Source organism: Plantactinospora sp. ZYX-F-223 (assembly GCF_039649625.1).
Classification (GTDB): Bacteria; Actinomycetota; Actinomycetes; order Mycobacteriales; family Micromonosporaceae; genus Plantactinospora.
Genome location: NZ_JBDJAV010000008.1, coordinates 57,672 through 233,094 on the forward strand (window position 1 = coordinate 57,672; position 175,423 = coordinate 233,094).

Sequence of the window (175,423 nt, forward strand, 5' to 3'; positions counted from 1 at the left end):
CCGAGACGAGTACGCCCCGGTCCCGGGCCGCCGCGCCCAGCTCGGGGGCGTCGAACCCGCACTTGGTCAGGTCCAGCGGAACGATGTTGGTGCGTACCGGACCGGCCAGTACCCCGAACGGGGCGAGCGCGTCAGCGAGCCGGGCCGCCCGGACGTGGTCGGCGGCGAGCCGCTCGACGTGGTGCCGCAGCGCGTACCGGCCGGCGGCGGCGAGGATCCCCGCCTGGCGCATCCCGCCACCCATCCGCTTGCGGATCATCCGGGCCCGGGCGATCCGTTCCGCGCTGCCGACCACCAGCGAACCGGCCGGCGCGCCGAGCCCCTTGGAGAGGCAGACCGACAGGGTGTCGAACAGCTCGCCGTAGCCGGCCAGCGGCACCCCGTCGGCGACGTGCGCGTGCCAGATCCGGGCGCCGTCGCAGTGCAGTCCGATCCCGGCGCCGTCGGCGACCCGGCGCAGCTCGCCGAGAGTGGCCAGCGGGATCACTCCGCCACCGCCCCGGTTGTGGGTCTGCTCGACGGCGATCGCCCGGGTCGGCACCGCGTGGTAGCCGCCCGGCCTGATCATCGCCGCGACCACCTCGGGGTCGACGTCGGCGCCGACCGGCGACCAGGTCCGGGTGGAGACGCCACCGATCGCGGCCGCAGCGCCGATCTCGTACGTCACCACGTGCGCGTCGGCGTCGCAGAGCAGTTCCTCACCGGGTGGCACCAGCAGTTGGATGGCGATCTGGTTGGCCATCGAGCCGGTCGGGGCGAAGAGGGCCGCCTCGTGCCCGAAGAGCGCGGCGACCTCGGCTTCGAGGGCGTTGACGGTCGGGTCCTCGCCGTACACGTCGTCGCCGACCTCGGCCGCGGCCATCTCGGCGCGCATTTCCGGGGTGGGTCGGGTGACGGTGTCCGACCGGAGGTCGACCACGGCCGGGGTGGAGGTGGGGTGGTCAGCCACGAAGCATCTCCGCTACCAGGAAGGCGAGTTCCAGCGACTGCTGGGTGTTGAGCCGGGGGTCGCAGGCGGTCTCGTAGCGGTCCGGCAGGTGGATGTCCTCGATCGCCTGCGCGCCGCCGAGGCACTCGGTGACGTCTTCCCCGGTCAACTCGACGTGCAGGCCGCCCGGGTGGGTCTCCAGCGACCGGTGCACCTCGAAGTAGCCGAGCACCTCGTCGACGATCCGGTCGAAGTGCCGGGTCTTGTAGCCGTTGGACGACTCGTGGGTGTTGCCGTGCATCGGGTCGCACTGCCAGACGACCTTGGCACCGGCGGCGGTGACCTTGGCCACGATCGGCGGCAGCACCTCGCGTACCCGGCCGTTGCCCATCCGGCTGATCAGGGTGAGCCGGCCGGGGATGTTCTCCGGGTTCAGCTTCTCGCACAGCTCGATCGCCTGGTCGGGGGTGGTGGTGGGGCCGAGCTTGACGCCGATCGGGTTGGCGATCCGGGAGATGAAGTCCAGGTGCGCCCCGTCGAGCTGCCGGGTGCGCTCGCCGACCCAGAGGAAGTGCCCGGAGAGGCCGTACGCCCGGCCGTCGGAGACCCGGGTCAACGCCCGGTCGTACTCCAGGGCCAGCGCCTCGTGCGAGCAGTAGAGGGTGACCGTGCGCAGCGCCTCGTCCTCGGTCATCCCGCAGGCCCGGATGAAGGCGAGCGCCCGATCGATCTCCCGGGCGATCGCCTCGTAGCGCTCGCCGGCCGGGGAGTTCTTGACGAAGCCCTTGTTCCAGTCGTGCACGGCGTGCAGGTCGGCCAGCCCACCGGCGAGGTACGCCCGGAGCATGTTCATCGCGGCAGCCGAGTTCGCGTACGCCCGGATCATGCGCTGCGGGTCGGCGACCCGCGCCTCCGGCACCGCCTCCAGTGAGTTGATCATGTCGCCCCGGTACGCCGGCAGCCCCAGCGCGTCGGTCGGCAGCGAGCGCGGCTTGGTGTACTGCCCGGCCACCCGGGCCACCTTCACCACCGGCAGCGACGCCCCGTAGGTCAGCACCACCGCCATCTGGAGCAGGGTCCGGGCGTTGGCCAGCAGGTGGCTCTCGGTGTTGTCGGTGAAGGTCTCGGCGCAGTCGCCGCCCTGGAGCATGAACGCCCGGCCCTCGCAGACCAGCGCCAACCGGTGCCGGAGCTGGTCGACCTCGTAGGGCGCGACGATCGAGGGCACGTTCTGGAGGATCTTGCAGACCCCGTCCACCACCGCCTGGTCCGGCCAGGGCGGTGTCTGGGCCCGGGGCAGTTCCCGCCACCGGTCCAGGCCGAGCGCCTCGTCCTCGGCGGAATCCTCGGTCGGCCGACTGGTCTGCAACGCGGTGTTGCCCACGGCGGGGTAGCTCAACTGGTGCCACTCATGGCGCATGTCAAGAAGCGTACGGCGAGACTCGCACACTGCCGGGAGCGAGGTACGTCCGTCCGCTTCGTGGGAGCCCACGAGAGGCGGCCCCCCTGCGACCCGGAGCCGATCAGGTCGGCTCGGTCGGGGAGCCGGACGGGGCCGGGGTGTGGGCGCCGATCGTCTCCTTGGCGATGCACCACTGCCCGTCGGCCCGGGCGACCGTGAAGAGGACCTTGGTTGGGCTGGCCTTGCCGCCGACCTTCACCGTGATCGACGTGCTGACGTCCTGGTCGGCACCGTTGGCCCGGACGTCGGTGATCTTCGTCGCCGAGACCGAGAAGTGCTTGGCGAAGTCGCCGTTCGGACCGGTGGCCGCCTGGTCGAAGGACTCCCGCAGGGGTTCGCAGAGCTGTTCGCGGCCGTCCGCGACGCTCTTCGCCTTCATCGCGTCCAGATATGCCTGCACCCGCTCGCGGGCCCGGGCCGGGCCCTCGTCCGGAGTGGGGGTGGGCTCGGCGCCCTGCCCGACGAGCCCGTCGAACGGGCCGCAGCCGGCCAGGCCGAGCGGCACCATCACCAGCACCGCGACCACGCCGACCACCCGCCGCCGTACGCCGACCATCGCGCTCCTTCCACCGAGGGGGTTCCCACCCTAGTCGAGGCACCGCCGACCGGCCCGCCCCGACGCCCCGCCGGCACGGGCAGGCTCCCGCCGGAACCCGGGTCAGACCGGCGCCGGTTCCGGGGTACGGGTGTCGGCCGGGGCGCGCAGCCCGGGGCGGAGCAGGAGCGTGACCAGGAGGGAGAGCGTCGCCATCACGGTCATGGCGGCACCGGCCGGCAGGTACTGGGCGACGGTACCGGCCAGGGTCGCGGCCACCGCCTGCATGGTCAGCATCCCCGAGGAGTGCAGCCCGAGCGCCTGGCCGCGCATCTGCGCCGGGGTGAGGTCCACGAGGCGCTGCTGGAGCAGCACCCCGGCGCCGAATCCGGCCGAGGCGGCGGCGACGGCGAGCCCGGCGACCGGCAACGGGATCGGCAGGGCGAAGAGCAGGTACGGCACCCCGAGCGACAGTTGCAGCGGCGTGACGAGCCGCTGCCGCCACCGGGCCGGGACGAACCGGCCGACGACGGTGTCTCCGGCGAGCATCCCGAGGGCACCGGCGACGAAGAGTACCGCGGCGGATTCCGGGGCGTACGGGATGAACAGCGCCTCGCAGCCGACGACGAGCCCGTTCGGCAGCCACAGCGCGAGGTAGACGTACCGGCGGGCGGGTGTCGCCCAGAGCTGGGTGTTGACCTGCCAGGTCCGGCGGACGGAGGGTCGGCCGACCGCCCTCGGCGGGCGGCGGGTAAGGCCGAACCGGGCGACGAGCGCGGCACAGAGATGCAGGCCGGCACCGATCAGCAGCACCTGGCGCGGGGTGGCGACGGTGAGCAGGGCGCCGCCGAGCGCGAAGCCGCTGACCTGCATCGCCCCGACCGACATGTTCATCACCGACCGGCCGAGCAGGTAGCCGCCGTCGGGCAGGATCTCGCCGAGCAGACCCCAGCGGATCCCGCCGCCCACCGAGCCGGCCAGCCCCATCAGCCCGAGCACGATGAACATGGCCCAGATCGGCATGCCGGGCAGGGCCATCGCCAGCGTGCTGACGCCGAGGAAGAGCTTGATGCCCACCAGCGCGGCCCGTGGCGGCACCCGGTCGGCCGTCGAGAGCAGCGTGGTGGCGCCGACCACCTGGGCGAAGAAGGGGCCGAAGAGGCTGAGCGCAGCGAGCAGCGGTGACCCGGTGGCGGAGTACACCAGGGTGCCGAGGGCGAGCCCGTTGACGGTGCCCGCCGCCATCTGGGCGGAGATCGCGAAGAAGAGAGGACGGAATTCGGGGACCCGGAACAACTCCCGATAGGTACGCACGGACGGCAGTCTGGGTGGGCCGCCCGGCGGGCAGATACCTTTTCACCTGAAGACGAAACCGGAGGTGGTCGTGGGGCTCTGGCTGCTCGACGCGGACGTGCTGGCCCGCAGCCGATTCGCCCTCTCCCCGCTGGTCGAGACGGTCGCGGTGCTCAAGATGCTGGACGGCCATCCGACGCTGCCCGGTCAGCGGGCCTGGATCGACGCGCACTCGGCCGCGTACCGGGCCCGGTTGGCGGAGGACCCGTTCGCCGTCGCCTTCGTCCGGAGCGCCTTCCCGCCCCGGTGGCTGCCCGACTTCCTCGGCACGCCGACCGACTTCCTCGGCAGCCGCACCGACGCCGCCGGGACCCCGGCCGGTAGCGCCGAGGAAATCTTCGCCGCCGAGCTGCGCCGGATCCGCGCCGTACCGGCCGAGGCGGCCCGCGCCGACCTGGCGACCGGGCTGCGCGGGCCGGTCCCCGCCGAGCTGCGCGGCGCCGACCTGCCGGAACGGGCCGCCGAGCTGCTGGACTGGGTCTGGCGCCGCATCCTGCGCCCGGACTGGCCGCGCCGGCAGCGGCTCTTCGAGGCCGACATCGTGTCCCGGACCCACCTGCTCAGCTCGGGCGGCTGGGCCGCCGCACTGGACGGGATGCGGCCGGGGATGCGCTGGCTGGGGCGGGGGCAGCTCCAGATCAACACGTACGACCTGCCGCCGCAGGATCTCGGCGACGCTGGGCTGCTCTTCGTGCCGAGTACCTCTCCCCGGGGCTGGGTGGGCTCCGAGATCCGGGGTGGCGGCGGTTCCGGCATTCCGCACCGGCACACCGTCGTCTACCCGTGCCAGGGACTCCTGGCCGATCCGGCCCGTGCAGCCCCGCCGGCGGCCCTTCGCCGGCTGCTCGGCCCGGTCCGGGCGGAGATCCTGGCCCGGCTGGACTCGCCGACCAGCACCACCGGGCTGGTCGCCGCGACCGGGCACGGGCTGGGCTCGGTCGGTGGGCACCTGCGGGTACTGCTCGACGCCCAGCTCGTGCGGCGGCGCCGCTCGGGGCGGTACGTGCTCTACTTCCGCACCGCCGACGGTGACCGGCTGGTCCGGATCAGCCGGCGGTCCGACGAGCGGACCGCCGGCTGAGTCACCGGTCGACGGGCCAGCCAGGCGTGCCGGGCGCCGGCCGACGACCGACCCGGCCGGCGCCTGGCGCCGGGCCTCAGTCGAGCAGCGCGGTCACCGTGCCGGCGGCGACCGTCCGGCCGCCCTCCCGGACGGCGAAGCCGAGCCCGACGTCCATCGCGATCGGCTTGCCCAGCTCGACCGTGATCGCCACGGTGTCGCCGGGGGCCACCTGGGGCAGTTCGCCCAGGTCCACCGCGCCGACCACGTCCGTGGTCCGGAAGTAGAACTGCGGCCGGTAGTTGGCGTGGAACGGGGTACGCCGACCGCCCTCGGCGGTGGTCAGCGCGTAGAGCTGGGCGGTGAACCGGCGGTGCGGCGTGACGCTGCCCGGCAGGGCCACCACCTGCCCCCGCTGCACCTGGTCGCGCTTGACCCCGCGCAGCAGTACCGCCGCGTTGTCCCCGGCCTGCGCCGACTCCAGCGAGCGGCCGAAGGTCTCCAGCCCGATCGCCACGGTCGACAGGGTCGGGGCGAGCCCGACCACTTCGACCGGGTCACCGGCGCGCAGCGAGCCCCGCTCGACGGCTCCGGTCACCACGGTCCCCCGGCCGGAGATGGTGAGCACGTTCTCGATCGGCATCAGGAACGGCCGGTCGAGTTCGCGCGGCGGCACCGGGACGTACCGGTCGACCGCGTCGAGCAGGTCCGCGATGGACCTGACCCAGGCCGGGTCGCCCTCCAGGGCCCGCAGCGCGGAGACCCGCACCACCGGCACCTCGTCACCGGGGAAGCCGTACTCGCTGACCAGTTCCCGCACCTCCAGCTCGACCAGGTCGAGCAGTTCGGGGTCGGTCACCGCGTCCGCCTTGTTCAGCGCCACCACCAGGTACGGCACCCCGACCCGCTGGGCGAGCAGTACGTGCTCCCGGGTCTGCGGCATCGCGCCGTCGAGCGCCGAGACGACCAGGATCGCCCCGTCCACCTGCGCCGCCCCCGTGATCATGTTCTTCACGTAGTCGGCGTGGCCCGGCATGTCGACGTGCGCGTAGTGCCGGGTGGCGGTCTCGTACTCGACGTGCGCGATGGTGATGGTGATGCCCCGGGCGACCTCCTCCGGCGCCCGGTCGATGCCGTCGAAGGCGACGAACCGGTTGACCGCCGGGTCCCGGTCGGCGAGCACCTTGGTGATCGCGGCGGTCAGGGTGGTCTTGCCGTGGTCGACGTGCCCCATCGTGCCGATGTTGAGGTGCGGCTTGGTACGAACGAACTGGCTCTTGGCCATGAGACTGTCCTCAATGGAGAGACGGGTTGGCGGGCGACGAGCGCGGGCGGATGCCAGACCGCGAGAGGGGGAACCGCGCCAGAACCGCGCATCCGGTGCGCCAGAAAGGGCGGCACCGGGAATCCGGGCCACCCTCCTCCGTGGGTTCTGCTGGTGCGGGAGGAGGGTCAGCCTCGCGCGCCGCTATCCAGCCGGCCGGGCTGGTGCGACGGGATCGACGCCACGCACACGGCGGCGGGGCCCAGCAGGAGGAACCCTGCGGGCCGCACGAAGCCAGCCGTGCCGAACATGGCGATCACGCTAGACCGGAACGCCACCGACCGCGACCGAATTCCCGGCCACCATCGCGGCGCACTCCGACGTGGGCGCGCAGGTGACAAGCGACACCCTGGCGACCTGCGGTCGGCTTCTCTACGGTCGACTGCGGCGTACTACTGGAAACAATCCTTACCGGAGGACGGGTGCGGGCGCTAGGGGCGTGGCTGCGCGACACGGCCGGCGGGCTACCGGCGGTTTTCTGGTTCCTCTGGTCAGGACTGCTGATCAACCGGGTCGGCGCGTTCGCGATGCTGTTCCTGCCGCTCTACCTCACCGACGCGCGCGGGGCCAGCGACGCGCTCGCCGGACTGGTGGTCGGGGCGTACGGACTCGGCGGGGTGGCCGGAGTGCTGCTCGGCGGGGTACTCGCCGACCGCTGGGGGCGGCGCCGCACCCTGGTCTGGTCGCACCTGGCGGCGTCGGCGCTGATGGCGAGCATGGCGGTGGTGACCAGCCTGCCGGCGATCGCACTGCTCGCCGCCCTGGTCGGGATCGCCCACTCGATGCCGGGCCCGGCCTTCGTCGCCGCGATCGTCGACGTGGTGCCGGCGCCCCGCCGCTCCCGCGCGTTCAACCTCCAGTTCTGGGCGTTCAACCTCGGCATGGCGGGCGCGTCGGCGCTGGCCGGGCTGCTCGCCGAGGCAAGCTATCTGGCACTGTTCCTGGTCGACGCGGCGGCCACCCTCACCACCACGGTCATCATCGCCTGGAAGGTGCCGGAGACCCTGGTCCGGACGGCCCCGGCAGCCTCGGCGGGTGACCCGGAAGCGGCACCGGCCCGCCGCGTCGGGCTGCGTACCCCGCTCACCGACCGGATCTTCCTGGCCTTCGTCGCGCTGACCTTCGCGCACGCCGTGATCACCGCGCAGAACTCCACGGTGATGCCGCTGGCAATGCGCGCCGACGGCCTCAGCTCCTCGGCGTACGGGCTGGTGGTGGCGCTGGGCGGGCTGTTCATCGTGATCGGTCAGCTCTTCGTGCCCCGGCTGATCGACGGTCGTCGCAAGCACCGGGTGCTGGCCACCGCGCTGGGCCTGGCCGCCTTCGGGTACGCCGGCCTGGCCGTCGCCGACGGGCTGCCCGGGTACCTGCTGGCGGCGCTGGTCTGGACCGTCGGCGCGATGCTCGCCGCACCGCCGAACGCGGAGATCAACGCCGAACTCGCCCCGCCCCGGCTGCGTGGCCGTTACCAGGCGGTCTTCTTCCTCACCTTCCCGGCCGCGGCCTTCGTCGCCCCGGCGGTCGGCGGGGCGAGCCTTCAGTACCTCGGCGACGGTCACTGGCTGGCGGTCGCCGCGCTCGGCCTGCTCGCGGTCGCCGGCCATCTCCTCGCCGGCCCGCCCCGGGAACGCCGGGTGGCCCGCGTCGCCACTGCACCCGCGGTCAGCGACCCAGTTCGGCGCTGATCTAGCGCCCCGCTGCTGGCCGAGCGGATGGCCGGGCGGTTTCCCCGGCTCGACGCGCTCGGCGCGGCCGGTGCGTTCGACGTCTCCGATCCGGCGCTCCCCTACACCCTGCAACGGGCGCTGGACCGCTTCACCTTCGGGCTCGACCTGGTCCTCGACGCGATCGGCGCCCGGATCACGGCGGCCGGGCGCTGACCCGCGGAACGGTACGGCCACCGCGACGGCCGTACCGTTCTGCGGGTTCTCAGCGCGCCAGGGCCTTCTCCAACTCGGCCTTGGACATGCTCGACCGGCCCTTGATGTTGCGCTTCTTCGCCTCGTTGTAGAGCTGTTCCCTGGTACGCCCCTGCGCGCCGGTGTGCGACCGCTTGCCGCCCCGGTGCCCGGAGGAGACGTCCTTGACCGAGGAGCGGCTCGCGGTCTTCGACTCGCCGGCCCGGGCGCGTTCCTTGTTGACCGTCCGGGCAGCGATCTCCTCGGCGCGCTCGGTCGACTCACCGCGCTTTCGCGCACTGGCCTTGATGTGCTTGTACTGGCGTTCCCGCTTCGGACTCGACCCTGCGGGCATGACGGGACTCCTTTCGGGGGGAGGATGGTCAGAGGATGGGCTTGCCCCCGGTGACCGGGATGATCGCGCCGGAGATGTAGCTGGCCTCGTCCGAGGCGAGCAGCACGTACGCCGGGGCGACCTCCTTCGGCTGGCCGGGGCGGCCCAGCGGGGTGTTCTTGCCGAACTTCTCGACCTGTTCGGGTGGCATGGTGGACGGGATCAACGGGGTCCAGATCGGGCCGGGCGCGACCCCGTTGACCCGGATCCCCCGCTCCCCGAGCATCTGGGCCAGGCCGGCGGTGAAGTTCGCGATCGCGCCCTTGGTGGTCGCGTACGGCAGCAGTGTCGGGCGCGGCGTGTCGTAGTTGATCGAACTGGTGTTGATGATCGACGCCTTCTCGCCGAGGTGCGGCAGCGCCGCCTGGACCAGCCGGAACATCGCCGTGATGTTGACGTCGAAGGTGTGTTGCCACTCCTCGTCGGTGACCTCTTCGAGGCTCTCGTGCGTCATCTGGTAGGCGGCGTTGTTCACCAGTACGTCGATCCGGCCGAACTCCTCGACCGCCCGGTCCACCACCGCCCGGCACACCGCCGGATCGCCGACGTCCCCGGCGACGAGTACCGCCTGCCGGCCCTCGTCCTCGACCAGCTTCGCGGTCTCCCGGGCGTCCTCGTGCTCGCTCAGGTACGAGATCAGCACGTCGGCGCCCTCCCGGGCGTACGCGAGGGCGACCGCCCGGCCGATGCCGCTGTCCGCGCCGGTGATCACCGTCTTCTTGCCCGCCAGCCGGCCGGCGCCCCGGTAGGAGTCCTCGCCGTGGTCGGGCTTGGCATGCATCTCCTGGAGGGTGCCGGGTGGCTGCTGCTGCGGTTCGGACCGCTGGTCCTCGGGCATCGGGGCGCTCCTCGGGTTCGTCGCTCCTCCGGTTCAGGGACGGCGGGCCGGGAGGGACGGAGCCTTTCCCGGCCGTCGGTGGCAAATGTCCCCATACCCGGCAGGGGGTAAACCCGTGGAGCTGGGCCGAGCGCCGGCCGCAGCGGTCGTCACATGGTGGCGTGCCGCCGCGCGAACGCCTCGATCGCGTCCAGGTCGGCGGGGCGGAGTCCCCGGCCCGGGTCGGGCGCGATCAGCAGGGCGACACCCCGGGCCACCGCCCGGTCCAGCATCCGGTCGCCGGCCGGGATCGCCTCGTCGTCGGTCCAGACGAGGGTACGGCCGGCCGCCAGCACCGCGTGTGCGGCGGCCAGCTTGACCGGCCAGCCCAGCTCACCGGTCGGCACCGGATCGCAGACGAGCGCCCGGTCCAGCACCGGCAGCCGCCACAGCCGCTCCAGCACGTCCGCCTCCGGGCACCAGGTGCTGCACCAGCGCACCTCCACCACCCCGGACTCGTGCAGGGTACGGATCCGGTCGACGAGCGCGCCGGCCCAGCGCAGCGGGTACTCGCACCGGTCGGCCTGGGACCAGACGTCGGCCCGGCGGGCCGCCCGGCCCCACCCCGGCCGGCGGGCGTTGATCACGCCGTCGACGTCCAGCAGCCAGACCGGCGGCAGATCCGGTATGACCGGCAGATCCAGCTCGCTGTCCATGGTGCCTCCGATGATCGGTCCTCATTGTGGAGGCCGCCCGCCAGCCCGGCCCGAGCCCCGCGAAATCGACGACCGACCCTCGAAGGACGGACGCCCCCGCTACGGAGGACCGGCCCTCGAAGGACGACCGGCTCGGTCCGGCAGGGCGGCGGTCGGCAACGGGACAGTCTGGCGGACCGTCGCCGGGTTACCGTCGGAGATTGTGCTGCGGGTGTCGGTGGTCGGAAACTCGGGCTCGGGCAAGAGCACCCTGGCCCGGGCACTGGCCGCCCGGCTCCGGGTGCCGTACGTCGAGCTTGACGCCATCCACCATCAGCCGAACTGGCAACCGCTGCCCGCCACCGAGTTCCGGGCCCGGGTGGACACGGTCACCGCGAACGGCGGCTGGGTGGTGGACGGCAACTACTCGGCGGTCCGGGATCTCGTGTGGCGCCGCGCCGATACCGTCGTCTGGGTCGATCCGGACCGGCACACGGTGATGCGTCAGGTCGTCTGGCGCACCCTGCGCCGGGCGGCGCTCCGGGCCGAGTTGTGGAACGGCAACCGGGAACGCTGGGGCAACTTCTTCGCCACCACCCCGGACGAGTCGGTGATCGTGTGGGCCTGGCAGCGGCATTCGGTCTATCGGGCGCGCTATCTCGCGGCCTCCGCCGACCCGGCCTGGCGCCACCTGACCTTCGTCCGGATCAGATCCCGCACCGCCGCCCGCCGGCTGCTCGCCGAGGCGGCCGTGCGGGCCGGGCCGGAGTCCTGAGACGGCCGGCGGGTTCCAGGATCATCCCGTCCGGAGCCGGTCGGCGATGGCGGCGGCGATCTCCTCGCGCTGGTCGATCGTCAGCCACTCGCTCTCCGGGCGGGTCAGGTAGTGGAAGACCCGTGGCCCGCGATGCTCCGGCGGAAGGTCCAGCATCCGGGGTACGAGGTGGAAGTGCACGTGCCCGAAGCCCTCTGCCTCGGCGAACTGCATCACGTAGGTCTTCTCGCAGCGTACGGCGTCGTGCAGGGCGGTGCTGAGCCGGTGGACCAGCGGGCCCAGCTCGGCGGCCTCGGCAGCGGTCAACTCGGCGATCGAGGTGACGTGCCGCCGTGGCAGCACGATCAGCCAGCCGGGCAGGCTGGAGTTGAACGCGTGCGCCGTACGCCAGTGGTCGGTCAGGTGCAGCCGTTCGGCGAGCGACGCGGTGGCGAGGTTGTTCTCCTCCCGGCAGGAGTAGCAGTCCCCGGTCATCGCTCCATCCTGCACTCCGGTGGTGAGGTCACGGCAGGAACGGAGCGAAGTGCGCGGCCACCAGGTCGGCGACCCCTTCCGCGTCCCGGCTGCCGTCGACCTCGATCACCCGGATGTCGAGCCGGCGGGCGCCCCGTCGTGGCGGGGCATCAGCGGCCGGATCGGCCGGGCACCCAGCCGAGGAAACGCTCACTGAGCACCGTCGCCGCCGGGGCGCCGCCCGGGTTGAGCGCGTGCAGATCCCGGTACGCCTCGGCGAGCGACGAGCCGAGATAGACGCAGAGCGCGACCCGGGTGTCCACGTACTCCCGGACCAGGCTGAGTCGGGCGGCCGCACACGGCCAGGGTTGCCCGTCGGTGCGACACAGCCAGAGTGGCCGCAGCGGCGTGTGGGGGCCGACCGGCGGCTCCGGGGCCGTCATCTCCACGCCCCGGTGCCGACGCGGCCCCGCCGCCGCTCCCCCGCCGTGCCGCGACCGCCGTCGACCAGCGTCGGCAGCGTTCGGCGGGTCGGGTACTCCGCGTTCCAGCGGGGATGCTGGTTGCGCCCGCGCGGCGGCATCGACGGCAGCGGCGGTGGCGGGTCCACTGTCGGCGGGACGAGCGGCACCGCGAGTTGGGGCGGCAGGTCGGGTGTCGGGACCGTCTGCGGCAGCAGGATCGAGAGTCCCCGGTACGGGCAGGACGACCACCGCCGCCCGCACCGGCACCACAGCCACAACCACAACCACAGCCGGCGCCAGTCGGGTCGATGCCGGAAAACGAGTGGGACGGGCCGGGTCCGGCGTACTTTCCGCATCGCGTCTCCTTCCGAGTTGGAAGGGGGCCATCTCATTACGGGGGGAAGTGAGATGGCCCCCGCAGGTTCCGCCCGGTCGGTCACCATGCCATTTGAATTCCGAGCGGTTCCGCTAGTGACACTCTGCTGTGGAGTGCACTACGGTCGATACGTGCTCGCGGCATCCGTGCAGGTCAGAGCGGCGGGCGAGCGATTTTGTGGAACGCGTCTTCGGCAGTGAGCAGAGGTGGGATTATCGATGGGACTCGTCACGGAATACGTCCTTGCCGAGCTTAGGCTGTTTCGTGCTGAGCAGCGACTCAGTCAGGAGGAGTTCGGGCGCAAGATCGGCTATTCCGGATCACATGTCAGCTCGGTGGAAACCGGCCAGCGTCCGCCGACCGACGAATACATGGAAAAGATCGACCAGGCTTTCCAGACTGGCGGCACGTTCAGCCGGATGCTCAAGAAGCTCGCCAAGCTGGACAGCACCCCGGCCTGGCTCCGCGACTGGATCGAGTTCGAGCGCCTCGCCCGCCTGCTCCGCTGGTACGAGCCAGCCTTCGTCCCCGGCCTGCTCCAGACCGAGTCGTACGCCCGAGCGACCATGGCCGGCATGCACCTGATGCCTGAGCAGGTCGAACAGCGGGCTCAGAGTCGGCTGGAACGGCAAGCCGTGCTCACGGCCGAGAAGCCCGCGCAGTTCGTCTTCGTGATTGACGCGATGGTCCTTCGACGGCCTGTGCGCGGGGAGCCAGGCGTGATGGCGCAGCAGCTTCAGCACCTGGCAACCCTGGCGGAGCTGCCGCACGTCCAGATCCTCGTGGTGCCGAAAGAGGTCGGGATCTACCCTGGGCTTCAAGGAGGGTTCATCCTGGCGACGCTGCCGGACCAGTCTGTGGTGGCGCATCTTGACCACCAAGTGCGAGCCCAGATCGTCGATCGGGCCGAGGAACTTGCCACCCTCCAGGGGACCTGGGAGACGATCCGCAGCGAAGCATTCCCAAGGATGCAATCGCTCGAACTGATCAGGGAGGCGACGAAGGAATGGACATGACCGGCGCCAACTGGCGCAAGTCGACCCGCTCCGGCTCGAACGGCGGGTCCTGCGTGGAAGTGGCGGACAACCTGCCCGGCATCGTGCTCGTACGCGACACCAAAGACCGCGACGGCGGCACCCTCGCCTTCGGACCGGCCCACTGGCAGGCGTTCGTACGCCTCGCCAAGCAGCACCAACCGACCGTCTGAGCACGCCCGGACCAGGCCCCGGCGAAGATGCCGGGGCCTGGGGGTGGTTCGGGACCACTGACGCGGTTTCCACAACTCGTCCCGCTCTTGACGTGCCGGAACTCCTGTTGCCGGTGCCGGCGGTGCACCGACCCGATCACTGCCCGCCGCCTAGGATCGGCCCATGATCGCTGACCTGGAGTGCGTGGTGCTCGACTGCTCTCGTCCGGCGAAGCTTGCCGAGTTCTACCGGGCGATCCTCGGCGGCGAGGTCAACCGGCGGGATCGGCGGTGGGCACTCGGCGACGACTGGGCGACGTTGCACACGCCGTCCGGCCTCGTCCTGGCCTTCCAGCGAGTGGCGGATTACCGGCCACCGCGCTGGCCCGATCCGGCGCGTCCCCAGCAGTTCCACCTGGACTTCGGTGTCGCGGACCTGGACCGTGCCCAGGAGCAGGTGCTCGCCCTGGGGGCGACGGTGCTGGACGGCGGCGCGGATGACCGGGGTTGGCGTGTCTATGCCGACCCCGCCGGGCATCCGTTCTGCCTGGTCCGGCGCGTGTAGGACAGGACCTACGACACCACGGGCACTGAGCGTGTCGAGTGGTGCTCGCGTCCGTCGGCCGTGCCACGGTCGGGCCACGGAGTCACCGATCCGTGGTGGATCAGGTGGTCGCCACGGATGCCCGTGTCGGGTCCCGGACGGCAGTCTCGACGTATCGACACCGACACGTCTAGGAGGCTCCGATGAGCACCATGACCAGCAACACCCGTACCCGTACCCGGACCACGCCTCGCCGCCTGCTGTGGATTCCGCAGATCCTGCTCGGACTGGGCATCGCCGGAGGTGGTATCGCCAAGCTCTCCGGCGATCCGTCGATGGTGACCATGTTCGACGACATCGGCGCGGGGCAGTGGTTCCGGTACGTCGTCGGCGCGCTTGAGCTTGCCGGCGGGATCGGCCTGTTCGTTCCCCGGTTCGCCGCTCTGGCAGCGCTGTGCCTGGCGGGCCTGCTCGTCGGCGCCGCCTTCACCAGCGCGGTCGTGCTCGGTGCAAGCCCACTGATGGCGATCGGATATCTGGTGGTGGCCGCGCTCATCGCCTGGTTCCGCCGCCGTGACCTGGCCGTCCTGAAAGCCACGGGTCAAGCCCGCGGTTGAGACGCGGGCCGGTCTGCTCCGGCGGGAACGATCGTCGTCGGCTGCCAGGCGGGGTCCTGTCCGGATTCGGTCGGGATCCCGCCGGACAACCGGTCGGCGCCGGACAGTGGGGCGCAGGCGGACCGCCACCCATGCCGGTGGCGCCGCCGCGTCCCACTCTCGCGTTCCCGGTTGGAGGAAGCATGCTCAGCATTGGATTGCCCTCGTTCGACCCGGACGACGAGCCCGCCAGATCACGCCTCAGCAGGACGGTCAGCCGGCCCGGCAGGCTCGGAGATCTGCTGCACCGGTCGCGACCCGTGGGGCGCGGGGGGCACGGGACGAGCGCCGTCCTGCGGGGCCTCGCCGTCGCGATGGCCCTGGTGGTCGCGTCCATCGTGATGATCGCGCCCGCGCCCGCGTACGCGGACACCAACCGCAGAGAGCTCGTGAGCGGCTACGGCACTCTTCGCGCCGACGTGATGTGGGCCTCCACGGCGACCCATCAGGGGGTTTTCCTCTGGCCGGACAACACCAGCGCCTCGCAGGAGTTCGACCTGCTCGACAGCGGGGGCGGCTTCTTCCGGATCAGGGCTCGGCACTCCGGTCAGTGCCTGATGCTCGACTGGCGTGCCGGGTTCTACGCCAACGGCACGCCGATCATCCAGTACCCGCACTGTTCCGCCGGCTACGCCCCGGGCGAGTGGTTCACCCAGGAGGTTCTCCACAAGCCCTGTACGGGGCAGTGCTTCGGCTCCTGGTTCGTACTCATCAAGAACCGCCGGACCGGCATGTGCCTGGACGCCGCCGCGCCGTCCGGCCAGCCCGCCCAGCAGGCGGTGTTGCAGCAGTGGGACTGCATCTCGGCCACCACCGACTGGAACGCCTTCAACCAGATGTGGAAGATCTACGATCCCACTCCAGTGATCATCGGCTAGGTCGCCTGCCGATCAACCGAGGCCACGTTCACGGTGGGGCAGCCGGAACCCGGCTGCCCCACCCGCCCGGCTCAGTCGACGACCGGTGGCGCGGTCTTCGCCGCCTCCCGCAACGCCGCCGCCGCACTGGCGTACGGGTTGTAGGTGTACGCCCGCGACAGGCTGCCCGGGATCGTGAAGTACTCGGCGACCAGCTTCGCCGAGTCGGTGGCGATCTCGCCCCGGCCCGGCAGGTCGTTGCCGTCGTCCCAGCCCCACGGCGCGTTCGCCGAGTTGGTCGAGCAGGAATAGGTGCCGACGCCGCAGTCGCCGGAATTGTCCCCGGCGAAGGTGCCGAGGTTGGCGAAGAGGTTGGCGTTGGCCCGCTGCGCCCAGAGCCCACCGGAGGCGAAGATGTCCACGAGCTTGTATCGGACGTCCCGGTCGTTGCCGTTGCTCGGCGTCTCGGCCACCGTCGACGGGTAGTAGACGATGCCGTCCCCGTTGATGTTGTACTGCGGGTACGCCTTCAGCCCGTGCCCCTGCGCCTCCTGCGCGGTCACCGGGTGCGGGTACGAGTCGTGCGGCGACGACTGCATCTGCAACGTGCCGTCGACGTTCTCCCGCCCGCCGGTCCAGGTGCTCCCGGCCGGGGTGTAGGAGTAGAAGTCACTGTGCGCCACGCTCACCGCCCCGCGCAGCACGCCGTAGTCCGAGCCGTCCCGCTCGACGGCGACCATGATGCCCTCGCCGTCGTTCTCGTGCTCGGTCTCGAAGAACGGGTGGTCGGTCCAGTCCCGGGGGTGGAAGAACAGGTACGTGATGTACCAGTGCGTGCTGGTCTCCAGCACCGAGTAGTACGCCTGGGCGGCGAACGAGGCGCCGGACTGCCCCGCACTGTCCCAGTTGTTCCGCCCGCTCAGGTCGCCGTCGAAGTCGACCCCGGTGATGTAGTCGGACCGGCCGCCGAGCGCGTGGCTGCCGGTCGCGTCGACGTCCTGGTAGTGGATCGGGGCCCAGCGCAGCGCCAACTCCGCCCGGCTCACCGCCGCGCTGGCCGGTGCCGGCGCCGCCAGCCCCACGGCCACCAACGCCGGCACCAGTACGGCCGCCGCCAGGGATCTCCCGGCGGTCCTGAACCGATCAGGCATGTGTCCTCCCACGGTCGAGATTGGATAGACCGCGGGCAATCTACGCGATCGACGTCGGCCGGCACATGTCCAACTGGGGACGAGCGATTTGAGTGCAGTCGACGGATTGGCTGCACCGCACCGCACCGCCGACCGGTGGCCCAGCCGTCGCCGTGCCACCGGCACATCCGCCCGGCGAAGTGCCTTGCCCGACCGGCGTCACTCGTTGTGCAGCACCTCGGCGATCGGCAGTCGGGCCGCCGAGCGGGCCGGCAGCAGCGCCCCGAGCATCGCGATGGCCGCCCCGGCCAGCGCCAGTACGCCGAGCAGCGGCGCCTCCCAGACGTTGATCAACGAGTCCGGTACCCGGATCTGCGCCGCGCCGGACGCGATCGGCACGACCAGGCGATGCGCGACGATCCCGACCGGGATGCCGAGCAGTCCGCCGAGCGTGCCCAGCACCGCCATCGAGGTCACCATCATCGCCGTCACCTGCCTCGGGGTCATCCCGATCGACTTGAGCATCCCGAGGTCGCGGCGGCGTTCCCGGGTGTTCAGCACCACCGTGTTGAACACGGCGAGCGCCGTGACGGTCCCCAGCATCAGGGTGACCACCACCGCGAGGCTGACCGCCGCCACGGTGAAGCTGTCGGTACCGCCGTTGTCCCAGGCGTCCAGGCCCGGGTCGGCCGCCTGCACCGCCGCGGTGTACGCCCGCACGTCGGTGCCGGGCGCGAGCTGGATCTGATAGAGCAGCTCGTGGTTGCCGAGCTGGTGTGCCGGGGCGAGCCGGGCGACCGCCGACCAGTCGGCGAGCAGCCCGGGCGGCCCGGGTGCGCCGCCCATCGTCTCGCCGACGATGGTGGCCGTGCTCCGCCGGCCGTCGGCCTCCAGCGCGATCCGGTCGCCGACGGCCAGGCCGCGCTCCCCCAACCACTCCGACGGGGCGACCACCTCGTCCGGGCCGGCCAGCCAGCGCCCCTCGACCACCTGTTCCCGATAGCCCTGGGTCTGCACGTCGCCGCGCAGGAAGTTGACCCCGACCGGCTGGGCGGAGCCGACCAGCGAGAAGTCGAGGGTCAGGTTGACGGTCACCCGCTTGGTGCCGGGCAGCGTTCGCAGCAGCGCCTCGATCTGCGGGTCGGTCAGCGACGACGGGGGCCGGAGGTCGCTCCGTTCGGGGTCGGTCGCGCGTACCCCGACGTGGTCGTTTCCGTCGGTGGCGTCGGCGTACCGGGTGACCGTGCTGGTCAGGCCGGTCGCGAAGGTCACCGTGGTCACCCCGAGCAGCACCGCCGAGATGGTCAGCGCGGTCCGGCCCGGCCGGGCGAACGGCAGGCCGAGGCCGAGGCTGACGGCGCGGGGCAACCGGGTACCGCCGAGCCAGCGCTGCACCCGCAGCCCGCGCCCGACCCGGGGCGCGCTGCCGGCGCTGATCGCCTCGACCGCGGAGAGCCGGCGGGCCCGCAACGCCGGGACGAGCGCGGCGAGTACCACCACGACCGGCATCCCGAGCAGCGTCGCCACGCTCACCAGTGGACTGATCCCGACCGGCCCGAAGCCCATGCCCTGGAACGAGATGTCCAGCAGCGGCCGCGCCCCGACGTTGCCGAGCACGGTGCCGAGCGCGCACCCGACCACCGCAGGCACGCTGACCATCACCAGATAGACCGCGAGCACCTGCCCCGGGGTGAAGCCGAGCGCCTTGAGGATCCCGATGTGCCGGAAGCCGGAGACCACCGCCCCACTGACCACGTTCGCGACGATCAGCACCGCCGCCACCAGCCCGAGAATCCCGAAGACCATCAGGAACGGCACGAACACCCCCGGCTCGGCCGCGACCGACTGCTTGACCAGCAGGTACGACTGGGTGGCGAGCAGGGCGTCCGCCGGCAGTCCCTCGGTGACCGCGGCCAGCTCGGCCTCGATCTCGTCGTCTGTGCCGGCCGAGGTGAACCGGTAGAGCATCTGGGTCGAGGACGGCCGGAACGCCTGGACCTGCTCCGGGGTGACCCAGGCGTCGGCGGTCCGGCCCAGGCTGTACGCCATGCCGACGACGGTCAGCGTCGGCCCGCCGGGGACCTTGGCGGTGCTGCCGAGGATCGGCGGCTCCCAGCGTTCCGGCCCGAAGCCCGCCAGGTCCGCCGGCGGCGGCGTGTCGTTCAGCACGATCTCCCCGGGCGCGCTCGGCCAGCGCCCCGCCCAGAGGTCCACCCGGTCCACCGGACCGGCCGGGTCCGCCCGACCCACCACGTTGAGCGGCCCGCCGGACAGTCCGGGAGCCGTCAGCGGCACCTCCAGGACGGCCTGCGCGAAGGGGCCGGCGACCGCCTCCACACCGGGCCGCCGGGCGGCCTGTTCGAGCTGCGCGCCGGTGACCAGCGCGGAGTCGTACGCCGCCACGACGTGCGCGCCGCGCTGCCGGGCGAAGGCGTCGTCGAACGGGGCGCTGGAGGCGACCAGCAGGCCCAGCGCCATCACGGTGGTGGCGGCGGAGAAGAGCAGTACCAGCCCGATCACGACGGTCTGGAGTTTGCGGCGCCGTACGGCGGCCCGGGCGGCCCGCCACACCGCGCCGGTACCGCGCCCCCGGTACGGCTGCCCCGACCCGGTCATGCCGCCCGCTCCAGGCTGCGTTCGCCGGCCACCCGGCCGTCGGCCAGTTCGACCAGCCGGCTGGCGCACCGGGTCGCCAGCCGCTCGTCATGGGTGACCAGCAGCAGCGTCTGGCCGATCTGGTTGAGGTCGAGCAGCAGGTCCACCACCTGCTCGCCGGCCGAGCTGTCCAGTGCGCCGGTCGGCTCGTCGGCGAGCAGCAGGGCGGGCCGGTTCATCAGTGCCCGGGCCACCGCCACCCGCTGCCGCTCCCCGCCGCTGAGCGCGGCCGGATAGACGTTGCGCCGGTCGGCGATGCCGAGTTCGTCGAGGAGTTCCAGCGCCCGCCTGCGCGCCTGCCGGGCCGGTACCCCGATGAGCTGCGCGGCCAGCGCGACGTTGTCCAGCGCCGGCAGGTCGTCGAGCAGGTTGAAGAACTGGAAGATCATGCCGATCCGGCGGCGCCGGAACAGCGCCCGGCCGGTCTCGTCGAGCCGGCCCAGGTCCTCGCCGTGCACGACGACGTCCCCCGAGGTGGGCCGGTCGAGCCCGGCGACCATGTTCAGCATGGTCGACTTGCCGCAGCCGGACGGCCCCATCACGGCGACCGCCTCGCCGGCCCGGATCTGCAGCGACACCCCGGCCAGGGCGGTGGTGTCGCCGTACTCCTTGCGCACGTCGGTCAGTCGCACGACGACGTCCGGTGTGCTGTCTGCGCTGGTCATGGCGACCAACCTAGGCAGGGCGGGCCGGGGTGGGCATCAGCCCGGGGAGGTAACGTCCGGCCGGGTCATCCTGGGGATGTACGCCGTTGCTGCCCGGGGATGACGCGGATCGTGCCGGGTACTGCGAAGGTGGTCGCGTGGGGGAAACCTGGACGGTCTGGCTGCTCGCCGCGCTCGCGGCGGCCGGCGTGACCGTAGGGTGGCTGGCGGTGGCGCTGGTCCGGGCCCGCCGACGGCACCACCGGGCGCTCGGCGAGCGGAGTTGGCTGCTGGAGCGGGAACGGGAGGGTGCCGCCCGGGTCGCGGTCGAGGCGGAGCGGGCCCGGATCGCCCGGGAGCTGCACGACATCGTCAGCCACAACGTGAGCCTGATGGTGGTGCAGGCCGGGGCGGCCCGGGAGGTGCTGGCCAGCATGCCGGACGAGGCCGCCGCGGCGCTGCGCGCGGTCGAGACCGCCGGCCGGGACGCGATGACCGAGCTGCGGCACCTGCTGGGCCTGCTGGCACCGGCCCCGGACGGGGCGGACACCGTCGCCGACCGGTCGGGGCTGGACCCGCAACCCGGACTGGGTCGGCTCGGCCCGCTGGTCGACCGGATCGCCTTCGCCGGGCTGCCCGTCGAGGTACGCATCTCCGGGCAGCCTCGCCCGCTGCCGCCCGGGATCGACCTGACCGCGTACCGGATCGTGCAGGAGGCGCTGACCAACGCGCTGCGGCACGGCGACGGGGAGAAGGCCGAGGTGACCATCAGGTACGCGCACAACTATCTGCGGGTGGAGGTGCTCAACAGCGGCCCGAGCGTGCTCTCCGGCGGGCGGTCCCCGGGTGCCTCCTCCGGCGGGCGGTCCCCGGGTGGGCAGTCCACAGCCGAGCGGACAGGATCCGGCGGCTCCGCACCGGGCGGGGAGTCCGGCGCCGGACGGGGCCTGCTGGGGCTGCGCCAGCGGGTCGCGGTCTACGGCGGCGACCTGGACGCCCGGCGCCGGCTCGGCGGCGGTTACCGGGTCCGCGCCCGCATCCCGCTGGACCGACCGTGACGGCGGCCGGGGAGCCGGCGCCCCGGGTACTGATCGTCGACGACCAGGCGCTGGTCCGGACCGGGTTCCGGATGATCCTGACCGCACGCGGCCTGGACGTGGTGGGCGAGGCCGCCGACGGGGTCGAGGCGGTGGCGGCGGCGCACGAGCTGCGGCCGGACGTCGTACTGCTGGACATCCGGATGCCGAACATGGACGGCCTCCAGGCGGCCCGGCGGATCCTGGCGCGGTCCCCGGGCTGTCGGGTGATCATGCTGACCACCTTCGACCTGGACCGGTACGTCTACGCCGCGCTGGCCGCCGGAGCCAGCGGCTTCCTGCTCAAGGACGTCACCCCGGAACACCTGGCCGCCGCCGTTCGGCTGGTCAACACCGGCGACGCCCTGCTGGCCCCGTCCATCACCCGGCGCCTGGTGGAACGGTTCGCCACCACCGACCCGGCACGCGGCGCCACCAACCCGGCACGCGGCGCCACCGACCCCGGCCGGGGCGCCGGTGATCCCGGCCGGGGCGGGCGGGCGGCCGGGCAGCGGGAACTCGCGGCGCTGACGCCCCGGGAGCGGGAGGTGCTGGCCCTGCTGGGTCGCGGGCTGTCCAACGCCGAGCTGGCGCACCGGCTGACCCTGCGCGAGGCGACGGTGAAGACCCACGTCGCCCGGATCTTCGCCAAGCTCGGCCTCCGGGACCGTGCCCAGGCCGTGGTGCTGGCCTACGAGACCGGGCTCGTCGCGCCCGGCGACCCGACCGGCTGACCGGCGCACTCGTCCGCCGGTCAGGACAGCGGGCGGACGATGTCCCGGGCGTGGTCGACGACCGCCGCGCCGACCACGGTCGCCTCGACCGGCAGCACCTCCAGGCAGCGCCGCACCGCCGCCGCCATCAGGGTGTTCGGCACCCGCATCGAGAGGGTGCAGTGCGGCACCCAGCGGCCGGGGCGGTATAGCTCACTGACCGGCACGTCGGCCCGGGTCAGCCGCTCGTGCACCAGCGCCTGGTGGGCCAGCAGCTCCGGGGTGGGAGTCGGGCCGAGCCAGAGCACCCGGCCGACGAACTGGCCGGCGTACTGGAAGGAGAGCCGCAGCGGCGCGGCCACCACCGTCCCGGCCAGTGCCTCGGCGACCTGTTCCGGATCGAGCTGGGCAGCGACGGCCAGAGAGACGTGTGGGCGGTGCCGCTGACCGAGCAACGAGCGGAGGCTCTGCACACCCTCGGATTCCAGGGCGTCCCAGAGCACTCGGATCCGTCGGGTGGCGTCGGTGTCGAGATACAACTCCAGGGCGGCGACCACCCGACCACCTTAGGGGCCGGGTGTTCGCCCACCCATACCAATTACCGGGGCGACCCCGGGCGAGCGGTGGGAGCGCCGGCGCCCCCCGTCGACGGTCACCCGCGCTGCGGGCTGCCGACCGGAAACCGGACGCTGCACAGCGACATGCTCCGGAGCCGGACGCCTGGGGCGGTCGGCCCGGGGCGAGAAGCGTGGCCGTACCCGTTCGGCGGCGGACCGCTGCGGGGTCGGCCGACGACGCAGCACCAACCAGACCGCCAGGCCGCCGAGTGCGGCGCCCATCAGCACCGCCAGCACGAGGCGTACGGTCCCGGTGAAGACGGCCTGCCCGATCGCGGTGCCCAGCACCCAGCGCGTCACCCATCCGGTGGCCCCCGAATGTCCCCACTCGCCGCTGTTCGGCCCCGTCGGCATCGCCCCTCCGCCCGTCACGCGCGGTGTCGCGCCCCACCACCGTGCCCGGCAGGACATCGGGAAAACCGCCGGCTCGGTCCCCTTGGCACCATGTGAAAAGGATTCGGTCCTGGTGGCACCGCCGTTCCGGTGGCGATCACTCCGCTGTCCGACCGACAGTTCCGGGCGAGCGGGGGCTGACTCCGTGTCCCGCCGGAGTCGGCCCCCGCCACCCGCCCCCGGAAGGTCGTCCGGCGGCGGCTCCGGCTGCCTATCGCAGACCGTTGGCGACCGCCGTGATGAGTTCACCGTTGCTGGTGTCGCCGGAGAGTTCCCAGAAGAACGCGCCGCCCAGCCCCTGGCTCTTGGCGTACGACATCTTGCCGCCGATGGTGGCCGGGGTGTCGTAGCTCCACCAGTTGCTGCCGCACTTCGCGTACGCCGTGCCGGCGATGGTGCCGGTGGCCGGGCAGGTGTTCTTGAGTACCTTGTAGTCCTCGATGCCCGCCTCGTAGGTGCCCGGTGCCGCCCCGGTGGCCGTACCGCCCGGGGTGGCCTGGGTGACCCCGGTCCAGCCCCGGCCGTAGAAGCCGATGCCGAGCAGCAGCTTGCTGGCCGGGATGCCCTTGCTCTTGAGCTTCTGGATCGCCGCGTCGGACCAGAAGCCCTGCTGCGGAATCCCGGCGTACGAGGTCAGCGGCGAGTGCGGGGCCGTGGGGCCCTGCGCGGCGAAGGCGCCGAAGTAGTCGTACGTCATCGGCATCAGCCAGTTGAGGTTGTTGATCGCACCGGCGTAGTCGGCCGCGTCGATCTTGCCGCCGTTGCTGCCGTCCGCGGTGATCGCGGCGGTGACCAGGTTCGACGAGCCGAACCGGCCACGCAGCGCGGAGATCAGGTTCTTGAACGCGTTCGGGCCGCTGGCGTCACAGGTCAGGCCGCAGGCGTTCGGGTACTCCCAGTCGATGTCGATGCCGTCGAAGACATCGGCCCAGCGCGGGTCCTCGACCAGGTTGTAGCAGGACTCGGCGAACGCGGCCGGGTTCTGCGCGGCCTGGGTGAAGCCGCCGGACCAGGTCCAGCCGCCGAACGACCAGATCACCTTCAGGTGCGGGTACATCCGCTTGAGCTTGCGGAGCTGGTTGAAGCTGCCGCGCAGCGCGCCCGCGTCCCAGGTGTCGGCGACCCCGTCCACGCTCTCCGCCGCCGAGTACGCCCGGTCGTAGTCGGCGTAGCTGTCGCCGATGGTGCACCGGCCGCCGGTGGTGTTGCCGAAGGCGTACAGGATGTGGGTCAGCTTGGCGGCCGAGCCGCTGGTGTGGATGTTCTTGACGTGGTACGCCCGCTGGTAGACGCCCCACTGGGCGAAGTAGCCGACCACCTTCTGCGCGCCCGGGTTCGGCGGCGGGGTGGTGGTCGGCGGGGTGGTCGGGGTGGGGGTCGGGCTCACGGTCGGCCGGGGCGTGGTGGGGGTCGGGCTGGGAGTGCCGCCACCGCCGCAGGCGCCGCCGTTGACGGTGCAGTTCGCCGGGGCCCGGTAGCCACCGCTGCCGATGTAACCCCAGGTCGCCGAGGCGCCCGGGGCCAGCGCGCCGGCCCAGCTCTTCTGCACCGCCACGTAGCGGTTGCCGCTGCGGGTGACGTCGGCGTCCCAGGAACTGCTGATGGTGGTACCGGCCGGCAGGTCGAACTCGACCCGCCAGGTGGCGACCGGCGCGTCGGTGCCGTTGGTGACGGTGACCCTGACCTCGTGGCCGGAGCCCCAGTCGGAGGTGGCGGCAAAGCTGGCGGTCAGGCTGCCGGCGCCGAGGGCCGCGGTGATCGGGACCACGGCGACGGCCACCGCGGCCGCGACGCCGGCCCACAGCGCCCGGCGGATGGATCTCCTCATGGTGGCGTCTCCCTTATTGATAGGAAACTTTCCAGATAGTGAGGCGACGCTACTCAGCAGTTCACCGCTTCGTCAAGATGTCCATATTTCGATTCGGTACGCGGGACCCGGGCGCCACCACGGAACGGACGGGCGACCGGCGGCCGAGCGACGGCTGCCGGGGCGGTGGCGGGCAAGTGGGTGGGAAGTGATCCTGCGGACGGCGGCGCCCGGTAGCCTCTGGGCCATGACCGAGCGGAAAGTGAATGCCAGTCGGGAACGGCGAGCGGGACGCGACGACAACCGGCGCGGGGACATCAGGTGAGCGTCTTCGACGTCCAGATCGGAGCGCTCACCGGCGACGGGTTCGTCGGCCTGGAGCAGTTCCGGGGCAACGCCATGCTGGTGGTCAACCTCGCCTCCAAGTGCGGGCTGACCCCGCAGTACGCCGGGCTACAGACCCTGCACCAGAGGTACGCGGACCGCGGGCTGATCGTGCTCGGCGTACCCAGCAACCAGTTCGCCGACCAGGAGCCGGGCACCCCGGCCGAGATCGCCGAGTTCGCCCGCTCCACCTTCGGGGCGACCTTCCCGATGACCGAGAAGATCGACGTGAACGGACCCGGCCGGCACCCGCTCTACGCCGCGCTGGTCGACACGGCGGATCCCGGTGGACACTCCGGCGACATCCGGTGGAACTTCGAGAAGTTCCTGGTCGGCCCGGACGGCATCGCGGTCGCCCGGTTCGCGCCGCAGGTCGAGCCGGAGTCGCCGGAGATCACCGCCGCCATCGAGCGGGTACTGCCGAGGTAGTAGGGGCGTCGGGCGTCAGAGCCAGCCGCGTTCGTGGGCCTGCCAGCCGAGCTGGAGCCGGGAGCGGGAGTTGGTGCGCTCCATCAGCACCTGCACCCGGCGTACGACGGTGCGGCGGCTGATCCCGAGCCGGGCGCCGGCCGCCTCGTCGGTCAGGCCCGCCACCAGCAGCGAGAGCAGGTGCCGGTCCTCGGCGGTGATGCCCACCGCCGTCGACACCCGCTCGGGCCCGGCCGCCGACAGCGGTGTCGCCTGGGTCCACAGCGTCTCGAAGAGCGCCACCAGGGCGTCCAGCAGGCCGCACGGGTGCACCAGCAACGCGGCGTTGTGCGCCGACGCGGTCCAGGCCAACGGCAGCAGCGCCAGGGTGCGGTCCGCGACCGCCAGCTTGGTGGGGAGCGCGACGGCGAGTCGGGCCAGTTCACCCGCGCGGATGTGCGCGGCCACGCTGGCCGCGAACTCGGGGTCGTCCAGCGCGCTGCTGTCGTAGACCGCCCGGTAGGTCACCCCGGCGGCCTCCCGGTCGAGCTGGGTGGTGTTCACCGAGGTCGGGATCGCGTACGGGGGCGCCACCAGCACCCGCATCTCCTGCCGCGCGCTGCGCTGCACCCGCTCGAAGGCCCGGCCGACCGCTGCCCGCCCCGAGACGATCTCGATCAGCTCTTCGGTACGCCGGTTGCTCGCCCGCCCCTGCGCCTCGGCGGCGAGCCGGTGCGCCGCCTCCCGGGTCAGTTCCAGTTCCGCGTACCGGCGCCGGATCAGGTGCTCGACGGCGAGGTCGGGCGGCACGGGTACGACCCGGTCGGCCGGTGGCGGGGTGCGGTGCACGAAGCCCTCGCGTTCGAGTACGCCGACCACCCGGCGTACCCGTGCCTCCGACAGCCCTAGCCGGTCCGCGAGGTCGACCAGCCGGGCGCCGCCCTGCCGGATCAGCGCCAGATACGCCGACTCCTCCACCGCGCTCAGCCCGGCGAACTTCAGCACGACCGAACCTCCTGGCGCATCTAGGTCATGGCGCAGTTGCGCTCACTCCGGATCCTTTACCGGCCTGGTGACGAAGTGTGACGCTGCCCGATGATCTAGCAGCACGTCAAGGGAGCTTTCGTGGTCAAGTCACCACGTACGGTCGTCGCGTTCGCGGTCGCCGTCGCCATCCTGGCCGCCGGGGCCCCACCGGCCGCCGCCGGGCCGTACGGTGGCGCAGTCGCGCCAGCGGTCCGCTCCGGACCGGCGGCGGTGCACACCGTCACCCTGGTCACCGGGGACGTCGTCCGGCTCAGCACCTTTGCGGACGGTCGGCAGGTCGCCGAGGTGGACGACCGGGGCCCCCGGAAGGGGCTCGGCTTCCAACTCTCCGAACGCGACGGTGACCTGCACGTCACGCCGTACGAGGCGCTCCCGCTGGTCACCGCCGGGCGGGTGGACCCGGCCCTGTTCAACGTCACCGACCTGGTGGCCGAGGGCTACTCCGACGCGGCCCGGTCCACCCTGCCGCTGCTGCTCACCGGCGCCCCCGCCGGACCGGGACTGCGGGCCACCGCACCGGCGACCCCGGCCGGCGCCACCCGGCACCGGGAACTGCCCAGCATCGGGGCGATCGCGGTCGGCACGGAGAAGTCCCGGGCCGCCGACTTCTGGTCCGCCGTGACCGGCGGTGCCGGCAACCGGTCGACGGCCGGCCCCGCGGTGGCCGGGGCCGGCACCCTGGCGAGCGGGTTCGGGAGGCTGTGGCTGGACCGGCGGGTCAGCGCCGACCTGGCCGATAGCGTGCCGCAGATCGGCGCCCCGCAGGCGTGGCGGTCCGGGTACGACGGCCGGGGCGTGAAGGTCGCCGTCCTGGACAGCGGCTACGACCCCAGCCACCCCGACCTCGCCGGCCGGGTCAGCGCGGCGGCCAGCTTCACCGGTACGCCCGACACCACCGACCGGGTCGGGCACGGCACCCACGTCGCCGCCACCATCGCGGGCGCCGGCACCACCGGTCGGACCGGCGACCGGCGGGACGCCGGGGGTTCCGGCGGCACCGGGCCGGGCGGCAAGGGCGTCGCGCCCGGTGCCCGGCTGCTGATCGGCAAGGTGCTCGACGACCACGGGTCCGGAGACCTCTCCGGGGTGATCGCCGGCATGGAGTGGGCGGTGCGCCAGGGCGCCCGGGTGGTCAACCTCAGCCTCGGCGGCCCGGCCGCCGAGGGACCGGACCCGGTCACCGAGGCGCTCGACGCACTCTCCGCCAGCTCCGGCGCGCTCTTCGTGGTCAGCGCCGGCAACGCCGGCCCCGGCCGGCGGACAGTCAGCACGCCGGGCACGGCGGACCGGGCGCTGACCGTGGGCGCGGTCGACGGCCGGGACCGGATGGCCGACTTCTCCAGCCGTGGCCCGCGACTCGGCGACGGTGCGGTCAAGCCGGAGATCACCGCCCCCGGGGTCGGCATCGTGGCGGCCCGCGCCGCCGGGACCACCCTCGGCGAGGTGGTCGACGCCGGCCACACCTCGATGTCCGGTACCTCGATGGCCGCTCCGCACGTCGCCGGGGCGGCGGCACTGCTCGCCCAGCGGCACCCGGACTGGCGGGCCGACCAGCTCAAGGCGGCCCTGGTCAGCAGCGCCGTCGAGAACCGGGACACCCCGGTCTGGGCCCAGGGCGCCGGCCGGGTGGACGTCGCCGGGGCCCTGAACCAGCCGGTCACCGTCGACACCGCGACGCTCGCCCTGGGCCGGGTCCCGGCCGGTACGCCGGCCCGGAGCGCCACCGTCGGCTTCACGAACCCCGGTCGCCGGCCGGTCACCCTCACCCTCTCCGCCGAGGTCCGCGACCTCGGCGCCGACCAGCGGCGGGCGGTCGTCGGCGTCTCGCCGGCCCGGCTGACCGTACCGGCCGGCGGGCGGGCCAGCGCGGTCGTCCGGCTCGACCCGACCCGTACCGCCCCGAACCTGTACGCCGGGGTACTGACCGCCCGGGGCGGCGGCGCCGAGCTGCGTACTCCGATCGGGTTCCACGTCGTGCCGCCGACCCGGACGCTGACCATCGAGGCGGTGGACCGCCAGGGTCGGCCGCCGGCCGACTTCTACAGCCGGTCCCAACTGTTCAACCTGGACACCGGAGAGGAGCACTGGGCGCACTTCCTCGGCGGGCAGCCCGCCACCGTCGAGCTGCCGGCCGGCCGCTACGCCCTGGCGACCTGGATGTTCAGCATGTCGGCGTCGGGCTTTCCCGAGGACGCTACACTGCTCGCCGAGCCGGAGCTGACCGTCGAGGCGGACCGGACGGTGCGGCAGGACGCCCGGAGCGGCCGGGAGATCCGGATCGACACCCCGGACCGGACCACGGCCACCCAGGCCGCACTGGTCTGGCAGCGCGGTACGGCGGCGGTGTCGCTGCTCTCCGGCGAGTCGTTCAACCTGGACACCATCCGCCGGGTCTACGCGGCGCCGACCCGACCGGTGTCGACCGGTACCTTCCGGTTCTTCAGCCGGTGGGACCTGACCGCGCCGGTGCTCACCGCCACGGTGACCGGCCCGGACGGCTTCCCGGTACCGGAGCCGCGAAAGGTCGACGGTGCACCGCTGCTGGACGGCCGGAGCAGCGCCCGGCTGGTCGACGGCGGCGACGGTACGCCCGCCGAACTGGCGAAGGCCGGAGCCCGGGACGCGGTGGTGCTGATCCGGCTCGACCAGGGCGGCGCGGAGGATCCCGGCGTCGCGCAGTTGCGGGCGGCGGGTGCGGCCGGAGCGCGGGCGGTCTTCCTGGCCGGGCCGACACCGGGCTTCCACGAGGTCAACGGCTACGGCTCGCCGGTGCCGGCGTACCGGGTGGAGGCGGTCGTCGCACAGCGGCTCCGGGAACGGCTGGCGGTCGGGCCGGCGACGGTCGCACTGGACGCCGTCGCCCGGTCGCCGTACCGCTACGACCTGCTGCTGCCGGAGTCGGGCCGGGTGCCGGAGGACCTGCACTACCGCACCGCCGAACTCGCGCTGGCCACCGTGGAGTCCGAGTTCCACCAGCACGCGCCGGGGATGGTGGCCCGGGAGACCCGGGCCGGCTACCCGGACGGGGTGTCGACCGGGTTCGGCTTCAGCCGGACCATCACCGCCGCGCACCGGCGTACCGACCACGTCAGCACCCGGGGCGTCGCCTGGCGGAGCGCGGGAATCCTGGAGGCGTACCAGGTCGGCAACCCGCAGGGGCAGATGTGGGGGCCACTGCGGGCGTACCGGGCCGGTGAACGGGTTCGGGAGGTGTGGTTCCCGGCCCTGACCCGGCCCGCCGTGCCGGCGACGGTGACTCCGGACCACGCGTACGGGCTGCCGGTGAACCGGGCGCACGACGCGATCCGGGTCGCCGTCCCGCAGTACGCCGACGGCGCCGCCACCGCGTACGGCTGGGTCGACGGCCGCTCCGACCGCAGCGAGCTGACCCTGAGCCGGGACGGCAGGGTACTCGGCCGGAGCAGCGCGTCGGCCACCCAGTTCACCGTGCCGGGCCGCACCGGTCGCTACCAGCTCCGGCTCGACGTCGCCCGGGACTCGTTCGCCGGCCGGCCCTGGTGGACCACCTCCACCGCCACCTCGACGACCTGGACGTTCCGCTCCGGGCGACCGCACGGGGACCGGCCGGTGGTACTGCCGCTGCCCCAGCTCGGCTACGACATCGAGACCGACCTGGCCAACACGGTCCGGGCCGACCGGCCGTACCGGCTGGTACTGCGCCCCGGCTACCAGCCCGGGGCGACCGGACCCGGCCGGTTCACGGTGCGGGTCGCGGTCTCGTACGACGACGGGGCGCACTGGCGGGACGCGACCACCCGGGGCGGCCGGGAGGTGCTGGCGACCCTGCCGGCCGCCCCCGCCGGGGCGCGGTTCGCCACCCTCCGGGTGACCGCGGTCGACCGGGACGGCAACGGTGTCGAACAGACCGTCGTCCGGGCCTGGCGAGTGACCGGCCTGACCTGAGGCGCGGGTCTGCGACGCTGGATGGATGCGAGCGGCGGTCGGCCGGGAGTGCCGGGTTCTGCTGCACAGCCCCGTGCTGTGGTGCGGCCCGGTGCTGCTGGTCGCCGCCGTCGTGCTGCTGATGCCGGTCAACGCGGGCTACCACGACTTCTGGGTCAACTACGACCCGCAGGGCGACGACCAGCTCCTGGCCGGGTACTACACCGGCGGCGTGCAGACCGCCACCTCCGGGTTCCTGGTCGGGCACCTGCTGGCCCTGCTGCTCGGGGCCGCGCTGGTGCTGGCCGACTACGCGCCGGCCCGACTCGCCGGCCCGGATGGGGCGCCCGACCCTCGGCGGGTACTGCCGGGCAAGCTGACCGTGGCCGCCGGTGCGGGTCTGCTGCTGGCCCTGCTCAACGCGGCGGTGAGTATCCCGCTGGCCGCCTCCGACCTCGGCACGCCGCCGAGCCGGGCCCGGGTCGAGGCGGCCGGGCTCTCCTTCGACCCCGACCTGCTGGCCGATCCCGGGGTACGCCTGACCATCGCCGTCGGGCTCGCGATGTTTCCGCTGCTCGCCGCGGTCGGGGTGGGGCTGGGCGCGCTGCTCGGCACCTGGTCGAGGCTCTTCGCCGTACTGGTGCTCTGGGGGCTGGCGTCGATCGTGGTCGGTGGCGCGGTCAGCCTCTCCACCCCGCGACCGCCGGCCCTGGTGTTCGGGCTGTTGCTGGCGGGTTTGCCGATCAGCGGCCACGTCGCCATCGGCTGGGGTGCTCTCGCCGCGTCCCCGGTCGGCAGCGGCGGCGTACCGACCGGGTATCCCGAACTGGCCTCCGTCGCCGCCCTGGCCGGCGGCCTCGGCTATGCCACGTTCGGCTACCGGCTCGGCGCGGCGCTGCTCCGCCGCCGCCTCGCCGAGCGGCAGCTCACCCGTCCGGGGAATTGACCTGGTCCGACCAGGCCAGAGCGGCAGTCCTGGCATTACGTAACGATTAGATCACTTAGCGTGGCGTGATTGCTCCTCCCCCGGGTCTTCGGGACCCTGTCCCCGGCGCACCCGGCCCCGCCGAACATCCATTCGCGACCACCGCCGGCCGGACGGACGGTGGGTGCGATATTCCGGGCCACCGGGCCGATACCCTGCCCGCCACATCCCAGGAGGCGTGATGGAGCACCTCGATCGACCTGTCCAGACCGTGCGGCGGATCGCCGCGGCGGTCGCCGCCCTCGGCCTCGGCCTCGGCCTGTCCACCGCGGTCGCCAGTCCGGCCGGTGCCACGGCCACCGTCGGCTACGTCCGGCTGGCCCACCTGTCGCCGGACACACCCGCCGTCGACGTCTACCTCGGCCCGGCCGGCGGCTCGACCGAACCGCAGGTGTTCAAGGCGGTCGGGTACGGCGTGCTGTCGCCGTACCTGCCGCTGCCGACCGGGCCGTACGCCGTCGCGATGCGCCGGGCCGGCGCGCCGGCCAGCGATCCGCCGGTACTCACCACCAGCGTGTCGGTGAGGTCCGGCGAGGCGTACACGGTCGCCGGGGTCGGCCGGTACGCCGAGCTCGGTCTGAAGGTGCTCGACGACGACCTGAGGGCGCCCGCCGAGGGCCGGGCCAAGGTACGGGTGGTACAGGCGTCGGTACGGGCACCCGTGATCGACGTCGCGGTCGCCGACGGGCCGAGCATCGCCGACGCCGTACCCTTCGCCACCACCACGCCGTACCACCAGGTCGAGCCCGGTCGGTCGACGCTGCGGCTGTCGGCGACCGGAGCGACGGCGACCACGGCCGACGTGTCGCTGCGGGACGGTACCGTCTACTCGCTGCTGGTGCTGGACGCGAAGGCGGGCGGGTTGACCACCGAACTGCGGGTCGACGCGCGCGGCGGAGTGGTGGTGCCGAACGGCGGGGTGGACACCGGGGCCGGTGGCACGGCCGGGCCGGACGATCCGGCGTACCCGCTCGGGCTCGCCGCGGTCGGCGCGCTCGGCGCGGTCGTCGTCGCGGCGGCCGCCAGGTCCGCGCTGCGCCGCCGCCGGCACCCGTGACCGCGGCCCGAGCCGTGCCCGGCGGCGTCAACCTGCTGCTCTGCGCGGTGCTCGGGGCGAGCCTCGGCGTCGCGCTGACCGGCGACGCGGTGCCGGCACCGCTGCCGGTCGCACTGCCGGGACCGGTCGCGCTGCCGGAGCCGGTCGGGGCGCCGGACTGCCCGGACGGCTGCCCCGGCACCCCGGCCGACGCCAGCCGCCGGGCACCCACCGGCGCGCCGACCCGGGTACGCATCCCGCGGATCCGGGTCGACGCCGCCCTGACCCGGCTCCGGCTGGACCGGTCCGGCCGGCTCGGCACCCCCCGCGACTTCGCCGAGGCCGGCTGGTACGCCGCCGGCACCGCACCCGGGGACGTCGGGCCGGCGGTGCTGGCCGGGCACGTCGACTCGACCACCGGACCGGCGGTCTTCGCCCGGCTCTCCGAGCTGCGCCCGGGCGACCGGGTCGAGGTGCGGCGCGGCGACCGGTGGATCCCGTTCCGGGTGACCGGGGCCAGCCGGCACGCCAAGGACGCGTTTCCGACCGACGCCGTCTACGGCCCCACCCCCGGCCCGGAACTGCGGCTGATCACCTGTGGCGGCGCCTTCGACCGGCCCAGCCGGCACTACCGGGACAACCTGGTGGTCTTCGCCGTCGCCGAAGCGCCGGTGGTGATCCCCGAGTCGGCCGCCGGCTGAGGCCCGACCCACCGCCGCCGGCCGAAGCCGGTGGGGTCAGACCGGGCGCCGGCCCGAGAAGCCGCACTCCACCCGGTGGTACCACCGCAGGTCGCTGTCCCCCTCCAGCCAGCACCAGAGCACCTGCCGACCGGCCCGCTCGCCGGGAAAGTCGAGCAGTACCGGGGCGAAGCCCTTGACCTGGATGTCGTGCCCGGTCAGCTCCTCCAGGATGCCGAAGATCCGCGCCTCCAGGCCCTTGACCTCGGCCAGCCCGCCGAGCGGGCTCGTTCCCCGGTCGGTCAGGTCGGCCCGCAGCTCGGCCAGGTCGGCGCGGAGCACGATCAGCTCGTCGATCCGCGGGCGCAGCGTCGCGATCAGGTGACGTGCCTGGGCAAGGGTGAACACGCGCACAGTATGGGGCCCCGAACCCGGATCGGACCGGACGTACGGCTCAGTCGTTCTGCGCCGCGATCTCCCGCGCCCGGTCCCGGGCCGCCTCCAGCGCGGCCAGCAGCGCCGCGCGTACGCCGTGGTTCTCCAGCTCCCGGATCGCCGAGATGGTGGTACCGGCCGGCGAGGTGACCGCCTCGCGCAGCTTCACCGGGTGCTCGCCGGAGTCGCGCAGCATCACCGCCGAGCCGATGGCGGTCTGCACGATCAGCTCGTGCGCCACCTGGCGGGGCAGCCCGAGCAGGATGCCGGCGTCGACCATCGCCTCGACCAGCAGGTAGAAGTAGGCCGGGCCGGAACCGGAGAGCGCGGTCACCGCGTCCTGCTGGGATTCCGGCACCCGGATGGTCGCGCCCAGCGGCCGGAACATCTCCTCGGCGAGTGCCAGGTGCGCGGCGGTGGCGTGCACCCCGGCGGAGATCGCCGTCATCGCCTGGTCGACCAGGGCGGGTGTGTTGGTCATCACCCGGATCACCGGGGTGCCCTCGGGCAGCCGCCGGGCGAAGAAGTTCGTCGGCAGCCCCGCGCAGAGCGACACGACCAGCTTGTCGGCCGGCACCTTAGGGCCGATCTCGTCGAGCAGCGCGCCGGCGTCCTGCGGCTTGACCGACACCGCGAGGACGTCCGCCTCGGCGACCGCCGCCAGGTTGTCCACCACCCGTACGCCGTACCGGGTGGCGATCTCCTCGGCGCGGCTCTGCCGCCGGGTGGTCGCCAGCAGCCGGTCGCCCGGCCAGCCCGCCCGGAGCAGCCCGGAGAGCATCAGTTCACCGATCTTGCCGGTGCCGATCACGGCAACGGTGTGCGCTCCCGGCGCCATCGCTCCTCCTCAGATGGAAGCCGTCAAGCCCTCGCGGGCAGACGGCCGCTCGGGCTGGGGGTGACCGGCCGCGCCCGGCGGAGAGATCGAGCCCGGCCGCTCGGAGCCGGCTGCGGCGGCCACCCCCACCACCACGAGTCGTCAGCTACCGAAGAAGACCTCGGCCTCGGTGTAGCGGTCCAGCGGCACGGTCTTCAGCTCGCGGGTCGCCTCGGCCAGCGGAACCCGAACGATGTCGGTGCCCTGCATGGCGACCATCTTGCCCCAGTCGCCCTCGTTGACGGCGTCGATCGCCTGCAGGCCCAGCCGGGTGGCGAGCACCCGGTCGAACGCGGTCGGGGTGCCGCCGCGCTGGATGTGCCCGAGTACGACCGTCCGGGCCTCCTTGCCGGTCTTCGCCTCCAACTGCCCGGCGAGCCACTGCCCGATGCCACCGAGCCGGACGTGCCCGAAGGCGTCCAGTTCCTGGTTGTGCAGCACCATCTGACCGTCGAGCGGCTGGGCGCCCTCGGCGACCACCACGATCGGGGCGTACTGCTTCTGGAAGCGCTTCTCGACGTAGGTCGCGACCTGGTCGACGTCGAACTGCCGCTCGGGCAGCAGGATCACGTTCGCGCCACCGGCCAGACCGGCGTGCAGGGCGATCCAGCCGGCGTGCCGGCCCATCACCTCGACGACCAGGGTGCGGTGGTGGCTCTCGGCGGTGGTGTGCAGCCGGTCGATCGCCTCCATCGCGATGTTCACCGCGGTGTCGAACCCGAAGGTGTAGTCGGTGGCCCCCAGGTCGTTGTCGATCGTCTTCGGCACACCGACCACCTGGACGCCGAGCTCGTGCAGCTTGGTGGCGACGCCGAGGGTGTCCTCGCCGCCGATCGCCACCAGCGCGTCCACGCCCTGCTGCGCCAGGTTGGTCTTGATCTGCTCGACCCCGCCCTCGATCTTGAAGGGGTTGGTCCGGGAGGAGCCGAGGATGGTGCCACCGCGCGGCAGGATGCCCCGCACCTCCGCGATGCCGAGCGGCTTGGTCAGCCCCTCCAGCGGGCCGCGCCAACCGTCACGGAACCCGACAAATTCGTGGTCGTAGCTGGCGACGCCCTTACGCACCACCGCTCGGATCACCGCGTTCAGACCCGGGCAGTCACCACCACCGGTGAGCACGCCGATACGCATGATCTGCTTCTCCTCCAGGAGCTTCGAGTGAGCCCGTCAAGCCCCAGGGTGTAAGTCAGGTCAGACCGTCGGCGTCGTTGCCGGCCCGGGGCGGGCCGTCATTGCGCACTGTAGTCGCCCGCCCGGGACCGGACCACCGCGCCCCGGGCAGCGTCGGCGTGGCTGAACCGATGATGTCTTCGGGGTGAACGGAGCACTCGCCCGCCCGGCACTCCGCCCCGGAGGAGCGGACGGAGCGATAACCATGATCATCCACCGAGCCGCTCCGGGTCCGGCACGGATGATCACGAGCCTCGTTCAGCCGGTTCGTCGAGGGACGATCACGAGCCGGTTCAGGACTGCGCCGGCCGGGCGTGCATCGCCTGCCAGCGGGCGAGGTTGTGCCGGGCGTCGACCAGCGCGTCGTGCCGGTCGGACGCGGCGTCCGGCAGCGGCGGGCTGCCCCGGTCCTCCCAGCGCTGGCGCAACTCCTTGGTGAACCGGGGGATCTCCCGGGGCAGCGCCGGCATGGCTCCCCAGAGCTGGGCGAGCGCCACGTGGTCGTACGCCGCGTACCAGGCCCAGAGCTCCAGCTTCTCCCCCGGCCGGTCCCGGACCGGCTCGATCAGGAACTCGTAGAGATCGTCCCGGATCCGCTCCCGGGAGCGCCACGCCCCGTCGCCGGGCGAGGGCAGCTTGTCCAGGACGTGCCGGCGTACCCACGGCACCGCCCGGGAGTCGTCGAACTCGGTGGAGACCGCGTAGAACTCGCGACCGTACTCGTCGACGACGCCGATTGACACGAGGTCGACGAGCCGGCCGTCCTCGATGAACTCGCAGTCGTAGAAATAGCGGTAGACCATCGCCGCCATCCTCGCCCATCCGTCCCGCCGTACGGGAATCGGGGGTGGAATTTCCACCATTCGGCGCCGACGCGCCCGGCCGGGCTACCAGACGGGGCGGGTCGGCGTGGTGATCCCTAGGTGTCGGCGGATCACCACGCCCTTCCCTGCCGGCCGGCGCCCCCACGCCGGTCGGCACCCGGGTCCGCCGCGGCCGGCCAGCGGTACTGGCTCGCCCTCCGGCCGGTCGCGGCTCCCCGCGCCCCCACGTATCCGCCACGCCCCCGTACGGTCCCCACCCAGTGGCGGATCTGACGTCAGAATGCCCGCTGGTCAGCGGCAGAACTGTCACAGAAGTGATTTGAGGGGTGTACAGCAAGCGACACGACCGTCATGATCTGATGTGTACCGCTACCGGACCCTACCGGTATCAGTTTCACCTTGCTTCTCCGGTCGGTTGCGGGTCGACCGAGAGCAAAACTGGGATATTTACCGGGGAGGGGTTGAGCCGTGGAGGTTCGCCTGCCTGAGCCGGGCGACGCCCTCACCGGCGTCGACATGTTCGCCGGCCTGGAGCCCGAGGTGCGCCAACGGGTGATCGCCGCGGCGGTGCCCCGCACCTACCGCAAGGGACAACTGCTGTTCGTCGAGAACGATCCCGGCGAGTCCCTGATCGTGCTGCGCCGGGGAGCGGTCGCGGTGTTCCGCACCGCGCCGACCGGCGAGCGCGCGGTGCTCAACGTCATCCGCCCGCCGGACGTGCTCGGCGAGGTGTCCCTGCTGGACGCCTCCACCCGGTCGGCGTCCGCCGAGGCCATCGAGGACTGCACCGCCCTGGCGCTGTCCCGTGGCGCGTTCATGGAGCTGGTGCACTCCAATCCGCGCATCCTCGACGCGGTGATGCGGTCGCTGGGCGGGCTGATCCGCCGGCTGACCGAGCAGAACGCCGACCATGTCTTCCTCGACCTGCCGGGTCGGGTCGCCAAGACGCTGGTCCGGCTGGCCGGCGAGAGCCAGGCGCCCATGATCACTATCGAGCTCAACCAGAGCCAGTTGGCCGAGATGGCCGGCGGCTCGCGGCAGAGCGTCAACCAGGCCATCGGGTCGTTCGCCAGCCGGGGCTGGCTGCGTACCGAGGGGCGGCGGATCGTGGTGACCGACGTCGCGGCACTGCGTCGCCGCGCCGGCATGGCCGAGCGCTGACCCGTCCGCCGGCCGGCGGCACCGGGCAATCCCCGACAGCCACCGGCAGCACCGTCGTCGCGGTACCCGGCCCAGGAACTCCCGTGCACCGAACGCACCCGGCCACGGCGGCACGATCGAGGCCCGCAGCGCGGCGGCACCGTCGACAGTGAACCTTGCCGGCCTCCCCTGGTCGGTTCGGCGTGGCCGCGGGTAGCGGTCGGGGTCGCCGCGCCGCGCTGTCCAGGTTGAAGCGTTCGGTATCCGGTCGACGGGCGCGGCGGGCGTTCCGGGCCGGAGAGCGACGGCGGCGGGCGTTGGGGGCCAGAAGCGACGGCGGGCGTTCCGGAGACCGACAACGGTTTCCGGAACGCCCGGTGAGGTGCGGGGCTCCGAACGATCAGGTCGCCCCGGGCCAGTTGGTCGTGTCCCGGCTGCCACCGCTGGTCGCCCCCGGCCAGTCGGGGTTCTCCCCGCCGACGATGCCGGCGGCCTGGAGCTTCGCCAGGGTAGCGGCGTCCACGTCGATCATGTCCCCGGAGGAGTGGCCGACGCCGTCACCGTCGGTCCATTCCTTTTCCAGTCGGACGTACACCATTGCCCATCTCCCTGATAATCGTCGATCGGTAGGCGCCAATGACTGTATCTTGGATCACTATGGGTGGGACTGTCCGCTAGCTAACAGCCCGGTTCCCGACACCGGGGCCGGACGCTGATACTCGGCGGTGGCGAACTCCCCGCCCGCGCGACCGCCAGCGGCTCGCCGGAGCCTCCGGCCGGTGGCCGCGGCCGGGCGGCACCACCGGAGGTGGCCAGCACGTCCCTTCGACACCGTAGGAGGACGGCATCTCCGCTACCTGCACCAGATGCGGCCGGATCGCCGCCGCTGGCGACCGCTACTGCGGCGGCTGCGGCACCGAGCTGACCCCGACCTGTCCGCAGTGTGACCAGCCACTCGCCGCCGATGCCGCGTTCTGCACGGCCTGTGGCAAGCCCCGGCCCGCCCAGCCCGGCCGGCCGGCCCCGATGTCCCAGGAGGACCGGCGGCGGGTCAGCGTACTCTTCGTCGACCTCATCGACTTCACCCCGTACGTCGAGCGGGCCGACCCGGAACTGGTCCGGGGCATGCAGACCGCCTTCTTCTCGGCGGCCCGCCGGGTCATCGGCCAGTACGGCGGGGTGGTGGAGAAGTACATCGGCGACGCCGTGATGGCACTGTTCGGGGCGCCGGTGGCGACCGAGACCGACCCGCTGCGCTGCGTACGCGCGGGCCTGGAGTTGCAGCGGGTGCTGACCCGGTTCACCCCGACCGGTGCCGACCACCTGCGGTTCCGGGTGGGGGTGGCGACCGGTGAGGCGCTGGTGGACGTGGCCGCCGCCCGGGACGGCGGTCAGGCCATCGTGGCCGGTGACGTGGTGAACACGGCGTCCCGGATGCAGTCGGTGGCGCCGCCGGGCGGGGTACTGGTCTGCGGCACCACCTACGCGCTGACCCGGGACGCGATCCGCTACTCGGAGCAGGCGCCGGTGACGCTGCGGGGGCGCTCCTCGCCGACCGAGGTGTGGTTGGCGCTGGCTCCGGTGGACCGGCAGCCGCCGGACCGGGAGCCGGACACCACTCCGCTGATCGACCGGGAGCACGAGCTGGGGCTGCTGGTCAACGCGCTGCACCGGTCCATCCGGGACCGGCTGCCGCAGATGGTAACGGTGCTCGGGCACGCCGGCATCGGCAAGAGCCGGCTGGTGCGGGAGCTGTTCCGGCACATCGAGCGGCTGACCGACGAGCCGTTGACCTGGCGGGTCGGCCGCTGCCGGCCGTTCGGCGAGAACGTCACGTTCGCCGCACTGGCCGACATCGTCAAGGCCGAGGCGGGGATCCTGGACACCGACCCGGCGCCGGTCGCCACCCGCCGGCTGGAGTCGGCGCTGGTCGAGCTGGTCGGGCCCGGGCCGGCGGACCGGTTGATGGACGCGCTGCGCCCGGTGGTCGGGCTGCCGGGGCCGACGCTGCCGGCGGAGGAGTCCGAGTCGGCCTGGCGGCGGTTCCTGGTCGCGCTCGCCGCCCGCCAGCCGACCGTACTCGTCTTCGAGGACCTGCACTGGGCCGACGAGGCGATGCTGAACTTCGTCGAGTTGCTCGGGGCGTACGCGCAGAACGTGCCGCTGCTGCTGCTCTGCACCGCCCGCCCCGAGCTGGTCAACCGGGAGCCGAGCTGGGCCGGCACCATCACCGGCTCGATGAGCGTGACCCTGCCGCCGTTGCGGGACACCGGCATCGCCTCGCTCTACGGGCACATCTTCGGCCAGGCCGCCTTCTCGACCGACATGCTCAGCCCGCTGGTCGAGGTCGCCGACGGCAACCCGCTCTACGCCCATGAGTATGTCCGGATGCTCATCGAGCAGGGCGCGCTGCGCCAGTCCGGCCGGGGCTGGTCACTGGAGAAGCAGCACGACCTGGCGATGCCGGACTCCGTGCACTCGGTGATCGCCAACCGGGTGGACCTGCTGGACGGTCCCGACCGGATGGTGCTGCTGGCCGCCTCGGTGGTCGGCATGCAGTTCTGGCCGGGCGCGGTCGCGGCGGCGCTCGGCCAGCCGGTCGAGTCGGTGGAGCGGGCGCTGCGCCGGCTGGAGCAGCGGGACTTCGTGCACGAGCAGGCCACCTCGGCGATGGCCGGCCAGCCGGAGTTCCGGTTCCGGCACGTGCTGGTCCGGGACGTCTGCTATCAGCGGCTGCCCCGGACCGAGCGGGTCGCCCGGCACGACCGGACGGCGGACTGGCTGGACGGCATGTCCCGGGGCCGGGACACCGACCTGGCCGAGGTGCTGGCCCACCACCGCTGGGCGGCGCACGAGATCGCGCACACCCTCGGGGTGGACACCGAGCGGTACGCTCCGCCGGCCCGGGAGGCGCTGCACCGGGCGGCCCGGCGGGCGTACGCGCTGCACGCGCTGGACGCGGCGGCCAACCACGCCGGCCGGGCGCTCGGGCTGGCCGACGACAGCGACCCGGTCGGCCGGCTGCACCTGGAGCTGCTACTCACCGAGATCTCCTACTTCCGGGACGGCACCGCCTTCCTGGCCGGCGGTGGCACCGACCAGTTGCACGCGCTCGCCGACCGGCTCTTCGCGTACGACGAGCCCGGCGGCGCGGCCCGGGCCTGGACGCTGCTCGGCAAGGCCGCCTGGCTGCGGGCCGACCGGGCCGAGGCGCTGTCCTGCCTGGACCGTGCCGTCGAGCTGTTCGACGCACTGCCGGACACCGCGCAGAAGGCGGACGCCTACGCCGAGCTGGGCCGGCTGCACATGCTCAACTACGAACGCGACCCGGCGGTGGCCGCGGCGGGCGCGGCGGCCGACATCGCCGAGCGGCTCGGCCTGGTCGAGACCCAGACCGACGCCCGGATCACCGTGGCGACCGCCCGTTACCAGTCCGGCGACCGCGCCGGGCTCGACGAGCTGCACACCATCCTGCGGTTCTGCCAGGACCACCAGCTCGTGGTGCTGCCCCGGGTGGTGCGCAACCTCTCGCACGTGATGCGCGAGGAGGGCGACTGGATCCGCGCCGACGAACTGGTCGCGTCCTGCCCGGCGCTGGCCGAGGCCGAGGCGCTGTCGACCGGCGGCTCGGCGGAGGCGGTGCGCGCGTACTACGAGGGTGACGTCGGGCGGCTGCTGACCGTGGCCGACGGTTTCGTGGACACCCCGGCCGGCCGCTGGGACATGCAGGTCCGCGGGATGCGGGCGTACCTGCGGGTGCTGCGCGACGAGCCGGTGCCCGCCGGCCGCCCCGGAGTGGCCGCCCCGGACGACGTGACGGACGCGCTGGAGACCGCGCGGCGCAGCGGCTTCCACCGGCTGCACTGGAACATGCTGGGCCTGGGCGCGCTGTGCCGGGCCCTACAGGGGCGTACCGGGGAGGCGGCGGAGCTGCTCGACGAGCTGGCCGAGTCGTGGGCGACCGTGCCGGCCCTGGCCAGCGGGGAGTGGATTCCGGCCGCCTCGTACGCCGCCGCGCTCACCGGCCGGGACTCGGCGGTACGCGTCCGGGAGATGCTGGACGCGCTCACCCACTCCACGCTCTGGGTGGAGGCGGCGGTGCGTACCGTGACGGCCGCGTTGGCCAGCGCGGACGGCGACCATGCCCGGGCCGGGCAGCTCTACATCGCGGCGGCGGAGAGCTACGCGCGGATCCCGGACCTCACCGACCGGATGGTCGGACTGGCGCTCGCCGCCGGTGAGCTGGCGAGGGCCGGTGACGACCCCGCCGCCGAGGTGGCGCTGGCCGAGGTACGCGGCTTCGCGCTGCGCAACCGGGTGCCCGGCCTGCTCCGGGTCGGCCACGCTCCACCGGCCCAGAACGCCAGCACCCCGATGCTCGCCTCCTGACCCACCGGCCGCCTCCGCCTCTCCCCCGGATCGGCCTCAGCTCAGGCGGCCAGCGAGTCGGTGGGCGACTCGGCAACCACCGCGCCGGCCGTCGCCTTGAGCTGCTGGTTCTTGATCTTCTGGGCGTAGATGTCGACGTACTCCCGGCCGGAGAGTTCCATCAGCTCGTACATGATCTCGTCGGTGATCGCCCGCTCGACGAACCGGTCGCCGGACATTCCGGCGTAGCGGGAGAAGTCCAGCGGACGGCCGAACCTGATCTTCACCCGCTTGATCTTCGGCAGCAGCTTCCCGGGCGGCTGGATCTCGTCGGCGTTGAGCATCACCACCGGGACGACCGGGGCACCGCTGTCCAGCGCGAGCCGGGCCACCCCGGTCTTGCCGCGATAGAGCCGGCCGTCCGGCGAGCGGGTGCCCTCCGGGTAGATCCCGGCGAGGTTGCCGGCCCGCAGCACCTTGAGCTGGGTGTCCAGCGCGGCCTGCGCGGCCCGCCCGCCGGAGCGGTCCACCGGGATGGTGCCGGTACCCACGAAGAACATCTTCACCAGCCAGCCCTTCAGCCCCTTGCCGGTGAAGTATTCGGCCTTCGCCACGAACGTCACTTTTCGCTTGACCATCAGCGGCATGAAGATCGAATCGGAGAACGACAGGTGGTTGCTGGCGATGATCGCCGGACCGGAGTCGGGTACGTTCTCCCTCCCCTCGACCTGCGGCCGAAAGATCAACTTCAGCCAGGGCCCGAGGATGACGTACTTCATCAGCCCGTACAGCACCAGTGTCCTTCCCGAGAGTCCCGCGCGTCCCCACGTCGGCCGCCGAGGAGGGCAACGATACGGGTACGCGTCGTGCCGGGCGTCGATGGCCGCAGGCGGGAACTGTCGGCAAGAAGCCTACGAAGCGGGTACGCCGCGCCACAACGCACTCCCGCAACCCGTGCCCGCCGTGTCACGATTCATTGCACGGCACATGCGGCGCAGCGACGGTCGGCAACACGGCCGGGCGCGCCACGGGCCGGTAGGGAGGGTGTCGGGGTGTCAGCGGGTGGCGCCCGCCGGGGACGGCGGGACAACGGGCTGGAGGCGACGGAATACGCCGTCGCCGGCGACGTGGACCCGCGGCTGGGCGAGCACCTGCTCGACGTGCTGGCGGCGGGCGGTATCGCCGCCTACCTGCAACCCTCGGCCGACCTCAATCCGGTGACCCGGACCACCACCGTGCCGCCCCGCCCGGTGGACCGGCTGTATGTCGACCGCAGCTTCCTGGCCACCGCCCGGGACTACCTGACCCAGCTCGCCGACGAGGACCCACCGGGCCAGCCCCCGGCACCCCGACCCGACCCCGACCCGGACCCGGACGTGGAGGCGGAGTGGGCCCGGATCGTCGCCGGGTACCACACCGAGGTCGCGGCGGAGGGCCGGTCCTGGCCGGCCGCCGAGGACCTCGCGGTCGGCGAGCCGACCGACCGGGCCGCCGGGACGACGACCACCCGCCCGGGAGCCGACCTGCCGGGGCCGGCCGATCCGGCCGTACGCCGGCTGCCGTCCGCCACCGACATCTCCGGGATCTCGGTCGGCGGCCGGGCCGACGACCCGTCGCTGCTGGACGGGCTGGACACCTTCGGCGCGGACCTGCCGGACGACCCGGAGGAACGCTACGTCCCGCCGCCACCGCCGCCGCTGCCCCGGCTCTCGAAGTACGCCGTGGTCGGGGTGCTGGCCATCGTCGCCGGCTTCGCGCTCTTCCTCTTCCCGCACCTGCTCCCGATCGACCGGGGCCTGGTCACCATGCTCGGCTTCGCCGGCATCCTCACCGGTTTCGTGACGCTGATCTGGCGGCTCCGGCCCGGCAACGAGGAGGACGACGACCCCGACGACGGAGCGGTGGTCTGAGCCCTGCCGTCCAGATCGCGAGATTCATCACCCCGTGGAGGCAAGGCGTAACACTCGCGTAATTTCGCGTCAGTAGGAATACTGCTGTAAGTTACCTTCCCCTCACGACTACCCCGATCGCTCCTATTCGCGGTGGTCGCCTCGCCCGGAACGAGGTGCCCGATTGCGACAGAGTTCCCTCGTGGTGGTGGCCAACCGGCTGCCCGTCGACGACAGCGTGGCGCCGGACGGCGCCTGTGAATGGCGCCGCAGCCCCGGTGGGCTGGTCAGCGCACTGCACCCCCTGCTCCAACACACCCCGGCGACCTGGGTGGGCTGGGCCGGCGGCACCGGTCCCGCCCCCCTGCTCGCCGACATCGACGGCGTACGCATGCACACGGTGCCGCTCGCCGGCGACGACGTACGGGACCACTACGAGGGCTTCGCGAACTCGACGCTCTGGCCGCTCTACCACGACGCGGTGGAGCAGCCCGTCTACCACCGCCGCTGGTGGGAGGCGTACCAGCGGGTCAACCAGCGGTTCGCCGAGGCCGCCGCGGAGGCCGCCGAGCCGGGCGCCGTGGTCTGGGTGCAGGACTACCACCTGCAACTCGTACCCGGCCTGCTCCGGGCCATCCGCCCCGACCTGCGGATCGGCTTCTTCATGCACGTGCCGTTCCCGCCGCCGGAGCTGTTCATGCAGCTCCCCCGCCGGGCCGAACTGCTGCTCGGGATGCTCGGCGCCGACCTGGTCGGCTTCCAGCGCCCGCAGGCGGCGCACAACTTCGCCCAGCTCGCCACGAAGGTGCTCGGGCTGGCCGCCACCGACCGGCGGATCGCCGTGGACGACCGGGTGGTGCGGATCGGCGCGTTCCCGGTCTCCATCGACATGGCCGAGATGGAGGCGCTGGCCGGCCGCCCGGACGTGGTCGCCCGGGCCGCCCGGATCCGGCGGGACCTCGGTGATCCCCAGCAGATGCTGCTCAGCGTCGACCGGATGGACTACACCAAGGGCATCGAGCAGCGGTTGAAGGCCTACAGCGAACTGCTCGCCACCGGGCACGTCAAGGTGCGGGACACGGTGATGGTGCAGGTCGCGGTGCCGAGCCGGGAGCGGGTCGAGCAGTACCAGGTCCTCCGGGACCGGGTCGAGCGCGAGGTTGGCCGGATCAACGGCGAGTTCGGCCGGGTCGGTGAGCCGGCGATCCACTACCTCACCCAGCCGTTCGACCGGGCGGAACTCGCCGCGCTCTACCGGGCCGCCGACATCATGGCGGTGACCCCGCTGCGGGACGGGATGAACCTGGTCGCCAAGGAATATGTCGCGGCCCGGGTCGACAACGGCGGTGCGCTGCTGCTCAGCGAGTTCGCCGGTGCCGCCGCGGAGTTCCCGGAGGCGTTCCTGGTCAACCCGCACGACCTGGAGGGTCTCAAGCTGACCCTGATGCACGCGCTCCAGGCCATCCCGGCGGACCTGACCGCCAGGATGACCGCGATGCGCGGACAGTTGCGGGTCAACGACATCCGGGCCTGGGCCCGGTCCTACCTGACCGCGCTCGACCAGACCGGCCACCTCGTCCAACGGCTCACCCCCACCTGACCGGCGATGATGATCCGGGAGTGTTCGGCCCGCCATGGCGAGCACAACGCTCCCGGATCATGCGTGGGACGTGTCAGCCGGCGGGGTCCTTGTCGAGCCAGTCGAGGATCGCGTCGATCGGCTCCCGCCACCGGGCGTCCAGCATCATGTCGTGCCCCATGCCCGGAAAGAGCAGCGGGGCGACGCCGTACCGGCCGGCCGTCCGGGTCAGCGCCGCCGGCGGCACCACCCGGTCGTCCGGGCTGCCGACCACCAGCATCGGCGGCCTGCCCACCGCCGGCTCGACCGGCCGCTGCCGGAGCAACTGCCACTGCGCCCGGGCCGAGGCCCGGCCGAGTCGCGCGGTGTATTCCCGGGCCGCCGCGTCCGGCAGCTCCCGGCTGAACAACTGCCGGTGGTGCAGCCGCAGCCGGCCACCGAAGACCGCCGGCAGGGTACCGGCGGGGTTGCGGCGCAGCGCGGTGCCCAGCGTGCCCCAGCCGCCGAAGACCGGCGCGACCAGCACGCCGGCCCGGGCCGGATAGCGGGCCAGCGCGTGTGCCACCACGAGCGCGCCGGCACCGTGCCCGACCAGCACCGCCTGCCGGTCCAGGCCGGTGGCCACCTGGACCACGTCGTGCGCGTACGCCCGCAGCGTCGCCTTCGGCGCCGGACCGCTGCCGCCGTGCCCGCGCAGGCTGACCGCGTGCGCCGGGAAGGCCCGCGACGCGGCGTGTTCGAGCCAGTGCTCGGCAAACGCCCACGCCCCGTGCCCGAACCCGGGTACGAACAGCAGGGGTGGCTTGCCCTCCGGCGCCTCCGGCGTGGCGGCGCGTACCTCCCGGAACACCGCCGGCACCGGACGGGTCCAGTCCCGCACCCGTACGACCCGGGTATTCACGCCGCCACCTCCAGCTCGTCCAGGGTGCGCTGCAACACGCGCAGATAGTCGATGTGCCCGATCTCGAACCAGTGCCGGGTGCTCTCCTTCACCTTGGCGGAGTGCCACCGGTTGCCGGCCTCGGCGTCGACCCGGGCGGCGAAGGAACGGGCCCGTTCCGGTGCCGTCTCGCGCAGCCGGAGCCAGCGGGCGATCACCACGGCCTGCCAGTGCACCAGCGGCAGCAGGCCGGAATCCGGCTGGAGCAGGCCGGCCACGGCGAGCGTCGGATGCCGCCGGGGGAAGGCATTGAGATACAGGGAGGGTCGACCCGACGCGTCGGTGCCGAGCAGCTCGGGCGCCAGGAACTCGAAGCGCGGCAGGTAGCCGGTGGCGAAGACCACCAGGTCCGGCTCGATCTCCTGCCCGTCGACCAGGGTCACGCTGTTGCGGCGGAACCGGCCGACGTCCGGCACCGGCGTGATCGAGCCGTGCCCGAGCTGGTAGACGAGGTGGCTGTTGACGATCGGATGGGTCTCGAAGACCCGGTGGTCGGGGCGGGGCAGCCCGAACCGGGTCAGGTCGCCCACGGTCAGCTTCAGCACCCGGTGGAAGAGCCACTGGCGCAGCCGCAACGGCAGCCGGTACGGGGCGAGCGAATCGTTGACCTGGTCGGCCGGGCGGCCGAAGGCGTACTTCGGGGCGTACCAGTAGCCGCGCCGGGTGGAGTGCCAGCACTTGGCCGCCTGCTGGCCGGCCTCGACCGCGATGTCGCAGCCGGTGTTGCCGGCCCCGACCACCAGTACCCGCTTGCCACGTACCTGGGTGGCGTCCTTGTACGCCGACGCGTGGATCACCTTGCCCCGGAACTCGTCCAGCCCTTCGTACGCCGGCATCTTCGGTGCCCAGTTGTGCCCGTTGGCCACCACCACGGCGGCGTACCGGGAGGTGCGCTCGGCGCCGTAGCCGCCGGTACTGCGGGTGGTGACGTCCCACCGGTCCCCGTCGGCCGGCTCGACCCGGACGACCTCGGTGCCGAACCAGATGTGCGGCCGCAGGTCGAAGTGGTCGGCGTAGTGCTCCAGATAGGACAGTAGCTGGCTGTGGTGCGGATAGTCCGGCCAGCTGTCCGGCATCGGGAAGTCGGGATATTCGGTCAGGGGACGGGACGAGATGAGGTGGGTGCTGGCGTAGACCGGGCTGCGGTCGTGCCGCCAGTTCCAGGCCCCGCCGACCCCGGTCTCCCGTTCGTAGCAGTCGACGCCGAAGCCGTACTCCTTCAGGTTTTTTATCGCGGTGAGGCCGCTGGCCCCGGCGCCGATCACGCAGACGGTGCCGTCCCGGTCGTAGACCGGGCGTCCGTCCCGCCAGAGGGTCGCGCCCGGGTCGTTGCTCTCCTGGTCGCTGAAGGTGGACACCGAAGAATCTCCTTTTGTCCGGCACGAGTGCCGACGTGCGGGGGAATCCTCTCGGCTGCCGCCGCCCTTGTCCAGCCCAACGCGCGCCGTTGTGCGCGATCCTCGGCGACGCCGGCATGCTCCGGCAGGAGGAGGTCGAACGCCACCTGGCCGACCGGCTCAAGCGGCAGGAGATCTTGACCCGGGACAACCCCCCGCAGTTGTTCGCCGTGCTGGACGAGGGGGTGCTGCACCGCCCCGTCGGCGGGCCGGCGATGATGCGGGACCAGCTCCAGGCACTGGCCAAGGCGACCGAGGAGCCGAACGTCTGGGTGCACGTCGTCCCGCTGACCGTCGGCGCGTACCCTGGGTTGAACGGGCCGTTCGTGGTGGCCGTCGATGCCGACAACCGGCTCACCGGCTATCTCGACAACCAGTTGCACGGCGACGTGGTCGAGAGCGCCGAAGAGGTGGCCGCGCTCCAGCTCGTCTGGGAAGCCGTCCGGGGTCAGGCACTTCCGCAGCGGCAGTCGACCGACCTGATCGTGAAGGTGGCGGAGACATGGCTCTGACCGGCGCGCAGTGGCGCAAGAGCAGCCGGAGCAGTGGCAACACCGGCGACTGCGTCGAGGTCGCGGACAACCTGCCGGGCATCGTCGGGGTCCGGGACAGCAAGGACCCGACCGGCCCGGCCCTGACCTTCGACCCCGCCGCCTGGCGAGCCTTCGTCACCGAGGTCGCCGCCCGGCGGTGAGCCGGGGTCGCGGGCAGCAGATGGGCTGATCTCCCGCTGTCGCGGGTATCAGTACCGGTGATCGCCGTCGCCCCCTGGCCGGCCCGCAACCAGGTCCGCTACCCAGCGGTGGCCAGTTCGTCGGCTGTGGCAAGACGGAGATGGGCGACCGCGTTTGTCAGGTCCACCTCGGGCACGGAGCGGGCGTCGGCCGAGATCACGATCAGAACCGCGTCCCGGTGGAGAATGTGCTCGACGTTGTCCAGGTCCACCCTGCGCCAGTGGTTGTCGCCGAGGCGCTCGCATGGGGCACCGCCGGAGTCCAGGTCCGAGGTGACCTGCCAGTGGTACGGACCGCAGGCGTCCGGCGGAGCAAAGTCCGGCGGCGCCGGCAGCACTACCGATCTGATCTCCCGTCGATCCCGCAACGGATCCTCATGAGGTGAAAGCCGCGCGGCGAACGCGGTCGAGTCCTGGACAGGATAGGCCGACTGCAGTGGATAGCCCGGAACCTCCGGTATCCACAGCGGCACCTGTACCCTGGCGAGTTCTTTCCGTCGTTGCTCCCGGCCGGCAGCGGCATCCCAACCGGGCAACAGCGGAAGCGGGGCGATCAGCCCGAGCGCCACGACGACGCGTACCGCCCAGTGCGAGCCGACCCCGACCAGCGGCACAGCCAGCGCGAACCCGGCGACTCCGAGCAGTGCTCCGAGCCAGAGCGGCGGCGCGGGAGTACCGGCCACGCGAGCCTCGTAGACCTGCAACAGGAGCAGCGTCAGAACGGCCCCGACCGGGACGACCAGCAGGGCGCGGCGGAGACCGGCAACGCGCAGCGCCAGTGCGGCCAGGCCGAGCAGCACAGGCAGACCCACCAGCAACTGGAACGGCCAAGTGCCCAGACAGGAAAAGATCTGGCCCGGATCCGGTTCACAGGCCCTGGCCAGTGCGCTCTGCCGTCGCCAGAACGCGGTACCCCCGGCCGCCAGGGCCGCTCCAGCCAGCGCGGCCATGATCAATTCAAGTGCCTGCCGGCCTGGGTTCACGTCTGCACCGGCGGGATGGCTCACCTCGGTCTCGCTTACCGACATGGCAACACCGAACCATGCCAGAGCCGCCCGAGCATGGGCTTGGATACTCAGTGCCCAGCCAGCGGCGGACTGGGGCAACCTGGAGCTTGGTTGCGGCGGCCAAGGCCACAGGGTGGTCGAGTCGAGCCATCAGTACCGCATCCGAGCTGCCCGGACATGTCGGCCCGGCCCCGCGACAGTTCCAGGTGACCCTCGGGCATCACGGTGGAAACGATGCCGCCGGATGGTGGACGAGGACGTGCCCTGGGACACTCGGCGCCGTGTTGCCCACCATCACGTTGCGGAACATCGGGACCGCCGCCATCGTGGTCGGACTGCTCGTCGCCCTCCTCACCCTCGGTACCAGCACCGACCGTCCGTTCGTGCTGGCCGTGCTCCTCGTGCTCGTCGGTACCGGCCTACGGCTGGAGGCCGCCATCCGGGCGCGAAACGTACGCCCCCACGACGCCGGCCACTAACGGGGCAGGATTCAGCCGGCGGCCGGCAGCAGCAGGTCGGCGCGGATCGGGAAGTGGTCGCTGGCCCGCCGGGTCTGCTCGGTGTCCACCACGTCGTAGCCGAGCACGCTGATCCGGGGGTCGACGAAGAGCGCGTCGATCCGGTCGCGCGGTTGTCGGCAGGGGTAGGTGAACCGGGACTCGCCGCCGGCCACCACGGCCGCGTCGGTCAGCCCGTCGGCCACGGTACGCCAGGCGCCGCCGCCCGAGTTCTCGTTCAGGTCCGCCCCGACCACCACCGGCAGCCGCGTCGCGGCCAGTTCCTGCTTGAAGAGCATCGCCTGCCCGGGACGCTCGGCCGGGTCGGTGGAGAGGTGCGAGCCGGCCAGGGTGAACCGGGAGGCGCCGATCCCGCACTCGGCGAAGACCCCGCCGCGCATGTGCCGGCCCGGCGTCAGCGGAAACTGCCGGCACCAACTCTGGTAGACCCGGACCCGGAGGCTGGTCAGCAGCAGGTTGCCCAGGGCCGGCAGGCCGCCGCCCGCGACCACCAGACCGAGCCGGTCGGCCAGGGCCGCGCACTTGTGCCGCCAGCGGAACCGGCGTGGCGCCTCCTGCACGATCACCACGTCCGGCTCCATCGCCCGAACCGCCTCGGCCAGCGCGTCGACGTCGTCGCGCTGGCCGTGCACGTTGTAGGAGAGCACCCGAAGGCGCACCGGTGATGCCTCCGCGCCGGAGGACTGCTGCTGACCCACGCCGTACCCCTTGCTCTGCTGTTGCCCGGGCCGCGTGCCGGCCCGGCTAGCGGCGCCGGGCCAGGTCGGCGGCGCCGACCATGCCGGCCGAGTTGCCCAGCTCGGCGGGGCGGATCTCGGCCACCGGAATCTTGGCACGCGCGGCGAGAGCTTCCATGAAGGACCGTCGGGTCGGGCCCATCAGCAGGTCACCGGCCTCCACCACACCGCCCCCGACCACCAGCACCTGAGGATCGAGGATCTGCGCCATGTCGGCCAGCCCGATGCCGAGCCAGTGCCCGATCTGCGCGAAGGCGGTGCCGGAGACCGGGTCGCCGGAGCGGGCGGCGGCGGTCACCATCGGGCCGCTGATCGCGTCGACGTCGCCGCCGGCCAGGTCGAGCAGGATGGTGGCCCGGGCCGGCTCCTGCCGGGCACCGGCCCGGGCGAACCTGACCAGGGCGTTGCCGCTGGCGTACTGCTCGATGCAGCCGAGCCGGCCGCAGCCGCAGACGTGCCCGTCCGGTACCGAGAGCATGTGCCCGAGTTCGGCGGCGATGCCGTGCGCGCCGCGCAGCAGCTCTCCCCCGAGCACGATGCCGCCGCCCACGCCGGTACCGATGGTGAACAGCACCATCGAGTCGTCGGCGTCCCGGGCCGCACCGTACCGGAACTCGGCCCAGGCGGCGACGTTGGCGTCGTTCTCCACGATCACCGGCAGCCCGACGGCGTTGCCGACAAAGTCGCGCAGCGGTTCGTCCCGCCAGGCGATGTTCGGGGCGAACAGCACCGTCGACCGGTCGGCGTCGATCCAGCCGGCGGCGCCGATCCCGACGGCGTCCACCTCGTGCTCGGCCGCCAACTCCTTGACGACCTCGACGATCACGTCGCGGGTCCCGGCCACGTCCTCGGCGGGAGTGTCCCGGCGTATCCGCGCCCGCACCTCACCGTCGACGTCGACGACCCCGGCGGCCACCTTGGTACCCCCGACGTCGACTCCGATGGTCAGCGTCACCGAGCCGCTCCCCTCTGCCACACCGCACCCTCGCGGTCACTGTCCCGCCACTGCCGCCGTACCGTGCCGTTCCCACCCGGCGACCGGCGGACCCGTCCCGGCGGTCAGCCGTCCTCGCCGGGCGCGGCGTGCTCGCCGGAACCGGTGGCGACCGGTCCCTCCGGGGTCCGCGACGCGGGTACCGGTGGTCGTCCGGTGGCCGGTGACGCGGCGGGCCGGGCCTGTTCCGCCCCGGCCGGGGTCGCCCGGTCCGGACCGGTGGTCGTCCCGGTCTCCCGGGTTCCGGCCTCGGCACGGGTGGCGGCCGCCCAGACGTCGTCCTGCTCGCCCGCCGGCCACGAATCATGCCTGGTACTGGTCGCTTCGCGCCACACGGTGTCGCGCCACGGGCCCGGTACGTCGGCCGACCGGGTCCCGCGCGGGTCGGAGGGGCTGGTGGGAGCCGTCCGGGTGGCGGCTGCCCAGTTGTCCCCGGTCACGCCGTCGCCGGTCGCCGGGCCGGCGGTACGGGCCGCACCGGTGCGGCGCCCGGCGGGGTCGGTGACCGAGGAGAGGGCGCGCAGCAGACTGGCCACGCCGGCCGCGAAGTCACCGGCCCCGGTGGCCAGCCGCTCGGCGAGTTCCGGACTCGGATCGCGGAGTGCGGCGACCGACCGGCAGACCGGGCAGACACAGCATTCGGGATCACCAGTGGCGAAACCGGCCCCGAACGACGCTCCGGCCCCGGCTCCGTCCGGCTGCGCCGGCCCCTCGCCGACCGGCGGCCCCGGGTGGTCGGCGGGCGGCGGCCCGTCCTGGGTACGCGGCGCGGTGTCGTCGGTAGGCGGCGTACCCGGGGTGGCCGCTCCCGGCCGGCTCGGTCGGGGCACCACTCCGGTCTGGTCCAGTACCTCGGAGATCACCTGGCCGAGCGGGCCGAAGGCACCCGCCCGGTCCCGGGCCTCCGACGCGGCCGACCGGGCCATCGCGAGCGCGGCGGCGACCAGCCGCTCGGCCTCCTCCCGGGCGGAACCCGGATCGGGCGCTCCTCCGTACGAACCACTGTCTCCCATGATCGGCTCCTCTGCGCCCGCCTCGCTCCGGGTGAGCCCGGCATCCCGCCCGGTGCGGTCACCGCACTCCGGACGGCCGTCCCGCCCGGACCGTCACCGCGTTCCGTCAAGAGTTTCCACCCGCCGCTTGAGCTGCGTCAGCGCGGCGTCCATGATCATCTTCTCGGCCTTGCGCCGGAACATCCCCAGCATGCCGACCGACAGCTCGACCTCCAGGGTGTAGCTCACCGTCGAGGTGCCGTCCCCGTTGTCCTCGATGTCGTACGACCCGTTCTGGACCTTCTGCATCCGCGAGGGCTCCACCAGGTGCCACTCGATCCGCGAGATGTCCTCGGCGTACTCGTACGCCAGGGTGTACTCGTCGGTCATCACCGAGGCGTCCAGCACGAACCGGACCCGGGCCGGGTAGCCGTCCTCGTACTCCTCGACCACCTCGACCCGCTTGACCGCGTCGGCCCACTCCGGATAGCGCGGGAAGTCGCAGATCACCGCTGTCACCTCAGACGGCGGTGCGGCGATGACGATGGACTGGGTGGAGGAATCCGCCATGCCCGGCAGGCTACCTCGCAGCGGGGTGACTCCGGCTGAGCACCTCGACCCATTCATGCCCACTCGACCCACCTGGCCGGGCGGTCCCGTTCGGTCGAAGGTAGGTTGCGGGTAGTCCGACCGGCCGAGCTGGCCGGGTCGATACGAGCACGAGGGAGTGCACGTGCGCGAGTTCTCGGTTCCCCCAGCGGTCACGGTCGGGGACGCGGCCAACCTCACCGACCCGGTCTGGGACAACGCCGAGGAGACCCCCGACAGCGTGCAGTTCGTCCGGCGGGCCGTCGACGCCGCCGGCCGGCAGGACGGCTGGACCGACGTGACCTGCCGACAGTTCCGCGACGAGGTGGTCACGCTGGCCCGGGGACTGATCGCCGCCGGGATCAACCCGGGTGACCGGGTCGGCCTGATGAGCCGCACCCGGTACGAGTGGACCCTGATCGACTACGCGATCTGGGCGGCCGGCGCGGTGACCGTGCCGATCTACGAGACCTCCAGCCCGGAGCAGATCGCCTGGATCCTCTCCGACTCCGGGGCGGTGGCCTGCGTGCTGGAGACCAACGGACACGCGATGGCGCTGGCCGGGGTCCGGGACCGACTGCCGAAGCTGGAGCAGGTCTGGCAGATCGAGGTCGGCGGCATCGACGAACTGGTGGCGCTCGGCGCGCGGATCGACCCGGCCGAGGTGGACGTGCGGCGTCAGGCGGTCAACGCGGCCGACCTCGCCACCATCATCTACACCAGTGGCACCACCGGACGCCCCAAGGGCTGCGTACTGACCCACCGGAATCTGCTCTCCGACATCTGCAACGCCATCCCGGTCCTGCCGAACCTCTTCAACGAGGGCGCCTCGACACTGCTCTTCCTGCCGCTGGCCCACTCGTTCGCCCGGCTGATCCAGATCGGCACGGTCCGGGCCCGGGCGACCGTGGCGCACAGCGCCGACGTGAAGAACCTGGTCGACGAGCTGAAGGAGTTCAAGCCCAGCTTCGTGCTCTCGGTGCCGCGGGTCTTCGAGAAGGTCTACACCGGCGCGGTGCAGAAGGCGACCGACGAGGGCAAGGGCAAGATCTTCGCCAGCGCCGAACAGGTGGCTATCGCGTACAGCCAGGCCCTGGACACCCCGTCCGGACCGGGCCTGGGCCTGCGGCTGCGGCACCGGGTCTTCGACCGGCTGGTCTACCGCAAGCTCCGGGCCGCGCTCGGCGGGCGCTGCCAGAACGCGATCTCCGGCGGCGCCCCGCTCGGCGCCCGGCTCGGGCACTTCTTCCGGGGCGTCGGGGTGCTGGTCTACGAGGGGTACGGCCTGACCGAGACCTCCCCGGCGGTGGCGGTGAACCTGCCCGGCGCCACCCGGATCGGCACCGTCGGCCGTCCGCTGCCCGGGGTGACCATCCGGATCGCCGACGACAACGAGATCCTGATCTCCGGTGACGTGGTCTTCCAGGGCTACTGGAACAACCCCGAGGCAACCGCCGAGGTACTCACCCCGGACGGCTGGTTCCACAGCGGCGACCTGGGCGAACTCGACAACGACGGTTACCTCTGCATCACCGGGCGGAAGAAGGAGATCATCGTCACGGCGAACGGCAAGAACGTCGCCCCGGCCGTGCTGGAGGATCAGATCCGGGCGCACCGGCTGGTCAGCCAGTGCATGGTGGTCGGCGACCGGCGGCCCTTCGTCGCCGCGCTGGTCACCGTCGACGAGGAGGCGCTGCCGGGCTGGCTGCGTGAGCACGGCCGCCCGGACGGCACTGGAGTGGCGCAGCTCCGGGACGACCCGGAACTGCGCGTCGAGATCCAGACCGCCGTGGACGAGGCGAACCGGGCGGTCTCCCGGGCCGAATCGATCCGGGAGTTCCGGATCCTACCCCGGGACTTCACGGAGGCGACCGGCGAGTTGACCCCGTCGATGAAGGTCAAGCGGAGCGTCGTGGAGCAGACATACTCGGCGGAAATCGCCGAGATATACGGCAACTGACTACCATCCGTCAGGTGCCCGCCTCGACCTCCGGTCTTCCCCGTCCGCACCCGCTCGCGGCGGCGGCGCGGGTCGTCATGCTCGCGCTCGTCGCGGTCCTCACGCTGATCGCCACCCGGGAGCCGGGCCAACTCCGCTGGGTCGCCCTGCTCGCCGTCGCCGGCATCCCGGCGGTGGTCGCCCCCCGGCACCGGGTGCTGGCCCCGCTGGGCCGGTTCGCCGAGGTCGTCCTGGTGGGGCTGGCCGCCGGCCAGGTCGCCGCGGCGGCGAACATCGGTACCCCGATGCCCGGGGTCGGCGCGTCGGCGATCCTGCCCTACCTCGCCGTACCACTCACCGTGGCGGCCCTGCAACGGCGGATCCGGGAGGGCATCTGGCTGATCGTGGTCGCCGCGCTGACGCTGGTGGTCAGCGGCGTCTTCACCGCCGGCGACGGCGGGCCGCAGATCAGCCAGGTCGGCTACCTGACCGTGGCGGCCCAGTGGGTGATCCTGGCCGCGCTCGGGCTCTTCGCGGCGGGTTCGCTGCAACGGATCATCCAGGCCCGCGGCGAGCCCCGGCCGCAGCCGTACACCGAGGCGACCCGGCTGCTGACGCAGTTGCGCAGCGTCGCTCGACAGCTACCCGGAGCCACCCTTGATCCGGGCAGCATCTCCGAGCACCTCATCGAGGAGTTGCGCGGGGTCACCCGGGCGGACCGGGCGGCGGTGCTCTCGGCCAGTGGCGGCGGCCGGCTGGTCGTACTCGCCCAGGCCGGGGTGGACCGGGTCGACTGGGAGACGACGCTGGACGCCGACTCGGCGATCGCCGACGCCTGGGCCAGTCAGCAACCCCAGACGGCACACCGGTCACAGGCCCGCTCGCACTCCGGCGGCGAGGTGTCGGCGCTGGTCGTACCGCTGGTCGCCGGGGTACGGACGGTCGGCCTGGTCACCCTGGAGGCCGACGTCGCGGGCGCCTATCCGCCGCCGGTGGTGGCCCAGGTGACCGCGCTGACCCGCCCGGCGGCGCTCCGGCTGGAGGCGGCGCTGCTCTTCGACGAGGTACGGTCGCTGGCCACCAACGAGGAACGGCAGCGACTGGCCCGGGAGATCCACGACGGGGTGGCCCAGGAACTGGTGATGGTCGGCTACGGCATCGACAACGCCCTGGCCAGCCTCCCCGAGGAGGCCAAGGAGACCGGCGAGGAACTGCGTACGCTGCGCGGCGAGGTGACCCGGGTGATCACCGAGTTGCGGCTGAGCCTGTTCGAGCTGCGCAGCGAGGTCGACCGGCACGGCGGGCTCGCCGCCGCCATCGCCGAGTACGCCCGCACCGTCGGCGCCTCCGCCGGTCTGCGGGTGCATTACACGCTCGACGAGTCCACCGCACGGTTGCCGGCGGCCACCGAGGCGGAGTTGCTGCGCATCGCGCAGGAGGCGATCACCAATGCCCGCAAGCACGCCGGAGCGTCGAATCTTTGGGTCACCTGTGCCGTGGACCCCCCATTCGCCCAAATTGAAGTGTCGGATGATGGTCAGGGCATCGCTGACCAGCGGCCCGATGGCAGGTATGGTCTTGCGATCATGGCGGAGAGGGCGGAACGTATCCGGGGCCGGCTAGAGATCAGTCCGCGACACCCCAGCGGCACGACGGTGGCAGTGGTGCTCGGAACCTCGCCCCGGCGCGATAACGTGCGCGATAGCGTCACCGCATCAGAAGGGGAGTAACCCGAGCATGACCACCAGCCCCACGCCGACCACTCGGACCAAGGTCCTGCTCGTCGACGATCATGACCTGATCCGTAAGGGCCTGCGGCACGCGTTCGAGCGGGACCGGCAGTTCGAGGTCGTCGGCGAGGCCGCCACCGCCGCCGAGGGGGTCCGCCAGGCCGGCGCCCTGCAACCCGATGTAGTGATCATGGATCTCCGCCTTCCCGACGGCAGCGGACTGGAGGCGACCCGGGCGCTGCGCAAGTCCAGCGCCACCATGGGGATCGTGGTGCTCACCATGTACGCGGGCGACGACCAGCTCTTCGGCGCCCTCGAAGCCGGCGCGAGCGCCTTCGTACCCAAGACCGCCCCCGCCGACGAGGTCGTCGCCGCCGCCCGGCACGCGGCCTCCTCACCGAGTGCGTTCACCGCCGCCGACCTGGCCGAGGCGATGAAGCGCCGGCTCGCCCCGTCCGGCCCGCAGCTCTCGCCCAGGGAGGGCCAGGTGCTGCGCCTGCTGGCCGACGGGATGAGCGTCGCCGGCATCGCCAAGCAGCTCTTCGTCAGCGAGTCGACGGCCAAGACGCACATCTCCAAGCTCTACGAGAAGCTCGGCGCGGCCAACCGGGCCCAGGCGCTGATGACCGCGCTCCGGCTGGGCCTGCTCGAAGCACCGGACGCCCCGAAGTTCTGACCGTCGGCCGGTGAGTCGCCGGGCCGGATGCCAGCGCCGTGGTCGCCGGTGTCCGGTAGCCGGCGACCCGCCCGCCGCCAGGCGCCCGGCGAATCCGTGCCACAGCAGGCCCATGGCCCGCATCCGCCGCAGAAGGTTCCTGCTGGCATCCCCCGCCACACCGGCCACACCACACCGCACCACGGGCAACGGCGGGATCCCCTGGACCAGGGGTCGGTCAGTTCGACGGGTTGGGTACCCGGGCCGGGATCGCCCGGCCGGTCATCCGGCGGAACGCCAGGTAGGTCTCGCAGCCCAGGCAGAGCCCGAACGCCCCGTTGAGGAAGGCGGCGGCCAGGGCCAGGCACGACACGACCAACCCGAGCCAGGTGGTGCCGGAGAGGTAGCCGGCGGCGGCCACCAGCATGAACCCCAGCCCGAGGAGTTGGGCGAAGCGTACCGGCGCCACGGGTTCCAGCTCGGCGGGGCGGGCCAACCGGGGCGCCACGACGGCCCGGAACAGCAGGCCGTACGGGCTGCGGCGCGGGTCGACGGCGGCGATCGCGAACACCACCGCCTGGGCCAGGGCCAGCCAACCGGAGCCGGTGAGCAGGACGACGACCAGGACGAGCGTGGTGACGACCGCGGCGAAGCGCGGTCCGCGGGGGTCGAGCAACATGTTCACCTCGGTGGGCAGGGACGGCGCCTGGTCGTCGGTCAGGGCGCTCGTCGGACGTGGACGCGGGGTTGCCGCTGGGTCGTGAGGGCTGGTCAGTGCCGAAGGCGCGCGGGCGGACGGCCGGAGCCGAGGGCGCGGCGCCGGTTCGGTGGGGCTGGCCGAACCCTCCCGGCGGCCCGCCGGGTCATGACGGTCCCCGGTCGAGCAGTGGCGCCACCGCCGCGAGGACCTGGGCCCTGGCCGGCACTCCGGCGGCACGCTGGACGATCCGCCCGTCGGCGTCGACCACCAGCACGGTGGGGGTACGCCAGATGCCCAGGGCCCGCACCGCCGGCAACTGGCTCGCCGCGTCGACTTCCACGTGCCGTACCCCGTCGAGGGTGCCGGTGACGTCGGTCAGCACCTGCCGGGTGGCCCGACACGGCGCGCAGAACGCCGACGAGAACTGCAGCAGGGTGGCGGGAGCGCCCGGCCGGACCCCGAGCGCGGCCAGCAGTCCGGGGTCGAGCGGCAGCCCACCGACGAGTCCGGAGCCGTCGCGACCGGCGGGATCCACTGGCGGGTCACCGTCGAGAAGGCCGCCCGACGGGCGCGCGGAGCCGGCCCGATCCGGCCGGGTGGCCGGCGACTGCCGCCGGGGTCGCCCGTCGCAGCGGCGGCGCCACAGGCCGAAGCCGGTGGCCAGCAGCAAGGTGGTCACCACCGCGACGGAACCGCTCAGTGCGGCGTTCTGCACGACTACAGACTGCCACGCCGGGGCGTCGATGACCATCGTTGTGATGTCACCTGTTCCCGGCCGGGTGCACCGCCGACGGTGCCGCCTCCTCGGAGAGGGCCGAGTGTCGGACTGAGCACGGAATCGCCGCTGGTGCGGCAGTGCGCCGCCCGGCTCACTCCGGAGCTGGCTGGCCGGGGCCGGATCCTGGCCGGCCGGTCAGCAGCTCCGTCATCCGCCGCGCCTGCCGCTCCCAGCGCCACTCCCGCTCCACCCAGGCGCGGCCGGCGGCACCCATCCGGCGGGCCAGCTCGGGGTCGGCGAGCAGCGTCGCCACCCGGTCGGCGAGCTGGCCGACGTCCCGGCCATCGACGACGTGGCCGGTCTCGCCCTCCCGGACGGCGTCCGGTGCGCCGCCGGAGTTGCCGGCCACCACCGGCAACCCGGTCGCGGACGCCTCCAGATAGACGATGCCCAGGCCCTCCACGTCCAGCCCGGCGTTGCGGGTCCGGCACGGCATCGCGTAGACGTCTCCGGCCGCGTAGTGGGCCGGCAGTTCGGCGGTCGGCACCGAGCCGGTGAAGACCACGTCGCCGGCGGCTCCGGCCCGGCGGGCGAGCTTCTCCAGCGTCCCCCGGTAGGGCCCACCACCGACCACCAGCAGCGCCGCCCCCGGCACCCGGCGACGGATCTCCGGCAGCGCCCGGATCAGCGCGTCCTGTCCCTTGCGCGGCACCAGCCGGGAGACGCAGACCACCACCGGCCGGCCGGCCAGGCCGTGCCGGGCGCGGACCTCGGACCCGTCCACGTCCGGGTGGTAGACGTCCACATCCACCCCGGGAGCCAGCCGGCGCAGCTCGGTGCGGTCGCGCAGCACCCGGTCCAGCCGGACCCGCGTGTATTCCCCCAGGTAGGTGGTGACGTCGACGCCGTCACCGATCCGGCGCAGCGCCGTACGGGCACCCGGCAGCGCTGCCCAGCCGACCTCGTGACCGTGCGTCTGGGCCACCGCCCGGGCGATCCCGGCCCGGCGGCGCAGCCCGGCGGCGAGCAGCCCCAACGGGGCCGCCGCGCCGAACCAGACGGTGTCGCAGTCGTACGCCCGGGCCAGCTCCGCCGCCCGCCGCGCGACGTGCCGGGTCGGCAGCAGCACCCCGGTCGGTTCGCGGACCACCTCGAACGGCTGGTCGGCGTCGAACTTGTCGGCACCCTGCCAGGTGGAGGCGTAGACCACGACCGATCCGGCCGGTTGCCGGACCGCGAGGCCGTGCACGAAGGACTGGATCCCACCGGGACGCGGCGGAAAGTCGTTGGTCACGAGCAGGGTCCTGGTCAACCGCCGGCTCCTCGGGCGTACGCGCGGGCCGCGGCCATGCGCTCCACGGTGGATGGATGGCTGGCCCGGAAGAGGTATTCCCACCGGGGCGGATCGGGGTCGGCGAGGTTGACGCTGGACAACCGGCGCTGCATCGCCTCGAACGAGGCCGGGTCACCGGTCAGCGCCAGGGCGTGCGCGTCGGCCCGCGCCTCGACCTGCCGGGAGACCCATGCCTGCGCCGGCGCCGCCACCAGACCGGCCACCGTCACCAGGGCGAGCAGCAGTGGAAACGCCCGTGGCTCAGCCACCGAGTCGACCCCGGCGGCCCGCAGCAGCGCACCCGACGTGCCGAGCAGATAGAGCGCGACGACCGCCGCCGCCGCGCCGAGCGCACCGGTGAGGGTACCGGTCAACACGTCCCGGTCCTTGGCGTGGCCCAACTCGTGCGCGACCACGCTGGCCACCTCGGCGGGCGGCGCCTCGCGCAGCAGGGTGTCGTAGACGACGATCCGCCGGGTCGGACCGAACCCGGAGACGTACGCGTTGACCGCCCGGGTCCGCCGCGAGGCGTCCGCGACCAGCACGTCCTTCACCGGTACGCCGTCAGCGTCGGCCAGTGCCATCAACTCGGTGCGCAGCGGTCCCGGCTCCATCGGGGTGAACCGGTTGAAGATCGGCTCCACCAGTACCGGCAGTATGAAGGAGAGGAGCGTGACCAGCACCGCCGCGCCGGCCGCCCCGAACGCCCACCACCAGCTCGGGGCCAGCCGGGTCACCGTGTAGAAGCCGAGCAGCGCCACGGCGCCGATCACGGCGCTGACCGCGTACGACTTGAGCAGGTCGACCGTCCACCCGCCCCAGCCCTGGGTGGAGAGCCCGTAGCGGGCCACCACCGCGTGCCGCCAGGCGGCGAACGGCAGGGTCACCAGGTCGGCCACGAGTACCACGGCCAGGCCGCCGAGCACGGCCTGGGCGATCCAGCTGTCGCCGAAGGGGCGTCCGACCAGTGCGATCAGCTTCGCGCCGAGCGGGGTGAGACCGAGCAGCACGGCGACCACCAGCCCGACGGCCAGCGCGCCGTAGCCACCGGGGCGCAGCGCCGCGGCGAAGGCCCGCCCCCGAGCCACGTCGGCCGGATCCAGCTCGTCCAGCGCGGCGAGCTGGTCGGCGCGGGGCGCGGGCGGGCGGTGCCACGGCACCAGCAGCACGGTGGCGGCGACGAGTAGCACCACGAGGGCGACGAGGGTCAACCCGGCCCAGGCACGCGGCGTCATGCCGTCGCCCGTACCCGCTCGGTCATCCGATCCGCCCTTCGCCAGCCCGATCGCGCGGCCAATCCTATGCCGGGCCGCCCGGCGGATCCTCTGGTGGCCGGAATACCCGACCCGTCGGCGTCGACGCCGGTTCCGGACTACGCGACCGTCGGCCTCGACGTCGGGCTCGGTGCTACCCGACCTGTTGGGTTCGCGGCCGCCGTCGGGTGGGGTCGGTCTAGGCGACTCGTCGGCGCCGGCGCCGGTTGGCGAGCCGCGTCGGTGCCGAGACCGGGGCGTCCAGGATCTCGACGTCGAAGCCGGCCCGGGTGAAGACCTCGATCGCGTGCATCTCGTCGGCGGTCAGCGCGGCCTGCCCCGGTGGCTGGTCCAGCAGGGCACTCACCAGGCACCCGGAACAGGCCGCACCCCGGAGGGTGCAACTGTCGCAGTCGATGAGCATCTGCTCACTCCTCAAAGCAGCGGGAGACGGTGGTTGTCGTGACGTGGCCACCGTCCGTGACATCGACGCTAGAACAGGGGTACGACAAAACCTCCGTTGCCGCCCAACGCCCCCATCCGGATGATCAACGGACAAAGGGGCGCCCGGGCCGTCGCGGCGCTTCCGGCACGCTGTGCCGCAAGCGGCCGGTCAGGAGCGGGCGAGCCGGCGGAGCAGGGAATCCGCGCCGAGCGGATAGGCGCCGTGCCGGCGTACCCCGTCGGCGACCTCGCGGTCGGAGGAGACCACCACGACGGGCCGGCCGGCCGGCTCGGCCCGGACCAGCCGGCGGATCAGGTCGTCGGCGGTCTCGCCCTTCCGGGAGAACAGCACCCGTACGCCGCGCGGCGCGGGCGGCAGCCCGTGCATCCGCTCGGCGCCGTCGAAGACGACCGTCACCTCGTCACCGGTCTGCGCCGCGATGCCGCCCAGTCCGGTGATCAGACGCTTGCGCTGCTGCTCCAGGGACATCTCGCCGAAGCCGCGCTTGGTGACGTTGTAGCCGTCGACCACCAGGTGCGCCCGGGGCAGGGCCAGCAGCTCGTCCAGCCGGGCCGGATCGTCGGCGTCCAGTGCCCGGGCCGAGTTGGCCGCCGCCGGACGCTCGGCGAACGCGTCGGCGACGTAGTCGGCCGGCAACCGGTCGGCAGGATCGAGGGCGAGTTCCCGGCGCAGCCCGACGGCGGCCCGGCCGATCGTCTCCAGCAGCAGCCAGAGCCGGGCGTCGTCGACCGAGCGGGCCTCCTTGGCGGTCTGCCGGACCGCACCCGCGGCCGCCTCGGCCTCGGCCAGCCGGGCCCGTACCCGGCGCAGCTCGGCCTCGTGGTCGGCCGCCGCCCGGCTGGCCCGGCCCTTCTCGGTGGCGAGCAGCTCGGCCGCCCGCCGCTGCCCAGCCTGGGTCTCCCGCAGCGTCCGGCCCAGCACCCGGTTCTCCTCGCGGAGCTGGCCCAACTCCTCCCGGAGCCGGGCCACCTCGTCGCGCAGCTTGTCGGCCTCCACCTTCGCCACCGCACGGTCGTGCTCGGCCCGAGTGGCCCGCTGTTCGGCCTCGCGGACCAGCTCGGCGACGACCGCGCTGTCCGCCTCGGCCCGGACCGCCGCACCGGCGTCCTCGACCAGGTGACGCCAGCCCGGCGGCCGGGTCAGGTAGGCGAGCGCGGCGACCTCCACCGGATCGGCGGCGGCCGGACTTCCCCCGGAGACCACCACGGAGCCGAGTTCGCCGGCCTCGGAGAGCACCCGGCTGGCCACCCGCTGCCGGAACAGCGGATCGGCGGCGAGCTGGGTGGCGATCGGTCCGCCGCCGAGCCGGGCCCGCCGGTTCGGCGCGAACTTGGCGACCCGGCGCAGCGGCGGCGGAAGTTCGTCGCTGGGCAGCGTCGGCAGCGCGGCAGCGGCCAGGCTGACGATCCGGGCCCGGACCGGCTCCGGCAGCGTCGGCTCCGGCTCCCGATCGACCGCCTCCCGATCGACCGCCTCCCGATCGGCTGGTCCTCCGGCACCCGCCGCACCGCCGACCGGCCCACTCGCGATCCGGTCCGGGCCCGCCGCCTCGCGCTCGGCCGAGCCGCCGCCGGCCAGGTCGGTGCCGGTCAGGTCGCCGCCGATCGGGTACGGGCCGGATGGCTCGCCACCGGCCAGCTCGGTCAGCCGGTCGTCGGGCGGTTCGGTCTCGCCGCCGGTGGAGCCGGGCGGGGTGTCGGTGCCCAGCGTGGGCGTAGCCTCCGGCTCGTCGGCACCGGCTAAGGCCGGACGCGGCTCGTCGGTGCCGCCGTCCCGCCCGGGATCGCCAGCACGCTCGGAGCGCGCGGGCTGCGCCGCCTCCTCGCGGAGGCGGTCGTCGGACGGTTCGGCGCGGGGCATGCCGCAAGTCTCCCACCGACACCCTACCGATCGCCCAACACCTCAGATGATCTCGCCCCGTCGGCCCCCCGGTAACGAGTGGTACGGATGATGCGGAAGTGTCGTACGTGCCGCCTACCCTGCCCGCCGTGGTCCCACCTCAATATGTTCAGGGCACGCTGGACGGCCTGCCGGACGGCACTCCCGGCGCGGACGGCTGGCCCGACGAGGCGATGTCGCTGCGCCAGACCACCTTCGTGGTGCTCGACCTGGAGACCACCGGGGGCGCCCCGGACGGCGGCGGGATCACCGAGATCGGCGCGGTCAAGGTGCGCGGCGGCGAGGAGCTGGGCGTGCTGGCCACCCTGGTCAACCCGGGTGAACCGATCCCGCCGTTCATCACCGTGCTGACCGGGATCACCCAGGCGATGCTGCTGCCGGCCCCGCCGGTCGAGGAGGTGCTGCCCAGCCTGCTGGAGTTCCTCCGGGGTGCGGTGCTGGTCGCGCACAACGCCCCGTACGACGTGGGTTTCCTCAAGGCCGCCTGCGCCCGGCACGGCTACACCTGGCCGAACCCCCGGGTGCTGGACACGGCGGCGCTGGCCCGTCGGGTGCTCACCCGGGACGAGGTGCCCAACCGCAAGCTCGGCACCCTGGCGGCCTACTTCCGCACCCCGCACCAGCCGACGCACCGGGCACTGGCCGACGCGCACGCCACCGTGGACGTGCTGCACGGGCTGATCGCCCGGCTCGGCGGGCACCGGGTGGAGACCCTCGGCGAGGCGATCGAGTTCGCCAGGGCGGTCACCCCGACCCAGCGCCGCAAGCGGCACCTGGCCGAGGGGCTGCCCAGGGTGCCCGGGGTCTACATCTTCCGGGCCGCCGACGACCGGCCGCTCTACGTCGGCACCTCCGGCGACATCGCCACCCGGGTGCGCAGCTACTTCACGGCCGCCGAGAAGCGGGCCCGGATCTCGGAGATGCTGGCCGCCGCCGAGCGGGTGGAGGCGGTCGAGTGCGCCCATCCGCTGGAGGCCGAGGTACGCGAGCTGCGGCTGATCGCGGCGCACGCCCCGCCCTACAATCGCCGGTCGAAGTTTCCGGAGCGGGTGGTCTGGCTCAAGTTGACCTCTGAGCCGTACCCGCGGCTGTCCCTGGTCCGGTCGCTGGGGCCGGACGACGCGGCCTATCTCGGCCCGTTCAGCTCCCGCCGCTCGGCCGAGCTCGCCGCGGCCGGGGTGCACGACGCGGTACCGCTGCGCCAGTGCACCCCCCGGCTCTCGGTCCGGACCACCAGCCCGGCCTGCGCCCTGGCCGAGCTGGGTCGCTGCCCGGCACCGTGCGAGCACCGGATCTCGGTCGACGAGTACGCGCACCGCGCGGTCGAGCCGGTCCGTTCCGCCCTGGTGGACGACCCGCAGGTCCTGGTCGACGCGCTGCTGACCCGGATCGGGGTGCTCTCCGACGCCCGGCGCTACGAGGAGGCGGCGGTGGTGCGGAGCCGGCTGGCGGCGGTGCTCCGGGCCACCGTCCGGATGCAACGGCTGGTCGGGCTGACCCGGATCAGCGAGCTGGCCGCCGCCCGGCGGGCCGCCGACGGCGGTTGGGAGATCGCGGTGATCCGGCACGGCCGGCTGGCCGGGGCCGGCACCGCCGCGCCGGGCGTGCCGCCCCGGGGGGTGCTCGACCTGGTCCGGGCCACCGCCGAGACGGTGCTGCCCGGGCACGGTCCGGTCCCGAACGCCTCGGCCGAGGAGTCCGAACGCATCCTGTCCTGGTTGGAGCGACCCGACACGCGGCTGGTCGAGACGTCCACCGGTTGGGCCTCTCCGGCCAGGGGCGCGGGGCGGTTCCGTGACCTACTGGTCCGGGCCGAGGCGGCGGCGTCGAGACAACTCCCGACCGAACGCACATAAGCAAGTGACCGATCGGACGACCTTCACTCCTTTAGGCTGTTAGAGAAGTGCAGTCCTGCCCGATTTCGGGGCTTGCGTTCGCACCGGCATCCCGGCGCGTCCGTCGGCACCGGACGCGGCGGTGAGTGAGGGGGTGGCTCCGCGTGAACCTCGAAGCCGGTCACGGCGCTGCCTTCGGAAGCGCCCGCCCGACGGAGATCACGCTGAGCAGACGGCTGCGCTCGTTGCTGTCCTGGCCGTCCGCTGAGGACGACCCGGTGACCCAACTGGTCCGGGCGCACCGCAGTGTGCACCCCAGCGCCGATGTCGGAGTGGTGCGGCGCAGCTACGCCATTGCCGAGAGCATGCACCGCGGGCAGTTCCGCAAGAGCGGCGAGCCGTACATCACCCATCCGCTGGCGGTGGCGCAGATCTGCGCCGAGTTGGGGATGGACACCGTCACCCTGGTCGCCGCGCTGTTGCACGACACCGTGGAGGACACCCGCTACACCCTCCAGGCGCTCACCGGTGACTTCGGACGCGAGGTGGCACACCTGGTCGACGGGGTGACCAAGTTCGACAAGGCGTTCTACGGCAAGGCGGCCGAGGCCGAGACGATCCGCAAGATGATCATTGCTGCGGGCAAGGACGTCCGGGTGCTGATCATCAAGCTCGCGGACCGGCTGCACAACATGCGTACCCTCGACGCCCGGTCGCTCGCCTCCCGGGCGCGGATCGCCCGGGCCACCCAGGAGGTGCTGGTCCCGCTCTGCGACCGGCTCGGCATCCAGGCGCTCAAGCGTGATCTGGACGACGTGGTGCTGCGTCACCTCGAACCCGAGGCGTACGCCCGGATCGACGAGTACGTCAAGAACCGGCCGGACTGGGCCGGTTATCTCGACGACGTGGTCAGCCAGGCCAAGGTGGTGCTCCGGCGCGACAAGATCGTCTCCACCGTCCGGCGCCGGGACCGGCACTACTACTCGATCTGGAAGGACACCGTCGCCCGGGACCAGACCACCCCGTTCGACCTGCCCCGGATCGCGATCGTGGTGGACGGGCCGAACACCGACTGCTACGCCGCGCTCGGCTCGATCCACGGGCTCTGGCGGCCGGTCGCCGGGCGGTTCAAGGACTACATCGCCGCACCGAAGAACAACCTCTACAAGTCCCTGCACACCACGGTGATCGGGCCGAACGAGCGGACCGTCGAGGTGCTGATCCGGACCAAGACGATGGACCAGTCCGCCGAGTACGGCATCGCGGCCGACTTCCGCTTCCCCAAGCTCGGGGTGGACGCCGCAGGCGGCGCCGAACAGCTCGACTGGTTGCAGCGGGTGCTCAACTGGGAACGGGACACCGCCGACCCGGCGCAGTTCCTCCAGTCGCTGCGCTGCGACCTCGCCGAGACCCAGATCCAGGTCTTCGCCGAGGGCCGGCAGATCGTCCTGCCGGCCGGTTCCACCCCGGTCGACCTGGCGTACGAGCTGGGCCCGCACCGGGGCGACCACTGCCTCGCCGCGAAGATCAACGGCCGGCTCGCCCCACTCTCGTCGGAACTGGACGAGGGCGACGTGGTCGAGATCTTCAGCGAGACCGACGCGCAGGGCGAGTTCGACCTGGCGGTCGCCCCGCCGGGGCCGCGCAAGGAGTGGCTCGGCTTCGTCAAGTCGCCGCAGGCGCAGATGCAGATCAACCGCTGGTTCGCCGAGCACCAGGAGCCGGCGATCTCGATCTCCGACAAGGTCCGGCTCGGCCGGGCCACCATCGGGCTGACGCTGCGCAAGCACGACCGGGGGCTCGCCAACGACCTGCCGCTGCGCCGGCTGGCCGAGGAGCAGGGCTATCCCGACCTGGAGACCCTGCTGGTCGCGGTGGTCGACCGGACGGTCGAGCCGGACGCCGTGGTCGAGCAGCTGATCGCGATGGTGGACCACCAGGAGTGACCGGTGTGCCCCGGGTCACCCGCCGGGCCGGTACGCCATCTAGCCTGGTCCGGTGATCCCCCGCCGCTCGTCGACGCGCGCCGTCGGCTACAAGGTCTTCTACCGTCTGCCCCTCGGGGTGCGCCGCCGGTTGGTCCGACTGGCGGTGCCGAAGTACATCGTCGGCGCGGTCACCCTGGTCTACGACGCCGAGGCGACGGCGCCGGGCCGGATCCTGCTGCTGCGCCAGCCGCCGGGCCGGAAGTGGACCCTGCCGGCCGGGCTGCTCCAGCGCCGCGAGACCCCGCTGGCCGGCGCCGCCCGGGAACTGCACGAGGAGACCGGCATCGCGCTGCCGTTGACGGAGTTCCAGCCGGCCCTGCCGAACGCGGTCGTACACCTCAAAGGCTGGGTCGACATGGTCTTCGAGGCACGCGTCCCGGCCTCGACCACCGAACTGGTGGTCGACGGCGCCGAGGTGTTCGAGGCCGCCTGGCACCCGCTCGACGGGTTGCCCCCGCTCAGCACCGCGACCGCCCGGCTGCTCGCCCACTACGGGATCGGCCCCCTCGCCGAGACCGACCCGGCCGGCGCCCCGCCACCGTCGTGACCACGGCTCCCGGCCCGGCGCCACAGCCCGGTCCGGCGCGGATCGTCGCCAGCGCGCTGCCCGCCGGCGTCGAGATCTGCGCCGTGGTGCTGGCCGCCGGGGAGGGCCGCCGGCTGCGCCCGCTCACCGAACACCTGCCGAAGGCGCTCTGTCCGGTGGGGAACGTGCCGCTGCTGGACCGGGCGCTCGACCGGGTGTCGGCGCTCGGCTTCGACACCCCGGCGACGGTGGCGGTGAACGCCTGCTATCTCGGTGACCAGGTGGTGTGGCACGTGGGCGGCCGGGCCGCGCTCTCGGTCGAGCCCGGTGACCCGCTCGGTACCTCCGGCGGGGTGGCCAACCTGCGCAACTGGATCGACGGCCGGGGCGTACTCGTCGGGAACGCCGACGCCTATCTGGCCGCGCCCGGCACGCCACCCGGGCCGGACATCGCCGCGCTGCTCGCCGGCTGGGACGGTACGACGGTACGGCTGCTCGGCCAGCCGGTCGACGGGCCGTCCCGCCCCGGCGACTTCGGCCGGCACCGGTTCGCCGGCTTCTCACTGCTGCCCTGGGCCCGGGTCCGGGACCTGCCGGTCGAGCCGGCGGAACTGGTGCGCACCGTGTGGCGCCCCGCCGAGGCGGCCGGCGATCTGGAGGTGGTCGAGTTCTCCGGCCGGTACCTGGACACCGGCACGCCGGCCGACTACCTGGCGGCGAACCTGCACGCGGCGGGCGGCGGCAGCCTGGTCGACCCGACCGCCGAGGTGAGCGGCGAACTCCGGGCGGCGGTGGTCGGCGCCGGTGCTGTGGTCCGGGGCACCCTGCACCGCTGCGTGGTCTGGCCCGGCGGCCTGGTCCGGGCCGACGAGCACCTGACCGACGCGGTACGGGTCGGCGACCGCCTGACCGTCCCGGCACCGGCCGTCCCCGCGTCGGGCCGGTAGCCGCCACCCGTCGGGCGAAGCTCTAGCATGGGCGGGCAGCCGCGACACGGCACCCGATCGCCGCCCGGCGCGGGCCGCGCCAGCGAGCACGTCGACGAGAGGAGTCCCCCGGTGATCACCGCGATCGTCCTGATCGACTGCGCCACCGACTCGATCCCCGAGGTGGCCGAGACGCTGGCCGCGGTGCCCGGCGTCAGCGAGGTCTACTCGGTGGCGGGTCACGTCGACCTGATCGCGATCGTCCGGGTACGCGAGTTCGAGCAGATCGCCGAGGTGATCGCCGGACGGATCTCGAAGGTCCCGGGCGTGGTCGGCACCGAGTCGCACATCGCCTTCCGGGCGTACTCCCAGCACGACCTGGAGGAGGCGTTCGCGATCGGCCTCCCCGACCCGGACTGACCCCGAGCCCCGACCCGGTCCGGCGCCCGGTGTGCCACTCGCCCCGCGCGATGCCCTGGACGACGCCCTGGGTGAACGGCGGCTACCTGCCGGTAACGTGAGCCGATACGCTCGCCGGATGACCGCCACGCCGGACCAGGACCCGACTCCCGACCACGAGCAGTCCTTCGTCGACCGCAGCGGCGACCGGATCGCCCTGCGCAGCTATCCGGACCCGGTCGGCGCGCCGGAGGCGCCGGTCGTGCTGGTCTGGCCGGCGATGGGGGTACGGGCCAGCTACTACGCGCCGTTCGCCGCCGCGCTCCGGACCGCCGGCTTCGCCGTGGTCGTGGCCGACCTGCGGGGTACCGGCGCCAGCACCCCGGCACCGAGCCGCGCCTCCAGGTACGGCTACGCGGAGCTGGCCGGTGACGTCGGCGCGGTGCTGGAGAGCCTGAAGCCGCGGCTCGACGGCCGGACCCGGATCCTGCTCGGCCACTCGCTCGGCGGGCAGGCCGCGCTGCTGCACCTGGCGCTCGACCCCGCGACGCAGGTCGACGGGCTGGCCCTGGTCGCGGTCGGGCTGCCGTACTGGCGGGCCTATCCGGGCCGCCGTCGCTTCGCCGTCCTCGCCGGCACCCAGTTCATCCACGGCTGCGCGGTCGCCCTCGGCCGCTGGCCCGGCTGGGGCTTCGGCGGCCGGCAGGCGCGCGGGGTGATCCGGGACTGGGCGTACACCGCCCGGACGGGGCGGTTTCCCCGGCTCGACGGGGTGGACGTCGAGGCCGCCGTGCGGGAGGTGCGTACCCCGGTGCTGGCGGTCAGCGTCGACCACGACCAGTACTCGCCGCACGAGACCCTCGACTACCTCTGCGACAAGCTGGTCGCCGCGCCGATCCGGCGTACCCGGTACACGGTTGCCGAGAGCGGCACCCGACTCGACCACTTCACCTGGGTACGCGCGTCGGCGCCGATCGCCGCCCGGGTGGCGGCGTTCGCCGCGGAGCTGCCGCCCCGGTAGGTCCGACTGCCCCGGGGCCGGAAAGACGCCCGGGTGTGCCGACGGGTCCCCCGGGCGTGAGTGACCGGAGGACCCGTCATGCCGCCGCGTCGCGGAGGCGGACTAGCTGATGGTCGGGCTCGGCGTGACCGTGCCGCCCGGCGTCGGAGCGCCGGAGCTGATTCCCGGACTCGGTGCCACCGTGGTGCCACCCGGGATCGGGATGCCCAGACTCTGGGCCACCGCCACCAGCGCGTTGTGGTGCGCCTGGAGCACCGGTGCCGCCTGCTGCGCCACCTGCTTGGCCGACGGGTCGGAGCCCTGGGTCAACTCGGCCTGTACCAGCTGCATCGCCTGGGTGTGCGCGGTGAGCTGGGCAGTGACCCACTGCGTGTCGAAGTCGGCACCAGTGACGTTTTGCAACTGATTGATCACCGCTTGCTGCTCGCTCGTCACCTTGTTCGGCAGCGTCAGGTGAGCCGCCGAGGCGACGCTCTGCACCTTCTGGTCGAGCTGGGTGTGATCCGTCACGAACCGACCGCCGAGGTCCTTGACCTCCTGGTTCGCCCCCTTCTGCTTGGCCAGGTTGCCGGTCGCGATCTCCGCGAGATTCACCTGGTGGATCGACTGCAGGAACTGCCTGTCCTGCGCCGACAGCGAAGCGGACGGCGTGGCCGACGGCGTCCCCGACGGTGCGGCGGCGGCGCTGTACGCGGCACCCGCCGGTACGAGGCCGAGCACCGCCATCGAGACGAGCACGCCCAAGCGTTTGACGACCAACATGTTTGTTCCCCCCTCCGTCGTTGAACTTCGGGGATACCCGGTTGACCCGAGCACACGCGGACCGATGGCAGCCGGAATCGGCCGGGTCCGGCACGATCCCGCCCGACGGACGCAGCCGCCCGACCTCGACGCGCGTTTGTCCATCGCCCCGCCGGGTACCCCGCACCCGGCGGTATGCGCGACCGCCGGCGAAAATCACGCGACGGTGGCAGCGCCCGACGATCGCGCTACCTCCCCGAAGTAGCGCCCTCGGGCCGAGCTGAAGTGGCCGCCGCAGACGCGCTCGCCAACGTACGCAACATCGGCATCATGGCGCCGGCCACGCCTTTCCAGGAACAGTGCGACCGTGCTCGGGGAATCCCCGCCCGCTAGAGCTCGTCGGCCTTGGCCGCCTTGGCGACCTCGACCCAGGTGTCGAGGGTGCGGGCGGCGGCGCCGGAGTCGATCGACTCGGCCGCCCGGGCCAGCCCGTCCCGCATCGCCGGTAGCAGTCCACCGGCGAACCCGCCGTTGGCCGCCAGGGCGGCAGCGGCGTTGACCAGTACCGCGTCCCGGACCGGGCCACGCTCGCCGGTCAGCAGCCGGCGGGTCACGTCGGCGTTGAAGGCGGCGTCACCACCACGCAGGTCGCCGGGGGCCGAGCGGGGTAGGTCGAGGTCGGCGGCGTCGGCCACGGTCTCGGTGACCCGGCCCTGGTCCGCGATCCACAGCCGGGTCGGCGCGCCGGTGCTGAACTCGTCGAGCCCGTCCTCGCCGCGCATCACCAGCACCGAGTCGCCGCGCCGGGCGAAGACCTCGGCCACCACCGGAGCCATCCGGGGGTCGAAGCACCCCACCGCGCCGGACCGGGGCCGGGCCGGGTTGGTCAGTGGGCCGAGGAAGTTGAAGACCGTCGGGACGCCCATCTCCCGGCGGGGCACCGCGGTGTGCCGCATCCCGGGGTGGAACCGGGCGGCGAAGCAGAACCCGATGCCGACCTCGGTCACGCACCGGGCCACCCCGGCCGGCCCCAGGTCGAGCGGCACACCGAGGAATTCGAGCAGGTCGGCGGCGCCGCACGAGGAGGAGGCGGCCCGGTTGCCGTGCTTGACGACGCGTACCCCGGCGCCGGCCACCACCATCGCGGTCATGGTGGAGATGTTGACGGTGTGTGCGCGGTCTCCGCCGGTGCCGACCACGTCCACGGCGTCGGCCCGGAGCGGCTCGGGCAGCTCCACCAGGGTCGCCCGGCCCAGCATCGCCTCGACCAGGCCGGCCAGTTCGGCCGGGGTCTCCCCCTTGGCCCGCAGCGCCGTGGCGAACCCGGCGATCTGGACCGGTGTCGCCGAACCCGACATGATCTCCCCCATTGCCCACGCGGTGTCGGCGGTGGAGAGTTCCTCGGCGCGCAGCAGCGCGGCGAGCAGGTTGGGCCAGGTCCGTTCCCCCATGCGGGCCTCCCGGGCGGGGCGGGTGGTTGGCGGTGTGTGGTGGTGCGGTTTCCCCGGAGCCCTAGGAGCGCGCGCTCGCCCCGCTGGCGCGGGCGCGGAGCAGGCCGGCCACGGTCTGGCCGGTGGTCACCGGGTCGAGCGGGTGCACCAGGGTGGCGTCGACCTGGGCGTACGCCGCGAGCCAGCGGTCGGCCGCCCGGGCGATCACCACGCAGGTCGGCGGGGCGTCGTCCCGGTCGTCCTTGATCTGCCGGGCGATGCCGAGCCCACCGGACGGGGTCGCCTCGCCGTCGAGCAGCAGCAGGTCGATCTCGTAGTCGTCGACCAGCCGGATGCACTCGTCGTAGCTGGCCGCGTCGACGAACTCGACGGTCAGGTCGGCCGCCGGCCGGGTGCCGACGGCGAGCCGCATCCGGTCCCGGACCTCCGGGTCGTCGCTGTAGAGCAGGACGGTGTACTGACGATCGCTCATCGGTCGCTGGGCTCCCACCTCGTAGCTGCCCGCCGATCGTACCGGTCGGCTCCGGGGCCCGACCGGCCCGCCCGGCTCCCGGGGCCGGCACCGCCCGAATCCCGGGACACCGGGTACGCCGGGCGCCGCATCCGGCCCGCCCCGTTACACCGCGCTGCCGGCAGCCCGTTCCCGGGCCTCCTGGCGGTCCAGTTCCCGGTCCACCCGGCGGGCCTCCCGCTCGGACTGCCGCACCCACTGCACCACCAGCACGGCGAGCATGGTGACGCTGACGAACTCGCCCCCGGCCCAGAGGACCCCGCCGGCGACCTTCTGGTCGTTCCACGGGTCGGACCAGGCCAGCCCGAGCGACGGGTACCAGTCGCCGCCGAAGAGGGTGGTGCTCTGCATCACCGTGAGCCCGAGCACGGTGTGGAACGGCACCGAGAGCACCATCAGCAGCGCCCGGGCCGGGTAGGGCCAGCGGCCCGGCAGCGGGTCGAGCCCGACCAGCGGCCAGAAGAAGAGGCAGCCGGTGAGGATGAAGTGCGCGTGCACCAGCTCGTGGCCGAACGAGTTCTCCAGGGTCCACCGGTAGAGCCCGGAGAAATACAACACGAACGGGTTGACCACGAAGATCGCGTACGCGAAGAGCGGGAAGGAGAGCACCTTCGCCACCCGGCTGTGCAGCACCGCGAGCAGTCGCCGCCGGGGTGCCTTGCCGAGGGTACGCAGCGCCAGCGTCACCGGGGCGCCGAGGGCGAGGAAGATCGGCGCGATCATCGACAGCACCATGTGCTGGACCATGTGCACCGACAGCAGGGTGGTGTCGTACGCGCCCAGCCCGCTGAGCGTGACCGCGGCGATCCCGCCCAGCCCCGGTCCGAGGAAGAGCACGGTACGCAGCACCGGCCAGGTGTGCCCGCGCACCCGCAGCCGGTGTACGCCGTACAGGTAGCAGGCGGCGGCCAGCACCAGGCCGACGGCGAGCCAGTTGTTCAGCGTGGCCTCGGTGAAGACGGCGGAGACGGTGAACGGGGCCGTCTCGGCGCCCCCACCGGCGAGAACGGCCGGTGCCGGGGGCACGGCCGAGGCGGTACCGGGATCGAGGTGCAGCACGTTTTTCAGGCTAGGCCAGACGAACCGGGCGAGGCATGTCACCCCGTCCGACGAGGCAGTTAGGCCACCCCGACGATGGCCGATGCCGATCAGGGGCAATAATGACCGCGTGACTGCGGCCTCAGCCATTGACAAGAGCCGGATCCACTCGCTGACCCGACCCAACATGGTCAGCGTCGGGACGATCGTGTGGCTCTCGAGCGAACTCATGTTCTTCGCGGCGTTGTTCGCGATGTACTTCTCCATCCGGGCGGCGGCGCCCGAGCAGTGGGAGAAGCACACCGAGGTGCTGCAAATCCCGTACGCGACGACGTTCACGGTGATCCTGGTGCTCTCCTCGGTCACCTGCCAGATCGGCGTCTTCGCGGCCGAGCGGGGTGACGTGCACGCACTGCGCCGCTGGTTCACGATCACGTTCGTGATGGGCCTGGTCTTCGTCCTCGGCCAGCTCAACGAGTACCGCAACCTGGTGCACGAGGGCGTGAAGATCAACGGCGACGGGTACGGGTCGGTCTTCTACCTGACCACCGGCTTCCACGCGCTGCACGTGACCGGCGGTCTGGTCGCCTTCGTCATCTTCATGATCCGGACGACCATGGGCCGGTTCACCCCGGCACAGGCGACCTCGGCGATCGTCGTCTCCTACTACTGGCACTTCGTCGACGTGGTCTGGATCGCGCTCTACGGCATGATCTACTGGCTTCAGTGATCTTGGAGCTGTCACGTTCCGCCCCGTTGCCCCGTCCCTGAGACAAGGTCGAGAAAACCGTTAAGGACACAGGCCATGACTTCTGACACCCCCGGCGGCGACCGCTCCCGCGGGCTGCTCTCGCGGCTTCGCCGCGCGCGGTCGAGGCCGCGCGGCAAGGCCCGCCGTCGACTGGGCGCCGCGGTCCGGCTGCTGGCCGCACTCACCCTGGCCGGCGGCGCCTACACCGTCTTCGCCCCGGGCCTTTCGGCGCAGGACACCCCGCAGCTCACCTCGGCGGCGCAGGAGGGCAAGGCGCTCTTCGACACGAGCTGCGTGAGCTGCCACGGCCGCAACGCGCAGGGCGTCGAGGGGCGCGGCCCGAGCCTGATCGGCGTCGGCGCCGCCTCCGTGGAGTTCCAGGTGGGCACCGGACGGATGCCGCTGGCCCGGCAGGAGGCCCAGGCCGAGCAGAAGCCGCCGGTCTTCAACGACGAGCAGACCACCCAGCTCGCGCAGTACGTGCAGGAACTCGGCGGCGGGCCGCAGCTGCCCGAGGGGGACAACCTGCACCGCGACGGGGACGTGGCCGAGGGCGGCCGGCTGTTCCGGATCAACTGTTCCTCCTGCCACACCTTCGGCGGTGGCGGCGGTGCGCTCTCCTCCGGGAAGTTCGCCCCGAACCTCCGGGACGCCAGCGACCGGCAGATCTACGCCGCGATGCTGACCGGGCCGCAGAACATGCCGGTCTTCGGTGACAACCAGCTGCGGCCGGAGCAGAAGGCCGACATCATCGCGTACGTCCAGCAGACGCTGGCCGAGGACCGCGACCCGGGTGGGCTGAACCTGGGCCGGCTCGGCCCGGCCACCGAGGGTGTGGCGATCTTCCTGGTCGGCATGGTCGCGCTGGTCTTCGCCGCGCTGTGGATTGCGGGGAAGTCGTGAGCGAGCGCAAGCGAATCAGCAAGTTCAGTGCGGATGAGCCTCATGGCGAGCCGGAGCGAAGCGGAGGGTCGGCATGAGCGAGCGCAGCGAGCGAATCAGCAAGTTCAGTGCGGATGAGCCTCATGGCGAGCCGGAGCGAAGCGGAGGGTCGGCATGAGCACGCGCACGGACGGACACGCCTCCGGCACCACCGGCAACGCGATCGACGTGAACGACCCGCAGGTCTCCCGCTTTGACATCGTCCGGGAGGGCGCCCGGCGCGACGACATCGAGATCGTCCACTACGAGGCGCAGTTCCCCGTCCCGGGCACCAAGGCCGAGCGCCGGATCACCCGGACGATAGCTGGGATGTTCCTGCTGGTCGGCCTCTTCGCCACGGCGTTCGTGGTGGCGTACATCTGGTGGCCCTGGCAGTACAAGCCCGGTACCGGTGCCGGCAAGCTCTACACCCCGGTCCTCGGCCTGACCCTGGGCCTGGCCCTGCTGCTGGTCGGTTTCGGCATCCTCGCCTGGGGCAAGAAGCTGATGCCGAAGGAGGTGTCGATCCAGGATCGGCACATCGAGCCGGCCAGCGACGAGGAGCGCAAGATCACCGGTAACACGCTGGTCTACATGGCCGACGAGCTGGGCGTACGCCGCCGCCCGCTGCTGGGCATCTCGCTGCTCGCCGGCCTGGCCCCGGTGGGCGCGGTCGCCGCGGCACCGTTGATCGGCGGCCTGATCGAGCAGCCGCACAAGAACAACCAGTACTTCACCACCGGCTGGAAGCCGCACGACGGCAAGCGGGTCCACCTGACCCACCAGGACGGCACGCCGGTACGCCCGGAGGACGTCAGCCCCGGCGGTCAGATCACCGTCTTCCCGGGCATCGAGGGCGGCGCCACCAACAAGCACGCCGACTCCCCGGTCCTGCTGATCCACCTCCGGGAGGGTGACGCGGCCGAGGCGAAGGCGGCGAACGACCGGGACGGCAAGCAGGACTTCATGTGGGGCAACTACATCGCCTACTCGAAGATCTGCACCCACGCCGGCTGCCCGGCCAGCCTCTACGAGCAGCAGACCAACCGGCTGCTCTGCCCCTGCCACCAGTCCCAGTTCCTGATCACCGACAACGCCCGCCCGATCTTCGGACCCGCGAGCCGGCGGCTTCCTCAGCTTCCCCTGGCCGTTGAGGAAGGCTTCTTCGTCGCGCAGTCCGACTTCACCGAGACGGTCGGGCCCGACTTCTGGGAGCGGCCATGAAGCGTCGTAGGTTCGATCTGGCGGCGGTGCCGGGCAAGGCGGCCCGGGAGGTCGACGACCGGCTCCAGGTGAACACCCCGCTGCGGGCCATGCTCAACAAGGTCTTCCCGGACCACTGGTCGTTCCTGCTGGGCGAGATCGCGCTCTTCTCGTTCATCGTGCTGCTGCTCACCGGCGTCTACCTGACGCTGTTCTTCGAGCCGTCGCTGCGCGAGGTGACCTACGACGGCAGCTACCGGCCGTATCAGGGCACCCACATGTCCGCCGCGTACGAGTCGTCGCTGACCATCTCGTTCGACGTACGCGGCGGCCTGATCATGCGGCAGATGCACCACTGGGCCGCGCTGCTGTTCATGGCGTCGATCATCGTGCACATGATGCGGATCTTCTTCACCGGAGCGTTCCGCAAGCCGCGCGAGCTGAACTGGATGATCGGCTACCTGCTCTTCTGGGTCGGCTTCCTGGCCGGCTTCACCGGCTACTCGCTGCCGGACGACGGGCTCTCCGGCACCGGCCTGCGGATCGCCTCCGCCATCATGCTGTCGATCCCGGTGATCGGTAGCTGGGTCACCACGGCGATCTTCGCCGGTGAGTTCCCGGGCGAGATCATCATCAGCCGGTTCTTCATCGCCCATGTGCTGCTGATCCCGGCCCTGCTGGTGGGCCTGATCACCGCGCACCTCGCACTGGTCTTCAAGCAGAAGCACACCCAGTGGCCCGGCCCCGGCCGGACCAACTCGAACGTGGTCGGCGAGCGGTTCTTCCCGCGCTACGCGCTCAAGCAGGGCGGCTTCTTCATGGTCGTCTTCGGGGTGATCGCACTGCTCGGCGGGCTCGTCCAGATCAACCCGATCTGGCTCTTCGGCCCGTACGAGGCCGGCGTGGTCTCCGCGGCCAGCCAGCCCGACTGGTACGTGATGTTCCTGGACGGGTCGACCCGGCTGATGCCGCCATGGGAGATCAACATCCCGATCGGCGACGGGTACGTCATCCCACCACTGTTCTGGCCCACCGTGGTGCTGCCCGGCATCCTGACCGTGGTGCCGCTGCTCTATCCGTTCATCGAGGCACGGCTGAACAAGGACCGGGAGATCCACAACCTGCTCCAGCGCCCGCGTGACGTGCCCGGCCGGACCGCCCTCGGTGCGATGGCGGTGTCGTTCTGGCTGGTGCTGACGCTCTCCGGCGCCAACGACGTGATCGCGGAGAAGTTCTGGATCAGCCTGAACGCGATGACCTGGGCGGGCCGGATCGGGTTGATCGTCGTACCGCCGCTGGCATACTACGTCACCTACCGGATCTGCCTCGGCCTCCAGCAGCACGACCGGGAGGTGCTGGCGCACGGCGTCGAGACCGGCATCATCCGCCGGCTCCCGAACGGGCAGTTCGTGGAGGTGCACCAGCCGCTCGGCCGGACCGACGAGGACGGACACGGCGAGCTGGAGTACGTCGGCTGGGTCGTACCGAAGAAGATGAACCGGCTGGGCGCGCTGGGCCCGGCGATCCGGGGCTTCTTCTACCCGATCGAGAAGCCGGCCGAGGCGCCGGTCTCGCCCGGACACCCGCCGGTCGAGCCGCGCCCCGAGCGCCAGGAGATCGGCAGCGGCAGCGGCGGCAGTAGCAGCCGCTGAGCGAAACGCAGTGGCGCCCGCCGGAGTCCTCCGGCGGGCGCCACTGCGTTTCCGGGATGATCGCCACGCTCGTTGCCCGGACCCGAGGCGTCACGAGGGCCCGGTACGGTCCGGGACCTGCTCGGCGGCTGGCTGGGCCCGCCCATCCCCGCCGACGACGGCCAGCGGGCCGCGGTCACGGTCTTCACCGCCCACCACGGCCCTCGCGTTGACCGACCCGGCACTGGCCGCGCCCTCCACTACCGGCCGGCTAGCGGCCTGAAGCGGGCCGTCGCCCTACGGCCGCACCTCCGGCAGCCTGAGGCAGGCCGTCCCCCTACGGCCGCACCTCCGGCAGCCTGAAGCGGGCCGTCGCCGACCGGCTCGACCGGGCAGGCCCGGCACAGGCCGGGCCCGGCGAGCTGGCGCCGGGCCGGAACCCGGAGGCGCAGGCCGGCAACCTGCCGGAACCCGGAGGCGCACGCCGGCAAACCTGCTCGCCCTCGCCACCGGTCTCGCCGGCAGCGTCATGGCGGGCGTGCGCGGCGCGTCGGCCGCCCGGCCCCCCTCTCGGGTACCGCCTGGACCAGATCTTCGCCACACGGCCCGCTCAGCACGGCTGATGGGCACCAAACGACGGCGACCCGCAGCCCTGGAGGGGCCACGGGTCGCCGGAGAGGCTGACGGCGCCGGTCAGTGCTCCGCGGTGCGCCGGGTGCCGGAGTAGTACTCGAAGAGCAGCCCGCAGGCGCCGAAGATCACCGCGACCATGCCGGTGGCGATCAGCCACCACTGCCAGAACACCAGGCCCAGGCCGGCGATGGTGGCGGCGAGGGCCAGCCCGAACGGCCAGTAGCTGCCCGGGCTGAAGAAGCCGACCTCACCCGCGCCGTCCGAGATCTCGGCGTCCGGCCGGTCCTCGGGGCGCGGGTCGATCCGCCGCGACACGAACCAGAAGAAGCCGCCGCACATCGCGGTGAGCAGGAACGACAGCGCCAGCGCGACCGTGCCGATCCACTCCACCCGCCCGTCGACGCCGGACGTCCACAGCCCGTAGACGACCGCCGCGAGGGCGAGGAAGATCGAGACGATGCTGAACAGCTTCCACTCGGTCTTCATTTGGCGCTCCTCAGCTTCCCGCGCTCGCGTTACCGAAGTTGTTGACGTCCCGCCGGGTCTCGAACGGCCGGGTGGTCTGGGCGAGCGGCGCCTCACCGATGGCGACCAGGGCATCCTGGGTCGACTGGCCGGCCCGCTTCGCCTCGATGAACCGGTCGTACTCGTCCGGCGAGACCACCCGCAGCTCGAAGTTCATCATCGAGTGGTACGTGCCGCACAGCTCGGCGCAGCGGCCGACGTACGCCCCCTCGGTGTCGAGGCTGGTGACCTCGAAGACGTTGCGTACGTTGCCGGGGAAGACGTCCCGCTTGAACAGCAGCTCCGGTACCCAGAACGAGTGGATGACGTCCCGGCTGGTCTCCTCGAACCGGATGCTCCGGCCGGTCGGCAGCACCAGGATCGGGATCACCTCGGTGGTGCCCAGGGTCGAGGCCACCGTGTTGGCGTCCTCGCCCGGCTTGTCCCGGTAGTTGAACTGCCAGTTCCACTTGAACGCGACCACCTCGACGGTGACGTCCGGGTTGCTGGTGACCTTGTTCACTCCGGTCTGCACGATCGCCGTGTAGTAGAAGAGCACGGCGACGACCAGGATCGGCGCGATGGTGTAGAGGAACTCCATCGGCATGTTGAACCGGGTCTGCACCGGCAGCGCCTCGCCCCGCTTGCGGTAGCGGATGACGCACCAGAAGATCAGGCCCCAGACGAAGATGCCGACCGCCAGGGCCGCGATCGTCGAGCCGATCCAGAGGTCGTACATGCGGTGGGACTCGGGGCTGATGCCACCCTGCGGCCAGCCGAACCCGTCGAACGTCCGGCCGACGTCACAACCGGTCAGCAGGGCGAGCAGCGCGGCGCCACCGGCTCCGAGCCCGGCCAGCCGGCCCACCGACGGGCGCGGGCCGCGCCCTCGGGCGTCCCGGGGACTGTTCTGCCGTACGGCCGACGACCGTACCTCCGAACCCCTTGCGACCACCTGGTCCTGCCTCCCTAGCGCGCCGCGGCGTCGGCGTTTGTCGACACCGGCGGCAAAGGCGTCACCGACGGTCGCAGATTACTCGACCTGCGTAGGCTGGACGGCCTTGGGGTCCGCGTCCCCACTCTGCCGGGGGATCTTGCCCGACCCCCCGCCGCGCTACGGTTTCCTGGTGAGCGAGCCCCCGGCGTACTTCGACGCGGCCTCCGCGGCACCGCTACACCCGGTAGCCCGGCAGGCGATGCTCGCCGCGCTGGAGGACGGCTGGGCCGATCCGGCCCGGCTCTACGCGCCGGCCCGCCGGGCCCGCCAACTCCTCGACGCGGCGCGGGCGGCCACCGCCGAGGTGCTCGGGGTACGCCCCGACGAGCTCTCCTTCACCCCCAGCGGTACGGCGGCGGTGCACGCCGCGGTGCTCGGCGGGCTGGCCGGGCGCCGCCGGGCGGGCGGCACGCTGGTGCACTCGGCGATCGAGCACTCCGCGGTACTGCACGCGGCGGAACGGCACGTGGCCGCCGGCGGCACCGCCACCCCGGTACCGGTGGACCGGGCCGGGCGGCTCGATCTCGACGCCTGGTCGTCGGCGGTGGCCGGCCCCGGAGTGGCGCTGGCCACGTTGATCAGCGCCAGCCACGAGGTGGGTACGGTGCAGCCGGTGGCCGAGGCGGCGCGGGCCTGCGCGGCGGCCGGGGTACCGCTGCACGTCGACGCCGCCCAGTCGGTGGGCCGGCTGCCGGTGCCGGAGGGCTGGTCGATGCTCTCGGCCAGCGCGCACAAGTGGGGCGGCCCGCCCGGGGTGGGGCTGCTGGTGGTCCGCAAGGGCACCCGCTGGGAGTCGCCGTATCCGGCGGACGAGCGGGAAGCGGGTCGTACCCCGGGGGTGGGAAACCTGCCGGCGATCGTGGCGGCGGCGGCCGCGCTGCGGGCGGTGGACGCGGAGGCGGCGGCCGAGGCCGCCCGGCTCGGCCCGCTGGTCGACCGGATCCGCGCCACCGTGGCGGCGACGGTGCCCGACGTGGAGGTGGTCGGCGACCCGGTGCGCCGGCTGCCGCACCTGGTCACCTTCTCCTGCCTCTACCTGGACGGCGAGGCGCTGCTGCACGCCCTGGACCGGCGCGGCTTCGCGGTCTCGTCGGGATCGTCCTGCACCTCGTCCACGCTGCGCCCGTCGCACGTGCTGGAGGCGATGGGGGTGCTGTCGCACGGCAACGTGCGGATCTCGCTGCACCGGGAGAGCACCGAGGCGGAGGTCGACCGGTTCCTCGCCGAGCTGCCGGGGATCGTGGCCACCCTGCGCGCCGAGGCCGGCGTGGTCGGACTCTGAGCCCGCTCCGGCGGGCCGGTTGGCCCGGCTCGGCCCGCCGTCGGACAATCGCCGGAACGCCGACGCCGACGGCGGCGGTCGCCGGGCCGTTCGGGCAAGGTCGCCGGGGAGGCCGAGGGGAACGGAAGGGACGTACTCAGGTGCCGGGAGGTCAGCGGTGAACGGGCCGGACGAGGTCGTCGACTGTCTCGGCCAGCGCTGCCCGCTGCCGGTCATCGCGGCGGCCCGGCGGCTGCCCCAGCTGCCGGTCGGCGGCGTGCTCCGGGTACTCGCCGACGACCCGGCCGCGGCGATCGACATTCCGGCCTGGTGCCGGATGCGCGGGCAGGAACTGGTCGACACCCCGACCGTCGACGGCTCCCCCGCCTACGACATCCGCCGCGCCCACTGACCGGAGACCGACGGCGCGGGTGACCGCCCCGCGCCGCCGCCCGGCCGGGGTGACCCGGCGACGTCTCAGCCCAGGTGCTGCCGGACCTCTTCAGCGGCCTGGTCGCCGTACGACTCGGCGAGGCGCTTGACGAAGAGGTCGCCCCGGACCTCGTACTCCTGGGTGCCGACGGTCTCCAGCACCAGCGTGGCGAGGAGCGAGCCGACCTGGGCGGACCGTTCCAGGCTCAGTCCCCAGGAGAGGCCGGCGAAGAATCCGGCCCGGAAGCCGTCGCCCACCCCGGTCGGGTCGGCGGCCTGCAACTCGCGGGCGATCGGCACGTGGATCCGGTCGATTTCCCGGCCGTCGATCTCCACCCCGTCCTTGCCCAGCGTGGTGACCCGGATCTTGACCCGGTCCAGCAACTGGTCGTCGGTCAGCCCGGCCTTGCTCTGTAGCAGCGACTTCTCGTAGTCGTTGGTCAGCAGGTAGTCGGCGCCGTCGATCAGGCCGAGCACGTCGGAGCCGTCCATCCGGGCGAGCTGCTGCGACGGGTCGGCGGCGAAGGCGTACCCCCGCTGGCGGCACTCCTCGGAGTGCCGCAGCATCGCGTCCGGGTCGTTGGCGCTGACCAGCACCAGGTCGAGCCCGCCGACCCGGTCGGCGACCGGGGCCAGCTCGATGTTGCGGGCCTCGCTCATCGCTCCGGCGTAGAAGGACGCGATCTGGCACATCTCGGTGTCGGTGGTGCAGACGAACCGCGCCGTGTGAGCCACCTCGCTGACGTGCACGGAGGAGCAGTCGACGCCGTGCCGCTCCAGCCAGGACCGGTAGTCGTCGAAGTCGGCGCCGACCGCGCCGAGCAACACCGGCCGCAGGCCGAGCTGCGCCATCCCGAAGGCGATGTTGGCGGCGACCCCGCCCCGCCGGAGCACCAGCTCGTCGACGAGGAAGGAGAGCGAGACCTTGTGCAACTGGTCGGCGATGAACTGATCGGCGAACCGGCCCGGGAAGTGCATCAGGTGGTCGGTGGCGATCGAGCCGGTGACGGCGATCTTCATGTCGGCCCTCGGAGTTGAGACGGTAATGCGGCCGGGTCAGCCTACCGGTCTGTCGTCCGCCACGTCCCCGATCGATCGGGTACCAGCAAACTGGGCGTCATCCGCAGCTCGCCGCCCGGCAACCTCGGGACGCCGGGACGCGGGCCGGGCGCGAGGCCGTCTCGGACCTCACCCGCTGCCCCGGGTCCGCCGCCACGCCCGGGACGCCCCGGATGCCCCGGTACGCCGAACGGGCCGCTCCGGCGCGGCGGCATGACGGACTCTCCGGGTAACGTCACGCCGCCCGCGCGGGGCGACCCGCTCAGGCATTCAGTATGTAACGGCAAATCGGGTTGTACCGGCTAAACCGGGACAAAGCACCGATCAGTGGAACGAATCTCCGCAGGCGCACGAGTTCTGCGCGTTCGGGTTGTCGATGGTGAAGCCCTGGGCGTCGATCCGGTCGGCGAAGTCGATGGTGGCGCCGGTGAGGTACGGCGCGCTCATCCGGTCGACGACGACCTCGACCCCGCCGAAGTCGCTGACCACGTCACCGTCGAGCGAGCGCTCGTCGAAGAAGAGCTGATAGCGCAGGCCGGAGCAGCCACCCGGCTGCACCGCGACCCGCAGCCGCAGGTCGTCGCGGCCCTCCTGCTCGATCAGGGCCTTCACCTTCTGCGCCGCGACGTCGGTCAGGACGACGGTGCTCGGAGCGGTTGCCGCGGTCGACTCGGTCTGCGCTGGCGTTGTCACGATGAAAGTCTCCCCTGCGCCGGTGCGATGTTTATCCGTACTGGCCAACGCTAGCCGGCTGGCCGGTGATTCCCAATGCGGGTACAAAATCGATTCTAGGCGGATGCGACGCAGGTCACCCAGGCTCGGGTGGAACCCGGCCCGGTGTGCCGGATCGTCCCGGCCGCCCCGACGAATGTGACGAACACCCCAATGCGGTCCCGCCGGGCCCGGTCTGCATTCACCGACCCGGCCCCGCCGGGGAGGACCAGCGACCGCCGGATCAGCGGCTCCACTGCCCGGCCAGGCGGGCCGCCAGCGCCCGCAGGCCCTCCGCCGGCCGGCTCATCGCCCGCTCGGCGCCACCGTGCGGCTCCCCGCCGAAGTGGTCGACCAGGCTGTGCGTCTCGGTCACCCCGGCCGCCGCCGACTCCCGCCGCCCGGCGCTGACCCGGCCAGCCAGCACCACGCAGGGCACCCCCCGGTCCCGGGCCGCCCCGGCCACCCCGGCGACCACCTTGCCGCCCAGCGACTGGTGGTCGAAGGAACCCTCCCCGGTGATCACCAGGTCGGCCTCGTCGTAGGCGGCGTCCAGCCCGGTCAGCCGGGTGACCAGGTTGATGCCGGACTCGCACCGGCCGCCCAGGGCGAGCAGCGCCGCACCGAGCCCGCCGGCCGCGCCGGCACCGGGCAGCCCGGCCAGCCCGGGTGGGCAGCCGGGCAGGTCACGCTCCAGCACCTCGGCGAACCGCCGCAGCGCGTCGTCGAGCAGGAGTACGTCCTCCCTGGTCGCACCCTTCTGCGGGCCGAAGACGTTCGACGCGCCGGTCAGCCCGGTCAGCGGGTTGTCGACGTCGGTCGCCGCGACCAGTTCCATCCCGCGCGTCTGGGGCCGTCCGGTCAGCCCGGCGACGGCGAGCAGCGCGGCTCCGCCGTACGGGAGGGCCATCCCTGCGGCGTCCACCGGTACGGCGTTCAGCGCGGCCAGCAGCCCCGCGCCCGCGTCGTTCACTGCCGAGCCGCCCAGCCCGACGACGGCGCGCCGGGCCCCGGCCTCGGCGGCGGTGCCGAGCAGCGCGCCGAGGCCGTACGAGGTGGCCCGCCTCGGGTCACGCTCGTCGGGGGCGAGCAGGTGCAGCCCGCACGCCTGGGCGCTCTCCACGTACGCCGTACCGCCGTCGGCGGTGATCAGGATCTCGCCTTCGACCGGCCGGCCCAGCGGGTCGACGGTCGACACCGGCACCCGGCGACCGGGCAGGGCGGCGGCGAGCACCTCGACGAAGCCCGGCCCGCCGTCGGAGAGTGGCCGCAGCACCAGGTCGTCGCCGGGGGCCACTTCCCGCCACCCGTCCCGGACCGCCTCGGCCACCTCGGACGCGGAGAGGGTCCCGGCGAACTTGTCCGGACAGATCAGGATCCGCATGGATCACGAGTGTGGCAGGCCACATCGGTGCGGCTGGAAAGCGGCCCCCGCTGTGAAAACATGGGGTACGTGACTTCGACGTGGGTAGAGCCGTCCAGCACCGCAACCGCCCTGCTGCTGCTCGGCCGGGGCGCCGACCCGGCCAGCGAGCGCGGGGTGGACTGTCCCGGTGAGCTGCCGCCGCCGAGCGACCCGAACCTGGTCGCCCGGGCCAGGGCGGCGAAGGCGGCGCTCGGTGACCGGGTGTTCGTGCTCGGCCACCACTACCAGCGGGACGAGGTCATCCAGTTCGCCGACGTGACCGGCGACTCGTTCAAGCTCGCCCGCGAGGCGGCGGCCCGGCCGGACGCGGAGTACATCGTCTTCTGCGGCGTGCACTTCATGGCCGAGAGCGCGGACATCCTCACCACCGACGCCCAGCGGGTGGTGCTGCCCGACCTGGCCGCCGGCTGCTCGATGGCGGACATGGCGGCGCTGCCGCAGGTCGAGGCCGCCTGGGAGGCGCTGGACGAGCTGGGTGTCGCCGGCTCGACGGTGCCGGTGACCTACATGAACTCGTCCGCCGACATCAAGGGCTTCGTCGGGCGCAACGGCGGAGTGGTCTGCACCTCGTCCAACGCGGAGCGGGCGCTGCGCTGGGCGTTCGAGCGCGGCCAGCGGGTGCTCTTCCTCCCCGACCAGCACCTGGGCCGGAACACGGCGGTGCTGAAGATGGGCCTGGACGCCGACGACTGCGTGCTCTACGACCCGCACAAGCCGGGCGGTGGGCTGACCGCCAAGCAACTCCGGGAAGCCAAGATGATCCTGTGGCGGGGGCACTGCTCGGTGCACGGCCGGTTCACCCGCAGCAGCGTGGACGAGGTCCGGATGCGGGTGCCCGGGGTGAACGTGCTGGTCCACCCCGAGTGCCGGTACGACGTGGTGACCGCGGCCGACTACGTCGGCTCGACGGAGTACATCATCAACACCATCGAGGCGGCGCCGGCCGGTTCGGCCTGGGCGGTCGGCACCGAGCTGAACCTGGTCCGCCGGCTGGCCAACGCCCACCCGGACAAGCAGGTCATGTTCCTGGACCGGACCGTCTGCTACTGCTCCACGATGAACCGGATCGACCTGCCGCACCTGGTCTGGTCGCTGGAGGAGCTGGTCGCCGGCCGGGTGCCGAACCAGATCACCGTGGACCGGGACACGGCACACCACGCCCGGGTGGCGCTGGACCAGATGCTGGCCCTGCCGTAGCGGACGCAGGCGACTACCGAGGGTAATTGTCAGGGTACGGATTCCTGCCGCTGTCCCCGTTTCGTGCCATCCGTCGCGCTGTGACCGCTCCTTTTCCGTAACCGAGCGCTATGCTGCCCGGGGCCGTGACAGAGTCCGGGCCGGAGGGCGTGACCGCGCCGTGCCGGCCGGGCCACGGGGCGACGGCTGTGTGGACCGGATGGTTCACCCTCGCGGACAGCATCGACGTAGAGCAGCATCGACCCGCTGGAGGTTGCGTTGACCGACGACGTCCTGGTCGTACACGGAGGTACGCCCCTTTCCGGGCAGATCCGAGTGCGCGGCGCGAAGAATCTCGTCTCCAAGGCGATGGTCGCCGCCCTGCTCGGCGACGAGCCGAGCCGGCTCTTCGACGTGCCGCGGATCCGCGACGTCGAGGTGGTCCGTGGCCTGCTCGAACTGCACGGCGTGAAGGTCACCGACGGCGTCGACGACGGCGAACTGGTCTTCGACCCGGCCAACGTCGAGAGCGCCAGCACGGACGAAATCAACGTGCACGCCGGGTCGAGCCGGATCCCGATCCTGTTCTGCGGTCCGCTGCTGCACCGGCTCGGCCACGCGTTCATCCCCGACCTGGGCGGCTGCCACATCGGCCCCCGGCCGATCGACTTCCACATCCAGGCGCTGCGGCAGTTCGGCGCGGTGGTGGACAAGACACCCGAGGGCATGCACCTGACCGCCCCGTCCGGCCTGCACGGCACCAAGTTCGAGCTGCCCTACCCGAGCGTGGGCGCCACCGAGCAGGTGCTGCTGACCGCGGTACTCGCCGAGGGCGTCACCGAGCTGCGCAACGCGGCCGTCGAGCCGGAAATCATCGACCTGATCTGCGTACTCCAGAAGATGGGCGCGATCATCAAGGTGCACACCGACCGGGTGATCGAGGTGCAGGGCGTGGCCCGGCTGGGCGGATACACCCACCGGCCGATCCCGGACCGGATCGAGGCGGCGAGTTGGGCCGCCGCCGCGCTGGCCACCGGCGGCCGGGTTGAGGTGCTCGGCGCCGAGCAGGCCGACATGATGACCTTCCTCAACGTGTTCCGCTCGGTCGGCGGGGCGTACGAGGTCACCGACACCCGGCCGCCCCGGGCCGGTCAGCCGGGCCAGGAGGGCGGGATCCGGTTCTGGCACCCCGGCGGCGAGCTGCGGGCGGTGGCGCTGGAGACCGACGTGCACCCGGGGTTCATGACCGACTGGCAGCAGCCGCTGGTGGTGGCACTCACCCAGGCCCGGGGCCTGTCGATCGTGCACGAGACCGTGTACGAGCAGCGGCTCGGCTACACCGAGGCGCTGAACAAGATGGGCGCCACCATCCAGGTCTACCGGGACTGCCTCGGCGGTACGCCCTGCCGGTTCGGCCGCCGCAACTTCAAGCACTCCGCGGTGATCGCCGGGCCGTCGAAGCTGCACGCCGCCGACCTGGTGATCCCCGACCTGCGGGCCGGGTTCAGCCACCTGATCGCCGCGCTGGCGGCCGAGGGCACCTCGCGGGTCTACGGGGTGGATCTGATCAACCGGGGCTACGAGGACTTCGAGGCCAAACTCGCCGACCTCGGCGCGCACGTCGAGCGCCCGTAACCGGCGCACGGGGCCCCGACGCGGGCGCCCGTGGCCAGCGGACCGGATGCCGGGTGAGACGCTGCTCACCCGGCATCCGGTCGGTAGCGGCCGGCGGTAGACGTACCGCGAGGTGCGGGGCGGGTGGCGGGTTGGCTACCCTTGCCCCGTGCCGTCGCTGTTTCGCCGCAAGCCCACCGACCCCGTCGAGGACGCCACCGCTCAGGTGACCCCCGACGAGGAGTCCGCGCCCGCCCGTCCCCGGGGCTACACCCCGAGCAAGAAGGAGTTGGGCAAGGAGACTCCGAAGCGCCCGAGCGCCGGTCGGCGGGTGGCCGGCGACGCGAAGCCGCTCACCAAGCAGGAGGCCCGGGAGCGGCGCCGGCAGTTGCGGGCCGAGTCGGCGGCCGAGTTCCGCCGGGAGGGCGGTCCCCGGGACCGGGCTCCCGAGCGCGGGCTGGCCCGCGACGTGGTGGACTCCCGGCGTACGGTCGGGACCTGGTTCTTCGGCGGCGCCCTGGTGGTGCTGATCGGTTCGGCCAACACCATGCCTCCGGAGGTGCGGTTCGCCTCCAACCTGCTCTGGGGCCTGCTGGCCATCGCCCTGGTGATCGACTCGGTGTTGATCTCACGGAAGATCAAGAAGCTGGTCCGGCAGCGGTTCCCCAAGACCGACCAGCGGATGGGCTCGCTCTACGTTTACGCGATCATGCGCTCCATCACGTTCCGCCGGATGCGTGCCCCGGTCCCCCGGGTCAACCTCGGCGACGCGATCTGAGCCATCGGGTCCGCCCCGCCACGAGACGCCGAGCAGGCAGACTCACGGGACGCCGAGCAGGGCCGACTCACGGGATGCCGAGCAGGCGGAGCAGGGCCGCCGTACCGGCCGCCGCGACCACCACCGCGACGAACGGGGCACGGCGCCAGGCCAGCACGGCGCCGACGAGCACCCCGGCCGGGCGGGCGAAGCCGGCGAACGCGCCGGCCTCGGTCAGCGCCGCCGTCACCGCCAGCGCCGCGAGCAGGGTCGCGGCCGCGACCGGCAGCAGCCGGCTCACCCCGTCGGGCAGGGCCAGCCGGTCCCGCAGCACCACTCCGGAGAGCCGGAAGGCGTACGTGCCGACGGCCAGGGCCAGGATCACCGCGATCAGCATCCGCGCTCCCCGTGTCGACGGTCCGGCGACCCGTGCTCGGCGGGACCGGGCCGACGGTCCGGTGGCGGCGGCCCGTGCTCGGCGGGACCGGGTCGACGGTCCGGTGGCGGCGGCCCGTGCTCGGCGGGACCGGTCAGCACGGCCGCTCGGCGAGGTCGCCGGGGCAGCAGCAGTACGGCCAGGCCGGCCAGGGCCAGCAGCACCGGCAGGCCGGCCGGCAGCACGGGGGTGACCAGCAGCGCGATCGCCGCCCCGGCCAGGGCTACCCGACGGGTCTGCGGGTCGCGCAGCGCGGGCAGCAGCAGGGCGAGCAGCCCGGCCGGAAACGCGGCGTCCAGCCCCAGCCGGAGCGGGTCGCCGACCCGGCTGGCCAGTAGCACCCCGAGCAGGGTGCCGGCGTTCCAGGCCAGGAAGAGCAGGGTCCCGGCCAGCCAGAACGCCCGGCGCCGGCCGGCCCGGTCGGGTTGGGCCAGCGCGAACGCGGTGACCTCGTCGGTCATCAGGTGGCTGCCGACCAGCCGGTGCCGCCAGCGCCGCCCGAGGACGTCCCCGAGGGCCAGCCCGAACGGCAGGTGCCGGGCGTTGAGCAGTAACCCGGCGAAGACGGCCGCGACCGGGCTGCCGGCCGCGATCAGCCCGACCGCGATGAACTGGGCACCGCCGGCGTACAGCAGCGTGGACATCGCGACGATCGCCGGGGCCGGGAGGCCGGCCGCGAGCGCCACGGCGCCGAAGGAGGCGCCGATCGCCACCATCGCGACGGCGATCGCGCCGATGTCGCGGAGCAGGGCACGGGTCGGCACCGGTCCGGGTGTCGACGTTCGGTGTGCCGTACGCATAGTTCAGAATAATGAACACCCCACGACACGTTCGTCAAGCCGAACGGATGGACCGATGGACCGAACGCAACCCCGTCCCGACAGCTCCCCGGTGCCCGCCATCGCCGCCGCGCTACGCCGGGAACGGGAACGCGCCGGCATCTCGCTGGCGGAACTGGCCCGCCGGGCCGGGATCGCCAAGTCGACCCTGTCCCAACTCGAGGCCGGCAACGGAAACCCCAGCGTCGAGACGGTCTGGGCGCTCGGGGTCGCCCTCGGCGTACCGTTCAGCCGGCTCGTCGAGCAGCCCCCGCCAGCGGTACGGGTGATCCGGGCCGGGCACGGCCCCGGGCTGCGCTCGCAGCAGGCCGAGTTCACCGGCACCCTGCTGGCCGCCGGCGCACCGCAGGTACGCCGGGACATCTACCTGATCGAACTCGAACCGGGCCAGGTACGCGACGCCGAGCCGCACATCCCGGGCAGCGTGGAGCATCTGGTGGTGGCCGCCGGCCGGCTGCGTACCGGCCCGGCGGCCGAGCCGGTCGAACTCGGCCCGGGCGACTACGTCACGTTTCCGGGCGACGTCCCGCACCGCTACGAGGCGCTCGCCCCCGGCACCTTCGCCGTGCTCGTGATGGAGCACCCCTGAACCACGTCGGGCCGGTCGGTCAGTGCCCGCCGGAGTCGACCGGGGCGGGCGCCCGGTAGAGCCGGGCGACGACGTCCTCGATGTCCGGCTCCACGATGGCGATGTCCCGCAGCGCGGCGACCCGGGCCAGCCCGGCCACCACGTCGGAGGCGGTGGCCGACTCGCAGGCGAAGACCAGCCGCCGCCCGTCGGCCTCGGTACGCAGCAGCGGCGCACCGGGCAGCACCGGCGGCTCGGCCAGCGGCTCGTCGAGGTCGGCGACCACCTGCCGGCGCGAGCCGTACCGCGAGTGCAGCGCCTCGATCGACCCGTCGTGCACCACCCGGCCATGGTCGATCACCACCAGCCGCCGGCAGAGCCGCTCGATGTCGGCCAGGTCGTGGGTGGTCAGTACCAGGGTGGTGTCGCCGGCCGCGCCGAGTTCGGCCAGGAAGGCCCGGACCGCCTGCCGGCTCACCACGTCGAGCCCGATCGTCGGCTCGTCCAGGAAGAGCACCTCCGGGCCGTGCAGCAGCGCGGCGGTCAACTCGCCCCGCATCCGCTGCCCGAGCGAGAGCTGCCGCACCGGTACGTCCAGGAACCCGTCCAGGTCGAGTTCCGCCCGGCAGCGCCGCAGCCGCGCGGCGTGCGCGGCCGCCGGGACCCGGTAGACGTGCCGGAGCAGGTCGAAGGAGTCCCGCAGCGGCAGGTCCCACCAGAGCTGCGAGCGCTGCCCGAAGACCACCCCGATGCGCAGCGCCAGCCGGGTGCGCTGGGCCACCGGCAGCAGGCCGCAGACGCGTACCTGGCCGGACGAGGGGCTCAGCACCCCGGTCAGCATCTTGAGCGTGGTCGACTTGCCGGCGCCGTTCGGCCCGATGTAGCCGACCATCTCGCCGCGCCGGACCGTGAGGTCGATCCCGTCGACCGCGCCCACCACCCGCTTCGCCCGGCGGAACCGGCCGGCCCGGACCCGTACCACGAACTCCTTGCGCAGTTCGCGGGCCTCGATGACCGGAGCGTCCGGCGGGGTCGCGGTCACGAGCCGGTGCTCCGGTAGTGGCGTACCCCGAGCCGCCAGGCCGCGGCGGCGAGCGCGGCGGCCGGCAGCGCGACACCCGGTGCGGCCCACCCCACCCAGGCCGGCAGGCCGACCGGGTCGGCCCGGCCGAGCAGCGCCAGTGCCGGGTAGTAGGCCACGAAACCGAACCCCATGCCGTACGCGAAGACCGCTCGAAACCAACCACTGTAGACGGTCATCGGGTACGTGGTGAAGTCGCGGCCGCCGTAGGTGAACGCCGAGCCCACCTCGCCGGAGTCGATCCACCAGAACGACAGCGACGCGGTGGCCACGAAGATCGCGCCGAAGAACACCACCCCGGCCAGCGGGGCCAGCACGGCCAGCACCACCCGCCCCGGTGTCCACGCCAGGTCGGCGGCGGCCAGCGCGACCACCAGTACGCCCGCCCCGAAGACGGCCCGGGACGCCTTGCGCAGTGGCAGGTCCATCAGCAGCAGTTGGGGCAGCGCGCCGAGTGGGCGGACCAGCACCGCGTCCAGCAGCCCGGTCCGGACGTACTGGCGCAGCGCCTCCACGTTGCCGACCGCGAGATCGGCGGTGGCGAAGGCGGCCGACGAGAGGCCCACCATCACCATCGCCTCGGTCCGGTCGAAGCCGCCCAGTTGCCGGGTGACCCGGAACAGCACCAGCACGGTGAGCACGTCGAGCGCGGTGGCGCCGACGTTGCTGACCAGGTCGACCACGAACGAGGTGCGGTACGACGCCTGCGACCGGGCCTGCCCGCGCAGCAGCGCCAGATAGGCCGGCGCCCGGCGCAGCCGGTACGTCCACTCAGCCACCCTGCACCACCAGCCGGTGCTCGGCCCGGCGCTGGACCGTACGGCAGATCAGCAGGACCAGAGCGGCCCAGAGCACTTGTACGGCCACCATCCCGGCCTGGATCGCCGCACCGTCCCGCTCGACGAGTACGTCCAGCGGGGTCTGCAACAGGCTCGGGAACGGGGTGGCCAGCCAGAGCGGCACGGCGATCCAGTCCGGCAGGAACCGCAGCGGGAAGTAGAGCCCGGCCAGTACGCCGGAGCCGAGGGTCCAGAGGATCATCGCGCCCCGGGCGTCGTGCAGCCAGTACGCGGTCGCGTTCACCAGGAACCGGCAGCCGAAGCAGATCACCACCGCCAGCCCGACGGAGCACAGGAAGAGCGGCACCGTCTGCCACCGGGTCGGCAATGCCAGGTCGAAGAAGAGCAGCCCGGTGACGACCGGCGGGAGGAAGCGGGTCAGCAGGGCGTACCCGGCCCGGCCGAGGTCGGTGGCGAGGTAGCTGACCACCGGGTGCACCGGGCGGAGCAGGTCGCTGGCGACCTCGCCGGTGCGGATCCGGTCGGCCAGTTCGGTCCATCGCCAGAGCAGCACCACGGCGAGCAGGCCCTGTCCGGCCCAGACGAAGGTGGCCAACTGGGCCTGGCTGTAGCCGCCCGCGACGCCACCGGCGCCGGTGGCGACGGCAAGCAGGACGTAGCAACGCAGGAAGCCGAAGACGGTGTTGGTGAAGGCGCCGGCAAGAGTAGCTTGCCGGTATGTAGAGTACCGACGAAACCCTGATCCGGTTATCGCAGCAAATGTCCGGAACCATGGGATGATGTTTCGGCTGATGGGTGGTGCCACAGTGGCGGTGACCGAGCCCACGCCGTTACCCTCCTTCCGCGACCACGCTGCACCGAGCCGGGTGACTTTACCCGGAACGCCCGGCTGCCCAGCGAGATTTTTCGACGAGGTGACACCCCGTGAGTGAGCGACGCGAGCCGGCTTCCCCGGCCGCGTCGCGCGCGGTTCGGCGTACCGCTCCCGGCATCGGCTCCCGAGGCGGTCGAGACGGCGGCGTACGGCTCGGAGCGCCGCGATGAGCGGTCGATACTCGGGCCGCTGGGGAGAGGCCGCCGAACCGTCCTGGGTGGTCGAACCGACGGCGGAGTGGGAGCCGCAGTTTCCCGGCCAGCGCTATCCCGGAGACATCGGCCACCAGCGGCGACGCCGGCCAGCCGGCCGGGCACCGGTGCCGACCGGCCGGGCCAAGGTACCGCCGCCGGGTAGCCGCCCCGGCGAGCCGGAGCCGTTCGGCCGTCCCGAGCCGGTCTCCAACGGCCGCCCCGACGCGCCGCCGAACGGCCGCCCCGACGCGCCGCCGAACGGCCGCCCAGAGGCGCTGCCGGGCAGCCGTCGCGAGGCGCTGCCGAGCGGGCGTACCGGGCAACCGGCCGGCGCCCATCCGTCGGCCCGGGCGGACGGGCCGCCACGCGAGACGCGTACCGGACGGCTCGACCGCTGGGACAGCCGATCCCCCGGCTGGAACCCGCCGCCCGGCTCCGGGGACGACGGCCCGGATTCCTGGGACCAACCGTCGAACGGACGCGCCCGGCCTCCGGTCGAGCACCGCACCGGCGGTTCGGTGCCGGTCGGCCGGGATGACCGGCGGCCGCCCGGTGCCGGCGAGTCCGGGCCGCGCGGAGGTCGCGGCGAGAGCGGGTTTGCCGGTGGCCGGGCCGCGTCGCAGCACGATCCGCACCGCTCCGGCGACGACCGGCCGGGGCGCTCCGCCGGTGCACCGGAGCGGCGCGGACGGTGGCTCACCGGGCCGGCGTCCGAGGAGACCCAGCCGCTGCCGGACCGGCGCCCGACGCCCTCCGACGGCCGGCCCGGACCTCGGGACGGCCGGGGCCGGGCCGGGCCGGGTGGACGTCCGGCGATGCCGGCGGCGTTCGACGGCTCCCCCGGCCCCGAGCGGGGCGTTCCAGGACAGGATCGAACCGACGGTTGGGCGGCCCGATCCGGCGGCCAGCCGCATCCGGGGAGCCGCGAGGTACCCCCGGGCCGCACCCCGCCCCGGGCCCGGCCCGACCGCCCCGGCTCCGAGCCTCCGGTCCGGCGCCCCGCCGCAGGACCGTCCGGTGCACCCAGTTGGCCAGCCCAGCGCGGCCCGGGCCAGGAGCCGCGCGAGGGGCGACGCTTCCCCGATCTGGGTTCCGGCCGTCCGCCGGTACGCGACCCGCGCGGCACCGATCCGGCCGCCCGGCCGGGCCCCGTGCCCCGGGGCGACCGGGTCGGGCCGACTCCGCCCGGCGTCGACCGGCCCGCCGCCGAGCTGGCACCGGGATACGGGCGACCGGACCGGACGTCGGCCTCGGGTGCCGAGCGGGTCCCACCGCGCACCGGCCGGCCGGACGACGCGCCGGTCCGCCCGGACCGGGTCGCCGAGTACCCCGTCGTCGCCGCCGGACCGGCGAGCCCGACCGACCGGGTCGGCCCGACCGCACCGCCCAGGACCGGAGAGCCGCCCAGGACCGGAGAGCCGCCCAGGACCGGAGAACCGGCCAGGACCGGAGAACCGGCCCGGGCCGCCGAACAGCCTCGTCCGGTCGAGCCCGCCCGGCGGATCGAGCCGGCTCACCCGGTCGAGCCGGTACGCCGGGTCGAGCAGTCCCGGCCGATCGAGCCCCGCCCGGTCGACGCCGGCCGCCCGGTGGAACCACCCCGTCCCGTCGAACCACCGCGCCCCGTCGAGTCGACCCGGCCGGTGGCGCCACCGCGCCCGGTCGAGGCGGCCCGGCACGTCGAGCCACCCCGTCCCGTCGAGGCGTCCCGCCCGGTCGAGCCGCAGCGCCCCGTCGAGCCACCCCGTCCGGTCGAGCCGGCCCGGGCCACCGAGGCACCCCGCCCGGTCGAGCCGCCCCGACCCGTGGAGCCAGCCCGGCCGGCCGAGCCGACCCGGGCCGCCGAGGCGGCCCGTACGGTCGAACCGACTCGGAGCGCCGAACCGACCCGGCAGGTCGAGGCGGGGCCGTGGCTCACGCCGCCTCCGGCCGAGCCGGTCGAGCCGGCGACTCCGGCGGAGCCGCCGCGCGATCGGGCGGCGGGCTGGCTGACTCCGGCCACACCCTCGGATCCGGCTTCCCGGCCGCCCCGGCCGCCGTCCGCCGACGAGACCGGCCAGCGCCCGCCGGTCACGCCACCCCCGGCCACGGGCCTGCGGCTGGAGTTCCTGCCCGCGCCGACGCCCGCCGGCACCCCGTCCCCGACCACGCCCGTCGAGTCGACGCCGCCCGCCAGCCCGCCCCCGGGGCCAGCGGTCGGGACGGACGCCGACGGGCCGGTCGAACCAGCCGCCGCCACCCCGGTGGCGGGTACTGTCATCGAACCCGCCTCGCCCGTCCCCTCGTCCGGTCCTCCGATCGAACCGGCCGACGCCGGGCCCGTGCCGGAGTCCGGACGGGCCACCGATCCGAGTGAGACTTCCGTACCCTCCATGCCAAAAACCGGACCTGTCGCGGACCACACCACAGTCGGACCGCTCACCGATGCCGCCCCGGCGGCCCCCTCCCCCATCGAGCCGGGCACCGACGTGGCCTTGGCCGCCGACGACGGTGCCGGCACAGCGGACCAGCCGCGTGACGGCGACCCGGAGCTGACGGTCGACGCCGGGGCACCGGCGGACGATTCGGCGCCCGACGGCGCACCGGCCCCGGACACCCCGGCGGAGACCGCACCGCCGGTCCCGACGGTCGCCGCCGGCCCGCCGGATCTGGCACCCAGCTCCGGACCGCCGGCTGCGGCACCCACCTCCGGACCCCCACTGGCCACCTCGCCGCCGGGCTCGCCGGTCGTCGAGGCCAGCCCCGACACCGTGCTGCCGACCGGGCCGGCCGCCGGGGCGGCGACCGCCCTGAGCGCGCCCACCATGCTCACCCCGATCATCCGACCGGGCGGAAAACGAGGGCCGGCCGAGCCGGAACCCACCGACGTCACGCCGGAGCCCGCGGCCACCGACCCGGAACAGGTGCTGGCGTCGTACGAGTGGCGGTTCCACCACGAGACCCTGCGGGAGCTGGTCGAGGATCCGGAGTCGCTGCGGGCGATCCGGGACCGGTTGACGGAGAAGCTCGAACCGGCGAAGGACAACGGCACCCGGGCCCGGCTGCTGAGCCTGCGGGCGGTGGTCTCCCGCATCCTCGGCGACCTCGGCAAGGCGCTCTCCGACGGCAAGCTGGCGCTGGCCCACGCCGAGGCAACCGGCCAGTTGCGACGGATCGCTATCGCCCAGGCCCGGCTGGCGCACGTCCTCCAGTGGCGGGGGGACTTCGCCGAGGCGGACCGGCTCTTCGAGGAGGCGAACTCCTCCGAGCTGCCGGACCGGCTGCGGGCCACCATGCACGAGCACGCCGGACGGTCCTGCTACGACCAGGGCCGCTACATGGAAGCCTGCAACCACTTCGAGAAGGCGCTGGAGCTGCGCAAGGTCGAGGACCCGGACCTGATCGCCCGGACCGAACTCGCGCTCGACGCCGTCTTCAACAAGGTCGCGCAGAACGGCTGGGGCCCGTACCCGCGGGACCGGGACGAGATCCTCCAGGTGCACCGGCCACCGGTGCCGAAGTTCAGCGAGAAGGTGCAGCGCTGGGGGTACGCCGACCCCGACGGCCAGCTCGCGATCGCGCCGAGCTACGCCGACGTGCAGCCGTTCCGGGACGGGGTGGCCTGGGTACGCCGGCCCGAGACCCGCACCTGGGAGCTGATCGACGAAACCGGCGAACTGCTGATCGAGGCGTCGACCGGATATCTCGGCGTCGGATCCTTCTCCGACGGGCTGGCCTGGGTGTCCCGGGACGGCACCGGCGGCTGGATCGCGATCGACAAGTCCAACAAGGTGGTCATCCCGGCCGGCTTCGAGGACGTACGCCCGTTCCGGCGCGGTGTCGCCGCCGTCCGGCGGGGCGGCTGGGGCGCGGTCGACCGGAACGGCAAGGTGGTGCTGCCGACCCGCTACACCGGCTTCACCACCGCGCTCACCGACGGCCGGTACGTCGACGGGTTCACCGACGAGGGGCTGGCGATCGTCGACGCGGGCGGGCGCAAGGGTGTGGTGGACCGGTCCGGGCAGGTACTGGTCGCGCCGGCCCACCCGGCGCTGGTGATCCACCCGGTCGCGTTCCTGATCGGCAACGGCACCGGGCAGTGGGGTGCGCTGGACCGCCGGGGCGAGCCGCTGATCGACGCGGTGCACCCCAGCCGGAACGACGTGATGGAGGAGATCGACCGGCTGCTCGCCGACACCAAGCCCGTGCTGTGATCTGTGCACCTCGCCCGGTCGCCCAACCTGATCCACTCCGGGTACGAGGACTAGGGTCAGAGGTATGGAATTCCGACACCTTGGCCGCTCGGGCCTGCTGATCAGCGAGATCTCGTACGGAAACTGGATCACCCACGGCTCCCAGATCGAGGAGGAGGCCGCACTCTCCTGCGTACGCGCGGCTCTGGACGTCGGCATCACCACCTTCGACACCGCTGACGTGTACGCCGGCACCAAGGCGGAGGCGGTGCTGGGCCGGGCCCTGAAGGGCGAGCGCCGGGAGGGTCTGGAGATCCTCACCAAGGTCTACTGGCCGACCGGGCCGGGCCGGAACGACCGGGGCCTGTCCCGCAAGCACATCATGGAGTCGATCAACGGCTCGCTGCGCCGCCTCCAGACCGACTACGTCGACCTCTACCAGGCGCACCGGTACGACTACTCCACGCCGCTGGAGGAGACGATGGAGGCGTTCGCCGACGTCGTGCACTCCGGCAAGGCGCACTACATCGGCGTCTCGGAGTGGAAGGCGTCCGAGATCCGGGCCGCGCACGAGCTGGCCCGGGAGCTGAAGATCCAGCTCGTCTCGAACCAGCCGCAGTACTCGATGCTGTGGCGGGTCATCGAGGGCGAGGTCGTGCCGACCAGCCAGGAACTCGGCGTCAGCCAGATCGTCTTCTCGCCGATCGCCCAGGGTGTGCTGACCGGCAAGTACCTGCCCGGCCAGGAGCCGCCGGCCGGTTCCCGGGCCACCGACACCTCCGGCGGGGCGGGCTTCATCGCCCGGTTCATGTCCGACGAGGTGCTGACCCGGGTGCAGCGGCTCAAGCCGCTCGCCGAGCAGGCCGGCCTCAGCATGGCCCAGCTCGCGGTCGCCTGGGTGCTGCAGAACCCGAACGTCTCCTCGGCGATCATCGGCGCCTCCCGCCCCGAGCAGGTGCAGGACAACGTCAAGGCGGCCGGGGTGAAGCTCGACGCCGAGCTGCTCAAGGCGATCGACGAGATCGTCGAGCCGATCACCGAGCGGGACCCGGCCAAGACGCAGAGCCCGGCCCAGCGGCCGTGACCGTGCGGCGGTCCTGACCTCCGGCAGGTATGGCCAAGGCCCCGCCCGACACGCGCCGACCTGGCGTGCGCCGGGCGGGGCCTTCCGGGTACGGTCCGGTCCGGGTCAGCCCTGCCAGAAGCGGATCAGGCGCAGGCCCTCGGCGTAGAGGTAGTCGGGCAGGCCGATCAGGTCGCCGACCGCGAAGACCCCGCCGAAGAACCAGCCGCCGACCCGCGGGTTCCAGAGCAGGGCGAAGAGCAGGATGAAGCCGTACGGGGCCATCAGGTCGTAGCCGCGCCGCCACTGCGGGTTCAACCACGGCTGGAGGACGTTGCCGCCGTCCAGACCCGGCACCGGCAGCAGGTTGAGGATGCTCGCGGTGAGCTGGAGGAACGCGAGCAGCGCGACCCCGGACCAGAACTCCGGCGCGGCGAAGACGTCCACCCCGATCGCGAACGGTACGACCAGCAGCAGCGCGAACAGCACGTTGGTGGCCGGACCGGCCAGGCTGACCAGCGAGTGCCGGAGCCGGCCGGGGATCTCGTGCCGGTCCACCCAGACCGCCCCGCCCGGCAGGCCGATGCCGCCGAGCAGCACCACCACCACGGGCAGGATGATCGACAGCAGCGGGTGGCTGTATTTCAGCGGGTTCAGGGTCAGGTAGCCGCGGTGCGCCACTCCCCGGTCACCGGCCCGGTACGCCACCACGGCGTGCGCGTACTCGTGCAGGCAGAGCGAGACCAGCCAGCCCGAGACGACGAAGAGGAAGACGTCGAGCCGGACGTTGCCGAACCCGTTCCACGCCATCGCGCCGCTGGTCACGAAGAGCGCGACCAGGGCCAGGAAGATCGGGCTGGGCCGGAACGCCTCCGGGGGCACGCCGAGGACCAGCCGGTCCCGGCCGCGTTGGTCGAAGTTCATCCCGGTCACTCGGCCGCGGGCAGCAGGCTCATCCGGTACTCCACCCGGTCGTCCTCGACCAGCAGCACCGAGGCGACACCTGCGGCGGCGAGCTCACGCCAGGTCTGGCCGATCCAGGACTCGGCGTCGGCCTGGCTGCTGAACGCCTCGGCCGGTCCGTTCACCGGATCGCCGTCCGCGCCCTCGTACCGCCAGCTCCACGGCATGTCGCGTCTCCCCTCGCCGATCTTCCGCGCCGACAAACCCCCGCCAGCCTAGTCGGCCGGCCGGTGTCAGCCAGCCAGAGCGGTCCGGAGCGGTTCCGCACCGGCGTACCTCACCGCGAGCTGTCCAGCCAAGCGCTCTAAGGTACGGGCATGTCCGTAGACGGGTGGAGCAGGCTCCTGGTGCTGGGCGGGATCCGCTCCGGCAAGTCCGAGTTCGCCGAGTCGCTGCTTAGGGACGTACCGGTCGTCCGTTATGTCGCGACCGCCGTGACCGACCCGGACGACCCGGACTGGACGGCCCGGATCGACGCCCACCGGATCCGCCGGCCGGCGGGCTGGACGACGGAGGAGGCCAACGCCGACCCGTCCCGGCTGGCCGCACTGATCGCCGGCGCCGGTCCGAACGACACGCTGCTCGTCGACGACCTCGGCGGCTGGGTGACCGTGCTGCTCGACCCGGCGCACCAGCCCGCCGACGACGTCGCCACCATCGGCGAGCTCGGTGCCGCGATCCGGGACTGCCCGGCCCGGCTGGTGCTGGTCAGCCCCGAGGTGGGGCTGTCGACGGTGCCGGTCACCCCGCTCGGCCGGGCCTTCGCCGACGCGCTCGGCACCACCAACCAGGCGGTCGCGGACGCCTGCGACGCGGTGGTGCTGGTGATCGCCGGACAACCGGCCTGGCTGAAGGCCGGCGCGGACCAGTCGCCGGCGGTCCCGGCCGGCGCCGGCCAGCCTGGCGTACCGGCACAGGTCGACCGGGCCGGCGCCGATCGGGCCGCCCCGGCCACCTCGGCCTGGACCGAGGTGCTGGGCGCGGTGCCGCAGGTACTCCGCCCGACCGTGATCCCGGCACCGGCGGCCGAACCCGCGCCGTCGACGGCGACCGGGACCGGGACGGGCTGGACGGCGCCGACCATGGCACTGCCGATGGTCGCCACCGGTCTGGTCATCCAGCCCGGGATGGACCTGCCGATGCCGGACGAGTACGCCGGGCCAGCCGCCGTCGACCGGCTCGGCACGCTCGACCTCCCCGGCAGCGGCCTCGGCCAGCTGGATCGGGTGGTCTCGTTCGCCGCCGCCACCCAGGGGACGGCGACCCCGGAGCCCTGGCGCTCGGTCCGGGTACTGCTGCTGCACGGCGACCACTCCGGTGGCGCCGCCGCCGGTGCGGTACCCGGCGAGTCCACCCGCCGCGCCGAGCAGGCCCGGCAGGGCACCGGGCCGATCGCCCGGCTTGCCGCCGAGGCCGGCGCCACCCTCCAGGTGGTCGAGGCACCGCTGTCCCGGCCGATCGAGGAGGGCCCGGCGCTGACCGCCGACGAGGTCGAGGCGGCCCTGCGCTACGGCTGGCGGCTCGCCGAGGAGGCGGTGGACGCGGGGGTGGACCTGCTGGTCCTCGCCGCCTGCGGTGCCGGTACCGAGGCCGCCGCGGCAGCCGTACTGGCCGCCACCGCCGGCGCCGAACCCGCGGCGGTACTCGGCCGGGTGGTGACGCTCGGCGGGCGGGTGGACGACGAGGCGTGGATGCAGCGCTGCGCGGCGGTCCGGGACGCGATGCACCGCACCCGGCGCAGCCCCCGGGACGCCAAGGACGTACTCGCCGAACTCGGTGGCGGCGACCTGGCGATCGCCACCGGCGTCCTGCTCGGCGCGACGGCCCGGCGTACCCCGGTGCTGCTGGACGGGCCGGTCGGGGTGGCGGCGGGCCTGGTCAGCCGGGACCTCGCCGGCCAGGCCCGGCACTGGTGCCTGCTGCCGGACCACGGCGACCACCCGGCGGTGAAGCTCGGCGCCGATGTGCTCGACCTGAGCCCGTTGCTGGACCTGCGACTCGGCCTCGGCGAGGGCGGCGCCGCGCTGGCCGCGCTGCCGCTGCTACGCGCCGCGCTGACCCTCGCCGGCGCCCTGCCGGTGCATCCGAGCCTGGCGAGCGGCGAGCCGGCCGATCCGGCCGGCACCGACCGGTCCGATCCGGCGCGCGACGGCTCGCTCCCGCCGGTGCCGGACCCGGCCGAACCCTGGACCCCGGAACCGGCGGCCGACCGCCCCGGACCGGACGACGACTCGCTCCCGCCGACGCCCGACCCGGCCGAACCGTGGGCCCCGGGCCCGCCGGCCGACCGTCCCGGGCGGGCCGACGACAACCCGGACGACGACCAGGAGTTCATCGAGCCGCCGCCGGCCGGCCCCGGTCCGACCGCGGTGCCGGAGGACACCACCGGGCAGCCGGCGACGGACGCGCCACCGCCGGAACAGGAATCGACCGACGCACCGCTGCCGGGGCAGCCGGCCACCGGAACCGGGGCGGCCGACGACCGGGACGGTGGGCGCCGGGACGGCGCCACCGTGCCACCGGGTGTCTGAGGGCCGGTTCGCGGCCGGCGGCCGGCTGGCGCTGACCACCTTCACCGTCGCGCCGCTGCGGGCCGGTCGCGTCGACCGCGCCACCGCCGGTACGGCGATGACCCTGGCCCCGCCGGTCGGCGCGCTGCTCGGGGTACTCCTCGCCGGGGTGCTCGGCGGGCTGGGCGCGCTCGCCCCGCCGCTGGTCGCCGGTGTGGTGACCGTGGCGGTGGCGGCGCTGCTGACCCGAGGGCTGCACCTGGACGGGCTGGCCGACACCGTGGACGCGCTCGGCTCGTACCGCTCCGGGGAAGCCGCCCTGCGGATCATGCGGCAGCCGGACGTCGGCCCGTTCGGGGTGACCGCGCTGCTGCTCGTACTCCTGCTCCAGGCCGCCTCGTTCGCGGCCCTGGCGGCCCGGCCGTGGACCGCGCTGCTCGCGGCGCTGGCCGCCGGTGCCGCGACCGGCCGGCTGGCGGTGAGCTGGGCCTGCCGGCGTGGTGTCCCGGCGGCCCGCCCGGACGGGCTCGGCGCGCTGGTCGCCGGCACCGTCGGCCCGGCCGCGCTGGTCGGGCTCTCGGCCGGGGTGGCGCTGCTCGCCGTGCCGGCGGTGCCGGACCGCCCCTGGCAGGGCCCGCTCGCGGTCGCCGGGGCGCTGGCCGGCACGCTGCTGCTGGTCCGGCACGTGGTACGCCGGCTCGGCGGCATCACCGGCGACGTGCTCGGCGCGGGCGTCGAACTCGGCAGCACGCTGTTCTACCTCGGTGTCGTGCTGACCGGCTGACCGGGCAGGCGTTCGCGGGTAGCGTTCGCGAAAAGGACACCAGCACGAGTACCAGGCCAACAGGCGGTCGAGCGGGGGACGTAATGCTCATCACGGACGATTTCCTGCCCGTGCCGGTCCCGGAGTCGTTGACCGCCACCTACCTGGTGCCCACCACCGGCCAGGTCGACCCGGCCCCGGCCGAGGCGGTGGCGGCGCTCGGCGGCCGGCTCTCCGGGCCGGTGCACGACCTCGCCCGGCAGATGCTGGACAGCCCGCTCATGACGGTCGACACCCGGCCGATCGCCGAGTTCCCGCACCTGCCGCCGGACCTGCTCACCGCGTTCGGGGCCACCGACACCCAGCTCGCCCGGCTGGACGCCGCCACCGACCTGGTGGTGGTGCAGGCCAGCTACCGGCCCGGCTGGCCACCCGCGCACGAGTGGGCCGCCCGTACGGTTGCCTGCGCCATCGCCGACTCCCTCGGCACCGACGTGGTCGACGTCTTCGCGTTGCAGTTCCTCGACCCAGCCACCGCACTGCGCTCGCTGCCGGACGCCGAGGGCCGGGTGCGCCTGATCGACTGGGTCCTGGTGCCGTACTCGTCGGACGACGGCGGGCTCTGGTTCACCACCAAGGGACTGCGCCGGTTCGGCCTGCTGGAGTTGCAGGCGCAGGGGGTGCCGACGCACCTGACCCGGGCCTGGGGGGCGGTGATGACCGGGGTGGCCCGGCGACTGCTCCGGGCCTGGACCGACGGGCTCACCGACAGCGAGGTGCCGGCCTTCGTCCAGTTGCCGGTGGTCACCTCGGTCACCGGGCACGACATCGCGGTGGCGTACGGCAACCCGCAGCAGCACGACACCACCGGCCCGGCGGCGCTGCGGCTGGAACTCGACCCGGCCACCGACCCGGACGCCGACTCGTTCCTGACCCTGCTGCCCCCGTCCGGCCATCCCGGCCCGGCCGGGCGGTACTTCGCGGCGGTCTGCGCCGCCCTGTTCGGTGCCGCCGCCCAGTCCGACGTCCGGTACGCCCGGCCGGACGACGCGATGGCCCGGGCGATCGCCACCGCCCGGGACGGGCTGCCCGGCATCCGGGAGCGGTTCCTCGCCGGCACCCTGCCGGACGGGGTGCAGTTGCTGGTCAAGTACGCCCTGCCGAATGACGAGGGGCCGGAGTTCGTCTGGGCCGGGGTCACCTCGTGGGCGACCCCGGAACGGATCGTCGGGGCCAGCGCCAGCGACGCCACGGCCGATCCGGCGGTCCGGGTCGGCCAGCCCGTCGTGGTGGACGCCGTCGACGTGGTCGACTGGGCCCTGCTGGACGGCAGCGGGGTGATCGAGGGCGGCTGGACCCAGGCCGTGCTGGACGCCGGCGACCGGTCCCAACGCTGACCCCCGGTCACCCGTCCCCCGCCCCTTCTCCGGATCGGGGAGTCTCAGCGGGGTCTGCACCCCGCTGAGACTCCCCGATCGTCGACAGGCCGGGGGGCTACTTCACGGAGGGTTGGACGAAGGGAGGGCGGACGACCCGCATCGCCGCGCGGCGGCCCCGGACGTCGACCTCGACCTCGTCGTCCTGGCCCAGCCCGGCGGCGCTGTCCAGCAGGGCGAGGGCGATGCCCGCCTTCCGGGTCGGCGAGAAGGTGCCGCTGGTGACCGTGCCGACGGCCGTACCTCCGGCGGAGAGCACCGTCATGCCCGGCCGGGGGATACCCCGGTCCAGCGCCAGCAGCCCCCACAGGGTGCGGCGCGGCCCGGCCGCCTTCTCGGCGAGCAGCGCGTCCCGCCCCCAGAACGCCGGCTTGTCCCAGCCGACCGCCCAGCCCGCCCGGGCCTGCACCGGAGTGATCTCCGGGGAGAGGTCCTGGCCGTGCAGCGGGTAGCCCATCTCGGTCCGCAGGGTGTCCCGGGCGCCGAGCCCGCAGGCCCGGATCCCGTACGGCTCGCCGGCCGCCAGCAGTGCGTCCCAGACCGTGGTCGCCGCCCCGGCCGGCACCACCAGCTCGTACCCGTGCTCGCCGGTGTAACCGGTCCGGCAGACCACCAGCGACACCAGGTCGCCGTCCGGGGTGGCCGCCCCGGCGGTGGAGAAGCCGAGTTCGGCGGTGGAGAAGCTCATGTAGCCGTGTCCGGTCGGCAGTCCGAGGGTGCCGAGCAGCTCGGCCGAGCGCGGCCCCTGCACCGCCAGCACGGCGTACGCCTCGTGCTCGTTGGTCACGGTGATCCCGGCCGGGGCGGCGGCGCGGAGCCGGCGTACCACCTCGGCGGTGTTGGCGGCGTTCGGGATCAGGAAGACGTGCTCGGGACCGTGCAGGTAGGCGATGATGTCGTCCACCACGCCGCCGGTCGCCTCGTCGCAGCAGAGCGTGTACTGCGCCCGTCCCGGCCCGATCCGGCCCAGGTCGTTGCTGAGGCAGGCGTTGACGAAGTCGGCCGCCCCCGGGCCGGTGATCCGGGCCTTTCCCAGGTGGGAGACGTCGAACACACCCACCCCGGTACGCACCGCGGTGTGCTCCCGGAGGACTCCGCCGCCGGCGTACTCCAGCGGCATGGACCAGCCGCCGAAGGCGGCGAACTTGGCGCCGAGCGCGGCGTGCCGCTCGTGCAGCGGCGACTGGCGGAGTGCGTCGGCGGGAGGTTCCGGGGTCTCGCCGGTCACCTGCGTCGGGTCGGTCATGGGTCGCAACCTACCTGCGATCCGGCTGATGGTTAGCATCGGCGGGACCCGTCCGGCGGACCGTCGGCGGGACAGCCCATTCATCCGGCGGGTAGGTTGCGCCGGAGACCACAACGCCCGGCCGCAACCAGGCGGCCGGCCACGCCCGTCCGGAGCCGCGCAGTGACATCGCCCAGCACCAGCCTCAGCCTGGTCGACACCGACCCCGCCGAACTCGCCGTCGACGCCATCGTCATCGGGTTGCACAGCCAGACGGTGGACGAACCGGGTCCCGCCGCGGGCTTCGCCGGGACCCTGCTCCTCGCGACCGGAGCGGAGAGCATCGCCGCGGCGTTCGACGGCCGGCTGACGGAGACCCTGGCGCTGCTGGGCGCCACCGGCAGCCCGGGTGAGGTGATCAAGCTGGCCACCCTGGGCACCGTCACGGCGCCGCTGGTCGCCGCCGTCGGGCTGGGCCCCGAGCCGACCGGGGCGGCCCCGGCACCGGAGATCCTGCGCCGGGCGGCCGCTTCGGCGGTCCGGGCGCTGGCCGGCGCCGAGCGGGTCGCGCTGACCTTTCCGGTACCCGACGACGAGGACGGCCCGGCCGCGCTGCGCGCCACCGCCGAGGGTGCGCTGCTCGGCGCGTACCGGTTCGCCGGCTACAAGACCCGGCCGCAGCCGACCCGCCGCCCGCCGGTGGCCGCGATCGCGGTGCACGTGCCGGACGCCGGTGACGACCGGGCCCGGGCGGAGATCACCCGGGCCGGTGTGGTGGCCCGGGCGGTGACCCGGACCCGGGACTGGGTGAACACGGCGCCGAACGAGCTGCGCCCGCCGTCCTTCGCCGACTCGGTGGCCGCAGCCGCCCGGGAGGCGGGGCTCGGCGTGGAGGTCCTCGACGAGCAGGCGCTGGCCGCCGGCGGCTACGGCGGCATCCTGGCCGTCGGGCTGGGCTCGGCGGCGCCGCCCCGGCTGGTGAAGCTCAGCTACGACCCGGCCGGTGGTGCCGGCGGGTCGGCGAAGCGGCTGGCGCTGGTCGGCAAGGGCATCACCTTCGACACCGGCGGCGTCTCGATCAAGCCGGCCCAGGGCATGTGGGAGATGAAGTCCGACATGGCCGGGGCGGCGGCGGTCGCCGCCACCATGCTGGCGATCGCCGAGCTGAAGCCGGCGGTCGCGGTGACCGCCTACCTGCCGATGGCCGAGAACATGCCGTCGGCCACCGCGTACCGGCCGGGCGACGTGGTGACGATGTACAACGGCAAGCGGGTCGAGGTGCTGAACACCGACGCCGAGGGCCGGATGGTGCTCGGCGACGCGATGGCCCGGGCCTGCGAGGACGGCTGCGACTACCTGGTCGAGACCTCCACGCTGACCGGCGGCCAGGTGGTGGCGCTCGGCAAGCGGGTGGCCGGGGTGATGGGCAGCACCGAGCTCTGCCAGCGGGTCCAGCAGGCCGGTGACGCGGCCGGCGAGCCGACCTGGCCGATGCCGCTGCCGGACGACGTCCGGAAGGGAATGGACTCCGAGGTCGCGGACATCTCCCAGGTCAACGCGACGATGGACCGGGCCGGCCACATGCTCCAGGGCGGGGTCTTCCTGCGCGAGTTCGTCGCCGACGAGGTGCCGTGGGCGCACATCGACATCGCCGGGCCGAGCTACCACTCGGGCGAGCCGACCGGCCACTGGACCAAGGGTGGCACCGGGGTGCCGGTGCGTACCCTGCTGGAGCTGGTCGACGACATCGCCGCCAACGACTGACCCGGGCTGACCCGGCCCCGCCGCACGGGGCCGGGGTCAGCCGGTCAGCCGGTGGTCCGTTTGCGGCGCTCGTTGAAGTCGCGCATCCGCTGCGGATAGCCGACCAGCCGGACGTCGTAGATCGGGATCGCCAGCTTGTGCGCGAACCGCCGGGCGCCGTCCGGGCCGTCGATCCGGCGTCGGGTCCATTCGCCGTCGTGGGCGATCAACATGACGGTGGTCTCGGTCACGGTCGTCCGGGGCTCGATGAACGCCTCGACACCGCGCCTTGACCGGACAAACTGTTCGAGGTGGTCAAGATCCGCACGGCTGGCGGGACGATCACCCGCCGCGACAACCGCCTTCTTCCGTCGGCGAAACCAGGCCAACCCGACCCTCTCCTCCCCGGCACGCCGCCCCGCGGCGAAAGTGGCGACTTCCGGCAAGCGTACGTCCCGACGACGTGTCCTTGGGCACCTCGGTACGCGGCCCGCTTCCACTAGTGACAAGATGACCGAGGTGGGCGCTCCCCGGTCCCAACTGGCAGTCCGGAGAAAGTCCACGCCCCGCCGGCCGGAAAACCCCGACCGGGGGTGGCGGTATGCCCGGTTGACCGGCATCACCCTCGTAGCAGCGACGCGACCTGGGAGTTAACTGTGAGCGAGCCGAACGGCGGAACGTTCGATGTCGTCATCCTCGGGGGTGGCAGCGGGGGGTACGCGGCGGCGCTGCGCGCCGCCCAACTGGACCTCTCGGTCGCGATGATCGAGAAGGGCAAGGTCGGCGGCACCTGCCTGCACAACGGCTGCATCCCCACGAAGGCGCTGCTGCACGCGGCCGAGATCGCCGACCAGACCCGCGAGTCCGAGCAGTTCGGCGTCAAGGCCGAGCTGGTCGGCATCGACATGCCCGGCGTCAACGCCTACAAGGACGGCGTGATCTCGCGGCTCTACAAGGGCCTGCAAGGGCTGATCAAGGGTGCCAAGATCACCCTGGTCGAGGGCGAGGGCAAGCTGGTCTCTGCCGACACCGTCGAGGCGAACGGGGCCCGCTACACCGGCCGCAACATCATCCTGGCCACCGGCTCGTACGCCCGGACCCTGCCCGGTCTGGAGATCGACGGCGAGCGGGTGATCACCAGCGACCACGCGCTGACCCTGGATCGGGTGCCGACCTCGGCGATCGTGCTCGGCGGCGGCGTCATCGGCGTCGAGTTCGCCAGCGTCTGGAAGTCCTTCGGGGTCGACGTCACCATCATCGAGGCGCTGCCCCGGCTGGTGGCGGCCGAGGACGAGGAGTCGTCCAAGGCGCTGGAGCGGGCTTTCCGCAAGCGCGGCATCGGGTTCAAGACCGGCAAGCGGTTCGAGAAGGTGGAGCACACCGAGAAGGGCGTCAAGGTCACCATCGAAGGCGGCGAGACCGTCGAGGCCGAACTGCTGCTGGTCGCGGTCGGCCGGGGCCCGAACACCGCCAACCTCGGTTACGAGGAGCAGGGCGTCAAGCTCGACCGGGGCTTCGTGCTCACCGACGAGCGGCTGCGCACCGGCGTGCCGAACGTCTACGCGGTCGGCGACATCGTGCCCGGCCTCCAGCTCGCGCACCGCGGCTTCCAGCAGGGCATCTTCGTGGCCGAGGAGATCGCCGGCCGCAACCCCGCCGTGATCGACGAGAACGGCATCCCCCGGGTCACCTACTCCGACCCGGAGCTGGCCTCGGTCGGGCTCACCGAGGCCCGGGCCAAGGAGCAGTACGGTGCCGACAAGGTGAAGACCTACAACTACAACCTCGGTGGCAACGGCAAGAGCCAGATCCTCAAGACCGCCGGCTTCGTCAAGCTGGTCCGGGTCGACGACGGACCCGTGGTCGGCCTGCACCTCGTCGGTGCCCGGGTCGGCGAGCTGATCGGCGAGGCGCAGCTCATCTTCAACTGGGAGGCGTACCCGGCCGAGGTGGCGCAGCTCATCCACGCCCACCCCACCCAGAGCGAGGCGCTCGGCGAGGCCCACCTGGCCCTGGCCGGCAAGCCGCTGCACGCACACGCCTGACCACAGAATCTCCGCGCCGCCCGGCGACCAACCGGGCCAGGATCGCACAGGCCACGAAGGAGTCTTGAAAGATGCCGGTATCGGTCACCATGCCCCGGCTGGGCGAGAGCGTCACTGAGGGCACCGTCACCCGGTGGCTGAAGCAGGAGGGCGACCGGGTCGAGGTCGACGAGCCCCTGCTCGAGGTTTCCACCGACAAGGTCGACACCGAGATCCCCTCCCCGGCGGCCGGCGTGCTGGCCCGGATCGTGGTGAGCGAGGACGAGACCGCCGAGGTCGGCAGCGAGCTGGCGGTGATCGACGGCGACGGCGAGGCGGGCGGCGAGGCCCGGCCGGCCCAGCCGGAGCCGGCCGAGGCCGAGCCGGCCCCGGCCGCCCCGTCGGCCGAGGCGGCGGAGCCGGCCGGCCAGCAGGAGCAGGCCGAGCCGGAGACGGTACCGGCGCAGACCGCACCGGCCGGCGACTCGGGCACCGTACTCAGGATGCCGGCGCTGGGCGAGAGCGTCACCGAGGGCACCGTGACCCGCTGGCTGAAGGAGGTCGGCGACACCGTCGAGGCCGACGAGCCGCTGGTCGAGGTCTCCACCGACAAGGTGGACACCGAGATCCCCTCCCCGGTCGCCGGCACCCTGCTGGAGATCCGGGTCAGCCAGGACGAGACCGCGCCGGTCGGCGCCGACCTGGCGGTGATCGGTGCCGCCGGAGGCGCCGCCCCGGCCGCCGAGCCGGCGAAGCCCGCCCCGGAGGCCGCGAAGCCGGCTCCCGAGCCCGCCAAGCCGGCAGCGGAGCCGGCCCGGCCGTCGGCACCGGCGGCCGGTGCGTCGTACCAGACCCCGGCGCCGGAGACCGAGCGTTCCGAGCAGCCGGTCCAGACCGAGCAGGCGGCCCAGCCGGCGCCGGCCCGTACCCCGGCCCCCGCACCCGCGCCGTCCGGCGAGAACGGTGCCGGGTACGTCACGCCGCTGGTCCGCAAGCTCGCCAGCGACCAGGGCGTCGACCTCTCCACGGTCAGCGGTACCGGGGTCGGTGGCCGGATCCGCAAGCAGGACGTACTCGATGCGGCCGAGCGGGCCCGTGCGGCCGCGCAGGCCCCGGCCGCCCAGCCGACCGCGCAGGCCGTCGCTCCGGCCGCACCGGCGCCGAAGGCGGCACCGAGCCCGCTGCGGGGCAGCACCCAGAAGCTGCCCCGGATCCGCGCGGTGATCGCCAAGCGGATGCAGGAGTCGCTGCACGAGATGGCGCAGCTCACCACGGTCGTCGAGGTGGACGTCACCAAGGTGGCCCGGCTGCGGGCCAAGGCCAAGGACACGTTCCTCCAGCGGCACGGGGTCAAGCTGTCGTTCCTGCCGTTCTTCGCGCTGGCCGCCGTCGAGGCGTTGCAGACCTACCCGGTGGTCAACGCCCGGATGGACCTGGAGGCCGGCACGATCACCTATCCGGAGGCGGAGCACCTCGGCATCGCCGTGGACACCGAGCGCGGCCTGATGGTGCCGGTGATCCACAACGCCGGTGACCTGAACCTGGCCGGGATCGCCCGCCGGGTCGCCGACCTCGCCGAGCGGACCCGCACCAACAAGATCAGCCCGGACGAGATCGCCGGTGCGACCTTCACGCTGACCAACACCGGCAGCCGGGGCGCGCTCTTCGACACCCCGATCGTCCCGGCGCCGCAGTCGGCGATGCTCGGCACCGGCGCGGTGGTCAAGCGGCCGATGGTGATCACCGACCCGCAGCTCGGCGAGGTGATCGCGCCACGCTCGATGGTCTACCTGGCGCTCTCCTACGACCACCGGCTGGTCGACGGTGCGGACGCCGCCCGGTTCCTGACCGCGATCAAGGAGCGGCTGGAGGCCGGCCAGTTCGAGGCCGAACTCGGGCTGGCCTGATCGCACCCACGCCCGTGCGGGGCGCCCGGCCGTCGGCCGGGCGCCCCGCGCCGTTTCGGCCGCACGCCGACACCGCCACCCGGCGGGTTGGCCCGGATCGCGGCGGTGCCGATCCGGGCCGCCTCGGGCGGAGTGGGCGAAGATACGGAGATGCGAATCCTGATGGCCGGCGCGTCCGGCTGGCTCGGCACCCGTCTGACCGATCGGCTCCGGGCGGCGGAGCACGACGTCGTCCGGCTGGTCCGGCGCCCCGCTCAGGGCCCGGACGAGGTGCGGTGGGATCCGGCCGCCGGCCAACTCGACCCGGCGACGCTCTCCGGCACCGACGCGGTGATCAACCTGGCCGGCGCCAACGTCGGCGACCGGCGCTGGACCAGCGGTTTCAAGGAGGTACTCCGGGCCAGCCGGGTGGACAGCACCGCGACGCTGGCCCGGGCGATCGCCGCACTGCCGGCCGAGCAGCGTCCCCGGGCGCTGCTGAACGGCTCGGCGATCGGCTGGTACGGCGACACCGGCGACCGTCCGGTCGAGGAGGACGAGCCGGCCGGCGACGGCTTCATGGCCGACCTGTGCCGGGTCTGGGAGGCGGCGACCGCACCGGCCGAGCAGGCCGGGGTACGGGTGGTACGGCTGCGCATCGGCCTGCCGCTGGAGCAGACCGGCGGGCTGCTGAAGCCGCAGCTCCTGCCGTACCGGCTCGGTATCGGGGGCAAGTTCGGCAGCGGCCGGCAGTGGATTCCGTGGATCTCGATGGCCGACTGGCTGGCCGCGATGACCTTCCTGCTGGACCGCGAGGACCTCGCCGGGCCGGTCAACGTGGTCGGCCCGGCACCGGTGACCAACGCCGAGTTCACCAAGGCGCTCGGCCGGGCGCTGCACCGGCCGACCGTGATGCCGGTGCCGGCGATCGCGCTGCGGATCCTGCTCGGCGAGCTGTCGGTCGAGCCGCTGCGCAGCCTCCGGGTGCTGCCCGGGGTGCTGAACCGGGCCGGTTTCGAGTATCGGCATCCCGACCTGCCGAGCGCGCTGCAAGCCGCGCTGGCCAGCCGCTGAGCTGGAGGGCTGAGCGGGTAGGGCAGTCGGCCCGGAAACAGCCAACAGAGGTGAACGGTGTGCGAAGGTGGATTCACCTTCCGTACCGGACACAACCTCCGGCCCCGGACGTCGTGGCGGCGGTGCGGTCGGGAAGGCGATCCGCGCCGCGAGCGGCGCCGCGATGCTGGAGGCTCGATGACCGCCGAGGACCGGACCCGCCGACCGGCCGTCCCCACCAGACCGCGCCGGGCCGTCGCCGCCGCGCTCGCGCTCTCCGCCGGCCTGGCCATCGGCGGTACGACGGGCGTGGCGGTCAGTTGGCCGGACGGCCGGACCGGCTTCACCGTGGCCGCCGGGGAGCCACCGGGACCCGGCAGCGTCACCTTCCGGGTGGTACCCCTGCCGACGACCGCGCCGCCGACGCCCCAACCGACGGCGGCCACTCCCGGGCCGACGCCCTCGGGCCACCTGCCGGTCACCGGCGGCGGTGCCCCGCCCCCGGGCTGGCTGCCGGCCCTCGGCGCCCTGCTGGTGCTCACCGGCGCCCTGGTCGTGCTGGTCGCCCGCCGAACCCGCCGTCCCGGCGGCGCGGGACCCGCCGGGTAGCCGGACGGGCCCCGCGCCGACCCGGTCAGCAGTCGCGCAGCTCCGGGGACTGGTTGCGGACCTGGGCGAGCGGCGAGACGAACCGCTGGTACGTGGTGCCGCCTACCGCCGCCGGCCGGAACGCGGCCACCCGGTGGCAGTTCTGGAACGCGAGGCGTACCCCGAAGTGGCGTTCCAGCCCGCCCCGGATGGCGTCGCTGGCCAGTGCCCGGAGCAGTTGACCCCGCTCCGCCTCGCTCGGCGGCGGTACGGCGTGATCGGCGTAGTCGGCCGTGGTCGCGTGGACCCGGGCCGAGACCTCGGAAACCACCGCCCAGGCGTACGGCAGGGACCGCCGGACACAGTCGACGAACTCCTCGTCGTCGACCTGGCCGGCCTCGGCCCGCTCCAGCAGTGCGGCGGGTACGTCCAGGGACATCTCTCTCCTCCTGTCGTGGATTCGACCCGCACCGGGCCGGCTGGCCCGGAGCGGCGGCACATCTCGACCGGCACCGGTCGCGGCGCCGACCGGCGCAGCGGTCAGCGGACCGGCGCCTGCGGCCCGGGCACGAAGTCGGGGTCCACCTGGCCGGCCAGGTCCTCGCCGACCCGGTCGTTGGCCCAGGCGACCGCGTTGCGCAGGTGGAACTCCACCGCGTGCCGCTGGAAGGTCGCCCAGTCCTGCACCTGCTCGTCGACGGTGGCCCGGAGCAGGTCGAGCGCGGCCCGGTTGCCCGGCTCCAGGGTGTGCACCGGCGCCGGTACGCCCCGTTCGGCCCCCTTCACGTAGTCGGAGCGGGTCAGCCAGGTAAGCAGGTCGGCACCGACGTGCTGGCGCAGGAACTCCACGTCACCGTGGTCGTCGACCTTGTTGCCGACCACGTGCACCCGGACGCCGTACTCCCGGGCGTAGCCGAGGTACTGCCGGTAGACGCCGACGCTGCGCAGGGTCGGCTCGCAGACCAGGAAGGTCGCGTCGAACCGGGTGAACAGCCCGGAGGCGAACGAGTCGGCCCCGGCGGTCATGTCCACCACCACGTACTCCCCCGGACCGTCGACCAGGTGGTTGAGCAGCAGTTCCACCGCACCCACCTTGGCGTGGTAGCAGGACACCCCGAGGTCGTCGGCACCGAACGGGCCGGTCACGGCGAGCCGGACGCCGGCCACCTCACGGACCACCGCCGCGTACAGCGGGTTGTCGCCGTCGACCGGCAGCAGCCGGGAGCCCCGGCCAGGCGGGGTGGTCTTGACCATCGCGGCGACCGAGGAGATCCGCGGGTTCTCGCCGCGCAGGTACTCCTTGATCTGCGGCAGGTGGTCGCCGAGCGTCGGCAGCCGGGCCGCCTCCGCCTCGGTGGCGCCGAGCGCGGTCCCGAGGTGCTGGTTGATGTCGGCGTCGATGGCGAGCAGCGGCGGCGGGCCGCCGTCGGCCGGGCCGGCAGCGGCGAGATGCCGGGCGAAGAGGGCGGCCAGCGTGGTCTTGCCACTGCCGCCCTTGCCGACGAACGAGATTTTCACGGTACGGGTCCTCCGGTGCGTTCTGCGACGTTAATCCAATTGGAAATCATTTCCATAAGATCCGTCAAGGTTGCCCGCATCCTCGGCGTGTCGGATCGGGGTTGGTAACCTCCGGCCCGTGCCGCTCTCCCCGCCCGCGCTCGCCGGGCCGATCTCACCCCCGCCGCCCGCGTCCCCGGGCGCCCGGCGGAGCCGCCGGACCGACCTGCTCGTCGCGCTGGTCGCGATCGTCGGAGCGGGCTGGATCACCAGCGGACTCTGGCCCGACCCGAGCGGGCGGGCGATCACCGTCAACTCCAGCGACCAGGCTCTCTTCGAGTGGCTGCTCGCGTACGGCGCACACGCGCTCACCCACGGCCAGGACCCGTTCTTCACCGACCTGCTGAACGTGCCGGACGGGGTCAACCTGGCGGTCAACACCTCGGTCACGGTGTACGCCGTCGTCTTCGCCCCGCTCACCTACCTGGTCGGCGCCTCGGCCACTTTCCTGGTGATCCTCACCGGCAACCTCGCCGCCACGGCGTTCGGCTGGTACTGGCTGCTCTCCCGGACACTCGTCCGGAGCACCCCGGCCGCGATCCTCGGCGGGCTGTTCATCGGCTTCGCGCCCGGCATCGTCGCGCACGCCAACGCCCACCTGAACTGGAGCGCTGGCTGGGTGGTCCCGATGCTGCTCTGGGGGGTGCTCCGGTTGCGCCGGCCCGGCCGGTGGCTGCCCGGCGGGCTGCTGCTCGGGGTGCTGGTCACGGTCGCCTTCTCGATCGCCGCCGAAGGACTCTTCTTCACCGCGCTGGCCTGCGGCGTCTTCTTCGGCACCTGGGCACTGGACCGGGGCCGCCGAGCCGAGGTGCGGGCCGCGCTGCCGGACTTCCTGCGCGGGCTCGGGGTCACCGCGCTGGTGGCGTTCGCGCTGCTGGCGTACCCGCTCTGGCTGCACTTCCTCGGCCCGCAGCGGTTCCACGGCACCGGTTTCGACCCGGTGATCCACGCCGAGGACATCGCCGCGTACGCGGCGTACCCGCAGCGGACCCTGGCCGGGGCGGCCGGGCTGGACACCTCGCTGGCACCGAACCCGACCGAGGAGAACTCGTTCCTCGGGCTGCCGCTGCTGGTGCTGGCCGTCCTCTGCTTCGTCGTGCTGTGGCGGCGTACGGCCCCGGAGCGCCGGACCACCGTACGGGCGATCGGGGTGACCGCGCTGGTCTTCGCCGTACTCTCCTGGGGCCCCCGGGTGAAGATCTTCGGTGCGCACACCGACGTCCCGCTGCCGTACGCCCTGCTCGGCCACCTGCCGGTGTTCAACGCCGCCCTGCCGTCCCGGTTGGCCCTGGTGGTGACGCCGCTGGTCGGGCTGCTGCTGGCACACACCGTCGACCTGCTGCGGGCCGGCCCGGTTTCCCGGCGGGCGAGAGCCGGCTGGGCGGCCGGGTTCGCCGTGGCACTCCTGCCGCTGGTGCCGGTGCCGCTGCTCAGCACCCCCCGGGAACCGATCCCGGAGTTCGTCACCGCCGGCACCTGGCGGCAGTACGTCTCGCCCGGCGGGGTACTCACCCCGCTGCCGCTCACCCTCGACCTGGCCCCCGACGGGCAACGCTGGCAGGCGTACGCGCTGAGCCACCGGCAGGGCGAATTCCGCATCCCGTCCGGCTTCTTCCTCGGCCCCGGCGGGCCGGACGGCCGGGGCCGGATCGGGCCGGTGCCCCGGGCCACCGACGCGCTGCTGATGCGGGTGGCCGAGACCGGCGAGCGGCCGGCGATCACCGACGCCGACCGGGCCGCCGCCCGGGCCGACCTGCGCTACTGGCGGGTCGAGGCGGTGGTGCTGGCCGACCGGGTGCACGGGGCGAAGTTCCCCATCCACACCGACGCGCTGCGCGACGTCACCACCGCGCTGCTGGGCCCGCCGGAACGGGTAGCCGACGTCTGGCTCTGGCGCCTCACCCCGTGACGCCGTTGTGCGCGGCGAGGATGCCGAGGGCGTAGGCGGTGGCGACCAGGGTGAGCATCAGCACCGCGACCCGGCGGAACCGGCGGGCCAACCCCGGCAGCTCGGCCGGCAGGGCGAAGACCCGGCGCGGCCAGCCCCGCCAGGAGACCCACCAGAACAGGCCGGTCGCGGCGGCCAGCAGCACCGCCTGGCCGGCAACCGCCGCCCACCACCCGGCCGACCGCTCGGGAGCCAGCAGCACCAGGGCGAACCCGGTCGCCCAGAGCACCCCGATCAGTCCCACCACCGGCCACCGGTTGCCGTGCGCCAGCACCCGCTGCGCGTCCTCCACCCGCTCGGGGTCGTCGAACATCCGGGACAGCTTCGGCTGCACCGCGAAGAGGCTGTAGGCCATCGAGCCCAGCCAGAGGGCCGCGACCCCGGCGTGCACCAGAACGACCCCGGTCAGCAGCGTATCCACCCGGGCATCATGCCCGAACCGGCCCGCCGGGGCTGACCCGTGGCTTCCGACAGGTGCCGGCAGCAGCGGTCGCCGCCGGCCGGTGACTCCGGCCACGAACCGGACTGACCCGCCGGTAGCCAACTAAGCTGGAGCGGTGACCAGCACTGTTGCCGCGTTGACCAGCGTCCGGCTCGGGACCCTGGACTATCTGGCGGCCTGGGACGAACAGCGTCGGGTGCACGAGGCGGTGGTCGCCGGGGAGCGCCCGGACACCGTACTGCTGCTCGAACACCCGAGCGTCTACACGGCCGGCAAGCGCACCGAGCCCTGGGACCGGCCGATGGACGGTACGCCGGTGATCGACGTGGACCGGGGTGGCAAGATCACCTGGCACGGCCCGGGTCAGCTCGTCGGCTATCCGATCCTCAAGCTTCCCGGGGCGGACACCGGGCTGCCGGTGGACGTCGTCGCCTTCGTCCGGCGTACCGAGCAGTTGCTGCTCGACGTCTGCACCGAGCTGGGACTCGGCACGGTCATGCTGGTGGAGGGGCGCAGCGGCGTCTGGGTGCCGGCCGACGAGCGCGGGCCGGAACGCAAGGTCGCCGCGATCGGCATCCGGGTGGCCCGGGGCGTCACCCAACACGGCTTCTCGATCAACTGTGACTGCGACCTCGCCGCGTACGACCGGATCGTCGCCTGCGGGCTGCGCGACGTCGGGGTCACCTCGCTCACCGCCGAACTGGGCCGCCCGGTCACCGTCGCCGAGGTGCTGCCGGTGGTCGAACGCCACCTGCCGACCCTGCTCCCCTGAGCACTCGGCGGCGGACCCGATCCGGCCCGGCGCACGGCCGGTCACGGGGTCAGCCGGTGCAGGTCGCGGGGGAACGGGGTGACCTCGCGGACGTTCGCCACCCCGAGCAGCCGGGCCACCATCCGCTCCAACCCGATCGCGAAACCGCCGTGCGGCGGCATGCCGTGCCGGAACGCGTCCAGATATCCGGCGTACGGCTCGACCGGCTCGCCCCGCCGCGCGAGCGCGGCCAGGTAGTCGGCGTACCGGCGCAGCCGCTGCCCGCCGGTGACCAGCTCCACGCCCCGGAACAGCAGGTCGAACCCGTTCGAGTACGCCGCTGCCGGGCCGCCCGACGGAGCGTCCTCGGTCGCCGGATGGGTGTAGAAGGGGCGCTTGGCCAGCGGATAGCCGGTGACGAAGAGGAAGTCCGACCCGTGCTCGGCCCGGGCCCACTCGCCGAGCGCCCGCTCGTGCGCCGGGGCGAGGTCGGGCTCGTCCGGCGACGCCCCGGCGACGGCCAGCGCCTCGGTGAAGTGCACCGCAGGGATCTTCGGCGGCACCGCAGGGATCTCCGCCGGTGGCGTCGGGAGGTCCGCGAGCCGGCCGAGCATCCCGGCCAGCACCTCGCGGAGCAGCCGCATCACGTCCCGGTGGTCGGTGACGAAGCCGAACTCGACGTCCAGCGAGGTGTACTGGGCCAGGTGCCGGGTGGTGTCGTGCGGCTCGGCCCGGAACACCGGCCCCACCTCGTAGACCCGCTCCAGCACCCCGACCAGCATCTGCTTGTAGAACTGCGGTGACTGGGCGAGGTAGCCCGGCCGGCCGAAGTAGTCGAGGGCGAAGACGTTCGCGCCGCTCTCGGTGGCGGCGGCGACGATCTTCGGGGTGTGCACCTCGACGAAGCCCAGCCGGTCGAGGGTGGCCCGGAACCCGGCCACCAGGGCGGCCGAGATGCGCAGCGCGGCGGCCCGGCCGGGGTGGCGCAACGCCACCGCCGCGTGGTCGAGCTGGGTGGGCAGCGCCGCAGTTAGCTCCGGGCGGTACACGTCGAACGGTGGCGGCACGGCCGGGTCGCCGAGCGGTCGTACCGTCGGGTCGACCAGCTCGACCCCGGCCGGCGCGGCGGGGTTGCCGACCACCCGGCCGGTCACCTCCACCACCGACTCCTCCGGCAGGTCGGCCAGCCGGGCCCGCAGGTCGGCGGCGGTCACCACCACCTGGGCGAGCCCGGCGGCGTCCCGCAGGATCAGGAACGTCACCGACTTGAGCTGCCGACGCCGGTGCACCCAGCCGGCGGCCGTCACGGTCGCGCCGACGTGCGCGGACAGGGACGTGGAGAGGACACGGGACACCTGCGGTACTCCTCGAAGTGGTCGCGACGCGCTCGACCCGAACGCGCCGAAGGCCCCGGGGAGTGTGGGCGAGCGGGAACTCGCGGTGCCACCACACCTTCACCACCGGCGGGACGGCCGGCGGCCTCGTTCGTGGCCCGTGACGCGGGCCGGACGGCGGGTTCTACCAGGCGCCGGGACGCCGTTCTTCCCGCAGCTCGGGAGGGTCTTCCCAACCCGGCCGGAGATCACCTTCCAGCGACGGTGACTCTCTGGACTCCGGTTGTCGGGTAGTACTCGGCTCCGTCAACGCTCTGCCCGGAGGCTAGCCGGACCGGCCGCCGTTCTGACACCGAATATCCGCATCCGCCGCCGCACGCAAACCTGGCGGACGGCGTGAGTGGTATCACCTGGTCCGGCACGTGAGTCCGGTCGCCTCCGGTCGATCGGCCGACCTCTCGGCGCGTAGGCTCGGATTCGTGACCATCGAGCAAGCCGCGCCATCCACCGCCGCCGAAGCCGGAGGGGTGAGCGTCGTGACCGCACCGGAGATCCGTACCGGCAATCCCGTCGCGCCGGAGGGGCGCCGGCTGCTGCGGGTCGAGGCCCGCAACGCGGCGACGCCGATCGAGCGCAAGCCGCCGTGGATCAAGGTCAAGGCGAAGATGGGTCCCGAATACACCCAGCTCCGTGGGCTGGTTTCCCGGGAGGGTCTGCACACCGTCTGCCAGGAGGCCGGCTGCCCCAACATCTACGAGTGCTGGGAAGACCGGGAGGCGACCTTCCTGATCGGCGGTGACCAGTGCACCCGCCGGTGCGACTTCTGCCAGATCGACACCGGCAAGCCGGCCGACTTCGACGCGGACGAGCCACGCCGGGTCGCCGAGTCGGTGGTCGCGATGGGCCTGCGGTACGCCACCGTCACCGGGGTGGCTCGGGACGACCTGCCGGACGGCGGTGCCTGGCTCTACGCCGAGACGGTCCGGCAGATCCACGGGCTGACCCGGCGGGAGCGGCCGGCCGGTGCCGAGGGCGTCCTGGACGCGCTGCCGCACTGCGGCGTGGAGCTGCTGATCCCGGACTTCACCGGCAACCCGGAGCAGCTCGCCGAGGTCTTCGGCGCCCGCCCGGAGGTGCTCGCACACAACGTCGAGACGGTGCCCCGGATCTTCAAGCGGATCCGGCCGGCGTTCCGCTACGAGCGCTCGCTCGACGTACTCACCCAGGCCCGGGCGGCCGGGCTGGTGACCAAGTCCAACCTGATCCTCGGGCTGGGCGAGGAGCGCGCCGAGATCTCCCAGGCACTGCGTGACCTGCACGCGGCCGGCTGCGAGCTGGTCACCATCACGCAGTACCTGCGCCCGACCCCCCGGCACCACCCCGTCGAGCGGTGGGTCCGGCCGGAGGAGTTCGTGGAGCTGCGCGAGGAGGCCGAGGAGATCGGCTTCGCCGGGGTACTGAGCGGGCCGCTGGTGCGCTCGTCGTACCGCGCCGGCCGGCTCTACCAGCAGGCCGTCGAGGCCCGGACGCTGCCGGCCGCCACCACCGCCCGGTAGTCCGTCGCCAACGGCCGGCAACGCCGGCAGGGGTCCCCGCCAGCTCTTTTCCACCTTCGACCCGGCTCGTCCACGCCAGTGGCGAACCGGGTCCGAGCCGTCGCACCGTGTTAGATTCCGGCCGTCAGCCGGGAGGTGCTTGCCGGCAACACGTCGAAGGTGATGAATAGAAGCATGACAGCACCCCACACCGTGATCATCGGCGCCGGCCCCGCCGGACTGACCGCGGCGTACGAGCTGACCAAGCGGAACGCCACCGTCGAGGTGTTCGAGGCCGACGACGTGGTGGGCGGGATCAGCCGTACCGTCGAGCGGGACGGCTGGCGGTTCGACATCGGCGGGCATCGTTTCTTCACCAAGGTCCCCCAGGTCGAGGCGCTCTGGCACGAGATCCTGCCCGCCGAGGACTTCCTGCTCCGGCCCCGGATGAGCCGGATCTACTACCGGGGGAAGCTGTACGACTATCCACTCAAGGCCGGCAACGCGCTGCGCAACCTCGGCATCGTCGAGGCGCTGCGCTGCGTCGGCTCGTACCTCTGGGCCAAGGTCGTACCGCCGAAGGACCAGTCACACCTCGCCGGCTGGGTCACCGCCCGGTTCGGCCGACGGCTCTTCACGCATTTCTTCAAGACGTACAACGAGAAGCTCTGGGGCGTACCGGCGACCGAACTCTCCGCCGACTGGGCGGCGCAGCGGATCAAGAACCTGTCGCTCTCCAACGCCGTGCTCAACGCCCTGCTGCCGAAACGCAACCAGAAGGACATCACCAGCCTGATCGAGGAGTTCAACTATCCGAAGCACGGCCCCGGGATGATGTGGGAACGCTGCGCCGAGCAGGTCGAGAAGCGCGGCGGCCGGGTCACCCTGAACACCGGGGTCACCGCCGTGCACCGGGCCGGCGGCCGGGCGGTCGCGGTCACCGTCGACGGGCCGGCCGGGGCGCGTCGGGTCGAGGCCGACCACGTGGTGTCGTCGATGCCGATCTCGCACCTGGTGCTGGCGATGGACCCGCCGGCCCCACCGGCCGTACGCGCCGCCGCGAACGAGCTGTTCTACCGCGACTTCCTGACCGTCGCGCTGGTGGTGCCGGCCGAGTTCAGCTTTCCGGACAACTGGATCTACATTCACGCCCCGGAGGTGAAGGTCGGCCGGATCCAGAACTTCGGCTCCTGGTCGCCGTACCTGGTCAAGGACGGTCGGACCTGCCTCGGGCTGGAATACTTCCTCAGCATCGGCGACGAGCTGTGGAACAGCCCGGACGCCGACCTGGTCGCCCTGGGCACCGCCGAGTTGGAACGGCTCGGCCTGGTCCGCCCCGGCTCGGTCGAGGCCGGCTACGTCGTCCGGATGCCCCGCGCCTACCCGTTCTACGACTTCGCCTACAAGGAGAACGTCGCGACGATCCGTGGCTGGCTCGCCGCCGAGGTGCCGAACGTGCACCCGGTCGGCCGCAACGGGATGCACCGCTACAACAACGCGGACCACTCGATGATGACCGCGCTGCTCTCGGTGTCGAACATCCTGGACGGCACCGACCACGACGTGTGGACGGTCAACGTGGAAGAGGAATACCACGAGGAGAAGGGCCCGGGCGAGCACGGCACCGGCCGGGCCGCCCCGGTGCTGCCCCGCGACCCCGTCCCGAGCTGACGAGCTGACCCCGGCCGACCCGCCGGTCAGCCGGTGGGGACGCCGCCGTCCCGGGTCTGCGGGTCGAGCAGCCCCAGCCGGTGCGCGACCGCCGCCGCCTCGATCCGGTTCGCCACGTCCAGCTTGGCGATGATCCGGGAGACGTGCACGCTCGCCGTCTTCGGTGAGATGTAGAGCCGCTCGGCGATCCGGCTGTTGCTGTGCCCCTCCGCGACCAGCCGCAGCACCTCCCGCTCCCGGGCGGTGAGCAGGTCGGTGCCGGGCGCCGCGCCGGGCCCGGCCCGCAACCCGAGCCGTCGGGCCAGCGTCGCCGCCTGCTCCCCCAGCGGTACGGCCGCCAGCTCACCCGCGATCGCCGCCGCCTCTTCGAGCGCGCTCGCCGCCAGCGTCCGGTCCCCGGTCGCGGCTGCCGCCTCGGCCAGCCGGAGCAGTGCCCGGCCGAGCGGATACCGCTGGCCGTCCACCCGCCACGCCGCCACCGTCTCCTGCCAGCACGGCACCGCGCCGGCCGGGTCGGCGAGCGTCGCCGCCACCTCGGCCGCGTACGCCCGCTCGGCCGGATAGCGCACGGCGATCCCGTCGGCGACCGACCGTACCCGCTCGGCGAGTTCCCGGTTCCCGGCCGCGACGGCGGCCCGGGCGGCGGCGGCCAGCGCCGGCCAGGCGTACCGGGGGTCGGTGTCGAGCCGCCGGCCGAGCAGGGCCCGGGCGGCCTCCACCGCCACCGTGACGTCCCCGGCGGCCAGTGCCGCCTCGACCCGCAGCTCGTACAGCGGCAACTCCAGCGGCAGGAACGGCCGGCGGAGGAAGCCCAACGCCCGGGCGACCAGCTCGTCGGCACCCGCCTGGCCACGGGCCAGCCGCAGCCCGGCCCGCAACTGCAACCAGTGGTAGCCGGTGATCCCGGGCAGGTCGAGCCGGGCCGCCTGCCCGCACAACTCGTCGGCCTCGTCCCAGCGACCGAGCGCGATCAGCGCCTCGGCCTGGTTGGAGAGCAGAAAGGCGCCGGTGGACCGGCTGATCCCGACCCGCCTCGCCTCGGCGTACCCGGCGGCGGCCGCCTCGGCCGACTCGGTGTACCGGCCGACCTCGCAGAGCGCGTCGGAGCTGACCACCAGCGCGGTCACCAGGGCGGACGGGTCACCCGCGGCCCGGGCCAGGTCGACCGCGCGGCGCAGGTCGGCCAGTCCGGCGTCGGCCGAGACCTGGCGGCCGCACACCCAGCCGGTGGCGAGCGTCGCGCTCAGCACGGCGTCCTCGTCGGCGAGTGCGGTCGCGGCGGCCACCGCCTCGGCGGCCATCCGGCCTCCCTCGTCGGGGTCCACCCGGGCGACCTGGAAGGCGATGTCGGCGAGCAGCCGCACCCGCTGCGGATCGCCGTTGACCTCGGCGACCAGCGCGTACGCCGCGCGCAGGTCCTCGGCGCCGTCGGACTTGCCGAGGATCCGGAGCAGCCGGCCGCGCAGCAGCCGCACCCTGGCGGTCCGGACCGGCTCGGCCGCACCGTCCAGTTCGGTCAGCATGGCGCGGGTCAGCGCGAGCGCCCGGCTGTAGTCACCGGCGGTCGAGGTCGCCGAGAGGGTCGCCTCCAGCACCGCCAGGTGGTTGCGGCCGAGCCGCTGCTCCGCGTCCGGCACCTGCTCCCAGAGTTCGAGTACCCGCTCCAGCAGCCGCCCCTGCTCGGCGTACGCGTACCGGGAGCCGGCCGCCTCGGCGGCGGCCCAGGCCGCGGTCAGCGCCCGGGGATAGTCGTGTGCCGCGTACCAGTGGTGGGCCAGCTCGGCCGGGACCCGGCCGTCGGCGACGAGCTGCGGCTGTGCCTCGATCGCGGCCGCGTACCGGGCGTGCAGCCGGGCGTGCTCTCCGGGCAGCAGGTCCTCGTGTACGGCCTCCCGGACCAGGGCGTGCCGGAACTCGTAGCCGCCGTCCGGGTCGGCGACCACGAGCTGGGCGGCGACGGCGGCCCGGAGCGCCTCCTCCAGCTCGGTCTCCGGCACCCCGGCCACCTCGGCGAGCAGTTCGTGGGCGATCCGGGTGCCGCCGGCCCCGGCGATCCGGAGCACCCGCTGGGCCGGCTCGGGCAGCCGGTCGACCCGGGCCAGCAGCAGGTCGCGCAGGGTGTCCGGCAGGTCGGCACAGCCGCTCGGGTCGCTGGCCGCCGCGAGTTCCTCGACGAAGAACGGGTTGCCCTGGGTCCGGTCGTGGATGGTGTCGATGGCCCGGTCGCTGGGCTCGAAGCCGAACAGGTCCGCCAGCACCTGGCCGGTACCCTCCCGGTCCAGCCGGTCCAGTTCCAGCCGCTCGACGCCCCGGGCCCGGTCCAGTTCGGCCAGGAACGGGCGGAGCGGATGCCCCCGGTGCAGCTCGTCGGAGCGGTAGGTGCAGATCAGCAGTACCCGGGCCGGCCGGACCGCGCGGGCCAGGAAGGCGATCAGGTCCCGGGTCGACCGGTCGGCCCAGTGCAGGTCCTCGACCACCAGCACGAGCGGGCGTTCGGCGGCGAGCCGGGTGAAGAGCCCGGCGACCAGCTCGAAGAGGTACCCCCGGTGCGGGTCCAGGGAGAGCCCCGGCCCGTCCGAGGCGGTCCGGGTGTCGGCGCCGGCCGGCGCCGGCGCCAGCCGGTCCAGCTCCGGCAGCAGCCGGGCGAACTCCCGCTCGTACCCCTCGAAGGCCGCCGCCCCGTCGCGGCGCAGCACCTGGCGGAGCGCGGCGGCGAACGGCGCGAACGGCAGGCCCTGCTCGCCGAGCTCCAGGCACTGGCCGACGAGGAGCTGGTTGCCGCCGGCGACGGCGCCCCGGCCGAACTCCTCGATCAGCCGGCTCTTGCCGACGCCGGCCTCACCGCCCACCAGCAGCGCGGCCGGCTCGTCGGCCCGGACCCGCTTGAGCGCGTCGCGCAGGACGGCGAGTTCGGACTGACGGCCGACGAGAACGCTGCTGGCGGCACGAGTGGTCACGGAATCGAGAATGCCACGGCGGGCGGGATCCCCGAAGATCCGAGGTCCCACCCCGGCGCCGCCCGGCGGACCGGGACGCCGGACGGCGAGCGTCGGGTCCCGGCCCACTGAACCTTTTCCAACCGCCGCTTGCGGTCCGGCGGACCGCAAGGCCGGACGCGGTACGTGAGCGCCGCGCGGTCCAGGTGCAAAACGGTTCACTCGGCGGCCGGAGCCTGGGACGCGGCGGTGTCGAGCCGGCGTCTCCGCGCGGCCCGGGTCGGGTCCCGCCGGAAACCGCGGGCCACCGAGCGGGCCAGCCGGGCCGCGTCGGCCTCGGCCCGCAGCTCGTCGGCGTGGGTACGGTGCAGGGTGAGCAGGAAGTGCGCGTCGGTGCTGAACATCGCTGAGCTCCATTTCGGTCCGGTTCTCGTCGCTGATGTCCACTCTTCGCCGGAAGGCACCCCGGGCACATTGGTGTGCCGCCTCATGTCTGCCGTGCCGGCCTCCTTAGTTCCGCCCCTTTACGACGCCCGACCCCCGTAAGGTCCTTACCCGGCCGGTCCGGCGCCCGCCCGGTCGAAGGCGATGCCGCCCGGGGTGGGCTCGGGGGCCGCGGGCCCGGCCGGGGATCGGGCCGGCAGCCCCGGCCCACTAGACTCCGTTGCATGGCAAAGGCGCAGGAGAAGGTGTCGTTCGGCCAGCGGCTGAAGCAGATCGGGATGGTGTTCTCGTTCACCGCCAAACGCGACAAGTGGTTCGTGCCGCTCGCCGCCGTCGCGGTGCTGGTCCCGCTCGCGCTCACCGTGGTCGCGGTCCTGGCCTGGGGCTGGCTGTGGCTGCCGATCGGCATCCTGCTCGCGCTGCTCGCCCTGCTGATCGTGCTCAACCTGCGCTCCAACCAGGCGATGATGAACGCGGCCGAGGGGCAGCCGGGGGCGGCGGCCTCGATCCTGGAGAGCATGCGGGGTGACTGGCGGGTCACCCCGGCGGTCAGCTCCACCACCCAGATGGACATGGTGCACCTGGTCGTCGGCAAGCCCGGGGTGATCCTGCTCGGCGAGGGCAACCCGCAGCGGACCCGCAGCCTGCTCGGCCAGGAGAAGCGGCGGCTCGCCAAGGTAATCGGCACCGCCCCGCTCTACGACTACCTGATCGGCCAGGGCGACGACGAACTGTCGATCCGCAAGCTGCGTACGACCCTGTTGCGGCTGCCGCCGAACCTCAAGGGCAAGGACGTGAACGCCCTCGACAAGCGGCTCAAGGCGCTCTCCGCGGCCCGACCGCAGCTGCCGAAGGGCGCGATCCCGAAGAACATGCGCCCGCCCAAGGGGGCATTCCGGCAGATGCGCGGCCGGTAGTCCGGATCACGACGTGCAGGCCCGGGTGGTCGAGGACGGCACCACCGGCTGAGCCGGGGCGAGTCGGTCGGCGACCTGCCGCAGCATCGCCGCCGTGCTCCGCCGGAACCGGCCCGGGCCGCCGCCCGGGATCGACTCCCGGTCCGGCCGGACCGGTGCGTCCGGCCGGGCGGACATGACGTGCCGCTCGGTCGCACCGAGCGCGAGGTGGTAGCCGACGGGATCCATGGTCACTTCCTTTCGACGGGACCGGTCGAGGCGCGGACGACCAGGTCGGTGGGGAGTAGCACCTGACGGGCGGCGGGGTCCTCGGGCGGGTCCAGCAGCAGCCGGCCGGCGATCGCGCCCTTCTCCACCGCCGGTTGCCGGATCGTGGTGAGCCCGGCGGCGGCAGCCTCCGGGATGTCGTCGAAGCCGGTGACCGAGACGTCCCGGCCGGGTCGGAGGCCCCGGGCGGCGAGCGCGTCGAGCACCCCGAGTGCCAGCAGGTCGGTCACGGCCAGCACCGCCGTGGGCCGGTCCGCGCGATCCAGCGCGTACGCCGCCGCGCCCGCCCCCTCGGCCCGGCTGTTCGCGCCGGCGTTGCAGAGCAGCAGGTCACCCCAGCCGACACCGCCCTCGGCCAGCCCCTCGGCGAAGCCCCGCAGCCGCTCGCGGGTGACGTCGTAGCGGATCTCGGCCGGGTCGGCGACGCTGACCGGACCGGTCCGGCGCTGCGCGACCAGGAAGTCGGAGACCACCGCGACCCGGCGGTGACCCAGCCGGGCGAGGTGACTGCCGACGGTACGGGCGGCGGCGACCTCGTCGATCCCCACGTACATGGTGTCCGGTCCCGCCCCAACCGGGAGTTCGGCGGCGACGGTCGGCAGGCCACGGGACCGGGTCACGTCCAGCGCTCTGTGCCAGGCCGGTACGCAGTAGACGCAGAAGCCGTCGACCGCCGCGTTCCGGACCGCCTGGATGCCGGCCTCCTCCTCCGACTCGGAGAGCGGGACCAGCAGCAGGCCGCTGCCGTGCCGCTCGGCGGCCTCGGCGATGCCCCGGAGGAACTGCACCGCGTACGGGTCGGTGAAGGCGTACGAGAGTGCCGAGGTGAAGAGCACGCCGATCGCCCCGACCCGGCCCCGGCGCAGCGACCGTGCCGTCGGGTCCGGCCCCGGGTAGCCCAACCGGCGGGCCGCCTCGTGGATCTTCTCCCGCAGCGCTGGTGACAACTGGTCCGGCCGGCTGTACGCGTTGGAGACCGTACTGCGGGACACGCCCACGGCGTCGGCCACGGTTTGCAGTGTCGGCTTCACCGGCCCACCTTCTGTATCGATCCAGTACCCTTCTGGATCGATACAGTACGCCCGTCCAGCGCGACGCGCCAGGGGAGTTCCCGGATGGTTGCCCGACGTACCCGACGAACCCGCGATGCGCCGGAACGAACTCAGCCCGCCGGTTCGGAGCCCGGCTCAACGCCCTCAGCGGGCCGGCTCAACGCCCTCAGCGGGCCGGTTCGGAGCCGGTGGGACGCGTCGGCGGCACCGGCAGCACGATCGAGCCGGCCGCCCGGTCGTGCAGGCCACGCTTGCGGTCGTCCATGATCAGCGCCGGGATGACCAGCCCGAGCAGGGCACCCCGGAGCAGCGCGCGGAGGATGCCGATCCGGCCGCCGTCGGCGTACCCGACACATCTGAGCCGGCACACCCACATGCCCGGGGTCTGCGCGAAGAGGCCGATGAAGAAGCCGTAGACGACGATCAGCGTGAGGACCGGAGCCCAGCCGTCGGCGATCGGGTCGGCGTAGAGGTTGGTGGCGAGCAGGCAGAGGATCCAGTCGATGCTCAGCGCGCCGAACCGGCGCGCCAGGCTCGGCGGCGGGCTGGTCGGGTCGGCCACCGGGGCGAGCGGAGCGCCGCTGTTCTGCTGTGCTGCCACGGTCAACCAGGGTATCGGCCGGCGGCGACCACGCCCCGCCAGGCTCCGCCGACCGGGACGCCCGTCACTCCGGACGCCGGCCCGCCGACACCTCCGGCGACCGGTACGCCGGGCTCGCACAGCCGTACGCCGGCCAACTCGACCGAGATCGAAACGCGGCAAACTCGGCCAACCGGCCAAACCGGAGTATCATCCCGGAGTAGACCCGAGGCGTCCACCTGCGGGGATCACGCTCCGCAGACGACGTAACACGGCAGAAACATCAGAGACATGCTCGGGCAATCGCATGGCCATAGCGTCGCCACCAGCCTAGCCATCAGTGGACGTGCCAGGAGGACGTGTGTTCGCCAACCCCGAGGAACTCCTGCGATACCTCAAAAACGAGGACGTACGGTTCGTCGATGTTCGTTTTTGTGACCTGCCCGGCGTGATGCAGCACTTCAACCTGCCGGTCGAGTCGTTCGACGAATCGGTCTTCACCGACGGTCTCGCCTTCGACGGATCGTCGATCCGCGGCTTCCAGGCGATCCACGAGTCGGACATGCTGCTGCTCCCCGACGTCGCCACCGCCTTCATCGACCCCTTCCGGACGAACAAGACGCTGGCGCTGAACTTCTTCATCCACGACCCGTTCACCCGCGAGGCATACTCCCGGGACCCGCGCAACGTGGCGAAGAAGGCGGAGGCCTACCTGGCGGCCAGCGGTATCGCCGACACCGCGTACTTCGGCCCGGAGGCCGAGTTCTACATCTTCGACTCCGTCCGGCACGAGACCTCGGCACACCAGGCCTTCTACTACATCGACTCGATCGAGGGCGCCTGGAACACCGGTCGCGAGGAGGAGGGCGGCAACCGGGGCTACAAGACGCCGTACAAGGGGGGCTACTTCCCGGTCCCGCCGGTCGACCACTACGCCGACCTGCGCGACCAGATCGTCCAGCGGCTGCTCGGCGCCGGCTTCACCGTCGAGCGCTCGCACCACGAGGTGGGCACCGCCGGCCAGGCTGAGATCAACTACAAGTTCTCCACCCTGCTGCACGCGGGCGACCAGCTCCAGCTCTTCAAGTACATCGTGAAGAACACCGCCTGGGCGAACGGCAAGACCGCGACCTTCATGCCGAAGCCGCTCTTCGGCGACAACGGCTCCGGCATGCACACCCACCAGAGCCTCTGGCTGAACGGTGAGCCGCTGTTCTACGACGAGACCGGCTACGCCGGCCTCTCGGACACCGCCCGCTGGTACATCGGCGGCCTGCTGCACCACGCACCGTCGTTGCTGGCCTTCACCAACCCGACGGTCAACTCGTACCGCCGGCTGGTCCCGGGCTTCGAGGCCCCGGTCAACCTGGTCTACTCGCAGCGGAACCGGTCCGCCTGCACCCGCATCCCGGTCACCGGCAGCAACGCCAAGGCGAAGCGGGTCGAGTTCCGGGTGCCGGACCCGTCGGCCAACGTCTACCTGGCGTTCTCGGCGATGATGATGGCCGGTCTGGACGGCATCAAGAGCAAGATCGAGCCGCCGGAGCCGATCGACAAGGACCTCTACGACCTCCCGCCGGAGGAGTGGGGCTCGGTCAAGCAGGTGCCCGGCTCGCTGCCCGAGGTGCTCGACTCGCTGGAGGCCGACCACGACTTCCTGCTGGAGGGTGGCGTCTTCACCCCCGACCTGATCTCCACCTGGGTCGAGTGGAAGCGCGCGAACGAGGTGGACCCGGTCCGACTGCGGCCGACCCCGCACGAGTTCGCCATGTACTTCGACGTCTAGGACCAACCGCCACCCCGGGGTCGTGCGACCCGCACGGCCCCGGGCACAGGCGACACCGGCACGTTGGGCGCGCCGTCGACCAACCCCGCCAGGGGCTCGGTCGGCGGCGCGCCGCACTGTCTCCAGGGCCGGGCTCAGATCACCCTGATCGCCCGGAACTCGTCATCCTCGACGAGGTCCGCCGGCCCGGCGGGACACCATCCTTCGATAGCTTCGTCACCGTTATAGCTCGGTAGCCGATATACTCCCCCGCATGATCACACCTGTTCCGCTGCGGGAGCCGACGTTCCTGATCCTCACCGCCCTCGCCCGGGAGCCGATGCACGGCTACGGCATCGTCACCGAGGTCGCCGCGCTCTCCGACGGTCGGCTTACGCTGCGACCTGGCACTCTCTACGGCGCCCTCGACCGGCTCACCGACGAGGGCCTGGTCGAGCCAGACCGGGAGGAGATCGTGGGCGGCCGGCTCCGCCGCTACTACCGGCTCACGGACACCGGCGGCACGGTGCTTGCCGCCGAGACCGAACGGTTGCGCCGCAACGTTGAGGCCGCCAGCCAACGCCTGCTAGCCCGTGCCGCCCAAGCGTCGGAGGGCTCAGCCGCCCGTCCGGCGCCGGCGGTCCGCCCCGCCATCCGGCTCGCGGGAGGCCCGGCATGACCGAGCAGCCCGGCACGACCGAGCAGCCCGACGGGACCGGGCAGGGCGGTCCGACCGCCGAGGTGAGTCGGCTGGAGCGGCGCTACCGGCGACTGCTGCACGCGTACCCGAGCCGCTACCGGTCCAGCCGGGGCGACGAACTGGTCGGGACGTACCTCGATCTGGTGGATCAGGATCGGCGCTGGCCCTCCCGGCACGACGCCGTCGACGTGCTGCGTGGCGGGCTGCGGCAACGGCTGCGCGAGCAGGGCGCCCTCGGGCTCGCCGCCAGCGTGCCGATCGCCGCGACGATCGCTGTGGGCACGCTGGCGGCGCTCGCGGCGTTCCTGCTCATCCAGGTCGAGTTCACGAACCTGCCGGCCCACGTGCTGCCTGCGCAGGTCGGCCCGGCACAGACCCTCGGGGTGTTCCTCTGGATCGGCTGGCTGCTGGCCGCGCTCGCCACGACAGTGCTGCCGGGCCGCTGGGCACGCCGGGGCGTTGCCGCTGCCATCCTGCTGACGCTGACCGTGATCCCGGCTTCACCGCTGTCCGGGCTGCCCCGGCCCCCGCTCTACGTGCTCGTCCCGGTGTTGGCGTTCGGCCTGACGGCGCTGGCGCTGCCCGCCCGTCCTGGCTGGGCGGGCCGGATCCCGCCGTTGCTCGGGGCACTGACCGGTACGGCCGCGGCCGCGCTGTTCGAGGTCGTCGAAGGCAGCGGGAACTGGTTCACCAGTTACAACTCCACGGTCGAGGTCCTGGGAACGGCGGGTGTGGGGTTGGTCGGGCTGGCTCTGGCCTTCGGTCTCGTTCGGGCGGTCACCGGTGACAGCACTGCACTGTGGTCGGTCGTACTGCTGGTGACCCCGGCCGGTCTGCTCGGGATCCGACCGATCGCCGACTGGTACTGGGGCGGCGCCTCGACCTGGCGCGAACTCGCCGCCACCACCGCCGTGCTCCCGCTGCTCGGCGCGGGCCTGCTCCTGGCCGTGGTCGCCTGGCACGGCGCACGGTACCGCGCGATCCGGGCACGCGCGGCCGGCAACCCGTGCCCGACCTGCGGGCAGGTATCCGACGCCGCGCGGCGGGCCCGGGCAACGCCCTGATCAGCCCGGCGCGGGAGCGAGTTGGCGAGGGATTCGCCACCACCTCGACCAGCAGGCGTTGAGCTGACACGGACGCGGCGCCCCTCGCCTGTACCCGACCGGTTCGCCAGGCCGATCGGGGACTTCAGCGCCCCGGCCTTGCGTGCCGCCGTCGCCGCAACGGCGGCACGCAAGGCCGGGGGCCAGCATGGCGAGGTAGCCCCTCGCCACTGCTGACCCGCCTCATCACCCGACAGATCGGGGTGCCGGAGCAACCTGGGCAAGGAGTTCGCGTACCACCTCGACCAGCAGGTCGACCTCCGCCTCGGTGGTCCGCCAGTTCACGATCGCCGGGCGGAGCGCGACCCGGCCGTCGTAGACGGTGGTGCCGGCGAAGACCCGGCCGTCGTCGAGCAGGGCCGCACCGAGCCGCCGGTTGAGGTCGTCCAGTTCCTCCGGCGGCACGTGCCCGGGGGCGGCCCGGAAGCAGACGATGCAGAGCGGCACCTCGGCCAGCCGCTCCAGGTCCGGCGCCTCGTCCACCAGCCGGGCGAGGCGCTGGGCCAGGTCGAGCTGCCGCTCCACCATCGCCCGGTGGCCCTCCCTCCCGTACGCGGCCAGGGTCGCCCAGATCGGCATCGACCGCGCCCGCCGGGACGACTCCGGCCCGTGCACGGCATAGTCCACCGGCCCGGGCTGCCCGGACCACAGTGGGCTGCCCGGCCCCGGCAGGTACGTCGTGCCGGGCATCCCGAAGGCGACCGGTAACCGGGCCGGCTCGCGGAGGAACGCGAACCCGCTCTCGTACGGTACGTTGAGCCACTTGTGCCCGTCACAGGCGATCGAGTCGGCCCGCTCGATCCCGCGCAGCAGCCCGACGGTCCGGGGCGAGAGCGCGGCGAAGATCCCGAACGCGGCGTCCACGTGCAACCAGGCGCCGTACCGCTCGGCGAGGTCGGCGAGTACGTCGACCGGGTCGAAGTCGCCCGCGTTCACCTCACCGGCGTTGGCGATCAGCACCGCCGGCCCGTCCAGCTCGGCGAGGCGCCGCTCGATCGCCGGCAGGTCGACCCGGCCCACCCGGTCCCGGGGGTACACCTCGACGGTGTCCCGGCCGTGGCCGAGCATCTGCAACGCCTTGCGGGCGCTGGCGTGCAGGTAGCCGCCGGAGAGCACCGGCATCCGGGGCAGCGTGACCAGCCCGTCCGCCGCCACGTCGACGCCGTGCTGCTCGGCCCACCAGTGCGTGGCGACGGCCAGCGAGGTGAAGTTCGCGAAGGTGGCGCTGGCGACCAGCGCTCCGCCGTACCGGTCGGGCAGCCCGAACAGCTCGCGCAGCCAGCGCAGCGCGACCGCCTCCAGCTCGGCGGCGAGCGGGGAGGAGGCCCGGAAGGCGGCGTTCTGGTCCAGCAGTGCGGCGGTCCAGTCACCGGCGAGCGCGGCCGGGGTGGCACCGCCGACGACGAAGTGGAAGAACCGTGGCCCGGTGGAGTGGATCGCGGCGGCGGTGCCGATCCGGAGCAACCGGTCCAGGGCGGCGGCCGAACCGACGCCCCGCTCCGGCAGCCCGCCGTCGACGCCTCCCACCTCGGCCAGCTCCCGCAACAGGGTCTCGGTGGCCTGGTCACGGACCGGGCGGTCGGCCAGCGAGTCCAGGTACGGGGCAGCGGCGGCCCAGACCTGTTCCAGCGCCGCCATCGGATCCCGCTCGTGCAGTGGATCAGCCATGCCAACCTCCGGAACCGATCTTGCCAGCAGTGCCACGGGCCAGCCTGCCATCGCCGTACCTGCGGCCGGCACAGCCAATCAGCACCCGGTGGTCGTCCGGAACGCGGTGGAACGGCGTTGTGCGAAACAGCACAGCACAGACCCGGCCCGGTGCCCGGTGCCGGCGAGATCGGGTCGGCTCGGCGAGTCGCGTAACCGACTCAGCTTCGCCGTCCGACCGGTCGTACGATTTCCGTCGCTGTTGGTGCCGCTGTCCCGGAGCTGGACCTCGGGCCGTTCGCCGGAAACGGCCGGCTCACCGTGTGGGCGAACCCCGGTCAGACGTTCCACAACGCCGAGGGCGTGCGGATCAGGCGGGACTGACCCGGCCCGCCGCTCAGGCGGGGCAGCGCGGTCCCATCCCGGTAAGACTGCCGGTGATCCGGTACCGGCCGGGCCCCGTCGCCCGCAGCACGGTCCAGTCGCCGTGCGGGGCGAGGCAGGCGCCAGCGCCGCCCTCGACCCGGAGCCATCTCGACCAGCGCAGCCGGACCAGCGTCTCCCCGGCGGCCGGTACGTCGACCGCCAGCTCCGCCGACGTCGCCCGCACCAGTTCCGCACCCGGGGTGCCCGGCCCCGGCCCGTCGGCACCGTCCGGCAGATCACTCCCGTCCACCGCCGCGCCCGACCCGATCGCCTCCACCATGGACGGCGAGTCGGTGACGGCATACAGCGTCCAGTCCGGGTGCTGCCAGACCGGGGTCAGGTACGACAGCCCGCCCCGGATCAGTTCCGCCTCCCGGCGGCCTACCCAGGACGGCTCCGCCCCGGCCAGCGCGACGTACCGGACGCCGTTGTCCCGCAGCCAGGAGCCGTACGACTGCGCGTCGACGCTGCCGTCCAGGAAGAGCCGGTTGTGTGCCTGGTCAGCCTGGCGCAGCCAGCCCCGGGCCAGCGGCGCGGCCTCCGGCACGTACGCCGCCTCCCAGTAGTTCGCCGTCGGCACCACCTCGATCCGGCCGGGCGGCCGGCGGGTCAGCTCGGCCAGCAGCGGCTGGAAGTAGCTCCGGGACGCCGTCGGGTCGCCGGCCGCCCGCAGGTCGGCCACGGAGACCGGCGGCTCCACCACCGCGACCAGCGCCACGCTCGCGACCAGCGCGAATCCGGCCGCCCGCCGGGACCAGCCCCGGGCGAGTCCGGCCGGCAGCGTCCCGTAGCCCACCAGCACCGGCAGCGCGAACATCGCGGCCAGCCGGGTGGCGTTCAACCCGACCGGTGTCCGGATGGCGAACGCCGCCAGCACTCCGAGGGTGGCCAGCACGGCACCGGTCCGCAGTGCACGGCGGCTCGGCACCAGCAGTGCGACCAGCGCACTCGCCAGTGCCGCCGTAAGGGTGTCGGTGAGGCTGATGTTCATCCAGCCGCCCGCCCCGAAGGCCAGCCCCAGCCCGGCCACCGGCACCCCGGACCCGACCGCCAGCACCGCCCCGTCGGCCACTCCCGACGGCCAGCGACGCCGGCCCCGATCCGTGCCCTCCTCGCTCCGCACGCCACCGGCCGACCGCCCGGGGAGCACGGCCGACAGCGCCGGAGGTAGGGCCGATCGCGCCGGGAGAGAGGCAGCCAGGGCCAGCGCGACCCCGGCGAGCCCGACGAAGAGTCCGGCCACCGGGCTCGCCGCGCCGGCCAGCGCGGCCGCGCTCCCGGCCGCCAGCCACCGCAGTCCCGGCCGGACCGGACTGGTCAGGGCCAGCAGGGCGAGCAGCCCGAAGGCCACTCCGATCGCGTAGGTGATCCGGCCGGAGACCAGGTTGCCGGCGACGCAGGCGGCGCCGACCAGCCCGCCGAGCAGCGGCCGCCGGGCACCGGTCCGCACCATCAGCAGCGCCAGCGCCGCCGCCGAGCCGAGCAGCGCGAGCGCACCGGCCAGCCGGGGGCCGAGCGCGTCGGCGCCGAGCCAGTGCATCAGCGGCGGCGTGAACAGGCTGTAGCCGTACGGGGAGATGCCCGCGTACCAGCCGAGGTCGAGCGGGGCGGATCCGTGCCGGCCGAAGAAGTTGGCCCGGGCGACCTGCGCGGACAGGTCGGTGCCGAGCGGCGGGGCGAGCAGGAAGGCGACTGCCAGCACGCCGGCCAGGCCGACCGCGCCGCACAGGACCCGGGTGAGCCGGCGCCGGTCAGGCATTGAGCACGCGTTCCGCCGCCGCCCGGCACCGGCGCGCCGTCCGCAGGTACTGGTCCAGGAACTCGCCCGGGTCGTGGCCGCCGAGCAGGCGTACCACGCCGGCCAGCTCCACTCCGTGCCGGGGCAACTGGTCGCCGGACCGGCCGCGTACCAGCATCAGCGCGTTGCGGACCTGGGCGGCCATGCTCCACCCGGTGGCCATCGCGGCGGCATCGGCACCGTCGATCACCCCGGCCTCCCGGGCGGCGGCCAGCGCGTCGAGGGTACGCGTGCAGCGCAGTTCGGGGAGCCGGCCGGCGTGCCGGAGCTGGCTGAGCTGCACCGCCCACTCCACGTCGGCCAGCCCGCCCCGGCCCAGTTTGGTGTGCGTGGCCGGATCGGCGTTCCGGGGCAGCCGTTCGGTCTCCACGCGGGCCTTGATCCGGCGGATCTCCACCACCTGTTCCCGGCTCAGTCCCTGCTCCGGATAGCGCACCGGATCGGCGACCGCCTCGAACTCGCGGCCGAGGTCGGCGTCGCCGCAGACGTACCGGGCCCGCAGCAGCGCCTGCGCCTCCCAGACCTTCGACCAGCGGGCGTAGTACTGCGCGTACGCGCCGAGGCTGCGGACCAGCGGTCCCTGCCGCCCCTCCGGGCGCAGGTCGGCGTCGACGCCGAGCGGCGGGTCGGCGGCCGGCATGCCGAGCAGCCGGCGCAGCTCCTCGGCGATCGCGCGGGCCGCCGCACTGGCCGCGTCCTCGGCCACCCCGGGCGGCGGGTCGTAGACGAAGAGCACGTCGGCGTCGGAGAGGTAGTTCATCTCGTACCCGCCGAGCCGGCCCACGCCGATCACCGCGAACCGCAGTCCGGGCATCGCCGGCTGGGTCGCCTGGGCCACCCGCAGCGCCGCCCCCAGGGTGGCGTCGGTGACGGCGGAGAGCGCCGCTCCGACGGTGAGCACGTCGGAGTCGCCGACGACCCCGGCCGGGGCCGGTTCCGGGCCGACGGTCCCGGCCACCCCGGTCGGACCGACCGGGGCCAGCGACCCCGCCCGGTACAGCACGTCGGCGCAGGCGATCCGGATCAGTTCCCGGCCGCGCAGCGCCCGGACGGACCGGATGGCCTCGGTCGGGTCGGCCGGTCGCGGTCCCCGGACGACGAGGTAACGGTCGGCGGCGGCGGCGAAACCGTCCCGGAGCACCTCGGTGTCCCGGGGGGTCAGCTCGGCGTCGTCGGCAAGCAGCCGGAGCGCCTCCGGATCCCGGGCCAGCAGGTCGGCGACGTAGCGGGAGACCGCCAGGGTACGGGCCAGCCGGCGGGCCACCGGCCCCTCGTCGCGGAGCAGCCGCAGATACCACGGGGTGCCGCCGAGCTTGTCGGAGACCTGGCGGTAGTTGAGCAGCCCCCGGTCCGGCTCGGGCGCGTCGGCGAACTCCTGGAGCAGTACCGGCAGCAGGGTGCGCTGGATCGCCGACGTCCGGGTCACCCCGCCGGTCAGCGCCTCCAGGTGCCGCAGCGCCCGGGTCGGGTCGGCGAAGCCGAGGATCTCCAGCCGGTTCCGGGCCGCCTCCGGGGTGAGCCGCAGCCCGTCGGCGGGCACCCGGGCGACCGCCTCCAGCAGCGGCCGGTAGAGCAGTTTGGCGTGCAGCCGGCGTACCTCGGTGGCGTGGCCGACCCAGTCGGCCCGGAACGCCTCGACGGCGTCCCGGCCGGGCAACGCGGTGTAGCCGAGCGCGTGGGCCAGCCAGCGCAGCGCCGGACGGTCCGCCGGCACCGTGTGGGTACGCCGCAGTCCCTGCAACTGGAGCCGGTGCTCGACCCCCCGGAGGAACCGGTACCCGCGCAGCAGCGCCTCGCCGTCGGCCCGCCCGACGTAGCCGCCGGCGACCAGGGCCCGCAGCGCCGGGATGGTGCCCGGGGCCCGCAGCGACTCGTCGATCCGGCCGTGCACGAGCTGGAGGAGCTGCACCGCGAACTCGATGTCCCGCAGCCCGCCCGGCCCGCGCTTGATCTCCCGCTCCAGCTCGCGCGGCGGGATGTTGTCGATGATCTTGCGACGCATCGCCCGGACGTCCTCGACCGCCTCCGGCCGTTCGGCCGCCCGCCAGACCAGCGGGGCGAGCGCGTCGATCCACTCCTGGGCCAGCGCGGCGTCCCCGGCGGCCGGGCGGGCCTTGAGCAGCGCCTGGAACTCCCAGGTCCGGGCCCAGCGGCGGTAGTAGGCGAGGTGGCTGGCGAGGGTACGCACCAGCGGCCCCCGGTTGCCCTCCGGCCGCAGCGCCGCGTCCACCGGCCAGGCCACCAGTCCGCAGATCTGGATCAGGCGGGTCGCCACCCGGGTGGCGGCCGGCAGGTCCTCGTCGGCGGCGGCCACGAAGATGACGTCGACGTCGGAGACGTAGTTCAGCTCGTTGCCGCCGCACTTGCCCATCGCCACCACCGCCAGCCGGGGCACCGGAGTCCCCTCCGGCAGTTCGCCGACCGCGATAGCGTACGCGTCGGCCAGGGTGGCGTCGGCCAGCGCCGACAGCGCCGCCATGGTCTGCTCCAGGCCGCGCCCGCCGGTCAGGTCGGCCGCCGCGATCCGCAGCAGGGCCAGCCGGTACGCCTGGCGCAGCGCCGCCACCACCGGCAGCGCCCCGGATCCGCCGTCCGGTCCGGATCCGTCACCCGCCCCGGTCGAGTCCGGGTGCAGCAGCCCCTCGGCGTTCGGCGGCAGCCCGTCGGCTCCGGTACGCAGTGCCCGCCACTGCTCGGGGTTGGCCACCAGGTGGTCGCCGAGCGCGGACGAGGCACCCAGGATGGCGACCACCCGCCGGCACAGCCCCGGGTCGGCGTGCAGGGCGGCGAGCAGGGTCTCGCCGCCGTCCTCCGTCGCCGGGGCGACACCCGCCGCTGCCGTCGAGCCGGCCGGGGCGGCTGAGCGGCGTTCCGCCTCGACGATCCGGTGCAGCTGGCGCAGCGCGAGGTCCGGGTCGGCGGCCCGGGAGAGCGCGGTGAGCAGTTCGCCGGCCGGCTCGTCGACCGGCTCCTGGGTGTCGGTGTCCCACAGCCCGAGCCCGTCCGGCCCGAGCAGGTCGGCGGCCCGGCCGACCCCGACGCCGCCGGCCCGTTCCCCGTCGCCCACGCCGAAGCCGTACCGGGCGAGCCGGCCGGCCGCGCTGGTCGGTCTGCTCATCGACAGCGGCCCCCGGTCTCCCTCATCGGCGGCAGCTCCCGGTCCCTGTCATCGGCGGCAGCTCCCGGTCTCCGTCATCGGCGGCGGCTCCTACTGCCCGAGCAGCGGCAGCGTCGGCCGGGGCGGGACGCCGTCGAGCCGCCCCTGGGCCAGGGCCGCGAACCGGGCCGCGAACGGCTGCCACACCTCTTCCACGTCGGCCAGCACCTCGGCGCAGGCGGCCACCACCAGCTCGGGGTCGTAGTCCAGCGCGGCCAGCGTCGCCGAGTCGGTCGCCCAGTCGGCAATCATCGCGGCGTCGCACTCGATGTGGAACTGGAGCCCCCAGGCCCGGTCACCGAGCCGGAACGCCTGGTGCGGATAGCGGGTCGAGGCGGCCAGCAGGGTGGCGCCCTGCGGCAACTCGGTGATCTCGTCGACGTGCCACTGGAACACGTCCGGGATCATCGGCACGTACCGGAACAGCGGGTCGCGCTCGGCGGCGTCCCGCTTGCCGACGACGCTCGGCCCGACCTCCGGCCCGGCGGCGCTCCGCTGCACCGTCCCGGCGTGCGCGGTGGCCAGCAGTTGGGCGCCGAGGCAGATCGCCAGGGTCGGCACCCGGTGCCGGACCGCCTTGCGGAGCAGCCCCTCCAGGGCCGCGAACCAGGGCGCCCCGGGCGTGCCGTCGGGTGCCGGGTACGGATGCTGGGGGCCGCCGAGCACGACGAGCGCGGCGTACCCGGTCAGGTCGTCGGGCAGCGCGTCCCCGGCGTACGGCCGCAGCACCGCCAGGTCGAGGCCGGCCTCGGTGAGCCACTCCCCCAGCCGGCGGGCGTCGTCCGTCGGGTCGTTCTCGATCACCAGTGCGGTCGCGGCGCCGCCCGCGCTGCCGGTGTCGCTCTCGGTTCCGGTCTCGATTGCCACGGTGTCGAGGCTATCCGGTGCGCCGGACGCCCACCGATAGGCTCGGGGCCGAACGGAGTGAGGAGGCGGGGTGCCCGACGATCAGACGGTACGACCACCGGCGCTGCGGCCCGGCGACACGGTGCTGCTGGTGTCGCCGTCCGGCCCGACCCGGCCGGAACGGGTCGCCCGTGGGGTGGAACTGCTCACCAGTTGGGGCCTTCGTCCCGTCCTCGCCCCGAACGCGTACGCCCGGCGCGGTTACCTGGCCGGCGACGACGCGCTGCGCGCCGCCGACCTCAACGCGGCCTTCGCCGACCCGGCGGTGCGCGGCGTGCTCTGCACCCGGGGCGGCTACGGCGCGCAGCGGGTGGTCGACGCGATCGACATGTCGGTGGTACGCCGCGACCCGAAGGTGGTGGCCGGGTTCTCCGACATCACCGCGCTGCAACTCGCGCTCTGGCGGGGCGCCCGGCTGGCCACCGTGCACGGCCCGGGAGCGGCCTGGCTCGACGAGCGCACCCCGCCGGTCTCGGCCGAGTCGCTACGGGCCGCGCTGATGTGCCGCGAGCCGGTGGTGGTGCACCGGCTGCCGACCGAGGAGACCGCGAGTGTGCTGGTCCCCGGGGTGGCCACCGGTCCGCTGCTGGGCGGCAACCTCTGCCTGCTCACGCACTCCCTGGGTACCCCGGACATGCCGGATCTGACCGGCGCGATCCTGCTGGTGGAGGATGTCGGGGAACCGCCGTACAAGGTCGACCGGATGCTCACCCACCTGCGCCGGTCCGGGGTGTTGGCCGGGGTGGCCGGGGTGGCGGTCGGCCAGTTCACCGACTGCGCGGACGGCTGGGCGGTCGGGGTGGCCGAGGTGCTGGCCGAGCGGCTCGGCGACCTGGGCGTACCGGTGCTCGGCGGGCTGCCGATCGGGCACGGCGTCGGGCAGCTCACCGTGCCGGTCGGCGTACCGGCGACGCTGGACGCGGACGCCGGCACCCTGACCGTGACGCCGGCCGTACGCTGATCCACGCCTCCGACCGCTCCCGGCTCCACCGCTGACGCCCGCCCGCCCGGACTCCGCCGCTTACCCGCGCGACTCGTCGTCCTCCGGCCACGTCGGGCCGCCGGGCTACTCCACCGGCTCGGGCTCGGGCGCCTCGTCGGCTGACGCCAGCGCCCGTTCGAACCTGACGCGTAGCGCCGGCCAGCCGGCGAGGAGCCCGTCGGTCTCCAGCGGAGTCAGCGCGGTCCTCACCTCGCGCGTCATCCCCGCCTCGACAAGTCGCACGAGCACCTCGGCCCCGAGTTTCTCGTCGCCGGTGCCGTACGTCCGCAATGCCTTCGCGAGCAGCCCACCGAGTCGCCGGTCGACTCCCCTGGATCCGGCCAGCAGCGTAAGCCCGCACCGCAGCAGCCGATCGCGGTGTTCGCGATGCACGCCCCTGCCCACCATCTCCTCCAGCACGTCCACGGCCAGGTGCAGTGGTAGTTCGACCTCGCCGGCCAGCCGGTCGAGCAGAAGCCCGAAGACCCAGCCCCGATGCTGCCCGTCGATCGCGTCCAACAGTCTGGCGAGCCGGAGGTAGGAGTCCCGGCGCTCCGTCGCCTCGCCGACCGCGACCGGTGCGGCGAGGAAGGTCAGCAGCTCGTACACCAGCGAGGTGGCCGTCGAGGCGGATCCCACCAGGAAGCCGTTGATCCCGTGGCCCAGCGACGACGACGGCTCGAGCGCGTGCACCAACACGTCGTCGTCGATCCCGCACCGGAAGTACGCCCGCCGCGCCACCAGCTCCCAGGACTGTCCGCCCCGGTTGAACATCGCCAAGGCCACGTCCCCGGGCAGCACCATGTCGTACGTCCAGAGTGGATCGATCGGCGGTACGCCCGCCTCGGCCGGATCGGCCACCAGGTGCAGCGAGATGTCCCGGCTGCCGTCCTCGGCCCGGACCCGGTCGAGCGCCAACGCGTCCACCAGACTGCTCCAGTCCTCGGAGCCGAGCTGGGACTGCCACAGCAGGGTCTCCCGATGCCAGACCGGCACCACGTTCCGGTCCGGATACAGGCGGCTGACCCGCAGCGTGCCGGCAGCGCAGACCGTCAGCAGCAACAGGTTGGCGCTGTACGCGGCATGCCGCGCCGGCACCGGCAACCCGCGCGGCTGGTACGAGTCGAACCGTCTGGCCAGCCGGGTGTGGTGTGCGGCCCGGAACAGCCCGACCAGCAGCTCCGCCAGGGCCTTCCGGCGGGCGACGGGGGCGGTCGACATGAGGCCACGCAGGAAGCCGAGAATCGGCGCCCGCCCGCTCAGCGCCGCGTAGGAGAGCAGCGCGTGCAGCAGGTCGTCGTCGGCCGGACCGCCCCGCAGCGACATCATCGTGACGGCCTCCCGGGCCACGATGTCGTTCAACACCTGCCAGGTGAACCGGGCGACCAGGAATTCGCCGAAGGTGGCGTGCAGGAACTCGTACGTCTCCAGTTGCTCGTCGTCGCGGAGCGCACGTGACCGGTGCACGAAGAAGAACCGGCCGAGTACGATCTCGGCGTGCCGCAGCGGGGCCCGCAGCCCGGCGTCGATGCGGGGCGCGGGGACCGGCCCGAAGAGCGCCAGCAGGTCGTTCTCCAGTTCGGCTTCGCTGATCCACTGCGCGTTCCGGTTGAACATCGCGAAGGCGACCACCGACAGCCGGCGCAACTCCGCTTCGACGGCATGCTCCACCTCGTGCTCGGGCAGCCCCGGACGGTGCTTCACCACCTCACGGCGGGCGAACCGGTGCAACAGCCGCCCGTAGAGGTCGTCCTGCCGCAACACGCCCGCCGAGCGCAGGGCGTTGTCGTCCGCGTCGTAGAGCGCGAGCATCAGCAGCAGCAACGGTTGCTCGGCCAGTTCACGGTGGGCGAGCACTGTCGACAGGTCCAACGGGGCGACGCCCCGGACGGCGAACTCCTGCGCGTTGACCTCGTTCCAGTTGGCCAGCCAGACGGCCACCCGCGACTCGTCGAACGGCTCCAGCCGGAGCGCGATGGTCCCCTCTGGCGCGCGGGCCCGATCGGCGACGCTGGTCCGGCTCGTCACCAGGACCACCAGCGGCCGATCCTGGTCGGCCTCCCGCCGCTGGAATGCCGCGACCTTGACCAGGTAGTCGGTCTGGCTGACCCCGGTCGCCTGGAGCAACTCGTCGAAGCCGTCGAGCAGGACCACCGGCAGGGCGTCGCCGGCCGACCGGACCAGCGCCGGCCAGTCCAGCCGCTCACCGGTGGCCTTGCGGACCGCGTACTCGATCTGGTCCTGTAGGTCGGCGGTGGCCGGCATGTCACGGACCACCAGCCGGACCGGCAGGAAGTCGGCGGCCGGCAGCCGGGCGGCGAGTACCCGGGTGAGGACGGACTTCCCGGAGCCGGGCTGGCCGAGCACCAGCAACGGCGCCTCGACCGCCCGGGGATTGGTGAGATAACCGGTGAGGAACTCGGACAGGTCGTCCCGCACGGGCTGCTCGGCCCACCAGGACTCCTCGCTGGGCCGGGCCGCCGGACCGAGTTCGGCGATCCGGTACAGCGGGGGCACGTAACCCGCGCCGAGGGTCGGTACCCGGATTCCGGCCGGCACGTCGCCGGACTCGACGACCGGGCGGGCCAGCTCGGCCGTGTACGCCCGGGTCAGCCCAGAGCGCCGCTCGGACGGCAGCCGCCCGGCGGTGGCCTCCGCGAGCAGCCGTTCCAGGTCGGCCAACGCGGCAGCCACCTCCCGCACCTCGGCCCGGGTGCCGTCGTGCTCGCGCAGTACGGCCCAGAACGCCACCTCCGGAAACTCGGCGGCGAGCCGGCCGAACAGTTCCTGGTGCCGTTCCTGCGCCCGACCGGGCAGCGCGCGCAGGACCTCCTCGAACGCCGCCTGCTTGGACCAGGTGAGCCGATCCCACACGGCAACCCCGGCGACGAACCTCCGCATCCCGTCCGCGGTCGTGGCGTAGTACTCCCCGAGCGCCGCCTGGAACAGCTCGTACGGCTGGTGTGGCCCGGGCACCGGCACCCCCTCCGCGAAGAGGCTGCCCAGCAGGGACTCGTCCGTCCGGCCCGCCCCGACGATCGCCTTCTCTTCCCACTCCGTCAGTTCGAGGTCGTGGAACCGGAACGGCAGTTCCGACTCCGCGAACGCCTCGAAGAAGGCGGTGACCACGAGTACCCGGTGCGCTGCCGCGAGCCGCTCGGTCCGGCCGTACCGGGACAACCCGGACCGCGCCTCGGAGAGCTTGCCGACGAGTTCGTGGCTGAGCCGGATGAACTCGGCCTTGGCGTCGAAGAGCGCGAGCACGGCCGGCGCCGCCACCGCCGCGCCGAGCAGCGCTCCCCCGGTGACCTTGTCCAGCGCGGTCACCACCGGGCTACGTGCTCCGCCGAGCAGCCGGGCGGCGTCGGCGTAACTCAGCATCCGGGGCATGCGGCGACTCCTGTCCGTCGGGACGTGCGGTACAAGCTTGGCGGTACCGGACAACCGGCGGTAGTGGGCAGTGACCGTCGGAAGCGGGCGCGAAGCGGCACGTGCCGGGGCGTGGCTCTCAGTCGACTGTCAGCCAGGCCGGCGTTTCCCAGCCGGCTGACAGCCGCCTCCGAACTACCGCCCAGCGTGGTGCCGCATGGTGGGTCGGACTGACAGCAGCACTCGCCGTAACGGCGTACGCGCCCAGGGAGGGGATTTCAGCATGAGCAACCTGCTTTCCCGGAAGAAGGTCCTCGGCGGTCTGATGGCCGCCGGAGTACTCACGGTGGGTCTCGCGGCCCCGGCCGTGGCCTTCGCGGAGGACGGGACCACGCCGGCACCGACCCCGTCGGCCTCGGCGGAGAGCGGCACGACCGCTCCGGAGCACGGCAAGCGCTGGGCGGAGCAGCGCGGCAAGCTGGCCGAGCAGCTCGCCGCGGAGTTGGGGGTGCCGCAGGACAAGGTCGAGGCGGCGTTGGCGAAGATCAAGGAGCAGCACCGGGCCGAGTGGAAGGACCGGGTCGAGCAGCGCGGCAAGGGTACGCCCGACGCGCGGTCGAAGGCCGATCGGGAGGCCATGCTGAAGGAGCGGCTCGACAAGGCGGTCTCGGACGGCAAGCTGACCCAGGAGCAGGCCGACGCCATCCTCGCGGCGGTCAAGGCCGGCGTCTTCCCCGCCTTCGGCGGCGGACACTGGGGTGGCCTGAAGCACGGCGGCCCGGCCGGTGCCCCGGCGGACGGCGGCGAGTCGGGCACCCCGGCCACGAAGTAGTACTCCCGGCCACCGGGTCGCGCGTCCCGTCCGGCGCGCGACCCGGAACCGCCGGTCGAGTCGGGCGCAGATCGGGTGGCATCGGGTCATGGCGCCCGCCGAGTCAGGCGTCGTGGGCCGGACCGGTCGGGTCAGGCGATGCAGGCGCAGACGATGAGCGCGGCCCCGAAGTGGGTGGCGGCGCTGACCCGGGCGGCGGGATGCGGCTCGTCGGCGCAGATCACCTCGCCGAGCTTGCCGGGCGTGAGCCAGTCGAGCACCAGGAAGCCGAACGCCATGACGCCGAGCCCGATCAGTCCGAACAGGACAGTGGAGGCGAGACCCTTGGTGAAGTCGGTGTAGCTGGTCAGGATCGCGGTGAAGACGATGGCCGCGATGCCGAGTTGGTTGGCCAGCAGCAGCAACGCGGCATTGGCGTTGCGGCGTACCCAGATCAGCTCGCGCAGCCGGCCCGGGGTGAGCAGGTCGACCAGCCCGAAACCCGCGGCCATCAGGGCGATGCCGACCACGCCGAACACGATGCTCTGCCAGGCTCCCACGAGCAGGTCCTCGACCACCGACTGTCTCCCATCGGGTGTGGGCGGCCAAACGAGGGGGCCGCGTCGTCACGGACGATAACGCGGCCCGACAACCGTGGCTGACCCGTGCCCCGGGAGCACCTCCCGGCTAGAGCAGACCCAGGTAGCGCTGCCGCTCGTACGGGGTGACCTCGCGGCGGTACTGCTCCCACTCGGCGCGCTTGTTGCGCAGGAAGAAGTCGAAGACGTGCTCGCCGAGCACCTCGGCGACCAGTTCGGAGCCGGCCATCACGTCGATCGCCTCGGCGAGATTCTCCGGCAGGGACTCGTACCCCATCGCCTTGCGCTCGGCGTTGGAGAGCGACCAGACGTCGTCCTCGGCGCCCGGCGGCAGCTCGTAGCCCTCCTCGATGCCCTTGAGCCCGGCGCCGAGCAGCACCGCGAAGGCGAGGTAGGGGTTGGTCGCCGAGTCCGGCGAGCGGACCTCGACCCGGGCCGAGTTCGGCTTGCCGTACGCCGGCACCCGGACCAGCGCGGAACGGTTCAGGTGACCCCAGCAGACATACGCCGGGGACTCGGTGATCCGGTCCGGCAGTGCCTGCGGGAAGAGCCGCTTGTAGGAGTTGACCCACTGGTTGGTGACCGCAGTGTATTCCCGGGCGTGCACCAGCAGCCCGGCGATGAAGGCGCGGCCGACCTTGGAGAGCTTCATCGGGTCGCTGGCGTCGTGGAACGCGTTGCGCTCCCCCTCGAACAGCGACAGGTGGGTGTGCATGCCGCTGCCCGGCTGGTCGGTGAAGGGCTTGGGCATGAAGCTGGCCCGTACCCCGGTGGAGAGCGCGACCTCCTTGACCATGTGCCGGAAGGTCATGATGTTGTCGGCCGTGGTGAGCGCGTCCGCGTAACGCAGGTCGATCTCCTGCTGGCCGGGCGCGACCTCGTGGTGGCTGAACTCCACCGAGATGCCGATCCGCTCCAGCGCCAGCACCGCCTGCCGGCGGAAGTCCCGGGCCACCGCGTGGGTGGTGTGCTCGAAGTAGCCGCCGTCGTCGACCGGGACCGGCAGCGAGCCGTCGTTGGGGCCATTCTCCAGCAGGAAGAACTCGATCTCGGGGTGGGTGTAGAAGGTGAAGCCCTTCTCGGCGGCCCGGGACAGCGCCCGGCGCAGCACGTGCCGCGGATCGGCCCAGGACGGGCTGCCGTCGGGCAGCAGGATGTCGCAGAACATCCGGGCGCTCTCGCCGGAGACCCCGCCCTCGAACGGGAAGACCTGGAAGGTGGTGGGGTCGGGCATCGCCACCATGTCCGACTCGAAGACCCGGGCGAAGCCCTCGATGGCGGAGCCGTCGAAGCCGATGCCCTCGTCGAAGGCCGCCTCCAGCTCGGCGGGGGCCACCGAGACGCTCTTCAGCGTGCCGAGCACGTCGGTGAACCACAACCGGACGAACCGGATGTCACGCTCTTCCAGGGTGCGGAGCACGAACTCCTGCTGACGGTCCACCTCAACCCCTCGCACACTCTGTTCGGACCGGCCCAGCCGGCGCACGGCCTAGCGGTCCAGTCTTCACCGGTTCCGTTACGCAGACGTTACGTGAACTAGACCGGAACCGATGCGCGGGGTGGCCCGGCCTGCGTACTTACTGGGCGTTCGTCCCAAAGATAGCCCCGGGACCGACTCCGGCGCTCACCGGTACGGCGGACCGGCCACCGGCGGAGCACCGGTTGGTACCGGCATCGCCCGGATCCGCGACCGGTCGGCAGCGGGTCGGCGCCCACGCGGCACGGGGTGAGCGCCACCACGGCCGGCGCCACCCGGTGCACCGAGCCGGACCGGACCGGCTGCGGCAAGATGGAGTCATGCCGACCTTGCGCATCGCCCTGGCCCAGGTCAACCCCACCGTCGGCGACATTGCCGGTAACGCGGCCCTGATCCGGGAACGGTCCCGGCAGGCCGCCGGAGCCGGCGCGCACCTGGCGGTCTTCCCGGAGATGATGCTGACCGGATACCCGGTCGAGGACCTGGTCTTCCGGGACTCCTTCGTCGCCGCCTCCCGGGCCACCCTCGACCGGCTCGCCGCCGACCTCGCCGCCGACGGGCTCGGCGGGCTGCCGGTGCTGGTCGGCTACCTCGACGCCGACGGCCCGGCCAGCGCCAACGCCGAGGCCACCCCGACCCGGGGTCCACGCAACGCGCTCGCGGTCCTGCACGGCGGGCGGGTGGTGGCCCGCTACTTCAAGCACCACCTGCCCAACTACGGAGTCTTCGACGAGGACCGCTACTTCGTCCCGGGCGACGCCCTGACGGTGGTCCGGATCGGCGGAGTCGACGTCGCGCTGACCATCTGCGAGGACCTGTGGCAGGCCGGCGGCCCGTTCGCCGTCGCCCGCCGCGCCGGGGTCGGGCTGGTCGTCAACATCAACGGCTCGCCGTACGAGCTGAACAAGGACGACGTACGCCTGCCGCTGGTCCGCCGCCGGGCCGCCGAGGCCGAGGCGACGATCGCGTACGTCAACATGGTCGGCGGCCAGGACGAGTTGGTCTTCGACGGCGACTCGATGATCGTCGCCGCCGACGGCACCCTGCTGGCCCGCGCCCCGCAGTTCGTCGAGCACCTGCTGCTGCACGACCTCGACCTGCCCGACGGCCGCGCCGACGCCTCCACCGGCACCGAGCCGGCGCAGCCGGTGCCGGCCGGCGCCCCGGAGGACATGGCCATCACCCGGGTCCGGGTCAGCGACGGCCTGCCCGCCCCGGCCGGCCCCCGGCTCACCGGCGGCGTCACCGAGCCGGTGGTCGACGAGGGCGAGGTGTGGCAGGCCCTGGTGCTGGGGCTGCGCGACTACGTCGACAAGAACGGCTTCCGCTCGGTGGTGCTCGGCCTCTCCGGCGGCATCGACTCCTCCCTGGTCGCCGCGATCGCGGTGGACGCGCTCGGCCCGGAGCGGGTGGCCGGGGTCTCGATGCCCAGCCAGCACTCGTCGGAGCACTCCCGGGACGACGCCGCCGAGCTGGCCAAGCGGACCGGCCTGGACTACCGGGTCGAGCCGATCCAGCCGATGGTCGACGGCTTCCTGGCCAACCTGTCGCTCTCCGGGATGTCGGTGGAAAACCTCCAGGCCCGGGTACGCGGGGTGCTGCTGATGGCGCTGTCGAACCAGGAGGGCCACCTCGTGCTCACCACCGGCAACAAGAGTGAACTCGCGGTCGGCTACTCCACCCTCTACGGCGACTCGGTCGGCGGCTTCAACCCGCTCAAGGACGTCTGGAAGAGCCTGGTCTGGAAGCTGGCGAACTGGCGCAACGCGGAGGCGGTCCGGCGCGGCGAGACGCCGCCGATCCCGGAGAACTCGATCCGCAAGCCGCCGAGCGCCGAGCTGAGCCCCGGCCAGCTCGACAGCGACACCCTGCCGGACTATTCGGTCCTCGACGCGATCCTGGTCGGCTACGTCGACGGCGACCAGGGCCGGGACGACCTGGTCGCGGCCGGGCACGACCCGGAGGTGGTGGACAAGGTGCTGCGGATGGTCGACATTGCCGAATACAAGCGCCGGCAGTCCGCACCCGGTCCGAAGATCTCGATCAAGGCGTTCGGTCGGGACCGCCGGCTGCCGATCACCAACCGGTGGCGGGAACGGAGTTGACCCGTCCCCGGGTGTGAAAACCCGCACTCTTCCCTGCCGGAGCCGCACCGAGCGGTGGGACGATCGGCAGTGACCCGGGGACCGCGAACGCGGCCTCGAGGCGAGAGGAGACAGCGATGTCCGAGCACCAGATGGCGTCCGCCCCGGCCGAGGTGGCGACGCTGTACGGCGGTCCGGCGACCCGGCGGGTACGCGCCCGCGACCTGGTCGCCGCCAAGGAGCGCGGTGAGCGGTGGCCGATGCTCACCTCGTACGACCAGTACACCGCCGCGATCTTCGACCAGGCCGGAATACCGGTGCTGCTGGTCGGCGACTCGGCGGCGAACAACGTCTTCGGCTACGAGACGACCGTGCCGGTCACCGTCGACGACCTGCTCCCCCTGGTCCGTGCGGTGGTACGCGCCACCAACTACCCGCTGGTCGTCGGCGACCTGCCGTTCGGCTCGTACGAGGAGGGGCCGGCCCAGGCGCTGCGCACCGCCGTACGGTTCATGAAGGAGGGCGGCTGCCACGCGGTAAAGCTGGAGGGCGGCCGGCAGGTGGCGGAGCAGATCCGGACGATCACCGGGGCCGGCATCCCGGTGATGGCGCACATCGGGTTCACCCCGCAGCGGGAGCACGCCATCGGCGGCTACCGGGTGCAGGGCCGGGGCGACGCCGCCGACGAGGTGGTGGCCGACGCGCTCGCGGTCGCCGAGGCCGGAGCCTTCTCGGTCGTCCTGGAGATGGTGCCGGGCGAGGTGGCCAAGCGGATCACGCACGAGCTGGCGATACCCACCATCGGGATCGGGGCCGGCCCGGACACCGACGCCCAGGTGCTGGTCTGGCAGGACATGGCCGGGCTGCGGTCCGGCCGGATGCCCCGGTTCGTGAAGCGCTACGCCGACCTGCACGGCACCCTCACCGAGGCGACCCGGCGGTTCGCCGCCGAGGTCCGGGACGGCGAGTTCCCCACCCCCGAACACACCTTCTGATCCCGGCCGCTCGGGAGGGCTGCCCGCCCCCGGTGGTCCTCCCGAGCGGGCCGGACCGGCCGCCGCCGCGCTCAGATGTCGGTGACCCGGATTCCGGCGTGCGCCTTGTACCGCTTGTTGATCGCGATCAGGTTGGCGGTGAACGCCTCGATCTGGTGCGCGTTGCGCAGCCGCCCGGCGTAGACACCGCGCATTCCGGGGATCCGCGCGGCGAGCGCGCCGACCAGCCCGACCAGCTCGCGCTCCTCGGTGCAGATCAGCACGTCCAGCTCGATCCGGTCGACCTCCGGGTCGGCCAGCAGGGGGGCGCTGACGTGGTTGAAGGCCGCGCAGACCCGGGAGTCCGGCAACAGCGCCGCGGCCTGCTGCACGGCGCTGCCCTCCTCGACCCGCAACGGGTACGGTCCCTGCTTGTCGAAGCCGAGCGGGTTGACGCAGTCCACGACCACCTTGCCGGCCAGCGGCTCGCGCAGTCCGGCGACGGTGTCCCGGTGCCCGTCCCACGGCACCGCGATGACGACGATGTCGGACCGGCTGGCCACCTCGGCGTTGTCGCCGCCGGAGATCGTCGCGTCGGCCGGCATCCCGGGCAGGGTACGGAGTTCCGCCGCCGCCTGCTCGGCCCGGGCCGCCGAGCGGGAGCCGATGAGTACCGGCTGACCCGCCCGGGCCAGCCGGTAGGCCAGGCCCCGTCCCTGGTCGCCCGTGCCGCCGATGATGCCGACGGTGAGTCCGGTGACGTCCGGCAGCACACTCGCGTCATATGCCATGCCGGAATCCTCGCAGACCGTCGGGCGCATCGGCGGCGCCGGGCCGGACGGGGTGGTGTACCCCGGGGGGGTTGTCACCGCACCGGAACGCCCCGTGGGGCGTTCCGGTGGGAACTCAACCCATCATCTTCCGCGCGGCCGCCCTGGTGGCCTTCCGCGCCGGCGCCTTGGCCGGAGCCTTCCGCGCCGCGGCCTGCTTGCCGGGTGCCTTCCGGGCGGTGACCTTCTTCGCCGCCGTGCCGGTCCGCTTCGTCGCCACGGTCGCCCGCTTCGCCGGAGCTTTCTTGGCCGTCGCCCGCTTCGCCGGGGCCTTGGTCGCGGTTGCCCGCTTGGCCGGCGCCTTCTTCGCGGTCACCCGCTTGGCGGGGGCCTTCTTCGCCGCCGTGGTGGTCCGCTTCGCCGCCGCAGTCGTCTTCCGCGCCGCCGCAGTCGTCTTCCGCGCCGCGGCGGTGGTCTTCTTGCCGGCCGTGGTCCGCTTCGCCGCGGTGGCGGTCTTCCTGCCCGCCGCGGTCGTGCGCTTCGCCGCGCCGGCGCGGCCTGCCGCCGCCCGCGTGGTGGTCTTCGCGGTGGCCTTCTTCGCCGGTGCCCGCTTTGCCGGTGCCTTCTTCGCCGGCGCCTTCTTCGCCGCCGTCGCGCGCTTGGCCGGGGCCTTCTTCGCGGGTGCCTTCTTGGCCACCGACGAACTGGCGGCCTTGCGGGCCGGGGTGCCCTTGCTGGCACCCACGGTCCGGCTGCGCGCCGCGGTCTTCTTGCCGGCAGCGCTTCTCGCTACCGAGCGGGTGGCCCTGGTTGCTTCGGCCATCTGTGTTCCTCCTTGCGGGACATGCTCTCGGGGGTCTCCTCGCGGAGCACCACGGAGTTTTCGACGCGGGCTGTCGCCGCGCCGGTCTAGCGCTCCTCCCCGGCCCAGCGGGCATCCTCGGCGTCCCACGCTTCGTTGCGCTGCTGCACCCGCTGCAGCGCCTGCTCCGCGTCGGCTCCCGAGGCGTACGGACCGAGCACGTACCTCGCCGGGCAGACGTCGGCACCGGTCTCGACCCGGTGATGACGGATGCACCAGAAGTACTGCACATCACTCCCGCTGTCGCTCATGGGGTAACTGTGCACGGCAAACCGCCCAAGCGCTACCGTTTCACGCAAAATGACAGAGTGACTTCCACAGTAGACCGCATCGGATTACCGTCGCCCGGGAAACGGCAAAGTGCCGCCGTACGGGGGAAAGCCATTCTGCGACAAGGGATTCACCGCTGTCAGCGGCCCGGGAAGGCGGCGCGCACGGGCTGCCCGAGCGCGGGAAAAATTTCCCCCGCCGGTGGGACCGAACTCCCGCTTCATCGCCCTGACCTGCCACTTCGCGGCGCGGAATGGAGCACAATTCGCGGTGTGGACGGCATGCGACCCTCGGGTGGGACAGGACGGCTCGGCCGGGTCCTGTCAATCGTCGCGTTGACCATTCTGCTGCTGCTCGTCGGCAGCGCCGCGCACACCATTATGGGTATCGCGACCGAGCCCTCGATCGAGGAACGGGCCCGACAGGAAGCGGTACGGCAGGCTGCCCTGATCGGTGACGCACTCGTGCACGGCGTCGGCGACAGCGCCGCCGAACTCGGACAGACCGCCGCACGGAGCGGACGGGTCGACGTACTCAGCGTCGACGGCACCGACCGGCGCCACTCCCCCGGCGTACGGATGGTGTTCCGGGTGCATGTGGCGATGTCCCGGCCCGCGATGGCCGGACGGAAGCAGACCGAGGTGCGGATCTGTTTCCGTCAGGTCGTCGACCAGGAGCGGGCGGACTTCTCCCGGACCGAGGTGCCCTGCCCGGACAGCCTGCTGCCCGGGATGACGCCGACAGCGGCACCGACCCACCCTGCCGGCCACCCCGCGCCGACACCCGGCACCGACCCGGCCGGCGCCGCCGACCCGACCGGCGCGCCCAACTCTGCCGACGCGCCCAGCCCGGCCGCCGGACCGGGCGGCTGATACCGGCCCGTCGGAAGCCGGAACGGCGGGGACCGGGGCTCTGGTGGACCGCGTCGCGGCGCCCGGGGCGGTCGGTCCAGCCCGTTGGCCGCTGGTTATCGTCCTCGGCATGGCCGTCCCGGAGTACGTCGCACGGATCCGCAAACTCGTCGGGCACGACCTGCTCTGGCTGCCCAGCGTGAGCGCCGTGGTCTGCAACGACGTCGGAGAGCTGCTCCTCGGTCAGCGGTCCGACGACGGGCGCTGGTCGGTCGTCAGCGGCCTTGTCGAGCCCGACGAGCAACCCGCCGAGGCGCTGGTCCGGGAGGTCTTCGAGGAGACCGGCGTACGGGTGCTGCCGGAGCGGGTGACGAGCGTACTGGCACACCCGCACACCTATCCCAACGGCGACCGGTGCCAGTTCCTCAACATCGGCTTCCGTTGCCGGCTGCTCGACGGCGTCGCCCGGGTCAACGACGACGAGTCGGTCGCGGTCGGCTGGTTCGCCCCCGACCGGTTCCCGCCGCTCGACGAGCACGCCAGGACCACGATCGCGCACGCGCTCACCCCGGCTACCGCCGCGAGCTGGTTCGCCCCGGACTCGTCCGCCTTCTCCTGGGGCGCCCGGCCGTGACCCGACCGGCCCCCGTTCCAGCTCTGGCAGCTCCCGTGGATCAGCACTAGGTCGGCGGGGTCGTCCCGGCCGCTCCGGCCGCTCCGGTCACCGGCCGCCTGCCAGGCCCGGCCGATCGGCTCCGCCCGGGCGCAACCCGTCGCCCGGTGTCGAGACCGGTGCGCGGCGTTCGGCCAACGCCTGGATCTCGATGTGCGACCTGTGCGCGGCCGGGTTGTAGATTTCGTCGAGCGGACCCATCACCGCCCGGCCGACGCCGCGGCGACGCGCCCGGGCGACCAGCCAGCCGAGCCCACACAAGACCACGGCGAGCGCGCCGGCCAGCATCACGAACGGAACGATCTGCTCCACGGCACGGAGTCTAGGGGTACCACCGACACCGGGAACCACCTCGTTCCCGGAGCGACCGGAGTCGGCGGGATCGATCGGCCGGGAAATTCGGTGGCGGATGGTGGGGCGGAGTCGTAGTCTCGCGGCGCCCCGACTCTTCGAGGAGGTCGACGACATGGTGTGCACCGTTATTGGCGCGATAGCCATCACCGCGACGACGCGCGGTCGCGCCGCGAGCTGACCTCCGGGCACTCGCCCCAGCGGCTCCCGCCGGCCTCTTGCGCCGGCTGAGCCGCCGACTCCTCGCGTCGTAGCGGTCCGCTGGCCGCGGAAACCTCCGCGCCGCCAGCCGTTGGCGCCGGTGATCCGGCGCCGTCTCGCACCGCTCATTGCGCTGAACCGAGGAGTATCCGTGGATTCCGCGACATCCTTCGAGCCGTTGACGGCGGCCGAGGGCGGACCGAGTCAGGTCATCCGTACCGGCCAGATCGTGCGGCGCGCCGCCAAGCCCTGGACCGGAACCGTGCACACCCTGCTGCACCACCTGGAAGAGGTCGGGTTTCCCGGCTCCCCCTGGGTGGTCGGTACCGGCATCGACGGCAACGGCAACGAGATGCTGACGTACGTCGAGGGCGACATCATGCACCCCCGGGCCTGGACGGACGAGGGGATCTGGCAGGTCGGCAGGCTACTGCGCGAGCTGCACACCGCCACCGCGAGCTTCCGGCCACCGCCGGACGCGTGCTGGCAGCCGTGGTGGATGCACCGGGAGGGGCCCGACTCGGTGATCGGGCACTGCGACGCCGGGCCGTGGCACATCGTCGCCCGGGCCGGCCGGCCGGTGGCGTTCATCGACTGGACCCTGGCCGGGCCGGTCGACCGGCTCGACGAGGTGGTCGGCACCGGGTGGTGGAACGCCCAGTTGCATGACGACGACATCGCCGAACGCCACCACCTGCCGGACCCGGCGGGCCGGGCCCGGCAGCTACGGCTGTTCCTGGACGGCTACGAGCTGCCGGCCGCAGACCGGGCCGGCCTGGTCGACCGGATGATCGAGTTTGCCATCCGGGACTGTGCCGCCGAGGCGACCCGGGCCGGGGTCACGCCGGAGTCGACCGACCCGACACCGCTGTGGGCGCTCGCCTGGCGGGCGCGGGCCGCCGGCTGGATGATCCGGCACCGTACCCTGCTCGAACGCGCCGTCTCCGGCGGCTGACGGACCCGGAGGCCGTCGCCGCGTTCCCGCGCGTCGGCGGCCTCCGGCCGCCCGGTCGTCAGCATGCCGGGACGGCGATCGGCTTGCGCATCCGGACCAGTCGCACGGGTACGCCGCCGGCCGGGTCCTCGACCTGCTCGACCGGTACGAACCCCGCCGCCTCGTAGAGTGGCCGGCCGGCGAGCGTCGACATCAGTTCGAGCGACCGGAAGCCCTCGGCAGCGGCGGCCGCCTCGCAGCGGGCGAGGATCAACCGGCCGACGCCCCGGCGGGTGAAGTCGGGGTGGGTGTACATCGCGCGGACCTTGGCCGGGTTTCGGGTCGGGTCGAGCATCGCCGGGTCCCGGCCCTGCGAGTGGTCACCGCCGTAGAGGGTGGCCCGGCGACTCCACCCGCCGCAGCCGGCGAGCCTGCCGGCCGACTCGACCACGAAGTAGGTGCCGTCGTCGATCAACTGGGTGTCGATGCCCATGATCGAGCGGCTGGACTCGATCTGCGCCTCGTCGAGGAAGCCCTTCTGTAGCTCGGCGATCGCGGCGTCGATCAGCGGCAGCAGCTCTGGTACGTCCGCATGCCGGGCGAGACGGCTGGTCAGCGTCATGGCCCTCCTCGCAGGTAGCCTCCGTCAGGCCGTCATTCAACCAGCCCGCGCGCTGCACGGTCCGCCCGTGGCGTCGGTGGCGGGGTTGGTCGTCGGGTCCGACGCGGGGTCGTACGGGCAGGCATCCCCTCGTACGCGGCCTGTCGAGCTGCCCCGCTTGTGCGCCCAGGCGCGTTTCGTCAGCGTCGGTGGAAGATCGTCCGCTCGGCATCGGTAGAACCGCCGAATCGAGGCGGGCCAGTGGATGATGGGGTGTCGTTGACATCGACGAGGACCGCATCTGAAGGATGAGTATGGACACCACCCACCCGGTCCACCCGCCGTCAGAGAAAGGATTCTCTGCACCGCCACGGTCAGCCGCGTCCGGCACGCCCGACCGCACGTCGCGGTTGGGCTGGTTGGACGCGTTGCGCGGCATCGCGGCACTCGTCGTCGTGTTCGACCACTCGTCGTACGCCTTCATGGCGGAGCTGCGACCGGAGTTGACGGCTCAGTTCAACACCAGCAGGTACGGCATCATGGTGTTCTTCCTCGTCAGCGGCTACATCATCCCCGCGTCGCTGGAACGCAAGGGCTGCATCAGGACGTTCTGGATCGGACGGATGTTCCGCATCTACCCGCTGTGGGTGGCTGTCGTCGCCGCGCTCCTCGTGGCGAGTCTGCTGGGCGTCGCGAACATCCGTGACTTCGGTGAGCAGAGCGTGGCCACGGTGGCCCTCGCCCACCTCACGATGCTCCAGGAGCTGCTGAGTACGCCCAATCTCCTCCTCGTGCTGTGGACGCTGTCGTACGAGATGGCCTTCTACCTGCTGGTCGTGGCTCTCTTCACCGTCCGCCTGCACCAGCGCTCGACGGCGGTCGCCGGCATCTTGGCCGTGCTTGCCGCCGCGAGCGTGGCGGCCGGCCTCACGCTGCCGGCCTCGGCCCTCTCCGACAGGGTCGGCACCGGCCCGCTGATCGCGGTTGCCCTGATCGCCATGGTGATCGCCGTCTGCTGTGCAAGCGCCGGATCACCCGCGTTCCGGCTGTTCGGTGGCCTGGTGGGCGGGGTGCTGGCACTCGTCCTGGTCCCCTTCAACGGCACGGTTCCAATGTGGGAGGGCCTGGTGATCCTCGCCGTCATGTTCCTCGGCACCGCCATCTACCGGGCCGAGAGCGGTCAGCGCACCTGGCGGGTCGCGGCCTGGACGGCCGCCGTGGTGCTCACCTGCGCCGTGGGGAGTGCGTACGCGTCCGGCGACGGGGGACATTTCACGCGGCGCGGCTGGATCGCGGCGTTTCTGCTGGCCGTGCTCACCTTCGGCGTCGGGCTGACGTTGCGGCACCGACGGGTACCGCGCTGGTTGATCGGATTGGGCACGATCAGCTATTCGGTCTATCTGGTGCATCCGGTGCTGCTGGCGGTGACGGACGGCACGATCGGCCGGTGGCAGCAGAACAATCTCGCGCTCGAAGTGGCGTTCTATGCGGTCCTGATCCCGCTGTGCGTACTGACCTTCCGCTTCGTCGAAGCGCCGAGCCAGACCTGGGGCCGTAGGTTGGCACGCCGCGTCCAGCCGCCATGATCACGACTTTTACCGGGTTACGACGGACGAGTCGACCTGTACGCCGATGAACCTCGGCCCGCAGGGCCTGGCCCGTCTCCGTCAACCGCTGGCCCAGGCCGCAGCGGGCGTGACCCCTCCGGGGTACCAGGCCGGCGACACCTCGTCGTGCGGCACCCGGCGACGGACCGGTGGCAGGAGGCTGTGCCGAGCCCGCCACCGGCCGACGTCGCGACGACCTACCTGCTGACCAGCCGGACGAGGTCCACCAGGCGGTTGGAGTAGCCCCACTCGTTGTCGTACCAGCCGATGACCTTGACCTGAGCCTTGTTGACCGCGGTGAGCTTGCCGTCGATCGTGCAGCTCGGCCCCGAGTTGACGATGTCGCTGGAGACGATCTCGTCCTCGGTGTAGGTGAGGATGCCCTTCATCGGCCCGTCGGCGGCCGCCTTGAAGGCGGCGTTGACCTCTTCCGCCGTGGTCTCCCGCTCCACCTGCACGATGAAGTCGGTGACGGAGCCGGTCGGCACCGGGACCCGGAAGGCCATGCCGCGCAGCTTGCCCTCCACCTCCGGCAGGACCAGGCTCGTCGCCTGGGCCGCACCGGTCGAGGTCGGCGCGATGTTCACCGCCGCGGCGCGGGCGCGCCGCAGGTCGACCGTGCCCTTACGGGTCACCGCGATCTGGTCGAGAAGCTGCTGCTCGGTGGTGTACGCGTGGATCGTCGTCATCATGCCGCTGACGATGCCGAAGTTCTCCAGCAGCACCTTGGCCATCGGCGCCACACAGTTCGTGGTGCAGGAGGCGTTCGAGATGATGTGGTGGTTGGCCGGGTCGTAGCGGTCCTCGTTGACGCCCATCACGATCGTGATGTCCTCGCCCTTGGCCGGCGCGGAAATGATGACCTTGCGGGCGCCGGCGGCCAGGTGCTGCTTGGCATCGGCCGCGTTGGTGAACCGTCCGGTCGACTCGACCACGACGTCCACGCCAAGCTCGCCCCAGGGAAGCTGTGCCGGGTTCGTCTCGGCGGTGGCCCGGAAGGACCGGCCGTCGACCGACAGCGAGTCCGCGGTGTGCGAGACCTCGGCCTTCAGCGGCCCGAGCACCGAGTCGTACTTCAGCATGTGTGCCAGGACGTCGGTCCCGGCAAGGTCGTTCACCCCCATGATCTCGATGTCCGTGCCGCTCTCGAGTGCGGCGCGGAAGAAATTGCGACCGATTCGACCGAACCCGTTGATGCCGACCTTAATGGTCATCGGAAGGCTCTCCCCATGTCGACTACTGTGAACCTGACACTGTCGAGCGTCGTTGCTGAGCAGCGCCTACCGCCGCCGATCCGGTCACATCCGGCCCGGGCAGCTCTCTCAATCTATCGTCTGCGATTTTCGGCCGGAGAACGCACTCGGCACGGCCACCGCAGGGCCCGGGATCAACGCACGGGCGCCGGTCCGACCATGACGTCCCGGACCCCGGTCAGAATCGCCGCGACGAGATCCCGGGAGGTTCCCCGGCCGCGCAGCCGGAGCGTGCCGTCGTCGAAAGCCCGCAGGTAGAAGCGGTGGCCGAAGCGGTGGAATCCGCTCTCCCACCGCACCTCGCCGTCGCTCGGGTCGTCGCTGCCGGAAACGTAGAGCGAGCGGTCGGCGGTGATGTGGTTGAACGCCCAGGCCGATTCGGCCTGCCGGGACAGCTCCGGACGGTCGGCACGGAGCCGGGCCAGGGCCTCCGGGTCGTACATGCCGAGCCGGTACGCCCGAACGGCGACATGGTGCAGCCGCCGTGCAAGCGTGGGAAGGTCGTCCTCGACGGGCATGTCGAACTGCAACGGTGCCCACTGGTTCATCGAGGTGACGTAACGCCCCCACCGGGCGCTGAACCGGTTGGACGACATCAGCCGCAACGGGACGGACGTGAGGCCGGTCGCCCGCCGGATCGCCATGGCGTACGCGGCGAGGAAGACGCTCGCCGGGGAGATGTCGGCCCGCCGTGCCAGGTCGTACGCGGTGGTGGCCAGGCCGGGGCAGCAGAGGCTGGCCTGGAGGGTCTCCGCGTCGGGTGGCGCCGGATCGCCCATGGCGCTGGAGCACGCCGGTGGCAGGCAGGCCCGCCAGTTCCGCAGCGCGGCCTCGTTCTTCGCCGCGAACGTCGGCGAGCGTTGCTCCTCGGCCATCGTGACCAGGCTGTACGTGTCCTCCTCGACGGCATTGCCGGCCGGCGTACGCAGCTGGGCGGAGAGGTCGGCCTGCAGGACCGCTTGGCCACCCCCGTCGGCGACGATGTGGTGGTTGACGAAGACCAGGTACGCCGCGTGCCCCCGGGCGGTGAGCACCCGCGCGCGCCAACCGGTGCCGCGTTCGAGGTCGAAGGGGCCGCTGCCGAGCTCGGCCAACGCCGCCGGTACGTCCTGGGTCGCCAAGTCCACGACATCGAGCTCCAGGTCGCCGTCGGGCTGGACCAGTTGCTCGGGCCGGTCGGGATCGGTGAGTTGGTACGTGGTACGCAGCGACGGGTGCCGGCGGACCAGTCGCTGCATTGCCCGCCGGACGCCCGCCACGGCGGTGCCGTCGGGCAGCGGCCAGACGGCGGAGACGTTCGCCTCCGCCCAGCGCGCCGGAGGCAGGGTGCGTACGTCGCGCCAGATCGAGAGCTGCCCGAAGGAGAGCGGTCCGTTGCGTTGCATCTATGCCTCCACGCCGGTGAGCTGCTGCCGGCTCCGCAGCACGGTGACCGTGAGCACGGCGACGACGAGGACCGACAGGCCCGCCGCGACGAGGTTGGCGCCCTGCCACCCGACCGAGGCGAACACCGCGGCGGCGGAGAGCGACGCCAACGCGCCCATCGACCCGACGGACGCCTCCACCGCGCCCTGGACCCGGCCACCCGCGCCCTGCGGGTAGCACCGCACGACGTAGGTGCTGCCGGCGACGTAAAGGAAGTTCCAGCCGACGCCGATCAGGGCGAGCGAGATCGTGAACTCGACCACGCCGGTGCCGAGCGAGCCGACGACGCCGCCGACCGCCAGGATCCCGGCGCCGAGCAGGCCGGTCCAGTGTGCTCCCCATCTGGTGGTGATGGCGCCACTGAACAGCGACGGGCCGAACATCCCGACCATGTGCCACTGGATCATCAATGCGCCCGCCGAGAGCGCGTGTCCGGCGTGGCTACTGCCGATCGGCCCCATCGCCATGAGCATCGTCATCACCACCGAAGCCGTACCGAGCAGCAGGAAGGCCATCCGAAAGTCCCGGGTCGAGGCCGCGACCCGGATCGGCACCGCCGGCACGGCGGGCTTGCCGGCCGCCGTGCCGGCCGGGGCTCCGCTCGGCCGGACCCACAGCACGAGCAGCACGACGGCCGCCGCGAGGAGACTCACCAGCAGGTACGAGCCGGCGAACTCGGCCGCGAGGAGCCCGCTGCTGGCCGTCGCCCCCCACGGGCCGAGGAACGCGGCGGCGAGGCCCCCGCACAGCACGATGCTCAACGCCCGGGCCCGGCCGCCGGTGGGTGCCCGGTCCGCCGCCAGGTAGCGGAAGTAGCCGCCGGTCGCCTTGTAGAGACCGACCACGGCGGTGCCGAGGCAGAGCGCGAGGAACGACTCGGTGATGGTCGCCCACATGCAGATCAGGCCGCCGACGACGGCGGTCGCGGCCCCGCACAGCAGCACCGTACGGTGTCCGAGCCGGACGCTGAGCGTGCCGGCCAGGTACGACGCGACCGTGGCGACGACCGTCATCACCGTGAGCGGCACCGTGGCGAGTGCGGTGCTCGGAGCGAGATGGAGGCCGACCACAGCGGTGAGGGTCAGGTCGACCGCCAGGCCGCCATAGTAGAGGAACTGACAGGTCGTCAGGATCCACAGCTCGGTCGTGAAGACCGAGGTCCGCTCGGGGGCGTCCGTCAGGGCCGTCCTGCTCTTCGTTTCCACGGTTCAACCTTCGGAGTCGGTGCCAGCCTTCATGGCGCCGGCACGGGCGGCGGACTGTGCTTCCTGGAAGCGGTTGCGCTGGGCGGCCGCCCACGCGTTGCTGGAGAGCAGACCGGTGGTCGAGTTCCGGAACCCTGGCGCGACGAACCTGGCGAACAGGTCGAGGCTCTGCCTGGTCCGTTCCGGACTCGCCCAGTCCATGATAGAGATGAGAAGGCAGCCGAAACCGCCGCTGAGTTCACGCAGCTTCTCGATCCGGGAAACACAGTCGTCGACGTCTCCGGTGATGATTCCGCCGGCCTCCACGGTGGCGTCGAATGCCTTGCGCGCGCCGATGCCACTCGTGGCCATCGGCATCCCCATAGTTCCCACCCACAGTTCGGCGCGCTGCCGGAGCCATCCGTCGTAGATGTCGTCGAGAGCCTGCTGCCGGGTCTGCGCCACGTGCACCGGCACCAGCAGGCGCCACGATTGGCGGGAAGCCGGATGACCTGCCTCGCTCGCGGCCGACTCGTAGTAGCCCCATTGCTCGGCGAGCCGCTCGATCATCAAACCCTGACCGGGCCTCACGATACCCCACGGAGGGGCCACGTACGAGAGCGCGCCGACCCCGGTACGGCCCGCCAACCGCATGCCGAAGGGCGAGAGCGCACTCGCCACCGCCACCGGAAAACCGGCCGGATCGAATGGTCGTAGCTGGATGCGTCCGTCCCGGAGTTGGAACCAGTCGGAGCTGCGGCTGACCACCTCGCCCCGCAACAGCGGCAGCACCGTCTCCAACGATTCCTCGGTACGCCGTCGGGTGTCTCCGGGATCGATCCCCAGCATGTGCATGTCGGAGGTGACCGAGCCGGCCCCGACACCGAGGATGAACCGCCCCCGGGTGAGGTTGTCGAGCTGCATCGCCCGCTCGGCGGCCATGAACGGATGGTGGTACGGCAGCGTCATCACACCGGTCGCCAGCTTGATCCGCCGGGTACGTTCGGCGGCGGCGGCGATGAACAGCTCCGGCGAGGTGATGGTGCCCCAGCCCGCCGAATGGTGTTCGCCCACCCAGAACTCGTCGAAGTTGAGGTCGTCGGCGAGCTGCGCCAGGCCCAGGTCGCGCTGCAACAGCAGGTGCGGGTCCTCCCCCGGCGGATGCAGCGGAGAGATGAAGCAACCGAATCGCAGGGTGTCCACCGCGGTACGTCCTTTCGATGACTGTTGCAGGTCCGGTACGAGGGTCAGAGGCCGCCGGCTATCGCCACCCGCTGGATCTGGTTCGTGCCCTCGATGATCTGGAGCAGTTTGGCCTCGCGCATCCACCGCTCGACGGGATGGTCGCGGGTGTATCCGGATCCGCCGAGCACCTGCACCGCGTCCGTGGTGACCCGCATCGCGGTGTCGGTGGCGAACAGCTTGCATTTCGCCACCTCGGTGGAGATGGCCCGTCCACCGTCCTTCATCCTGGCCACCGAGAGCAGCAGCGCGCGGGCCGCCGCGATCTGGGTGGCCATGTCTGCCAGCAGGAAGGAGACGCCTTGGAAGGAGATGACCGGACTGCCGAACTGCACCCGCTGCTTGGCGTAGCCGCACGCGTGGTCCAGCGCGGCCTGGGCGATGCCGAGCGCACACGCGGAGATCCCGAGCCGGCCGTGGTCGAAGACCGAGGCGGCCACCAGCATGCCCCGGTTGCGCCGGCCCAGCATCCGGTCGGCGGACACCCGTACCTGGTCGAATCCGACCTGTGCGGTCGGCAGTGCCCGGACGCCCATCTTCCGCTCCGGCGCGGCCGGCAGCACGCCCGGGGTGGACGCGTCGACCAGCAGGCAGGAGAGGCCACCCGGCCCGGCCGGTCCGGTCCGGCAGAAGACGCTGTACCGGTCCGCCACTCCGCCGTGGGTGACCCAGGCCTTCGTACCGGTGATCACGTAGTCGTCGCCGTCGCGCTCGGCCCGGGTCCGGATCGCGGCCAGGTCGGAACCGGCCTCCGCCTCGGACATGCAGGTGGCCCCGAGCCGGTCACCCGCGAGCATCGCCGGCAGGACCGACTCGCGCAGCTCGTCGGAGCCGAAGGCCGCGATACCGTGGCAGGCCAGCACATGTACGTGGGCCGACTCGGCCACGGCCAGCCAGCCGTACGCCAGCCGCTCCAGCACCTGCACGTAGAACTCGTACGAGAGGCCGGCGCCGCCGTACCGTTCCGGAAACGGCAGACCCAGCACGCCGACCTTGCCGAGCAGCTTGACCAGGTCCAGGGGGTAGGTTCCGGACTCCTCGCCGGCGGCCGCCCGTGGGGCCAGTTCCTCCTCGGCGATCTGCTCGACCAGCGCGAAGAGTTCCGCCTCCGTGTCCGAGGCGAACGTCCGGGCAACCTTCATCGCCGGTTCACCGCCCGCCCCGCGACCACGGCGCGCTCTCCGGCCAGCGCCGGGCGACCTGGCTGACGCAGTAGTCCCAGTACGAGCGGATGGCCAGGTCGCCGTAGATGAAGTCCCGCTTCCCGGCGATGTCCTCGACGGTCGAGCTGTGGTAGCCGGCGGACACCTGTTCGGCCAGCAACTGGAGCCGGCAGGCCCGTTCGAGCAGGTGCGCGGCGACCGTGGCGTGTTTGATCGACTTCCCGACGATCAGCCCACCGTGGTTGCGCAGCAGCAGTGCGGGGTCATCGGAGAGCGACTTCGCGACCGCCTGGCCGGTGGGCGCGTCCAGGATGGTGTTGCTGGTCATCGTGAACCGGCCGAGCCGGTCCTCGAAATATGCGCCGTCGTGCGACACCGCCCGCAGGTCCAGGTCGGTGGCGCCGAAGACCAGCGTGTACGGGGCGTGGCTGTGCACCACGGCGTTCACGTCCGGGCGGGCCTGATAGACGGCCTGGTGCAGGGCAAGTTCGGGTGGGGCCAGCGGCGGCGGCGCGACGGCGAAGTCGATCGGCGCGAGGATCACGTCCTCCGGCCGGCACTCGTCGAAGCCAGTGAGCGCACCCTTGATCAGCATGACGTCGGAGCCGGGCATCCGGGCGGACACCTGCCCCTGGTTGAAGTCGTCGTGCCCACCGATCGACAGCGACCGGGCGGCGATCGCGACATGGCCGCGCAGCCGCACCGCGGCCGGAAGGAGCGCTCCGGTTCCCGGCGTGGTCATCGGATTGCCCGCATGCTCATTGAACCCCCTGCTGGTTGTCGAACCCCTGGAGAAACGCGCGATCGAACAGTTCCCCGATCTCCACCAGCCCGGCCGGCGCGTCGTGCGCCCATCGCGCGGCCACCATGGCGCCGTACACCGCGGCGCCGAGTCCGCGTACGTCGTGGTGCAGCGCGAGCGCCTCATGTTCGAAGGTCAGGTCGATCCGGTGTTCGCTGACCCGGTGCCCGGCCCGGTACGAGGCGACGTCGTCGACCGGGACGCCGGCGCTGGCGGTCCACCGCGCCGCGAGCGCCGAGGCGGATGCCGACGGCCGGTCCGCCTTCGCCGGGGTGTGCCGTTCCAGGACGCTGGCCCGGGGCCGTTCCGGCAACCGCCGGGCGACCCGGCCGGCGATTCCGACGAGGTGGGCCTGCAACCAGTGCCCGACGGAGAGGTTGACCGCCCGGACGACGGGCACCTCCCGGGCGAGGTTCGCCATGATCGCGCCGGCGTCGGCGGTCAGGTCCGAGGCGCAGACGACGAGGGCGGCACCGGCCCGGCGGCAGAGCTGCGCCGACCGGGGCAGCACATGACCCCGGCTCGCGTCGACCACCACCGTGACGTCTGCCCCGTCCGGCCAGTGGTCCCGGGTCGCGGCGAAGCCCACCGGGACGTCCCGCCGTCCGCACTCGGCCACGATCCGCGAGCCCAGCCGTCCGGTCGCGCCGACGACGCCGAGCCGTAGCGGATCACCGCGCATACACGCCGCCCTGTTCGGCGACGTAGTCCGCGATCTCGCGTACGGTGCCCAGCTTTCCGGCCGCCTCCTCGAGATCGATGTAGACTCCGAACTCGTTCTCGATCGCGTCGATGAGCCGCAGGTACGACAGCGAGGTGAGCCCGATCTCGGTCAGCACCGTCGCGTCCTGGGACAGTTGCGCGCCGGACACCGTACCATCGCTGGCCTCGACGACCAGTTCGGCGATCCGAGTGGCCATCGGGTTCTCGCCCATCGTTGTCTCCTTTCCTCCGTGCCGGCGGGACCGCCGGTCATGTGGCTGGGCCACGGCCCCGGGCCAGCTCTCGCAGGGCGCTCATCCGCGGCTTTCCCAGGCTGGTGACCGGCATCTCCGGCACGACGAGGAAACGCTCCGGCACCTTGTACGGCGCGAGCCGACCGAGGCAGTGCGCCCGCAACTGCGCCGGGTCGGCCATCACCGGTCCGCTGAGCGCGGCGACCAGCATCGGGTCGCCGTTGCCCTTCTCGACGGTGAAGACCGCGACCGCGACCGTGCCGGGCACGGACAACAGCGCGGTGCGCACCTCGGCGGCGTCGATCTTCCGGCCGCCGATATTGATCGCCTTGCCGGTCCGGCCAGCCAGGAAGAGCCGGCCGTCGCGGAGGAACCCCTCGTCGCCCGTGTGGAACCAGCCGTCCGCGTCGCGCCTGCGCTCGAAGTGTCCGGGGACGTTGAGGTAGCGGGTGCCCATGGAGCGGCTCCGGACCCGCAGCTCGGTGACCGTGGTCTCGGCGCCCGGGAGGTCCCCGGCCGGCCCGAAGTCGAACTCGGCACCGGGCAGCGGGAAGCCGAGCCCCGCGTCGGGGGCGGGATCGGGATCGAAGGTGAGCGGGCCGGTCTCCGCTACGCCGTAGTAGTTGCAGACCGCGAGATCGTGTCGGGCGAGCAGCGCGGCACGGGTCTCGGTCGACAGGGGCGCGGCGGAGGAGAGCGCCACGGTGAGCGCGGCGAGTTCGGGGATGGCGATGTCGCGCCGGAGCAGCGAGTCGTACAGTGCCGGAAACCCGGTCAGCCGGCTGGGCCGGATCTCGCGCAGGAACCGGGCCACATGACCGGCGCTGGGCATCCCCGACGGCAGCCAGAGCGCGGCGCCGGCCAGGAACGCCGGCAGCAGCGAGGTGTTGAACGCCAGGCCGTTGAACAGCCCGGCGAAGCAGAGGATCCGGTCGTCCGGACCGGTGCCGGAGGCCTCGTTCCAGGCGGTCGCGGCGTTGAGTACCGCGGTGCCGGAGAACTCGATGCAGCTCGGCATGCCGGTGGAGCCGGAGGTGAAGCGGCACACCTCGGTGTCCGGGTGCAAGTCCGGCCGGACGGACCCGGCCGGACGGTACGCCAGCGCGGAGGTGACCGAGAGGCCACCCAGCTCTCCGGCGTCGCGCAGTCCGGACAGCGGCAACTCCCGATCGTGGACCAGCAGGTCGATGCCGCAGCTCCCGATGACCGCGTCGATCTCCTGGGGGCCGAGTACTGGATCGAGCAACAGTGGCACGGCGCCCGCGCGCAGGCAGCCGAGGTAGGCAGCGACGTACCGGGGTGAGTTCGCGGCCGAGATGACGACCCGGGGACGATCGGCGGGATCCGGCCACCCGGCCGGCGCCAGGGTGGCCCAGGTCTGTCGCAGTCCCCGGGCGAACTCCGCCGCGGCCTCCGCAAGTTGCCCGTACGTCAAAACCTCGCGCGGACCGCCGACGGCCATTCGGTCCCGATGCGTCGCGGCCTGCCGCTCGAAGACGTCGTGCAGGATCCCCATCGGCCAGCTCCCCTCCGCTGTCCGCTACTCGCCGTGCGCGTGGGCCAGTTCGGCCCGGTCGTGCTTGCCCATGCCAGCCTGGTCCAGGCCGAGCGCCAGCAGATACAGCAGTTCGTCGTCCTCGGGCAGATCGACCAACTGGCGCCAGGCGGCGACGTCCTGACCGCCGATGGCGGTCACGGCAACGCTGCTGCGGGTCGCGCCGAGGTAGAGCAGTTGCACGGCCGTGGCTGCCCGGTAGACCGCGTCGCGCACGGTCTGGCCGTCCGCCCCGGCGAGCAGCAGGTGCCGTTTGACGTGGCAGATGACGAAGGCCGGGGCCCGGCTCAGGTGCTGCTGGCCCATGCAGGCGTAGCGGACCGCCTCCCGGTCGGTCAACCGGTCCGAGACGACGACGTTGACCCCCGCCCGCAGCGCCGGCGCGCGACAGGCGTCCGCCAGCGGGCCCGGTACGGCGGCCAGGGTGATCTGCAGGCCGCCGTTGCGGGCATCGTCGGTCGGCCGGGTCACGTCGGTGGGCAGCGGCGTCGCGAGCGCGCCCATCGCCTCGGCGACGGCGTGCCCGGGCGGTGGCAGCTCGGAGAACTGTTTGCAGGACCGGCGTAGTTGGGAGAGCGCGCCCCACTCCCCGCGCCGGATCGGTACGGCGCCACCGGCACCGGCGACCGGCGGCTGGATCAACGGCTCGTCCACCACCGGCCCCGGCGCGCCGCTGCCCTCGACGAGCTGCCGGGGGATGCCGGACCAGCAGTACCGCTCCAGGTCACACCGGTTGTCGGGGCCGGGCGTGACGTACTGGCGGAAGGACGACCAAGCCGGTTGCCCGGTGGCCTGCGGGGCGGGCCCGATCGAGACCACCGAGTGGACTTCCCGGTAGGGCAGCAGACCCCAGAGCTGATCCATGATCTGGCGGCGGGGTATCCGCAGCCGCAACGTGGCGGATCCGGTGTCCAGCGCGGTCCCCAGCAGGTTCGTCGAGACGTGTCCGGCGTCGAGCTGGGCGTAGAGGTAGCCGCGATGACCGTACTTGCGCATCGACAGCCACGGCCGGGTCAGCACGATGAGGTCCGCCGTGACCGCACCGGACGGCGGTTCCGGCGAGGCCAGCAGGTGCTCCACCAGATCGCCGGGGACCGGTAGCAGCACTGCGGCCCGCCGGGCGAAGTCGAGGCGGAAGAGCTTCGCCTCCTCGCCGTCGGTCCGACGGACCAGGACGACGACGTCGTACGGGAAGATGGCGCCGGCCGAGGGCACGCAGCGGGCGGGACCCGCGCCGCGGAAGATCCCCCGCCCCACCAGATCGAGAGCCTGGCGGAGCCCGGCGCTGCGCTGCACCGTGGCCTCCACCCGGAACTCATGCTGCAGGTCGGTCATCCATCGCCAGGCCTCCGCGATGGACGTCGCGTCCGCCTGCGGCGTCCGCCCCGGCAGGGTACTGAGAGCCTCCGCACGCATTCCACCCGCCAATCTGTTGCGTTCCCCATGTGGCGGGAATGGCCAGGTCGATCTGCTTTCGACACCGGCGCAGCTTCCCGGGATTGCGAAGATCAGCGTATCTTCAGCCTCCGGCAGGAGGATAGGAACTTTTCCGGCACGTTTGCGGCAGTTAGGGCCCAACATTGTGCCGATAACACCGTGACCTGCGGCACGCACCGGCACAACCGGCTTTGACGGGCAGTCGAATCCCGATCTCGGTGCGACCGGTATCTTCCCCGAGCAGAGTTGACTGGCGCTATTCGACACCTGGAAAATTGCTCCCGTCCGGTCGATAGAATCGTTAGTCGATGTCGGCTGGGTGAATTGTTTCGTCGAGCGGAAGGCGTGCCGCGATTTGGTCCGCGACCGGCGGAAAGAAATGGATCCGCGAACCGCGACGACGGACGACATTTCCGCATAGAGGAGGTGAACAACATGAAGAAGTACGCCAAGCGTGCCGCTGTGGCCGGTGCCCTCCGGGACACCAGCATCGTCGCCGACACCAGCGTCATCGCCGACACCAGCATCGCCGACACGAGTGTCATCGCCGACACCAGCCTGCTGAAGGACACCAGCGTCGTAAAGGACACCAGCGTCCTGGGTGACACCAGCGTCATCTGAGACGCCGCCGTCCGGCCAGCACGGTCGGGTGCGCCGTACCCGTCCTGGGTCCGGCGCACCCGGCCCACGGCCGTCGTTGCCGCACGACTGGCGGACCGGTACGGCGCACCGCCGGCCGCCCAGCGAGAAGGGCCGTACGTGACAGCGGAACCACCCGCACCGCTGCCTGTGGAGGACGTGCTGCGCGCCTGGCAGGACCCCGTCTTCCGGGCCCGGCTCGACGAGGGCGAACTGGCGCGGCTGCCGGACAGCCCGGTGGGCATCCTCGACCTGGCCGACCTGCCGGCGGACTAGGACCGGCGTCAACGCCACTGGCCGGCGACTTGACACCGGCAAGAGCACACACTCGGCCGATTTGCCTGCCGGAGCAGCGGAATGAACCTTCTTCAACCTGGACCGCGCGGCGCTCACGCACCGCGTCCGACCTTGCGGTCCGCCGGACCGCAAGGGGAGGTTGAAAAGGTTCAATGGTGCATCACGAAGGAGCAGGCGTGCGGGCGGATCTGGCCGGGGATGCCCGGTGGTGGCTCGGTATCCCGTTGTCCGGCCGGCTGGGCCAGCCGACCCGGTGCACCGGACCGGACCGGGAGCGCGGCGAGCTGCGGCTGCGACTCTGGCGTACGGGGAGGATTGTCCGGGGGCACACCGGCCCGCCGGCGCACTGGCTCGGCCCCGGCACCGACCTGCCCGCGCTCGCCGGGGAGTCCGCCGCGTCGCTCCGGGCCCGGCTGCCCGACCCACCCGACTGGACCCGGGTGATCGCGCGGGCGTGGCGGGACTTCCCACCACACCGGCCGGACGGCCGCACCCGCCAGCCCGCCAGCCTGCCCGGTCCGCCAGCCGACCACACCCGCCGCCCCCCGGCCGATCGCACGGGCCGGTCGGAAGAGGAGTTGCTCGGCTGGCTCGGGCCGCTGCTCGACTGGGCTGGGCGGGAACTGCGTACCGGGCTGGAGCAGCTGGTCAGCCCGCCGCACCGACTCGACGCGCGGCACCCGCTGCTCGCGCCGGACACCGACCGGCTCCTCGCGATGGTGCAGCGGGTCCTGCTGCTCGACCTGCACGCCGCGCGGCTACGTGGACGGCTGCCCGGCGCCACGCCCGAGCAGCGGTTCCAGGCGTTCGCCACGGAGCTGGTCGAGCCGGGACGCGCCCTCGATCTGCTGGCGCGGTATCCGGTGCTCGCCCGGGAACTGGTCGCGCACCTGCGGACCTGGATCCGCGTCCGGCTGGAACTGGCGCACCGGCTGGTCGAGGACGCGGACCGGCTGCGGGAGGCGTTCGGCGCTCCGGCAGCGGGTCTCAGCGCTGTCCGGGAGATCCGGTTCGGCGCCGGCGACACCCACCGGGGTGGCCGGTCGGTTGCCGTGATCACGTACGACAACCGGATCAGCGTCGTCTACAAGCCGCGCAGTCTCGCGATCGAACGGCACTTCAACGCCCTGCTGAGCTGGCTGAACGAGCGCGGGCTGACCCACCCGTTGCACCCACCGCCGGTGCTCGACCGCGGCGGGTACGGCTGGTGCCGGTACGTCGCACCGAGCCCGTGCCGGGACGCTGCGGAACTGGCCAGGTTCTACTGGCGGCAGGGCAGTTACCTGGCACTGTTCTACGCCCTGCGGGCATACGACATGCACGCCTGGAATCTGATCGCGGACGGCGAGCATCCCGCGTACATCGACCTGGAGGCGCTGTTCCACACCGAGCCCGCGCTCACGGTGGCGGAGTCGGAGCACCACGAGGTGACCACCCGGGTGCTGCGGAACTCCGTACTCACCGTGCAACTGCTGCCCCGCCGGCTCGCCGAGCCGGGCGGCGGCGGTGACCCCAACTTCGGCATCTGCGGGCTGCTCGGCGGGGTGGACGAGGGCGACCAGGCGACGTACCCGGGCCAGTCCTATGCGGACGCCGGCACCGACCTGATGCGGATTACCCGCCGTCCCCGGCCTGCGGACGTCTCGCACAACCGGCCCCGGCTGACGGGCGCGCCGACCCCGCCGCCGATCCGGGCGGACGCGGTACTCGCCGGCTTCGAGGCGACCTACCGACTGCTGCTGCGCGAGCGCCCGGCGCTGCTGGATTCCGCCGGGCCGCTCGCGGCGTTCCACGACGCCGAGGTACGGGTGGTGCTGCGCAACACGCGCTTCTACGCGGCCATGGTGGACAGTTCCTGGCATCCGGACCTGCTCCGCGATTCGTTCGACCGGGAGCTGTTCCTGCAGCGGCTGGCGACCGGCCACGAGCACTACCCGGCGCGGGCGTCGGTGATCAGCAGCGAGGTCCGCCAGCTCGACCGGCACGACGTGCCGGTCTTCCACGCCTACCCGGGCGAAACAGCGCTGTACGACCCGTCCGGCAAGGTCGCCGACGACTTTCTGGCGGTGAGTGGGCTGGCCGCGGTCCGGCGACGCCTGGCCGGATTCTCCGAAGCCGACCTGCGGGAGCAGCTCTGGCTCGTCCGCGCCTCGCTCTGCACCGTGCTTCCAGTGCCCCGACCCGAGCCCGTGCCGTCGGGTGCCCGACCCGGCGACGTCGATCCGGAACTCGCGATCGCGGCCGCCCGGGGCATCGGCGACCGCCTGCTGGAGACGGCGCTGCGGGATCCGGCGGACGGCACCGTCGAGTGGATCTCGCTGCACCGCCTCGCCCCGCTGTACTGGACGGTCGGCGCGACGAGTCTGGGTCTGGGCTCCGGCGTCAGCGGGATCGCCCTGTTCCTCGCCGAGCTGTCCGAATTGACCGGGGTGGGCCGCTACCGCGACGTGGCCGAGGAGATCGTCCGAGGACTGGTCGGACCTGGTCGGATCCCGCCGGTCGAACAGTTGCGGGGGATGTCGGTAGGCGCGTACGAGGACCTCGGCGGCCTGCTGAACCTCCTGCTGCGCCTGGCCCAGCTCTGGCACGAACCGGCCCTGCTGGCCGAGGCCGAACGCCTCGTCCCGGCCGTAGCGCAGAACCTCGGACACGACCGGCGGATCGACGTACGTGACGGCGTCGCCGGTGCGGCGCTCACCCTGGCCCGGATGTCGCGGCTGCGGCCCGACGCCGGCACCGCCGCCACGATCCGGGATGCCGCCGGTGCCGTCGACGCCGCCGTACGGCGGTACGCCGCCGCCGGCAAGCCCACTCCGGCCGGGCTGGGCCGGGGCAGCGCCGGCTGGGCGTATGCCTCCGCCCGGCTGGCCGACATCATCGGGGCCGACATCGCGGTGTCCCGGGCGACCCGGGCGCTCGACCTGCGCCGCCGGCCCGGCGGCGGCGGACCGGCGGGCGGCGGACCGGCGGGCGGCGGTGCGCGGCCGCACTGGTGTGACGGGGTCGTCGGTACCGGACTGGCCGTGGCCGCGATGCTCGGGATGCCCGGGATGGAGCCGTGCCGGACCAGGTTGCTGGCGGAACTCGGGCGGTCGATCGAACTCGTCCGCTCGACGTGGTTCCGGGACGACTCCTATCTGGGCACCGGCAACGACTCGCTGTGCCACGGCGATCTCGGGATGGTGGAGCTGCTACGCGCGGCCGCCGAGGCGTACGACGACCAATGGTTGCGCGATCAGGCCGGTCTGCTGGCGCATTCGGTGGCCGAGCGGGTCCTGGCCGGTCGACCGGTGACAGCGGCGCCGGCCGGGGTGTGGACGCCCGGTCTGCTGGCGGGAGCGGCCGGAATCGGTCACGGTCTACTGCGTACGGCGTGCCCGGGGGCCGTACCCAGCGTGCTGGTGCTGTGATCATCTGCGGTACGCGACCGGCTGACGACCGACCGACGGGTTCCTGACATCTGGGACACGCACCTGTTGAATTAGGGTGATTTATCAGGGCTTCTGGTTGATCCAGGCCCGCCCCGGAGCGCCATACACACCATCTTGATCGATGTAGATATGACCATTAGCATCGCGCTCGATGGTTGCCGGGGAGGTGACCACGATGGCGTGTCGCCTGCGAGGGCTCCGGCATGAGGGTGACCGCCACGACCTCATTGGTCGTTTTCCTGTCACGGTGCCCGATAGGTCAGATCGAGAGAGCATAACGCACCAGCGCCATGCGAAACGGGGGACGATGATCAACAGAGCTGACCTGACCTTCAGTCGGATCCTGAAGGCGTCCAGGATTCGACGAGGCCTCACGCAGGCGGAATTGGCCACCCGCTCGATGATCAGCATTCGAAGTATCCGGAATCTGGAGTTGGGCCAGGCCAAACATCCCCGGAAACAGACCATCGACCTGCTCGCCGACGCACTCCAGTTGGACAACCTGGCGCGTACCGAATTCCTCCTGGCGGCACGTCCGCACGAGGTCGCCGCGCTTCCGGACCTGGCCCTCACCCATACGACCTCGGAGATGCCACATGCCGCCGACCCGCTCATGGGTCGAGGCCACACCGTCGAACTGGCGGTGAACCTGCTGGCCGCCCAGGGTTCCCGGTGGGTCGCACTCAGCGGTCTGGCAGGCGTCGGGAAGACCCGGGTGGCCCAGGCGGTGGCGCAGGAGGTCAACCGGACCGCCGGGCAACCGGTGCTCTGGATGAGCGCGGACCGGTGGACCCCACCGATCCGGCCCGAGACCCGCCGCAGACGGAGAACCCCGAGGACCGACCTGCCCACCACGCTCTTCGAACTACTACAGCGCGGTGAGCAGGCCACCGAGGAACTGACCGCGCTCGTCAGCGAGTTCTCCGCGCTCATCGTGATCGACAACTTCGTCGAGCCCGTGATCAGCGAGTCCGCCCTGACACACCTGCTGCGCAACTGCCCGAACATCAGCCTGCTGACCTGCAGCCGCGACCCTTCCCGGTACCGGGCCGGCAATCAACTCACCCTCGCGCCACTGGCCGTACCCGAGAGTCCCGACGAGGCGGCCCCCGGCCAACTCGCCCGGTATCCCGCGGTGCACCTCCTGCTCACCCACCTCCAGCGGATCCGGCCGGACGCGCCGATCACGGACGCCCAGATCGGGGCGATCGCCCGGATCAGCATGGCGGTCGACGGCATTCCGCTGGCCCTGAAGGCGGCGGCGTCCTGGCTCCCGCTCTACAAGTCGGACGAACTGGTGGAACTGGCGCTGCGCGCTCCGGCGCTGCTGACCGAACCGGTCACGGAGGGCCGCGACGACGCGGGTTCCGGACTCGTCGCGGCGCTCTCGGAGACGGTCGCCGCGCTGCCGACGGAGCACGCCCGGACCCTGCGTACCCTGGCCTGCCTCGCCGAGCCCTGGTCGATGAGCACCGCGGCCCGGGAGGTGCAGGGCGGGATCCCGGAGGCGGCCAAGGCCGTAAACAGCCTGCTGCAACGAGGTCTCATCCGCCCGACCGAACACGACGACGGCGAGTTCGGCCGGTTTCGCGTACTCAACCTGGTCCGGCACCTGCTCGGGCACCCGATGGGGCTCAACCGGATTGCCGCGTAGCGGTATTGACTTCCGACTGGCGGGACCACGGTTGACGGCGGTCAGATGATCGAGGCCAGCTCGTCAGTTATGGCGAACTGGCCCTGGACCTGCGATTTCCTGTGGGCTGAGGGCTCTCGAACCCCGGCACCGGAGTCCCTTGCCGAACCGGTCGGACTTGACCCGTT

Annotated in this window: 158 protein-coding genes and 1 pseudogene (1 of these 159 running past the window's edge); 72 read left to right on the forward strand and 87 right to left on the reverse strand. The window is 72.9% G+C overall.

The features are described from left to right. The 4 genes from AAH979_RS10375 to AAH979_RS10390 form a co-directional block, all read right to left on the reverse strand. On the reverse strand, positions 1 to 919 hold the 5' portion of the coding sequence (locus AAH979_RS10375; RefSeq protein ID WP_346258004.1) for a GntG family PLP-dependent aldolase. The gene continues 101 nt to the left of window position 1, outside the view; only the first 919 of its 1,020 coding nucleotides appear in the window; it begins with the start codon at positions 917 to 919; its stop codon lies off the left edge, out of view. Between the two features lie 22 nt (positions 920 to 941). After that, positions 942 to 2,348 carry a 3-deoxy-7-phosphoheptulonate synthase class II gene (locus tag AAH979_RS10380; protein WP_346257862.1) on the reverse strand — a complete coding sequence of 469 codons (1,407 nt, stop codon included), beginning with the start codon at positions 2,346 to 2,348 and terminating at the stop codon, positions 942 to 944. A gap of 103 nt (positions 2,349 to 2,451) precedes the next feature. Next, a complete protein-coding gene (locus tag AAH979_RS10385; RefSeq protein ID WP_346257863.1) occupies positions 2,452 to 2,946 on the reverse strand; it encodes a hypothetical protein in 495 nt (164 codons plus the stop codon). Between the two features lie 102 nt (positions 2,947 to 3,048). Continuing rightward, complete coding sequence (locus AAH979_RS10390; protein ID WP_346257864.1) at positions 3,049 to 4,239, reverse strand: MFS transporter; 1,191 nt, start codon at positions 4,237 to 4,239, stop codon at positions 3,049 to 3,051. A gap of 70 nt (positions 4,240 to 4,309) precedes the next feature. On the opposite strand from AAH979_RS10390, the gene AAH979_RS10395 reads away from it, so the two are divergent. Then, a complete protein-coding gene (locus AAH979_RS10395) occupies positions 4,310 to 5,359 on the forward strand; it encodes a winged helix-turn-helix domain-containing protein (protein WP_346257865.1) in 1,050 nt (349 codons plus the stop codon). Positions 5,360 to 5,435: 76 nt separating this feature from the next. On the opposite strand, the gene tuf is transcribed toward AAH979_RS10395, so the two are convergent. After that, entirely contained in the window at positions 5,436 to 6,623 is a 1,188-nt protein-coding gene (gene tuf, locus AAH979_RS10400; RefSeq protein WP_346257866.1) for an elongation factor Tu, read from the reverse strand. 461 nt (positions 6,624 to 7,084) lie between these two features. On the opposite strand from tuf, the gene AAH979_RS10405 reads away from it, so the two are divergent. Both AAH979_RS10405 and AAH979_RS10410 read left to right on the forward strand, forming a co-directional pair. Then, a complete protein-coding gene (locus tag AAH979_RS10405; RefSeq protein ID WP_346257867.1) occupies positions 7,085 to 8,347 on the forward strand; it encodes an MFS transporter in 1,263 nt (420 codons plus the stop codon). Positions 8,348 to 8,374: 27 nt separating this feature from the next. Then, positions 8,375 to 8,542 carry a hypothetical protein gene (locus AAH979_RS10410; RefSeq protein WP_346257868.1) on the forward strand — a complete coding sequence of 56 codons (168 nt, stop codon included), beginning with the start codon at positions 8,375 to 8,377 and terminating at the stop codon, positions 8,540 to 8,542. A 49-nt stretch (positions 8,543 to 8,591) separates the two neighbouring features. Here AAH979_RS10410 and AAH979_RS10415 read toward each other — a convergent pair whose 3' ends face one another. From AAH979_RS10415 to AAH979_RS10425, 3 genes are all read right to left on the reverse strand, one after another. Then, entirely contained in the window at positions 8,592 to 8,915 is a 324-nt protein-coding gene (locus AAH979_RS10415; protein WP_346257869.1) for a plasmid stabilization protein, read from the reverse strand. A gap of 28 nt (positions 8,916 to 8,943) precedes the next feature. Then, complete coding sequence (locus AAH979_RS10420) at positions 8,944 to 9,792, reverse strand: glucose 1-dehydrogenase (protein ID WP_346257870.1); 849 nt, start codon at positions 9,790 to 9,792, stop codon at positions 8,944 to 8,946. A 149-nt stretch (positions 9,793 to 9,941) separates the two neighbouring features. Next, a complete protein-coding gene (locus AAH979_RS10425; protein WP_346257871.1) occupies positions 9,942 to 10,487 on the reverse strand; it encodes a hypothetical protein in 546 nt (181 codons plus the stop codon). 211 nt (positions 10,488 to 10,698) lie between these two features. On the opposite strand from AAH979_RS10425, the gene AAH979_RS10430 reads away from it, so the two are divergent. Then, positions 10,699 to 11,241 (forward strand): AAA family ATPase, encoded by a 543-nt coding sequence (locus tag AAH979_RS10430; RefSeq protein ID WP_346257872.1) that lies wholly within the window; start codon positions 10,699 to 10,701, stop codon positions 11,239 to 11,241. A gap of 21 nt (positions 11,242 to 11,262) precedes the next feature. On the opposite strand, the gene AAH979_RS10435 is transcribed toward AAH979_RS10430, so the two are convergent. The 4 genes from AAH979_RS10435 to AAH979_RS10450 are packed head-to-tail and all read right to left on the reverse strand — an operon-like array spanning position 11,263 to position 12,514. Beyond that, on the reverse strand, positions 11,263 to 11,715 hold the full coding sequence (locus tag AAH979_RS10435) for an HIT domain-containing protein (protein WP_346257873.1): 453 nt from the start codon (positions 11,713 to 11,715) through the stop codon (positions 11,263 to 11,265). A gap of 28 nt (positions 11,716 to 11,743) precedes the next feature. After that, entirely contained in the window at positions 11,744 to 11,908 is a 165-nt protein-coding gene (locus tag AAH979_RS10440) for a hypothetical protein (protein WP_346257874.1), read from the reverse strand. Further along, positions 11,865 to 12,137 carry a hypothetical protein gene (locus AAH979_RS10445; RefSeq protein ID WP_346257875.1) on the reverse strand — a complete coding sequence of 91 codons (273 nt, stop codon included), beginning with the start codon at positions 12,135 to 12,137 and terminating at the stop codon, positions 11,865 to 11,867. Before AAH979_RS10445 ends, AAH979_RS10440 begins: the two co-directional genes overlap by 44 nt. Next, positions 12,134 to 12,514 carry a hypothetical protein gene (locus AAH979_RS10450; protein WP_346257876.1) on the reverse strand — a complete coding sequence of 127 codons (381 nt, stop codon included), beginning with the start codon at positions 12,512 to 12,514 and terminating at the stop codon, positions 12,134 to 12,136. The genes AAH979_RS10445 and AAH979_RS10450 overlap by 4 nt, the downstream gene beginning before the upstream one ends. Positions 12,515 to 12,752: 238 nt before the next feature. Between AAH979_RS10450 and AAH979_RS10455 the strand changes: the two genes are divergently transcribed. From AAH979_RS10455 to AAH979_RS10475, 5 genes are all read left to right on the forward strand, one after another. Further along, positions 12,753 to 13,550: a helix-turn-helix transcriptional regulator gene (locus AAH979_RS10455; RefSeq protein WP_346257877.1), complete on the forward strand. Its 798-nt coding sequence runs from the start codon at positions 12,753 to 12,755 to the stop codon at positions 13,548 to 13,550. Continuing rightward, complete coding sequence (locus tag AAH979_RS10460) at positions 13,547 to 13,741, forward strand: DUF397 domain-containing protein (RefSeq protein WP_346257878.1); 195 nt, start codon at positions 13,547 to 13,549, stop codon at positions 13,739 to 13,741. The genes AAH979_RS10455 and AAH979_RS10460 overlap by 4 nt, the downstream gene beginning before the upstream one ends. A 163-nt stretch (positions 13,742 to 13,904) precedes the next feature. Continuing rightward, entirely contained in the window at positions 13,905 to 14,285 is a 381-nt protein-coding gene (locus AAH979_RS10465; RefSeq protein WP_346257879.1) for a VOC family protein, read from the forward strand. A gap of 182 nt (positions 14,286 to 14,467) precedes the next feature. Beyond that, entirely contained in the window at positions 14,468 to 14,881 is a 414-nt protein-coding gene (locus tag AAH979_RS10470) for a DoxX family protein (protein ID WP_346257880.1), read from the forward strand. A gap of 182 nt (positions 14,882 to 15,063) precedes the next feature. Further along, positions 15,064 to 15,798 (forward strand): RICIN domain-containing protein, encoded by a 735-nt coding sequence (locus AAH979_RS10475; RefSeq protein WP_346257881.1) that lies wholly within the window; start codon positions 15,064 to 15,066, stop codon positions 15,796 to 15,798. 71 nt (positions 15,799 to 15,869) lie between these two features. On the opposite strand, the gene AAH979_RS10480 is transcribed toward AAH979_RS10475, so the two are convergent. From AAH979_RS10480 to AAH979_RS10490, 3 genes are all read right to left on the reverse strand, one after another. After that, a complete protein-coding gene (locus AAH979_RS10480; RefSeq protein ID WP_346257882.1) occupies positions 15,870 to 16,928 on the reverse strand; it encodes a hypothetical protein in 1,059 nt (352 codons plus the stop codon). 198 nt (positions 16,929 to 17,126) lie between these two features. Continuing rightward, positions 17,127 to 19,523 carry an FtsX-like permease family protein gene (locus tag AAH979_RS10485; protein ID WP_346257883.1) on the reverse strand — a complete coding sequence of 799 codons (2,397 nt, stop codon included), beginning with the start codon at positions 19,521 to 19,523 and terminating at the stop codon, positions 17,127 to 17,129. Next, the gene (locus tag AAH979_RS10490) at positions 19,520 to 20,227 is read right to left on the reverse strand and encodes an ABC transporter ATP-binding protein (RefSeq protein WP_346257884.1); all 708 of its coding nucleotides are present in this window, start codon (positions 20,225 to 20,227) and stop codon (positions 19,520 to 19,522) included. Before AAH979_RS10490 ends, AAH979_RS10485 begins: the two co-directional genes overlap by 4 nt. A 161-nt stretch (positions 20,228 to 20,388) precedes the next feature. Between AAH979_RS10490 and AAH979_RS10495 the strand changes: the two genes are divergently transcribed. Beyond that, a complete protein-coding gene (locus AAH979_RS10495; protein WP_346258005.1) occupies positions 20,389 to 21,264 on the forward strand; it encodes a histidine kinase in 876 nt (291 codons plus the stop codon). Next, complete coding sequence (locus tag AAH979_RS10500) at positions 21,261 to 22,016, forward strand: response regulator transcription factor (RefSeq protein WP_346257885.1); 756 nt, start codon at positions 21,261 to 21,263, stop codon at positions 22,014 to 22,016. The genes AAH979_RS10495 and AAH979_RS10500 overlap by 4 nt, the downstream gene beginning before the upstream one ends. Before the next feature lie 20 nt (positions 22,017 to 22,036). Here AAH979_RS10500 and AAH979_RS10505 read toward each other — a convergent pair whose 3' ends face one another. The 3 genes from AAH979_RS10505 to AAH979_RS10515 form a co-directional block, all read right to left on the reverse strand. Beyond that, positions 22,037 to 22,552, reverse strand: coding sequence for a 2'-5' RNA ligase family protein (locus AAH979_RS10505; protein WP_346257886.1), 516 nt, complete (start codon positions 22,550 to 22,552; stop codon positions 22,037 to 22,039). Between the two features lie 9 nt (positions 22,553 to 22,561). Beyond that, positions 22,562 to 22,966, reverse strand: a complete 405-nt coding sequence (locus AAH979_RS10510; RefSeq protein WP_346257887.1) for a hypothetical protein — start codon at positions 22,964 to 22,966, stop codon at positions 22,562 to 22,564. 250 nt (positions 22,967 to 23,216) lie between these two features. After that, the gene (locus AAH979_RS10515; RefSeq protein ID WP_346257888.1) at positions 23,217 to 24,833 is read right to left on the reverse strand and encodes a glycosyl hydrolase family 18 protein; all 1,617 of its coding nucleotides are present in this window, start codon (positions 24,831 to 24,833) and stop codon (positions 23,217 to 23,219) included. A gap of 300 nt (positions 24,834 to 25,133) precedes the next feature. Here AAH979_RS10515 and AAH979_RS10520 point away from each other — a divergent pair, with 300 nt between their 5' ends. Next, entirely contained in the window at positions 25,134 to 25,625 is a 492-nt protein-coding gene (locus tag AAH979_RS10520) for a glutathione peroxidase (RefSeq protein ID WP_346257889.1), read from the forward strand. 15 nt (positions 25,626 to 25,640) lie between these two features. Here the strand turns inward: AAH979_RS10520 and AAH979_RS10525 are convergent, their stop codons facing one another. After that, positions 25,641 to 26,609, reverse strand: a complete 969-nt coding sequence (locus tag AAH979_RS10525) for a helix-turn-helix domain-containing protein (RefSeq protein ID WP_346257890.1) — start codon at positions 26,607 to 26,609, stop codon at positions 25,641 to 25,643. A gap of 120 nt (positions 26,610 to 26,729) precedes the next feature. Between AAH979_RS10525 and AAH979_RS10530 the strand changes: the two genes are divergently transcribed. From AAH979_RS10530 to AAH979_RS10545, 4 genes are all read left to right on the forward strand, one after another. Then, on the forward strand, positions 26,730 to 30,575 hold the full coding sequence (locus AAH979_RS10530) for a S8 family serine peptidase (RefSeq protein ID WP_346257891.1): 3,846 nt from the start codon (positions 26,730 to 26,732) through the stop codon (positions 30,573 to 30,575). 25 nt (positions 30,576 to 30,600) lie between these two features. After that, on the forward strand, positions 30,601 to 31,500 hold the full coding sequence (locus AAH979_RS10535) for a hypothetical protein (protein WP_346257892.1): 900 nt from the start codon (positions 30,601 to 30,603) through the stop codon (positions 31,498 to 31,500). Between the two features lie 220 nt (positions 31,501 to 31,720). Then, the gene (locus AAH979_RS10540) at positions 31,721 to 32,596 is read left to right on the forward strand and encodes a DUF4397 domain-containing protein (RefSeq protein WP_346257893.1); all 876 of its coding nucleotides are present in this window, start codon (positions 31,721 to 31,723) and stop codon (positions 32,594 to 32,596) included. Continuing rightward, entirely contained in the window at positions 32,593 to 33,276 is a 684-nt protein-coding gene (locus AAH979_RS10545; RefSeq protein WP_346257894.1) for a class F sortase, read from the forward strand. The genes AAH979_RS10540 and AAH979_RS10545 overlap by 4 nt, the downstream gene beginning before the upstream one ends. A 36-nt stretch (positions 33,277 to 33,312) precedes the next feature. On the opposite strand, the gene AAH979_RS10550 is transcribed toward AAH979_RS10545, so the two are convergent. From AAH979_RS10550 to AAH979_RS10565, 4 genes are all read right to left on the reverse strand, one after another. Then, positions 33,313 to 33,663: a DUF2203 domain-containing protein gene (locus AAH979_RS10550; RefSeq protein ID WP_346257895.1), complete on the reverse strand. Its 351-nt coding sequence runs from the start codon at positions 33,661 to 33,663 to the stop codon at positions 33,313 to 33,315. A gap of 46 nt (positions 33,664 to 33,709) precedes the next feature. Beyond that, complete coding sequence (proC, locus tag AAH979_RS10555) at positions 33,710 to 34,528, reverse strand: pyrroline-5-carboxylate reductase (protein WP_346257896.1); 819 nt, start codon at positions 34,526 to 34,528, stop codon at positions 33,710 to 33,712. Positions 34,529 to 34,669: 141 nt separating this feature from the next. Then, positions 34,670 to 35,698, reverse strand: coding sequence for a 6-phosphofructokinase (locus tag AAH979_RS10560; protein WP_346257897.1), 1,029 nt, complete (start codon positions 35,696 to 35,698; stop codon positions 34,670 to 34,672). A 332-nt stretch (positions 35,699 to 36,030) separates the two neighbouring features. Beyond that, on the reverse strand, positions 36,031 to 36,540 hold the full coding sequence (locus tag AAH979_RS10565; RefSeq protein WP_346258006.1) for a polyadenylate-specific 3'-exoribonuclease AS: 510 nt from the start codon (positions 36,538 to 36,540) through the stop codon (positions 36,031 to 36,033). A 489-nt stretch (positions 36,541 to 37,029) separates the two neighbouring features. Between AAH979_RS10565 and AAH979_RS10570 the strand changes: the two genes are divergently transcribed. Beyond that, a complete protein-coding gene (locus AAH979_RS10570) occupies positions 37,030 to 37,722 on the forward strand; it encodes a Crp/Fnr family transcriptional regulator (RefSeq protein ID WP_101367233.1) in 693 nt (230 codons plus the stop codon). Positions 37,723 to 38,101: 379 nt separating this feature from the next. Here the strand turns inward: AAH979_RS10570 and AAH979_RS10575 are convergent, their stop codons facing one another. Next, a complete protein-coding gene (locus tag AAH979_RS10575) occupies positions 38,102 to 38,299 on the reverse strand; it encodes a hypothetical protein (RefSeq protein ID WP_346257898.1) in 198 nt (65 codons plus the stop codon). Positions 38,300 to 38,547: 248 nt separating this feature from the next. Here AAH979_RS10575 and AAH979_RS10580 point away from each other — a divergent pair, with 248 nt between their 5' ends. After that, positions 38,548 to 42,090 carry an adenylate/guanylate cyclase domain-containing protein gene (locus AAH979_RS10580; protein ID WP_346258007.1) on the forward strand — a complete coding sequence of 1,181 codons (3,543 nt, stop codon included), beginning with the start codon at positions 38,548 to 38,550 and terminating at the stop codon, positions 42,088 to 42,090. Positions 42,091 to 42,131: 41 nt separating this feature from the next. Here the strand turns inward: AAH979_RS10580 and AAH979_RS10585 are convergent, their stop codons facing one another. Then, the gene (locus tag AAH979_RS10585; protein ID WP_346257899.1) at positions 42,132 to 42,863 is read right to left on the reverse strand and encodes a lysophospholipid acyltransferase family protein; all 732 of its coding nucleotides are present in this window, start codon (positions 42,861 to 42,863) and stop codon (positions 42,132 to 42,134) included. A gap of 258 nt (positions 42,864 to 43,121) precedes the next feature. Between AAH979_RS10585 and AAH979_RS10590 the strand changes: the two genes are divergently transcribed. Continuing rightward, positions 43,122 to 43,979, forward strand: a complete 858-nt coding sequence (locus AAH979_RS10590; protein ID WP_346257900.1) for a DUF308 domain-containing protein — start codon at positions 43,122 to 43,124, stop codon at positions 43,977 to 43,979. Between the two features lie 163 nt (positions 43,980 to 44,142). After that, positions 44,143 to 45,558, forward strand: a complete 1,416-nt coding sequence (locus AAH979_RS10595) for a trehalose-6-phosphate synthase (RefSeq protein ID WP_346257901.1) — start codon at positions 44,143 to 44,145, stop codon at positions 45,556 to 45,558. Positions 45,559 to 45,631: 73 nt separating this feature from the next. Here the strand turns inward: AAH979_RS10595 and AAH979_RS10600 are convergent, their stop codons facing one another. Beyond that, positions 45,632 to 46,438 (reverse strand): alpha/beta fold hydrolase, encoded by an 807-nt coding sequence (locus AAH979_RS10600; protein ID WP_346257902.1) that lies wholly within the window; start codon positions 46,436 to 46,438, stop codon positions 45,632 to 45,634. Beyond that, entirely contained in the window at positions 46,435 to 47,835 is a 1,401-nt protein-coding gene (locus AAH979_RS10605; protein WP_346257903.1) for an NAD(P)-binding domain-containing protein, read from the reverse strand. Before AAH979_RS10605 ends, AAH979_RS10600 begins: the two co-directional genes overlap by 4 nt. 116 nt (positions 47,836 to 47,951) lie before the next feature. On the opposite strand from AAH979_RS10605, the gene AAH979_RS10610 reads away from it, so the two are divergent. Together AAH979_RS10610 and AAH979_RS10615 are read left to right on the forward strand one after the other, a co-directional pair. After that, complete coding sequence (locus tag AAH979_RS10610; RefSeq protein ID WP_346257904.1) at positions 47,952 to 48,386, forward strand: DUF5753 domain-containing protein; 435 nt, start codon at positions 47,952 to 47,954, stop codon at positions 48,384 to 48,386. Further along, complete coding sequence (locus AAH979_RS10615; protein ID WP_346257905.1) at positions 48,377 to 48,568, forward strand: DUF397 domain-containing protein; 192 nt, start codon at positions 48,377 to 48,379, stop codon at positions 48,566 to 48,568. Before AAH979_RS10610 ends, AAH979_RS10615 begins: the two co-directional genes overlap by 10 nt. Before the next feature lie 98 nt (positions 48,569 to 48,666). Here the strand turns inward: AAH979_RS10615 and AAH979_RS10620 are convergent, their stop codons facing one another. Next, positions 48,667 to 49,713 (reverse strand): hypothetical protein, encoded by a 1,047-nt coding sequence (locus tag AAH979_RS10620; protein WP_346257906.1) that lies wholly within the window; start codon positions 49,711 to 49,713, stop codon positions 48,667 to 48,669. A gap of 182 nt (positions 49,714 to 49,895) precedes the next feature. Between AAH979_RS10620 and AAH979_RS10625 the strand changes: the two genes are divergently transcribed. Beyond that, the gene (locus tag AAH979_RS10625; protein WP_346257907.1) at positions 49,896 to 50,093 is read left to right on the forward strand and encodes a hypothetical protein; all 198 of its coding nucleotides are present in this window, start codon (positions 49,896 to 49,898) and stop codon (positions 50,091 to 50,093) included. A gap of 11 nt (positions 50,094 to 50,104) precedes the next feature. Here the strand turns inward: AAH979_RS10625 and AAH979_RS10630 are convergent, their stop codons facing one another. The 4 genes from AAH979_RS10630 to AAH979_RS10645 all read right to left on the reverse strand — a co-directional run bounded on the left by AAH979_RS10630 (position 50,105) and on the right by AAH979_RS10645 (position 53,425). Continuing rightward, on the reverse strand, positions 50,105 to 50,830 hold the full coding sequence (locus AAH979_RS10630; protein ID WP_346257908.1) for an endonuclease/exonuclease/phosphatase family protein: 726 nt from the start codon (positions 50,828 to 50,830) through the stop codon (positions 50,105 to 50,107). Between the two features lie 46 nt (positions 50,831 to 50,876). Then, entirely contained in the window at positions 50,877 to 51,824 is a 948-nt protein-coding gene (locus AAH979_RS10635) for an ROK family glucokinase (RefSeq protein WP_346257909.1), read from the reverse strand. A gap of 104 nt (positions 51,825 to 51,928) precedes the next feature. Further along, positions 51,929 to 52,876, reverse strand: coding sequence for a hypothetical protein (locus AAH979_RS10640; protein ID WP_346257910.1), 948 nt, complete (start codon positions 52,874 to 52,876; stop codon positions 51,929 to 51,931). Between the two features lie 93 nt (positions 52,877 to 52,969). Continuing rightward, positions 52,970 to 53,425, reverse strand: a complete 456-nt coding sequence (locus AAH979_RS10645; RefSeq protein ID WP_346257911.1) for an SRPBCC family protein — start codon at positions 53,423 to 53,425, stop codon at positions 52,970 to 52,972. Positions 53,426 to 53,588: 163 nt separating this feature from the next. Here AAH979_RS10645 and AAH979_RS10650 point away from each other — a divergent pair, with 163 nt between their 5' ends. From AAH979_RS10650 to AAH979_RS10660, 3 genes are read left to right on the forward strand one after another with little or no spacing between them, the layout of a single operon-like run. Beyond that, the gene (locus AAH979_RS10650) at positions 53,589 to 55,403 is read left to right on the forward strand and encodes an AMP-dependent synthetase/ligase (RefSeq protein ID WP_346257912.1); all 1,815 of its coding nucleotides are present in this window, start codon (positions 53,589 to 53,591) and stop codon (positions 55,401 to 55,403) included. A 14-nt stretch (positions 55,404 to 55,417) separates the two neighbouring features. Then, positions 55,418 to 57,112: a GAF domain-containing sensor histidine kinase gene (locus AAH979_RS10655; RefSeq protein WP_346257913.1), complete on the forward strand. Its 1,695-nt coding sequence runs from the start codon at positions 55,418 to 55,420 to the stop codon at positions 57,110 to 57,112. A 7-nt stretch (positions 57,113 to 57,119) separates the two neighbouring features. Next, positions 57,120 to 57,788, forward strand: coding sequence for a response regulator transcription factor (locus AAH979_RS10660; protein WP_130460771.1), 669 nt, complete (start codon positions 57,120 to 57,122; stop codon positions 57,786 to 57,788). Positions 57,789 to 58,005: 217 nt separating this feature from the next. Here the strand turns inward: AAH979_RS10660 and AAH979_RS10665 are convergent, their stop codons facing one another. From AAH979_RS10665 to AAH979_RS10690, 6 genes are all read right to left on the reverse strand, one after another. After that, the gene (locus tag AAH979_RS10665; RefSeq protein WP_346257914.1) at positions 58,006 to 58,446 is read right to left on the reverse strand and encodes a DUF4395 domain-containing protein; all 441 of its coding nucleotides are present in this window, start codon (positions 58,444 to 58,446) and stop codon (positions 58,006 to 58,008) included. Positions 58,447 to 58,630: 184 nt separating this feature from the next. Next, positions 58,631 to 59,218, reverse strand: a complete 588-nt coding sequence (locus AAH979_RS10670) for a thioredoxin family protein (RefSeq protein WP_346257915.1) — start codon at positions 59,216 to 59,218, stop codon at positions 58,631 to 58,633. 118 nt (positions 59,219 to 59,336) lie between these two features. Next, a complete protein-coding gene (locus AAH979_RS10675) occupies positions 59,337 to 60,497 on the reverse strand; it encodes a glycosyltransferase family 4 protein (protein WP_346257916.1) in 1,161 nt (386 codons plus the stop codon). Continuing rightward, positions 60,494 to 61,753, reverse strand: coding sequence for a M48 family metallopeptidase (locus AAH979_RS10680; RefSeq protein WP_346257917.1), 1,260 nt, complete (start codon positions 61,751 to 61,753; stop codon positions 60,494 to 60,496). Before AAH979_RS10680 ends, AAH979_RS10675 begins: the two co-directional genes overlap by 4 nt. A 217-nt stretch (positions 61,754 to 61,970) precedes the next feature. Beyond that, positions 61,971 to 62,195: a hypothetical protein gene (locus tag AAH979_RS10685; protein WP_318394341.1), complete on the reverse strand. Its 225-nt coding sequence runs from the start codon at positions 62,193 to 62,195 to the stop codon at positions 61,971 to 61,973. Positions 62,196 to 62,384: 189 nt separating this feature from the next. Then, positions 62,385 to 64,097, reverse strand: coding sequence for an NYN domain-containing protein (locus AAH979_RS10690; protein WP_346257918.1), 1,713 nt, complete (start codon positions 64,095 to 64,097; stop codon positions 62,385 to 62,387). 128 nt (positions 64,098 to 64,225) lie between these two features. Here AAH979_RS10690 and AAH979_RS10695 point away from each other — a divergent pair, with 128 nt between their 5' ends. The 6 genes from AAH979_RS10695 to AAH979_RS10720 all read left to right on the forward strand — a co-directional run bounded on the left by AAH979_RS10695 (position 64,226) and on the right by AAH979_RS10720 (position 70,831). Further along, positions 64,226 to 65,992 (forward strand): DEDD exonuclease domain-containing protein, encoded by a 1,767-nt coding sequence (locus AAH979_RS10695; protein ID WP_346257919.1) that lies wholly within the window; start codon positions 64,226 to 64,228, stop codon positions 65,990 to 65,992. A 143-nt stretch (positions 65,993 to 66,135) separates the two neighbouring features. Continuing rightward, on the forward strand, positions 66,136 to 67,917 hold the full coding sequence (locus AAH979_RS10700) for a RelA/SpoT family protein (protein WP_346257920.1): 1,782 nt from the start codon (positions 66,136 to 66,138) through the stop codon (positions 67,915 to 67,917). A 55-nt stretch (positions 67,918 to 67,972) separates the two neighbouring features. Continuing rightward, positions 67,973 to 68,506, forward strand: coding sequence for an NUDIX domain-containing protein (locus AAH979_RS10705; protein WP_346258008.1), 534 nt, complete (start codon positions 67,973 to 67,975; stop codon positions 68,504 to 68,506). A 56-nt stretch (positions 68,507 to 68,562) separates the two neighbouring features. Next, complete coding sequence (locus AAH979_RS10710) at positions 68,563 to 69,432, forward strand: NTP transferase domain-containing protein (RefSeq protein WP_346258009.1); 870 nt, start codon at positions 68,563 to 68,565, stop codon at positions 69,430 to 69,432. Positions 69,433 to 69,543: 111 nt separating this feature from the next. Next, on the forward strand, positions 69,544 to 69,831 hold the full coding sequence (locus tag AAH979_RS10715) for an Lrp/AsnC ligand binding domain-containing protein (protein WP_318394338.1): 288 nt from the start codon (positions 69,544 to 69,546) through the stop codon (positions 69,829 to 69,831). Positions 69,832 to 69,949: 118 nt separating this feature from the next. Continuing rightward, entirely contained in the window at positions 69,950 to 70,831 is an 882-nt protein-coding gene (locus AAH979_RS10720) for an alpha/beta fold hydrolase (protein WP_346257921.1), read from the forward strand. 102 nt (positions 70,832 to 70,933) lie between these two features. Here the strand turns inward: AAH979_RS10720 and AAH979_RS10725 are convergent, their stop codons facing one another. The 4 genes from AAH979_RS10725 to AAH979_RS10740 all read right to left on the reverse strand — a co-directional run bounded on the left by AAH979_RS10725 (position 70,934) and on the right by AAH979_RS10740 (position 74,560). Beyond that, on the reverse strand, positions 70,934 to 71,593 hold the full coding sequence (locus tag AAH979_RS10725) for a DUF4142 domain-containing protein (protein WP_346257922.1): 660 nt from the start codon (positions 71,591 to 71,593) through the stop codon (positions 70,934 to 70,936). A gap of 368 nt (positions 71,594 to 71,961) precedes the next feature. Further along, on the reverse strand, positions 71,962 to 73,023 hold the full coding sequence (gene trpD, locus AAH979_RS10730) for an anthranilate phosphoribosyltransferase (protein WP_346257923.1): 1,062 nt from the start codon (positions 73,021 to 73,023) through the stop codon (positions 71,962 to 71,964). Between the two features lie 61 nt (positions 73,024 to 73,084). Then, positions 73,085 to 73,495, reverse strand: a complete 411-nt coding sequence (locus AAH979_RS10735; RefSeq protein WP_346257924.1) for a hypothetical protein — start codon at positions 73,493 to 73,495, stop codon at positions 73,085 to 73,087. A gap of 144 nt (positions 73,496 to 73,639) precedes the next feature. Continuing rightward, the gene (locus AAH979_RS10740) at positions 73,640 to 74,560 is read right to left on the reverse strand and encodes a cytochrome c oxidase assembly protein (RefSeq protein WP_346258010.1); all 921 of its coding nucleotides are present in this window, start codon (positions 74,558 to 74,560) and stop codon (positions 73,640 to 73,642) included. 142 nt (positions 74,561 to 74,702) lie between these two features. On the opposite strand from AAH979_RS10740, the gene AAH979_RS10745 reads away from it, so the two are divergent. The 4 genes from AAH979_RS10745 (at position 74,703) to AAH979_RS10760 (ending at position 79,099) form a co-directional block, all read left to right on the forward strand. After that, complete coding sequence (locus AAH979_RS10745) at positions 74,703 to 75,302, forward strand: heme-copper oxidase subunit III (protein ID WP_346257925.1); 600 nt, start codon at positions 74,703 to 74,705, stop codon at positions 75,300 to 75,302. Between the two features lie 75 nt (positions 75,303 to 75,377). Next, positions 75,378 to 76,226: a c-type cytochrome gene (locus AAH979_RS10750; RefSeq protein ID WP_346257926.1), complete on the forward strand. Its 849-nt coding sequence runs from the start codon at positions 75,378 to 75,380 to the stop codon at positions 76,224 to 76,226. A gap of 153 nt (positions 76,227 to 76,379) precedes the next feature. After that, complete coding sequence (locus AAH979_RS10755; RefSeq protein ID WP_346257927.1) at positions 76,380 to 77,468, forward strand: ubiquinol-cytochrome c reductase iron-sulfur subunit; 1,089 nt, start codon at positions 76,380 to 76,382, stop codon at positions 77,466 to 77,468. After that, a complete protein-coding gene (locus AAH979_RS10760) occupies positions 77,465 to 79,099 on the forward strand; it encodes a cytochrome b N-terminal domain-containing protein (RefSeq protein WP_346257928.1) in 1,635 nt (544 codons plus the stop codon). Before AAH979_RS10755 ends, AAH979_RS10760 begins: the two co-directional genes overlap by 4 nt. Positions 79,100 to 79,771: 672 nt before the next feature. Here AAH979_RS10760 and AAH979_RS10765 read toward each other — a convergent pair. Together AAH979_RS10765 and coxB are read right to left on the reverse strand one after the other, a co-directional pair. Next, positions 79,772 to 80,197, reverse strand: coding sequence for a cytochrome c oxidase subunit 4 (locus AAH979_RS10765; protein WP_346257929.1), 426 nt, complete (start codon positions 80,195 to 80,197; stop codon positions 79,772 to 79,774). 10 nt (positions 80,198 to 80,207) lie between these two features. Further along, positions 80,208 to 81,170: a cytochrome c oxidase subunit II gene (gene coxB / locus AAH979_RS10770; protein WP_346257930.1), complete on the reverse strand. Its 963-nt coding sequence runs from the start codon at positions 81,168 to 81,170 to the stop codon at positions 80,208 to 80,210. A 172-nt stretch (positions 81,171 to 81,342) separates the two neighbouring features. Between coxB and AAH979_RS10775 the strand changes: the two genes are divergently transcribed. Together AAH979_RS10775 and AAH979_RS10780 are read left to right on the forward strand one after the other, a co-directional pair. Further along, positions 81,343 to 82,494 (forward strand): aminotransferase class V-fold PLP-dependent enzyme, encoded by a 1,152-nt coding sequence (locus AAH979_RS10775; protein WP_346257931.1) that lies wholly within the window; start codon positions 81,343 to 81,345, stop codon positions 82,492 to 82,494. 157 nt (positions 82,495 to 82,651) lie between these two features. Then, a complete protein-coding gene (locus AAH979_RS10780; RefSeq protein WP_318394326.1) occupies positions 82,652 to 82,885 on the forward strand; it encodes a sulfurtransferase TusA family protein in 234 nt (77 codons plus the stop codon). A gap of 65 nt (positions 82,886 to 82,950) precedes the next feature. On the opposite strand, the gene AAH979_RS10785 is transcribed toward AAH979_RS10780, so the two are convergent. The 3 genes from AAH979_RS10785 to AAH979_RS10795 form a co-directional block, all read right to left on the reverse strand. Beyond that, positions 82,951 to 83,925 (reverse strand): carbohydrate kinase family protein, encoded by a 975-nt coding sequence (locus AAH979_RS10785; protein WP_346257932.1) that lies wholly within the window; start codon positions 83,923 to 83,925, stop codon positions 82,951 to 82,953. Between the two features lie 363 nt (positions 83,926 to 84,288). Beyond that, positions 84,289 to 84,657, reverse strand: coding sequence for an iron-sulfur cluster insertion protein ErpA (erpA, locus tag AAH979_RS10790; protein ID WP_346257933.1), 369 nt, complete (start codon positions 84,655 to 84,657; stop codon positions 84,289 to 84,291). A 262-nt stretch (positions 84,658 to 84,919) separates the two neighbouring features. Then, positions 84,920 to 86,059 carry a glycerate kinase gene (locus tag AAH979_RS10795; RefSeq protein WP_346257934.1) on the reverse strand — a complete coding sequence of 380 codons (1,140 nt, stop codon included), beginning with the start codon at positions 86,057 to 86,059 and terminating at the stop codon, positions 84,920 to 84,922. Positions 86,060 to 86,128: 69 nt separating this feature from the next. Between AAH979_RS10795 and nadA the strand changes: the two genes are divergently transcribed. The 3 genes from nadA to AAH979_RS10810 all read left to right on the forward strand — a co-directional run bounded on the left by nadA (position 86,129) and on the right by AAH979_RS10810 (position 89,669). Next, a complete protein-coding gene (nadA, locus tag AAH979_RS10800) occupies positions 86,129 to 87,298 on the forward strand; it encodes a quinolinate synthase NadA (RefSeq protein WP_346257935.1) in 1,170 nt (389 codons plus the stop codon). Between the two features lie 258 nt (positions 87,299 to 87,556). Then, positions 87,557 to 88,912: a UDP-N-acetylglucosamine 1-carboxyvinyltransferase gene (murA, locus tag AAH979_RS10805; RefSeq protein WP_346257936.1), complete on the forward strand. Its 1,356-nt coding sequence runs from the start codon at positions 87,557 to 87,559 to the stop codon at positions 88,910 to 88,912. Positions 88,913 to 89,060: 148 nt separating this feature from the next. Beyond that, complete coding sequence (locus tag AAH979_RS10810) at positions 89,061 to 89,669, forward strand: DUF3043 domain-containing protein (protein ID WP_346257937.1); 609 nt, start codon at positions 89,061 to 89,063, stop codon at positions 89,667 to 89,669. Between the two features lie 67 nt (positions 89,670 to 89,736). On the opposite strand, the gene AAH979_RS10815 is transcribed toward AAH979_RS10810, so the two are convergent. Continuing rightward, positions 89,737 to 90,045 carry an AzlD domain-containing protein gene (locus tag AAH979_RS10815; protein WP_346257938.1) on the reverse strand — a complete coding sequence of 103 codons (309 nt, stop codon included), beginning with the start codon at positions 90,043 to 90,045 and terminating at the stop codon, positions 89,737 to 89,739. Further along, entirely contained in the window at positions 90,039 to 90,848 is an 810-nt protein-coding gene (locus AAH979_RS10820; RefSeq protein WP_346257939.1) for an AzlC family ABC transporter permease, read from the reverse strand. Before AAH979_RS10820 ends, AAH979_RS10815 begins: the two co-directional genes overlap by 7 nt. A gap of 91 nt (positions 90,849 to 90,939) precedes the next feature. Between AAH979_RS10820 and AAH979_RS10825 the strand changes: the two genes are divergently transcribed. After that, positions 90,940 to 91,512: an XRE family transcriptional regulator gene (locus AAH979_RS10825; protein WP_346257940.1), complete on the forward strand. Its 573-nt coding sequence runs from the start codon at positions 90,940 to 90,942 to the stop codon at positions 91,510 to 91,512. Positions 91,513 to 91,531: 19 nt separating this feature from the next. Here the strand turns inward: AAH979_RS10825 and AAH979_RS10830 are convergent, their stop codons facing one another. The 3 genes from AAH979_RS10830 to AAH979_RS10840 are packed head-to-tail and all read right to left on the reverse strand — an operon-like array spanning position 91,532 to position 94,198. Further along, a complete protein-coding gene (locus AAH979_RS10830) occupies positions 91,532 to 92,533 on the reverse strand; it encodes an ATP-binding cassette domain-containing protein (RefSeq protein WP_346257941.1) in 1,002 nt (333 codons plus the stop codon). Continuing rightward, complete coding sequence (locus tag AAH979_RS10835) at positions 92,530 to 93,351, reverse strand: ABC-2 family transporter protein (protein WP_346257942.1); 822 nt, start codon at positions 93,349 to 93,351, stop codon at positions 92,530 to 92,532. Before AAH979_RS10835 ends, AAH979_RS10830 begins: the two co-directional genes overlap by 4 nt. Beyond that, a complete protein-coding gene (locus AAH979_RS10840) occupies positions 93,344 to 94,198 on the reverse strand; it encodes an ABC-2 family transporter protein (protein ID WP_346257943.1) in 855 nt (284 codons plus the stop codon). The genes AAH979_RS10835 and AAH979_RS10840 overlap by 8 nt, the downstream gene beginning before the upstream one ends. A 214-nt stretch (positions 94,199 to 94,412) precedes the next feature. On the opposite strand from AAH979_RS10840, the gene AAH979_RS10845 reads away from it, so the two are divergent. Continuing rightward, on the forward strand, positions 94,413 to 98,633 hold the full coding sequence (locus AAH979_RS10845) for a WG repeat-containing protein (protein ID WP_346257944.1): 4,221 nt from the start codon (positions 94,413 to 94,415) through the stop codon (positions 98,631 to 98,633). Positions 98,634 to 98,697: 64 nt separating this feature from the next. Continuing rightward, positions 98,698 to 99,696, forward strand: a complete 999-nt coding sequence (locus AAH979_RS10850; protein ID WP_346257945.1) for an aldo/keto reductase family protein — start codon at positions 98,698 to 98,700, stop codon at positions 99,694 to 99,696. 105 nt (positions 99,697 to 99,801) lie between these two features. On the opposite strand, the gene AAH979_RS10855 is transcribed toward AAH979_RS10850, so the two are convergent. Next, positions 99,802 to 100,599 (reverse strand): site-2 protease family protein, encoded by a 798-nt coding sequence (locus tag AAH979_RS10855; protein ID WP_346257946.1) that lies wholly within the window; start codon positions 100,597 to 100,599, stop codon positions 99,802 to 99,804. A 5-nt stretch (positions 100,600 to 100,604) separates the two neighbouring features. Beyond that, positions 100,605 to 100,805 carry a hypothetical protein gene (locus AAH979_RS10860; RefSeq protein ID WP_318394310.1) on the reverse strand — a complete coding sequence of 67 codons (201 nt, stop codon included), beginning with the start codon at positions 100,803 to 100,805 and terminating at the stop codon, positions 100,605 to 100,607. Positions 100,806 to 100,955: 150 nt separating this feature from the next. Here AAH979_RS10860 and AAH979_RS10865 point away from each other — a divergent pair. The 3 genes and pseudogenes from AAH979_RS10865 to AAH979_RS10875 form a co-directional block, all read left to right on the forward strand. Continuing rightward, positions 100,956 to 103,007, forward strand: a pseudogene (locus AAH979_RS10865) (bifunctional adenosylcobinamide kinase/adenosylcobinamide-phosphate guanylyltransferase); the annotation flags it as partial. A gap of 154 nt (positions 103,008 to 103,161) precedes the next feature. Continuing rightward, positions 103,162 to 103,932 (forward strand): adenosylcobinamide-GDP ribazoletransferase, encoded by a 771-nt coding sequence (locus AAH979_RS10870; RefSeq protein WP_346257947.1) that lies wholly within the window; start codon positions 103,162 to 103,164, stop codon positions 103,930 to 103,932. Between the two features lie 83 nt (positions 103,933 to 104,015). After that, positions 104,016 to 105,308, forward strand: coding sequence for a DUF2314 domain-containing protein (locus AAH979_RS10875; protein ID WP_346257948.1), 1,293 nt, complete (start codon positions 104,016 to 104,018; stop codon positions 105,306 to 105,308). Positions 105,309 to 105,405: 97 nt separating this feature from the next. Here AAH979_RS10875 and gcvT read toward each other — a convergent pair whose 3' ends face one another. Further along, positions 105,406 to 106,593 carry a glycine cleavage system aminomethyltransferase GcvT gene (gcvT, locus tag AAH979_RS10880; RefSeq protein WP_346257949.1) on the reverse strand — a complete coding sequence of 396 codons (1,188 nt, stop codon included), beginning with the start codon at positions 106,591 to 106,593 and terminating at the stop codon, positions 105,406 to 105,408. 162 nt (positions 106,594 to 106,755) lie between these two features. Between gcvT and AAH979_RS10885 the strand changes: the two genes are divergently transcribed. Continuing rightward, positions 106,756 to 108,336 carry a leucyl aminopeptidase gene (locus tag AAH979_RS10885; RefSeq protein ID WP_346257950.1) on the forward strand — a complete coding sequence of 527 codons (1,581 nt, stop codon included), beginning with the start codon at positions 106,756 to 106,758 and terminating at the stop codon, positions 108,334 to 108,336. 44 nt (positions 108,337 to 108,380) lie between these two features. On the opposite strand, the gene AAH979_RS10890 is transcribed toward AAH979_RS10885, so the two are convergent. Beyond that, positions 108,381 to 108,704 (reverse strand): hypothetical protein, encoded by a 324-nt coding sequence (locus AAH979_RS10890; RefSeq protein WP_346257951.1) that lies wholly within the window; start codon positions 108,702 to 108,704, stop codon positions 108,381 to 108,383. A gap of 267 nt (positions 108,705 to 108,971) precedes the next feature. Between AAH979_RS10890 and lpdA the strand changes: the two genes are divergently transcribed. From lpdA to AAH979_RS10910, 4 genes are all read left to right on the forward strand, one after another. After that, the gene (lpdA, locus tag AAH979_RS10895; RefSeq protein ID WP_346257952.1) at positions 108,972 to 110,360 is read left to right on the forward strand and encodes a dihydrolipoyl dehydrogenase; all 1,389 of its coding nucleotides are present in this window, start codon (positions 108,972 to 108,974) and stop codon (positions 110,358 to 110,360) included. Positions 110,361 to 110,431: 71 nt separating this feature from the next. Further along, positions 110,432 to 112,246: a 2-oxoglutarate dehydrogenase, E2 component, dihydrolipoamide succinyltransferase gene (sucB, locus tag AAH979_RS10900; RefSeq protein WP_346257953.1), complete on the forward strand. Its 1,815-nt coding sequence runs from the start codon at positions 110,432 to 110,434 to the stop codon at positions 112,244 to 112,246. A gap of 150 nt (positions 112,247 to 112,396) precedes the next feature. Beyond that, a complete protein-coding gene (locus AAH979_RS10905) occupies positions 112,397 to 113,299 on the forward strand; it encodes a TIGR01777 family oxidoreductase (protein ID WP_346257954.1) in 903 nt (300 codons plus the stop codon). Between the two features lie 177 nt (positions 113,300 to 113,476). Further along, positions 113,477 to 113,887: a hypothetical protein gene (locus AAH979_RS10910; RefSeq protein WP_346257955.1), complete on the forward strand. Its 411-nt coding sequence runs from the start codon at positions 113,477 to 113,479 to the stop codon at positions 113,885 to 113,887. Positions 113,888 to 113,912: 25 nt separating this feature from the next. Here AAH979_RS10910 and AAH979_RS10915 read toward each other — a convergent pair whose 3' ends face one another. After that, entirely contained in the window at positions 113,913 to 114,305 is a 393-nt protein-coding gene (locus tag AAH979_RS10915) for an SCO5389 family protein (RefSeq protein WP_346257956.1), read from the reverse strand. Between the two features lie 101 nt (positions 114,306 to 114,406). Beyond that, positions 114,407 to 115,384: an ATP-binding protein gene (locus tag AAH979_RS10920; RefSeq protein ID WP_346257957.1), complete on the reverse strand. Its 978-nt coding sequence runs from the start codon at positions 115,382 to 115,384 to the stop codon at positions 114,407 to 114,409. Positions 115,385 to 115,502: 118 nt separating this feature from the next. Here AAH979_RS10920 and AAH979_RS10925 point away from each other — a divergent pair, with 118 nt between their 5' ends. Next, positions 115,503 to 117,332 carry a DUF2079 domain-containing protein gene (locus tag AAH979_RS10925; protein ID WP_346257958.1) on the forward strand — a complete coding sequence of 610 codons (1,830 nt, stop codon included), beginning with the start codon at positions 115,503 to 115,505 and terminating at the stop codon, positions 117,330 to 117,332. Here the strand turns inward: AAH979_RS10925 and AAH979_RS10930 are convergent. Further along, positions 117,322 to 117,792: a hypothetical protein gene (locus AAH979_RS10930; protein WP_346257959.1), complete on the reverse strand. Its 471-nt coding sequence runs from the start codon at positions 117,790 to 117,792 to the stop codon at positions 117,322 to 117,324. The two genes, AAH979_RS10925 and AAH979_RS10930, sit on opposite strands and share 11 nt — an antisense overlap. A 136-nt stretch (positions 117,793 to 117,928) precedes the next feature. Here AAH979_RS10930 and lipB point away from each other — a divergent pair, with 136 nt between their 5' ends. Beyond that, a complete protein-coding gene (gene lipB, locus AAH979_RS10935) occupies positions 117,929 to 118,585 on the forward strand; it encodes a lipoyl(octanoyl) transferase LipB (protein WP_346257960.1) in 657 nt (218 codons plus the stop codon). A gap of 41 nt (positions 118,586 to 118,626) precedes the next feature. On the opposite strand, the gene aspS is transcribed toward lipB, so the two are convergent. After that, on the reverse strand, positions 118,627 to 119,919 hold the full coding sequence (gene aspS / locus AAH979_RS10940; RefSeq protein ID WP_346257961.1) for an aspartate--tRNA(Asn) ligase: 1,293 nt from the start codon (positions 119,917 to 119,919) through the stop codon (positions 118,627 to 118,629). A gap of 458 nt (positions 119,920 to 120,377) precedes the next feature. Here aspS and lipA point away from each other — a divergent pair, with 458 nt between their 5' ends. Both lipA and AAH979_RS10950 read left to right on the forward strand, forming a co-directional pair. Further along, positions 120,378 to 121,454 (forward strand): lipoyl synthase, encoded by a 1,077-nt coding sequence (lipA, locus tag AAH979_RS10945; RefSeq protein WP_346257962.1) that lies wholly within the window; start codon positions 120,378 to 120,380, stop codon positions 121,452 to 121,454. A 174-nt stretch (positions 121,455 to 121,628) separates the two neighbouring features. Further along, complete coding sequence (locus AAH979_RS10950; protein ID WP_346257963.1) at positions 121,629 to 123,104, forward strand: NAD(P)/FAD-dependent oxidoreductase; 1,476 nt, start codon at positions 121,629 to 121,631, stop codon at positions 123,102 to 123,104. Between the two features lie 26 nt (positions 123,105 to 123,130). Here AAH979_RS10950 and AAH979_RS10955 read toward each other — a convergent pair whose 3' ends face one another. Then, positions 123,131 to 126,061: an AAA family ATPase gene (locus tag AAH979_RS10955; protein ID WP_346257964.1), complete on the reverse strand. Its 2,931-nt coding sequence runs from the start codon at positions 126,059 to 126,061 to the stop codon at positions 123,131 to 123,133. A gap of 197 nt (positions 126,062 to 126,258) precedes the next feature. Further along, positions 126,259 to 126,444 carry a hypothetical protein gene (locus AAH979_RS10960; RefSeq protein WP_346257965.1) on the reverse strand — a complete coding sequence of 62 codons (186 nt, stop codon included), beginning with the start codon at positions 126,442 to 126,444 and terminating at the stop codon, positions 126,259 to 126,261. Between the two features lie 264 nt (positions 126,445 to 126,708). Here AAH979_RS10960 and AAH979_RS10965 point away from each other — a divergent pair, with 264 nt between their 5' ends. After that, positions 126,709 to 127,401, forward strand: a complete 693-nt coding sequence (locus tag AAH979_RS10965) for a DUF4191 domain-containing protein (RefSeq protein ID WP_346257966.1) — start codon at positions 126,709 to 126,711, stop codon at positions 127,399 to 127,401. A 6-nt stretch (positions 127,402 to 127,407) separates the two neighbouring features. Here the strand turns inward: AAH979_RS10965 and AAH979_RS10970 are convergent, their stop codons facing one another. The 3 genes from AAH979_RS10970 to AAH979_RS10980 all read right to left on the reverse strand — a co-directional run bounded on the left by AAH979_RS10970 (position 127,408) and on the right by AAH979_RS10980 (position 129,282). Then, complete coding sequence (locus tag AAH979_RS10970) at positions 127,408 to 127,629, reverse strand: hypothetical protein (protein WP_346257967.1); 222 nt, start codon at positions 127,627 to 127,629, stop codon at positions 127,408 to 127,410. Positions 127,630 to 127,631: 2 nt separating this feature from the next. Continuing rightward, a complete protein-coding gene (locus AAH979_RS10975) occupies positions 127,632 to 128,699 on the reverse strand; it encodes a LacI family DNA-binding transcriptional regulator (protein WP_346257968.1) in 1,068 nt (355 codons plus the stop codon). Positions 128,700 to 128,886: 187 nt separating this feature from the next. Continuing rightward, the gene (locus tag AAH979_RS10980; RefSeq protein WP_346258011.1) at positions 128,887 to 129,282 is read right to left on the reverse strand and encodes an RDD family protein; all 396 of its coding nucleotides are present in this window, start codon (positions 129,280 to 129,282) and stop codon (positions 128,887 to 128,889) included. A 379-nt stretch (positions 129,283 to 129,661) separates the two neighbouring features. Between AAH979_RS10980 and glnA (AAH979_RS10985) the strand changes: the two genes are divergently transcribed. From glnA (AAH979_RS10985) to AAH979_RS10995, 3 genes are all read left to right on the forward strand, one after another. Further along, positions 129,662 to 131,086 (forward strand): type I glutamate--ammonia ligase, encoded by a 1,425-nt coding sequence (glnA, locus tag AAH979_RS10985; RefSeq protein WP_346257969.1) that lies wholly within the window; start codon positions 129,662 to 129,664, stop codon positions 131,084 to 131,086. A 253-nt stretch (positions 131,087 to 131,339) separates the two neighbouring features. Continuing rightward, a complete protein-coding gene (locus AAH979_RS10990) occupies positions 131,340 to 131,744 on the forward strand; it encodes a helix-turn-helix transcriptional regulator (protein ID WP_346257970.1) in 405 nt (134 codons plus the stop codon). After that, entirely contained in the window at positions 131,741 to 132,829 is a 1,089-nt protein-coding gene (locus AAH979_RS10995; protein WP_346257971.1) for a GlsB/YeaQ/YmgE family stress response membrane protein, read from the forward strand. Before AAH979_RS10990 ends, AAH979_RS10995 begins: the two co-directional genes overlap by 4 nt. A 225-nt stretch (positions 132,830 to 133,054) precedes the next feature. Here the strand turns inward: AAH979_RS10995 and AAH979_RS11000 are convergent, their stop codons facing one another. The 4 genes from AAH979_RS11000 to AAH979_RS11015 all read right to left on the reverse strand — a co-directional run bounded on the left by AAH979_RS11000 (position 133,055) and on the right by AAH979_RS11015 (position 140,757). Beyond that, on the reverse strand, positions 133,055 to 134,536 hold the full coding sequence (locus AAH979_RS11000) for a pyridoxal-dependent decarboxylase (protein ID WP_346257972.1): 1,482 nt from the start codon (positions 134,534 to 134,536) through the stop codon (positions 133,055 to 133,057). Between the two features lie 376 nt (positions 134,537 to 134,912). Further along, the gene (locus AAH979_RS11005) at positions 134,913 to 136,700 is read right to left on the reverse strand and encodes a hypothetical protein (RefSeq protein WP_346257973.1); all 1,788 of its coding nucleotides are present in this window, start codon (positions 136,698 to 136,700) and stop codon (positions 134,913 to 134,915) included. Then, positions 136,693 to 139,857: a bifunctional [glutamine synthetase] adenylyltransferase/[glutamine synthetase]-adenylyl-L-tyrosine phosphorylase gene (locus tag AAH979_RS11010; protein WP_346257974.1), complete on the reverse strand. Its 3,165-nt coding sequence runs from the start codon at positions 139,855 to 139,857 to the stop codon at positions 136,693 to 136,695. The genes AAH979_RS11005 and AAH979_RS11010 overlap by 8 nt, the downstream gene beginning before the upstream one ends. A gap of 90 nt (positions 139,858 to 139,947) precedes the next feature. After that, complete coding sequence (locus AAH979_RS11015) at positions 139,948 to 140,757, reverse strand: type 1 glutamine amidotransferase (RefSeq protein WP_346258012.1); 810 nt, start codon at positions 140,755 to 140,757, stop codon at positions 139,948 to 139,950. A 76-nt stretch (positions 140,758 to 140,833) separates the two neighbouring features. Between AAH979_RS11015 and AAH979_RS11020 the strand changes: the two genes are divergently transcribed. Next, a complete protein-coding gene (locus tag AAH979_RS11020; RefSeq protein WP_346257975.1) occupies positions 140,834 to 141,763 on the forward strand; it encodes an LD-carboxypeptidase in 930 nt (309 codons plus the stop codon). 105 nt (positions 141,764 to 141,868) lie between these two features. On the opposite strand, the gene AAH979_RS11025 is transcribed toward AAH979_RS11020, so the two are convergent. Then, positions 141,869 to 145,174, reverse strand: a complete 3,306-nt coding sequence (locus AAH979_RS11025; protein ID WP_346257976.1) for a hypothetical protein — start codon at positions 145,172 to 145,174, stop codon at positions 141,869 to 141,871. 262 nt (positions 145,175 to 145,436) lie between these two features. On the opposite strand from AAH979_RS11025, the gene AAH979_RS11030 reads away from it, so the two are divergent. Beyond that, a complete protein-coding gene (locus tag AAH979_RS11030) occupies positions 145,437 to 145,985 on the forward strand; it encodes a hypothetical protein (protein ID WP_346257977.1) in 549 nt (182 codons plus the stop codon). A gap of 131 nt (positions 145,986 to 146,116) precedes the next feature. Here AAH979_RS11030 and AAH979_RS11035 read toward each other — a convergent pair whose 3' ends face one another. Continuing rightward, the gene (locus AAH979_RS11035) at positions 146,117 to 146,542 is read right to left on the reverse strand and encodes a DUF350 domain-containing protein (RefSeq protein ID WP_346257978.1); all 426 of its coding nucleotides are present in this window, start codon (positions 146,540 to 146,542) and stop codon (positions 146,117 to 146,119) included. A gap of 109 nt (positions 146,543 to 146,651) precedes the next feature. Further along, entirely contained in the window at positions 146,652 to 148,004 is a 1,353-nt protein-coding gene (gene glnA / locus AAH979_RS11040) for a type I glutamate--ammonia ligase (protein ID WP_278063361.1), read from the reverse strand. A gap of 356 nt (positions 148,005 to 148,360) precedes the next feature. Here glnA (AAH979_RS11040) and AAH979_RS11045 point away from each other — a divergent pair, with 356 nt between their 5' ends. Continuing rightward, the gene (locus tag AAH979_RS11045) at positions 148,361 to 150,145 is read left to right on the forward strand and encodes an NAD+ synthase (protein ID WP_346257979.1); all 1,785 of its coding nucleotides are present in this window, start codon (positions 148,361 to 148,363) and stop codon (positions 150,143 to 150,145) included. Positions 150,146 to 150,276: 131 nt separating this feature from the next. After that, on the forward strand, positions 150,277 to 151,119 hold the full coding sequence (panB, locus tag AAH979_RS11050) for a 3-methyl-2-oxobutanoate hydroxymethyltransferase (RefSeq protein WP_346258013.1): 843 nt from the start codon (positions 150,277 to 150,279) through the stop codon (positions 151,117 to 151,119). Between the two features lie 71 nt (positions 151,120 to 151,190). On the opposite strand, the gene npdG is transcribed toward panB, so the two are convergent. From npdG to AAH979_RS11065, 3 genes are all read right to left on the reverse strand, one after another. Beyond that, complete coding sequence (gene npdG / locus AAH979_RS11055) at positions 151,191 to 151,889, reverse strand: NADPH-dependent F420 reductase (RefSeq protein WP_346257980.1); 699 nt, start codon at positions 151,887 to 151,889, stop codon at positions 151,191 to 151,193. A 115-nt stretch (positions 151,890 to 152,004) separates the two neighbouring features. Beyond that, on the reverse strand, positions 152,005 to 152,691 hold the full coding sequence (locus AAH979_RS11060) for a histone (protein ID WP_346257981.1): 687 nt from the start codon (positions 152,689 to 152,691) through the stop codon (positions 152,005 to 152,007). A gap of 86 nt (positions 152,692 to 152,777) precedes the next feature. Continuing rightward, positions 152,778 to 152,981 carry a hypothetical protein gene (locus AAH979_RS11065; RefSeq protein WP_107261704.1) on the reverse strand — a complete coding sequence of 68 codons (204 nt, stop codon included), beginning with the start codon at positions 152,979 to 152,981 and terminating at the stop codon, positions 152,778 to 152,780. 291 nt (positions 152,982 to 153,272) lie between these two features. On the opposite strand from AAH979_RS11065, the gene AAH979_RS11070 reads away from it, so the two are divergent. Beyond that, complete coding sequence (locus AAH979_RS11070) at positions 153,273 to 153,872, forward strand: hypothetical protein (RefSeq protein ID WP_346257982.1); 600 nt, start codon at positions 153,273 to 153,275, stop codon at positions 153,870 to 153,872. Between the two features lie 109 nt (positions 153,873 to 153,981). Continuing rightward, the gene (locus AAH979_RS11075; protein ID WP_346257983.1) at positions 153,982 to 154,485 is read left to right on the forward strand and encodes an NUDIX domain-containing protein; all 504 of its coding nucleotides are present in this window, start codon (positions 153,982 to 153,984) and stop codon (positions 154,483 to 154,485) included. A gap of 87 nt (positions 154,486 to 154,572) precedes the next feature. Here the strand turns inward: AAH979_RS11075 and AAH979_RS11080 are convergent, their stop codons facing one another. Then, complete coding sequence (locus tag AAH979_RS11080) at positions 154,573 to 154,836, reverse strand: hypothetical protein (RefSeq protein ID WP_346257984.1); 264 nt, start codon at positions 154,834 to 154,836, stop codon at positions 154,573 to 154,575. A gap of 391 nt (positions 154,837 to 155,227) precedes the next feature. On the opposite strand from AAH979_RS11080, the gene AAH979_RS11085 reads away from it, so the two are divergent. Then, positions 155,228 to 156,031 (forward strand): aminoglycoside phosphotransferase family protein, encoded by an 804-nt coding sequence (locus AAH979_RS11085; RefSeq protein WP_346257985.1) that lies wholly within the window; start codon positions 155,228 to 155,230, stop codon positions 156,029 to 156,031. Positions 156,032 to 156,089: 58 nt separating this feature from the next. On the opposite strand, the gene AAH979_RS11090 is transcribed toward AAH979_RS11085, so the two are convergent. Further along, positions 156,090 to 156,632 carry a GNAT family N-acetyltransferase gene (locus tag AAH979_RS11090; protein WP_346257986.1) on the reverse strand — a complete coding sequence of 181 codons (543 nt, stop codon included), beginning with the start codon at positions 156,630 to 156,632 and terminating at the stop codon, positions 156,090 to 156,092. A 293-nt stretch (positions 156,633 to 156,925) separates the two neighbouring features. Between AAH979_RS11090 and AAH979_RS11095 the strand changes: the two genes are divergently transcribed. Then, positions 156,926 to 158,197: an acyltransferase gene (locus tag AAH979_RS11095; protein ID WP_346257987.1), complete on the forward strand. Its 1,272-nt coding sequence runs from the start codon at positions 156,926 to 156,928 to the stop codon at positions 158,195 to 158,197. A gap of 218 nt (positions 158,198 to 158,415) precedes the next feature. On the opposite strand, the gene gap is transcribed toward AAH979_RS11095, so the two are convergent. The 10 genes from gap to AAH979_RS11145 all read right to left on the reverse strand — a co-directional run bounded on the left by gap (position 158,416) and on the right by AAH979_RS11145 (position 169,133). Further along, a complete protein-coding gene (gene gap, locus AAH979_RS11100; protein WP_346257988.1) occupies positions 158,416 to 159,432 on the reverse strand; it encodes a type I glyceraldehyde-3-phosphate dehydrogenase in 1,017 nt (338 codons plus the stop codon). 173 nt (positions 159,433 to 159,605) lie between these two features. Next, complete coding sequence (locus tag AAH979_RS11105; RefSeq protein ID WP_346257989.1) at positions 159,606 to 160,856, reverse strand: condensation domain-containing protein; 1,251 nt, start codon at positions 160,854 to 160,856, stop codon at positions 159,606 to 159,608. Next, on the reverse strand, positions 160,857 to 162,101 hold the full coding sequence (locus AAH979_RS11110) for an MFS transporter (RefSeq protein WP_346257990.1): 1,245 nt from the start codon (positions 162,099 to 162,101) through the stop codon (positions 160,857 to 160,859). It lies immediately after the preceding gene. A 3-nt stretch (positions 162,102 to 162,104) separates the two neighbouring features. After that, positions 162,105 to 163,283 (reverse strand): LLM class flavin-dependent oxidoreductase, encoded by a 1,179-nt coding sequence (locus tag AAH979_RS11115; RefSeq protein WP_346257991.1) that lies wholly within the window; start codon positions 163,281 to 163,283, stop codon positions 162,105 to 162,107. A 44-nt stretch (positions 163,284 to 163,327) separates the two neighbouring features. Further along, a complete protein-coding gene (locus tag AAH979_RS11120) occupies positions 163,328 to 164,464 on the reverse strand; it encodes an acyl-CoA dehydrogenase family protein (RefSeq protein WP_346257992.1) in 1,137 nt (378 codons plus the stop codon). 7 nt (positions 164,465 to 164,471) lie between these two features. Then, positions 164,472 to 165,227 (reverse strand): class II aldolase/adducin family protein, encoded by a 756-nt coding sequence (locus AAH979_RS11125; RefSeq protein WP_346257993.1) that lies wholly within the window; start codon positions 165,225 to 165,227, stop codon positions 164,472 to 164,474. A gap of 16 nt (positions 165,228 to 165,243) precedes the next feature. Then, the gene (locus AAH979_RS11130; protein WP_346257994.1) at positions 165,244 to 165,969 is read right to left on the reverse strand and encodes a dihydrodipicolinate reductase C-terminal domain-containing protein; all 726 of its coding nucleotides are present in this window, start codon (positions 165,967 to 165,969) and stop codon (positions 165,244 to 165,246) included. Then, complete coding sequence (locus AAH979_RS11135) at positions 165,959 to 166,222, reverse strand: acyl carrier protein (RefSeq protein WP_346257995.1); 264 nt, start codon at positions 166,220 to 166,222, stop codon at positions 165,959 to 165,961. Before AAH979_RS11135 ends, AAH979_RS11130 begins: the two co-directional genes overlap by 11 nt. 37 nt (positions 166,223 to 166,259) lie before the next feature. Continuing rightward, a complete protein-coding gene (locus AAH979_RS11140; protein WP_346257996.1) occupies positions 166,260 to 167,759 on the reverse strand; it encodes a class I adenylate-forming enzyme family protein in 1,500 nt (499 codons plus the stop codon). Between the two features lie 24 nt (positions 167,760 to 167,783). After that, the gene (locus AAH979_RS11145; RefSeq protein WP_346257997.1) at positions 167,784 to 169,133 is read right to left on the reverse strand and encodes a nitroreductase family protein; all 1,350 of its coding nucleotides are present in this window, start codon (positions 169,131 to 169,133) and stop codon (positions 167,784 to 167,786) included. A 537-nt stretch (positions 169,134 to 169,670) separates the two neighbouring features. Here AAH979_RS11145 and AAH979_RS11150 point away from each other — a divergent pair. The 4 genes from AAH979_RS11150 (at position 169,671) to AAH979_RS11165 (ending at position 175,256) form a co-directional block, all read left to right on the forward strand. Continuing rightward, positions 169,671 to 169,856: a hypothetical protein gene (locus AAH979_RS11150; RefSeq protein WP_346257998.1), complete on the forward strand. Its 186-nt coding sequence runs from the start codon at positions 169,671 to 169,673 to the stop codon at positions 169,854 to 169,856. 138 nt (positions 169,857 to 169,994) lie between these two features. Next, positions 169,995 to 170,150: a mersacidin/lichenicidin family type 2 lantibiotic gene (locus AAH979_RS11155; protein WP_346257999.1), complete on the forward strand. Its 156-nt coding sequence runs from the start codon at positions 169,995 to 169,997 to the stop codon at positions 170,148 to 170,150. A 197-nt stretch (positions 170,151 to 170,347) separates the two neighbouring features. Beyond that, positions 170,348 to 173,581: a type 2 lanthipeptide synthetase LanM gene (gene lanM / locus AAH979_RS11160; protein WP_346258000.1), complete on the forward strand. Its 3,234-nt coding sequence runs from the start codon at positions 170,348 to 170,350 to the stop codon at positions 173,579 to 173,581. Positions 173,582 to 173,909: 328 nt separating this feature from the next. After that, positions 173,910 to 175,256, forward strand: a complete 1,347-nt coding sequence (locus AAH979_RS11165; protein WP_346258001.1) for a helix-turn-helix domain-containing protein — start codon at positions 173,910 to 173,912, stop codon at positions 175,254 to 175,256. The last annotated feature ends 167 nt before the right edge of the window (positions 175,257 to 175,423 follow it).

What these genes read in the sequence shown, in the direction of transcription:
- AAH979_RS10380 (WP_346257862.1), bottom strand. Translation starts at nt 2,348, where the DNA reads ATGCGCCATGAGTGGCACCAGTTGAGCTACCCCGCCGTGGGCAACACC.
- AAH979_RS10385 (WP_346257863.1), bottom strand. Translation starts at nt 2,946, where the DNA reads ATGGTCGGCGTACGGCGGCGGGTGGTCGGCGTGGTCGCGGTGCTGGTG.
- tuf (WP_346257866.1), bottom strand. Translation starts at nt 6,623, where the DNA reads ATGGCCAAGAGCCAGTTCGTTCGTACCAAGCCGCACCTCAACATCGGC.
- AAH979_RS10410 (WP_346257868.1), top strand. Translation starts at nt 8,375, where the DNA reads ATGGCCGGGCGGTTTCCCCGGCTCGACGCGCTCGGCGCGGCCGGTGCG.
- AAH979_RS10415 (WP_346257869.1), bottom strand. Translation starts at nt 8,915, where the DNA reads ATGCCCGCAGGGTCGAGTCCGAAGCGGGAACGCCAGTACAAGCACATC.
- AAH979_RS10420 (WP_346257870.1), bottom strand. Translation starts at nt 9,792, where the DNA reads ATGCCCGAGGACCAGCGGTCCGAACCGCAGCAGCAGCCACCCGGCACC.
- AAH979_RS10425 (WP_346257871.1), bottom strand. Translation starts at nt 10,487, where the DNA reads ATGGACAGCGAGCTGGATCTGCCGGTCATACCGGATCTGCCGCCGGTC.
- AAH979_RS10435 (WP_346257873.1), bottom strand. Translation starts at nt 11,715, where the DNA reads ATGACCGGGGACTGCTACTCCTGCCGGGAGGAGAACAACCTCGCCACC.
- AAH979_RS10445 (WP_346257875.1), bottom strand. Translation starts at nt 12,137, where the DNA reads ATGACGGCCCCGGAGCCGCCGGTCGGCCCCCACACGCCGCTGCGGCCA.
- AAH979_RS10450 (WP_346257876.1), bottom strand. Translation starts at nt 12,514, where the DNA reads ATGCGGAAAGTACGCCGGACCCGGCCCGTCCCACTCGTTTTCCGGCAT.
- AAH979_RS10455 (WP_346257877.1), top strand. Translation starts at nt 12,753, where the DNA reads ATGGGACTCGTCACGGAATACGTCCTTGCCGAGCTTAGGCTGTTTCGT.
- AAH979_RS10460 (WP_346257878.1), top strand. Translation starts at nt 13,547, where the DNA reads ATGACCGGCGCCAACTGGCGCAAGTCGACCCGCTCCGGCTCGAACGGC.
- AAH979_RS10465 (WP_346257879.1), top strand. Translation starts at nt 13,905, where the DNA reads ATGATCGCTGACCTGGAGTGCGTGGTGCTCGACTGCTCTCGTCCGGCG.
- AAH979_RS10470 (WP_346257880.1), top strand. Translation starts at nt 14,468, where the DNA reads ATGAGCACCATGACCAGCAACACCCGTACCCGTACCCGGACCACGCCT.
- AAH979_RS10475 (WP_346257881.1), top strand. Translation starts at nt 15,064, where the DNA reads ATGCTCAGCATTGGATTGCCCTCGTTCGACCCGGACGACGAGCCCGCC.
- AAH979_RS10480 (WP_346257882.1), bottom strand. Translation starts at nt 16,928, where the DNA reads ATGCCTGATCGGTTCAGGACCGCCGGGAGATCCCTGGCGGCGGCCGTA.
- AAH979_RS10485 (WP_346257883.1), bottom strand. Translation starts at nt 19,523, where the DNA reads ATGACCGGGTCGGGGCAGCCGTACCGGGGGCGCGGTACCGGCGCGGTG.
- AAH979_RS10490 (WP_346257884.1), bottom strand. Translation starts at nt 20,227, where the DNA reads ATGACCAGCGCAGACAGCACACCGGACGTCGTCGTGCGACTGACCGAC.
- AAH979_RS10510 (WP_346257887.1), bottom strand. Translation starts at nt 22,966, where the DNA reads ATGCCGACGGGGCCGAACAGCGGCGAGTGGGGACATTCGGGGGCCACC.
- AAH979_RS10515 (WP_346257888.1), bottom strand. Translation starts at nt 24,833, where the DNA reads ATGAGGAGATCCATCCGCCGGGCGCTGTGGGCCGGCGTCGCGGCCGCG.
- AAH979_RS10535 (WP_346257892.1), top strand. Translation starts at nt 30,601, where the DNA reads ATGCGAGCGGCGGTCGGCCGGGAGTGCCGGGTTCTGCTGCACAGCCCC.
- AAH979_RS10540 (WP_346257893.1), top strand. Translation starts at nt 31,721, where the DNA reads ATGGAGCACCTCGATCGACCTGTCCAGACCGTGCGGCGGATCGCCGCG.
- proC (WP_346257896.1), bottom strand. Translation starts at nt 34,528, where the DNA reads ATGGCGCCGGGAGCGCACACCGTTGCCGTGATCGGCACCGGCAAGATC.
- AAH979_RS10560 (WP_346257897.1), bottom strand. Translation starts at nt 35,698, where the DNA reads ATGCGTATCGGCGTGCTCACCGGTGGTGGTGACTGCCCGGGTCTGAAC.
- AAH979_RS10565 (WP_346258006.1), bottom strand. Translation starts at nt 36,540, where the DNA reads ATGGTCTACCGCTATTTCTACGACTGCGAGTTCATCGAGGACGGCCGG.
- AAH979_RS10575 (WP_346257898.1), bottom strand. Translation starts at nt 38,299, where the DNA reads ATGGTGTACGTCCGACTGGAAAAGGAATGGACCGACGGTGACGGCGTC.
- AAH979_RS10610 (WP_346257904.1), top strand. Translation starts at nt 47,952, where the DNA reads ATGCTCCGGCAGGAGGAGGTCGAACGCCACCTGGCCGACCGGCTCAAG.
- AAH979_RS10615 (WP_346257905.1), top strand. Translation starts at nt 48,377, where the DNA reads ATGGCTCTGACCGGCGCGCAGTGGCGCAAGAGCAGCCGGAGCAGTGGC.
- AAH979_RS10640 (WP_346257910.1), bottom strand. Translation starts at nt 52,876, where the DNA reads ATGGGAGACAGTGGTTCGTACGGAGGAGCGCCCGATCCGGGTTCCGCC.
- AAH979_RS10645 (WP_346257911.1), bottom strand. Translation starts at nt 53,425, where the DNA reads ATGGCGGATTCCTCCACCCAGTCCATCGTCATCGCCGCACCGCCGTCT.
- AAH979_RS10660 (WP_130460771.1), top strand. Translation starts at nt 57,120, where the DNA reads ATGACCACCAGCCCCACGCCGACCACTCGGACCAAGGTCCTGCTCGTC.
- AAH979_RS10665 (WP_346257914.1), bottom strand. Translation starts at nt 58,446, where the DNA reads ATGTTGCTCGACCCCCGCGGACCGCGCTTCGCCGCGGTCGTCACCACG.
- AAH979_RS10670 (WP_346257915.1), bottom strand. Translation starts at nt 59,218, where the DNA reads ATGGTCATCGACGCCCCGGCGTGGCAGTCTGTAGTCGTGCAGAACGCC.
- AAH979_RS10680 (WP_346257917.1), bottom strand. Translation starts at nt 61,753, where the DNA reads ATGACGCCGCGTGCCTGGGCCGGGTTGACCCTCGTCGCCCTCGTGGTG.
- AAH979_RS10685 (WP_318394341.1), bottom strand. Translation starts at nt 62,195, where the DNA reads ATGCTCATCGACTGCGACAGTTGCACCCTCCGGGGTGCGGCCTGTTCC.
- AAH979_RS10690 (WP_346257918.1), bottom strand. Translation starts at nt 64,097, where the DNA reads ATGCCCCGCGCCGAACCGTCCGACGACCGCCTCCGCGAGGAGGCGGCG.
- AAH979_RS10720 (WP_346257921.1), top strand. Translation starts at nt 69,950, where the DNA reads ATGACCGCCACGCCGGACCAGGACCCGACTCCCGACCACGAGCAGTCC.
- AAH979_RS10725 (WP_346257922.1), bottom strand. Translation starts at nt 71,593, where the DNA reads ATGTTGGTCGTCAAACGCTTGGGCGTGCTCGTCTCGATGGCGGTGCTC.
- trpD (WP_346257923.1), bottom strand. Translation starts at nt 73,023, where the DNA reads ATGGGGGAACGGACCTGGCCCAACCTGCTCGCCGCGCTGCTGCGCGCC.
- AAH979_RS10735 (WP_346257924.1), bottom strand. Translation starts at nt 73,495, where the DNA reads ATGAGCGATCGTCAGTACACCGTCCTGCTCTACAGCGACGACCCGGAG.
- AAH979_RS10750 (WP_346257926.1), top strand. Translation starts at nt 75,378, where the DNA reads ATGACTTCTGACACCCCCGGCGGCGACCGCTCCCGCGGGCTGCTCTCG.
- AAH979_RS10755 (WP_346257927.1), top strand. Translation starts at nt 76,380, where the DNA reads ATGAGCACGCGCACGGACGGACACGCCTCCGGCACCACCGGCAACGCG.
- AAH979_RS10760 (WP_346257928.1), top strand. Translation starts at nt 77,465, where the DNA reads ATGAAGCGTCGTAGGTTCGATCTGGCGGCGGTGCCGGGCAAGGCGGCC.
- AAH979_RS10765 (WP_346257929.1), bottom strand. Translation starts at nt 80,197, where the DNA reads ATGAAGACCGAGTGGAAGCTGTTCAGCATCGTCTCGATCTTCCTCGCC.
- AAH979_RS10785 (WP_346257932.1), bottom strand. Translation starts at nt 83,925, where the DNA reads ATGAAGATCGCCGTCACCGGCTCGATCGCCACCGACCACCTGATGCAC.
- AAH979_RS10795 (WP_346257934.1), bottom strand. Translation starts at nt 86,059, where the DNA reads ATGCGGATCCTGATCTGTCCGGACAAGTTCGCCGGGACCCTCTCCGCG.
- AAH979_RS10815 (WP_346257938.1), bottom strand. Translation starts at nt 90,045, where the DNA reads ATGCTGATCGCGGTGATCCTGGCCCTGGCCGTCGGCACGTACGCCTTC.
- AAH979_RS10825 (WP_346257940.1), top strand. Translation starts at nt 90,940, where the DNA reads ATGGACCGAACGCAACCCCGTCCCGACAGCTCCCCGGTGCCCGCCATC.
- AAH979_RS10845 (WP_346257944.1), top strand. Translation starts at nt 94,413, where the DNA reads ATGAGCGGTCGATACTCGGGCCGCTGGGGAGAGGCCGCCGAACCGTCC.
- AAH979_RS10850 (WP_346257945.1), top strand. Translation starts at nt 98,698, where the DNA reads ATGGAATTCCGACACCTTGGCCGCTCGGGCCTGCTGATCAGCGAGATC.
- AAH979_RS10855 (WP_346257946.1), bottom strand. Translation starts at nt 100,599, where the DNA reads ATGAACTTCGACCAACGCGGCCGGGACCGGCTGGTCCTCGGCGTGCCC.
- AAH979_RS10860 (WP_318394310.1), bottom strand. Translation starts at nt 100,805, where the DNA reads ATGCCGTGGAGCTGGCGGTACGAGGGCGCGGACGGCGATCCGGTGAAC.
- AAH979_RS10875 (WP_346257948.1), top strand. Translation starts at nt 104,016, where the DNA reads ATGCTCATCACGGACGATTTCCTGCCCGTGCCGGTCCCGGAGTCGTTG.
- gcvT (WP_346257949.1), bottom strand. Translation starts at nt 106,593, where the DNA reads ATGACCGACCCGACGCAGGTGACCGGCGAGACCCCGGAACCTCCCGCC.
- sucB (WP_346257953.1), top strand. Translation starts at nt 110,432, where the DNA reads ATGCCGGTATCGGTCACCATGCCCCGGCTGGGCGAGAGCGTCACTGAG.
- AAH979_RS10905 (WP_346257954.1), top strand. Translation starts at nt 112,397, where the DNA reads ATGCGAATCCTGATGGCCGGCGCGTCCGGCTGGCTCGGCACCCGTCTG.
- AAH979_RS10910 (WP_346257955.1), top strand. Translation starts at nt 113,477, where the DNA reads ATGACCGCCGAGGACCGGACCCGCCGACCGGCCGTCCCCACCAGACCG.
- AAH979_RS10915 (WP_346257956.1), bottom strand. Translation starts at nt 114,305, where the DNA reads ATGTCCCTGGACGTACCCGCCGCACTGCTGGAGCGGGCCGAGGCCGGC.
- AAH979_RS10950 (WP_346257963.1), top strand. Translation starts at nt 121,629, where the DNA reads ATGACAGCACCCCACACCGTGATCATCGGCGCCGGCCCCGCCGGACTG.
- AAH979_RS10960 (WP_346257965.1), bottom strand. Translation starts at nt 126,444, where the DNA reads ATGTTCAGCACCGACGCGCACTTCCTGCTCACCCTGCACCGTACCCAC.
- AAH979_RS10965 (WP_346257966.1), top strand. Translation starts at nt 126,709, where the DNA reads ATGGCAAAGGCGCAGGAGAAGGTGTCGTTCGGCCAGCGGCTGAAGCAG.
- AAH979_RS10970 (WP_346257967.1), bottom strand. Translation starts at nt 127,629, where the DNA reads ATGGATCCCGTCGGCTACCACCTCGCGCTCGGTGCGACCGAGCGGCAC.
- AAH979_RS10990 (WP_346257970.1), top strand. Translation starts at nt 131,340, where the DNA reads ATGATCACACCTGTTCCGCTGCGGGAGCCGACGTTCCTGATCCTCACC.
- AAH979_RS10995 (WP_346257971.1), top strand. Translation starts at nt 131,741, where the DNA reads ATGACCGAGCAGCCCGGCACGACCGAGCAGCCCGACGGGACCGGGCAG.
- AAH979_RS11000 (WP_346257972.1), bottom strand. Translation starts at nt 134,536, where the DNA reads ATGGCTGATCCACTGCACGAGCGGGATCCGATGGCGGCGCTGGAACAG.
- AAH979_RS11005 (WP_346257973.1), bottom strand. Translation starts at nt 136,700, where the DNA reads ATGCCTGACCGGCGCCGGCTCACCCGGGTCCTGTGCGGCGCGGTCGGC.
- AAH979_RS11010 (WP_346257974.1), bottom strand. Translation starts at nt 139,857, where the DNA reads ATGAGCAGACCGACCAGCGCGGCCGGCCGGCTCGCCCGGTACGGCTTC.
- AAH979_RS11025 (WP_346257976.1), bottom strand. Translation starts at nt 145,174, where the DNA reads ATGCCCCGGATGCTGAGTTACGCCGACGCCGCCCGGCTGCTCGGCGGA.
- AAH979_RS11030 (WP_346257977.1), top strand. Translation starts at nt 145,437, where the DNA reads ATGAGCAACCTGCTTTCCCGGAAGAAGGTCCTCGGCGGTCTGATGGCC.
- AAH979_RS11045 (WP_346257979.1), top strand. Translation starts at nt 148,361, where the DNA reads ATGCCGACCTTGCGCATCGCCCTGGCCCAGGTCAACCCCACCGTCGGC.
- panB (WP_346258013.1), top strand. Translation starts at nt 150,277, where the DNA reads ATGGCGTCCGCCCCGGCCGAGGTGGCGACGCTGTACGGCGGTCCGGCG.
- npdG (WP_346257980.1), bottom strand. Translation starts at nt 151,889, where the DNA reads ATGGCATATGACGCGAGTGTGCTGCCGGACGTCACCGGACTCACCGTC.
- AAH979_RS11060 (WP_346257981.1), bottom strand. Translation starts at nt 152,691, where the DNA reads ATGGCCGAAGCAACCAGGGCCACCCGCTCGGTAGCGAGAAGCGCTGCC.
- AAH979_RS11065 (WP_107261704.1), bottom strand. Translation starts at nt 152,981, where the DNA reads ATGAGCGACAGCGGGAGTGATGTGCAGTACTTCTGGTGCATCCGTCAT.
- AAH979_RS11075 (WP_346257983.1), top strand. Translation starts at nt 153,982, where the DNA reads ATGGCCGTCCCGGAGTACGTCGCACGGATCCGCAAACTCGTCGGGCAC.
- AAH979_RS11090 (WP_346257986.1), bottom strand. Translation starts at nt 156,632, where the DNA reads ATGACGCTGACCAGCCGTCTCGCCCGGCATGCGGACGTACCAGAGCTG.
- AAH979_RS11095 (WP_346257987.1), top strand. Translation starts at nt 156,926, where the DNA reads ATGGACACCACCCACCCGGTCCACCCGCCGTCAGAGAAAGGATTCTCT.
- gap (WP_346257988.1), bottom strand. Translation starts at nt 159,432, where the DNA reads ATGACCATTAAGGTCGGCATCAACGGGTTCGGTCGAATCGGTCGCAAT.
- AAH979_RS11105 (WP_346257989.1), bottom strand. Translation starts at nt 160,856, where the DNA reads ATGCAACGCAACGGACCGCTCTCCTTCGGGCAGCTCTCGATCTGGCGC.
- AAH979_RS11120 (WP_346257992.1), bottom strand. Translation starts at nt 164,464, where the DNA reads ATGAAGGTTGCCCGGACGTTCGCCTCGGACACGGAGGCGGAACTCTTC.
- AAH979_RS11125 (WP_346257993.1), bottom strand. Translation starts at nt 165,227, where the DNA reads ATGACCACGCCGGGAACCGGAGCGCTCCTTCCGGCCGCGGTGCGGCTG.
- AAH979_RS11130 (WP_346257994.1), bottom strand. Translation starts at nt 165,969, where the DNA reads ATGCGCGGTGATCCGCTACGGCTCGGCGTCGTCGGCGCGACCGGACGG.
- AAH979_RS11135 (WP_346257995.1), bottom strand. Translation starts at nt 166,222, where the DNA reads ATGGGCGAGAACCCGATGGCCACTCGGATCGCCGAACTGGTCGTCGAG.
- AAH979_RS11140 (WP_346257996.1), bottom strand. Translation starts at nt 167,759, where the DNA reads ATGGGGATCCTGCACGACGTCTTCGAGCGGCAGGCCGCGACGCATCGG.
- AAH979_RS11145 (WP_346257997.1), bottom strand. Translation starts at nt 169,133, where the DNA reads ATGACCGACCTGCAGCATGAGTTCCGGGTGGAGGCCACGGTGCAGCGC.
- AAH979_RS11150 (WP_346257998.1), top strand. Translation starts at nt 169,671, where the DNA reads ATGAAGAAGTACGCCAAGCGTGCCGCTGTGGCCGGTGCCCTCCGGGAC.
- AAH979_RS11165 (WP_346258001.1), top strand. Translation starts at nt 173,910, where the DNA reads ATGATCAACAGAGCTGACCTGACCTTCAGTCGGATCCTGAAGGCGTCC.